Raw genomic sequence first — 207,438 nt, 5'->3', positions numbered from 1 at the left:
CTCCCCCCTCCCCCCCCCCCCCCCCCCCCCCCCCCCCCCCCCGCGGGTCCAATGTCTCGAAGCGACATCGGACCCGCTAATTGTGCAGCCCAAGCTCATTGGCGGTTTTCCAGATCCGCCAATGGTCGTGCGGCATGTTGGTGTGGCGCAGACCAAAGGCACGGAAGGCATCCTGCACCGCGTTGGAGAAGCACGGCACACCGCCCACATGCGGGCTTTCGCCGACGCCCTTGGCTCCGATCGGGTGATGCGGGCTCGGCGTCACCGTGTAGTCGGTCTCATAGTTCGGCACTTCCCACGCAGTCGGCAGGAAGAAGTCCATCAGCGTGCCCGTCTTGCAGTTGCCCATGTCGTCATAGGCAATCTCCTGCCCCAGAGCGACGGCGAGCGCTTCGGTCAGACCGCCATGCACCTGCCCTTCGATGATCATCGGGTTGATCCGGGTGCCGCAATCATCCAGCGCATAGAAGCGGCGGATGTCGGGCACGCCGGTATCCACGTCGATGTCCATCACGCAGACATACGCGCCGAACGGATAGGTCATGTTGGGCGGATCGTAGTAGCTCACCGCTTCCAGCCCTGGCTCGCTTCCTGGAATGGCCTGATTGTAGGCAGCGAAGGCGATCTCCTTCATCGTCTTGAACCGCTCCGGCGCGCCTTTCACGACGAAGCGGTCGACATCGAACTCCACATCGTCATCGTGCACTTCGAGCAGGTAAGCCGCGATCATCTGTGCCTTGGCCCGGATCTTCCGGCCTGCCATGGCCGTTGCCGCCCCAGCAACAGGGGTAGAGCGAGAGCCATAGGTGCCCAAACCATACGGTGCCGTATCTGTATCGCCTTCCTCGATGGTGATGCTGTCGGCGGGCAGGCCGATTTCAGACGCAAGGATCTGCGCAAAGGTCGTCGCGTGGCCTTGGCCCTGAGAGATCGTCCCTAACCGTGCAATCGCAGAGCCGGTGGGGTGGATGCGGATCTCGCAGCTGTCGAACATCCCAAGGCCGAGGATGTCACAGTTCTTGACCGGCCCGGCGCCCACGATCTCGGTGAAGAAGCTGAGGCCGATGCCCATCAGCGTGCGCGTCTTGCCCGCCTTGAACTCTTCCACGCGTTGCGCTTGCTCCGCCCGCAGCCCGTCGTAATCGACCGCCTTCAGCGCCTTGTCCCAAGCCGTGTGGTAATCCCCGCTGTCATATTCCCAGCCCAAAGCTGCCGTGTAGGGAAACTGTTCCTTCTTGATGAAGTTGATCCGGCGCAGCTCAGCCGCGTCCATGTCCAACTCGATGGCCAGAACCTCGATCATCCGCTCGATGAAATACACCGCCTCGGTCACGCGGAACGAACAGCGGTAACTGACTCCACCGGGCGCCTTGTTGGTATAAACGCCGTCCACCTCCAGATAAGCCGTGGGGATGTCGTAGCTCCCGGTACAGATATTCATGAAGCCAGCGGGGAACTTCGTGGGGTCTGCGCAGGCATCGAATCCGCCGTGATCCGCCGTTACATGGCAGTGCAGCCCGGTTATCTTGCCCTCTTTTGTGGCGCTGATTTTTCCGGTCATATGATAGTCGCGGGCGAAGGCCGTGGTCATCAGATTGTCCATCCGGTCTTCGATCCATTTGACCGGCTTGCCGGTCACGATGGAGGCCACGACCGAACACACGTAACCCGGATAGGCGCCGACCTTGTTACCAAACCCGCCGCCGATATCAGGCGAGATCACGCGGATGTTGTGCTCTTCGATACCGGAGATCAGCGATACCACAGTGCGGATCGCATGGGGCGCCTGGAAGGTCCCCCAGAGCGTCAGCTTGCCGTTGACCTTGTCCATCGACGCCACGCAGCCGCAGGTCTCCAGCGGGCAGGGATGCGTGCGATGGTAATACATGCTCTCCTCGGCCACGACCTCGGCATTGGCGATGACCTCCTCGGTCGGGTCCTTGTCCCCCGCCTCCCAGGTGAAGATGTGATTGGCATGCTTACGCGGCCCATGCGCGCCGTCCGGCAAGGACCCATCTTCGGCCACCAGATCCTCGCGCAAGACAACGTCGGATTTCAGCGCCTCGAACGGGTCGACGATCACGGGCAGCTCTTCATATTCGACCTCGACCGCCTCGATCCCATCGGCGGCGGCATAGCGGTCTTCAGCCACCACAAAGGCGACCTCCTGACCCTGGAACAGCACCTTGCCATCGGCCAGAACCATCTGCTTGTCGCCCGCCAGTGTCGGCATCCAATGCAGACCCAGCGGCTCCAGATCCTGCGCCGTCAGCACGGCAAGGACACCCGGCACCTTCAGCGCTTCCTCGGTGTCGATGCTGGTGATCCGCGCATGGGCGTAGGGCGAGCGCACGAAATCGCCAAAGATCATGCCATCGAGCTTGATGTCATCGACGTAGTTGCCCTTGCCCTGGGTGAAGCGCGCGTCCTCGACCCGCTTGCGCGAACAGCCCATGCCCTTCAGGTTGGCAACGCGGTCCTCGCGGTTTTCCACTTCGTCCTTCATTCCGCCGCCTCCACTTTTTGATTGCCTACCGCTTCGCTGCCCGAGGCAGCGGCCGCATTCATCTCAGCCGCAGCCGCTTGAATGGATTTCACGATGTTCTGATACCCGGTGCAGCGGCAGATATTGCCCGCCATGCCAAAGCGGATCTCTTCCTCGGTGGGGTTCGGGTTCTCTTCCAGCAGCTTCGTCGCCCGCGTGATCATCCCCGGCGTGCAGTATCCGCATTGCAACCCGTGATGCTCCTTGAACGCCGTCTGCAGCGGATGCAGATCATCCGGACCGCCGATGCCTTCGATGGTGGTCACCTCGGCACCATCGGCTTGCGCCACGAACATCGTGCAGGCCTTCACCGACTTGCCGTTCAGCGTCACGGTGCAGGCCCCGCAGTGCGAAGTCTCGCACCCGATATGCGGCCCGGTGATGTTGAGCCGCTCGCGCAGTGTATAGATCAGAAGCTCGCGCGGCTCAGCCAGGAACTCCTCATCCTTGCCGTTCACGGTCAGCTTGATGTGCATTTTCTTCGACATTTGGTGTTCCTCCTTCGCCCTGATCCTTCGCGTCGCGGGCGCGTGGCCCAAATGCATCGCGGATCAAAGGCAGCCTCCCTTAGGGGCGTGACCAAGCACGTTCGATGGCGCGGCGCAGGATCACGCCAGCCACATGTTTCTTGAAGGCCACGGGCCCGCGATTGTCTTCGGTCGGGTCGATATCGTCCAACATGGCCGCCATCGCGGCTTTCAAGGCGGCGTCATCCACAGTCGTTCCGACAAGAGCGGCGCTGGCGGCTTCCGAATAGATCGGCGTATCGCTCAGATTGGTCATGGCGATGGAAGCTGAGCTGCAGACGCCGTCCTGTTTGACGATTTGAACCGCTGCAGCCGCGGTCGCATAGTCGCCGATTTTGCGCTTTTGCTTTTCATAGGCATGGCCGCCCTTGGGCAGCGGGATTGTGACCGAGGTCAGCACCTCTTCATCCTCGCGGGCAGTCATATAGGCCGCTTCGTAAAACTCCCGGGCAGGGATGTCGCGTTCGCCGTGGGGACCGATCACAGTGAAGGTCGCGTTGAGGCACTGCATCAGTCCCGGCATGTCGTTGCCCGGATCGCCATTGGCCACATTACCACCCACCGTGCCCATGTAGCGCACCTGCGGATCTGCGATCTGTAGCGCCGCTTCACGCAGGATCGGCGCGGCGGTGGCCAAGACATCGTCATCGATGATTTGCGCCTGGGTCACCATAGCGCCGATGTGGATGGCGTCGGGCCCGATCTCGATGCCCGACATGCCGCCCACGTCCTGCAGGTCGATCAGATGGGGCACGTCAGCCATGCGCAATTTCATCATGGGGATCAAACTGTGCCCGCCCGCCATAACGCGCGCATCGTCGCCATGCTCTTCCAAGATGGACAGTACACCCGCCATATCTTTGGGCCGGTAATACTCAAACGCCGCTGGAATCATTGGCTCTCCTCCCTTCAAGCAAATGTTCTGGCTGAAGAGAAGCCTGCATACATGCGCATGCCGCGGCTTTAGGAAATCAATGAAAAACAGGTATTTTGCACGAAATGCGCGCTAGCTTGCACCAATTGCGCCGACTTGCGACGCCAGGGCATCCTGGATCGCTTTCAGCTTGGACCGGCTCACGGGGGCGGGGGGCAGATCCTTGCCTTCGAAGATGCAGCGCCCTTTGTCTTTGGTCCGCTCGAACCGGGCAACGTGGCGCGGATTGACGAGGTAGCTTCGATGCGTTTGCAGAAACCCGGCGGGGAGCAGACGTTTGGTCGCCTCGGTGACAGGCCAAACGCAAAACAGCCGCTCGGTTTTTGTATAGATTTGCGTGTAATGGCCATCTGCGCGCACGAACAGAACCTCATCCGGCGCGATAAAGACCTTGCCGCCATCACGTTCGCAGGGGATTTGCAATCGGGCAATGGGCTCGACCCGTTGTCCGGGCATCGGATCGGTGTCTGGCCGTTGCTCGACCTCGGGCACGACAAGATAGGTGACGCTCACCCACAGACAGGCGCCGAAAATCACGAAACTGAAGAAGATGACGCCAAGCGCGAGCGTCTCATTGCTCATGGTCGGTCCGAATTCGGCAAAGCTGGGTGCGGCCACGAAATTCGTACCCACCATTGCGAGGAAGTGCACCGAGAACACCGCGACCGCGAAGCACAAGGTCCCGAGAACGATGTTGCGGTTTGTGCGGTGCCCATAAGCGACCCAAAAAGCGAGAATGCAGAGCCCCATGGCAACAACAGAGGAGGCGATGATGCCAGCCGGCGTGTAAACGGCGCGGCACATCTCTAGCCCCGCCATACCGATGTAATGCATCATCAAAATGCCCACGCCGACAACACCACCGGCCAGGGTGATAATCCGCGGCGTGCGTTCGGCGAAATGCAGCAAGATCAATGCGCCGCCGACGATCAGAATTGCAGTTAAGGCCGAGACCAGCGTGATCGCGGCGTCGTAGTAGAACAGGATCGGCAATTGCAGGCCCAACATTGCCACAAAATGCATCGCCCAAATTCCACCGCCCAACGCGATGGCGGCCAGCGCAATCGACACTTTCTTCTGCAGGACGGGTTTGTGGGAAAGATCACGCGTCAAAGACAGCCCTGTGAACCCTGCAACCAGCGCGACCACAAAGGACATAGCGACGAGAAAGCTGTTGTGAGTGGCGTCCAAGACCTCCATGCGGCAAAAATGACGAAAGACATCCCGCTTGGCAAATGAGGAAATTGTGTCGCGTGATCGTCTCAGCTGGGTGGTATCTTCAAAGGCTCGTTGCGACGCATCAATGAGATGAACCGGATTATACCGGCGCCAGGGTCCCTGGAAACATCTGCCGGATAAGATGATCGTCCCATGGGATCCAGGACCGCACGAAGCGGTTTCATCGATCAATAACGGTTGGATATTGGCTGGGGTGGTAGGATTCGAACCTACGGTACACGGTACCAAAAACCGCTGCCTTACCGCTTGGCTACACCCCAACCGTGCCGGGGGAAATACGACGCGCGGGCTGCGGGATCAAGCGGAAAAGGCGGCCTTTTGTGGCGATATTAGACTATTCCTGCGGCGCTTCGCGACGCAGCAAGTCATCCTCGGGCAACGCATCGCGTTCGGCCTCAATTATTTTCTCCAGCGCGACGACGTCATCTGTGCCGACATTCTGCACTTCGACCGGTGCTGACGGTGGCGCGGGCGTCAGGTTTGTGTCCGATGCGCCAGGCAACCCGATCAAGCGATAGGTCGGTTCAGGCAGCCCGATCCCGGCCTCTTCCAGCCGCGCTTTCACGATGCGCACGGCCTCGCCCTTAGCCATCCCAATGGCGGTTTCATGTTGTTTGATCCAGCCCGCCGCCGTTAGATCGATGGTCGAGGCGCCCAGACCCTCGACCCAAACGGCCGGTCCGGGGTCATCCAAGAGAAAGGGCAATTCCCGAAGCGCGGCCAGGATGATCCCCTGCGCTTCGGCGATATCCGCTTCAGGATCGACACCGACGAGAAAAGTGAAGCGCCGTTCGTCATTGCGCGTGTAGTTCACGATCTTGGCTTTGAAGACCGTCGCATTGGGGATGCGAATATGATTGCCGTCCAAGCTCAGCAGGATCGTAGCGCGGCTGGTCAGCCGGATCACGTGGCCCAGGTCTCCGCCAATCTCGACCAAATCCTTGGGCCTAAATGGCTGGCGGATCGACAACATGATCGACGAAATGAAGTTCTCGACCGTATCGCGGACCGCAAATCCGATTGCCAGGCCGACGATCCCCGCCGCCCCTAGAATGGTGCCCAACAACGCCGTGGCATTCAGCAGATCCAGCGCCAGCACGATCCCCAAAATCACGAAGCTGAGCCGGACGATTTGCCGGTAGATGTCGGCGATAAACGCGTTTGGCGCGAGTTTTTCCCAGGGCCAGCGGCGCCGTGCGAGCCAAAACCCGAATGCCGTCATCAAGACACCGGCCAGCAGAGCCACAAGCACCAGCGGTGAAAATGCGACCGTCTGCGCCCATCGTTCCTGCATCCGTTCAATGGCGGGGTTCAGCCGTTCGACGACATCTGTTGTCTCGGTCACGCGGTTCTCGATCGCAACGACGCCGTCGACACGCGCCACAAGCGTGTTGAGCGCATCGATCTGTGCGGCCTCCAAGATCTCTCCGCGCAGGGTGACGATGCCCTCGGTCGCTGCAACGCGGACGTCTTCATAGCCGTCCAATTGGCGCAAGATCGCTGTGATCCGCTCCACGATGGCCGCATCCTGGCGCTGGTCGCTCTCAATCGAGATGCCACCGTTGGGTTGCGTTGCCGGGCTTTGCGCGGCCACGGGCACAGCGCAGATGACGGCGAGCATGAGGCAGAGAACGCGGCGCATGGTAGCTCAGATCCGAACCGGACTGGCCTTGGCCACGGCATCCAGCGCCATCAAGGTCTGCATCAACGCCGCCATATCCGACAGGTGGATCATATTGGGGCCATCCGATGGGGCATTGTCCGGATCTTCGTGGGTTTCCAGAAACACGCCACCAATTCCAAGCGCGACCGCGGCACGCGCCAGAACGGGCGCAAATTCGCGCTGCCCGCCGGATGACCCACCCAGCCCACCGGGCTGTGCCACCGCATGGGTCGCATCCATGATCACCGGATATCCCGTCTTGGCCATCTCGGGCAGGGACCGCATATCGGCCACCAACGCGTTATAGCCAAAGCTTGCGCCGCGTTCGGTCAGCAGCAGCCGCTTGTTGCCTGTGCTTTCGATCTTTTCAACGACATTGACCATGTCCCAAGGCGCCAGGAATTGGCCTTTCTTGACGTTGATCGCCGCACCGGTTTCGCCTGCAGCCAGCAGCAAATCGGTCTGGCGACAGAGAAAGGCGGGGATTTGCAGGATGTCGACGGCCTCGGCCACGCGCGCGCATTGGTCGGGCGCATGAATGTCTGTCAGAACCGGGCAGCCGAATTCATCGCGGATCTGCGCCAGGATCGATAGGCCAGCCTCCATCCCCAGGCCGCGTTTGCCCGAAAGTGAGGTGCGGTTCGCCTTGTCATAGCTGCCCTTGAAGACATATTGCGCGCCGGTCTTAGCGCAGATCTCAGACATCTGGCCCGCGATCATGCGCGCATGATCCAAGCTTTCCAATTGGCAAGGCCCTGCGATCACCGTCAATGGCGCGTCGTTTCCGACGTGAAGAGGCCCGATTTCGATCCGTTCCATGCGCCGCAATCCTTCCGCAGGCCCCGGCGCCTGGCAACGGTCAGGAGCTGACTTGTTCGCGCAGGATCGAGGCGGTCATCGACACCAACAGGTAGATGCCAGAAAAGACGACGAGCGCAAGCAGCGTATTCTCGAATGCTTTGGGAAAGGCGGCCTCATCGGGTGCCAACGGCGCGGTTGCCATCGAGATATACAATGTCTGGCGGTTCGCTTCGATCCGTGCGGATTCCATGGCCTGCAATGCTTCGGTCAGCATCAATTGCCGGGTTTCCAAGTCGGCTTGCGCGATCACCAATTCAGATTGGATCCGCGCCAAGGAGACTTCGCCCTGATCATCGCCGGTCAGAGATTCACGCAGGTTGGCAATCACCGATTCCAGTCGCGCGATATTGGCCTCAGCTACCTCTACCCGAGTTGCATTGGGGCGGGCGGCGGCTTGGATTTCCGCAAGGCGCAAACGCTCCTCCGACAATTGCAATTCGAAATTCGAGATCTGCCCGAAGACTTGGTTGACCTCCGCCTCGGCGGACAACACGCCGCGTTGTTCTTGCAGGTTTAGAACGCGGGTCTGAGCGGACAGAACACGCGTCTCGGCATCCTCAAAGCTTTCGCGGGCGCCGACCATCTGATCCTCGCGCAGGCGCGACGACATTTGATCAACCCGTTCTTCGGCGTAGGTCACCAATGCTTCGGAGAATGCCTGGCTGACGGCAGGATCGGCAGCCAAAACCTCCATCCGGACCAGACCTTCCGTCGGATCGTAGCCGATGGTCAGATTGCGGATATAGGTGTCATACATCTGCTCGTTGCTGGCGTCAGGCTCTAGCCTGGTCAGGACATCGATGTTGTCGCCCGAGAAATGGCCGCGGAAATCAAGTTCCTCGTCCAGACGCAACATGGCTTCGCGGCTTTGCAGGTAGCTTTGCACGGTGATCGATTCTTGCGCCGTCGCAAAACCGCCACCGCCAAGAAGCCCACCCAAACCGCCGCCAGCGCCGCCGGATGACGCTTCGGCCTTTTGGATCACGAATTCGGTGTTGGTCGCGTACATCGGCGTGGCGACCATGTAGAAATAATAGCTGACCAACAGGGTCGGCAGAAAGACGAAGATCGAGAGACGCGTGGCCAATTGCACCAGTTTGCGGCGCCGGCGGCGGGCAATATCGCGTTGCACCCGGATGATCTCGGCGGCGCGGTTCTCAGCGGTGTAGGTGCCGGGCGGCGGAACTGCGGGCGTTTTCGCGCTTGCCGCAGCGACGGGCAGGTTTTTGGTGCTCTGACCAGAGGCAGCACTGTCGATGGCCGATGAAGGTGCGGTTGTGCCTTTGGCCCTATCGGGTTGAACCAATTCCAACATCGATCCGCCGCCAAAGGGATCGATGCCCCTTTGCCGAAGCAGGCGAACGGCATCGAAATCCGAGCTTGGCTGCAGCCCGTGCTTTTGCGCCTTGCGCCGTGCCATGCGCAATTGTCGCCCTGTCAGCGCTTCGGCCCGGATGGCCTCGATCTCATCTCTCACATCAGCGGCGGCTTGGCTGACCTGTTTCTGGGCGGCAACATCCGGCGGATTGCTGGCAGGGGCCTGCGCGCGATCATGGGCGGCAGAGCCGGGGAAGGCAGTGTTGCCAAAGCCATCTTCTGTCACATTGGGCAAGCTATTGTCCGGGGCCGCAGATGCGTCCGGCGCCATTTCAGGCTGAGGCGCCTGGACATTCCCGGTGCGCGCAGCCGAGGCACTCGCATTGCTTTGGCGGATGCGAAACTTTCTAGCCTTGGGTTTCGTAGTCATAAAGCTGCTTGGCCTCTTCCAAGGTATCGAATTCGTAAAGCTTTCCGTCGCGCAGCACGGCCGCCCGACGGGCAAATTTTTCCAATGTCTGCGCTTGGTGCGAGACGATCACAACCGTCGCATCGCGCAATCGCTCTGCCAGAATGTCCCCTGCGCGCCGGTTGAATTCAGCATCGGTCGAGGCAGGCATCCCCTCATCAATCAGGTAGATGTCGAAGTCCAGCGCCAGAAGCAGAGAGAAATTGAAGCGGCTGCGCATGCCCGCAGAATAGGTACCAACAGGCATATCAAAATATTCTTCGATCCCGCAAACCCAGCGGCAGAACGCCTCGACATAATCGGGGTCCAAACCATAGAGCTGTGCAATGTAGCGGCAGTTTTCCATGGCGGACAGCTTAGGGATGACACCGCCCATGAACCCCAGAGGGAACGAGATCCGCGCATCACGGATGATGGTGCCTTCGTCGGGCTTTTCGAGGCCGCACATCATCTTGATCAATGTGGTCTTGCCGGTGCCATTGGGGGCGAGGATCCCCACCGAATAGCCGACCTCAACGCGAAACGAGGCACGATCCAAGATCACCTTCCGGCGTTCCCCGGTCCAAAAGGACTTCGATACCCCATTAAATTCGATCATCTGCCTGCCCGCATTATGTGCCGCTGCGTGCACTTGTACATCTTGCACGTCAACGAATTGGAAACATAAAGGTCCAATACGGCGGGATTATGTCTAAAAAACCGGTTTCGGCCCGGTTAGCCCCTCTCAAATCGCGTGAGAAAGAGGCCTTGATCGCGCGATGCGCCCGTGGGGCGCTTCGCTTGGTGCTCGTCTCAGGCCAAGAACGGCATCGGAAGCTCGGTGCTGCCGTCAGGATTAGGCGATAAGCGCCCAGACCAACCCTGCGATGATCGCGCCGCTCAGCGCCAGAGCGAGATAGGCGATGAAGACCCGTGGTTTCACGAGCGCCCATACGGCGACTGCGGCTGGTATGCAGCTGACACCGCCCGCAATCACGAAGGACATCGCTGCGCCGGGGCTCATCCCTTGCTCCAGTAGACCCGCGATCAACGGCACCGCGGCATAGCCGTTCAAGTATGCCGGTGCGCCCACAAGGGCTCCGATGATGATTGGGCCAATACCCTCGCCGCCTACAACCTGAGCGATCAATTCTGCCGGGACATAGCCGATCAGAAGGCTTTGCAGCAGATAGGCCAGCAGCAACCATTTGCCGAGGAACACCAAATTGTCCCAGGCGGCTTGCCCAAAGATCTGCCGCCGCTCGCGCTCTTGCCAGAACCGCCAGTGCAATGTCTGTTTCTTGGCGCCACAGCAACCGCCTACCTTGGGTTGAGCGCGCAGCGGGTCGGCAAAGACGGGCGAGCGTGCGAACGCCATCACAACCGCCCCGCCGAACACCCCGAGCGCGACCGCAGCCAGCGTCTTGGCAATGGCAAAATCGAACCCCAAGCCGCCCGCAGTGATTGCAAACATCGCCGGATCCATCAGGGGTGAGGCGAGCCAAAATGCCATCACGGCAGACAAAGGCGCGCCCGCGGCGAGCAAAGCTGCGATGAACGGGATCACTTCGCAGGAACAGAATGGCGACAGGCCACCGGCGAGCGCGCCCACCACGATCATCCGTGCCTCGCGTCCGGCAAAGGCGCCGTCCAACAAGCGTTCGGACCCTGTGGCTTTCATGAAGCCAATCGCAAAGACCGCGAATAGGATAAACGGCAGCGTGCTGCCGAAATGTTCGGCGGTCTCTTGCAGTGTTGGGATCACGGCGGGGCGATCAAACACCGCGAGGATTGCGACGATGGCGACAAAGGTCAGCGCGACCTTGTCGACCCGAGCCCAGAGGTTCGGCAGCAGGTGGGGCGAAAGCGTTTGATCAGCCAAGGTGACCTCCATGATCTGCGCAACATTCTTCGATCAGAAACGCCGAAAGCGCTTCGACCGCATCATGATCGATCCGTGAAAGGATCCGACGCCCGTCGCGCCATTGTTCGACCAGTCCAGCCGAGACAAGTTGTTTCAGGTGATGCGTCAATACCGATCCGGTGACGCCCACATCCGCGCCCAACGCGCCCATTGGCAGGCCCGTCGGCCCGGCGCGGACCAGGCGCCGAACAATGGCGAGGCGCTGTTCGGATCCGAGGGCGGCGAAGGCCGTTGCGGCGCGGGTAAGTTCGGGGAGCGTAAGCGGCTTCTGTTCCATGATTCTATATTTATAGAAATAACGAAACGTCGTCCAGCCCTTTTCGTCACGGATGCACGATGTAAGTTATGTCGCCATGGAAAACGCCCTCCGCCTCGCCGCTGATCTGCGCAATTGTACCCTGTGTGCTGACAGGTTTGCTGCGACAGTGACGCGGCACCGGCCCAACCCTGTCGTCTGGTTCAAACCGGGCGCGCGTATGCTGATTGCAAGCCAAGCGCCCGGTCTGCGCGTGCACGAGGCCAATACGCCCTTCTGGGACCGCAGCGGCACACGCCTGCGGGATTGGATGGGCGTGGATGAGGCGACATTCTATGACCGTGATCGGATCGCCATCCTGCCCATGGCGTTCTGCTTTCCGGGCTATGATGCGAGTGGGTCCGACCTTCCGCCGCCGAAGATCTGCGCCCAGACCTGGCGCGCCCCGCTGCTTGACGCGTTGGGCCAGGTGCGTTTGACCTTGCTTGTCGGCGGATACGCGCAGGCTTGGCATCTGGGTGGGCGCGAAAGTGTCACCGCGCGTGTCGCCGCTTGGCGCGACCATGCGCCTACGGTCATCCCCTTGCCTCACCCGTCTTGGCGCAATACCGCTTGGCTCAAACGCAATCCGTGGTTCGAGGCCGAGCTTTTGCCAGTTCTCCGCGCCCGTATCTTCGAGGTCCTGAACTCGTGACGCCGCTCGACCAAGCCCATGCCGCGATGCAGGCCGCGCCAGACGATACTCAGGCAAGGTTGGCCTGGTTTGACCGCCTCTCCGCCAGCGAATTGTTTCTGATGCTCACCGCCGAAGCAACGGAAGACAGCGTGACGCCCGAGATCTTTGCAGTGGACGGCGCGCAATTGGTGCTGGCCTTTGATCGTGAAGATCGACTGGCCGAGTTCGCGGGCGGCAGCGTGCCTTATGTGGCGCTCTCGGGCCGCGCTATGGCGCAGATGTTGGCGGGTGCGGATCTTGGGCTAGCCGTTAATTTGGGGACCGGGGCCGAGATGGTCTTGGAGCATGAGGCCATCCTCTGGTTGGCGCAGACACTGGCCGAGAGGCCCGAAGAAATCGACGCCCACCCAGATGAGCTTTTGCCGCCCAAAGGCCTTCCCGATACGCTGCTGATGACGTTAGATACGCGTTTGGCTGCAGCCGAAGGGCGTGCGCGTTTGGCCTATCTGGTGGCCACACGAACGGATGGGGCCGGGCAAAGTCACCTGCTGGCCTTCGTAGACCCAGTGCCCGGTGCCGATGGTGCACTGGCGCAATTGGTGCGGGAGGCGCTGGCCTTCTCTGGACTTGATGCGGCAACGCTGGATGTGGGCTTCTTCCGATCCGCCGATCCGATTTGCGCAAAACTTGCAAAGGTTGGGCTGCGGTTCGATCTGCCGGTTCCCGCGATGCCAGAGCCGCCTAAAGCGCCGGGCAGTGACCCCAATACACCGCCGCGACTGCGCTAGTAGCCAAGGCTCCGATCCACCAGATGCAGGAACGGCAAGCCTGCTTCGCCCCGGCGGATGTTCTCGGCCACCACCTGCGTCGCTGTGTCTGGGCGCGTCTCAGACGCAATGTGGGGGGTGACCGTCACATTCGGATGCGCCCAATAGGGGTGATCGACCGGCAAGGGCTCGACGCGGAACACGTCCAGCGTGGCATGGCCAATATGCCCTCCATCCAGTGCATCCAATAGCGCGTCATCATCGATCAGCGGGCCGCGTCCCGGATTGATTAGCACGGCACCTTTGGGCATCTGCGCCAGGCGGACTGCATCAAACAAATTCGTGGTCGCAGGTGTATCGGGCAAGAGCAAAATCGAGATATCGGCGCGGCCCAGAACCTCTTGGAAGCCTTCGGACCCGGCGTGGCAGATCACGCCGTCCAGGACCTTTGGAGATCGAGCCCAGCCGTGGACATCAAACCCCAATCCGACCAAAGCCTGAGCCACCGCAGCCCCAAGTACGCCCAGCCCGAACACCACAACAGATCGATCCCGAGCCAGCGGAGGGATAACATCATTCCGCCAAACACCATCTTGATTGCGGATATGCGCATCCATCCCAAGATGGTGACGCAGCACATGGCCAACGCACCATTCGACCATGCCGTCGGTTAACCCGCTATCGACCATACGCGCGAGGGGCACTGTTAGGGTCTGATTGCCGACCACCGCTTCGACCCCCGCCCACAGATTCAACACGGCCTTCAGGCGGGTATATGGTGTGAAGTCCTGGATCTCGGAATTTGGCGCATAGACGATGTAGTCGACATCTTTTGGCTCATCGGTGAGCGTCAGGCCAGTGTCAGAGATACCCGCATTGATCAGCGCTTTGCGCAGCGGCGCTTCATAGGTCACCCACCGCTCGGGCTTGGCAGCAAACAGGATGACTGGGTCAGACATGGCAGGCTCCTAAAGGTGCGATGTGACCTGCGCCTAACAAAGCCGCCGCCAAAGATCCATTACCGTGGGCGGTGGATATGGGCCGATTGCACCAGCCCAAAGGCCACCATCAACACCAGCATGGCCGAACCGCCATAGCTGACAAGTGGCAAGGGCACGCCAACCACCGGCGCCAGACCCATCACCATCGCCATGTTCACCCCGAAGTAGAGGAAAAAGGTAACGGCGATCCCCATCACAAGCAGCGATGCGAACCGGTCCCGCGCCAGATAAGCGGTGGCGCAACAGAATAGCAGGATCAGCACATACAGAACGAGCAAGGAGGCCGCGCCGACAAATCCAAATTCTTCGGCCAAGGTCGGAAAGATGAAGTCGGTATGACTTTCAGGCAGGAAGTCTCCGCGAATCTGGGTGCCCTGCAAAAATCCGCGTCCTGTCCATCCACCCGATCCAAGGGCGATCTGACTTTGCGTGATATGGTAGCCATCCCCCAAGGGATCGCTGGAGGGATTCAAGAATGTATCGATCCGGTCATACTGGTATTCGGCCAAAAGCGCCCAGCTGGTCCCGCGCCCCATCAAGACCGCAGTAACCGCACCAACGCCAAGGGCGATCACGGTTACGAAATACAGCCAATGCGTACCCGCCAAAAAGAGGACGGCCCCGCCACCCATCATGATCAAAAGGGATGTCCCAAGGTCCGGCTGGATCACGGTCAGCCCAACCGGCAGGCCGATCAACGCAAGCGGGATCGCCACGAAGATCGGGTTGGACACTTTTTCAAGGTCGAGCCAGTCGTAATAAGCCGCGAGGATCATCACCACGGTGATCTTGGCCATCTCCGAGGGTTGCAGTCGCATGAACCCCAGATCGATCCAGCGCTGCGCGCCACCGCCACTCGCCCCGAAGAATTCCACATAAAGCAACAGCAGGATCGAGACGATATAGGCCAGAACGGACATATTGCGCCAGAACCAGATCGGCACCAGCGCGACACAGATCATCAGTGAAAAGCCAATCGAGAACCGTTCGATCTGGGTCCCTGCCCAGGGCGTGAAAGATCCGCCTGCCACCGAATACAACATCAGAAAGCCGACGCAGGCGACCGCGGCCAGCAACATCGCAAGTGCCCAGTTCAGGTGCAGGATCTTGCGCCATCCGGTCGGCGTGGATTTGACGCTATACTCAAGATAACTCATGGGTGCACTCCGTCAGGCTTGGCCCGGCTCGCGCCCGGTGGGCGTCGGCGGTGTCTCAAGGATCGGGATGCGGTTATGCATCGCCTCAATATCGCGCCGCTGACTGACAGGGTACAGGTCAGGCGGGGGGACCTCGCCAATCTGTGCGCGGAGCAAGACATCGCGCCCGATTGGGGCGGCTGCCGTCGATCCGCCGCCACCATGTTCCACCAAGACGGAGACCGCATAGCGCGGTGCGTCATAGGGGGCGAAGCCGACATAGAGCGCATGATCGCGCCGTTCCCAAGGCAGATCTTCGTTGCGGATCACCCCGGCGGCGCGCTCGGCGGCCGTGATATTGCGCACCTGACTGGTCCCGGTTTTGCCCGCGATGCGGAATTCGTCACCCATAGTGCGGCTGCCGAAGGCCGTGCCCCGACGGTCATTGTTCACCCGCCACATCCCCTCATGGATCAAGCGCAAGTGATCCGGGTCGATACCCAATGACGGCGCCGGGGTGGCGGTTTGCGGGACGCCGTTCAAAGACCGGATTAGCTTGGGTTCGACCGACCGCCCGGATGCGATCCGGGCCGTCATGACCGCCAGGTGCAGCGGAGATGCCAGCACGAAGCCCTGACCGATCGACGCATTCAAAGTATCGCCGACGACCCAATCCTGTCCGAAACGACGCCGTTTCCAATCCATCGTCGGCGCCAGCCCCGCCGCGATACTGGAGAGCGGCAGATCATGGCGCACGCCGCAGCCCAACCGCTCGGCCATGGCGGAAATGTTCGCAATGCCGACCCGTTGAGCGAGATCGTAGTAGTAGACATCGCAGGACTGGCTGATGCTTTCCAGCAGATCCATGCGTCCATGTCCGCCGCGCCGCCAGCAGTGAAAGCGCCGGTTGCCAACCTCGACCGATCCACCGCAGCGGATGGTCTCATCGGCATCGATAAAGCCGCCCTCCAATGCGGCCAGAGCCACGATCATCTTATAAGTCGATCCCGGCGGATAGAGCCCCTGTGTCGCCTTGTTGGCCAAGGGTCGGTAGGGATCATTCAAAAGACCGTTGTAGATCCGCGCCGAAAGCGGACGGGTGAACAGACTTGGATCATAGGTCGGGGAGGAGGCCAGCGCCAGCACCTCACCCGATTGGCAATCCATCACCACCGCGCCGGCACTTTCGCCGCTGAGCCGTGCCTCGACGTAGTTCTGCAACCCGGCATCGACTGTGAGCTGCACGTCGCTGCCCGCGGTGGCAGGCATGCGATCAAGCTCCCGCATCACGCGCCCGCTGGCATTCACCTCAACCCGACGCGTTCCGGCAGTGCCGCGCAACACATCCTCCATCGCCTGTTCGACATTCAGAAGCCCGACCTGGAAATCGGGAATGCTGAGGACAGGGTCGTTGTCACCTGTGCGGTCGACATAATTCTCGGGCACGTTGCGCACGTAGCCCACGACATGGGCGAAATCCGCGCCCATTGGATAGGCGCGGGTCAAGCCAACTTCCGGCGTGACGCCGGGCAAGACGGGGGCATTGACCGCGACAGCCGACATCTCCTCCCAACTCAGGCGATCCGCGATGGTCACGGGTACCCAGGGGCGCACGTTGAAAATCTCGGCGCGGGTCCGCTCCAGCGCGACCAGGTCCAGATTGACCAGATCCGTCAGGCGGTCCAACACCGCATCCACATCGCCCGCATCCTCGCGAACCAGGGTGATACGATAATTCTGCTCGTTCCCAGCAACCAGAACCCCTGCGCGGTCGAAGATCAGTCCACGTTCCGGCGGCAGCAATCGAATCGAGATCCGATTGTCCTCGGCCAAGAGCCGAAAATCCTCGGCTCGGGTGACCTGCAGATACCGCATGCGCCCCGCTAGCGTGGCGGCGGCCCCCACAAAGACCCCACCCAGAACAAGGCTCCGGCGCGTGATCTGACGCGCACTTTCCTCGATTTCACGGGGGGTTTTCTTCATCGGTCGGACAAGTCCCTACAGGCTTTCAAGTTCGGCAGGCCCCAGTTTGCGCAGCCGAAAAACGAATTTCGATGCCACAACGACCGCCGGATAGACCGCAGCGGTGACAATGCCGTGCACGAGGGTAAAGCCTAGCGGGTCGGTATCTGCAAGCAAGACCCACATGGCCATTTGGTTCAACAGGACCATCCCCATAATCGCCATAGTCGCGGCGCCCCATTCCACCAGAAACGGGAACTCCGTCATGGTCAAACGGCGGCGACGCAGGCTCTCAGATGCCAAGATGACCAATAGGGTCCAAAGACCGGGCGGGCGGTGAAACAGGAAATCGGCCAGCAAGAAGATGCCCAGCAAAACGCCAAGGGGAACAATTGCGGGTTGGCGCACGATCCACGTAAAGGCAAATGCCACCAGCAGGTCAGGTCCAGGTAGCCTTGCACCGCCCAGATTGAGCGGCAACAATTTGAGCGTCATCAACGCCAGGCACAGCACAACAAACAGCGCGCGGTAGCCCCAAACATGTTGAGCGGAGAGCGCACTCATTGCGCTGTCTCCGGGGTGCCGGGTGCTGTCGCCCGCGCGGCGTTATCGGGCACCAGCGCGCCATTCTCATCCAGGATCAAGCCGGGTGGGGGCCAAGGCGGACCGATCAAATCACCCGTATCCTCCAGCGTGGTGCCGGGATGGCTGCGCATCACGCGCAAGAAGTTCAGCCGCACGATGTCGGCCGACATCCGGACGCGCAATTCCCCATCCGAAGTGATCACGACCTGACCAACCAATAAGCCCGGCGGAAACAATCCACCATCACCCGAAGTCACCACGCGGTCACCCGGTGCCACGTCTTCTGCATCTTCGACGAACTGCAACAGGGGATTTGCGGTGTTGTCGCCTTCCAGCAGGGCTTGCTGGCCCGAGGGCCGGATTGTTACAGGGATGCGGCTGGCCGCATCTGTCAGCAGCAAAACGCGCGCCGTTCTGTCGCCCACACCGGCGATGCGGCCCACGACCCCCAGCCCATCCATCGTGGCCCACCCGTCCAGGATCCCATCCCGAGCGCCTACATTCAAAAGGACCGAGCGTCGGAATGGCGAGCCGCTATCGGCCATCACGATGCCGGTCACAAAGGTCAATTCGGGGTCAAGCTGCACCCGATTCAAATCCAGCAGGCGCGCGTTTTCCTGTTCCAGCTGCAACGCCGCCTCGCGCCAGGCGCGCATCTGCTGAAGCTCACGGCGGAGTTCCTGGTTCTGCTCGAACAGGCGGTTATAACTTTGGAAATCCTCGAATATGCGGCCCAGCCCGGTGACCGGTGCCATCGCCCATTCCATATTCGGCACATAGCGGTCGATAATCGCGGCGCGGATGCGTTCGACGCGCGGGTTGTCGATCCGCCAAATCAAGACAAGCGTGATCAGAAACAGGATGATGACCGCCAACAGCAATCGCCGGACGGGCCTGGAATAGGTGTCATCATAGCTGTCCCGGGCCATCGGATGCCTCTCGGGTTTTGGCTTGGATTAGCTGTCGTAATCTATCGCATGGCGGAGGAGATTCTCATACTCCAATGCCTTGCCGGTTCCGAGAGCCACACAATTCAGGCTTTCATCGGCGACGGAAATCGCAAGCCCGGTCTGTTCCCGTAAGGCCAGATCCAACTCACCCAATAGGGCGCCGCCGCCCGTCAGCATCACGCCGCGATCCACAATATCCGCCGCTAGATCCGGCGGCGTAGCCTCCAGGGCGCCCATCACGGCCTCGCAGATCGTCTGCACCGGCTCTGCCAGCGCCTCAGCCACCTGAGCCTGGCTGATCTCGGTTTCTTTCGGCACGCCGTTCAGAAGATCGCGCCCGCGAATGCGCATGGATGCTCCACGCCCATCGTCCGGCATTCGCGCCGTCCCGATGGAGGTCTTGATCCGCTCCGCTGTCGATTCCCCAATCAGCAGGTTATGTTGGCGCCGCAGATAGGAAATGATTGCTTCATCCATCCGGTCACCACCAACCCGAACCGAGCGGGCATAGACGATATCGGCCAGTGACAGAACGGCCACCTCGGTCGTCCCGCCGCCGATATCCACGACCATCGAACCGGTCGGATCGGTGATCGGCATCCCCGCCCCGATGGCCGCCGCGATAGGCTCTGCGATCAGGCCTGCCTTCCGCGCGCCTGCACCCAGAACCGATTGGCGAATGGCGCGTTTTTCGACAGGCGTGGCGCCATGGGGCACACAGACGATGATCTTGGGCTTCGAGAAGGTCGTGCGCTTGTGAACCTTGCGGATGAAGTGCTTGATCATCTCTTCGGCCACGTCGAAGTCGGCAATGACGCCGTCGCGCATGGGTCGGATCGCCTGAATGCTGCCGGGCGTCCGCCCCAGCATCAACTTGGCATCCTCGCCAAAGGCCAGCGCCTTCTTCACGCCGTCCTTGACCTGGTAGGCCACCACCGACGGCTCGTTCAGGATCACCCCGCGCCCACGCACGTAAACAAGCGTATTCGCCGTGCCCAAATCGATCGCCATGTCGGAGGAGAAGAGGTTGCCAAGAAATCCGGCCATAGGCACGCAGTCCGATTCGTCAATTCAAAAAGGGGCCTCCCCTTCACGAGGACGCCCACCCGAGACTCGGCATATAGACGTTAGCCCCCTTGTGCCGCAAGGGGGCGGGGCCGGGCGCATCGGCGCAGGGCCGCTACTCCGATTGGAAGAAGTTCGCGGATCAGTCAGGTGGGACAGTGCACACTCCACCAAATGTCGGTTCTGTCGGAATCGGGTTCAGGCTCGAACCGAAGCCTTGATTTCGACCAAACCCAACAACCGCTTCGACCCTCTACAAGCAGCACTGCATGGTAGGTGAGCATTTCCCGCAAAGGCCCTCCCGCGTTAATGCGAGTATCCTCTCCCAGATCGAGGCCGCGCAGATCGCGCCAATGCGTAGGGTGTTCGTAGGTCTCATGGTCTCCGATCAGAATCCGATACGGCGCGCCTTCAGCAATACTCAGGGCCGAACGGTTGACAGAAAAGTATGACACAAGGGACCAACCCGCGATTGCCAGAACTGCGCCAAGGGAGATCATTGTCAGGATTGAGTAGTTCGCGGCGCGGAAGCGCAAGCTCTCTCCCATGAAGATTAATCCCGCCAATACGCAGATCAGATAGAGCAATTGCCTGAGTTGCGCGGCGTCAGTATCCATAAAGGCAATTGGAAAGAACCCAAGGAAAGTTGCTGGCAGTAGCGCAAACAGCGCAATCCATCTGGCGGCGGGCCAGCCGTGCCCCGGAAGCGCGCAAAGAAAAAACCCCAAAGGAAATGAATAGGCGAACAGTAGGTTTCCCAAAACGGATAGGAAAATGAGGCCCGCCTCGGCGCTACCGACGTAATCCGGCACCGGCCACAGGTGTTCCTGACGAAGGATGCCGAACCAGATCAACGAAAGCGATATGAGAGGCACCCAATAAATGGGTGCCCCGAGCGCCTTGAGCCTAGCCGACATCCTTATAGGAGACCTCTCTGACGTCCCCACCGGTCTTCTCGCGACGGACGATCAGGCGGTTAAGGGCGTTCACATAGGCTTTCACCGAGGCCACAACCGTATCGGTATCTGCGGATTGGCCAGTGGCGATGCGGCCGTCTTCCTCAATCCGCACGGTCACGGTCGCTTGTGCGTCCATACCCTCGGTCACGGCGCTCACCTGATAGAGCTGCAACGCCGCCTCATTGGGGAATAGGGCTTTGACGGCGTTAAAGGCCGCATCCACAGGGCCGTCGCCCTGAGCCGTCGCCTGACAGTCGGTTTCGCCCACGCGCAGAGTAATATCGGCCGATTGCGGAGCCTCGGTCCCGCAGATCACGCGCAAGAACTTTACCTCCAGATGGCCTTCTCCGTCGCTGCCTGCGTCGGTGACCAAGGCGATCAGATCATCGTCGAACACTTCTTTCTTACGGTCCGCCAGCGCTTTGTAGCGCACAAAGAGATCGTTCAGCTGGTTGTCGCCCATGTCAAAGCCCAGATCCTTCAGCTTTGAGCGCAACGCGGCGCGGCCCGAATGCTTACCCATGACGATATTTGTCTCGGTTAAGCCCACATCTTCGGGGCGCATGATCTCGAACGTATCGGCGCTTTTCAGCATCCCGTCCTGGTGAATGCCGCTCTCATGCGCGAAGGCGTTCTTGCCGACGATGGCCTTGTTAGGCTGCACGTTGAAACCCGACACGGTTGCCACGCGGCGGCTGAGATGCATGATCTTCGTGGTGTCGATGCCGGTCGTGTACGGCATGATGTCATGGCGCGTTTTCATCGCCATCACAACCTCTTCCAAGGCCGTGTTGCCCGCCCGTTCCCCCAGCCCGTTGATCGTGCATTCGATCTGGCGTGCGCCGCCAGCCACTGCGGCCAGGCTGTTTGCCGTAGCCATGCCCAGATCATTGTGGCAATGGGTGGCGAAGACGATGTCGGCGGCGCCGGGAACCTCGGCGATCAAACGCCGGATGAGATCGGCGCTTTCGACCGGCGCAGTATATCCGCACGTATCGGGGATGTTGATCGTGGTGGCCCCGGCCTTGATAGCGATCTCAACTACACGCGCCAGGTAGTCCCACTCCGTCCGCGTCGCATCCATCGGGCTCCACTGCACGTTGTCACACAGATTGCGCGCATGGGTGACCGTTTCATGGATGCGGCCGGCCATCTCGTCCATCGTCAGATTGGGAATGGCGCGATGCTGAGGCGAGGTGCCTATAAACGTATGGATACGCGGGGATTTGGCGTGCTGGATCGCCTCCCAACAGCGGTCGATATCCTTGAAGTTCGCGCGCGCCAACCCGCAAATCGTGGCATTCGCGGCGTTCTTTGCGATGTCTGAAACGGCCGCAAAATCGCCTTCGCTGGCGATGGGGAAGCCTGCTTCGATGATATCGACCCCCATCTCATCGAGCAGGCCGGCAATTTCCAGCTTTTCATCATGGCTCATCGTCGCGCCTGGCGATTGCTCGCCATCGCGCAAGGTGGTGTCGAAGATAACGACGCGGTTTGGGTCGGTTTTCATGTCATAATCCTTAGCTGATCTGGGTGTCTCCGGCGCTATCCCTCCCCTGAGCGGTCGCGCCGAATGGCACGCTCAGAGGCGGCTAAGGAGGAGAAGACCAAACAGCGGCAGGCGCGCGAGACGCGCGTCAGGTGCCGGGATATGAACTGGCTTGGTCATAGTGCGGACAATACGCATCGGGGCGCATTTGAAAACCCCCAATTGGGTCAATGACGCTGTCACTTAGGGGCTGCGTCACACCCACGTCCGGCAGGTCTCACGATCCGATGCCTGAAGATGCGGGATCGCGTTGAAAGAGGTCAGGAACGTGCCCTCGGGCACGACGCGAAAGCGATGGATCGACGAATTGTAGATCGGCAGCAAAACCTGCGCGAGGCGATCTGCATCCAAGCCCAACGCAATCCGCATCGACATGGCGATCACGCCGCCTGATGTCACACATACGACGCGTCGGCCGGGTGTGGCAGCTTCGGCCAGCACTGTCGCGATGCGCGCCTCGAACGCGGCAAAGGCCTCGGATCCGTTGATTTCCTGCGCGTGCCAAGCGCGGAAGGTTTGCGGTACGTGATGTGCGAAATCCTGTTCGGATGCGGGCTGCGGCACGCCATGGGTGATTTCGATGTCGCGAGCGAGCGCGAAGTAATCGAGTTCGTTCAATCGGGCATCCTCGGTCACGCCGTTCAATCCCATACCCGATGCGGTTTCGCGATGGCGGCGCATCGTCCCGCTATAAGTGACATCAAAATCAGCCTCATTGGCGCGGAACCATTCGCCCAGCCAACCCGCTTGGGTGTGCCCAAGCGCGGACAGGCGATCATATTCTTCTTCGGTTTGGGCGCCGGAATTGGCCTGCCCATGCCGTACCAAAATCAATTCGCCCATATGTTCGCCCTCCGTTCTATTGGGTGATGGCATGGGTTGGTCGTGGCCTGCAAGCGGTTGACGTAATCGGCGCGCGGCTTAGCTGCCGGGGTCATGGAAAGAGCACTGATTATCGGAGAGAGCGGCGGCATCGGCGCAGCCATGGCCAAGGCGCTGAGGGCGCGGGGCGCCGAGGTTACCGGCCTGTCGCGGCGCAAAAACGGACTGGACGTGACGGATAAAACTAGCGTCGTGCGCGTTTTCGGAGAATTGGACGACGCGTTCGACCGCGTGATCATTGCAACCGGTATTCTCGCGCCTTCCGACGGTGCGCCAGAAAAGACACTCGACGCGATTGACGCCGATGCAATGGCGCAGGTTTTCGCCGTGAATGCGATTGGCCCGGCATTGATCCTGGCACAATTGCCCCGCCTTTTGCCGCGAGACAGGCGGAGTGTTGTGGGGGTCTTGACGGCGCGCGTGGGCTCGATCGGGGATAACCGCATGGGCGGGTGGTATTCCTATCGCGCCGCAAAGGCGGCGGCGAACCAGATCACGCATGGCGCAGCGATAGAATTGGGGCGCAAGCGCAAACAGGCCATCGTGGTGGCGTTGCATCCCGGCACGGTCGCGACCCCGTTCACGTCAGGCTACCCCGCGCACAAGAAGGTGCCCGCGACCGAGGCCGCCGCAAATCTGTTGGGCGTACTCGATGACCTGAGACCCGACCAATCGGGTGGCTTTTTCGACTATTCCGGCGCGGAGGTGCCCTGGTGAAACCGCGTATCATCCTGATCCTGGGCGATCAGCTCTCGCCCGATATCGCCGCCCTGCGCGAGGCCGACAAAACGCGTGACATCGTGTTGATGGCGGAGGTCGCGGATGAGGCCGGCTATGTGCCCCATCACCCCAAGAAAATCGCGTTCCTGTTCGCGGCAATGCGCAAATTCGCGGCAAACCTTGAGGCGGATGGCTGGCGGATGCGCTACACCAAGCTGGATGATCCCGACAATGCGGGCTCGATTTCCGGTGAAATCCTGCGCGTCTGTGAGGCAACCTCCGCCGAAGAATGCTTCGCCACCGAGCCTGGGGAATTCCGTCTGATCACGGCCCTGGAAGAGATGCCCATCCCGGTGCATCAGTTTCCCGACGATAGGTTCCTGTGCTCTCATGCCGAATTCGACGCCTGGGCCGAGGGCCGCAAAGAACTGCGAATGGAGTATTTCTATCGCGAGATGCGCCGTAAGACCGGTCTTCTTATGGATGGCGACAAGCCCGAGGGCGGCAAGTGGAACTACGACCATGACAACCGCAAACCGCCGCCCGGCTCTATCGACACGGCTCCGATGCATTTCACGCCGGATGATGTCGTGGAAGAGGTGCTGGATCTGGTCGCGGCCCGGTTCGACAACAATTTTGGCGATCTACGCCCGTTTTGGTTCGCCACGGATATTGGCCAGGCCCGCCGCGCGCTGTCACACTTCATTAGCCATGCGCTGCCGCAATTTGGCGATTATCAGGATGCGATGATGGGGGGCGAAAAATTCCTCTATCACTCGATCCTGTCGATGTATCTGAACGCCGGACTGCTGACTTGGCACGAAATTTGTGAGGCTGCCGCCGAGGCCTATGCCAAAGGAACTGCCCCTCTGAACGCGGTGGAAGGTTTCATTCGCCAGATCATCGGGTGGCGCGAATACATGCGCGGGATCTATTTCCGTGAGGGTCCCGATTATACGCAGCGCAATGTTTTGGGCCATGATCGTGCGCTGCCGGAATTTTATTGGGACGGCCAGACGCAGATGGCTTGCATGGCTTCCGCCATCGACCAGACCCGGGAAGAGGCTTACGCGCATCACATCCAGCGCCTTATGGTCACGGGCAATTTTGCCCTTTTGGCCGGGATCGATCCCCACGCCGTTCACGAATGGTATCTGGCGGTCTATGCCGATGCCTATGAGTGGGTCGAGGCGCCCAATGTGATCGGGATGAGTCAATTTGCCGATGGCGGCATCGTCGGCTCAAAGCCCTATGTGTCAGGCGGCAATTACATCAATAAGATGTCGGATTACTGCAAGGGCTGCCGCTACGATGTGAAGGTCAAGACAGGTGAGGATGGGTGTCCGTTCAACTACCTGTACTGGGCGTTCCTGCACCGTCATCGCGACCGGTTCGGAAAAAACCCGAGAATGGCGCAGATGTACCGCACATGGATGCGCATGTCCGATGAAAAGAGGTCCGACACGATCGACAGCGCCGAGGCATTTCTGTCGCGCATGTCGGCCGGAGAGCGTGTCTGACATCGGTGTTTGGGCGCGCTGCATGATCCGTGATACGCTATGGCATCCTGGAGAGGACGGCATGGCGCATTCGCAAAACAAGACCCAGGCCGGCGATGGCGATGTATCGGCATTTCTGGCATCTGTAGAGCATCCGACGCGGCGCGCCGATAGCTTGCTTCTGGACAAGGTGTTTCGCGAGGTGACCGGATTTGTCCCAAAGATATGGGGCGATGCGATGATTGGCTATGGTTCCTATGACTACGTCTACGAATCCGGTCGCTCGGGGCGTTTTCTAGCCACAGGATTCAGCCCCAGAAAAGCGAACTTGTCGCTGTACATTATGCCGGGATATCAAGATTTCGGCGATATCCTCTCGCGCTTAGGAAAGCACAAGACCGGGGCCTCTTGCGTCTACATCAACAAGTTGGCGGATGTGGATCTGGATGTCGTGCAGGAATTGGTGGCTGCCGGACTGGCGCGATTGCAACAGATCTGGTCCGTAACGCCCAGCTAACCGATGATGCGACCTGGTAAGGTCATGCAGAAACGCGCTCCGTGCAGGCCGCCTTCCGATGGGTCATGCATGATTTCGATGGAGCCGCCATGACTGCTCAGAAGGTTCGAGATCGATTTCAACCCAAAGCCATGACCGTCACCGCGCGACTCAGCTGCCTGGCTCAGGTCGTGCACCGTGGTGCCGGGCGGCACGCCGGGGCCGTCGTCAGAGACCTCCATGACGATCATACCAGGGCGAGCAGATGGTGTGACCTGGATGGAAATTGCTGATTTGCAGTACCGGGCCGCGTTGGAGACCAGATTGCGAATACACATCTGAACCACGACTTTGTCGCATTCGACGATCTGCTGCGGGATCTCGATATCCATCTGCATCTCAGGATCAACCATCGCCGCGATATCTGCGCAAAGCCGTCCAAGATCCACGCGGTCGCCTTGCGTCGAGGCTTGTTTGAACTGGCGCCCTCGCTCTAGCGTGGCTGAGATCTGTTCGAGCGCCTCATCGACCGTCTTTGCGCACAGGCTGAGAAGTTCCGCCTTGCCGTCGCCCATATCGCTGAAGCCATCCAGCACCAAGTCGATCAACGCGGAAACCGTCGCAAGCGGGCTGCGCGCATCATGGGCTGCCATGGTCGAGAACAACTTGATCTCATCCAGCCGTGCATTCAGATCAGCTATCATCTCGGCATTGGCGAATTCTTTTTGCTTTCGATCGGTGATGCTGACGGCCAGACCCAGCACGATCTGCCCTTCGAACCCAAACGGTTTGGAGAGTGTCGTTTCCCACCAGGTCTCACGCCCATCGATGATGACACATTCTTCGTAAGAGACGGGATCATCGCTGTTCAGGCATTCCCAGTAATTGGCTTCCAACTTGGCCGCCGTGCGTGCGTTGAACAGGTTGCTTGGCGTTTCGCCCGCCATGATTGAGCTGTCAAACCCGGCGATACGCCCCAATGCGCCGTTCGCATGGACGTATTCCAATCGCGTGTCATCTGTTCGGCGTAAGACGAACATCGGCAGATCAATATCATTGATCCAGACCATAAGGCGTGACAACGCCTGATCCTGAGGATCGGCCACCATGTAACTCATTTGATCTCGTCCCAACACAAGCTCAATAACTAACTCATACGAGGTTTAAGAAAAGTTCCTTAACGTAAAGTTTCTAAAACTGGAAAAACATCTCGGGTTGTCCGGATGCGACCAGATCGGCATATCACCGCCACCATTCATCGACCTGCGCGATATCTGCATCGGACCAGCCAAAGTGATGTGCGAACTCGTGAACCAGTACATGGGTTACCAGCTCGCCCAAACTGACGTTGCCACGATCAGCCCATTCATCCAGGATCGGACGTCGGAACAACCAGATCGTATCAGGCCCGTCGGGCTGATCCATCACCGATTTTTGGGTCAGTGGGATGCCGTCATAGAGCCCGGTCAAGGCGAAACCATCCTCGATCTCAAGATCCCTCAACATCGCAGGATCGGGAAAGTCCTCGACACGGATCAAAACCTGGCTGGCTGGGTCTGCCCATGGGGGCGGAAGGGCTGCACGTGCGGAATAGGCCAGCGCTTCCAGCGCTCCAAGGTCCGGTGCGGTCAGGTCGGCGATCTCCATGGTCTCGATATGGACAAAAGCCATGCCACATGAAAGAGGAAGATCCGCAATCCACCAAAGGTGAATACCATGTCTGTCGTCACCCGTTTCGCGCCGTCGCCCACCGGTTACCTGCATATCGGCAACCTGCGCGCGGCGCTGTTCAACTTCCTGATCGCCCGCAAGGCCGGTGGACAATTCATCTTGCGGCTGGACGACACAGATCCGGAGCGTTCGACGACGGAATATGCCGATGCGATCCAGACAGATCTGGAATGGTTGGGCTTTGAATGGGACCGCGTCGAACGGCAATCGGACCGGCTGGACCTATATGCCGCTGCCGCGGATGAGTTGCGCGATAAGGGTCGGTTTTACGAGGCGTGGGAAACCCCGACCGAATTGGATCTCAAGCGTAAGAAACAGCTCAATATGGGCCAGCCGCCGGTCTATGACCGGGCCGCGCTAGCGCTGGATGCGGCTGCAAAAGACGCTTTGCGGACCGAGCGGGGGCAGGGGGTCTGGCGGTTCAAACTCGATCACGAGCGAATTGAATGGACAGACGGGATCTTGGGCGATCTCAGCATCGATGCGGCGTCGGTCAGTGACCCGGTGCTGATCCGCGCCGACGGGCAGGTGCTTTATACTATCGCGTCGGTCGTCGATGATACCGATATGGGTGTGACCCACGTGGTGCGCGGATCCGACCATGTGACGAATACTGCGACGCAGATCCAGATCATGGCTGCGCTGGGCCACGATCACCCGCACTTTGCGCACCATTCTCTGCTGACCGGTCCGGCCGGTGAGGCGCTGTCCAAGCGGTTGGGGACGCTCAGCCTGCGGGATCTGCGCGGCCAGGGGATGGAGCCGATGGCGTTGCTCAGCCATATGGCGCGCATCGGATCTTCCCAGCCCGTGATGCTGGCCGGATCGATGGATGAGCTGGCGGAGGGGTTCGACTTGGACCACTTTGGCTCGGCACCCACGAAATTCGATATCGACGACGTGTGGCCGCTGTCGGCTCGGGTGATCCACGAGATGCCCTTGGAGGCCGTAGCAGATGAGGTTGCCGCGTTGGGTGTGCCGCAGGATCTGGCGCCCGCCTTTTGGGACGTCGCGCGGGCCAATATCGGGACGCGAGCTGAGATGGCCGACTGGTGGCAGCTGTTTCGCGACGGCGGATCAGCCCTGGTCGATGACGAAGATCGGGATTTTGTGGCAGAGGCCTTCGCGATGTTGCCGGACCCGCCCTATAGCGCCGAGACTTGGAGCCATTGGACAAACGCCGTCAAAGAGGCGACCGGCCGTAAGGGGAAGGGCCTGTTCATGCCGCTCCGCAAAGCGGTAACAGGGCGTGAACGTGGTCCGGAAATGGCGGATGTGATGCGCCTGTTGCAGGTCAAACCTCAGCTTTAGCGCTCATGCGGTAGCAGGGTTCGCGAGGGTCGGGAAAACCCTGCGAGACAGTAGGCCGTCGGTTGGACTATGGTCGGGCGCATAACCCCTTTTCGCCCGGAGCCTGTTTTGAGCCGTTTTGTTTTTCTCCTCGCCGCCGCACTTACCTTGCCCGGAGCCAGCCAAGCCCAAGTGGCCATCGAAGCTGGCCCAATCTGGAACCAAGGCCATGCGGATCAAGTTTGCCCCGCCATCGCGGCGTCGCGCGGGGGAAGCTGGACGGGCCAATGGTGGACGACTATTCCCAATGAGATGTCTGTCTGCCAGATCCGTGTTGCACGAGCCGTTGAGGCAGGGCCGATCTGGAACCAAGGCCACGCCAACCAAGTTTGCCCCGCCATCGCGGCTTCGCGCGGGGGAAGCTGGACGGGTCAGTGGTGGACAACAATCCCGAACCAGATGTCGGTCTGCGAGATCCAGTAGCGCAAGCTTCGGTCGTGGGCACGGGCCAGGGGCCTCGGCGCGTGCTCGGGCACTGACGGGCCCTTGCGCCCCGCGACCGACCCGGCGCCCTCGCAAAGCTCGGGCGTGCGCAGGGTAGCAGGTTGTGGTTCTGTTCAGGATATCGCTGGCGATCTGTGGGGCGCCGTGCGAGGCATAGGGCATGGCGCAATCCCAAGCTGTTTTCTTAAAAGGATCTCCGTTCCGGCACATCACGGTGATGTCGTTAACCTCTTCGCTTGGTCTGATGGCAGTCTTCCTGGTCGATTTCGTCGATATGATCTTCATCTCGATGCTCGGCAAAGCGGAACTTGCCGCCGCGGTCGGATATGCCGGGGCAATCCTGTTCTTCACCTCATCCTTCGGGATCGGCATGGCCATTGCCGGTGGGGCTTTGGTGGCGCGGGCTCTGGGCGAAGGCGACGTGGCGCTGGCCCGGCGCAGGTCCAGCACCACCTTGGCCTTTGGCGTTGTCTTTGGGGTGCTGTTCGCGGCATTGGTCTGGGTGAACCTACCGGCTTTGGTCGGCCTATTGGGGGCAGGGGACACGACCCGCGATCTGGCCGTCGGATACCTTCAGATCATCGTGCCGTCTTTGCCGCTGCTGTTGGTTGGGATGGTTGGCGGCGCCATCTTGCGTGCCTATGGCGATGCGCGGCGGTCGATGATGGTCACCATTGTGGGCGGGGTGGTGAACGCGATCCTCGACCCGATCCTGATCTTTGGCTTCGACTTGGAATTGACGGGGGCCGCGCTGGCCTCGGTTGCAGCTCGGATTGCTATCGGAGTGATGGCGATCCTCCCGATCTTGCGTCACCATGGCGGTCTGGCGCGCCCGACGCTACAGGATTTGCGGTTGGATCTGAGTCCGATACTGGCGCTTGCCGGTCCGGCGATCCTGACGCAACTGGCCACACCTGTGGGCCAAGCCTATGTCACACGGTCCATGGCCAGCCATGGGGAGGAGGCCGTGGCCGGTATGGCCATCGTGGCGCGCCTGACACCGGTCGCCTTTGGCGTTCTCTTTGCTCTCTCGGGCGCAGTCGGCCCGATTGTGGGTCAAAACTTCGGCGCAGGACAACTCAACCGTGTGCGCCGCACCTACTGGGATGCGCTGATCTTCACCGGCATCGTTGTCCTGTCCGTCTCGGCAATTCTATTCGTTCTGCGCGGCCCAATTGCCGATCTCTTCGGTGCCACCGGATCGGCGCGTGAGCTTGTCTTTCTGTTCTGCGGCCCGCTAGCGCTGCTGTTCTTCTTCAACGGTATGATCTTCGTGTCGAATGCCAGCTTCAACAATCTGGGCCACCCGTTCACCTCGACCTGGGTGAATTGGGGGCGGCATACATTGGGCACGATCCCGTTCGTAATCATCTTTTCAGCCTGGCTCGGTGCCGAAGGCGTGTTAATCGGGCAGGCGGTCGGTGGAGTGGCCTTTGGCATCCTGTCCTATGTGCTGGTGCAACGGGTGATGGACGCCCCCAAGCGGTCCGAAGCGGAGCCCTTCGCCCCCCATATCCGCCTGATGCAATTGTTCCACGCCCGCCGCTAAAGGCCGCTAGGTGAGGTGTAGACGGCGCCCCAACGTTCGATCAGCGCCTGTTGCAGGCGTTTGGCGGCGCGGTTGTAACTGCGCGCGCCCGGCGGGCGTTCGGTTTGTTCCGGCGGGATTGCCGCGCGTCGATCAAGATCGGCACAGAAGATGGCGAATGCCAGATCGCGCCCTCCGGGGATCCGAGCATATCCTGCAAGCGTTGACACAAAGTTCAGCGTGCCGGTCTTGGCGACAACATCTATCGGATGATTGGGCACCGGGCTGCCAGCGCTATCGTACATCGGAATGTCTTTCATCAACTCGCGCAGCAACCCACTCGGCCCTGCATTGACCAGTGCTTGGGTCATATCCTGCGGACGGATCCGGCTACCGACACCCAGGCCCGAATGATCCACGAAAGTGGCATTGCGCGCGCCCAATGTGTCGCGCATCCAGGCGCCCATCGCCTCGCCTGACTCGGGCAAACTCCCGGGAATGACGCCACCTGCCTGCGTCGCCAAGAGCCCCACAACTTCGGCAGTCAGGTTGGTCGACCATCGCATCATGCCGCGCAAAATGTCCTCTAGTTCAGGAGAGCTGTGCTCCACCAAAACCAGTGCCGTTTCCGGTGCGGCATCGGTAAAATCCGGGCTGTCCAGCGACACGCCACGGTCGCGCATTAAGGTCTGGAACACATCAGCCATATAGGCGGCGGGGCGGCGTACCGGAAGCCATCTGCTGCCTGAATTGCCAAGCGCACCACGGGCCACCGTCCAGGCATCGTGGTCTTCGCTGTCTGTATAGGTGTAGACGGGCACCGAGCGTTCTTCTATCCGCATTCGCGAAACACGCACCGCAGGCCTTAAACTGGCCGAGCGTGCGTCCATCGAAATCGTGTATCCCTCGCCTTGACGCTCCCACTCGAAATGGACGCGGTTGAAATTCAGGTTTAGCGCGGAGATCGACGGATTGTAGCCCGCATAGGGCTGTTGTGCCGGATCGATCTGCCAAATCTCGGGCAGCGCGCCGGTGGCGACGCGGAAGCGACCGGTGACTTCGCGCAGGCCAAGTTCAGCCAAGCCGTCGACCAACTCCGCCAGGGCGTCGGTGTCGAAGATCGGATCGCCAGAGCCCACAAGCCATAGATCGCCATCCAACCGACCGTCGGCCAGAACACCGTCCGACACCAAGCGTGTCCGGAACCGGTGGGCGGGGCCTAAGCGGTCCAGCGCATATGCGCAACTGATCGCCTTGGCCACGGAAGCCGGTGGCAATGGGTATAGCGGCGCGCCGACCTCCAGCATTTCTCCGGTAGCGGCATCGGCGACGGCAAAACCCACACGGCCGCCCAAATTGGCTTCTGCAATGATATCAGCGGCCTCGTCGATGGTGCGGGCGAGGAAGCCGTTGGGTCGGATGACAGGGCGCAGGGACCGTTCGGGCGCCGCCGCCCAGGCCGATGTCGCGGTGCTTGCCAATAGCCCGCCAAGGAAGAAACGCTTGGAAATCATTCTGATCAAATAACGGCCCGTGGGTGGGCTTAGCCTAGCGCGGAGGCGTCTGCGGGCTCAACCCCTGATCCCAAGGCGATAGGGCCCAACGGGCCGCGGTCACAGTCTTTTGTTGGACAGGGCGGGCTTTCCCTTTTCAGCAACGCGGCGTATGGGCCAGCCATGGACAAAAGTACGCTGCGCGCATTGCCCTTGATGATGGTGGCCATGGCCTTGATCCCCGCAGGCGATACGGCGGGCAAGTTGCTGACATCGGGCCATGGCGCGGCGCCGGTGTTTGTCGCCTGGAGCCGGTTTGGCCTCGGTGCTTTGCTGATTGCACCCTTTGCCTTGCGCGTCATGCCGCTGTCTTTGTTCGCCGATTGGCGCATTTGGGCGCGGGCACTGTTGCTGGTGGCGGGGATTACATCGATCCTGACAGCGCTTCAGACGGAACCGATTGCGAATGTGTTCGGGGCATTCTTCGTCGGACCAATCCTGTCGTGGGCGCTTTCCGTCTGGCTCTTGCGAGAGCCGTTTTCGGGGACCCGTTTGATGCTGATCACGATGGGATTCGTCGGCGTCCTGTTGGTCGTCAAGCCTGGCTTCGGCATGACGCCGGGCATTGGCTTCGCCGTCCTCGCCGGTATCTGCTACGGGATTTATCTGGTGATGAACCGATGGATCGCCGAACTGGCCCGCCCGCGTGGTTTGCTGATGTCGCAATTGTCTATCGGTGCGCTGGTCCTTGCTGTTCCCGGGTCTGTGGCAATCCCACCGATGAATGCAGAAATTGCTTTGTTGACGCTCGTCTCGGCAGCGGCTTCGATGTTGGGCAACTTTCTGTTGATCATCGCGTATCGCCAGGCCGAGGCCAGCCGCATGGCGCCGTTTGTCTACACGCAGTTGATCTGGGCCACTGTGCTGGGGTTGCTGGTCTTCGGTGCAATCCCCGACACGCTCGCGTTGCTGGGTTTGGGCTTGTTGCTGGCATCGGGTCTTGCGTCGCTGTTCGAGCGTCGTGCCTAGCTAGGCACCGTCCCAATCGCCGCGGGCGCGAATGTCGCTGCTGGAAATATTTAACATAGGAACGTTCAAAAAGCACCAGGCGGGTGCTTGACGCCGACCCAGCCCATGGGCGGCTGAGGCCGGGATCTTCCAATCGCGAAACCGCTGGGCAGCGATGCTGGTTCGGGCCGAGATGCGTTGACCTGGCCGCGCCAGAACGCCCACGGGCACGGTGCGCATGATCCAATCCCAGCGCTGCCATTTGTGGAACTGTGCCAGATTGTCAGCACCCATCAACCACACGAACCGAACGCCGGGATAGGCCGCGATAAGCGCCTCGATCGTCGCACCTGTGTATCGTGTACCCAAACGGGCCTCCAGATCGGTGACCTCGATCCGAGGATGCTGTACCAGGGCGCGCGCAGCCGCAACGCGCCTTGCCAACGGCGCAGGCCCGCGAGATTTCAAAGGATTGCCCGGGCTGACCAGCCACCATACACGATCGAGTCCGAAACGCTTCAGCGCTTCCCGGCTGACATGGACATGACCCGCATGGGGTGGATCGAAGGATCCGCCGAACAGACCGATAACCTGACCGGGCTGGGCATGGGGCAAGTTATGGCGCACCGAACCCTCCCTCGCATGGCCGTTCAGCAGCGGCGTTGATGGGGGTCGTCGGCGGCGCTGTCAAATGAAACCGGTCGCGATCCTGGTGATGCTCTGCGGTGTCGTTTGCAAAACGAAACACACGCGGCGGGTGCATTTTCTTGCAATTCTCTAAATTCCTCCAAAAAGTTGAGAGGCTTCGCGCGGGAAAATTAAGAATCCATTTGGGTAATGGCCGTAGCGTGCGCACGTAGCAGTGTTATGGCGATGAGTGACTTGGCGGTGCCAACGTATGTTTTTGCTTCTCTGGGCGATCTGTCCCTGGTGCTCGATTTTGGTCGTCTAAGCTCCCTGTTCGTTGCAGAGGCCCTGTTGGGTCTGCTTTTGCTTATCTCGCTTGCTGTACTTCAGCGCCGCATCAGGATTTCCCGGCAAAAGGCAGGGAAGCTTGCTGAGGCGCGACAGGAATTGGAAACGCTGTCGGCGCAAGAGGCGGTTTGGCGCCAAGTGGCCGAACACGCGAATGACGGTCTGGTCTACCAAGATATGGAGGCACGGATTTTATGGGCAAATCCCGCCTATTGCAGGATCATGGGGCGCACGCTTGAGGAAATTGTGGGCCGTCGTCCGCAGGAATTTTGCTTCCCGCCCGAAGTTCGCCCGAGCGACGAAGAAATCAACTCGTTCGTCCACGATCCCGACAGCTACGAGTTTCACAATCTCGTCCGACGTCCCAATATCCGCAAGAACGGCGAACGGTTTTGGCACGAATTCAATCTGTCGGTGGTGGAGCCACGACCGGGCGAACAGCGGGTCATCCTGGTCTCACGCGATGTCACCCAGCAGGTGCGTCGCGAGCAGGAGCTTGAACGCGCCCGGGCCGATCTGCATCAGGCCGCGCATCAAGACGCGCTGACGGGGCTCAGCAATCGGATCGCTTTTCTGAAGGCAACGGATGCGATCCTGCGCCATCAACGGCCCCATGTCGGGCAAATTGGTCTGCTCTACATCGATCTCGACCACTTCAAGGCAGTGAATGACAGTCACGGCCACGCCGCCGGGGATCGGTTGCTATGTCACGTGGCGGATGCGATCCGCGCTTCGATTGGCGATGGCGACCTGGCCTGCAGGATGGGAGGGGATGAATTCGTCATCGCCTGCCCAGGTGTCACCGATTTCGATGCGTTGCAAATCCTTGCCGATAACTTACTAGAACGCATTCGCGAGCCCATTCCCTGGTCGGACCTGATGCTGAATTGCGGCGCATCGATCGGCGTTGCCCTCAGCAAAGACACTGACACCAATGCCGAAGACCTTATCCGTTTGGCCGATTTTGCGCTCTACGAGGCGAAGGCGCCCGGCGCCGCCCATGTTGCGCGTTACGATGCGGATCTGCATGCCAGACAGGAGGTTGAAAACGCAAAGCTGGAAGAGTTTGTGAGTGCGCTGGACAACGATGGCATCGATTTCCTTTACCAACCCATCTTGGACGCCCGCACAGGACGGATCAGATCGGTTGAGGCGCTGGCCCGTTGGACAAGGCCCAATGGCGAGGTCGTCAGCCCCGATAGGTTCTTGCCCTACGCATCGCGTTTGAACCGGCTGGCCGATGTGGATTTTGCTGCAATTCGCGCCGTGACCTCTTTAGTATCTGAATTGCATGGTCGCGGTCATCGCATTCGCGGCGCGTTCAACACGTCCTCGGACGCGTTGGCGCACCCTGATTTCATGGATGCGCTCGACCGGGTTGTCTATGACGCGAAGCTCAGTCCTCACTGGCTGGTCGCCGAAGTGCTGGAGACAACCTTCTTTGGACCAGACACCACCAATTCCGCTGCCGCGGCGCGCATAAATGAGCTACGTGAACACGGTTTTTCGGTTTATCTGGATGATTTCGGGGTTGGCTATGCCGGGCTTGCCCATCTCAGCCAATTGAATGTCAGTGGCGTGAAGCTGGATCGTAGCCTGATCGCCAACGTGAACAACGACCGCAGCGTAAGGATCATTACCTCTTCCATTCTGCGCCTTTGCGATGAGTTGGGGGTCGGTACGCTGGCGGAGGGGGTCGAGGATGCGGCGCAGGCCGATTTCCTGGTCGAACATGGATGTTTCCGCCTACAAGGCTTTGGTATTGCGCGACCCATGGCCCGGTCCGATGTGATTTCGATGATCGAAGCCGACGCTCAGATCGAGATTGCGCCCAGGCAGAAATCGGTGGATCACGCGCCGCCGATTTCGCTGGTCGCTTCCGCCTGAATCTGCCCTGTCCGAGGGCGATTGCCGATCTGCCGCGGCGCAGATAAAACACCCTAACATCTGAACCGGGCAAAGGGGTGCGGCCGTGGCTTCCTATCAATATGTCTACCACATGGATGGCGTTTCAAAGACCTATCCTGGCGGGAAAAAATGCTTCGAGAATATCCGCCTCAGCTTTTTGCCGGGTGTGAAAATCGGTGTTGTGGGCGTCAACGGCGCTGGCAAATCCACTTTGATGAAAATCATGGCCGGGCTGGACAAGGATTTCACGGGTGAGGCCTGGGCCGCCGAGGGCGCGCGTGTCGGTTACCTGCCGCAAGAGCCACAATTGGACGAAAGCCTGTCGGTCCGCGAAAACGTCATGTTGGGCGTGGCGGAAAAGAAGGGCAAGCTGGACCGGTTCAACGAGCTGGCGATGAATTATTCCGACGAGACCGCCGATGAAATGGCGGCGCTGCAGGATGAGATCGACTCGAACAACCTCTGGGACCTCGACAGCCAGATCGACGTCGCGATGGAAGCGCTCCGCTGCCCCCCTGATGACGCCCCCGTCGAAACCCTCTCCGGCGGGGAACGCCGCCGCGTGGCCCTTTGCAAGCTTCTCCTCGAAGCGCCGGACATGCTGCTTTTGGACGAACCCACCAACCACCTCGACGCCGAAACCATAGCTTGGCTGCAACAGCACCTGATCGACTACAAGGGCACGATCCTGATCGTCACTCACGACCGTTACTTCCTTGACGATATCACCGGCTGGATCCTGGAACTCGACCGGGGTCGCGGCATTCCTTACGAGGGCAATTATTCGGCCTGGCTTGAGCAGAAGGCTAAACGCTTGGAGCAGGAAGCACGCGAAGACAAGTCGCGTCAAAAGACCCTGGAACGCGAGTTGGAATGGATCCGCCAGGGTGCCAAAGCGCGTCAGGCCAAGCAAAAAGCACGGATCAACGCCTATGAGGATCTCGCGGCGCAATCTGAGCGTGAAAAGCTGACCCGAGCGCAAATCGTGATCCCGAATGGCCCGCGCCTAGGCGGAAAGGTCATCGAGGTTGAAAGCCTCAAGAAGGGATATGGTGACCGGCTGCTGATCGAAGATCTGACATTCGCGCTGCCGCCCGGTGGGATTGTCGGAGTGATCGGCCCGAATGGCGCCGGGAAATCGACGCTGTTTCGGATGCTGACAGGGCAGGAACAGCCCGATGACGGCACATTGGAATACGGCGATACCGTTGACTTGTCTTATGTCGACCAGTCCCGCGACGCACTCGACGCCGATGCAACCGTCTGGGAGGAAATCTCGGGCGGTGCCGAGATCATCGAATTGGGCGACGCACAGATGAACAGCCGTGCCTATTGTTCGGCCTTCAACTTCAAAGGCGGCGATCAGCAGAAGAAGGTCGGCCAGCTTTCAGGCGGGGAGCGCAACCGCGTCCACATGGCGAAACTGCTGAAATCGGGCGGCAACGTTCTGCTGCTTGACGAGCCCACCAACGATCTCGACGTCGAAACGCTCCGTGCTCTGGAAGACGCCCTGACCGATTTCGCAGGCTGCGCCGTGATCATCAGCCACGACCGCTTCTTCCTCGACCGCCTCTGCACCCACATCCTGGCCTTCGAAGGCGAGGCCCATGTCGAGTGGTTCGAAGGCGCCTTCAGCGACTACGAAGAAGACAAGAAGCGGCGTTTGGGCCCCGATGCGCTGGAGCCGAAGCGGGTGAAGTACAAGAAGTTTGTGCGGTGACAGTCGCCAACGTCGGTTTGGCTGTGGACAACTCGCGGTACATATCGAGAACGCGGCCCGTTTCTCCACAACATATTGTGCTGTTTCGCAACAGTGTGGCGAAATGGACTCTTGCGCAACGCGGTGTCAAGATTCATGTTAGCAACATACCACTTTGAGGCACGCCTAGTGTTTTCAACGGAAAACCCTCGCCCTTGCTGGCGAGGGTTTTTTGTATTATCCATAGGGAAAATAGGGAGATTTAGAGGTTATCCACACGAACTTGCGGTTTGCGGATCCACCTCATCAAAATCTAGCTTGACAGAGTTAACGCTGCGAGCCACGCTGGCGACGGTGAGGGCGTGCCTCGAAGTGGTATTTGATAGCGCCCTTGCTGAACGTTCACTCAGTAAGGAGAAGCGTAATGCTTACTCAGACCAATAAGCCTATTGGAACAACAGCCCGCACGGGCGAGCGCTGCCCTGAAAGTGGCGTCTGGCGTGCCATGTCGACACCGTCGACAACTGCGCCGATCGCCAAGGGCAACGTGATGCCACCGTACAATCGGCAGGCGGTGACCTGGAAACTGATCCAACATGCATGACGAAGTTGGGGGCGGCTGAAAGGTCGCCCCCTTACTCTGTTTCATTGGATTTTGGTTCGGGGAGAATGTAATGCCCTACGTAAATTCGTCCGCAATTAGCCGCATCGAATGGAATGCAGGTACCTTGTCGATTTGGTTTCGAACAAGTTGCAAGTACGATTACTTTGGTGTGCCGAATGCTGTGTATGAGGTTTTTCTCAATGCAGGTTCGAAAGCGTCGTTTTTCAATGATTTTATTCGCGACCGCTACTGACTTACACGAGATTTCCGCCACCGAAGGGCCTTGCCGCGACGATCCGAACCTCTGGTCTGTGCACTTTATCCCAGCCACCCCATCGCTCCGCTCGAACCAGCCACCAAGCCTCACCAAATCGCCCGCTGCCTGATAGGCTCTTTTGCATTGCAAAAAATGCCGAGAAGGGGCCCGGGACAGGCCCGTCCCCTCTCGGGATATTGCTGCGCAATACCCTGTCGGGAAGTGGATGGCGGGGCCGCTGTGCGGCTGTTAACCCGCCACGTGCTTTGCTTATCCGTTTGGCGGAACCTGTTCGCCGTGGCCTCTTGCAGGCCTTTCACCAAGTGACCCAAACACCCCCAACGCATTGCCCGACCCCACATCCACACGTACTGTTCCGCAATGACCCAAACCATCGAACACCTCACCGTCGCCATTCCGCCCGACACGATCACCGCGTTTCTTGAGGCCGATAGCGCCGTTTGGACGGCCACGCTCAGCCAGCAGCCCGGCTATACCGCGAAGGAGGTTTGGGTGGACCGCACCGATCCGACGCGGGTTCATCTCATCATTCGGTGGGAGAGTTACGAGGCATGGAAATCCGTGCCCGCCGATCTCTTGGCGGCCACCGATGCCAAGATGACCGAGACCTTCGGCCACGTCGTTCCAGTGCTCAGCTGCACGGCGTTGGATGTTCTCTCGTCCGCTTGACGCAGATCAACGCTGGCCCATCCGTATCCGCCTAGCCTCCGTTGGAACACATGCAGAAGGGAGAGCCTACATGTCCCACACCCCCCACGAATTGGCGGCGGATTTTCCAGAGAAGTCGGACCTGATCCACAAGCTGAAGATGACAGATGGCGAGTTCCGCCACCTCGCTGATCGCTACCACGAGATCAACCGCGCCATTCATCGGGCAGAGACCAATGTCGAGCCTACCGATGACCTTCACGAGCAGGAGTTGCGGAAGGAACGGATGGCTCTGAAGGATCGAATTGCGGCGAAACTCAGCCGATCGGAAGGTGCCTAAGGCCTTGCTAAGATTGCGCAGCTCGTGCATATCGTGCGGGCTACCGCTCTACCTCGACCTGTCTGCTTTTCGGCCTCAGTCTCGATCTCGAACGCTCTGGCCGAACCGCCGCACCGACGCGGGCGGATCTACAATTTAGGAGAAACACAGATGGCCACTGGCACTGTGAAATGGTTCAACGCCACCAAAGGCTACGGTTTCATCGCCCCCGATCAAGGCGGTAAGGACGTGTTCGTGCACATCCGCGCGTTGGAACGGTCCGGCCTACAAGCCCTGGACGAAAACCAGAAGGTCACCTACGACCTTGAGGCGGGTCGTGACGGTCGCGAAAGCGCGGTAAACCTGCAGCTTAGCTAAGCTGCATAGTCACGCGACAGCGGCGCGCCCGGATTCGGACGCGCCTTTTTTTATGCAATTTCAATATATTCCGCGGAAAGCTCATGCGCGACACACGCGATGTCAAAAGCCTGTCAAGTCAGGAGAGCAGGCAAAGACAGATTAACCAGATCGATTTATTGTGGCATCGAAGGAGAAGTTTGATGCCCTCGCCGACCCCGAAACCCAAACCGCCGACCAAGGAAAAGCCCCGTCCGTCTTTTCGGTTCACCGATTGGGCGTCGATCTAAGCTTAATCTCTGCCACAGGTGCTTATTACGGGTTTTCCTGACAACCCGGCAAAGCTCCTCGATGGCGCATTCACCTGGTATCAGAAGCGCAGTGATACGATCAGGGCAACAGACATGATCATCACGGCCCAGACGCAAAAGAACATCGCCATCCGACCCAGGACCAACCATTGCCGCACATCATCATCTTCGGTCACTTGTTCAATCGCGGTACCCTTTGCAATCGCATTGACACGGATCTTGATCATCTCTTCCAACCGGGACATGTGGCGTGCTCCATTTCTTTGCACTCCCGCAAGTAGGTCGAGACCCGCCTAAGTCCAGCATCTGGGATCTGTAGGTTGGCTTTTGAATGAAATCCGATACTTATGATTTGAAACGTTTCGCATAGGAGTTAACGAGTATGCGCTTTTTCACCGCCGCCCTGGCGCTTGCCGCGGGTATTGCCGCTACGCCGCTGGCCCATGCTCAGGATGCCCGCGAGACGGAGTTTGTCCGCGGCTTGATGGAATCGATGAACCAATTGTCGGTGCGGTTTAATCGTGAGGTATGCGGCTTTATCCTGCAGGATGCCGAAGGGAACTACACCTCGACCAAAGTGTCTTGGGGGGGTGAGGCAAGCTGTGCGTCCTTGCCATTGGAGGCCGGTCAGCGCGCAGTATCGTCTTGGCACACCCATGCCGCTTGGGGTCAGGGCTATGATGGAGAGGTACCGTCGATCCAGGATGTCGAAGGAGACATGCGGTTCGGCGTGAATGGCTGGGTCGGAACACCCGGCGGTCGCCTTTGGTTCGTGAATGGCACAACCGGCGACATGACCCAGGTCTGCGGACGTGGATGTCTGCCCGAGGATCCGAATTTCTTCCCCGAAGAACATGGCCCGGTCGCCGAGAGCTATTCGCTGGATGGGTTGTACCAGCGCTTCGGTCGGTCACGCTAAGCTTAGATGTCCGCATCGGACTAGGCGGATCTTTCACCGATTTCGATGACATGGCCATCGAGGTCTTTGGCGCGGAACAAGCGCCCGCCCCAGCTTTGTGTTCGGATCGGGTGCAGAATATCGGTGGCGTGCGAGACGCGCTCGAAGGCTGTCTGCAAGTTATCGGCTTCGAAATACAAAACCATGTTCGCCTGGCCGAATGGGCTAGGCGGTGGCGCGGTTCCAAAAACATCCTCGTGCAGGCTAGGTCCGTCGTGAAGGGCAAAGCCGCCTTCGAAACGGACGAAGTTTTCATGTGCCTCGATAACGGTCAGCCCGATAACATCACGATAGAACTCTACGGAGCGCGGTAGATCTGCGACGAAGGGGATCGGGTTCACAAAGCGCATGACGAGGAGATGACGCTTGGCTCATACGCTTTGCAAGCCCCGTCTATTCAGCGGCGTCCAGATACTCCTCCACTGGCGGACAGGTGCAGACCAGGTTCCGGTCGCCCGCCACATTGTCCACGCGATTGACCGGTGGCCAATACTTGTCGACGCGGAAGGCGCCGGGAGGGAAACACCCCTGTTCACGGCTATAGGCACGATCCCACTCGCGGATCAGATCCTCCATTGTATGGGGGGCGTGGTGGAGCGGGCTCGCCTCGGCCGATATCTCGCCGCGTTCGACATCGGCGATTTCGATCCGGATCGCGCGCATCGCGGTAATGAACCGGTCCAACTCGGCCTTGGTCTCGGATTCAGTCGGCTCCACCATCAACGTTCCCGCCACTGGCCAAGACATGGTCGGCGCGTGGAACCCATGATCCATCAGACGTTTGGCGATGTCGTCCACGGTTACGCCCGCTTCAGCAAAGGGTCGGGTATCGAGTATGCATTCATGGGCGACCCGGCCCGATTTGCCCTTGAACAGAACGCCGTATGCGCCCGCCAACTCGGTTGCGATGTAATTGCCGGCCAGGATCGCGACCTTCGTCGCCTGGGTCAGGCCCGCGCCCCCCATCAGGTGCACGTATGCGTAGCTGATCGGCAGGATCGAGGCCGACCCATAGGGCGCCGCGGAAACAGGCCCCGCGCTGCCGCCGGTTTCAGGATGGCCCGGCAGATGGGGCGCGAGATGCGCCTTTACGCCAATGGGTCCCATTCCGGGCCCGCCGCCGCCATGGGGGATGCAGAAGGTCTTGTGCAGGTTCAGGTGGCTGACATCGGCGCCCAGTTCGCCGGGTTTCGACAGGCCCACCATCGCGTTCAGGTTCGCGCCGTCCAGATAGACCTGTCCGCCATATTGATGCGTGATCTCGCAGACCTCGCGCACCGTTTCCTCGAATACGCCGTGGGTCGACGGGTAGGTGATCATGCAAGCTGCCAACCGGTCGCCTGCCGCCTCGGCCTTGGCACGGAAATCGTCCAGATCGATATCGCCGTTTTCTGCAGCTTTGACCACGACCACGTCCATACCTGCCATCTGGGCGGAGGCTGGGTTGGTCCCGTGGGCCGAAACCGGGATCAGACAGACGCGCCGGTCCTGCCCACTGGCGGCGTGGTAGGCGGCAATAGTCAAAAGCCCTGCATATTCGCCCTGGGCGCCGGAATTGGGCTGCATCGACATCGCGTCGTAGCCGGTGATCTCGCAGAGCTTCGCGCTCAGATCTTCCAGCATCTCGGCATAGCCTTCGGCCTGATCGGCGGGCGCGAACGGATGAAGCGCGCCAAATTCCGGCCAGGTTACCGGCATCATCTCGACCGCCGCGTTCAACTTCATGGTGCAGGAGCCAAGTGGGATCATCGCGCGATCCAGGGCCAGGTCCCGATCCGACAGCCGCCGCATATAGCGCATCATCTCCGACTCGGCGCGGTTCATGTGGAAAATCGGATGGGTCAGATAGTCCGTCTGGCGCATCATTGCGTCTGGGATCGCCGGCGTGTTGAGCCGCGGGGCCACTAGCACGCCGAAGGCACGGCACACGGCCTCCAAATGCGCCTCGGTTGTCACCTCATCGACGCTGATCCCGATGCGATCCGCCCCGACATCGCGCAGGTTGATCCCGCGCGCCACCGCGGCGGCCATGATGCGGCTTTGTTTGTCGCCCACCGGCACAGTGATCGTATCAAAAAAGCTGTCCTGCTCGGGCGCATAGCCGCCTGCGCGCAGGCTTGCGGCCAGGCGAACTGCCCTTAAGTGCACCCGCTCCGCAATCGCGCGCAGCCCCTGGGGGCCGTGAAACACTGCATAGAAACTGGCCATCACTGCCAGCAAGGCTTGGGCTGTGCAGACATTCGAGGTCGCCTTTTCGCGGCGGATATGCTGCTCGCGCGTCTGCAGCGACAGGCGATAGGCTTTCTGACCGTGGCTATCGACGCTGACCCCGACGATGCGTCCTGGCATGGACCGTTTCAGCGCATCGCGGCACGCTATGAACGCCGCGTGGGGGCCGCCATATCCCAAAGGCACGCCAAAACGCTGGGCCGAGCCGATAGCAATATCGGCACCCATTGCACCGGGTTCTTTGATTAAGGTCAGGGCCAGCAAATCGGTCGCGACCACGGCGATTGCCTTGTGATCGTGTAGTGCGGCTATGTGCTCGGTCGGATCCGACAGATCGCCAAAGGTGCCTGGATATTGAAACAGCGCCCCGAAGACTGCGTTCGGCACAAGCGTGTCCCGTGTGCCGACCAGCACCTCGATCCCCAGCGGCGCCGCGCGGGTTTCGACCACGGCAATCGTCTGTGGGTGGCACGTATCCTCCACAAAGAACGTGCTCGCCTTCGATTTCGCGGCACGCTTCGCCATCACCATCGCCTCGGCCGCTGCGGTCGCCTCGTCCAGCAGCGAGGCATTGGCCACTTCCAACCCGGTCAGATCCGCCACCATGGTTTGGAAGTTCAGCAGCGCCTCCAACCGGCCTTGGGCGATTTCGGGCTGATAGGGCGTGTAGGCCGTATACCAGGCCGGGTTTTCCAGCACATTGCGCTGGATCGCGGGCGGTGTATGGGTGCCATAATAGCCCTGGCCGATCATCGACACCATCGGCTTATTCTTGGCGGCGATTCCGCGCATGTGGTCAAGCAATTCCGCTTCGGACAAAGCCGGCCATTCCAGCGGATCGGCCTGGCGGATCGCCGCGGGCACGGTCTCGTCGATCAGCGCCTCCAGAGTGTCAGCGCCCACGGCGCTCAGCATCTCGGCCATCTCGGCGAGAGAGGGGCCAATATGGCGACGATTGGCGAAATCGGTCGGATCGTAGGCGGTATTTGTCCAGGGCATGGGGCTCTCCGGGGCTGTTGGCTCAATCGCCGATATGGTCTTTGTACTCGTCCTCGGTCATGTAATCGTCCAGGGCGGACGGGTCGTCGACCTTGATCTTGAAGAACCAGGCCGTGCCGGTCGGGTCTTCGTTGACCATTGCGGGGGCATCGGCCAGCGCGTCATTCACTTCCACGATTTCGCCGTCCAGCGGGGCCAGGATGTCGGAGGCCGCCTTGACGGATTCGATCACCACGATCTCGTCCCCTTTTGCAACTTGGGTCTCAATCTCGGGCAATTCGACGAATACGACATCGCCCAGCTGGGTCGCTGCGTGATCGGTGATGCCGACAGTGACAACGTCGCCATCGGGCAGCAGCCATTCGTGGTCTTCGGTGAATCTCATATGTGTCTCCATACGTTAGCGTTTGTAGCCAGGTGGGGTGAAAGGCAGTTTGGCTTGTTGTGCGGGCAGGCGTTTGCCACGTACTTCGCCGTATAGGGGGACATCCTTCGGGGTGTCCGCGTCGATCAGGGCCAGTGCCATGGGCGCGCCCAGTGTTGGGCCGAACCCGCCCGATGTGACATGCCCGATTGGGGTCTGGACATCCGGGCTCGCGAAAATCTCAACGCCTGCACGCATCGGCGCGCGGCCATCGGGCAGCAAGCCGACCCGGCGTCGTGGGGCGCCGTGATCAAGTTGCGCCAAGATCACCTCGGCACCGGGAAACCCGCCTGCGCGGGCGCCTCCGTTCCGGCGCGCTTTGCCAATCGACCAGGCCTGACCGGCTTCGATGGGAGAAATGTCTTCCCCCAAATCTTGGCCGTAAAGCGGTAAGCCCGCTTCCAACCGCAGGCTGTCGCGCGCTCCAAGGCCAATAGGGGCGACGTCGGGATCGGCCAGTAGCGTGCCAACAAATTCCGCTGCTAAGCCATCCGGCACCGAGATTTCAAACCCGTCCTCCCCTGTATAGCCCGACCTACTGATCCACAGTGCCTCGCCCCAGTTCAACTCAGCCCAATCCATGAAACGCAGATCTGCAAGCCCTTCGATCAGCCGCGACAACGCAGCCTCGGCTCTCGGACCTTGAAGCGCAAAGAGCGCGCGGTTTGCGATTGGGGTGACATCGGTGAGATGTGCGCTCAAATGGGCCAAGTCAGCGTCGAACCGTCCAGCATTCACCACCAGCAGATGATCTGACCCACGATTGACCACCATTAGGTCGTCGATCACACCACCTTGCGCATTGGTCAGCATTCCATAGCGTTGCCGCCCGGGTGCAAGGCCCAAAATATCGGTTGGGATCAAACGCTCCAGCGCATGGGCGCCGTCGCCGACGACGATCTGGCGCATATGGCTGACGTCAAACAGACCGGCCTTTTCACGTGTATGCAGGTGCTCGGCCATCACACCGGCGAATTGCACTGGCATCTGCCATCCGGCAAACGGCGCAAATCGCGCGCCCAGATCGGCCCAGAGTCCGTGCAGTGGTAGCTGTTTCAGATCGCCCATGGCCGTCCCCGTTGCAAACCGGCGCCAAAGGCCCGGCATCAAACCCGCACCGCGCAACGCAGTACCAGATGATGCCCCCTCTGTCCTTTCGCCTGAGATCGTTATCCCTTCGGCGGGGGCGCTTGGCCCCTCTCTCCAGAGTTTTGTATGCAACATCAGGTCCATTTGCCTGAGAGTTTACCGGGGCGGTTGCTCCTTCGGCCCAAGCGCGGCGTGCGCTCGAGTCTCCCTGCGATTGCGTGCGAAAGCATACATACCCGTTGGCGTGGATCAAGGCCCTTGCGCGCAGTGCCGAGTTGGATCATCCGAGGGGGCATGATGCATCCCTATTTCTTCGGCTATGGCAGCTTGGTGAACCGCACGACTCACGATTACCCGCAGGCCGAACGCGCGCGGGTTAGGGGCTGGCGGCGAGTCTGGCAGGGCACATCGATGCGCAAGGTAGCCTACCTGACAGCGGTGGCCGATTCAGGCAGCGAGATCGATGGGTTGATCGCCGCGGTGCCCGGTGCGGATTGGACTGCGCTGGATCTGCGCGAACGCGCCTATCTGCGTCACAAGGCCCAAGCGGACATCGGCCGGGACGTGCAGATCTATGCCGTCTCGGCAGAACATGCAGATCCCAAGCCAGACCATCCGATCCTGCTGAGTTATCTCGATACCGTCATCCAAGGCTATCTGCGAGAGTTTGGTAGATACGGGGCTCAGGCGTTTTTCGAGACGACCGCGGGATGGCATTATCCAATCCAGGATGATCGTGCTGACCCGATCTATCCGCGCGCCACCCGGCTTACCCAAGGCGAGCGCGCCTTCGTGGATCTGCATTTGGGCAAAGTGCGCTAGCTAGGCAGGCCAGAGCCCCGCATGGCGCAGCAGGCGTTGGCTGAACTCAGATCGAAATCGGTTGATGCTGTTCCAATCGGGTCCATGCGTGTGCAGCGCAAAGACTGTCTCCGGGCGCCCATCGTTTTGTACGAAGCCCACATACCAGCCCTCGGCGCTGCGATCATCACGGAACCCGCCGCCCGTCTTGCCGTGGAGCGTGGCGGTCCCGCTGGTATCGGCCAGGCTGACCTCCACCAATGCTGCGATGCTGCGCTCGGACAGATCGGTCTCGCCGCGCAATACGCGCTCCAACCATGTCACTTGCTCGGCGATCGAGATCTGTAGCGTCGCATCCAGCCAGAAGTCCACCGATCCGTCCGCGACTTCGGCATTGCCGTAATCCCAGCGGTCCAGCGTCTCGCGATACTGCGCGGCGCCGACGTCGTCCGCGATGTCCTGAAAGTACCAAAACGCAGATCTGGCGAATGCGCTGCGTAGCGTCTGATCTTGCCGCCAGGATGCCGGCCACCAAACGGCGGCGGGCCGGCGATCCTGATCCCAGACACGCGCCGCATCCAGCGACGTCTCAACCCCGGTTTCCAAGCCGATCAGCAGGTTGGGGATCTTGAAGGTCGACCACGGCGTATGGCGTGTATCGAGATCACTGTCTTCTAGCACCACAGAGGCGCCGGTATCGATGTTGCGCGCCAGAAATGAGACCTCTCGCGGTCCGATCTCCGTGGCCAAGGGCGCTCGGGGAATCACACGTTCGGATTGCGCAAAGCTTGGGCGAGCAAGGCCAAAGGCGGCAAGGCCGGCAATGGCAGCGCGTCGGTCGATCCGCATCGGCACAGCTAAACCGTCATGTGGCGCGCACGTGCGCCACGTTCGATGGCCGCTGCGTGCAAGCGATCAATTCCTAGCGAGTATCGCAACTCCTCCAGAAACCGCAATTCGGGTTGCGCCAGTTTCCCATCGGACGCCGCCACGTCGCATGCCAGCGCATAGGCGGTTTCATACAGGTGCTCCGGCAAATCCTCTTTCACCAGGCCAAACAACGCGTCCAACCCGTCTTCATCCTCGAACAGATCGAACACGATATTGGCAACGCGCCGCATCCTGTCGGCATCGTAATTACCGAAGACCGGCAGGAAATTCACGATTTGCTCAATCGATAGCAATTCGGACGTGCGGATCGTCTCATCCGAGACCGAGATGCCAACCATAACCGCCACCAGGGCGTCTTCGGGGGTGAGGCTGTGGTCTGTCATCGATATCTCCATCCTTGCTTCGGGAACATTTATTGACGCCCCCCGCGCGACACAATAGTTGGCACGTTCAGTTCCTGACATCTGGAAAGCCAAACCCATGACCGACCTGCGTGACGCTGCGATGAATTCCAAGGCCTGGGCCTTTGAAGAGGCGCGCCGCTTGCTGAAACGGTATGAAAAGGCCCCGCCGGAAAAGGGATTTGTGCTGTTCGAGACAGGCTATGGTCCCAGCGGGTTGCCCCATATCGGGACCTTCGGCGAAGTCTTGCGCACGACCATGGTCCGCCGCGCGTTTGAGGTGATGTCCGACATCCCCACAAAGCTGATCTGCTTTTCCGATGATTTGGACGGCTTGCGCAAAGTGCCGGGCAACGTTCCGAACCAGGACATGTTGGCCGAACATCTGCAAAAGCCGCTGACCAGCGTACCCGACCCGTTCGGCACCCATGACAGCTTTGGTGATCACAACAACGCGATGTTGCAGCGGTTTCTGGACACATTTGGGTTCGAATATGAGTTCTATTCAGCCAAGCAATTCTATGCGTCGGGTCAGTTCGACGAGATCCTGTTGCGTTGTGCCGAGCGCTACGATGATCTGATGAAGATCATGTTGAAGTCTCTGCGCGACGAACGGCAACAGACCTATTCGATCTTCCTGCCAATCCATCCCGAAACGGGCCGGGTGCAATATGTGCCGATGAAGCATGTGGATGCGCAGAACGGCACTGTCACGTTCGATGATGAACAGGGCCGCGAGTGGACCCTGCCGGTCACTGGCGGCAATGTGAAGCTGCAATGGAAGCCCGATTTTGGCGCGCGCTGGGCGGCGTTGGGCGTTGATTTCGAGATGTATGGCAAAGAACATGCCACCAACGAAAAGATCTACGATGCGATCTGCCGAACGCTTGGGGGGCGCCCGCCTGAGCATTTCACGTTCGAGCTGTTTCTGGATGAAAACGGTCAGAAGATCTCAAAAAGCTCAGGCAACGGGATCAGCATCGATGAATGGCTGACCTATGCCTCGACCGAAAGCCTGTCCTACTTCATGTTTGGCAAGCCGAAGACGGCCAAACGGCTCTACTTCGATGTGATCCCCAAGGCGGTGGACGAATATCACCAGCAATTGCGCGCCTATGCCGATCAAGACACGGCGCAGCGCATGGCCAACCCGATTTTCCACATCCACGGGCATAATGTGCCGTCCTCATCGATGATCATCAGTTTCGCGATGCTGCTGAACTTGGCTAGTGTCGCGAGCGCCGAAGACAAGGACGCGCTTTGGGGGTTCATCCGCCGCTATGCGCCCGACGCCACGCCCGAGACGCATCCTGATCTGGATGAGGCCGCCGGATTTGCGGTGCGCTATTACAATGACTTCGTGAAACCGACGCGAGAGTTTCGCGCCGCCGATGATCAAGAACGCGTCGCGATGTCCGATCTGGCGGATCGGCTGCGCGCTTATGACGGTCCGGTCGAAGACGAAGCCTTGCAGACGCTGGTTTTCGCTGTTGGTAAAGACCACGACTTCGACCCGCTGCGCAACTGGTTCAAGGCGCTTTACGAGGTGCTGCTCGGGGCCTCACAAGGGCCGCGCTTCGGTGGGTTCATCGCGCTTTACGGCGTGGACGAGACCATCGCTCTGATCGAGGACGGGTTGGCGGGCAAACTTTTGACCTGAAACCGGAGGGGGCTGCGCTAGGTTTCACGGCATCTGTCGTGAAAGGAGCCGCCCTATGATCCGTATTTTTGCCCTTTGCCTCGCGCTGATCCTGAGCGCTGCGTTCGCGGCACAGCAACCCGCACAGGCGCAAGAAATGCTGGCTCCAAACCCGGATATTGAGGCCACGATTGGCGCCCAATTCGACGCATTCCGGCGCGAAGACATCCAAGATGCTTGGCAATATGCCAGCCCGATGATCCAAGGTCTGTTTGGCAACCCCGACCGGTTCGGTCAGATGGTGCAGAACGGATATCCGATGGTTTGGGACCCTGCGCAGGTGGAATTCATCGACTTGCAGACCTTGGGTGGTGTTATTGTGCAGCGGGTCGAAGTCGTCGATCAGGCGGGCACCTTGCATTATCTGGGTTATGCGATGGTCGAGACGGAAAATGGCTGGCGGATCAACGCGGTGCAGGTGCTGCGCGCGCCTGCGTTAGGGGCTTAGCGCCGTAAAGCGCCGCGAAAATCACTGAGTTTGAACGCACCAAATGCGCGGCCGAATAGGAAATAGCTGCCAAGTCCCAATGCAACCAAGATCGCCAGCGCCGCATAGCGCCAGCCCGGTACGCCAAGCACCGGCCCAATGACCAGGACGCTGCCCCACAACACCACGGCCATAAGGGCCGATGCTGCGCAGACCCGCCACAGCCTTGAGCGGAATTGATTATCGAACGTAGCGACCGATCCCATCTGCCGCCGTCCGCGCGACAATTGCCAGACCATCACCCAGGCCGCGACGGTGGTCGCAATCGCCGCGCCCAGAAATCCGATCAGCAATCCCAAACCAACCGCCAAAACCGCGTTGACGACCATCGCCACCAGCGCGAAGCGGAACGGCGTGCGTGTGTCTTCCCGCGCGAAATAGAGCGGTTGGTAGACCTTTTGCAGCACGAAAGCGGGCAGGCCCAAGGCATAGACCGACAGGGCCAAAGCGGTCGCGGCGGTGTCGTCCGAGGTGAATTCGCCCCGTTCGAAGAGGACAGAGATAAGCGGAACCGGAATGGTGATCAGCGCCGCCGCTGCTGGGATGGTTAGTGCCATGGCGACCTCGGCCGCGCGGCTCAGCGCAAAACGCCCGCCCAGACCGTCATCGGCACGCAAACGACGCGATAGTTCGGGCAGCAGCACGACCCCGATGGCAATCCCCACAACACCCAACGGCAATTGGTACAGACGATCCGCATAGCTGAGCCAGGCAATCGCGCCGTCAAACCAGCTTGCAACATTGCGCCCGACCAGAAGGTTGATCTGCACCACCCCGCCGGCCAGCATCGCGGGTAGTGCAATGATCGCCAGTCGTTTCAAATCCGGTGTCATTCGCGGCAGGCGCGGGCGCAACGAAAATCCGGCGCGCGCGGCTGCGATCCAGACCAGCGCCAATTGCGCGATCCCGGCGATGGGAACAGCGATGGACAAGACCCGGCCATAGATCGGCTCCGGGATCTCCATCTCACCATAAGTTGCCTGGGCGCCGAACAGCGCTCCGACCAAAATCAAATTCAGCAAGACCGGCGCGGCGGCGGCGGCGGCGAACCGGCCAGCAGCGTTCAAGACACCCGACATCAGTGCCGCCAGGGATATGAACAGGATATAGGCAAAACAGATGCGGCCGTAATCCACCGCCAGGTCAAATCGGGCGTCATTGGCAAACCCGCTGGCCATCGCCAGAACCAGCCAAGGCATCGCTAGGGTGGCGAAAAACGTGAAGATGATCAGAAGGCTCGCCAGCCCGGCAAACGCATCCTGCGCAAAGCGCTCGGCATCTTCGTCGGCTTCCAGCTTTTTCGAGAAGAGCGGTACAAAGGCGGTATTAAACGCACCCTCGGCAAAGAAACGGCGGAACATGTTGGGCAGGGCGAAGGCCACCAGAAAGGCCTGGGCTGCCGGGCCGCTACCCATCAGAGCGGCGATCATGATGTCGCGCACAAAACCCAGCAGACGGCTGACCATCGTCCAGACGCCGACAGTGAAAAACCCGCTTAACAATCGGATGGGCCGGATCGCGGCCATCGCCACCTAGGCTCCCGCCCGCTCGGCCACGGCCGCAATGGCAGCGCGCAGCTTTTTCTCAAGACTCTGTCGACGGTTTTCGGAATGCAATTTCAACCCGAACGTATCCTTCACGTAGAATGTGTCGACCACCTGCACGCCATAGGTCGCGATGACGGCGGAGGCGATGTAGATATTTGAGGCCGCCAGCGTTTTGGTCAGATCATAAAGCAAGCCGGGCCTGTCGCGGGTATCGACCTCGATGATGGTGTAGATCTCGGACCCATCATTGTCGAAGGTGATGGTCGTGGGCACATTGAACGGACGTTCGCGTTTCTTGATCTTGTCGCGTCGCTCCATCGCTTCGGAAGCCAGAACCTCCCCCATTAGCGTTTTGCGGATCATGCCCGTCAGCCGCGGCAGGCGCGCCTTTTCATAGGGGGACCCGTCGCGATCCTGGACCCAGAACACGGCGGTGGCGTAGCCGTCTTTCGACGTGTAGGTCCGCGCATCGACCACATTCGCGCCCACAAGCGAGAGCGCCCCCGCAAGGCGACAGAAGATCCCGGGGTGATCGGCCAGGGCAAAACACACACGCGTGGCGTCGCGATCTTCATCCTGCTTGGTGTCGATCCGGATTTCGTCATCGGGAAGATCGCGCAGCATCGTGGCGAATGTCACCTGCGTGCCCAGATCCAGACCCTGCCAATAGGGTCCGTAATGGCGGCCCATTTCGACCTTGAGGTCCGGCTTGTCCCAATCGGCCAATGCCTCGCGCAGGGTGCGTTTGGCATCGCTTTCAAGCTGCTCGCGGTTCAGATCTTCCAACCCGGTTTCCAGCGCGCTCGCGGTGGACCGATGCAGACCGCGAAGCAAGGTGGCTTTCCAGTTGTTCCAGGTATTGGGCCCGACGCCGCGGATATCGCAGACGGTCAACACGGTCAGCAGATCCAATCGTTCCCGCGTTTTTACTGCCTTTGCGAAGTCGCGCACGGTCCGTGGATCGGCGATGTCGCGTTTCTGCGCCATATCGGACATCAACAGGTGATAGCGCACCAGCCATTCCACCGTTTCACCTTCGGCAGGTTTCAGGCCCAAGCGGGGACACACGGATCGTGCGATACGGGCGCCCAAGATCGAATGATCTTCGTTCTGACCCTTCCCGATATCGTGCAGCAGACAGGCTAGAAACAGCACTTTGCGGTTCACACCGCGTTTCAGAATGCCCGAGACCAGCGGAAGCTCTTCGACCAATTCCTCACGCTCGATCTGTGCAAGGGTCGAGACCACTTGAATCGTGTGCTCATCCACCGTGTAGCTGTGATACATATTGAATTGCATCATCGCGACGATGGGCGCGAATTCGGGCAGGAACGCGGCCAAGACGCCCAACTCGTTCATCCGCCGCAGGGCCCGTTCCGGGTTCCCGTGTTTCAGCATCAGATCCAGGAAGATCCGGTTCGCTTCCTTGTCGCTGCGTAGAGCGTCGTCGATCAGATCCAGCCGCGCAGATACTTCACGCATCGCATTGGGGTGGATCAGATAGCCAGTGCGCAGCCCTTCCTCGAACAGACGCAGGATGTTTAGAGGGTTCTCGAAGAACGTCTCAGCATCGCTGATATTCAGGCGGTTTTGGATGACCTCATACCCATCCTTCAGCTTCTTGCGGCGGTTGCGCCCGCGTAGAAAACCCAGGATCGCCGGTTCTTTTTTCACCAGCCGCGCCTCAAGCCCAGTCAGGAAAATCCGCGTCAGCTCTCCCACTTTGGTGGCATGACGAAAATAATCCTGCATGAAGTGTTCGACGGCCCGGCGCCCGGAATGGTCGGCATAGCCCAGGCGGTCGGCGACCTCGACCTGCATGTCAAAGCTGAGCACATCCTGTGCCCGCCCGGCGATCAGATGCAGATGGCAGCGCACCGCCCACAAAAACCGCTCGGCCGCATCGAAAGCGCCGAATTCCTCGGAGCGGAACACACCCAAATCCACCAATTCCGCCGCGCGGGCCGTGCCGTTTTCGTATTTCGCGATCCAGTAGAGTGTCTGCAGATCGCGCAACCCGCCTTTGCCCTCTTTCACGTTTGGCTCAAGCATGTAGCGCTGGCCACCCTGTTTTTTGTGGCGATTGGCGCGCTCTTCCAGCTTGGCCTCAACAAACTCGCTGGTGGTACCCTTGAACAATTGGTCGGTCAATGCGGCACGCAATTCGTCGCTGAGGGAGGTATCGCCACTCAGGTGCCGCATCTCCAGTAGGGAGGTGCGGATGGTGTAATCCTGCCGTCCGAGGCGTACGCATTCCTTTACCGTGCGGCTGGCATGACCCACCTTCAGCCGCAGGTCCCACAGCATGTAAAGCGCGCTCTCAATGACGCTCTCGGTTTTGCCCGTCACTTTCCATGGGGTTAGAAATAGCAGGTCGACATCGGAATGGGGCGCCATTTCGAACCGCCCATAGCCGCCGACGGCCATCACGGCCAATCGCTCACTATCGGTCGGTACACCCGACGGGTGCAGATAGGTTTGCGCCACCCGTAGCACCTCCGCCACGATCACATCGGTCAGATGGGCATAGGCGCGTGTGGTGCGCCGCGCCGCCAGGGGCGCGATCTGGAAGGCGTCCGACAAGCGGACCCGCGCCGCGTCTTGCGCCGCCATCAGTTCGGACACGGTGGCGGCGCGGATGGCGCCGTGATCCATGCTGCGGTCGCAGACTTTGTCGATCCGCGTGCTGAGGGCGGCGGCGTCAATGATCTCATCGCAGGCAATCAGAAGCGTGCCTGGCTCGGAAGCTGTGGAAAGGCTTGGGTTTAGGGGCCGGTCAGAAACCGGCACCGCCAAGGCGTCTTGGGGCGGGGTCAATCACACTCACCTGTTGGTCGACGATCTGGGCCACCGCCAAAGCGCGTTCGATGGTGCCATTGGAAAGGAAGCGGAATGCACCGCCGGCGCCGTCAACCTGACCGGCAGAGACAAAATCGCCCGCGCTTAGGCGACCGGATCCTGCGGCTTGCGACACGGCGCGGATCGCATCATATCCCAGGCCAGCCAGCGCATGGGGCTGGCCACCATTAGCGGCGGCATAGCGGGCGTTGAATTGCGCGGCCGCGCCACTGTCGGGTAGGGTGAACCAGCCGCCCTGCAAGCCGGAGAATTGCAGCGTGGCGGGCGGGATATCCCAGCGGGTGAGGCCCATCAACTGAACAGTTCCAGTGTCTAGGCCATTTTCAGGGAGGAGTTGCGCAAAGAGTGGCAGTGCGCCCGCGCTGTCAGAGGTGAGCAGTACGGCGCTTGCACTATTGTTGCGCACGGCCTCCGTCACCTGCGGCACGACATTGACGACGCCAACTTGGCTGAATTCATAAGGGATCGTGGCCGAGATCGTGGCACCCGAGCGGGCGGCCGCGCCGCGCACGGCGTCCCGCGCGACCTGCCCGGCAAGGTTAGACGCGTGGACCAGAACGATGTTGCTCTGCCCACGGCGGGCGGCGAAGGACACGATGCGATCGGCGGTGTTTGCGAAAGTGTAGCCCATGATCAGCACATTGCCGCCTGCCACGCCTGTATTGTTCGAGAAGCTCAGCACCGAGACGTTGGAATTGGCAACGGCAACGCCGACGGCTGCGGTCGCGTCCGAGCGGAGTGGTCCGACAATCACATCCGCTCCGGCCGACACGGCCTCCTGCGCGCGGGCCGCGGCAGTCGCGGCATCGCCCGCTGTGTCGTAGACGGTGATCTCGATTGTGGCGGAGCCTGCCACATCTGCCGCGGCAAGTCGCGCAGCTGATTCCAGGCTGCGTGCCAGCAGGGCGTCGCCGCCCGCGCCGCTAAGCGGCAAAAGCATCGCAACATCAACGCTTTGGCCGCTAACGCGTGGGCCGCCGATTGCGATCGGTCCGCCGCCCGTTTGACATCCCACCAGAACAAAAGCCAGGAAAAGGGCTGTCAAAACCCGCAACGGGTTGCGGATAGATTGCAAACGGGAAACCATGATGTGTTCTCCTCCTCGAGGCCAAAAGCCTTGTTCTAGCAGACGATTGGCCCGCACAAACACGCTAAGGTGATTGGCCGATCAAGTAAACGTTGCGCCGCGGGTTGATACCGTTGGACGCGCACATGGCCCATCGAAGGGGGCAAGCGCAAGATGGCAGATGACATGACAGGCGAGAGCGGCAAAGCCGTGCGCAGCGGTTTCGGCGGCAAAATAGCGGCTGGATTGCATTTTGTGGCGACGCCAATCGGGTCCGCACGGGATATCACATTGCGCGCATTGGATGTGCTGGCCGGAGCCGATGTCATCGCGGCGGAAGACACGCGTACAGCACGCAAGCTTATGGAAATTCATGGCATTCCAGTCGCGGGGCGCCCAATGATCGCCTACCATGATCACAACGGAGCGGAAGCACGCCCGAAGGTTCTGGCCGCTCTCGGTCAAGAGAAATCCGTGGCCTACGTGTCAGAGGCCGGAACGCCGTTGGTGGCCGATCCCGGTTACCAGCTGGGCCGTGCGGCAATCGATGCGGGATACCGTGTATTCGCGGCGCCAGGGCCATCTGCGGCGGTGGCGGCGCTGACCGTGTCGGGGCTCGCCTCGGATCGGTTCCTCTTTGCCGGGTTTCCTCCCAGCCAGACCGGCGCCCGTCGCCGGTGGTTGGAGGGGTTGGAGGCTGCCCAGGCGACCCTCATCCTCTATGAAAGCCCTAAACGTGTTCACAGAATCTTAGGTGAATTGCGCGAGCTTTATGGGGCGGATCGTCAAGTGGCGCTCTGTCGGGAATTGACGAAACGCTTTGAAGAAATTCTGCGTGGGTCGATTGATCAGGTGATCGCAGCGATTGAGGGGCGCGTTTTGAAGGGCGAGATTGTGCTGGTCATTGACCGTGCACCGCCGAAATCGGCCTCGGCTGAAGATGTCGATCAGGCCCTGCGCGCCGCGTTGGTCGATCTGCCGGTCAAAGCGGCAGCGGCGCAGGTTGCGTCCGATCTGGGTGTGCCGCGGCGGGATGCGTATCAAGCGGCCTTACGGCTGAAAGAGGAACAGGGATGAGCGGGATCACATCTTATCTGGCGGGCGAAGCTGCGGAAGACACCGTTGCGCGGGCCTATATCGCCCACGGGTATGCGTTGATCGACCAGCGGTGGCGCGGGAAAGCAGGCGAAATTGATCTGATTTTTCAGAAAGACGCCGAGATTATCTTCGTTGAGGTCAAGAAATCGCGAAGCTTTGATGCGGCTGCATTTAGCCTGGGCGCGCGTCAGATCAGACGCCTTTTGGCCTCGGCAGAAGATTTCTTGGGCCGCATGCCCAAGCAATCGATGACACCAGCGCGATTTGATGTGGCTCTGGTGAATGCCACTGGTCAGTTGAAAGTTCTACCCAACGCTCTGGCCGCCTAGGCGCGGACCATTGCGCATTCCTCCGTCTCGCGCCAAGTAAGGCGCAACCGAACCGACGGAGGGCCAAACATGCGTGTCGCGTTTCAGATGGATCCGATTGAGGCTGTGGATATCGCAGCCGATTCCACATTTCGCCTGGCCGAGGAAGCCCAGGCGCGGGGCCATCAGCTTTATGTGTATACGCCCGATGATCTGTTCTACCGCGAGGGCGGTATCTTTGCGACGGCGCGAAGCATTAACGTGCAGCGAGTGCAAGGCGACCATGTGACAGCTACAGCGCCCGAAATCCTTAACCTGGCCGAGATTGACGCGATCTGGCTGCGGCAGGATCCCCCTTTCGATATGGGCTATATCACCACCACCCATCTGCTGGATCGTCTGAAGGGGCAGACCTTAGTGGTCAATGATCCCTTCTGGGTGCGCAACTTTCCTGAAAAGCTGCTGGTATTGGACTATCCGGATCTGACCCCGCCGACGATGATTGCGCGCGATTTGAACGCCCTGAAAGCCTTTAAGGCAGACCATGGCGATGTTATCCTGAAGCCACTCTACGGCAATGGCGGGGCCGGTGTGTTCCGCCTGACACCGGAGGATCGCAATCTGAATTCGCTGCACGAGCTATTTGCCGGGATCAACCGCGAGCCGCTGATCATGCAAAAGTTTTTGCCGGACGTCTCGGCGGGCGATAAACGGGTGATCCTTGTGGATGGGGAGCCCGTCGGCGGGATCAATCGTGTACCTGCAGCGGGTGAGACCCGGTCGAATATGCATGTCGGCGGCCGCCCCGAACCGACAGAACTGACCGAGCGCGAGCGCGAGATTTGCGCGATTATCGGTCCGCGGTTGAAGGAAACAGGCCAGGTCTTCGTGGGAATTGACGTCATCGGCGGCTGGCTGACCGAGATCAACGTGACCTCGCCCACAGGTATCCAAGAACTTGAGCGGTTTGACGATGTGAACATCGCTGCGAAGATCTGGGATGCGGTTGAGGCGCGTGTCGCCGCGATGTGACGCGCGGCTACCCTCCGATCAGGCGATATCCAATGGCTTCGGCAACATGCGGGGTGCTGATGGTCTCTGCCCCATCCAGATCTGCAATCGTGCGCGCCAGCCGCAAGACACGATGATAGCCGCGCGCGGTTAATCGAAACCGATCCGCCGCCTGCAATAGCATGGCTTTGCCTTCTGAGTCGGGCATGGCGATCTGATCGAGCAGCGCGCCCTCGGCATCGGCATTCACGCGGGCATTCGCGCCGAGCGCCTCAAATCGTGCCGTCTGGACAGCGCGCGCGGCGCGCACGCGCTCCGCAATAGCGGCGCTTGTTTCTCCGCCGGCAGGCAGGTCGAGATCGGCATAGGCCACCGGTGGCACCTCAAGACGCAAATCGAACCGGTCCATCAACGGGCCGGAGATCTTGCCCATGTATTCCTGCCCGCAGATCGGCGCGCGATTGCAGGCCGCGCCTGCGTCATAGAGCTGCCCGCAGCGGCAGGGATTGGCCGCTGCGATCAAGAGGAACCGGCAGGGATAGGTTACATGGGCATTGGCGCGGGCCACCACGACATCGCCGGTTTCAATTGGTTGGCGAAGGGTTTCCAACACCGTGCGCGGGTATTCGGGAAACTCGTCCAGAAAGAGCACACCGTTATGGGCCAGGCTGATCTCGCCCGGTTTCGCGCCGCGGCCACCACCGACGATGGCCGCCATCGAGGCGGTATGATGGGGCGCGCGAAACGGCCGGGTGCGGGAAATGCCGCCCTCGCTGAGCAACCCGGCCAGGGAGTGGATCATCGAGGTTTCCAGCGCTTCGGGCGCCGAAAGCTCCGGCAGAATTCCCGGGAGCCTGGCCGCAAGCATGGATTTGCCAGAGCCCGGCGCACCGACCATCAACAGGTGATGACGCCCCGCGGCGGCAATCTCAAGCGCGCGCTTGGCGCGTTCCTGCCCGCGGACCTCGGACATGCATTTTGGGCCACGCTCTGCGATGACTTCGCCCGGACGGGCCGGTTCCAGCGGCGACCGGTCGGTTAGATGCGCAACCAGTTCGGCCAGCGATTTTGCCCCGAAGACAGATGTCATGCCGACCCAGGCGGCCTCGGCCCCACAGCCCGCGGGGCAAAACAACACGCGCTCATCTTCGCCCGCCGCCAGCGCTGCGGGCAGCGCTCCCAGTACGGGGACCAACCGCCCATCAAGCGACAATTCCCCGAGCGCCAAGACTTCCTGTACGCGATCCTTCGGTACGATCCCAAGCGCCGCGAGCAGCGCCAATGCGATGGGCAGATCGAAATGCGAGCCATCTTTCGGAAGATCTGCGGGCGATAGGTTCACCGTGATCCGCCGCGAGGGCATCGCAATGGCCATGGCTTGAAGCGCGGAGCGCACGCGTTCGCGCGCTTCCGACACGGCTTTATTGGGCAGACCCACAATCGTAAAGCTGGGCAGGCCCGCCGAGACGGCGCATTGAACCTCGACCCGGCGCGCATCGAGGCCTTCGAAGGCGACGGAATGGGTCACGGCCAAGGCGTCGGGGGAGCTGCTTTCAAACATGCTCCAGCCCTAGCCGGTGTTGGTTAGCGAAGCGTTAACGAGCCAGATCTAAAGTAACGGAAACGGTACACGCTGAAGGTGCGGCATATCGTAGATTGCAAGCTCGTCATCTTCGGTCAGCCCCGCCTCGCGCCATTTTTGGAAAACGGGCAGGCGGGTCACTGCTTGCGCATAGGCGCGTGTGGGCTCTGACATTGGCAGCCCATAGGTCAAAAGACGTGTCACAACCGGGGCGTAGAAGACATCCACCAAGCTGATCGCGCCATGCAAGAAAGGCCCACCCGAAGCGTCGAGCGCCTCTTGGAATAACTGGTCCACTCGCGCCACATCGGACAGCACGGCTTCAGAAGGCTCAAATCCCGCCCACCCCGTGCGCAGGTTCATGGGGCAGGCGCCGCGCAGTGCTGTGAAGCCGGAATGCATTTCAGCAATCGTACTCATCGCGGTGGCGCGGGCGCGGGGATCTTCAGGCAGGAGCCCGTGATCGGGGAAGGCCTCGGCCAGATGCCAGCCAATGGCGAGGCTATCGGTCAGGAGCCCGCCCTTGGGTGTTCGCACTGCGGGCACCGTGCGATGACCGCCAAACGCTGCAACATCGTCATAAAAAGAGTCGCCGTAGATCAAGGCGGAGTGGACCTCGACCGGGATGTCGAAGGCGGTGAATGCCAGCCAGCCGCGCAGCGACCAGCTGGAATAGGACTTTTGTCCGATCAAGAGAGCATATGTCATGTCGGGATAGACACGTATCGCCGTGGTGGCGTCAAACCAAAGCCTGTGATGAAGCGGATCACGGGCGATGATTGACAACATCCAGCGCCCAACCCTCTGCGCCGTGGATCAAGGCCGTGGCGGATAGTGGGTCAATCCGGTGGCCAAGCGCGGTGTATGGGTCGAGTTGCGTGAAGCTCGACATCAGGCAGAGGATCGCGCCGAAATGCGCTACAACGATCAGATCGCCCGGGTGCCGCGCCAATAGCGTTGCGACGCTGCCCGAGGCGCGGCGACTGACATCATTCCAGCTTTCCCCATTGGGCGGGGCCACTTCACCCGGTTCCTCCCAAAAGGCGCGGCTGAGTTCGGGATGCTCTGCGGCGATCTGATCGAACATTACCCCGTCCCAATCGCCGAAGTTGAACTCACGCAGATCTGGATCGTGCGGCAGGCGTCGCCGCCCACCCGCAATGGCATCGGCGGTTGCCACCGCGCGTTTCAGATCGGAAGAAATGATGGGCGCGTTTTCGGGAAGCCAATCACGCATCCGGCCAACGGCTTCGGTATCCGACAAGTCGGCGGGCACGTCCCGCCATCCGGTAAATGCCTGTTGATGGGTGGGGCCGTGACGCACCAGGATCAGGCGCCTTACCACGCGGGGCCCTCCAACTGCCCTTTCAGGACCATTGGTAACCCGGCGGTCACCTGCACCACCAGATCGGCCTGTCGGGCGAGGCGCTGGTTCACGGCGCCTTGCGCGCGTTGGAATGCGCGGGCTAGCGCGTTTTCAGGGACGATGCCGCCGGATACTTCGTTGCTGACGGCGACCAGCGGCCCAGGGAGGTCGCGAAACGCGTCGCTCAGCGCGTCCAATTCGGACTCCCACTCCTCGTTTTGCAGCATCAGGTTGCTGAGCCAGAAGGTCATGCAGTCCAACAATACGGCCTCGCCGGTTTGAACTTCCGCCAAAGCGCGCACCGCATCGCGCGGCGCCTCGATCGTGCGCCAGCCTTGCCCCGCGCGCAATTGGCGATGGGCGGCAATCTTGGTGGCCATTTCGGCATCGAACGCCTCGGCCGTTGCGACATACACTTTCGCCAGCCCAGACTGGCCCAAAAGATCTTCGGCAAACGCGGACTTTCCGCTGGCGGCGCCGCCGAGAACTAGGGTGAGAGGGGGGAGACGCAATTTTATGTCCGCAAAAGTGATCCAACCGGTTTTTCCGGTCGTAACCCTTGAGAACCACGCGATACGGCGTGGCCAACAGGAACCCAGATCCGGGAGGTCGTTATGGCATTAGACATGGGCGGAGACCAGTCTCTTTCCCGCCGCGCGATGAAGGCGGAGCTACTGGACGCTGAAACGGAATTGCGCCTCGCCTACGCATGGCGCGATGATCGCTGCGAAGAATCCTTGCACCGTTTGGTTACGGCTTATATGCGCCTCGCCATTTCCATGGCGGCCAAGTTCAAACGCTACGGCGCACCGATGAACGACTTGATCCAAGAAGCGGGTCTCGGCTTGATGAAAGCGGCCGATAAGTTTGATCCCGACCGCGGCGTGCGCTTTTCGACCTATGCGGTGTGGTGGATCAAAGCATCGATACAGGATTACGTGATGCGTAATTGGTCGATGGTGCGAACCGGATCGACATCATCACAGAAATCGTTGTTCTTCAATATGCGCCGCGTGCAAGCGCGCCTTGAGCGTGAGGCGATGGCGGCGGGTGAAGTGCTCGACAAGCATCAATTGCGCCAGATGATCGCGACCGAAGTTGGCGTGCCGCTGCACGACGTGGAGATGATGGAAGGCCGCCTGGCTGGATCAGATTATTCGCTAAACGCCACGCAATCGGTTGAAGATGAGGGTCGTGAATGGATCGACACGCTGGAAGATACCAGCGAACAGGCCACAGAGCTTGTGGAGCACGATCATGACACAGCGCAATTGCGCGAATGGCTGATCACCTCGATGAACGCACTAAATGATCGCGAGCGGTTTATCGTGCGAGAGAGGAAGTTGCGCGAAGATCCACGGACATTAGAGAGCCTTGGGAATGAGTTGGGCCTTTCGAAAGAGAGGGTGCGCCAGTTGGAAGCTGCGGCGTTTTGCAAGATGCGCAAGACCCTTGAAGCGCAATCTAAGGAGGTTCGGACATTCTTCGCCGTCTGATCTTTATCGCGCCACTGGCGATGTTGGTGCTTTTGTTCGCCATCACCTTGTTGGTGGCCCCACCATCCAGCGCGGCACCAGAGGTGTATATGAGCCTTGCTCAAATGCTCTGAACACCTCGCACAACGCTGAATTGGGCCGGATTTTCCGGCCCTTTTTTCGTGTCCCATAGTCGCCGATACATTCAATCCTCTGCGCATCTGACTACATGACCCGCATACTTGCTCTACCCGCGAACTGGTTTTCTGCGGTTTCCCCAGGCTGCGAAGCGCAATAGGGTTACGCCCATAAGGCACGGGCGGAGGGTAAGATGCTGGCCGGAAAGCGCATTCTACTGATCATTGGTGGCGGGATCGCGGCCTTTAAGTCGTTGGATCTGATCCGTCGATTGCGGGATCAGGGCGTGAAGGTGACACCGGTTCTCACCAAAGCCGCTGAGGAATTTGTGACACCGCTATCGACTTCGGCTCTGGCGGCCGAAAAGGTATATCGTGATTTGTTCGATCTGACTGACGAGGCCGAGATGGGTCATATCGAACTGAGCCGCGCTGCAGATCTGGTCGTTGTCGCACCCACAACCGCTGATCTGATGGCGAAAATGGCCCATGGACATGCGAATGACCTGGCCTCGACCCTGTTGATGGCGACCGACAAGCGCGTGCTGATCGCGCCCGCGATGAATGTGCGGATGTGGGAGCATCCGGCGACCCAACGCAATCTGGCAATTCTGACAGGCGATGATGTGCTGGTCGTGGGGCCAGATGAAGGGAATATGGCCTGTGGCGAATACGGGCCAGGCCGGATGGCTGAGGTCCCGGACATCATCGCAGCCATCGGGGCCGCGCTGGGCGAAGGCCCGTTGAAACGGCGCCACGTTTTGGTGACATCCGGTCCCACCCATGAACCGATCGATCCGGTACGCTATATCGCCAATCGATCCTCGGGGGCGCAGGGCACCGCGCTAGCGGCAGCATTGCGCGATCTTGGTGCGCGGGTGACATTCGTGACTGGACCCGCCGATGTGCGGCCACCTATCGGCGTTGAGATTGTGGCGATTGAAACCGCTGCGCAGATGCTTGATGCGGTCGAAGCCGCCTTGCCCGCCGATGCCGCCGTCTTTGCTGCAGCGGTGGCCGATTGGCGGGTCGAGAATGCCAGCGAGAGCAAGATGAAGAAGGATGGCTCGGGCCAAGCTCCGGCGCTGTCATTTGCCGAAAATCCCGACATTCTAGCGACAATTTCAAAAGGCCAATCGCGGCCTGGGCTGGTGGTTGGGTTTGCGGCGGAGACCGACGATGTCGTGGCCAATGCGACCGCGAAGCGAGCGCGCAAGGGCTGTGATTGGATCGTGGCCAATGATGTCTCGCCTGAGACAGGTATCATGGGTGGGGATGAAAACCGGATCGTGCTGATATCGCAAGACGGCGCGGAGGATTGGCCTAGATTGCCGAAGGACGAAGTCGCGCGGCGGCTGGCCCAACGCATTGCCGACGCGGTCGCGGGTTGAGGTGTTTTGTGGGTATTTGGAGCCAATGGAAGAGGCCAACGGGCGCATGAAAATCGAGATTCTGCGTGAGGACTGGGCCGATTTGGATGTGCCTCTGCCCGGCTATGCGAGTGCCGGGGCAGCAGGCGCTGATCTGCGCGCAAACTTTCCGGCGGCAGAGCGGGCCGGGATGATCCTGGCCCCGGGCGCGCGGGCTCTGGTGCCCACAGGGCTGCGCGTGGCGATCCCGGACGGATTCGAGATGCAGATCCGTCCGCGGTCAGGTCTTGCCCTGAAGCACGGGGTTACCCTGGCCAATGCGCCCGGGACCATTGACGCCGATTATCGCGGGCCGCTGGGGATTATCCTAATCAATCTGGGCGACATGCCATTCGATGTCACCCATGGCGCGCGGATTGCGCAAGCGGTGATCGCACCAGCCCCCCAAATGCACTTTGAGATGGTCGAGGCGTTGTCCGAGACGCCCCGCGGGGTGGGTGGCTTTGGATCGACGGGAACGGATTGATGTTCTTTGTGTTCCTGATCGCAGGGGTCCTGTGGGGCATCGGTCATCTGATGAAAGCGCCGATCCAGGCTCGGGTTTACATGCTCAGCTTGCTCTATGTGGCGGTACTGGCAATGCAGGTGGCGCTGCCAGAAGGTCATCCGCTGCGCGAGGCGACCGGCGGCTCGCCCGCTTTGTGGCTGCTTTTGGGGGCTGCGGCAGTTTTGGCGGTTGGCTACCGTGCCCTGCTGGTTCGGTTGCGTGGCCGCGCCGAGGTGTTGGAGGCCGCGCGCGATAGCCAGGCCTCGGCGCCAGCGGGGCCGTTTTCGGCCGTCGAGCTCGAGCGCTATGCGCGCCATATCACCTTGCCGGATATCGGCGGCGGTGGTCAATTGGCGCTGAAAAACGCCAAGGTTCTGGTGGTGGGGGCGGGGGGCTTGGGTTCTCCGGCATTGTTGTACTTGGCGGCGGCAGGGGTCGGGCGGCTGGGCGTCATCGATCCTGACACCGTGGATCTGACCAACTTGCAACGCCAAGTGATCCATACCGATCCGCGCCTGGACATGCCCAAAGTGTTTTCCGCCGAAGAGGCGATCAAACAGCTTAACCCGATGGTCGATATGCGGCCCTATAATCGCGAATTGACCGACGAGATCGCCGAGTCGCTGTTTGCCGATTTCGACCTGATCCTGGATGGCACCGACACCTATGCCACTCGGGCGCTGATCAACCGTGCGGCTGTGGCCGCCGGGCGCCCGGTGGTTGCAGGCGCGATCTCCGCCTGGGAAGGGCAGTTGACGCTTTACGATCCGGCGGGGGGCGCGCCCTGCCTGGCCTGCATCTTCCCCAAAGCTCCGGGGCCGGAATTGGCTGCAACCTGTTCCGAGACCGGTGTGATCGGTGCTCTGCCCGGTGTGATCGGATCGATGATGGCGCTGGAGGCGATCAAGGAGATTACTGGCGCGGGCACCGGTCTGCGCGGTCGGATGATCATCCACGACGCACTGCACGCGGAAAGCCGCACAATCGTCGTGCAGCGCCGGGCCGATTGCAAGGTTTGCGGCGGGCTCTAGGGCGAGCCCTCTTGCCCGGCGGCGTGCGCTGTTCATACTGGCGCCAACCAACATGGGAGACCTGACATGACCCGCCTGATCGCGATTGCGCTTGCTGCGCTGACCCCATTTGCCGCCGCCGCTGACGGGCATTTGCCTGATCTCGAGGGGCGTGAGGTGGTGGTTGTGACCGAAAACGCCTATCCGCCGCTGCAATTCATCGATCCGGTCAGCGGCTTGGCCATTGGCTGGGAATATGACGCGCTGGAGATCCTTGCTGAACGTCTGAACTTTACCCCGGTGATCGAGAATATCTCTTGGGATGCGATGATCCCGGCCGTCTCTGAGGCGCAATATGATATGGGGATGACCGGGATCACCATCCGCGAAGACCGTGATGAATTGGTCGATTTTAGCGCGCCCTACATGGTCAGCCAGATGCGGATGCTGGTCGGAGCCGATGAAACCCGGTTCAGTACCGCTGAGGAATTCGCCGCCGATGAAGAGTTGTTGATCGGCACGCAGGCAGGGACGACCCCGTTCTATGTGGGGGTCTATGACGTGCTGGATGGGGATGAAGCGAACCCGCGGCTGGTTTTGTTCGAGACCATCCCCGCCGCGATCCAAGCGCTGATCTCGGGTGATGTGGATATGGTTCTGGCCGATAGCGCCGGGGGCCAAGGATATGTCAGCGCCAATCCTGACCGCTTGCAAATGATTGGCGACCCGCTCGGCACTGAAGAATTCGGTTTCATCTTCCCCAATGATAGCGATCTGGTCGCGGCCTTCGATGCCGGTATCGAGGCGATGCGCGCGGATGGGACATTGGAAGAGCTCGACCAAAGGTGGTTTGTCGACTACGCCCTGGGCCAGTAGAGCACCGCGCGCCGGGCCTGCCGACGCGTAGCCTCCCCCATGCTGTACCCCGCACCGCAGGATAAAGACTTTCCCTGGTGGCTTGTGGCGCTTGGCGTCCTGGCGCTGATTGCCGTGTGGCGCATGGCCAGCGATCCGATTTATCAGCAATTGGTTGTGACCCTGCAACGAGGCGTCGGGATCACGGTGTTCGTCACGCTGGTTGGGTTCACCATGGCGTCGCTGATGGGGATGGGCCTGGCGTTGATGAGCCTGTCGCGCAGCCTGGTGCTGCGGCAAATCGCACGATTTTATATCGAGATTGTCCGCGGTGTGCCGATCATCGTGCTTCTGCTTTATGTGGCCTTCGTGTTCGCTCCAGCGATTGTCGCGGGGTATAATTGGGTGGCCGAAGTTTTGGGTGGGGAAGCGATCCGCACGCGGGATTTCCCGCTTCTATGGCGGGCGATCATCGCGTTGGCGGTGGGCTATTCCGCGTTCATTGCCGAGGTGTTCCGCGCTGGTTTACAATCGGTGGATGTGGGGCAATTGGAGGCGGCCGATGCGCTGGGGCTCAGCCGCTGGAATCGTTTCAGGCACATCGTTTTTCCCCAAGCGATCCGAACGATCCTGCCGCCCTTGGGCAATGACTTCGTGGCGATGGTGAAGGACAGCTCACTGGTATCGGTTTTAGGGGTTTTGGATGTGACGCAGTTGGGCAAAGTGATTGCCGCGTCGAATTTCCGGTATTTCGAGACCTACAACGTGGTGGCGTTGATCTACCTGACGATGACGGTCGGTTTGTCGCTGCTGCTGAGACGGTTGGAAGTCTATTTGCGGCAAGGGGAGCGGCGCTAGGGATTGCGCTGCCCTGCGGCGTCGCTGGTGGCTCACTTCGTTCGCCTTTGGGTCGTCGCCCCTCGCCCCCAGGATATTTTTTGAAACAGAGAAGGGTGTAGACGGCAAGGTTCAGACCTATCTTTAGGAGAAAGGAGATCTCTGATGACCAACCCGCTGCTTGAGACCTGGGAAACGCCGTTTGAGATGCCGCCTTTCGCGGCAATTGAAGATGCGCATTTCGCGCCTGCGATGGCGCAGGCGATCGATCAGGCGCGCGCGGGGGCAATGGCGATCGCGGACAATCCTGAGCCTGCCACCTTCGCAAACACGATCGATGCGCTGGAGATGTCGGATGTTGTTTTGGACCGTGTGGCGGGTGTGTTCTACAATCTGGCAGGTTCGGATGCGACACCGGAACGCGAGGCCCTGCAGCGTGATTTTGCGCCGAAATTGTCGGCATTGTCCTCGGAAATCACCAGCAATGCTAAGCTGTTTGCGCGGATCGCCGATTTGTGGGAGCGGCGCGCAACATTGGATCTGACCGCCGAACAGGCGCGGGTGTTGGAACTGACCCATCGCGACTTTGTCCGCGCAGGCGCTGCATTGCAGGGAACTGAGGCGGACCGGTTGAAACAGGTCAAGTCGCGTCTGGCAGTGTTGGCTACGGAATTCATGCAGAACCTGCTGGCCGATGAGCGGGAATGGTTCATGGCATTGAGCGAGGCGGATTTGGACGGCTTGCCGGATTTTGTGGTGGATGCCGCACGCGCGGCAGGCGAGGAGAAAGGCGTCGATGGGCCGGTGGTGACGCTGTCGCGATCTTTGATCGTACCGTTTCTGCAGTTTTCACCGCGTCGGGATCTGCGCGAGACGGCGTTCCGGGCCTGGGCGGCGCGGGGCGCAAATGGCGGCGAAACGGACAATCGTGATATCGCTACCGAGACACTCTCATTGCGCGACGAACGCGCGAAGCTGTTAGGCTACAAGGATTTCGCTTCGTTCAAGCTGGAAACCGAGATGGCGGGATCGGCAGATAACGTGCGCGAATTGCTGATGGCTGTTTGGGCCCCCGCGAAAGCGCAGGCCGAGGCGGATGCCGAAAAGCTGACCGCGATGATGGCCGAAGACGGCGTGAACGGCCCGCTGGAGCCATGGGATTGGCGCTATTATTCGGAGAAGCGGCGCAAGGCCGAACATGACCTCGATGAGGCCGAGCTAAAGCCCTATTTGAGCCTGGAGGCGATGATCGAGGCTGCATTTGATTGCGCCAATCGGTTGTTCGGATTGGAATTCAAGCCGCTGGAAATTGACCTCTACCACCCTGATGCAAGGGCCTGGGAGGTGACGCGGAATGGCGCCCATATAGCCGTTTTCATAGGCGATTACTTCGCGCGTGGCAGCAAGCGGTCGGGTGCGTGGTGTTCGGCGATGCGTTCGCAGAAAAAACTGGGCGGTGATACGCGCCCGATTGTCGTGAATGTCTGCAACTTTACCAAGGGCGACCCTGCGCTTTTGTCCTATGACGATGCGCGCACTCTGTTTCACGAATTTGGACACGCTCTGCATCAGATGCTGAGCGATTTGACCTATGTGTCGATCAGCGGCACCTCGGTGGCGCGCGACTTTGTAGAGCTGCCCAGCCAGCTTTATGAGCACTGGCTTGAAGTACCTGAGGTTCTTGAGGAATTCGCCACCCATGTGGATACGGGCGAGGCGATGCCAAAGGATCTGTTGGACCGGCTTTTGGCCGCGCAAACCTATGATATGGGCTTTGCGACAGTGGAATACGTGGCCTCGGCGCTTGTCGACCTGGATTTTCATGACGGGGCGACGCCAAGCGATCCGATGGCGGCCCAGGCGGCCACGTTGGAGCGCATCGGGATGCCGCGTGCGATCACCATGCGCCACGCCACACCGCATTTCGCCCATGTCTTTGCGGGTGATGGATATTCCAGCGGCTACTACAGCTATATGTGGTCCGAAGTGATGGATGCCGATGCGTTCGCAGCCTTTGAAGAGGCGGGCGGGCCATTTGATACGGCTATGGCAAAGTCGCTTGAAGACAATATCCTGTCAGCGGGGGGCAGCCAGGAGGCGGATGTGCTCTACACCGCGTTCCGAGGCCGGATGCCGACTATCGACGCTCTTTTGAAGGGGCGTGGATTGGATCGGGTCGCCTGATCGATCTGCGCCAGACCGATGCGACTGGATCGGGGTATGTTGGTCAGACTGATGCCTGCGTACCCCGATATGCCGGGCCCATGCGGCTGCGATCTGATCAGAACCAAAGATCGGCAACGCAACCGATTTGATTTGGAGTTTCTTTGAAGGCCACCAACCCGTCGAAATGCCGAACAGACAGATGCGCGATCGCGTCGGGTTCATCCGCCATTCTCAGATTTACCGCGATCTGAGTGCGTCCGTCGGAACGCGGCGTCAGCTCGCGCCACCAGGTGACGCAACCGCAGTTTGGGCAATGATGAAACCCCAATTTGCGATCCCCGCGGACATAAATCTCGGTCTCGCCGTGCGTTGTGATGCGTTGATCTTCCCAACCATAGGCCCAAAGTGCGCCATAGCGGCGGCAGATTGTGCAGTTGCAGGCGGTCGCCCTACCGGGATCGCCTTCGAAGGTCCAGCGGACCGCTTCGCAATGGCACGCACCAGTGAGCATGAATGGGCCCTCCGCGATTAGATTGGCCATAGAGCGGCGTGATGATCTTCGAGGATCCCGATCCGCAGATCAATCGCCGTATCGACCAGGTGCAACACGCCGAGGAAATGGGTCAGTCAAAGACCTCACCCGGATCGACGCCCCATATGGCATTGGCGTCAACCCAACCGCGAAACCCCTCGACCTCCATCAGGCACCAACCGGGCTGGCATTCGCGCAGGCGCCCGGTCACGCCAAGCTCGGCATGGGCGCGGACATGGGACGCGGCATCGGGTCGAGCATGAAGCGCCAGCATGTCCACTTCAACAATCGCGCTGCGTTCACCCGACAAGAGCGAATAGTGCATCCAACCGCCCGCACCGTCGCGGTCGATCACGCGGCGCCAATGGCCGTGTTCGGCGACGATCATCATCGGCATATTGCGGCGGGTGAACACCCAATCGATGCGGTGGCTGCGCGAAGGTCCGCGGCGGGCATTGCCTTCGGTCGCGCGCATCGACACGAAGCGTGGCAGCGGAAATCCGGTGACAGGGCCGACAATTTCAGCTGCGGGTTCGGCGATGGGCGTGTCAACCGGAGCGGCGGTCAAGGTCAGGGGGCTGATCGTCTCAGGCCGCGGTTGCGGTGCGGTCTGTGCCAACGCAAACGTACTGGCACAGGATGCCAGCAGGCCGATCAGAACAATCCGGATCATGATGTCTCCTGCCCTTATGCGGCCTTGGTCGGGGACCGCGCATGTAACCTCAAACACCCCCACGATCTTGCGCCGCGGGTGGCGTTCGTAGAGTGTCACTTTCACAGGCAAGACCCAAGCGTTCGGAGGAACCCCATGGCAAGTGAGCGGATAAGTGTTGTCGTTACGCGACGGTTGCCGGAGGCCGTGGAAACGCGGATGAGCGAGCTGTTTGACGTGCAATTGCGCGAAGATGATCGCCCCATGGGCCGCGAGGAACTGGTCGACGCAATGGCCCGCGCCGACGTGTTGGTGCCCTGCATCACCGACCGGATCGATGGCGGTATGCTGGGCCAGGCCGGTGATCGGTTAAAGCTGATCGCGAATTATGGCGCTGGAGTGGATCATGTGGATGTGGCCACCGCGCGCCAGCGCGGCATTCTGGTCAGCAACACACCCGGCGTAATGACCGATGACACCGCCGATATGGCGATGGCGCTGATACTGGGCGTTCTGCGTCGTGTGCCCGAGGGCATGGATGTGATGGAGCGTGGCAATTGGGATGGCTGGGCGCCGACGGCCTTTATGGGCGGACGCGTGGCCGGCAAGCGGCTGGGCATTCTGGGCATGGGACGGATCGGCCAAGCTGTGGCCAAACGCGCCGCCGCTTTCGGGATGCAGGTGCACTACCACAATCGCCGCCGTGTCCATGCCGATATCGAAGCGACTTTGGAGGCGACCTATTGGGAAAGCCTGGATCAGATGATCGCGCGTATGGATGTGGTCAGCGTGAATTGCCCCCATACGCCCAGCACGTTTCACCTGATGAATGCGCGCCGCCTGAAACTGATGAAGCCCGAAGCGGTGATCGTGAACACGTCGCGCGGGGAAGTGATCGACGAGAATGCGCTCACTCGGATGCTGCGCGCCGGTGAGATTGCGGGCGCTGGTCTGGACGTGTTCGAAAAGGGCCGTGAAGTGAACCCGCGTCTGCGCGAATTGCCCAATGCGGTTCTTTTGCCACATATGGGCAGCGCCACACGGGAGGGGCGGATTGAGATGGGAGAGAAGGTGTTGATCAATATCAAGACCTTTTCTGACGGGCACCGACCGCCGGACTTGGTCGTGCCGAGCATGCTGTGAGCGGGCGACAGGAGCCGCCGCTGCGTGCACCGTCTGCGCCGGACCGCCCCGTTTTGCGTGCCGATGCGCGCGACGGCGCCGCGCGGCAGTCGATCTGGCGGCCTATCGTTTTGGCATTGGCTGGATTGGTCTGTCTGTTGGTGGGTTTGGTGGATCTATCCGGTCGATCTGCCAATCCGGCTGTGCCACCCGCGATCAGCGCCGCCGAAGATATCGCGGCGGTGACGGCGGGTGTGTATGTTTCGCTTCGTGCGATCAACGCGGCCCTGTCCGCAGCCCAGGAGGTCGAGGTTGGTGCCTCCATCGGTGCGCAGGCCTCGGTTCAGCCCTTGAAGGTGCTGGAGCCCGTGGATGACACGGTAGAACGTGTGGCCGATGTGGTCTTTGCCGTGGCAGCCGGCGCGGCACTGGCGGTTGTCGGGCTGGAACCGGTGGCGGCATTGGGCCTAGTCGTGCTGGGCCTGGGATTGTTGGGATATGGTTTCGGACGCGGATCGGTGGCGCGAGCCAGCCTAAGGGCAGTGCGTCTGGGCGTTGCATTGGGGTTGGTCTTGCCATTGGTCTTTGCGGGTGGCGTCTGGCTGGGCGAGGTCGCCACGCAGGCACAGTGGATGTCCGCGATGTCTGAGCTGGATGCCGTCGCGGGAGAGGCGCGCGTGTTGATTGGCGCGGGCGAAGCGGAATTACTGGAAACGGCCGAGAACTCCGACGGGATGCTGTCGGGTTTCCTGTCAGCGATCAACGGTGCGCGGGAATCGGTGCAATCCTATGTCGATGCGGCGGCGGTGTTCACCCGCGAGGCGGACACGCTGTTCTCGGCCACGCTCACGATTATCGGGATCTTCGTCCTGCGTGTAATCGTATTGCCAGTCTTGTTGCTATGGTCGGTCATGGTGTTGGTGCGGCGAAGCGTGGAATAGGCTGTTAGGCGGCGGACCATTCCTCTTTAGTGGGCCGGGGGGGCAGCATGGATTGGCGCCGGGCGCCAAGGCTTTCAAGTTCAGCACGTGGCAGATCGCGGCTTCCGTCCGCTGCCCGAAGGCACGCCCAGACACATTGATCTGCCGCACAACCTGCGCTTCGCGTGGGCGCCCTTGATCGAAGAAGGGGGGCCGATGGCCTCCTATGGGCCCGAGATGTGATGCCATCGCTGTTGCTGCGCCGATCATATCAAGAGCAGTGGCCTGGCCTGCAAGTCTATCTGCAGGCACGTGCCCTTTGAGGTAAGGCGCTTAACGGGCTGATGCGATGCATGTCGTTTTTCTACGGCGTTGTGTCGGGTGGGCAAGGCGCGCTTGGCCCGGATCGGTCACGGTGGGCCAGATTTCTAGCGGCGAGGCGTGAGCGATGAAAACCCAAGTGAAAGCACTGATTGTGGGCGGCGGCGCCGTCGGGACCTCGATCGCGTATCATTTGGCAAAGGCGGGTTGGTCGGATGTGGTTCTGCTGGAGCGAGACGAGCTGACCAGCGGATCGACCTGGCACGCCGCGGGTCTGCTGCCGCTGTTCAATATGTCTTATGCAACCAGCCATATCCACGACTACTCTGTGAAGTTCTACAAAACGCTGGAGGAAGAGACTGGCCTGAATGCGGGTTTCAGCGTGGTAGGCAATCTAAGGATGGCCCAAAGCCAGGCGCGGATGGACGAATATATGCTCTACGCTAGCACGGCTGAAACGGTGGGGATCCCGTTTGAATGGCTGTCGCCCGAGCAGATCAAAGAGCGCTATCCGCTAGTCCGCACCGAAGACCTGATCGGCGCGATTTATCACCCGACCGATGGCTACATTAACCCAGCCGATGTGACGATGGCGATGGCCAAGGGCGCGCGGCAGCGGGGCGTTTCGGTCGAGCGCAAGTGGCAGGTGGATGGCTATGAATGGCGCGGCGATCATTGGGCCGTGACCTGCACGAAAACGGTCGAGAAAGGCGGCAACCTGGTGCCTTCCGACGAGCAAATCGTGGTGAAGGCCGAACATGTGGTGACGGCGACAGGCAACCATGCGCAGCGCACCGCAAAGCTGCTTGGGATCAGGATCCCAGCCATCCCGGTTGAACATCAATATATTGTCACAGAGCCTGATCCGGCGCTGGTCGATTGGCGCAAGGAGAATGGCGAACACCCGGTGCTCCGCGATGCCGATGCCAAATGGTATGTGCGCGAAGAACGGGGCGGTTGGATCCTCGGGCCCTACGAGCGCAACGCACCCGCCAGGTTCCTTTATGACGTGCCCGAGAGCTTCCGCGCGGATCTGTTCCCCTTGGATCTAGAACGGATTGAAGAAGAATACATGTCGATGATCCATCGGATCCCGTCTTCGGAGACCGCCGGTCTAAAGGACGATTACAATGGTCCGATTTGCTACACGCCCGACGGCAATCCGCTGGTCGGTCCCGCGCCGGGGCTGCGGAACATGTGGCTTGCGGAGGGGTTTTCGTTCGGGATCACCGCGGCGGGTGGCACCGGCTACTACTTGGCGCAGGTGATGGTGGAGGGGGAGGCCGAGATCGACATGGCCTCGCTCGATCCCAAGCGCTATGGCGGCGATTGGATGACGACCGAATATGCGGCACGCAAGAACGAGGAATGCTACGAGCATGTTTACGTGCTCCACCATCCCGACGAAGAACGACCTGCCTGCCGCCCGCTGCGCACTGCGCCTGCTTATGACCGGCAGAAGGCATTGGGCGCGCAATTCGGCTGTGTGAATGGGTGGGAGCGACCGAATTACTATGCGCCCGATGCCTTCTCGGATCATGATGCGCGCTCATTCCGTCGCGGCGGCTGGTGGGAATATGCACGGGCTGAAGCACAGGCAGTGCGCGAGGGGTGTGGTCTGATCGATGCCACGGCCTTCGCCAAGCACCGGATCAGCGGGCCGGGCGCGACCGGTTTCCTCGACTGGTTCACCTGCAACAAACTGCCCAAGGTCGGGCGGATCAACCTGACCTATGCGCTGACAGATGCGGGCACGACGCGGACCGAATACACGATCATTCGGACGGGTGAGGACGATTATACGTTGATTTCCGCGGGTGCCTGGCACGCCTATGATCAGGATTTCCTATACAAGAATATCATGGAGCAGGAGGACCGGTTCGGCCGGATTAATGAGGAAGACGTGACCACGAAGTGGGGCGTTTTCGCCATCGCCGGGCCGAAAGCGCGCGAGGTGATGGGTCGGTTGGTGAAGGATGCGGACCCTGATACCGTCCTGTCCAACAAGCGGTTCCCCTGGTTGAGCGTGCGCGATATCGAACTGGGCATGTGTCCGATCCGCGCAGTCCGGGTGGCCTATACCGGCGAGTTGGGGTGGGAATTGCACCACCCGATGGAGATGGGCTGCTATCTTTGGGATCTGCTGATCGCCGAGGGGGTGACACCGGTCGGGGCGCGGGCGCAGAACTGGTTGCGCCAGGAAAAGAGCTATCGCGCCTTTGGTACCGAACTGGGCCGGGATGCGACGCCTCTGGAGGCTGGCTTGGACCGGTTTGTGGATCTGTCGAAGGATTTCCACGGCAAGGCGGCGATGCAGGCCTTGGGTATTCGGTCGACTTGCGTGACGGTGCTGGTGGATGGGCCCGACGATGCCGATCCTTGGGGGCGCGAGGCGCTTTTGTGGGATGGCGAAAAGGTCGGGCGCCTCACTTCGGGTGGGTATTCGGTGGCCTTCGGCAAAAGCATCGGGATGGGCTATGTGCGCCCTGACCTGGCAGTGCCGGGCACCAAGTTGAAGGTACGGATGTTCCGCGAGCTTTATGATGCAGAGGTTGTGGAGGATTCACCCTATGACCCGAGCAATGCGGTGATCCGCATGGATGGCTGACAGCGCTTAGACGATGATATCGATGGCTTCATCCAGCGCGACCGGGCCGCGATGCAGGACATGCGGAATGCCGACAAACAAAAGTGGTGGGCGCCCCAGGGCATGCATTTCGTGGAAATACGTTGTGGTGCCGACCGGCAATTCTCCAAGCGTGGCAAGTCGCTCAGAGGAATAAGCGACTACATCCGTTTTGGCGGCCCCCAGATCAGCGCTTGGCCCGGCGTTTGTGTACAGCCAGATCGCTGTGGTACTTGCTGAAAGCCCGGCCTTTTCGACCGGGATTGCCAAGAAGCGCAGACCATCGCGTGGCCAGCTATGCCCAGTCTCAAGCATTGCGGACCGGATTGCCGCCGGGTGGACGGTCGAGAATTGCACACAATCGCCCCAATGACAGCCAAGCTCGGGTAGGGGACGACTTGGAATGGCCGCCCGCCCGAGATACTTGGCCATATGGCGGTCGAACAAATCCGGGTGAGCGTCACGCAGAGTGTTAAGCGGAACCAGTGCCGCCCCCCGCAGGTCGTGCGGTCGCAGGTGATAGATGATGGGCGATGTGCTCATCAGGACAGCCTCAAAGGCCTGTGCCGCGGTGACTGCCTGCACGCCTTTCGCTGATGAATGGTGTGGCGGGCCCTGGTGACGATCACCGCACGATATGTACCGAGATTGGCGCATGGCTTGCGACATATCCGGCATTCGATGACAAGAAATGGTCACGAATGCCCGGGATGTGGCTGGCCATAACGATAAGGTCGCACTCGGCCTCTTTTGCGGTTCTGATGATATCGGAGCCCACATTCAGATGCAGATCGCCGCGCAACGCCACATGATCTTGTGTTGCAATCCCGTGGGCTTCGGCTTGTTCTTTTGTGAATGCTTTCAGACGTTCGGCCATACGCTCCCCTTCGGTGCGCGGCGATGGGGTCGGGACGGCATCAACCACATTCACATAAACGACCGTGCCACTTGAGGCCTGTGCCGCTTGCGCGGCGGCGTCCAGCGCTTTGGCCAGCTTATCGATATGGTCCAGATCGACGGGTACGAGAATTTTGGAATACATGTTGGCTTCTCCCTCCTGTAACCAAGATTGCAGAGCGGTGCCTCGGGGGCTTTGATTTTGATCAAAGCCGTCGTGATGGGCGAAAGGTTGCAGATCCGGAGAGGGATGTAGCCGTCCGCGCTATGATTGAGCGCAGACGGGTCGCGTGATTAAGGCGCCAGATCCACACGGACTTGGCGCCTTCGACCCAGCGATGACCAGTGCCGGCGTAAAATCACTCCGACATCAGGGCCTGCATGGTTGCGGGGTCCATCATCATCTGCATCATGCCGCTTTCCTCCATCCGGCGCATGGAGACTTCCATGGCGCGGCAGGTGGTGGCGATGGTCATCGCAACGTCTTCGTTCAGCGGCACAGGGGTCGCAGCGCCCATCTGTTCCATCGACGTGATCTGAGTGGTGGCGAAGGCTTCCATCGCAACGACGTAGTCCGTGGCCGCTTGATCGCCGCCGACGCTGCGGATCTCGTTGAGAGTGCATTGGCCCACTTCGCGCATCTCCTCATCCCATTCCCAATCGACCATCACGGGTTCCAACTGGGGTGCGCGGGCGATCATGAACGTCGCCATGTTTTGGCCGGCGGCCTCCGATGCGGTTTCCAAACGTTCGAGTTCGGATTGTGCGGCGGCGGGTAGGGCAAAGGCGGCAAGGGCGGCGGTGGTCAGCAGGGCAAGGCGCATGAAAAGGGTCCTTTTCTGAAATAGGAGACACGCAACCAATGACCCGGCTGCGCGTCCCCGTCGAGGTCAGGGAATCCGGAAGGCCTGATATAGCAGTCCGTTGCCGTAGTCGCGCTGCTCCAGTAGCGACAATGTGAAAGACGGCGTGCCGGGTGCAAAAAGCGGTATCCCACTGCCCAGGATGCAGGGCGCGCGTTTCAGCCGCAATTCTGACAGATGGCACGCTTGCGCCAGAGCTTGGGCAAGCACGCCACCGCCGCATAGATAGATCGGTCCCTCGGCCTGTTGCCGCAGCGTATTCAGAGCTGACAGATCGCGCCAAAGCTCAATCTCCGACGTCTCAGGCAGTTCGAGCTTGGAGGAGACCACGATGCTGCGCATATGCGGATAGGGATTGGCGCCCGGCGGTAAGCCGTGGGCCAAGCCGAATTCGTAGGTCGCGCGGCCCATAAGCGCGACGGCATAGTTTTGCAGTCGGGCCATGTAATCGTCCACGATTGGGCCGCTATGGGGAAAGGCGGACACGTCCGCATCGGGGCCACAAATGTAGCCATCGGCGGAGACCGCCACGTCATAGATGATAGGGTGCAAGGGATTTCTCCGATGAAAGACAGCAAGCGGCACGCGACCGCGGGGTTTGATCGCTAAACTGTCTGAGTCATCGGCAGGGTCCTCCTATAACGCTTTCGATTTTAGTCAGGCGCCGGGCATGTGTCCAGCGCCGGTCCGCCTCGCGAGGGCGGTTCTCTCGGGTGCAGTCTACTCGCGGAACTCATTGTCCCAGTTGAAGGCCGCAGCAGCCTCCAGAGATGTCGGCCAATGGTCGAAATGAGTAGGTGTCTGGGCTTGGATCACGCGGTCGGAAGCCGGGACATAGGGCTTAATATCAAGGATCGGCGTGCCGTGGAGCAGATCGAAGTAATGCGACGTCACGAGCCCCGCCTGATGATCCACGGAGGCGATTGAAAAGACCGACAGGCCGATGGGATTTGGCCGCGCCTCGGATCGCGTTGCGAAAACGCCGAAATCCTCGGAGGTGGCGGTGTACGGCCGTGGGACGGTCATTTGCGCACGCTGATCGGTGCTATCGGTCTGATCGGCCCACCACAGCACGATCGCATGGCTGAACCCCGACAGACCAATAAGGCCATCGCGACACTCAGGCGTCAGCCGAATGCCGAATAGGCCATCCACACTCTCGCAGCTGCCGATGGGGATCAGGTTAAATGCATCAGTCATAATTATACTCCGCAGATTTGGGGGTCAGGGGAAGGCAGAGTGTGATGTCGAAACCCGTTTTGTCCGCGTTGGGGCGGTAGATCTCATATGCGGGGCGATTGCCCAGATCAGCCCGCGATCGCGGCAACCAATCCGAAAACAACCAATCCCAATACTTCGAAATACGGTGCATCTCAGAGGTCTTGAGAGAAACCCGCGCGCAAGCCGCCCGTCCGCCGGACAGGGTGCGGATTGCCACACGACCCAAAGGTTTGGTGCCCTTGGGAACGTCATGGCAGATATCGAGACGGAAGGTTTCTTCTTCTGCCAAGACTGAGTCTGACCAGGTTATGTTGATCGAGGCCTCAGGGGTTGGAAGACCAAACGCGGCGCGATGCCAAGCGCCCAACTCCGCGTAAACACGGCTGATCGCGGCGTGGGAATAGGCGCCGACATGGCGCAGGCTGGCCAGATGCCGGTCGGGCAGATCTTGGATATCAACATCGATACTCATGCCGTCGGGATAAACGGGCGTAGCGCGTAAAGCTTTTCCCATCCTGCGCAATCTGAAATCTGCGGGACGCTGTCGGCGATATAGGCTTGGCGCGCAGCCATGTGCTTTGTGAAATGCCTTGGAAAAGTTCGCGCTGCTGGAAAATCCGCAATTCAACGCAATCTCGGTAATGGCCGTGTTTCGATGATAGACTAGAGCCGTCGCTGCCATTTCCAGGCGCAAACGGCGAATACATTGTGCCACTGTCTCGCCGGTAACAGCGCGAAAAACGCGGTGGAAGTGGAACTCGGAAAACGCGGCGTGATCTGCAAGCGCGCGGATTGTGAAGGGATGGGCAGGGTCGGCACGGATCACATCCACGACTCGTTCGATCCGGCGATGATACTCCGTTCGGGTCCGATTTTTCTTGGGATGCGCAGCGGGATCTTGCATAGGCGAAAGTGCCGTGCCGGGTCGCGCGAGGCGATCAGGCGGCGCCTTGATCGAGATCGGGCTCGGCTGGGGCACCGGTTGCAGCGCGGCGGAGGGCGAACATCTGGGGATCGTCCTTGGCCTCCAAGCCGGCAAAGATGTCGGAGGCGTGCTTGTAAGCCATCTCGTAAAACAGCTTGTGCTGTCCCCAAGCAAGGAAGCCTGCACCGGTCAGGCCAGGCGGGCGGATCATCAAATCGGTGGGGTTAAGGTCGGCCATCATATCCGATTGTCCGACCAGCAGGGACCGCATCACGGTTGAGATCACACCCGGTACCCGTGCGCTAGGTTTCGCGAAGGGGTTCACGGTTTGCGCCAGCAACGCGCCGCGGCCCGGAAGGCTGTCATAATCCACGTGAACCAGCTTGTCGGTCGCCTTTTGCACATTCACCACGATATTGGGGCCTGTTTTGAGCCCGTGCATGGTGCGGAACGGCATATTGTCGATGCAGCCGCCATCCACCAGCATCCGCCCATCGGAGGTGAAGAAGGGTGGCAGAACACCCGGAATCGCCGAGGAGGCCCGGATGGCCTGCCACAATGGGCCGCGCCGGATCACCGTGGCCTCCATCGCCGACAGATCAGCGGCAACGGCATAGTAAGGCATCCAAAGATCCTCGATCGGCTCGTTGCTGAAATGCTCGACTAGTGCGGCATCCAACACTTTGTGATCAAGGAAAGCAAATTTCGGGACCGTGACACGCCGCATCGCACCGGACCGCACAAAGATCTCTTCGACCCGCGGCCCGATATCTTCGGGCGGGACCCCAAGCGCGATGGCACCCGCCATGGCTGAACCGACAGAGGTGCCGCCGACGATATCGACGGGCAGGCCAAGATCCCGCATCGCCCGAAAAACGCCGACATGCGCGACGCCAAAAGCACCGCCACCTGACAATACCAAACCAATCGCGCGGCCAGACAAAAACCGGCCCAAACGCGAGATATCGGCATCGCCGCCCGTCAGCGCCACATGGTGGTGTAGGAAAACCGGCCGGGTATCCAGCCAACGCCCGGTCCCCGCGGCCCGCTGCATCCGGTGGGGATGCAACAATACCAGCCTGCGTTGGCTCTCAGGCAGGATGGACAGAGCAAATTCCTCAAGTTCTGAGGGTGGCTGATAATGAACAGCCTGGGCCACAAACACGGCCTGATCGGCTTGTTTCAGCGCGGCGCGGGACCAGTCGCTGGCCTCGGGCGTGGCGATGAACAGCACAATGTTTGCGCTGCGTTCCTGGGTGTTTAGCCAGGCAATGGCCTGGGGGCTGGTCGGGTTCGCATCGGCGCCCAAGGCTTCGATGAGGCGATCTTGAGTTACGACGGCGACACTGTGGTGCTGCCGGATCGCCTCGGTCAGGTCGGGCACGAACCGCTCCGGCAACGGGGCGCCTGCGGCGGGCAGAATCGCAAATGTCCGTGCAGGTGGGCGGCCGGGATCGGGGCGCACACGGGCAGATGTGCGGGCCAGACGCATTGCCAGCTCTTCGGCCATTGCCTGCGGCAGCCCATCGACCTCGGCACAGAGGCGCGTATAGGCATCGCGGTCGATACGGTAGACCAGACTGTCGCGGGCGGCGACAACATCGGCGGTGCGGGGCGAGCCGGTTAGAAACGCGATTTCTCCCATCACCGAGCCCGCACCGATCTCGGCCAGGTCGACGCCATCGCGTTCCACCCGGAAGCGACCGGTTTCGACGAGGAACATCGCATCGGCGGTCGACCCTTCTGCGATCAACGTGGCGCCGCGCGACACCGGGGTGCTTTCCAGCCGCGACAGGGCCGGACCCTGGAGCAGAGAAAACAAACCTTCGGGCGCGAATTCGGGTGTCATTTCGGGGCCTTGTATCGTTGGGGTCGGGGCGTGGGGCGCAAGCTCATACGGGCCGCGACATTAACCGCAGCATCGGGAAAAGCGCAATGTGACGTTACGTTAGGACATGGCGCGGCGCGCCGTTAGCAAAAGGTTGTTGGCGGCCATGTCACGTGGCGGTTCTGGAATGAGACCGGCCTGGATCAATTGAGCCAAAACCCAATCGCGGTCCTTATAACCCGCGCCCGGCATATCCGCCGACAAACGCGCGTGGAAGGCCGCATCGCCGTCGGATGTCGTTTGTCCATCGCGCAGGAATGGGCCATAGATCGCCAAAATGCCGCCGCGCGCGGTGGCCTTGGCCGCTTCGGCCAGGCAGGTCTCGGCTTGCTCCACCGGGATCAGATGCAGCAGGTTGGCGAAGAACACCAAATCAAACGGAGCGTGCTCGGCGGCCCAACCGGGCGCGCAGGCATCCAGATCGATCGGCGCATCTATGTTGGAAGCGGGCTCTGCCGCGATCCAGGCTTTGATCGACGCCCGTCTGTCATCCGCCGGATCGCTGGGCTGCCAGTTGAGCCCGGGCATGGAGGCGGCAAAGCGGATCACGTGCTCACCGGTGCCCGCCGCAATTTCCAGCGCCCGCCCCGAGTTCGGCGCAATCTGGGCCAATGCAGCGGCGATTTCATCGCGATTGCGCAGGGCGGCGGGGGCCGACATACGCCCATCCCCGTCATCGGGTGCCACGGCATAGCGACGGTCGGGCGAGCCTGGGGGCGTCGATTGCGTCATTGCTGGGTCAGGATCTCCATCGCGCCGGACTCGACCATGCGCTGTTCGAAAACCTCCATGACTTGACAGTCAGACACGATTTCCAGCGCACGCTCATCGCTGAGCCCTTCTGGATTGTCGACCGGGTTTTCCCCGCCCAGCATATCCTGGGGTGTCAGGTCGGGCAGGGAGTTTTCCATCGCGGTGATCATGTCGCCCACTGGCGCCTCGCCGACCTCGTCGACAAAGCCATCATACATGCAACGATAGGCCGCGCGCAGCGGCTCGTCCCATTCGGGTGCAGGCATCCGGCCTTCCAGATCGGGCGCCACCTGGATGAAGGCTTGGTTCATCAGCGCATTCATCGCCTCGGTGACGACCTCGAAGCGCTCAAAATCCGATTGTGCATGCAGTGGAGCGGCGACCAATAGGCCAGCCGCCACCGACGCGGGCAAGCCAAGCGGTCTCATTGGCCCTGCAGCGCTTGCATCGCGCCCGATTCTGCCAAGCGCTGCATCTGCAATTCAACCATGCCGCAATCGTTGTTGATCGTCTGGACCTCGTTCGCCGTCAGACCCGCTGGCACGCCTGCCTCAAAGCTACCGGTCAGAATGTCGGACGGGCTGGCCGTCGCAATGGCGCGTTCCAACTCGTTCAGCATTGCCGTCACGCCATCTTCGCCCACGGAACGTTCATAGGCACGCAGTGCGCAGCGCCCGGCGCGACGCATCGGGCGGTCCCATTCGACGGAGGGTAATTGCCCTTCCAGCGCGGGAACCTGTTCCACGAGGCCTTGATAGGTCAGTGCCGTCATTTGCTCAGACAGGGCCTCGAACCGGTCGAGATTGGATTGCGCGACGGCCGCCATGGGAACGCAAATGGCAAGGGCGGCCAGGGTGGGGGTCAAAATACGGGGATGAAACAAAGATATTCTCCATCGGTTTGCTGCGGCGAGCATAGGCTTGCGCGGGGGAATGCCAAGTTCAGGTTTGGTCGCCCTAGCGGAAACGTGAGGGGCAAAGCGCAGAAATATGGGCTTTGTCCAGGGCCGGCTGTCGGTCAGCCACCAGATCGGCCAAAAGTTGCGAGGCCGCAGGCGCCGTTTGAAATCCGTATCCGCCTTGGCCCGCCGCCCACAGAAAACTGGGCATGGCTGGATCGGGGCCGATGACCAAGCAGCGATCCGGCGCAAAGGTGCGCAGGCCCGCCCAGTTGCCGGTCACGCGGGTTACCTCTGCGGTGACAAAAGGCTGATATCGCGCAATGCCCTCGGCCAGGCTCAGGTCATTGGCGTAGGCATCATGGGGATTGTCCACCCTATCTTCTTCAGCGGGAGAGACCAGCCAAGCGCCTGCATCGGGCTTGGCATACCAACTTTCATCGGCGCCCAGTAGCATCGGCCAAGCGCGCACATCGTGGCCTCCGGGCGCAGGCATCCGAGCGACGGAGCGGCGCAACGGGATCAGGCCCAGTGGTGTGATCCCGGCCATGGCGGCGATCTGATCGGCCCAGGCGCCTGCCGCGTTCACGATGTGCCGGGCGCGATAGGTTTCGTTTGCCGTCACCCGCCAAATGGTGCCGTCTTGGGTGATCTCCGCCACGGGCGCATGGGTGGCGATGCGGCCTTTAGAACGGATGGTTTTGGCGAAATTCTGCACCATGCGGTCGGTGTCGATATCCCAGGCATCGTCATTCATGGCTGCGCCCACAACATGATCGAGATTCAGGATAGGCACGCGTGCCTGCGCCTCGGCTGGGGTCAGAGGTGTCAGCGCCATCGACGCAATATCACGAGCCAGCGCAGCCTCTTGGCCGGGTCCGCCCAGCATCATCAGACCACGGGGGCTGAGTAATCCTCCATCAAGCGTATCAAGGTCGGCCCGCGAGGCTTGGTTTAGCGCGACAGTGACCGAGTTGCCGTAGCTGCCTTCATATAGCGCGGCGGAGCGACCGGATGCATGGTAGGCGGGCGCGGTTTCTGCCTCCAGCACACAGACCGATCCCAAACTGGCGAGCCGCGCGCCCGCCGAAACGCCCGCAATGCCGCCGCCGATCACGATGAAATCATAGATCATTGGCGGACCGTATTCACAGTGATCAGGCCCGGCAAGATACGCCGTTCCAAGGCGCGCTTGGCAGGGCAATGTGCCTCTGCATTTTCCTCAATCTGGACAATTTTCGACATATTTCGCTGGAATAAACCAGATCGACAGAACTCTACACGTGTTGTGTGCGGAGGGTCGGCCACGCGCCACGCGCCTGCAGATGACATTGATTTGGACCTTATTGACACGGGATTGACCGATGAAATCTACGCTGCTGTCCCTTATCCTTGCTGGTGCCGCGGTCTTGGGCGCCACGCAAGCCTCGGCTGTGACTTACCAAAACATTTCTGGCGTCGTGCATGAGAACCTGGTGCCAAGCAGCGCGCCCGCCGCTGCACCCGGCCAGGTGCTGGGCGACTTTGGCACAAACCCCAGCGCCCATGTGCTTGAGATCGTTGGCAACACGTCGATCTATGGTGGATTGGTGCATGCCAATACCGCGCGCAACCAATACTTGGATGGCTGGACGCTTGATTTTGGCACCGGCATTTATGACGTCACCTTCAATTGGGCGGGGGATCAACGCTCCCGCTTCAACGCATTCGATGGCGAATTCTCGGTAAACGGCGCATCCACTGCGATTGGAGAAAGCGGGTCGCTGACCTATCGCGGGCTCACTGGACAGGTCACGTTCTTGATCGATCCGGTTGCCGGCCAATCCACGCCGCGCGAACAGGCGACCTGGGATCTGCAAGTGGTTGCGGCGGTGCCGCTCCCTGCGAGTGCCCTATTGTTGGCGGTCGGTCTGGCCGGTCTTGGGGCTTTGCGTCGTCGTACCGTCGCTTGATCTTGACCCTTTTAACACAAAGGCCCGCCAAACAGGCGGGCCTTTGTATTTTTTGCGTTAAAGTCTTTGAAGATTTGGGTCAGTTCGGGATTTCGCTTGTGATCCCCTCGACGTAGAAATCCATCCCGGCCAGTGTGCCATCGTCGGGCGTTTCGCCCTCGGCCAGCCAGACGCTGCCGTCCTGGCGATTGATCGGGCCGGTGAAAGGGTGATACTCACCTGCGCCAATTGCGTCGATCATCGCCTGGGCAGAAGCCTGAACCTCCTCAGGGATAACATCCGTCATCTCACCAATGCGCACCATGCCGGGCCCGATCCCATCCCAGGTATCGGTCTGTTCCCAGGTGCCGTCCATCGCTTCACCAACCCGGCGGATATAGTACGGCGCCCAGTCGTCGATGATCGAAGCCATCCGAGGCTGCGGCGCGAATTGGATCATGTCGGAGGCCTGGCCGAAGCTGAGGATCCCGGCCTCTTCCGCGGCTTCCTGCGGCGTTGTGGAATCGGTGTGCTGCATCAGTACATCCACACCCGCATCGATCAGCGCTTGGGCGGCATCGGCCTCAACGGCGGGGTCAAACCAAGTGTAGACCCAGACCACACGCATCTCGACATCGGGGTTCACTTCGCGCGCATGCAGATAGGCAGCGTTGATGCCACGGATCACTTCGGGGATCGGATACGACGCGATATAACCGATGATATTGCTTTCGGTCATGTGCCCGGCAATGTGTCCGGTCACGGCGCGGCCTTCATAGAAGCGACCGGAATAGGTCGACACGTTGGGATGTTCGCGCAAATAGCCGGTAGCATGTTCGAAATAGACATCCGGGAATTGCCCTGCGATGGCGTTCGTTGCCTCGCCATATCCGAACGAGGTCGTAAAGATCATATCGGCGCCGTTCAGGATCATCTGGGTCATCACCCGCTCGGCATCGGCGCCTTCGGCAACGCTTTCGACAAAGCTGGTTTCCACGGCGTCGCCGAAATGCTCTTCGACGGCTTGGCGGCCCTGATCATGTTCATAGTTCCAGCCGTAGTCACCGGTCGGTCCGACATAGACGAAGCCGACCTGGAACGGGTCGTCTTGGGCGAATGCAGCGCCGGTCAGGGCCAGTGTGCCCAGTGCGGCGCTGGCCATTAAGGTTCTGAATGTTGTCATAAGGTATCTCCTCTGTCAGTCGTCTCGTTTTGGTTTGGTGATGTGGTTTGCTCCGCCGAGGCGTTGCTGCGTAGGTGATCGGACGGTGACGCTTCGGTGAGCGCTGCGGTGATCAACCCGGCGGGAACCGCGACGATCCCAATGCCGATCAGAAGAACCAGACCGGTAAAGACACGCCCGCCGGTCGTGATGGGATAGACATCGCCGTAGCCCACGGTGGTCAGCGTGGCGACCGCCCACCAGAGGCTTTCGGGGATCGAGCTGAACCCGTTGGGCTGTACCTCGTGCTCAAAGTGATAAATTCCCACGGCGGCCAGATAGAGGGCGACGACGGCGATAAACAAGAATATCCCGAATTCGGCTTTGACCTTGTCGATCGCCGCGCCGATGCGGTCCAGCGCGCGGTTGGCTTTGAACAATTTCAGCAAACGCAAGATCCGCAATAGCCGCAGCGCCCGGACGGTGGTCAGGTCGGGGAACAGGAACAGAAGCGCGGGCACCACGGCGATAAAATCGATGATGCCCCAAAAACTGAACGCGTATTTCAGCGGCTGTTCCGAACAGGTCAAGCGCAACACATATTCGACGGTGAACAACCCCAAGATCACAAGCTCCGCTGTGACCAGAAGCGTATTGGCCCGTGGGCTCAGATCCGGCAGCGTTTCCAGCGCGATGACCACGGCGGAGGCACAGATCAACGCGTAGATGAACAGCGCGACGCCGCGGCCCACGCGTGGATGGGTGCCATCCAAGATGTCGATTACATCGCGCCGCTTCATCGCTTACCCGCTTGCATGGAACGTCCGGCCCAGATCGCCCGGCGCGTTCAGCGACGTGCGAGCCCGGTCCGATGACATGATGACCAACACGGCGATGGTGACAAGGTAGGGGGAGGCGTCCAGCAATGCGACAGGCACCGGCACCTCTTGGGCTTGCAGTCGCAATTGCAGTGCGGCGATGCCCCCGAAAAGCCAGGCGCCGAACAGAACGCGCCCCGATTTCCAGGCGGCGAACACAACCAGCGCCAGCGCGATCCATCCGGCACCCGCGGTCATACCCTGCACCCAGTTTTCCACATAAACGACGCTGAGAAACGCGCCACCTAGACCCGCCATTGCGCCGCCAAAGACAATTGCGGCGCAGCGGATCCGGACAACCTTGTAGCCCAGTGCGTGCGCCGCATCATGACTTTCGCCCACAGCACGCAGGATCAATCCGGTCCGCGTGTGGCGCAGCACATAGGCAATCACAAACACAGCTGCGATGGCGAGGTAAGTCACCAGATCGTGACTCAACAAGATGGGGCCGATCATAGGAATTTCGCGCAAAGCGGCGGGCAGAGGTTTGGCGACTTCGGGGATCGGAGTGCCTTCATACCCCACGCCCAAAAGCGCCGAGAGGCCTAGACCGAACAATGTCAGCGCCAGCCCCGTCGCCACCTGGTTCGACATCAGAAATTGCGTCAGCGCGGCAAAGATCATGCTGAGAAGCGCCGCGCCCGTGCCACCCGCCAGGAAGGCCAAGGTCGGAGACCCGGTCTCATGGGCGGTGATGAAGCCGCAGACAGCGCCGGTGATCATCATGCCTTCAACGCCTAGGTTCAGGACGCCTGCCTTTTCCACCACCAACTCGCCCAGAGCGGCCAGCAAGACTGGGGTTGAGATCGTGATCAGCGCGACGATCAGCGTGACGGGATCGATCATGGCGCAAGTGCTCCGGGTAGGATGCCTAAGCGGATGACGGGCGTAAAGGCTCCGAGGGCCAAGCCGAGAATGAAGGCAATGCGACGATTGCGATGGTTTGTGTCGCGCAAGGCGCTGCTTCGTTTCGGCAGAAGAAATCTATCGGCGACGCCGGTTGATATGATTGCCAAGATAAGCGCACCGCCAAAGATCCAAGCGAATCCAGTGTCGGTGAACAGGAAAAGCACCAGCATCGAGGTAAACCCCCCGATGATCAGACCAGCTCCAACGTCGAGCGCCATGAGAAGCAATGTCATGAAGATGCGGAGCGGTGCTGCGGTCATGGTGCCGCTCCAAATGCACCGCTGCGCCAGGCTTGCGCTGTCAGAAGAGTTGCAGAGGTGACGAAGCCGACCAAAAGCCCGTGGTGCAAGATCCAGGGTTCCGGCGGCACGGAGAGCGGTGCAGGGCGCGGCGGATAGGTTGGGCGGGGTTTGCCACGGGCGGCACGCCAAAGCCAAGCAATGCCATAAATGATGCCGTCAAACAGCATTTGGCCAATAAAGTGTAGGATCATGATGGGGATCAGAAGCACGAGAAGCAGCCAGAGCCCTTCCTTGAGCAGGAACACCATGCCGACTGCGCCAAAACCCAACAGGGCGCCAATCACGCAGCGCGCCAGGGTCAATGGCAGATCCCCAAGTCGGAATGGGCGGTATTCACTCATGCCACGCGGTCCCGTCCGATGCGGATGCGGTAGTTCGATAAAACGTCCAGCGCCAGCAAGAAGAACAGCAACATGCCTTGGAACGCCTGGATCGCAGGGGCGGGAACCTGCAGCATCAGTTGCGCCATGTCGCCACCGATATAGGTCAGCGCCATCAACAGCCCCGCCAGAAGGATCCCGATGGGGTTCAGGCGTCCGAGGAAGGCAACGATAATCGCCGTGAACCCGTAGCCGACATTAAAATCGATGGTGATCTGACCGGCCGGTCCCGCAACTTCAAACAGACCTGCGGCGCCAGCCAGCGCGCCCGAAATGCCCAAGCACAAAATCACCGTGCGCGTCGGGTTCACGCCCGAAAACCGCGCCGCGCGGGGGGCCTGCCCCGCCAATTTGATCTGGTAGCCGATTGTATGCTTCTGGAACAATATGAAGGCGGCGATAACGGCGAGAAAGGCGGCGACTACACCCCAATGCATGCCGGTTCCGGCAATCAACTCTGGGTTATCGGTGCCCGCATGACGCGCCAGGTTCCGCGAGCCGGGAAAGCCTTGCCCATCGGGATTGCGCAACCAACCCGTCGCGGCGGAGGCCAACATCGCTTCGGCCACGTAGACCAAAAGCAGAGATACCAGGATTTCATTGGTGTTGGCCATCGTCTTTAGCAAAGCGGGGATCATCGCCCAAAGCCATCCGCCAATCAGACCCGCAATGACCATGCCAGGGAAGATCAACACGCTTTCTGATGGATAGAGAGCCAAGCCAAATGCAGCGCCACAAATGGCACCGACGATGTACTGCCCCTCGGCCCCAATATTCCAAATGCCGGCACGGAATCCCAGCGACAGGCCGATGGCAATCAAGATCAGTGGCCCCGCTTTCACCAGCAATTGCGGGCGCGAGAAACTGGCAAAGCGTTCATGAAACAGCGGATCCCAGAAGATCACGCGGATCACCTCGACCGGATCCTGGCCCAAAGCCGCAAACATCGCGCCACCGGCCACCATTGTCAGAAGGACGGCCAGGATCGGCGTGCTCAGCGCCCAGGCACGCGACGGGGCGGGGCGTTTCTCCAGGCGGATCATGCGCTGATCTCCTGCAAGTCTTCGGGATGGGCTTCCTCCATACCGTGGGCGCCGCCCAACATCAGGCCGATCGCTTCCATGCTCAACTCGCGCGCCGGGCGTGGTGCGGAAAGACGCCCTTCGTTCAAGGCGCAGAACTGATCCGAGATTTCCAACAGCTCATCCAGATCCTGACTGATCACAATGACACCGGCGCCGCCCTGGGCCAGATCCAACAGGGCTTGTCGGATCGCCGCTGCCGCAGAGGCATCAACGCCCCAGGTTGGCTGATTGACGACCAGAACATCGGGCTGCTGCAGAATCTCGCGCCCGATCACAAATTTCTGCAAGTTGCCACCGGACAGAGCGCGTGCGGCGGTTCCGCTGCCCGGCGTGCGAACATCGAAACGTGTGATAATGTCTTCGGCAAATCGGCGCGCTTTGGACCACGACAAGAAACCACTCCGCGCCAGGTCCTTGCGTTGACGCGCGGTGAGAACGGCGTTTTCCACCAGGCTCATATCGGGCGCTGCCGCGTGGCCAAGGCGCTCCTCCGGCGCCGAAAGCAGCCCATTGGCGCGGCGCGCATCCGGGCCTTGGGCGCTGATATCATGCGCCTTGAAGATCAGGCTGCCCGGTGGGGCGCGCCGTTCGCCGGACAAGATGGCCAGCAACTCGTCCTGGCCATTGCCCGCAACCCCGCCGATGCCCAATACCTCGCCTTGGTGGAGCACCAATGAAACATCTCGAAGCGCTGTCCCAAAGGCGCTTGCAGGCGGTATCGACAAGCCGGTGACATGCAGCAATACGTCGCCCGGTGGGGTGGCGTCCCGTGCCGGTTGCGCCAAGGATTTGCCGACCATCATCTCGGCCATCTGGGCGGCCGAGCTTTGCTTCGGGTCGCACCCCCCGACAACCTTTCCCAAGCGCAGGATCGTTGCCGCATCGCACAGCGCCCGGATCTCTTCCAGCTTGTGGGAGATATACAGGATCGCCGTGCCCTCGGCACTGAGCTTTCGGAGGGTCTGAAACAGGATCTCAACCTCTTGCGGGGTCAAGACGCTTGTAGGTTCGTCCATGATTAGCAGCTTGGGATCCTGCAGCAGACAGCGGATAATCTCGACTCGCTGCCGTTCCCCGGCGGACAGATCACCCACCAGGCTGTCAGGATCCAGGGGCAAGCCATATGCTGTACTGACCTCACGGATTTTTAGGCCCAGATCGCGCGGCTTTGGCGGGTCCTCCATGCCGAGGGCGATGTTTTCCGCGACCGACAGCGCGTCAAATAGACTGAAATGCTGGAACACCATTGCGACACCGGCGGCACGCGCGGCGCGCGGTTCGACCGGTGTAAAAGGTGCCCCATTCAGCGCCATCGTTCCGCTATCGGGGGCGACGAGGCCGTAGATCATCTTGACCAATGTCGATTTGCCCGCGCCATTCTCTCCCAACAGCGCGTGGATTTCGCCAGGTTGAATAGCAAAGGAGACGTCGTCATTCGCAATGACGCCGGGATAGGCCTTGGTCAGCCCCCGGATGTCGAGAAGTGGCGCGTTCATAACCCCCCAGTCGGCGACGCATCTGCTGATTCTTGCAGCATTTGCTTATCAAGTAGCCGCGCTGCCACGCCAACCGCAATGGCTTGAGGGTGTTTGCCCAGTCTCGGGTCGCCGATGGGACACAGGATGCGCGAAATTTGAGCATCCGCATGGCCGAGTTGGCCGAGTCGTTTGCGGAAGCGCGCCCATTTCGTAGCAGAGCCGATCAGGCCGCATTCCGCAAAATCTTGGCGCAGCACCGCATCGCATAAGGCAAGATCGATGTCGTGGCTGTAGGTCAAGATTATGTGACGCGCATCCGCAGGCGCATGGGCCATGGCGCGTGGCATGTCGGCAGCGATTAGCGATGTGACGCCTTGCGGCATCTCTGCCGGAAACCGCCGGGCATCGGTATCGATGAGGGTGATCGGCAGATCTTCGAATGGCGCAAGGGTTGCTGCGATGGCGCGCCCAACATGGCCCGCCCCCCAAATCCAGATCGGTGGTTCAGTCGGTTCAATGTCCGGGGCGTCGGCTATGAAATCAAGCGTCACGGCCCCCCCGCAGCACTGCCCCAGATCGGGTCCAAGCGGAAATGTACGCTCTGCTTGCAAAGTGCCATCGGCCAGCATCGTACGCGCGATGCGGATCGCCTCCCATTCCAGGGCGCCGCCGCCGATTGTGCCATTAACATCATCGGGCCCCACACGCATCGTCGCCCCGGCATCGCGCGGCGCGGAGCCTCGGCTGCTCCGGACAGTGACGGTGATCTCTTGGCTCATGCGCGCGCCCGGTCCACGGCGGCCAAAGTGGCCTCGGGTGTTGCCGGTGCCTGGAGGTCAGGAAAGCTCGGGCCACAGGCCGAACAGGCATGTCCAAGCGCGGAGAATACGCTGATACCCAACATGAACGGCGGCTCGCCCACCGCTTTGGAGCGATAGATCGTGTCTTCGCGGTTCGGCCCATCCCAAAGCGCCACGTTGAACACGTCTGGCGTGTCCGAGGCGCAAGGAATCTTGTAGGTGGAAGGTGCATGGGTTTTCAGTGCGCCGCGCCCGTCCCAGACCAGTTCTTCCATTGTCAGCCAGCCAGCGCCCTGTACAAAGCCGCCCTCGATCTGACCCATGTCCAGCGCCGGGTTCAGCGACGCACCGGCATCGTGCAAAATATCCGTGCGCAGGATACGGTTTTCGCCGGTTAGCGTGTCGATGACGACCTCGGAACAGGCGGCCCCATAGGCAAAGTAGAAAAACGGCCGCCCATGGCCTGCGATCCGGTCCCATTCGATCTTGGGTGTCTTGTAGAACCCTGTCGCTGATAGGCTGACGCGCGCCATGTAGGTTTTCGCCACCGCGTCCTCGAAGGGCATAGCGGCGCTATCGGCGCGCACCTCGCCATCAGTGAACACAACCCGCGCAGGGTCCGCTTGCAGCTCTGGCGCGACCACCTCCGCGATGCGATCGCGGATCGTGTCGCAGGCAGCTTTCACGGCCATGCCGTTCAAGTCGGTCCCTGAGGACGCCGCCGTGGCCGAGGTGTTCGGCACCTTTCCTGTATCTGTTGCGGTGATCTTCACCTTTGCGATGTCTACGCCAAATCGATCCGCGGCGACCTGCGCAACCTTTTGGAATAGACCCTGACCCATCTCGGTCCCGCCATGGTTCATATGGATGGAGCCGTCTTGATAGACATGCACCAAAGCGCCCGCTTGGTTCAAATGTGTCAGCGTGAATGAGATGCCAAACTTCACCGGTGTCAGCGCGATCCCCCGCTTTAGCACCGGCTCGCAGGCGTTCCAATTATCCACAGCTGCCTTACGTTTTTCGAACGAACAGCTTTCGTAAAGCTTTGTCGTCAGGTCATGCAGTATGAAGTCTTCAACCTTCATCCCGTAGGGCGTGGTATTCTCTTCGATCGTTTGCATCCGCGAATATGCGCCGCCAAAGCGCGCCGAATGCCCCCCGCCGGAGACCTTCACCGCACCGCGCCCCGTCAGATCGGCCTGGTCCAGACGCCCCCCCTTCCGCTGGCTCGAAATACCCCCGCCGGAGGCATCTGAACTCTCACCCAGCGCTGCCCGATAGTAATTTAGGCGCCGCAGATCCAGCGGATCTATTCCAAGCTGATGCGCGGCGTGGTCCATCACACGCTCGATGCCGAGCATACCTTGGGGTCCGCCAAAACCGCGGAACGCGGTGGCCGATTGTGTGTTGGTTTTCAGCCGGTGTGAAGTGATCCGCGCATTGGGCAACAGATAGGCATTGTCCGAGTGCAGCATCGCGCGGTCGGCCACGGGCAGGCTGAGATCCATTGCCCAGCCACAGCGGACAAGCTGTGTGAAATCCACGCCCAGCAGTCTCCCGTCCTCCTCGAACCCGGCACGGTAGATCACACGTGCATCATGTCGCTTGCCGGTGATCACAAAGTCATCATCGCGATCATAACGCATCTTGCAGGGCCGCCCGGTGCGTGCGGCCACCAAGGCGCAGGCGATGGCCAGATAATTGCCTTGGCTTTCTTTGCCGCCAAATCCGCCGCCCATCCGGCGGACCTCGACCCGCACGCTGTGCATCGGTTGGCCTAGCGCATCGGCCACCTTGTGTTGGATTTCGGTCGGGTGCTGGGATGAGGTCTGGATCACTACATCCCCGCCTTCTTGCGGCAGGGCGAGGGCGGATTGACCCTCCAGATAAAAGTGCTCTTGTCCGCCGACATCGATCCGACCCTCGACGATATGAGCTGCCTCGCTCAAAGCCGCCTCCACGTCACCTTTCGCGTAGATGCGCGGCCCATCTTCGAAGCGGCTGTCGGCGGCCAGCGCCTCATCAATCGTCAGGATCGGTGCCTCTTCCGCGATGTCGATCTGAGCCAAAACCGCGGCGCGCCTTGCGGCGAGGTGGCTTTCAGCGGCTACGAGAAACAGCGGCTGACCGGCGTAATGTACCGCACCGTCGCTCAGCAGGGGCTCGTCATGATTGGACGGGGAGCAATCGGGGATCGGAGACAGGTCGGATCCTGCCAGCACCGCGATCACACCTTCGGCCGCGCGTACGGCAGACAGATCCAGATTGCGGATCTGACCCTTTGCCACCTGGCTCAACCCAAAGGCCAAATGCAGGCAATCGGCAGGGGTGGGGATATCATCCACATATCGCGCTGCGCCAGTGACATGCAGAGACGCGGCATCATGGGGCAGGGGCTTATGCACATTCATGACCGTACCTCCAACGCCGTGGTCCGGGCGCCTGATCGTTCGTGGAACACCCGTTTGAGCATCCCCTGCGCCGCGCGCAATCGATACTCGGCGGAAGCGCGCATATCGCTAAGGGGGCTGAAATCTTCGGCAAAGGCGGGCAAGGCTGCGTTGATCACCGGCTCGGTAAATGGCTGCTCCAAAAGGGCAGCCTCGACGGCGATCGCGCGTTTGGGGATGCCCGCCATCCCGCCAAATGCAATTCGCACGGCGGCGATGCGGTTGTCTTGGATGCGGAGATTAAACGCACCGCAAACGGCGGAGATGTCTTGATCGAACCGTTTCGACAATTTGTAGACGCGCAGATCGGCCAGATCTCTCGGGATCGAAACTGCCTCGACAAATTCGCCGGGGGCGCGGTCTTGCTTTCCGTAATCCAGAAAGAAATCCTCGATCGGGATCACGCGTCGTGTGTCACCTTTGCGCAGATGCAAGCTCGCGCCGAGGGCGATTAATGGCGGTGGGCTGTCACCGATCGGTGATCCATTGGCAATGTTACCGCCAAGCGTCGCTGCGTTGCGAACTTGGACGGACCCATAACGGCGGATCATCTCGGCATAGCTTGCGCTCAGCGGCCTGATCGCGGCATGCAATTCAGTCAGCGTCGTCATCGCGCCCACGCGTAGCATGTCGCCATCCTGCGTGACGCCACTTAGATCTGCACATTGATTGAGAAACGCTACCGGGCCGAGATTGCGGTGCTGTTTGGTGACCCACAAGCCGACATCGGTTGCGCCCGCGATCAAAGTGGCTTCCGGGTGCGCGGCATACCATTCAGCAAGGTCATCGGCTGATTTTGGCGTCGCGATTTGAGCCTTTGTGCTCGCGGAGGTTTCGCCGGTGTCGGCCAAAGCAGCCTTGCTGAGCGCAATGGCATCTTCGCGCATGTGGCCTGGGATGGCAGCGCTGGCTGCGGCATCGGCGGCGCGCAAGATCGGTGCATACCCGGTGCAACGACAGAGGTTGCCCGCAATCTGGTCGGCATGGTCCGTCGCACCGTTGAGATGGGCGGTCGCCATTGAGACCACAAAGCCCGGTGTGCAAAACCCGCATTGGGATCCATGCAGATCGACCATGGCCCGTTGCACCGGGTGAAGCGTGCCATCGGGCGCCGCGATCCCTTCCACTGTGCGCACGGCGCGGCCATCGAGTTGCGGCAGGAACAGGATGCACGCGTTCAGCGTGCGTGCACTGCCGTCAGGGTCGGTCACCATCACTGTGCAAGCGCCGCAATCACCTTCATTGCAGCCTTCTTTGGTGCCGGTCAGGCGCCTTTCCTCGCGAAGCCAGTCGAGCAACGTCACGGTGGGGGCCGTGTCGACGGCCTGCGGTTCTCCGTTCAGCAGGAACCGGATTGTCATGTGCGTCAAGCCTGCCGCGTTACCTGGTGGGGCGGGTGGTCATCCGACCCTCGATGCGGCGTAGAGGGCGGCCCGATTTCGCACGACCTCGCGCAGCAAACCGGGAAAAGCGCCGGATTTCAAGCGTTCGGATCAGTCCAATAATGTCGCGGGCATACCCGGATCCCAGCTTTCGGTGCCGGTATTGTAGGCGGAAAAGCCGATACCGGCCCCTTGGGAGAAGCCCCAGTAGCACCACGGTAGACTGTTCGCTTCGGCGGTTTCGCGGACCGCCCTGATCCAACTGAGACGTTGGGTTTCGTCGGTCGCGCCGTACACACCGAACTCACCCAGAAAGACGGGTCCCGCTGCAGATGCAGCCTGCGCCATATCTGCTGCCAGCGCCGCGCGATCTTGCGCACTTCCCCAATCGGAGGGCGGCGGCGGATCATTAAGATAGGCGGCCTGTTGATGGGTGAAGTCCCAAGGTCTGTAGTAGTGAAACGTGCGTACCTCTCGGTGGCCGGGCGCGGGCAGACGCAACATCTCGTCAAGATCGTTCCAGTCGCCGCCGCCCGTGATGATCCAACGGTCGGGATTCGTCTGACGGATCATCGCGGTGATGTCTGTGAAGACAGGTACGGCCAGTTCGGTGGTGAAATTGATCGCAGGTTCATTGAACAACTCGAACATCAGACTGTCGGGGGCGCCCGCATAGTGGTGGGCAAGCTCTTCCCAGATATTGATCAACGTATCGATATGGGCGCCGGGGTTGTCTTTGAGCGCCAAGAAATGATGCAGGTCGAGGATCGTATTGAGCCCTTCGGTCTCGGCCCAACCAATCACTTGATCTGTGCGTGCAAGAATGGCGGGGTCAAGCCGCTCGCCATCCCAATGATCTGCAAACCGAACGGGCAGGCGGATCGTGTCAAATCCCGCCTCGGCTATCAGAGCAATATGATCTTGCGCGACGATATAGCCCCAATCGCCTTCAACCGGGGCCTCCATCGCGGCGCCAAGGTTGATGCAGCGGGCGACGGGAAAGGCATGGGCGGTCAAAGGCCAGGACAGGGTCATAGCGAGCATCAGTGATTTCATCGCAAAACCCTGCCATGCCATTCGGCACCAGCCAAGCCTATGACTATTCCAGATGTTGTGTCAGGTTTTCCATTGCGTGGGTCCATCCCGCCTCAAATTCGGCGAACATCTCATCACCGATATAGCTGGCCACCATGATCGTCGCCGCCAGATCGGTGCCGCTTTTGGATTGGGTCAGATCGAAGACTGCAAGGCTGGTGCCGAGTGTCGTACCCTCTGCGAGCAGCGTTTCGGCGTAGGCGATGCGCTCAGGCTCAAGCAGGATCCAGTCGGTATGCACATCGACATACGGGTTGTCGGCGGGGCCGCAACGCGAATGCTCGCGCAGGCCCGGCGCCGCCTCGGGTTGGTTTTCGATGATCACAACCTGATCGGGCCCTGGCGGTCCCCAGGCCATCCGCGCCTCGGCGGAGGTCAGCGCCCGGTAGACGCGCGCTGGATCGGCTGTAAGGGCCCGGACAAAGGTGAGGGTTTTGGTATCTGTCATTCCATTTGATCCTTGTTGAGATAAGCGTCGAGCCGATCGAGCTTGCCGACCCAGATCTCGTGTTGTTGGTCCAGCCAGTTTTCGGCCACGGCCAATGCCTCTGGATGAAGCGTACAGATCCGCGTGCGTCCAATTTTGCGGGTCTGCACAAGCCCTGCACGTTCCAGAGTTTTGATGTGTTTTAGGAAGCTGGGCAGCGCCATGTCATGCGGCGCTGCAAGATCGCTGACGGGCGCCTCGCCAGTGCCGAGGCGTGCGATAACGGCGCGTCGGGTCGGGTCGGACAGGGCAGCAAATATATCATCGAGATTATTAGCCATACGGCTAAGTATCATAGCCAATAACAAAAACAAAGCCATTTGGCTCAGTTTCTGAGAGGTGATTGAAAAGGATCAGTTTTGATCCCCGTTTGAGTCTAATTTTAGTGATTAGGCCGCGTGAACGACGCGCGGCTGTACAGCAGGCGCAAAGGCGCGGCGAGCGTCTTGGAAGAGGTTTTGGGCGGCTTGGCTGGCCCGCATTTCGGCGGCGGAAAGGGCGCGAACCGGCCGGGTTGCCTTGCGGCGTGCGGCTTCGCGCTCTGCGTCGCGCCGGTCAAGCTCCGCTGCGCGGCGGCGGGCAGCGGCTTTTGCATCCTGGCGGTTTTGATCGCGCTGCGCGCGCATTTGGGCACGACGGCGCTGTTCTGCGGCATGTTGTTGTGCCTGAACGTCGGCCCGTGCTTGCGCCTGGGCTTTCCGGGCGCTCGAAGCGCGCGTTGATTGTGCCTTGGCGCCTTCGCGCGAGACAGGTGCGGCCGCGGTCACCAGGTCAAAGGCCGCATTCAACTCGGCCAAGCGTCGGTTGGCGGCGTCTTTGTCCCCGCGAAACTGATCTGGGTGATACGTCCGCACCAGAGCCCGCCATGCCTGTCGGATGGCCTTGGCATCTGCCTGGGGGGAAACGCCCAGAAGATCGAACGCCTCGATAACGGCTTGGCTGTGCATGATGCGTCCTTTCCAGGTGCTTCTTTGCGCCATTGGCGGGTTAACCGATCAACAACGTCTAAAATGCACAGTAAATGCGTTCGAACCGTTCGGGCAGGGGGCGAATTACTAACTGGTTAATCGCAAATGCCCCAGTCTTGGGGGTTTCCGGTGCCTCGGGCGCAAGATAAGCTATCCACCATGGGACAGCCACGATTCATTCACCTCCGCCTGCACACCGAATATTCGCTTCTGGAAGGGGCGATGAAGGTTAAGAAACTGCCCGGCCAAGTGGCTGATGCGGGCATGCCCGCAGTGGCGGTGACAGATACGAACAACATGTTCTGCGCGCTCGAATTCTCGGAGATGGCGAAGAAGGCGGGCGTGCAGCCGATCATCGGCTGCCAGATCGATGTGACCTACGAGGTTGCGGCCCCAGGTGAAAAGCCGCGCGCGCCCGCGGCCTTGGTCCTGTTGGCGCAGAACCGTTTTGGTTATGAAAACCTGATGAAATTGAACTCTGCGCTGTATCTGCGTGGGGATGGTACGTTGCCCCATGTGACGCTGGGCGAGTTGGAGGCGCATTCTGAGGGTTTGATTTGCCTGAGCGGCGGGCCTGAAGGGCCGGTCGGGCAACATCTGCAGGCCGCGCAGCGACCCAAGGCCGAGGCGTTGCTAAAGACGTTGGCGGCGATCTATCCGGACCGCCTTTATGTGGAACTGCAGCGCCATCCGGGTGACGGCGGCTTGCCCGAGACTGAGCGTCTCACCGAGCGCGGCCATGTGGAACTCGCTTACGCGCTAGATCTGCCACTGGTGGCCACAAACGACGTCTATTTTCCAAAGCCCGAAGTGTACGAGGCCCATGACGCGATGATCTGCATCGCCCAGGGCGCCTATGTCGACCAATCCGAGCCGCGCCGCCGCCTGACGCCGCAGCATTCGTTCAAGTCGCCTGAGGAAATGGCAGCCCTGTTTGCCGACTTGCCCGAGGCGTTGGAGAACACGGTCGAAATTGCACGGCGTTGTGCGTTCCGGGCGGAAACGCACGATCCGATCTTGCCGAAATTCGCCGATGACGAGGTGGCCGAGCTGCGCCGCATGGCCAATGAGGGGCTCCAGGCACGTTTGGCGGTGATCCCCCACGCCGCGACGGTGGAAGAGTATCAGAAGAGGCTTGATTTCGAGCTGGGGATTATCGAAGGAATGGGTTTTCCCGGTTACTTCTTGATCGTGGCCGACTTCATCCAATGGGCCAAGGACCATGACATTCCGGTGGGGCCGGGCCGCGGCTCGGGTGCGGGTAGTCTGGTGGCCTACGCGTTGACGATCACCGACCTTGACCCGCTGCGCTATTCTCTGCTGTTTGAGCGATTCCTGAACCCGGAACGTGTGTCCATGCCGGATTTCGATATCGATTTCTGCATGGATCGCCGCGAAGAAGTGATCCGCTACGTGCAGGAGAAGTACGGACGCGACAAGGTGGGGCAGATCATCACCTTCGGTGCACTTCTGTCCAAAGCTGCTGTCCGCGACGTGGGCCGCGTGTTGCAGATGCCGTTTGGTCAGGTGGATCGACTGTCGAAGATGATCCCGGTGGAGGGGGTGAAGCCCGTCTCGATTGGGCAGGCCATCAAGGACGAGCCGCGGTTCCTGGATGAAATGCGCGAGACCGAGCAAGACAGACGCGACGGCAAGGTGAACCCGACGCGCCGCTTGATGGACTATGCCGAGAAGATCGAGGGCTTGCTTCGGAATGCCTCGACCCACGCCGCCGGTGTCGTGATCGGTGACCGACCGCTGGATGAACTGGTGCCGCTCTACCGCGATCCGCGGTCCGACATGCCCGCGACGCAGTTCAACATGAAGTGGGTCGAACCGGCGGGCCTGGTGAAGTTTGACTTCTTGGGCTTGAAGACGCTTACCGTGGTGCAAAACGCCATTGACCTGATCCATGCCTCGGGCCGTCAGCTCCATGAGGCTCCCGGCGGCACACGCCTTTACGAGCCGGAGGCGGGGACGGAAAACCAGATCAACGCCATCCCGCTGAATGATACGGCCAGCTATGAGCTCTATGCCTCCGCCAAGACGGTGGCGGTGTTCCAGGTGGAATCGACGGGCATGATGGATGCGCTGAGGCGCATGAAACCTGACTGTATCGAGGATATCATCGCCCTTGTGGCGCTTTACCGGCCCGGCCCGATGGAGAACATCCCGAAATTCTGCGAGGTGAAGAACGGGCTCAGCGCACGCGAGAACCTGCACCCGACCATCGACCACATCCTGGACGAGACCCAGGGCATCATCGTCTATCAGGAACAGGTGATGCAGATCGCCCAGGAGATGGCGGGCTACAGTCTTGGGGGCGCCGACTTGTTGCGCCGCGCCATGGGTAAAAAGATCCAAGAGGCGATGGATGCCGAACGCCCCAAATTCCTGAAAGGCGCGGCTGAGAATGGCGTGGATGAGGCCAAGGCGATCGAGGTTTGGAACCTTCTCGATAAATTCGCCAATTACGGCTTCAACAAATCCCACGCGGCTGCCTACGCGGTGGTCAGCTATCAAACCGCCTGGCTAAAGGCGAACCACCCGGTGGAATTCATGGCCGCCGTGATGAATTGCGACATCCACCTGACCGACAAGCTGGCCGTCTATAAGCAAGAGGTCGACCGGATGGGGATCGAGACGCTCGCACCCTGCGTGAACCGATCCGCGGCGACCTTCACGGTGAAAGATGGTAAGATCCTCTACGCGCTTGGTGCCCTGAAGAATGTCGGTGTTGAAGCCATGAAAATGGTGGTCGAAGGGCGCAGGACGGATCAAGGCGAAAAGCCCTATTCAACTCTGTTCGACCTTGCGCGACGTGTGGATCTGAAGCGCGTTGGCAAGCGCTCGCTTGAGATGTTGGCCCGCGCGGGTGCCTTTGATGAATTGGATCGCAACCGGCGCCGGGTGATGGACAGTCTGGATGGGCTGACCGCTTACTCTGCGGCTGTGCATGATCAGGCGGCCTCTGATCAGGTCTCGCTTTTCGGGGATGCAGGCGATGATCTGCCTGAACCGCGCTTGACGATGCCGCCTGATTGGTTGCCGAACGAAAGACTGGCGGCCGAGCATCAGGCAGTTGGCTTCTATTTTTCAGGTCACCCGCTGGATGACTACCTGCCCGCATTGAAACGGCGTGGCGTGATGACTCTGGCCGAGGTTGACGCGCGCGTTCAGGGCGGGCCGTTTGTGGCCAAGATGGCGGGCGCAGTTAGCGTCAAACAGGAACGCAAAAGCCAACGCGGCAATCGCTTCGCTTTTGTGTCGCTATCGGATCCGACGGGGCTCTACGAGGTGACGGTTTTCTCTGACACTCTAGAGGCCAGCCGCGCCCATCTGGAGACCGGCAACAACGTGATCGTCCAGGCCGAGGCGACGCTGGAAGCCGACCAGCTCAAATTGCTTGCCCGTGGGATCCAGCCTGTCGATGGTGCCATCGCCGACGAATCCAACGGATTGCGGGTCTTTGTCGAAAGCGAGGTCGGCGTGATCTCCGTCGAAAGCCTGTTGGAGCGCACCGCTGTCGATGCCGCCAAGGCTGCGACGGGTCCGATCCATTTGTGTCTCATGGCGCCGGACCTGCCGGGTGAAGTGGATGTTGTGCTGGGTGAAAGCTTCCCCGTGTCGCCTCAGATAAAGGGCGCGCTCCGCAGCTTGGAAGGTGTGGTGATGGTGGAGGAGGTTTAGCCATCGTTCCGCCAAGATTTAGACATGCGCGCCAGATTCTGCACCTCGGAAAGTGCCAACCTGATTCTGCCTATATTTAGGTAAAATCCGCCGCTTTTTTGAGCGCAGGATAAATGCATGTGCGAGCTCTGCATCAATTGAACAAGACGTTGTGCCAAAACCTGACCTTTTAGACAGGTTTGTTGATGCAATGTCGTAAACAACGCGTTTCTCCCCGCAAGAGTCTGTTGACCGGCTGCGAGGGGAGCCAGTAAAGCAATAATAGTTTTTGACGAAATTGCGGCATAAATTGGCCGATGGGCCGCGCAGACCGCAAACTTGGGGACGAAGTAATGTTTAAGACGTTGATGGCTGCAGCGGTGATTGCGACCTTGCCTTTGGCAGCGGCGGCCACACCGGTGGTGATGAATTTTGACACCGATGGTGGTACTGCGACATGGCTGAACGACGATGCGTCGACCAATACGCTTCTCGGGTACGCCTTTGGTGATTTTGAGTTCTCGATTTTCCATGTGGCGACGCGTTCAAACGCGAGCGGCGCAAACTTGTTTGATATGGATGCGTGTGACAGTGAAGCATCCTGTGTGGGTAACGATGATGGGGATTTGATCCCTCAGACGGAAAATGAAAACGGCGTCGATGGTCGGCTGTTGATCCGGCAGGACGCTGACAATCAGGGCAATCCATTGCCCCTCGACGATGACGACGCAGCGAGCGGTTATATTACGTTCACACTAAAGTCGGGTCCGGCCTTCTCACTTGCCGGCTTCTCGGCGATCGATGTTACTCGTCTGGCGCTGTATTCCGGCATCGGAACGAGTGGACCTCTATTGGCAACTGTAAGTGGTTTGGACAACAACCGCACCGAAGCTGTGTCATTCGCGCCCAGCTCGCTGATCAACGTGGGTGAGTCGTTCACATTCGCCTTCGATGGTTCTGGTGGTGTGGATTCTATTGTACTGGCACCGGTGCCTCTACCGGCTGGCGGCTTGCTGCTGCTGGGCGGGCTAGGTGGCCTGGCTATTGTTCGTCGGCGTATGGCGGCGAAGTCCTAATTATACTTTAGGATCTTTCAGAACGATCAAGACCCCGGCGTTATGCGCCGGGGTTTTTTTGTTGGAATCTCAGCTAACCGCTATTGGTTTGATTCAGACTCTTCCCAGGTTTCAAACACCAAGATAGCTGCGTCATCGCCCGGTTCTGCCGCAAAAGCTGCGTTGACGGCAGTCGGGGTTTGGCACGAGACCCATTCCTCGCCCGCTTCGTTCATTAGGACGATGCAGATCCCCGGGTGGTCTTCGTCAACTTCGCCTGAGAAAAGCGACCAGGTGTTGTGAAAATCGGTATCTGTCAGCAAATCACAGACCGGAGTTATGCTGTCTACGCCATCCCAAGCCAACTGGACGGCTTCGGTGATGGTGCCAAAATCTTCAAGCGGAACGACAAGAGCGTCGGCGGCGTATTGGCCAGCCGAACAGCTGGTTGTGGCAGAAGCCGGTGCACCCATTAGAAGGGCGACGGGCAAGGCGAGGGCGGGGGCAATGCGCAAGATGGTCATGGCGCAACCTTAGGCCAAGTGGCGCCGCCGGTGTCAATTGCGCGCGAATGGCGTTGTTTTGAGGCGGCGAAGTCTCGCGTGCGCTGTTGGAGCGGTGGTTCGACGCATTCTACCAATGGGGTGGCTTTTGATCGGCCAGAGGGATGCCGCCACTGCCATCCACCTCGCGTTCCGCTTCGCGCTGCATCAGCATTGTAACCCGGCGGGTAAGCCGCGCTATCTCTGTATCTTGCCGGGCGACAACCTCTGACAGGTCATCGACCGTCCGGGTTAAATGCGCCACTTGCTCTTCCAAACGTGTCTCATCGGTCATTCGCGGCCCTCCGCCTTGCCCCTTTGGCTATCCCGGTTTAGAGGATGCGCGACCTGGACTAAAGGCGCGCCCGCCCATGGCAAAGCAGAAAAAACAGCCCCGCCCCAAGGCCGAGACGCCCAAGGGATTCCGTGATTATTTCGGTGCGGAAGTGACCGAGCGCAGTGAGATGCTGCGCAAGATCGCCGAGGTCTATCATCGCTATGGCTTCGATCCGCTGGAAACCAGCGGTGTCGAGACGGTTGAGGCTTTGGGAAAGTTCCTGCCGGACGTGGATCGGCCGAATGAGGGTGTCTTTGCGTTCGACGAAGACGGTACTTGGCTGGCCCTGCGCTATGATATGACGGCGCCGTTGGCCCGCGTTGCCGCGCAATTCCGCAACGATCTGCCATCCCCATACCGGCGCTATACGATGGGGCCGGTCTGGCGGAACGAAAAGCCCGGGCCGGGCCGGTTCCGGCAGTTCTACCAATGCGACGCCGATACGGTCGGTGCGCCTTCGGTCGCCGCAGATGCCGAGATCTGCGCCATGCTGTCCGATTGCCTGGAGGCGGTCGGCATCGCGCGCGGCGACTACGTGATCCGGGTGAACAATCGCAAAGTGCTGAACGGGGTACTGGATCAACTGGGTTTAGTGGATCAAGGTGCTGATCCTGGGCGCACGGTCGACTCTGCTGTGAAACAGGCGATGCGTGATGTGACGTTAAGCAACTTGGAAAAAGCCCAAGGAGTTCTTCGTACATTGGACAAGTTTGATAAAGTCGGCGTAGACGGCGTTCGGAAGCTTCTGACAACAGGACTGCTCGACTCGTCTGGTGCATTTATCGAAGGTATCGGACTGTTCGAAGATCAAGTCGAACCGGTAGTTTCTTTCCTAACCTCACGTTCTGATGATTCAGCGAAAACTCTTTCGAACTTGCGTAACGCAGTAGGTAGGTCGAAAATCGGCCAGAGAGGCGTATCTGAACTAGAAGAAATAGTAGTCCTCCTCGACGCTGCGGGCTACGGCCCTGACCGCATCATCATCGACCCCTCCGTGGTGCGTGGCCTCGGCTATTACACCGGGCCGGTCTACGAAGCGGAACTCACTTTTGACGTGCAAAACGACAAGGGCCAGACAGTCCAATTCGGCTCGGTCGCGGGGGGCGGGCGCTATGATGATCTGGTCAAGCGTTTCACGGGGCAGGAAGTGCCTGCAACGGGGGTCTCGATCGGTGTCGACCGATTGCTTGCGGCGCTGCGGGCCACGGGCAAACTGAAGGGTGAGGATGCGGGGCCGGTCATCGTCACGGTTATGGACCGCGCACGAATGGCCGAGTATCAGGCGATGGCGAGCACACTCCGCAACGCTGGTATCCGGGCCGAGGTCTACCTGGGCAATCCGAAGAATTTCGGCAACCAATTGAAATACGCGGATAAGCGGCGCTCTCCCGTGGCCATTATCCAGGGGTCGGACGAGGCTGAACGGGGAGTCGTGCAGTTGAAGGATTTGATCCTGGGCGCGAAATTGGCCCAAGACGCGACGCTGGAAGAATGGAAGTCCCAGCCCGCGCAGACCGAAGTGCCGTTGGAAGACCTGGTGGCTCAGGTGCGCGCCATGATCGACCGCCACGCGTGACAGATGCGGCCGCGATCCGGGCCGAAGCCGCAGCGCTTCAGGCCGTCTTTTTGGACGCGGGCGCCATGCCTGTGGAGGCGCCGGTTTTGGCGAGCGCAGACACGTTGTTGGATCTTTACGGCGAAGACATCCGCTCACGCGCCTTCACGACGCAAGATCCCGACCGGGGGGAGATGATGCTGCGCCCGGACTTCACCGTGCCGGTAGTGGAAATGCATATGGCGAGCGGCGCAGAGCCTGCGCGCTATACCTATCTCGGTGATGTCTTCCGGATGCAGGCCGCGGGGTCGGGACGCCCGACAGAATATCTGCAATTGGGCTATGAGGTCTTTGATCGCGCTAATCCGCTGGCCGCCGATGCAGAGGTTTTTGCGTTGATCGCCAAGGCGCTCTCTGATCTGTCGACGCGCGCGGTGACGGGCGATATCGGCATCTTGCTGGCGGCGATCCAAGCGCTCGATACGACGGATGCGCGCAAGGCTGCCTTGCGCCGCCATGTGTGGCGCCCTCGCCGGTTCCGCGCCTTGTTGGACCGTTTTACCGGTGCGGCGTCTGTTCCGGTTGGCCGCGCGGCCTTCCTGACCTCAGTGGAGGAGGAGGGTCTCGCCGCCTTGATTGCTCAGGCCGGCCCGTCCATTGGCTTGCGCACAACCGATGAGATGAGTGTTCGCCTGGAGCGTATGCGGGCCGAGGCTGCGGCTGATCCAATCGCCCCCGATCACGCGGAGGTGTTTTTGGAGTTGCTGTCACTGAAAGCGCCCCTGCCGGATGCGTGCAATGCGTTGATGGATTTTGCGGTCGATCTGCCTGCCATGCGTCCGGCGGTCGAACGGCTGGCGGCCCGCAACGCCGCGTTGATTGCCGCCGGTGTGGATATTTCGGATCTGCCGTTCGAGGCCTCCTATGGCCGGACGCAAATGGAATATTACGACGGATTTGTCTTCGGGTTCCTGTCGCAAACGCCGGGGCTGCAGCCTTTGGCGACGGGCGGGCGTTACGACGCGCTGACACGTCAACTGGGCCAGGGGAGAGAGATCCCGGCGGTCGGCGGTGTGATCCGGCCAGAGCAAGTCGCCAAGGCGCGGGAGGCAGCGCAATGATCACGCTGGCCGTACCGTCCAAAGGGCGCCTGATGGAAAAGACCTTTGCGTGGTTCGCTTCGCACGGCGTGACGTTGCGGCGCACCGGTACGGATCGCGACTATGCAGCCGAGGTCGCGGATCTGCCTGTCGACCTGCGCCTGATGTCGGCAGGGGAAATCCCCGGTGCTTTGGCCAGCGGTGCGATCCACATGGGCGTCACCGGCAGCGATCTGGTCTACGAGAAGATCCCGGCTTGGGATCAGGCGGTCGAAAGCTTGGCCGATATGGGCTTTGGCCATGCGGATTTGGTGATCGCCGTCCCCGCCTGGTGGGTTGATGTGCGCGGCTTGGATGATCTGGATGCTGTGGCCGCTGATTTCCGGCAGGCCCATGGGCATCGCCTGCGCATCGCCACAAAATATCATCGTCTGGTCCGTGATTTCCTGCGAGATGCGGGCGTGGCCGATTATCGGCTGATCGATAGCCAGGGTGCGACCGAAGGCACGGTGGCCCATGGCACCGCGGAGGCGATCGCCGACATCACCTCAACCGGTGATACGTTGCGCGCCAATCACTTGCGCGTATTGGAGGATGGCTTGATTCACCGTTCCCAAGCGACGCTGTTTCGGGCGCGTGGAGCGGATTGGGGCGCGGATGAAGCGGCGGCCCTGAAAGCGCTGCTTGCAAAGTTGCAGCTGGATTAGAGCACGCCGATTTCGGCCAGGGCGGATTCGAGCTGTGGAGGCAGGACCTCATCGGTGTTGCGACCTTCGGGCAGATCGCGAGGCGCATCGGCGGCGGGCAGATAGCGCCAGCCTTGAAACGGACGTTTGGGCGTGGGCACGACCCGCGTCACCGTCGGATCCAGGACAATTCCACAGCGGTTGATGCCGTTGCCGCGATCCACGGGATCAAAGCGCAGGATCGGCTGTCGGCACAGAACCAAGCCCTTGAACACCCAATACAGACAGCCCCCGCCCAGGATCTGATCCGCGCGTTTCGGCCACATCCGTGTGACATGCCGCGGTAAACCGTCCGGCCCCTTGGCGTGTGCGCTGGCCTGCCAATTCAACAGGTCTTCGACTTGTTCGGCGCCGACACAGAGTTTGATCAGGCTCAACTTATCCACAGAACGCCCCACAGAATCTCAGGTTTCCACACAATATGGTATCGCATATGCCGCGGGCGGCAAGGTGTTGTGTATGATTGCGATTGTCAGGTATATTCTTGCCACCGGCCTTGATGGAGTGATTCCAACAGGGCTTTTCTCGTCTTGATTTGACGGAGCTGCCATATGTCTGCCTTCACCACCCCGATTGCCGAGCAGATTTGGGACATGAAGTATCGCCTGAAAGAGGCGGATGGCACCCCGATTGATCAAAGCGCCGAGGATACTTGGCGCCGGATCGCCGACGCGCTCGCGATAGTTGAAGACGACCAGACCGCTTGGGCGGACAAATTCTACGCCGCGTTGAGCGATTTTAAATACCTGCCAGCGGGCCGTATCGTGGCGGGCGCAGGCACCGGACGGTCGGTGACGCTGTTTAACTGCTTTGTCATGGGTACGGTGCCCGACAGCATGGGCGGGATCTTCGACATGCTAAAAGAAGCCGCGCTGACCATGCAGCAGGGCGGCGGTATTGGCTACGATTTCTCGACCATTCGTCCGCAGGGGGCTGCGGTCTCCGGTGTCGCTGCTGATGCATCCGGTCCGTTGAGTTTCATGGATGTGTGGGATTCAATGTGTCGCACGATCATGTCCGCCGGGTCCCGCCGGGGCGCGATGATGGCCACGATGCGCTGCGATCATCCCGATGTCGAAGCGTTTATCGAGGCGAAACAAGACCCGGCTCGGTTGCGCATGTTCAATGTCTCTGTCCTCGCGACCGATCCGTTCATGCAGGCTGTGCAAGACAACGCGCCTTGGGATCTGGTCTTCGACGGCAAGGTTTATCGCACGATACAGGCACGCGATTTGTGGGATAAGATGATGCGCGCCACTTACGATTATGCCGAGCCGGGCGTAATCTTCATCGACCGCATCAATGCCGAAAATAATCTGAATTATGCCGAGACCATTGCGGCAACAAACCCGTGCGGTGAACAGCCTCTGCCGCCCTATGGCGCCTGCTTGTTGGGATCGATCAACTTGACGCGGCTCGTCCAGAATCCCTTCGACGGCGCTGTATTGAACGAGACCGCTTTGGATGATCTGGTCGCCACAGCGATCCGCATGATGGACAATGTCGTGGATGCCTCGCGCTTCCCGTTGGAGGCGCAGGCACAGGAGGCCGCGGCGAAACGGCGGGTTGGGTTGGGCGTAACGGGCCTTGCCGATGCGCTGGCCATGTGCGGGCTGCGCTACGGTTCCGACGATGCTGTGAAGCAGACCGAGGTCTGGATGGCTCGGATTGCAAATGCGGCCTATCGCGCGTCGGCTCGCCTGGCCGCCGAGAAAGGTGCATTCACGCTTTTCGATGCCGCGGCCTATGCGAAAGCCCCGATGATTCAGCGCCTTGACCCGGATGTGCAGGCCCTGATCGCAGAACATGGGTTGCGCAACGCGCTGCTGACGTCGATTGCGCCGACCGGTACGATCTCTCTCTATGCGGGCAATGTGAGCTCAGGCATTGAGCCGATCTTTGCAAATTCCTATACAAGAAAAGTTCTGCAGCCTGACGGCACCCGAACCGAGGAAGAAGTTGTCGATTATGCCGTGCAGATGTGGCGCGACCTGAAGGGCGACGCGCCGCTGCCAGACTATTTCGTCAACGCGCAAACCCTCGCACCGCTGGATCATGTGCGAATGCAAGCGGCCGCTCAGCCCTGGGTCGACAGCTCCATCTCCAAGACCATCAACGTGCCTGCCGATATCAGTTTTGACGCGTTCAAAGATGTCTATGCCGAGGCCTATGCGACAGGCTGCAAGGGCTGCACGACCTATCGGCCCAACGCAGTGACCGGTTCTGTCCTGACTGTGTCTGAAGCCGAGACAAAACCCGAGGTTGCTGACAGTTCCTCCGGCGAGATTGTCTATATGTCCGAGCCGCTGGACCGGCCAAGCGCGTTAGAGGGCAATACCTACAAGGTCAAATGGCCCGACAGCGAGCACGCCTTGTATATCACGATCAATGATATCGTTCTGAACGGCCATCGGCGTCCGTTCGAGGTGTTCATCAACTCCAAGAATATGGAGCATTTTGCCTGGACCGTAGCGCTGACCCGGATGATTTCGGCGGTGTTCCGACGCGGTGGCGATGTGACCTTTGTGGTGGAAGAGTTGAAGGCCGTCTTCGATCCCCGTGGTGGCGCCTGGATGCAGGGGAAATACGTTCCGTCCATTCTAGCGGCGATTGGCGGGGTGATCGAAACCCATATGATCGCCACCGGATTCCTAGCTGGCGAGGGTATGGGTCTGAAATCGGACCCGCAAGCTGACGTGGTGAATCTGGGGCACAAGCCTGGCCCGGCCTGTCCTTCCTGCGGGCAATATGATCTACGCATGGTCGAAGGTTGCCTGACCTGCGGATCCTGCGGTCACTCGAAATGCGGATAGATCGCGCTTAGCGGGTCAAAGCGCAACGGAATGTCGGGCTTTGCTGCTGGCCAGATAGGCATCGAAGGCTGATGCTACCACACGCGCGAGGATCCGACCCTCCTCAGTCAGGGTCACGCCATTCCGTGTAAGTGTCAGCAGACCGTCCCGCTCCATCCCCTCTAGGTCCGATTTTGTGTCGTGCCACCAGGCAGGCGATTGACCGAAGCGCTGGCCGATTGCGTCTATATCAGCATGTCCATCGCACATGATGCGTTCGATCACCGCACCGCGCAGCTTGTCGTCACCGGAAAAGGTCAGACCCTTATGGACCGGCAATTGGCCCACCCGGATCGCGCGGGTCCAGGCGCCCGTTTCGGGGTTGTTCTGAACAAATCCCCACGGCGTGCGACCGATGGAGGTCGCGCCGAGACCGATCATCGTTTCCGACGCGTCGTTCGTGTAACCTTGGAAATTCCGGTGGAGCGCGCCGTTCTTGGCGGCCTTTGCTAAACTGTCACCGGGACGTGCGAAGTGGTCGATCCCGATCACCTCGTAGCCCGCGGCCACGATGGCCTCAGCGGCACGGGCGGCTTGGTCGGCGCGCGCGGCAGCGTCGGGCAGCGCCTCTTCCGGGATCATACGCTGGTTCTTGGCGACCCAGGGCACATGCGCATAGCCAAACAAAGCAATTCGGTCCGGTGCCATATCCGCGACATGCCGGATGGTTGTCAGCAGTTTCTCGACATCTTGGTACGGCAGCCCGTAGATCAGATCGAAGTTGATCGCCTCAATACCGTGGCGCCGAAACGTTTCGACGGCGTTGGCCACCATCTCGGGCGGCTGAACGCGGTTGATCGTTTCTTGCACCTTTGGATCGAATTCCTGCACACCAAAGCTGGCGCGGTTAAACCCGAGCTTGGCCAGTTCGGCGACCATCTGATCGGTTAGCGTGCGTGGATCGCTTTCGATGGCCAGTTCGGCATCGGGCAGCAGATCGAAATTCTCACGGATTGCCGCCATGACACGCCCCATCTGATCGGGCGTCAATGCCGTGGGCGTGCCCCCGCCCAGATGCAGATGCGCAACCTTCATCTGCGCAGGCAGCGCGTCGCGTACCAGACGGATTTCTTGCAACAACGTCTCAACATATTGCTCAAGCGGGCCTTCCCGCTTCACCAACTTCATGTTGCAGCCGCAATACCAGCACATCTGGCGACAAAACGGCACATGCAGATAGAGCGATACCGGTGTGTCGGGGTCCAGCGCGCCCAGCCAACCGCGATAGGTCGCCTCGGGAAAGTCGGCCTCGAAATGTGGGGCGGTTGGGTAGCTGGTGTAGCGCGGGGTGGGGCGTTGGGCGTAGCGGGCGGTGATCGGTGTCATTTTGATCTCAGTACTTGATCTGGAAAATGCAATTTGGGTCACCTTTTGCACAGCAGGCGGTGTGTCGAACGGTGCAGCGGGGTGTCGCGAGGGTTTGGAACAGTCGGGTGAAGACTGCGCAATGCCAGGGGCAGCCGGGTATGGCGATGGGGTTGTGCGCGATCGTCAGGGTCAGTTCGGGTTGGCGCGTTGCGGAAAACGTACCGGATCCTGCGAAGGTCCAGGCGTGTCGCGCGATGGCGCGCGCCAAGATCGGGCCGGCCAGGGCCGCGGGCAGGGCCTTCAGAAGCCCTTGGATCATACCGGGAATGCGGTTGGCCAAGATGTAGTCGGCCGTTCTGGCTCCAGCATCCTCGGCAATCTCCGGCCAATCCCTGGGCCGTTCGGTCATCAGCGCGTCGAAAAGCACGCGGACCTCGGTTTGTGGCACCATAGCCCCCGGATTGCCACGCTGCAGTCCAGCCTCCGCAAAGATGACGGCGGTCGTTGCACTGCCCAACCGTTCCAATAGAGCCTGTTCGGTCTGGATCAGTGCGTTTGGGCCGATCCGTGGGATGGTGTGGGTGTCGAGCAACGGGTTACTCCGCGGGACCTTGGGTCGTCGCGGCCTGCATCTGTCGATCACCGTTTGCCATCGCCAGATCACGTGCCCGCGCTTTGCCTTGGGCCCGAATCGCGGCCTGACGTTCCTTTACCTTGCGGCTGCGTTCGGCTGCGGCCTCCCAATCATCGGTCTGCGCTTGGGCGATCTGACGGGTTTCATCGAAGTCGAAATCGAGCGATTTCTTCGTTTGCGGACCCCAATACCCGACCTTTCCAAGGTCATAGAAGGTGCGGCCCACGCCCGCCTTCAGGAATGCTTTCAGACATCCCAGCAGATAGCGGCGACGGTACCCCGTGCCGCGCCAGGGATAGTGGAACAGCGCCTTGCGGATGTAGAACCGCCGGTAGTTCGCCATCACACGATCCAGCAATGTCGCGCGGTCCATCGCCTCGGGCCGCATGATCGGTGTCACGAAGTTGTATTTTGAGAAATCAAAGACCTCGACCTTGTCGCCCAACTCTTGGAAGAGCGGGGTGAAGGGCCAAGGCGTATACATCGACCAGTTGGCCAGATCGGGATTCCACTCGCGCGCATAGCGATAGGTCTCTTCCAGCGTCTCGGGTGTCTCGTTTTCCAGGCCGACAATGAATTGCGCTTCGGTGAAGATATCGGCGTTGCGCAACAACTCGATGGCGCGGCGATTGTCCTCGACCTTGGTTTCCTTGTTGAACCGGTCGAGTTTCAGTTGTGCAGCGGCCTCGGTGCCCAGGCTGACATGGACAAGCCCGGCCTTGCGATAGAGCGGCAGCAAGTCTTCATCGCGCAGGATATCCGTTACCCGCGTGTTGATACCCCATTGGATACGGCGTGGCATGTCGCGGGCAATCAGCTCTTCGCAGAAGGCGATAAACTTCTTGCGGTTAATTGTGGGCTCCTCATCGGCGAGGATGAAGAATCCAACGCCATGATTTTCGACCAGGCGTTCGATCTCATCGACCACTTTTTTGGGGTCGCGCACGCGGTAGTCGCGCCAGAATTTCCACTGGCTGCAGAAGGAACAAGTGAAGGGGCACCCGCGCGCCAGGTTCGGGATCGCAACCTTGCGGTTCAGCGGAATGTAGATGTAGCGGTCCCAATCCATCAGGGACCAATCGGGATCAATGCCGTCCAGGTCGCGAACGGTGGAGGCCGCGGGTGTGGCGACGATCTGATCGTCGTCCTTGAAGGCCAGGCCCTTTATCTGAGCGCGGCCATCGGGCCATGCGCCATCGCGGACGGCGTTTGCCAAGGCGACGAAGATTTCCTCACCCTCGCCCCGCACGATCACGTCGACCGCATCACATTCCGAAAGCACCTGTTTGTACATGAAGGTCGCATGGACGCCGCCCAGCACGCGCAAGGCGTCCGGCACGACATCGCGCGCCAAGTCCAACGTGCGCTCGGCGGCGTAGATGGACGGGGTGATGGAGGTGACGCCAACGAGGTCCGGCGCCGCCGCGCGGATCCGTGCGCTCAGGTCTTCCTCGCTCAAATCCTCGGTCATCGCGTCGATGAACGATACCGTAAAACCGGCCTTCTTTAGCGGACCCGCCAGATAGGCGGCCCAAGCTGGCGGCCAGTTTCCGGCGATTTCCGCGCCGCCGGAGTGATAATTCGGATGGACAAGTAAGATGCGCAAAGCGGCCTCCCCATGTGTAAGGTTCAGTTTACACTCGTGCGGATGGGCGTGGTTTGATGCAGATCAAGACAAACGCGAATATCTTCACCCATGATCGCGCGCGGGCGGTACTCGGGGTGGAGTGCTTAAATGGACAGCATCTACTGGCGCAGCATACAGCTCAGGGGCAAATGATCGACATTCGGCAGGTGGCGGGCCAGTATTGCTGGCGGTACCGAATAAGACGGCGGGGCGATGGATAAGACGATAGATCACGTGACACGGCAGGCTGTGGCCCTGTCCGGGGACATTGCCGCGGGGGATGCACATCCGGTGGAGGTCGACGGCGCCGAGCTTGTGCTGTGGCGCGACAATGAAGGCAAAGCGCATTTATGGCAGGACCGGTGTCCACATCGAGGGATGCGTCTGAGTTTTGGGTTTGTGCGCGACAATCGGCTGACCTGCCTCTATCACGGCTGGGAATTCGGGACCGATGGCGGTTGCCGCAAGATCCCCGCCCATCCCGAGATGGCGCCACCCGCGACCTTATGTGCCGAGGTCTTGCCGGTTAGCGAAGCCATGGGGATGATCTTTGCGGGGCCGCATGTCGAAATCGGCGTTATCTCCGATACCTGGTACCCCGTGCGCAGCGTCTTTCTGTCATGTGAACCAGAGGCTGCTTTGGACGCCCTTAAGGATGTGTCATGGCGCAAGATTGACGGCGTGCACCTATTTGAAGATGGCACGCTTGCATGCGCAGTTCAACGCCGTGGGACGGACCGTTGCGTGCTGCATCTGAGCACAACTGACCCATCTGCCGAGGCTCGTTTGCGCTGGGCGCGGCGTCTTGTCGGTTTGCGCCGAATGATTTCAGAAGGAGAAGATCGGTGGCTATCACGCAGGACCAAATCGCCCTGAACCATTGGTTACCAGTTGCGTATCCCGGCCAGGTCAAAACAGGCGAAAGCTATGACACCCAATTGTTGGGCCAGGCCATTCGGCTTAGCAATACGAATGGCGCGCTGAGTTGTAACATCCTGAATGATGGTGGTTCGCTTGGTCGGGACCTGCCATTGGACGAGCGGTTTGCGGTTCTATTTACCACGCTTGGCGATGCGCCCCGTCCTTTGCCGATCATAGATGAATTCGATGAACCCGACCGCCGCATCGTGAATTGCGGCTCAGTTGGCGTGAATACCAGCCCGTTTCGCATTGTGGAAAATTTTCTGGATATGGCGCATTTCTGCTTTGTGCATACCGATCTTCTGGGCGCCGTCGATGAGACCGAGGTGCTGAGCTACAAGACCGAGCACCGCGAAGACGTGGATGAGATCTGGGCGACCGAATGCCAATTCTTCCAGCCGGGTGCGTCGGCCTCGGCGATCGATGCGGGCGCGGGTCAGATGAGCCAATATACCTACCGCGTCCTGTCGCCGTTCAGTGTGATGCTGTACAAATCCGCCATGGGGTATCCCGACCGGTTGGATGCGATCTGCCTGTTCATCCAGCCCAAGACGGAAACGGAATGCATCGGCTATATGCCAATGGCGCTGCTTGATGATGCGTCCTCAACCACCAGCATGATTCATTTTCAGCAGACGATTTTCATGCAGGACCGGATCATCTTGGAAAACCAGCGTCCCAAATTGTTGCCCCTGACCCCACGCGCCGAGATGCCGACCCGCGCTGATCTCAGCTCGGTCGCGTTTCGGCGTTGGTTGAAGGATAGCGGCATGCGGTTTGGTCTGTGGCAGCCCGAGGCCGCCTGAATGACGATCCGGCTCTACAATTACGCGCTATCGGGCAGCTGCTACAAAGTGCGGTTGCTGCTGAACTTCCTGGATCTGACCCATGAGCTGGTGGGCGTGGATTTCTATCCGGGTCAAGAACATAAGAAAGCTCCGTTTCTGGAGATTAATCCACTGGGCCAATTGCCCGTTTTGGAGGATGGAGATCTGCGCCTGCGGGACGCGCAGGCGATCCTGTGCTATCTGGCCAAAGCTTACGATCGCGAAGCCGCTTGGTTGCCGGCTGCACCTGCGGAGTTTGGGCAGGTCATGATGTGGCTGAGCTTTGCGGGTCACGAGATCATGGCCGCCTCTGCCGCCCGGCTTCATGATGCGTTTGGCTATGATCTGGATATCGAGGCCGCGCGTACTCGTGCCCATGCGGCTTTTGCGATCCTGGATGATCACTTGGCGGAACAGGCCATCCTGGGCAAAACCTGGATCGTAGGCGACGGACCGACCATCGCCGACATCGCCTGCTTTCCCTATGTCGCGCTGTCCGGAGATGGCGGTATCGGACATGAACCCTATCCCTATCTGCGCAATTGGATGCGGGCGTTTCGACGCTTGCCGCGTTTCCAGGCGATGTCCGGCATCCCGGAATTCGCGTGATGGTCCAGCCACTTGGGTGAGACAGCACGATCAGGCGGTTTCGGCCGCGGTGGAGAGGACATTGTCCGCGCGCGCATGGTGTTCAATGGATCATTTTGCGGGTCCTTCGCGACCTTTGTGGCGGATAAAGCCGAGCGATTGTCGCTATCGGTATCAATTGATTGCAGCGATCATCAGGCCATCATCACGGCGACCGGCCCATCGGCCCTGGTGGGCGCATTGGAAATGGCCGCCTGCATCGCGCCGGAGGATTGCGTCGTGACCGACTGGGTAACCACCGAAACTAAGATCGGATCCTAGATCGAGCCCGCCTCGACCATGTAGTTCGATGCTGTGCACATCGCCGCATCATCCGAGGCGAGGAATAGCGCCATGCGCGCCACATAGACCGGCTCGATCAGGTCCGGCAGGCATTGGTCCTGCTTTTGCGCTTCGAGCCCCTCGGGCGTCGCCCAAAGATCTTTCTGTCGCTCAGTCATGATCCAACCCGGCACGATCGTGTTCACCCGGATGCGATGGCGGCCCAGGTCCCGCGCCATGGTCCGCGTGAGACCGTGAACCGCAGATTTGGCGGTGGCATAGGCCGGAAATCCGCCCTTGGCCTCCCACCAGGAGTTCGACCCGACATTCACGATAGACCCGCCGCCCGCTTCGATCATACCAGGCGCGACGGATTGGATGACGAAGAACATGTGCCGCAGATTGGTATTCATCCGCTCGTCCCAATATTCGGGTGTCACATCCTGCCAATCGTGCCGGTCATCCCGTGCGGCGTTATTGATAAGCACATCGAATGGACCTAGCGCCTTGATCGCGGCCTGCATCGCCGGGATGTCCCGCAAATCGCACAGCTGAAATCGAGCGCCCGTTTCTGCCGCCACCGTTTCCGATGCATCTGGGTCGCGGTCCAGAAATGCGATATCCGCGCCTTGCGCAGCAAAAGCGCGCACGGTTTCGGCACCGATGCCAGACGCGCCGCCAGTTACCAAAACACGCCTCGCCTTCAGGCTGGGATAGACGGCAAAGTCGGACATTGGGATGGCTCCTTTGAAACCTGGGGCGTTTTCCGCTAGCTCGCTAGCACAAGCGGTGTATCGCAAAGATCGGGGGGCTGACATGGCCAAAGACAGCGTTGGATTCATTGGGGTCGGGTTGATGGGGCATGGCATGGCCACGAACATCCTTAAGGGCGGGTATCCGCTGATCACCATTGCCCATCGAAACCGACAACCGGTTGAGGACCTGGTCGCCCAAGGCGCGCGGGAGGCCGAAAGCCTGGCGGATCTGGCCGCGTCATCAGACATAATCCATATCTGCGCGCCAGGTTCATCCCAGGTCGAAGCGATCATCATGGAGATGCTGCCGCATCTGCGAGCCGGTGCAATCATCGTGGATTGTTCAACCTCGGATCCGGGCTCGACCGAAAAGCTCGCCAGTGTCTTGGCCGCGCAAAACGCGTCATTGGTCGATGCGCCTTTGGGTGGAACGCCGGTTCAGGCCGCGGCAGGAGAGCTCAGCACAATGGTTGGCGCTTCGGATGCGGATTTCGCGCGCCTCAAACCGATCCTGGAATGCTGGGCGGTGAATGTTGTCCATCTCGGACCAACCGGCACTGGCCATAAGATGAAGCTGCTCAATAACTTCCTGTCGCTAGGTTATGGCGCGATGTATGCCGAGGCGCTGGCCCTGGGCCGAAAAGTCGGGATCAGCGTGGATCAGTTCGACTCTGTCATTCGCGGGTCACGTATGGATTGTGGGTTCTATCAGACCTTCATGCGCTACGCGTTGGAAGGTGATGTGAATGCCCACAAATTCACTCTGACCAACGCCGAAAAGGACGCGCGCTATTTGGCGCAAATGGCAGACGGTGCTGGTATGGCCAACCCGCTCGGCGCGGCGATCAAGAATTCCTACGTGATGGCGATGAATGCCGGTGGCACTGGGCCCGAGGATTACGTACCGCATCTGGTTGACTACGTGGCCCGTGCCAACGGGTTATCTGGCGAGAACGACACTTAGCTGCGAATCGATTCGCGAAGTGCGAATCACCCTCTTCCCAGACCGATTCGCATTTGCTAGGTTGCTTCAAAGGTCGGGGATCAACCACCGGCCTACACGTCGAAACTGACGAGGCGGGGCAAGATGGGTACAGGCTTACGGGCTGCGCGCATGATCGCATGGGCGCAGACCCGCATCGAGGGGATCCCGGCAGACCAAAAACGAGAACTGGCCGAAGGAATGAGCTGGAGCTGGCATGGAACCGCCCTGTCATTGGACGGTGATCCCGCCGCCCTCCTTCTGACGGCCAGCCGGGATCAAGATGAGCTGCGGACCCGAGCGGCGCGTGTGGTGCGTAAGGTTTTGCAGCATCCCGCGCCGGGCCCCGCCGATTTTGCCGCCGACGGCGCCGACCCGATTTTTCGCGGTGCGTTTGTCGTGTCGGATGACGTTTCTTTTTTCACGATTGTGCCGATTACCATCGCTGATGGGGCGCCGCCGGTGTTGCTGTTTGCCGATGATGTGCCGCCGATGGGGCGCGAAATGACGATTGTGCATCGCAGTGAGCGGGCTTTGACGCCGACACCCTCCGAGGCGGCATCGGTCATCTGCTTCACGCCCGGCACGCGCATCCGGACCGAGCATGGCTCTGTCGCGGTTGAGGATTTGGGCCCCGGGGATCGCGTGTTGACCCGCGATGATGGCCCGCAAGAGGTGACCTGGTCTGGCAATTGCCGAATGTCGGGTGCACGTCTGTTCGCTTTGCCCCATGAACGTCCGATCCGCTTGCGGGCTGGTGCGTTGGGCGTAGATCGCCCCGATGGCGACTTATGGTTGAGCCCGGATCACCGGGTGCTGATCGCAGGGCAAGCGGCACAGGACATGTGGGGAAGCGACGAGGTTCTGGTCCGTGCCGCCGATCTGGTTGGCGATCCATGGATCACCACCGACCATTCGATGCGCGCGACCTCCTACATTCACCTGATGCTGGATCGCCATGCGGTGATCTGGGCCAATGGCCTGGAGGTCGAAAGCTTTCACCCCGGCCATATAGATCTGCAAACCCTTTCAGGGCTGCAGCGCGGCACGCTTTTGGATCTGTGCCCCGGTCTGACCCATGACCCGTACGCATACGGCAATGCCGCGCGCCGTATGCTGACCCGCGCGGAGGCGTCGATCTTTTTGCATGGCGCACCCACCAAACACGCCTACGCTAGGGGACGTGCGGCGTAGCGGGCCTGTTTGGTGCATTGACAGCCCGCGCGGCACGCGATATCCGCCGAAAATGATTCCGGGCTGTGAAGTCTGGGGTTTTCATTTGGTGTTGGTGGCCCCCGCAAGGGGATGCCTGTCACTCCGGCCAAATCCGGAGGAAGGACAACGCCCTTCGAAACCTGAACGAAGGAGATCAGCCGTGACCAAACGCACGTCTGCCAAGTACAAAATTGATCGCCGGATGGGTGAAAACATCTGGGGTCGCCCGAAATCCCCCGTCAATCGCCGTGAATATGGCCCGGGTCAGCACGGTCAGCGCCGCAAAGGTAAGCTCAGCGACTTCGGTCTTCAGCTGCGCGCCAAGCAGAAGCTGAAAGGCTACTACGGCGATCTGACCGAAAAGCAGTTCCGCCGCATCTATGCCGAAGCCGAGCGTCTGCGCGGTGACACCGGTGAACTTCTCATCGGCCTGCTGGAGCGTCGCCTGGACGCTGTCGTCTACCGCGCCAAGTTTGTGCCGACCGTTTTCGCGGCCCGTCAGTTCGTCAATCACGGCCACGTCACCGTGAACGGCAAGAAGGTCAACATCCCCTCCTACCGCGTGAAGGAAGGCGATGTGATCGAGGTGCGTGAGCGCTCCAAGCAATTGGCCATCGTTCTGGAAGCAGCGCAACTGCCCGAGCGCGATGTGCCTGATTACGTGGAAGCCGATCATTCCAAGATGACTGCGACTTTCGTGCGCACGCCCGGCCTCGGCGACGTGCCGTTCCCGGTGATGATGGAGCCGAACCTCGTGGTGGAATTCTACGCGAAGAACTAAGCGTCTTCGTCGTCACGGATTGGAAAAGGCCGCTCGCAGCCGGGCGGCCTTTCTTTTTTGCTTGTCAATCGCGCTACCATCGCGCCGACGTCGTCGGATCATGTTGGGCGAGATCGCTGGGTGGTACTCAGGAGGACCCGGTCTGCCGTCCGTTTTTCAATCGTCCACTGTCGCGCTCACTCGACATTTACGGTAATGTACTCAGACGCGATGGGCGGAACATGGGGCACGTGGTTTAGATCGCCCATCACCAATTGCATCGTGTATTCGCCGGGTGCGAGGTCCAATGTCACTTCGGTTTGACCGCCGCCAAAATGAATGTGGTTGTCGTCTGCCGGGATGCCATAAAGCAGCTCTTCCGCGCCCTCTTCGCCTTCGCCCAACGGCGCACGGTTCAAAAACAGGTGGTGATGCCCGGTGCCCTCCTGCTCAGTCCCGGCAGGTGCCACACCCATGCCTGATAACCCAAAGACGATTGTGACGGGTGACGTGACTGTCGCGCCATCTTCAAGGTTGACGAAATAGACTTCGGCGCCTTCCGGGGCAGGGGTGTCTTGGGCCAAAACGGCGCTGGGGCAGGCGATTAGAGTGGCGGCGATTAAGAGTTTCAATGACATGGTATCCTCCCTTATGTCTGTAGGACGGTCCGTATAATTTTTGGGCCGTCATAAAAGGTAACACGCAAGGTCCCCTAATTATTCGACGCGCCACTTCGTCTAATGCCGAGGCTCAGATCCGCCGGGCTTTGCTGGAGCTCTATCCGCGGCTTTGGCGCTACGCGCTGTCGCTGACGCGTCATCGTGCCGAGGCCGAAGACTTGGCCCATGAAGCCGTTGTTCAGGCCCTGGCCAAGTCCGATCAATTCGCGCCGGGCACCCATGTGGATCGGTGGATGTTTCGCATGTTGCATAGGATGTGGCTGAATCGGTTGCGTGCGGGTAAAGTCCGCCGCGGCACCGGTGTAATCGCGGTAGAAGACGCGGGTCTGGCGACAGATCAGGATGCGGAACAGACTTTTTTCGGCACCCAGGTGTTATCTGCAATATTGGCTCTATCGGACGCGCAGCGCAGTGCGGTGATGATGGTCTATGTCGAAGGCTTTTCGTACGCCGAAGCGGCTGAGATGCTCGATGTGCCAGTTGGAACGATCATGAGCCGCCTGGCCGCGGCGCGCGCGAAACTAAAGGATCAATTGGGAGATCGGGAATGACCACGACCGATGCCGACGACCATGATGCACGCCTGGTGGCGTTGCTGGATGGGGCATTGCCCGAGACTGAGGCGCGCGCCTTGCGCGAAGAGGTGGCGGATGATCCAGCAATGGCCGCACGTTTGGCGGCGTTGGATGTCGATCTTGACGGTCTTCGGGATACGATGGCCGGTATTATCGCGTCGGCGCCGCCGCCGCCTGGATTGCCTGCCAATCGCGCCACCCGGCCTATGCAGTTCGTGGTCGCGGCCTGCGCGATCATGGCGGTGATGTTCGTAATTAGCCTGGCATTGCCGCGCGGTGCCAGTCCAAACGCGGACTGGCGAGATTTCGCGGCGGGCTATCACCTTCTTTATCGAGCTGAGACGCTCGCTATGCCGCGCTTGGGCGATGGTGGAGTGGCTGTTGTCTCAGACGCGCTTGGGCGCGATTTAACTGCTTTGTCCGATGTGGCAGGGCTGGAATTTCGTCGCGCTCAGATACTGGGCTGGGAGAATCAAACACTGATCCAGTTCGCGTATTTGGATCCCCAAGGCCATCCGGTTGCGGTCTGTGTGATGTTGGGCGCAACACCCCAGCGACTGCGCGAAGCTGACCGGCAGGGGCTATCCACCGCGAGCTTTTCTGCCGATGGTCTGGAGGTATTGGTGATCGGTGCACAGGGTATGGATGGGATACGTGAGATCGCTCAGAACATCGCGACGTTGCTGTGAATGGCGATGCAGCGGCGTGTCGCGGCCTTCGGCCTGTGCCACGACCGCGGTGGCGCGTTCACTTCGTTCACGCGCAGGGGCTTTGCCCCTCGGCCTGTCGCCGTTCCCCAATGGAGCTTGAGATTGTCGGCATCACATCGCAATCGCCGACCCGGGCCGCCTGTTCGATACTATCCCAGATCTCGCTTTCCGTTTGGGAAAGGCGTAAGCGAGTGGGATGGCACTTGGTGATACCCTAAAAACCGTGACGCTCGATGAGGCGCGCAGCTATCCCTTCTGGCGCGGCCCGGTGGCGTTGCTGGCGGTGATGGCCTTTGCGATGCCGGTGGCGTTCGCCACGTGGTCAGCCTTGCTGAACAACTTCGTCATCGAAATGGCGCGTTTCGATGGCTCGGATATCGGATGGCTGCATACGGTGCGTGAGATCCCAGGGTTTTTGGCGATCGGGGTGATCGTGCTGATCTTAGTCATCCGTGAGCAGGTGCTTGCCTTGATATCGCTGGCGCTTCTGGGCGTCGCCAGTGCCTTGACGGCGCAATTTCCGTCTTTGGGTGGATTGCTGTTTATCACATTGCTGAGTTCGATTGGGTTTCACTACTACGAGACCGTGAACCAATCTCTGCAATTGCAATGGATCAAGAAAGAGCGTGCACCACAGACCTTGGGTTGGTTGTTGAGCGTTGGATCGGGCGCAACACTTCTGGCTTATTTGTTGATCGTCATCACCTGGCGCAACTACGACCTCAGCTACGATCTGGTCTATTGGGTCTCTGGCGGGGTGACTGCAGTGATCGCGCTGGGGTGTTTCTTGGTCTACCCGCAATTCGAAAGCCCGAACCCGCAGAAGAAGACGATGGTGCTGCGCAGCCGATACTGGCTGTACTACGCGCTTCAATTCATGTCGGGCGCGCGTCGGCAGATCTTTGTTGTCTTCGCGGGGTTCATGATGGTCGAACGCTACGGGTTCGAAGTACACCACATCACCGCGCTCTACATGGTGACGCTGCTGACAAATATGGTGGTGGCCCCTTTTCTGGGGCGAGCCGTGGCATTCTTTGGGGAACGCGCAGCCCTGGTCGTGGAATATGCCGGGCTAGCCGTGATCTTTGTTTTGTATGCGGGCCTCTACATTTTCGATTGGGGTGCCGAATTCGCTGCGGGTCTCTACATCGCTAATCACATCTTTTTTGCCCTGGCCCTGGCGATCAAAACCTATTTCCAGAAGATCGCAGATCCGGCTGATATCGCGCCAACCGCGGCTGTGGCGTTCACCATCAACCACATAGCCGCGGTGTTTCTGCCAGTCGGCCTTGGATATCTTTGGCTGACGTCGCCCACTGCGGTGTTCGCTGCGGCGGCGGCCATGGCACTGGTATCGCTTGGCCTGTCCATGTTGGTGCCGCGCCATCCGGTTCCGGGCCGCGAAACGATCATGGTGCGCGATGGCGCGCAACCCGCGGAATAGCTGGGCTGGCACTGGCGTTTCAAAGCCGCTAGGGCAAGGGCTAAACCCGCGACGGAGATAGCATCATGCCCACTTGGACCGCCTTGACCACATTGGCTGAAAAGGCCCGGGCCGAAGCCTTGGGTGAAGCGCTGGACGCGTTGGACCCTGCGCCCACTGGCGTCGGTGTCTTCGAGCTTGAGGATGGATCCGGCTTGTGGGAGGTTGGCGGCTACTTCACCGAAACTCCGGACGATATTGCCTTGGCTTTGTTGGCAGCCGCCCATGATGCGAAGCCTTTTGCCGTCTCCAAATTACCGGAAACCGATTGGGTCGCCCATGTGCGGCGGGAACTGCACCCGGTCGAGGCTGGGCGTTTCTATCTCTACGGTGCCCATGATGCCGATAGCCTGCCACAGGGGGCGGTTGGTCTGTTGATCGAGGCGGCCATGGCCTTTGGAACGGGGCATCACGGCACCACGAAGGGTTGTCTATTGGCCGTGGACAGACTGTTGAATGCCGGAAAGTTGCCACAATCTGTCGCCGATATCGGCTGTGGCACGGCCGTTCTGGCGATTGCGGCTGCGAAGGTTTTGCAGCGTTCGGTGATCGCCTCGGATATCGATCAAGTCGCCGTTGACGTGGCGCGCGCAAACGCCGCCGCAAACAAAGTGGCGGAGTTGGTCCATTGTGTAGAAGCGGCCGGGTTCGATCATCCGGATCTTGCGGCGCGAGCGCCCTATGATCTTGTTTTTGCGAATATTTTGAAGGGTCCTTTGATCGAGCTGGCGCCCAGTATGGCCGCCCATATCGCCGCCGCTGGCTACGCCATCCTGTCAGGTATTCTCAACCCGCAGGCTGATGAGGTCGTGGCTGCCTACAGGGCGGTTGGGATGGATGTGGCCGACCGGTTCGAACTGGGCGAATGGACCACTTTGACGCTACGTAAACGCTAAGCCGTGCGCGACGCGGCGTTTACCTAACTTTGACTAAAAAGTGTCGCAATTCACCGAAAGAATGGCTATTCGTAACGACGGTGGGGGCAGCGATGGTTTGAGCTGCCAATGAGTAATGATGAAGATTTTCAAAACCGGTTAGACCGGATCCAGCAGAGTCGCCGTGGGCGGTCTTCTGGAATGGGATTTGTTGTACATCCCGATGGTGTGGTGACGGCGATTGGGCGCCCGTCCTCACGTTTGCGCTTTGGGTTTCCCCTAAAGGGCTTCCTCCTTGCGTTGTTTATCGCAGTTGGTGTGAAGGCCTATTTGATCTGGGCGCTTGGCGCGGACGTCTATCTGCTGCAGGTGGAGCCTCTATTCGCCGGTTCGAACCTGGAACAGGTCGCCGGGCAAGTCCTACGGCCCGACGCCCTGACGCTCTGGGTCGCTGATCGGTATCAGGACGTTTACACGTTCCTCCAAGCTGGCTTAGCCGCACACCGAGGCGAATAGACTAATCGATCATGTCATCTTTGATCCCGGCGGGCGATTGATTTCACCGCCGCGACATTCCAAGCATTCTAGCAAGTGATTTCAGCATCAAAAAAGGCGGCGCAGACACTCTGCGCCGCCGTTTTCATTCAATAGATCGCTTAATTAGCGCGTGTAGGTGCCAGCCACGATGTCTTCGATATCGCCGCGGCTTAGGCCCAGATCGTCCAATTCACGATCGCTTAATGCGAGCAGCGATTTGCGGGTCACACGGGCATCGTTCCATGTGGCGAAACGGCTGACGAGACCGGAGATAACAGTTGCGACACTGAATCCAGTGCCAACGGGGCGATTGGTGATTGAGGCCATCGGTCTCATCCTTTCCATGTTAAAAATGTATGTGCTTTCGGCTGACGGGTCAGCCAATCGATAGGCGGCAGGTAGATGTGAAAATCACCTCGAACAAGGTGGATTTTTGCAAGGGTTCTATGACCCCATTGCATAGCTCGATTTTCGGTTAAAGCTTTGTAAATAGGGTTTTTAAATCGCTCAAAAATGTCGCTTTCAGACCTGTGGACGGCGATTCCGACCGGTGTGCCGTGCGCTGCTTGGGAAGTCTTTCGAATTTTCAACGTATTGGCGATGTTCGCCTTTCGTGCTACGCCTCTTGCAACGAGAAAAAACGGCGGGATGGGCAGCCATGCGCATTATTGGGATTGATCCTGGGCTGCGGTCCATGGGCTGGGGAATCATCGACGCCGTTGATGGACGCCTGCGTCATGTCGCCAATGGTCAATGCAAGAGCGACGGCGTTGATCTGGCGCAGCGGCTTTTGTCGCTTCATCAGCAATTGTCCGAAGTGATGGGCGTGCATCATCCCGAGATGGCGGCCGTTGAACAAACCTTCGTCAATCGCGATGGCGCGGGAACGCTGAAGCTGGGCCAAGCGCGGGGCATCGCGATGCTGGTTCCGGCTCAAGCAGGGCTCAGCGTCGCCGAATATGCGCCCAACGCGGTGAAAAAGGCGGTTGTCGGGGTTGGCCATGCCGACAAGCGTCAGATCGAGCACATGGTGAAGCTGCAATTGCCCGGCTGCGCCCCGGTGGGGCCGGACGCTGCAGATGCGCTGGCGATCGCGATTTGTCATTCCTTCCATGCCGTGGCCGCGGGCAAATTGGCCGCCGCGATTGAGGCACAGGCATGATTGGAAAACTAACGGGCCGTTTGGATTATCGGGCGTCGGACCACGCTCTGATCGATGTGGGGGGCGTCGGCTATGTCGTACATTGTTCCGACCGGACGCTTGCCGCGCTGCCCGGAACGGGTGAGGCGGTATCGCTCTATACCGAGCTTTTGGTGCGCGAGGATCTGCTCCAGCTTTTCGGCTTTTCGACACCCTACGAACGGGAATGGCACCGGCTGCTGATCTCGGTTCAAGGCGTCGGCGCCAAAGCGTCGATGGCCATCCTGGGCGCCCTTGGCGCTGAAGGTGTCGCGCGGGCCATCGCGCTGGGTGATGCGAACGCGGTTAAAGCGGCCCAGGGTGTGGGTCCAAAGCTGGCGCAACGGGTTGTGAATGAGCTGAAAGACAAGGCTCCGGCAGCCATGGCGCAGGGCGGCAGTTTGGAGACCGCGGTCGCGGAAGACCCTGTGGTGATCGACGCGGCAACCAATCCCGCACCACGTCCAGCTGCCTCCAATGCCCAGGCCGAGGCGCTCTCTGCACTGCAAAACCTGGGCTATGGACCCGCCGATGCCGCCGCGGCCGTCGCGCAAGCGGCGGAAACCGAGGCCGAAACACCCGCCCTGATCCGCGCTGCCTTGCGTCTTCTGGCCCCCAAGGACTAGCCGCGGCCATGCGGCTCGGCCATAACCGATGACGATGACAGACCCCGATCCCACATTGCGTCCCGACCCGCTGCCCGAAGATGATCGTGCGCTGCGCCCGCAGAGCCTTGATGATTTCACCGGACAGGAAGAGGCGCGCGCCAATCTGCGCGTCTTCATCGAAAGCGCCCGACGTCGGGGCGAGGCGATGGATCATGTCCTGTTCCACGGGCCGCCGGGGTTGGGCAAAACCACCTTGGCGCAGATCATGGCCAAGGAATTGGGTGTCGGGTTCCGCATGACCTCGGGCCCGGTGCTGGCCAAAGCGGGTGACCTCGCTGCGATCTTGACCAATCTTGAAGCGCGTGACGTTCTTTTCATCGATGAGATCCACCGCCTGAACCCCGCCGTTGAAGAGGTGCTCTATCCGGCGCTTGAAGATTTCGAGCTGGACCTCGTGATCGGCGAAGGCCCTGCGGCGCGCACCGTTCGGATCGAATTGCAGCCCTTCACGCTGGTCGGTGCCACAACGCGCTTGGGGTTGCTGACCACCCCGTTGCGGGACAGGTTCGGCATTCCGACACGTCTGAATTTCTACACCACCGAAGAACTGCACCGTATCGTTGACCGGGGTGCGCGGCTGGCAGGGATACCTGCGGATCAGGACGGCACGCTGGAAATCGCGCGGCGCGCGCGGGGAACGCCACGGATCGCCGGGCGTTTGCTGCGACGGGTGATCGACTTTGCCGTTGTGGAAGGCGATGGTCGCCTGACCCGTGCCATTGCCGACAGCGCGCTGACGCGGTTGGGCGTGGATGTGTTGGGTCTGGATGGCGCTGACCGACGCTACTTGAGCCTAATTGCCGAGAATTATCATGGCGGCCCTGTCGGAATTGAGACTGTTGCCGCCGCGTTGGCCGAGCCGCGCGATGCGCTGGAAGAGGTGATTGAGCCCTACCTTTTGCAACAAGGCCTGATCGCCCGAACACCAAGGGGGCGCATGTTGGCACATAAGGGTTGGACGCATCTGGGCCTGGCCGCGCCAAAGCCAAAGGATCAGGGGGACTTGTTTTGAACCGTTTTTTGATCGCTTGCTTATGTGTGCTGAGTCCATCCGCGCCCGCCACGGCCCAGGTTGATTTGGGCGAATACACTGTCTTCGATACGCGCTTTGGTCAGATGCAGGTCATCGGCGGCGATATCGATCAACGGCTTTGGTTCGATGGCAGTTTCCTGGATCTTCCCATCGCTGAGCGCTATTGGATCCGCGGCGCCTTTGGCATGGAGGGCGAGGCCTATGATTGGGTCATCGCGTCGTCCAACCACACTGGCAATATGTGTGGCGGCTATTCGGAGTGGTTCCTGATCCGCGCCAGCGCGGAGGAGGTCCGTGTGGCTCCACCGCTGAATGCCTGCGTCGGCATCCTTGATGTGCGCGTATTGCCCGGTCAGCTAGAGGTCGATATGGGTCACCGCGACGTATCCATATCACACGAAACCTTCACCTGGGACGGCGTGACACTGACAAGTACCCTGGTGCCCGAGGCAGCCGCAGCGCCTGCCGGGGCTGGGCCCGACGTGACCCGGTGGATCGGCCGCACGGGCTGGGAATTGCTGGATGATCCCTCCGAACGCGCGCGGCTTGGTTCGGTGATGGCGCCCGACCGTGTGCAGATGCTGTCACAGGTTATGTCGCTTGGTTCGGTCGGCGCAGAGCGCAACGGTTGGGTCATCATGAGCGGGTGCCAGCGGCATCAATGTAATTTCGCACAAGGTGTTCTGGCGATCCGAATTTCCGACGGTGCGGTGGCCGCGGCGATCCTGACCGGGGAGCTCCCGCATATCGAACGCTTCGGTCTGACCTCCGACCCCGTTATCTCCGCCACGATTGACCAGGTGCGGCAATGACCCAAGATTACAGCGCGGTCGAAGCGCTGTTCACGCGCGCCGACGGGCAGTTTCTATTCGCGCGTTGGGGGCGCCCCATCGTGCCAGTCGTGTTCGGGGTCGAAGACGCCACGATCTCGGTGCTGAAAGGTGCTATCGAAGCGGTTGTCACCTTGGCCGATCACAAAATGGCTGAGACCGATCCAGAATTGGGCGCCAATCTGATGGTCTTCTTCATCCGTGATTGGGATGAATTGCCGCCGACCCCAGGGCTGGACCGATTGATCCCGGATCTTGAGCCTCTGGTGGCGCGGCTGCAGGCCGCCGATGCCAACCAATATCGCAGCTTTCGGTTTGACGAGGCTGGCGGCATCAAAGCGGCTTTCGTGTTCATCCGGATGGATGACGCCATGTCCGAGGTGCCCGCCGAGACCATCGCGCTGAGCCAAATTGTTCAGACGATCCTGCTGTGGTCCGATACCGCGTTTCTTGGGGCGTCACCTTTGGCTGTCCTGGAGGGGGGCGCGGCGGTTCTCAGGCCAGAGATCGCCGACATCATTCGGGCGGCCTATGACCCGGTCCTGCCGGTCGCCGCCACGGATGCGTCATTTGCGCTGCGGCTCGCGGCACGCATCGGGCAAAGCGCCCACTAAGGCGATGCCCGCTGTTTCGCGGCACACCTGGACCGCCCCTTGACCCCGCGCGCGCCTAGGTCCAACCCTGTGCCCATGATCCACCGCTGGCCCCTACGCGTGTATTATGAAGACGTCGACCTGGCGGCGATTGTCTACTACGCCAATTATCTGAAATATCTCGAACGTGGCCGCTCAGAAATGGTGCGAGATGCCGGGATCAGTCAGTTGGATATGAAGGCGGCGGGCCTGGTCTTTGCCGTGCGCCGGGTTGAGGCAGATTATCTAAAACCGGCCTGTTACGACGATGAGCTTATTGTCGAAACCCAACTTGACCGGATTAAAGGCGCCAGTTTCGACATGCCGCAGCGTATCCTGCGTGGCGCGGACGTGTTGATGCAGGCTCGGGTCAAGGTCGTCATCCTCAATGCGCAGGGTCGGGCCGCCCGTCTTCCGGCGGATATTCGCGCAAAAATCACAGCCCTTACGGCAGATGACACGAAGTGACACGGAAGTGTTCGCCTTAACCCTTTTATGCTGATAAACTTCCCTGCAAATGAGGCGCACCATAATTCGCGCCCAATGATTTGAGGCCGGGCAGAGGACAGTAAAAGACCCATGGAAACCGAAACGCTCGCGTTGGCGCAAGAGGCGGATTTTACCCTCTTTGCGCTATTCTTTCGTGCAAGCTTTATCGTCCAGCTTGTGATGCTGGCCCTGATCGCAGCGTCGGTCTGGGTCTGGGCAGTGGCATTTTCCAAATTCGGAATGTTCCGCCGGGCGCGGGCAAATGCCTCTGCTTTCGATGCGGCATTCTGGTCCGGAGAGCCATTGGACGAGCTATATGATCAGGTCGCCGCGGCGCCCGGATCTGCGTCAGAGCGGGTTTTCGTCGCTGGCATGACCGAATGGCGCCGCAGTCTGCGTGACGATGGCGCGCTGATCCCCGGTGTGCAGCAGCGCGTCGACCGCTCCATGGATGTGGCGATCGCCCGGGAAAGTGCCCGTCTGACCAACGGGTTGAACTTCTTGGCCACCACCGGTGCCACGGCGCCCTTCGTGGGCTTGTTCGGTACGGTCTGGGGGATCATGCGCTCATTCCAGGAAATTGCGATCAGCGGCCAAACCTCGCTGGCGGTTGTCGCGCCCGGGATTGCCGAGGCCCTTTTGGCCACTGGCCTTGGGCTATTGGCGGCCATTCCCGCGGTGATCCTCTATAACAAGCTTAGCTCTGACGCCGATGGGATTGTCGGGACCTATGAGGGCTTTGCCGATGAGTTTTCTACGCTTCTGTCACGGCAGCTGGACTGATGGGCGCGTCCGTCGCAAGCTCTGATGGCACACGTCGTCGGCGGGGGAGGGGGCGTCGCACGGCGCGCCCGATGTCCGAGATCAATGTGACGCCCTTTGTGGACGTCATGCTGTGTTTGCTGATCATTTTTATGGTTTCAGCGCCGCTGATGACCGTGGGCGTGCCGATTGACCTGCCCGATACCTCTGCCGAGGCGCTGCCATCCGAAAATGAAGAGCCGCTGACCGTGACGCTGACAAGCGACGGAACGATCCTGGTGCAAACCAGCGAAGTTGGCCGGGGCGAGTTGATCCCGCGCCTGCAAGCCATCGCCGCCGAGCGCGACAGCCCGCGGATCTTCCTACGCGCCGATGGCGCAATACCTTATACTCAGGTGATGGAAGTGATGGGCGCGCTGAATGCCGGGGGGTTCCGGCAGATCGGTTTGGTCACCGATAGCGGCGGCCCGACGTTAAATGCGGTGGAGGAGTGACACCCGATGCCGATGAACCGCTCGCTCTATGCCTCAGGAGGGCTCCATGCCCTTCTTTTGGCGTGGGTGGCCTTCGGTGGCATGCTGTTTGAACGCAGCCCGGATGTCGAGTTTGAAGTCACGGGCGTGACCATTATGTCGGCGGAGGAATTCGAGGATATGACCGGCACTGCGGCGGTGTCCGCGCCGTCAGACGTCTCGACTTTGCCGAATGCGCCTGCATTGGACACGTCGCCTGAAGCGCCAACGGCCGAGGCTCCGCCGCCACCGACAGACGCTCCGCAGGAAACCGCGGCGCCGCCTCCGGAAACCACACCGGTGCCCGTCGAACAGGTGCCCGACACGATTGTAAGTGACGATGTCGCGGTCCTGGCCCCGCCGCCCGGCGCGCCGGATGCCGAGGTTTCACCCACGCCAACCCCCGACGAAGCACCGCGTATCGCGCCCATCGCTGCGCCATTGCCCGAGCCGGATGCTGAGGTCGCGCCAGAGGTTTTGGAACAGCCCAGTGAGCCCGATATCTCCGAAACGCCGCAGGAGGAAACGCCCGAGACCGCGCCCGAAGAGGCGACGACCGAGATTGTGACAGAAGCCGAAGAGCCAGCGGCCGCGCCGTTGGGGCCGACGGCCTCGCTCCGCCCGGCGCCGCGCCCGGCCCGCTCCGCACCGGTCGAAGAGCCTGTGGAACAGGCGGAAGCCGCGCCTGAATCTGAGCCTGAGCCTGCCGATCCGGTCGACCCTCTGGCCGATGCCATCAACCAAACCATCGCCGAGGTCGTGGAAGATGACGCGCCCGCGCCGACGCCTGCCCCCGCCCCCGCACCGTCGGGCCCGCCCTTGTCGCAGGGCGCGCGCGATGGGTTCCGCGTGGCGGTGCAAAGCTGTTGGAATGTCGGCGCCTTGTCGACCGAGGCATTGGGAACCACTGTTGTCATCGCATTCGACATGGCCCGTGACGGGCGCCCCGATGCGGGATCGATCCAGATGATCGAATTCTCCAACGGATCGGATGCGGCGGCCCGGCAGGCCTTCGAGGCCGCGCGCCGCGCAGTGATCCGGTGCGGTGTGAACGGTTACGATTTGCCAGCCGAGAGCTATGATCGCTGGGCGCAGGTCGAGCTTGTGTTCAACCCAGAAGGGATGCGCCTGAGATGATCCTGCGCCTGTTTCCCCTTCTGGCTCTTGCTGTCTCCGGCCCCGTCGTAGCACAGAGCGCATTGGCTGAACGCCCCGGGCTCTGGGTCAGCGTGCCGAATGCGCCGTCCACCCGGGCACCCGAGGTCGTGGTGCCGCAGCAGGCGGTCGTAACGCCCGCCCCGCTGTCTCAGGCGCCTGAGATACGGCCCGTGCCGCGGCCCGGCCCAGTCTCTGTGACCGAGGCGCCGGATATCGCGCTAACCGTTGTGGAGCCTGTCCCAGGCGGCACATTGATCAATGACGATCCGATTGACCTCGCCGCCCCGGTCTTGGAGGCAGAGCCCGCCGGACCCATACTGGAAGCTGAGCCGCGTGCCGATCCTATTGCCCCGCCAATGGTTCAAGCGGTCCGTTCGGTTCCGCATATCTCGGAGCCATTTCCGACCGCGCCGATCTTGGCATCATCGCGCGATGCGGTCGTGATCGAGCCGATGCCGGTCGCGCTTATTGCCCCGGCACGCGATATGGCCCCATCCGCGCGTTCCGTACGCCTGGCCGCTCCGGCCGTCTTAGAGCAGGTCGACAGATTGCGACCTGTCTCCGCGCGGTCAGTTGCAGCAATCCTTATGCCTGGCGCATCGCCACAGCCCTCACCGCCCGCGCGGTCCGGCTTTGCGGCCGCGCCGCGCCCCGATCCGTTCCCCATATCAGCGCTTCCGCCAACGGCCTTACCCGCCGGGCCTGACGCGTTTGATGCGGTGCGCGCGGCGCCGTTGCCCGTGCCAGAGGCGATGGCCGCAGTGCTATTGGCGCCGCAGATCGACGGGTTGGACCTGCCGCTCGGTCCGCCAATGCCGGATTTGCCGCGCCGGAGTGCCGTGCCGCGCGATCCCAATGCGCCGATCCCACTGCCCGAACCGGATCGCTATGCCATCGCACTGCTTGTGCAGGAGGCTGAGATTTGCTGGCGCGCCGCGCGTCTTGGCCCCGAGGCTCGTTGGGCGACATTGTCTGTGGATGTTGCGCTGGACGAAACCAACAGTGCCGCCGCCGGATCCATCCGGCTCAGCGGGTTTCGCCACGTCCTGTCTTCCGCCGCGTCCGAGGCTTACTCCGCCGCCCGCGCTGCGCTGATCGGTTGCGGCGCGGCGAGCGACGGTGTGCCGGTCACGGCGCTCACAACAATTCGTTTCGACCCGGAGGGTGTGCGTCTGCAATGATACGCTGCGCTCCAAACCGATATCGCCGCCAAATCATGCGGCAGGAGGTGTTTTCATGTTAACTCGTCGGATCTTTTTATCTGCCAGCGCGGGCCTTGCGGCCTCAACCGCATTGCCGGGCGTATCGCTCGCCCAATCGGGACCCTTGCGTTTGGAAATCACCGAAGGGGTGATCGAGCCCTTGCCGTTCGCGCTTCCGACATTTGTGCCCGAAACGCCCGCAGCCGCCGATGCCGCCGCCGATATCAGCCGCGTGATCGCAGCGGATCTTCGTGGCACTGGCCTGTTCCGGCAGATCCCACCCGATGCCTATATAGCTCAGGTGACGGATTTCGACGCCTCGATCAGCTATCCAGATTGGCAGGCGATTAATGCGCAGGCGCTGATCACCGGCGCGGTCAGTCAGCGCAGCGATGGCCAGATCGCCGTCCGTTTCCGCTTGTTTGATATCTTCAGCCAGGCGCCTCTGGGCGAAGGTCTGCAATATGTCGGACCCGCCGATAGCTGGCGTCGCATGGCCCATACGGTCGCCGACCAGGTCTATAGCCGGATCACGGGCGAGGGCGGATATTTTGACACGCGCGTCGCTTTCATAGCCGAGGAGGGCCCCAAAAATGCACGCCTCAAGCGCTTGGCCATCATGGATTATGACGGGGCCAATGTTCAGTATCTGACGGATTCACGCGCGCTGGTTTTGGCGCCGCGCTTTTCGCAAGATGGTGATCGGATCCTGTACACCAGCTACGAGACCGGGTTTCCGCAGGTTTATTTGATGGATGTCGCAACCGTACAGCGCCGTCCGCTTGAGGCGATCCCGGCGGGCAACATGACCTTTTCGCCGCGCTTCTCACCCGATGGCAGCACGGTCGTGTTTAGCCTGGAGCAGAGCGGAAATTCTGACATCTTCTCCCTGGATCTGGCCACCGGCACACGGCAGCAATTGACCCAGGCGCCATCGATCGAAACTGCGCCGTCCTTCAGCCCCGATGGCGCGCAGATCGTCTTCGAATCCGACCGGTCCGGCAATCAGCAGATTTATATCATGCCGTCCGGCGGCGGCGATGCACGCCGGATCAGTGCCGGAACCGGGCGTTACGGCACCCCGGTCTGGAGCCCGCGCGGCGACTATATCGCCTTCACAAAGCAGGAAAATGGCCGTTTCCACATCGGGGTCATGCGCACTGACGGTTCGGAAGAGCGGTTGCTGACCTCGTCCTTTCTGGATGAAGGCCCCACCTGGGCACCCAATGGCCGGGTGATCATGTTCACCCGCGAAACACCCGGTGAAGATGGTGCGCCAGCGGTCTATTCGGTCGATATTTCGGGCCGAAATCTGCAACGCGTCGCCACACCCGGAATGGCCTCTGACCCGGCCTGGTCGCCTCTGCAATCGTGATCGCCACCGCGGCGGCCGGGATTGGACGTCGCCCCATTCGTCATGTTATTGAGCAAACAACAAGAACACCCCCGAGGATTTGAGCCATGACACGTATCCCCTTAATTCTCATGCTGGTCGGCACGATGGCGCTGGCCGCCTGCGACCAGAACCGGTTTGGAAATGGGTCTGATTTTGCCGGAGTTGGCGGTGCCGCAGGCGCTGGTGCGGGTGGGGCATCTGATCCGACCAGCCCCGCCTTCTTCAACCAAGTCGTTGGCGACCGGGTGCTGTTTCAGGTCGATCAATCGACCCTGTCGCCCGAGGCGCAGACCATCCTGGCCGCCCAAGCCGAATGGCTTTTGAACAACCCCGAATTTACCGCCTTGATCGAGGGCCATGCCGACGAACAGGGCACGCGGGAATACAACCTGGCATTGGGTGCGCGCCGCGCCGCCTCCGTCCGCGAGTATCTGGTGAGCCAGGGTGTGCCCGACGCACGGCTGCGGACGATCTCTTACGGCAAGGAACGCCCGCTTGAAATCTGTTCGACCGAGGCTTGCTACATGCAGAACCGCCGCGCTGTGACCGTTCTGTCCGCCGGGCTGGGCGCTTAAGATGCGGTTCGTTGCGGCAATACTGGTTTGCCTGATTGCCGGTCCGGTCATGGCACAGGATCGGACGCAAACCCTGGCGGATATCCGGCAGGAATTGTCGGTGCTGTTTGTTGAAATCCAACGTTTGCGGGGTGAGTTGAACACCACCGGCGGCGCGGCAGGAACTGGCGCTGGCGGCGGAACTCTGGATCGCGTGAATGCGATCGAGGCCGAGGTAACGCGCCTGACGGCTCTGACAGAGCGATTGCAGATCAATATCGACGCGATTGTACGCGACGGAACCAACCGGATCGGTGATCTGGAGTTTCGTCTATGCGAATTGGAAGAGGACTGCGATCTGTCGACATTGGGCGATACCCCAACTTTGGGCGGTGTGGACCCTGTAACCAGCGGCACCCCTGCGGCACCGACAGCCACGCCCTTGGCCGCGCCCACGCCGGGGGCGGCACCGGCAACAGCTGGGCCGACCAGCCCGACGCCCGGCCTGGCCGTGGCGGAGCAAGGCGATTTTGACCGCGCCCGTGCCGCGTTTGACGAAGGCAACTTCTCGGACGCCGCCCTGTTTTTCCAGACCTTCACCGAGACCTATCCAGGCAGCCCCCTCTCCGCCGAGGCGCATTTCTTGCGGGGGGAGGCAGAAGCCAATGAAGGCCGTTGGAGCCAGGCGGCGCGCGCATTTTTGGATAGTTTCACCGTGCAGCCCGATGGTGAGCGGGCGCCTATGGCCCTGACGGCACTGGGCGTGGCACTGGCGGAATTGGGGCAATCCGAAGAAGCCTGTCTGACGCTCGCCGAAGTCTCGGTCCGCTACCCTGGCGATCCGTCCGCGACAGCTGCTGAAACGGAGCGCACACGCCTGGGATGCCAGTGAGCGATACGCTGCCCGGCCGTTTCGCCGGGCAGATGGGCCAACTTCTCGGGCCTGACTTTCCAACCGCGATTGGGCTCGCCGTTTCTGGCGGCGGAGACAGCATGGCGATGCTGGCCCTCACCCATGAATGGGCACGGATCTACGGTGTGACGCTGCGTGTCGCTACGGTGGATCACGGATTGCGCACGGAAAGCGCCGCTGAGGCGCAGATGGTCGCGCGGGAATGTGCGGATCTGGGACACGCCCATGATATTCTGCATTGGCAGTGGAACGGGCAAGGAAATCTACAGGACGCCGCGCGGCGGGCGCGTCTGGATCTGATCGCCCAATGGCGGGGGGATTTGGACCATGTTCTTTTTGCCCATACGCGTGATGACCAGGCCGAAACGGTGCTGATGCGGCTTCTGCGGGGGTCTGGTGTCGAGGGACTGTCAGCGATGGCCCCGATGCGCGAGATGGGCGGATGGCAGGTGCTGCGTCCATTGCTGCAGGAAACCCGCGCCGATCTGAGGCATCACGTCACCACGCTGCGGGTACCGTTCGTGGATGATCCCTCAAACGAGGATGACACTTATGAGCGGGTGCGCACCCGGCGCGCGATCTCGGATTTGGACTTGGATGCCGCGTCACTGGCAGAGACCGCCGCGCGCATGGGGCGGGCCCGTGAAGCGTTGACTGCGCGGGCCATTTCGGTCGCGGGTGAGGTCGTTTATCAGGATACATATGGCGGGCGCCCAACCGGTGATTTAATCTTCGATCGTGATGGGCTGGTGCAGATCGAGCGTGACACACAGCTGCGCCTGTTGGCAGCGGCGCTGCAATGGGTGTCTAACGCCGAATATCGTCCCCGCGCCCGTGCTCTGGAGGCATTGCTGGATCGGGCCTTGGCGGGCGGGGGCGGCACGCTGCATGGCGCGCGCGTGATCATGGGCGGTGCAACACTTCGGATTTGCCGGGAATATGCGGCGGTAGCGGATCTGGCCGTGCCTTTGAAGACACCTGCGATCTGGGATAGGCGATGGTGGATCGAGACAGATCGCGTTGACGATCATATCCTGCGCGCATTGGGCGCAGACGGATGGCAACAGCTTACCGATCGGCCCAGCGACGCCCCACCCTATGAGGCCGCGATCGCGACCCCGGCCCTGTTTGATGGCGCGCATTTGGTGGCAAGTGCACTCTTCACAACTTCGCCGCAATTGACCGCGACACTGCGCCCCCGGCGCGGCACTTTCGTCGCATCCTTGAAATCGCGTTGAACTCAGGCGTTCAACCCTTATCTTAGTTGAAACGCGCGCCCTCGGGTGCGCCTGTTCCGTTTCGAGGAGATCTCCCTTGGGTAACGCGAGAAATGTCGCATTCTGGGTCATCCTGTTCCTGTTGATCCTGGCCTTGTTCAACCTGTTTTCCGGCGGACAGGATCAAGTGAATGGCCGCACCGTCGCCTATTCAGAATTCGTGCAACAAGTTGAAAACGGGTCGGTTTCATCGGCTACACTGGATGGCGAGAGTGTTCAGTTCACCACCGGTGAAGGCACGTTCTCGACCGTTGCGCCCGGTGATGCCGAACCAACGCGCACCCTGCTGGAAAATGACGTGCGGATCGATGCCCGCCCGCAGCAGCAAAGCGGTTTCCTCAGCGTGTTGTCGCTCTGGCTGCCCGTTCTGGTGCTGATCGGCATCTGGATTTTCTTCATGAATCGGATGCAAGGCGGTGGTCGCGGCGGCGCGATGGGTTTCGGCAAGTCAAAGGCCAAATTGCTGACCGAAAAGCATGGTCGCGTGACCTTTGACGATGTCGCCGGGATCGATGAGGCCAAGGACGAACTCGAAGAGATCGTTGAATTCCTGCGCAATCCCCAGAAGTTCTCACGACTTGGCGGCAAGATCCCCAAAGGCGCGCTTCTTGTCGGCCCTCCTGGTACGGGTAAGACATTGCTGGCGCGCGCGATTGCAGGTGAGGCAGGTGTGCCCTTCTTCACAATCTCCGGTTCCGATTTTGTCGAGATGTTCGTCGGCGTGGGTGCCTCACGCGTGCGCGACATGTTCGAGCAGGCGAAGAAAAACGCGCCCTGTATCGTCTTTATCGATGAGATCGACGCTGTCGGTCGGTCCCGTGGTGTGGGCTACGGCGGTGGCAATGACGAACGAGAGCAGACGCTGAACCAGTTGCTGGTTGAGATGGATGGTTTTGAGGCCAATGAAGGCATCATCATCATCGCGGCAACCAACCGTCCCGACGTTCTTGACCCCGCTCTGCTGCGCCCGGGTCGTTTCGACCGTCAGGTGCAGGTGCCGAACCCCGATATTAAAGGCCGCGAGCGGATCCTGGGCGTTCACGCACGCAAAGTCCCACTGGGCCCAGACGTGGATCTGCGGATCATTGCCCGTGGTACACCGGGGTTCTCAGGTGCGGATTTGGCCAACCTGGTCAACGAGGCGGCGCTTATGGCGGCGCGTGTAAACCGTCGTTTTGTGACGATGGAAGATTTCGAAAACGCGAAAGATAAGGTCATGATGGGCGCGGAGCGACGCTCGATGGTTATGACCGAAGACGAGAAAAAGCTGACCGCTTATCACGAGGCTGGCCACGCCGTCGTGGGCCTGAACGTCCCGGATCACGATCCGATCCACAAGGCGACGATCATTCCGCGAGGCCGAGCGCTGGGTCTGGTGCTCAGCTTGCCGGAGCGTGATCAACTCAGCGTGTCCTACCGCAAGTACACGTCAAAAATCGCCATGGCGATGGGCGGGCGTGTTGCCGAAGAGCTGGTGTTTGGCAAGGAGAATATTACGTCGGGTGCGGCGTCGGACATTCAACAGGTCTCAAAGATCGCTCGGGCGATGGTCACCCAGTTCGGCTATGCTGAAGAATTGGGATACATCGATTATGCCAATGAGCAGCAATCCTACTTGGGCGCCTATGGCGGAGGAACCAATCACTCGGCGGCTACTCAGAAGGTGATCGACGACAAGGTTAAAGAGCTTGTGGATGAAGGCTACGAAACGGCCAAACGCATCTTGACCGAGAAGCGCGATGATCTCGAACGGTTGGCCCAAGGCTTGTTGGAATATGAAACGCTAACGGGCAAGGAAATCACCAAAGTCATTTCGGGTGAGCCCTTGAACCGGGGCGATGATGACGACGAAGCGCCAACCTCTGGTGGGACACCGTCGATTACGGCGATCCCGAAATTGCCACAAAAGTCTAAGCCTTCGGGCGATATGGAGCCTGAGCCAACCGCTTAGCGACCATAGATCTTCGGATAGTTTGCCCCCGATGTGACGACCTGACATCGGGGGCATTTTTTTGCCTAATCTGTCGTCAGGTAAACTGGTCTTTTGTTGTCATGGTTCTGTAACATGACAGGACGATGACACGCGCTCTGATTCCGTTTTGGCTGGCTATTCTTGTATCCGCACTGCTGATTTTCCGCAGTGTGTCGGCGCATGGATGGATTCCCACCCTCACCGCAGAAGGCTTGGGGCTTGAGATGTCCACAACGCTCGTCCATGCGGCCGCAGCGATTTTGCTGGCCGCGACCCTGTCGCAACGTGGGCAAATCGCGAGGTTCTGGCCTGTGGCTGCACTGGTCGCACTGTTTTCGTTGCGGGAATTGGATTTCAACGATTGGTGGTTTGAACCGGGTCTTCTGGAAATCGAGCTTCTGTTCAGTGACGTTCCGCTTTGGCACAAAATCGTGAGTGTGCTGGCGATGATTGCCGTCGCCTTCGTGATCCTGCGCGTGCTCTTCATCGGGACCATGCCCTTGTTTCGTCAGCGGTCTGAAGCCTGGGCGCGGATCTTTCCGTTGATCGGTCTGACGATCGTCGCATCGATGACGTTGGATTATCCGGCCAAGACTGCGGCGCAGTTTGGGGTGACACTATCTCAGGCTCAGATCGATGCAATTGTCGCTGTTGAAGAATCGAGTGAATTCTTACTGGCGCTTTTCGTGATGCTATCGATCTGCCTCTACCGTCGAGGCGAGCGCGCTCCGGCGGCCCGGAACGCCGAAATCTCTGCTGGACGTGCCTGACGCCACTGCAAAGGGCTAGCCCATCATCTTTTTGCGGGCTTCCGACATCTGTTTCTCCATGTCGGCCCAGGCTTTTTCCATATTGGCCTGGATCTCTTTGGCAGCATCCATATTGGCTTTGCCAAGCTCTTCCATTTGCTTTTCAGCATGCTTGCGCTGTTCGTTCAGCGCCTCCATCTGCTTGACCATTTGATCCTGGGCATCCTTGCCCGCTTGCACCATTTGGCTTTGCATCTTCGCCATCTCATTGGTCCAAGCCATCATCTGAGCTTTGGCCTGTGCCATGAAATCAGTCTTGTCGGACATTCGGTCTCTCCCACGATACGATACTGCACCGTAGCATGGATTTATGACATTGGGTGGGTCTTATATGCAGGGCGGTAACCCGTGTTGGGTTGGTGCCGCATGTCAGGCGGCCGACATCACCACCAGGATAGCTGCGCCCATTCCCATTGCCAGACCCGAATAGATCATCATACCAAAAGCAACATTCTTCATTTCACGTCTCCTTTGGAGGCCAACGCCCGATATGCCGAAAGGGTTCATTGGCGGGGTTAAAAAAGAGTTGACGTCGGCGCAGTTCCCCGCTGCGTTCCCAGCTTTTCCTTTCGGAAACACGGCGTGGCGGGATGCCCTGCGAAAATGTCGGAATTGGCCCTATCCGGCGCTGTCTCGCCCGTTATAGGCGAGTGAAGCACCGGACTTTCGCGAAGGAACAGCGCACCATGGCTTATAAATCCGATATTGAAATTGCCCGTGAGGCGCAGAAGAAGCCGATCCAGGAGATCGGGGCAAAAATCGGCATCGATGCGGTCGATCTGTTGCCCTACGGCCATGACAAGGCGAAGGTTAGCCAGGATTTCATCAACTCGGTCCAAGACCGCGAGAACGGCAAGCTGATCCTGGTGACCGCGATCAACCCCACACCTGCAGGCGAGGGCAAGACAACCACGACGGTCGGTTTGGGCGACGGGCTGAACCATATCGGCAAAAATGCCATGGTTTGCATCCGCGAAGCCTCGCTCGGCCCGAATTTTGGGATGAAGGGCGGTGCAGCGGGCGGTGGCTATGCGCAAGTGGTGCCGATGGAGGAGATGAACCTGCACTTCACAGGTGACTTCCACGCCATCACCTCGGCGCATTCGCTGCTATCGGCTATGATCGATAACCACATCTATTGGGGCAACAGCCTGGAGATTGACGTGCGCCGTGTGACCTGGCGCCGGGTCGTGGATATGAACGACCGGGCTCTGCGCCAGATCACAGCCTCCCTTGGCGGGGTGGCCAACGGGTTCCCGCGGGAAGCCGGCTTCGACATCACGGTGGCCTCGGAAGTCATGGCGATCCTGTGTTTGGCGAAGGACCTGAAAGACCTGCAAGAGCGGTTGGGGAACATGATCGTGGCCTATCGCCGAGATCGCTCGCCTGTTTATGCGCGGGATATCAAGGCCGATGGCGCAATGACAGTTCTTCTGAAAGATGCGATGCAGCCGAACCTGGTACAGACGCTGGAAAACAACCCGGCCTTCGTGCATGGTGGCCCGTTTGCGAATATCGCGCACGGCTGTAACTCCGTGATTGCGACCACCACCGCCTTGAAGCTGGCCGATTACGTGGTGACAGAGGCGGGCTTCGGGGCTGATCTGGGCGCTGAGAAGTTCATGAACATCAAGTGCCGCAAGGCCGGTCTGGCGCCCAGCGTGGTTGTCTGCGTGGCGACGGTACGCGCCATGAAGATGAATGGCGGTGTGGCGAAGGCCGATCTGGGGGCCGAAAATGTGGGCGCCGTCAAGGCGGGCTGCCCGAATCTGGGCCGCCATATCGAGAACCTCAAATCCTTTGGCGTGCCGGTGGTCGTGGCCATCAACCACTTCGTCACCGATACAGATGCCGAAGTGCAGGCAATCAAGGATTACGTGGCCGAGCATGGGGCGGAAGCGATCCTGTCGCGTCACTGGGAATTGGGATCGGAAGGCTCTGCTGATCTGGCGACGAAGGTCGCTGAACTGGCCGATGCCGATACGGCGAATTTCGCTCCGATTTATCCAGATGAGATGCCGCTTGCGGAGAAGATCCAGACGATTGCCAAGCGGATCTACCGTGCCGATGAGGCGTTGATGGACAAAAAGATCCGCGATCAGTTGAAGCTTTGGGAAGAGCAGGGCTATGGCAGCCTACCGGTCTGTATGGCCAAGACGCAATATTCCTTCTCGACCGACCCAAACCTTCGCGGTGCCCCGACCGGGCATTCGGTGCCAGTCCGCGAGGTGCGCCTGAGCGCAGGGGCTGGGTTTGTGGTTGCCGTGTGCGGTGAGATCATGACGATGCCCGGTCTGCCGCGGGTGCCGTCGGCAGAGAACATTCACTTGAACGATAATGGACAGATCGAAGGTTTGTTCTGATTTTGGCCGGTTGGGTGGACCAAGCCCTTCGGGCTTGGACGCTCGCGCGAGGCGCATCGCCCCACCCACCGTCCCGGAAGGAGGCGCCGAAATGGCAGCGACAGTGATTGATGGAAAGGCCTTCGCGGCTGATGTGCGCAGCCGTGTGGCCGAGCATGTGGCCGGTTTGAAGTCAGAGCACGGCATCGTGCCGGGGTTGGCTGTGGTTCTGGTGGGCGAAGACCCGGCCAGCCAGGTCTATGTGCGCAACAAGGGCAAGCAGACCGTTGAAGTTGGGATGCATTCGGTTGAGCACCGTCTGGACGCCACCACCTCGCAAGAAGATCTACTCGCCCTGATCGCGGATCTAAATGCAGACCCTGCGATCCACGGGATCTTATGCCAATTGCCCGTGCCGGATCATATTGACGGCGATACGATCCTAAATGCGATTGATCCGGCAAAGGATGTGGACGGATTCCATATCTCGAATGTGGGTTTGCTGGGCACCGGCCAGAAGGCGATGGTGCCGTGCACACCGCTGGGATGCCTGATGATGTTGCGTGATCATCATGGCGCGCTCAGTGGCTTGGATGCGGTCGTGATCGGCCGTTCCAACATCGTTGGCAAGCCGATGGCGCAATTGCTGCTGGGCGATAGCTGCACGGTAACGATTGCCCATTCTCGGACCAAGGATCTGGCTGCAACGGTGCGGCGCGCCGATATCGTGGTGGCTGCAGTGGGGCGCCCGCAGATGGTGCCGGGCGATTGGATCAAGCCCGGGGCAACTGTGATCGATGTCGGTATCAACCGGATCGACAAGCCCGAGGGCGGGACACGCCTGGTCGGTGATGTCGATTACGACAGCTGCGCGGCGGTGGCGGGGGCGATTACGCCGGTACCTGGCGGCGTTGGACCGATGACGATTGCCTGCTTGCTGGCCAATACGCTGACAGCCTGCTGCCGCGCCAATAACCTGCCGGAGCCGGAAGGGTTAACGGCCTAAGCCTCAAACGGGTATCATCGTCCCTTGGAGGATGGCGACGTCCTTGCGGCTGCCATCCTCGGCCTCGGTTTGGACGGTGCATCGGGTAACCGACAATCTGCGACCGGATTTGATCACCTCGCCAATTGCAATCAGCCGAGTTCCTGTGGCAGGCGCGATCAGATTGATCTTCATTTCCACGGTCATCACCTCGGAGCCCGTCGGCATCAAGGTTAACGCCGCATAGCCACAGGCGCTGTCACCAATCGCGAAGGTCGCGCCTGCATGGGCCACGCCGTGTTGTTGTGTGACCGACGGGCTGATCGGCATGGAGATCACCGTCCGGCCCTGCGCCACCTCATCAAGACTGGCTCCGAGAGTGCGCATCAGCGCTTGGCGATCGAAGCTATCGCGAATGCTCTGTTCCATCAGTATATCCTTGCCAATTCCAAGGCTTGCGCAAGGCTAGCGGGGCATCGGCAGCGCGACGGGCTGCTTGCCCAGCAAAATAGCGGTCGCATCAGGGGCCATCAGATCCGCAAGTTCGGGCTGATGACAATAGAGCCCACCGGTATAGGTGCCGTAGGCCGGTAGGATCAGGCGCTGCCCATCGATCAATAGACAGCGCCGCGTGATGGCGCGGCCCCGCAGGATCACGCGGGCCTTGGGATGGTAGTGCCCTGAGACTTCACCAGGTTCGGAGCCCTCAGCGATATGTCGAAACGTAAGGGGACCAAGCATCAGTTCAGCAAGATGAGCGCCCCCGATATCAACCGGGCCCGGATCGTGATTGCCTTCGATCCAGATCCAACGGCGCCCGGCCATCGCAGGGGCCAGCCTGTCGGCGACAACCGCCCCGGTGGCGCGCGCTGCGGCAAGGTCATCGAAACTGTCGCCAAGGCAGATCACCACCTTTGGATCCGTGCGATCTATGTCGGCGAGGAGACGATCCAACGTCTCGGCGACCTCGTAGGGGGGCAACATGGCACCGCCACGGCGGGCCATGCGTTCGACCTTTCCAAGGTGCAGATCGCTGACGATGAGGACATTTTCCGTGGGCCAATGCACCGCGCCTGAGGGCAGGGCGACCAAAGAGGCGCCACAGAAGGAAAAGGAAAGGCCGTTCATGTTTCGTTCATATCCGCCGTGCGCGTATATGGGCAAGGCTTAACGCGGCGTTGCGCCAAACTCGAGACCGGCGGTCGTCATCAGACGCTCGGCCTCATCATCCAGCAAACGTTGGTCGGCCAGCCCCTTGATCGGGATCCGTCCGGGTTCAAGGAACAATGGTGCTGCCAACGGGGTCACGCGGGTCAGCGCGGTGTGGTCGATCCGGTCGCCGATGCGGTCAAGCATATCCTCGATACGTCCAAAATCGACCAGCCCGCGCATGGCCTCTTGGCGTGTGATATCCAGCATAACATGACCAGGATCGTATTTGCGGAGCGTGTCGTAAAGGATATCGGTCGAAAACGTGGCCTGCCGCCCGGATTTGCGCTTGCCGCCGGGCATGGATCGGTCGACCAGCCCCGCCACGATGGCGCTGCCTTTGAAGGTACGCTTCATGACGGCATTGTCGGCCAACCACGTCTCCATCGTTGCCATCAGATTGTCGCGGCTGAATAGTGGTTCGATGTTTGTCGCCTGCTCGAGACCCCAAATCAGGGTGGCGTAATCGGTCGATACGAATCCCATCGGGTCCAGACCCTGTTCTTCCATGCGCTGCGTCAACAACAGGCCAAGGGTTTGTTGCGCATTGCGGCCCGCGAACCCATAGGCCACCAGATGTTCGCGGCCATCATGGGGAAAGGTTTCCACCAGCAATCTGTCCCGTTGCGGCAGCTTTGAAACCTCCCGTTGCAGGCGCAGCCAATCGGCGGTGTGATCGGGTAGCTCCGGCCAGTCCGCTTGACGGAACATGGACAAGATTCGATCTGACAGCTGCGTGGAGGTGGCGAACTTCGTACCCATGAAGGTCGCAATCTTGGGCTTTTGCCAGGGGGTGCGTGTGACCTCGACAACCATCTCGCGCATACCTTCATACCGCACGATTTCACCGCCGATCAGGAACGTGTCTCCCTTGCGCAACATCGAGGCGAAGTATTCCTCGACCTCGCCCAACGGTTTGCCGCCGCGTGACTTTTGCAGGCGCACCGCCATTTTGTCGGCATCGACGATCGTGCCGATATTCATGCGAATGCGGGCCGTGGCGCGTGGGTCACGCAGACGATAGATGCCGTCGACCTCGATCAACCGCTGCCATTGGTCGTAGGCCCGCAACGCGTAGCCGCCCGTGGCGGCGAAATCCAGGCAGCGGTCAAACGTTTCACGCCGCAGGTCCGCATAGGCGCCTGCGGTCGTGACCTCGGCATAAAGATCATCAGGGGTGAATGGCCCCGCGCAGGCGCGGATCAGGATATGCTGGCAGAGCACATCCAGCGGGCCCGTGTGATCCGTATCACCGTCGAGTGTGTGGTCTCGTACGGCTTGCAATGCGGCGACGCATTCGATCACTTCGAATCGATTTGCCGGCACGATCAAGGCCTTGGAGGGTGCATTGTAGCGGTGATTGGCACGCCCGATCCGTTGCACCAGCCGCTTCACGTTTTTCGGGGCGCCCACCTGGATAACCAGATCCACGTCCCCCCAATCGATCCCCAGATCCAGGGAACCGGTGCAGACGATGGCCTTCAGATCGCCATTCACCATCGCCTGTTCAACCTTCTCCCGCTGTTCGCGCGCGAGGGCGCCGTGATGGATGCCGATCGGGATACCGTCTTCATTGGCGAGCCAAAGGTTGTGGAAAAACAACTCAGCCTGGGCGCGTGTATTATGAAAAATCAGCGTGGTATTATGGGCTTTGACTTGTTCCAGCACGGCTGGGATAGCGTATTTTCCACCGCCGCCGGACCAAGGCGGGCGGTCTTCGGTGGTGAGCATCCCGATATCGGGGTCGGGCCCCGGATCGGCCTGTAGAATAGCGCAGGGATCTGGATTTCTTGCGAGGATACGCGCGACGGCGTTGGGATCCTCCACGGTCGCTGACAGGCCGACGCGCCGCAAATCCGGGGTCAATGCGCTGAGGCGAGACAGCGCCAGCATCAGTTGATCGCCGCGTTTTGATTCAGCCAAGGCATGGATTTCGTCAACGATCACACGCTGAAGGCCCGCAAATGTCCGGTCTGCGTCTTCATAGCTGCACAGTAACGCCAGGCTCTCCGGCGTGGTCAGCAGGATATGGGGCGGGTCGGCGCGTTGGCGTTTCTTGCGGCTGGACGGCGTGTCGCCGGTGCGGTCCTCGACCCGGATCGGCAGGCCCATTTCTTCAATCGGGCCGGTCAAATTCCGTTTGATATCAGCGGCTAACGCTTTGAGGGGACTAATGTAAAGCGTGTGGAGGCCGTCATGCGTGCCGTCGGCCAGCTCGGCAAGTGTCGGCAGAAACCCCGCCATGGTCTTGCCACCGCCCGTGGGCGCAATGAGCAATTGGCAGGGCTGATCGGCCAGCGTGAGCATCTCGCGCTGGTGGGGGTGGATCGACCATCCACGGGCGGAAAACCAGCCCTCGATCTCGGGCGGCAGGGGGGCAGGGGCACGGGTATCCATCGCCCGAAGATAGGTCAAAACCCCGTGTAAAGAACCTGTCGTGATCCTGTAATTATTCTGTAGCTACAGGTGGCGGGAGACGGACGGCGCTGTTTGGCCAAGGCCAAAGGCGCCCCGCCCGCCGTCCCATGGGGCGCTAGTGCACGATCTTCTCTTCGCGGACATAGAGGTTTTCCCAGGCGCGGTCGATGAATTCAGGGCGCATCTGGTAGTCGATGCCTTCGAATTCGCAGATCGCCTTGATCTGATCGCACAAGAAAACCGGATGGTAGTTGGCGTAGATGTTGTCGATCGTCGGATACTTCTTCTTCAGCAGATGGATCAGTGATGCTTCGTCCAGCGGCACGCCCTTTTTCTTGGCAACCATCGCGAAGATTTTCAGGAATTGTTCTTGGTTGGGGCCGTCAATTTTCACCTTGAAGAAGATCCGGCGCAGGGCCGCTTGGTCGAAGATCTCATTGGGGTGGAAGTTGGTCGAGAACACCACAAGGGTGTCGAAGGGCACTTCGAACTTCTCGCCCGATTGCAGAGCGAGAATGTCATAATTCACCTCCATCGGAACAATCCAACGGTTGATCAGTGCCTGCGGCGGTTCTTCCTGGCGGCCAAGGTCGTCCACGATAAAGACGCCGCCGGTCGATTTCAGCTGTAGGCTGGCCTGATAGGTGCGACTGACGGCATTGTAGTTCAGGTCGAGCATGGCCAGGGACAATTCGCCACCGGTCATCACCGTGGGCCGGGTGCAGAGCAGATAGCGCGTGTCGAACTTGGACGCGTTTCGGCGCAATCGGGTCTGGGCCTCGGTTTCCTGACCCATGATGGGGGTGTGGACGATCGGATCATACACGGTGATAACCTGCCCCGCATAAGCAAGGGCGTGTGGCACATAGATGTTGTCGCCCATCGCGGCGCGGATCCCTTCGGCAATGGAAGATTTACCATTGCCGGGTGGGCCATACATTAGCACAGAGCGGCCCGAGCCGACGGCGGGTCCGAGTTGATCGATCAACCCGTCGGGCAGGATCAGATGGCCCATGGAGGCTTCAAGCATGTCGCGGGTCAGCTTCACGTCACGGATCGACTGACGCTTGACCTGCACTTTGTAGTCTTCCAAGGGCACCGGCATCGCGCCGTAATATTCGGATTGGCTGAGGGCATCGAGCGCGCGGGCCTTGCCGCCTTCGGTCAGTTGAAAGCCCATCTCGGACGACGAGGTGGCGTGCAGCGTGCCGGTCGCCTGCATGAGGTTCATGTCGCGCAGCATGTCGATCAGCTGTTGCGTCAATGGGATTGGCAGACAGACGGCTTTGGCAATCTCGGATGTCTGTTCGACATTCTTGCGAAAGACGGTCTTCAACAAGATATCGCGCATCATCACAACGGTTAAGCCGGTATCTTCCAGCTTTCGCAGGGCCGGCGGCGCGTAGCCGGGATCGGTAGACACTTGCATATTCATGGCTCAGGCCCCTGCGCTGTTGGTGACCCCAAGGATCATGTAGATAATCATGCCGGTCGATAGACCGAGGCCGTAAGGAAACACTTGTTTTAAGGCGCTTTTTCGGCCGGTATTCCACGACGCCCAATCTGGCGTCGCATTGACGAGCGCAGGCACGCGCCGCGCGATGCGATGCAGGATCATGAACACAAGCGCCGAATTTGCGACGATGAACAGCACGATCATGGCATCTTGGGCGGCCACAAATGGCGCCGCGGCCGCGGCGAATTTCGCATCGCCCGCCCCGAATACACCGACCGCCGACAGCAAAAAACCGATCACGAGCACCACGCCCATATGCGTGAAGCGCCAGGCATATTCCTCAAGCGGCAGCGCAAAAGGCCCGAGGACCACGAACCCTGCAAACAGGGTCAGAACGCAGACATTCAGGATCTTCAGATCCTTCAAGTCTGTGTAGATCGCCCAGAGGGCCATCGGTACAACAAACGGCAGGAACACCCAGGCCTGCGCAGCTGTCAGAGAGACGTCGAACGGCATCGCTATTTTTTCCCAATGTGGAAACACTCAGCCTAAATCTTGAAGATTAAATCAGGCTGAATATGGGCGAGATTGGGTTGGTTTCTGTGCGAATGCCGTTCGGTTGTCTTGGCTTCAGGCCTCCAGCGCGCGTAGGGCCGTAACCGCGGCTTCGAAATGCTGGGGGTGGGTCTCGATGGCTTCGCCCAACAGGCCGCGCCCGGTATCGACCTCGCCTTGCCGGATCGCGGCGAGCGCGGCGGTGTGCAAAAGTTGTGCGCGTTCAATCTGGGTCATGTTGACCAAGGGCAATGCGTAATTGCCTTGCGCCGCGCGGGCCAGGACCAGATTGTTCTTGGCGGTGAAGAAATCCGGATCGTAGGAGATCGCGCGAATGAACAGATCCTCTGCCCCGCCGAAATCACCGCGCGTCAGCATGGAATATCCCCAATTGTTGTAAACATTCGCAGGGCGCGTCGTCAGGCCGGCGGCGGTTTCATAAAAACTGTCGGCGCGATCCCATTGCTCCTGACTGTCGGCGATCATCGCCTCGAGCCGGTAGCGCTCGAAGCTCTCATAGGTGGGCGGCACGGAATCGAGCTGTGCTTGCGCCGCGCTCCAATCGCCGGTGCGGATCAAGGCGCCCGCATATTCGACGCGATCGGAATTGGTGGATGCCTCTTGCGCAACGATCCGCTCCCACAGGCCCAGCGATTCCGCGGCCCGACCCGATCGGACCATGCTGGTTGCGAGGCCGCGCTGCAAATCAATGTTGTCAGGGTCTTCGGCCAAGGCGCGTTGGAAGAATGACGCTGCTTCTGCGGGTGCCTCAGATTGCAGCAGCATCTCTCCGAAGCTCGCTTCCTCAATGGCACTCAGCGGATCAATCGCGCGGTCGACATCCGCGCCACGGGTGGAACTACACGCTGCAAGCGCAAGGACGGACACGCCAAGAAGGACGCGGGCCGCCGGGAAAAACCGGAGGACGGGGATCATGCTCTGCCTCATTTGTTACGCCGTCCCGGTGCCTCACGGCGACGTGGTCAGAACATAAACGCCCCCTCCACGCCGGATCAGCCCGGGCCGATCTTGCTCATTGCGAACATCATACACCTGGTTTTCCATCCGAGCGATAGCGAGGCGTAGGTTGTCGCGAATCGTCTCCGAATCGCCACTATCGAGGGCAAATGCGTGTTCCAGCACGCGGCGCGCTTCACCATATTCGCCACGTTCAATAAGGACGGCCCCCAAGTTGTTGAGGGCGGGGACAAAATCTGGTTGTCCATCAAGAACGCGCCGGAATTGCGTCTCGGCTTGCCCCAAACGGCCCAGAGCGAGGTTTGCAGCCCCGATAGCGGTCAGCAAATCCGCATCCAACCCGCTCTCGGCGGCAGCGCGGTAATAGGCGCGCAAGGCCAATTCGAATTCGCGCGCTTCCATCAGACGATCGCCGACGACGATGCCGTCGATCGTGTCGTCGCTGTCGGGGATCGCATCGGGCGGATCGATCCCGGCAAAAGCCGGATCAAGGCGCTCGCGCGAATTGCACGCCGCAAGCGCCGCGGTTGCGATGAGAAGAAATAGGACGGGCAGGGGCCTGCGCACCTTGGGCCTCGTTGTGTTGTCGCTGACTGCTCTGGCGCAGTTTGCGCCGGTTGCCATTACAATACGACAAGCGGGGCTGCGATGCGCGTCTTTTCTTGCGCGCATCACATGCTTTTTGGTTGGCGCTTAGCGCGACAGGTCGGTGGCGATCCCGTAGATCGATGGACCGATCAGAATAATCAAAAGCGGCGGAACGCAGAACATCATCGTGAAGAGCGTCAGTTTTGTGGGCAGCTTGTTGGCTTTTTCTTCGGCCCGCATCACGCGTTTGTCTCGCATTTCAGAAGCATAGACGCGCAGCGCCTCTGCAACAGATGTCCCGAAAGAGGCCGATTGGATCAGCGTCGTGATGAAGCTGTTTACGTCCTGAATATCGACGCGTTCGCCCATATCGCGCAGGACCTTGGTTTTGTCCTTGCCCGCCTTCATTTCGTAGCTGACGATCTGAAACTCTTCTGCAAGCGCCGGATAGGACGGTTTGATTTCTCTGGCCACCTTTACGATGGCTTGATCAAGCGACTGCCCCGCTTCCACGCAGACCAGCATGAGATCGAGCGCGTCCGGGAAGCCGCCGTTGATTTCGTCTTCACGGGACTGCATGCGGCGTTTGACCCAGTAAACCGGCGCGTAATAGCCAACTGCGCCAGGGATCAAGACCATGAAGATGGAGTTTTGGGCTGAATCGCCACCGCCTGACACCAGCAAATACAGGGACCCCAATAGCAAGCCCCCAATCCCTCCGGCGAGCTTGGCGAAATTGAACATCTGAACAGATGATTTGGACCGATATCCCGCCCGGATCATCTGTAGCTGTGTCGCTGAAAGCTCTGCTTCGGTTTGCGGTTCCAGATATTGTGCAAACCGCTCGAGCTTTTCGTTCTTGCCGCCCTGGCGCAGCCTTGCGCGCTCTGCAAGATCCGCGCCGTCCGCGCCAGCGTCTTTGCCGAGTTTAGAAAACGGATCTTTTTCCTTCGACAAAAGCGCAGGCAGCGTCACTAGGACCAGCAAAACACCAAGGCCCCCAACTGCGATCAGCGGGCCGAGTTCGCCGAGATTGTCCACCAACATGGTGTTCACATTGTCGATAAGACCACGGATATATTCCATCGGACTGCTCTTTCCTATGGGCGCAGCAACGCGCAGATTGGGCGGTCGGGCCGCTTAGACTTTGATATTTACCAGCATCCGCATGATGACCATGTTCAAACCGAGCATGACCGCCACCACGGCGCAGGCTGGGATAAATACGGGCGTGTCGATCACCTCGGCATAATAGTCAGGCTGCATCACATTGATCCCGACCAGCGCCAAAAGTGGAAAGACCGACAGAAAGTTCCCCGACCATTTCGCTTCGGCCGTGATCGCCTTCACTTTGCGGAACAGCTTGAACCGGGCACGGATCACATCCGCCAGACCCTGCAGGATCTCCGCCAAATTACCACCGGACGTTTGCTGAATGCCGACGGCAACTGCCAGAAACCTCAGATCCTGGATACTCAACCGGTCGGCCATCGATTGGATGGACTCAGCCACATCACGGCCATAGGCCGCTTCGTCGGAAATCACCCCAAGCTCGGATGCGATTGGATCCGACATTTCCCGGCTCACCGTGTTGATGGCTGACACGAAAGGGTGTCCGACGCGCAGCGAGCGCACCATCAGTTCCACAGCATCCGGCAGCTGTTCTTCCAGCAATGCGATGCGTTTCTTCGCTTTCGAATGTACCCAATAATATACGCCCCCCACACCCATCGCGACCGAGACCAACAGACGAATTGGGAGGCTGGCGGTGGTCAGAATCGATAGCAGAAGGAAGGCGAAGACCGTCACCCCGGCCATCACCATCATCAACTGCTTCGGCGTGAAGGCGATGTTTGCCTTTTGCGCCTTGTCGGCGATGATCGCGTAGAATGGCAGCGAGATGGAGCCCTTATGCTGATCCATCTCTTTGCGAAGTGTGGCCAACACGTCTTCGCGTGTCGTGCCTTTTTCAAGCATCGACAATCGCCGGTTCACACGCGCATTCAGGCTAATCGATTTGCCGAACACCATCAGGTAGATGCCGTTCACCAGCATGATCACGCCGACAAAAATGCCGATGTAAATCAGCGGTTCGATCGAAAGTTGCATCTGATCTTACTCCGCAGCAATGGGTTCGTAGATGGCGTTGGGCAGGTCGTAGCCCCATTGCCGGAACCGATCTGAATAATGCGAGCGCACGCCGCAGGCTGTGAAATGGCCGATGATCGTACCATCGGGCTTCAAACCAGTGCGCTGATAGCGGAAGACCTCCTGCATCGAGATCACCTCGCCCTCCATGCCGGTCACTTCGGTGATCGAGACCATGCGCCGCGAGCCGTCTTGGAGACGTGAGGCCTGCACGATAAGGTGCACAGCCGAGGCGATTTGCGCGCGCACGGCCTTCAGGGGCATCTCAATCCCGGCCATCGCCACCATGTTTTCCAAACGCGAACAGGCGTCGCGGGCATTGTTTGCGTGGATCGTCGTCATGGACCCGTCATGGCCGGTGTTCATGGCCTGAAGCATGTCGATGACTTCCTCGCCGCGGGTTTCCCCCACGATGATCCGGTCCGGGCGCATCCGCAGAGCGTTTCTGAGACAGTCACGCTGGGTCACGGCCCCTTTGCCTTCCACATTGGGGGGGCGGCTTTCCATCCGACCCACATGGATCTGTTGCAATTGGAGTTCCGCGGTATCCTCGATCGTCAGAATACGTTCCTTGTTATCGATGAAGCTCGACAACGCATTCAACGTGGTTGTCTTCCCCGAACCCGTACCGCCGGAGACGATCACGTTGAGGCGTGTGGCAACCGCCGCCTGAATATAGGCGGCCATTTCTTCGGAAAACGCGCCGAAATTGACCAGATCGTCAATTCCGAGCTTTTCCTTTTTGAACTTACGGATCGACACCAGCGACCCATCCACCGCAACCGGCGGCACCATGGCGTTGAAACGCGAACCGTCTTTCAGGCGCGCGTCCACGTAGGGGTTGGATTCGTCGACACGCCGTCCCACAGCGGAGACGATTTTGTCGATGATGCGCAAGAGATGGCGTTCATCTTTGAAGCGAACATCGCTCAGCTCCAGGCGGCCCGCGCGTTCCACGAAGACACGTTTGGGACCGTTGACGAGAATATCGTTCACGCTGTCGTCTTGAAGAAGTGGCTCAAGGGGGCCCAGCCCCGTCACCTCGTCGAACAATTCCGTGTTCAGCGTTTGTCGGTCTTCCCGGTTGAGCACGACGCCCAATTCACCGAGCTGTTCGCTGGTAATCGCGGTGATTTCCTGCCGCAATTCCGATTCCTTGGCGCCTTCAAGCGCCGAAAGATTCAAGTTGTCGAGCAGACGGTGGTGCATTTCCGTCTTGAGTTCGTCCAAGCGTTTGCGACGCTTGCGGTCTTTGTCCTCATTGCCAGATCCAGCCGGTTCCGCCGCGGGTTTCGCAGCGTCCGGCCTGCGAGCAACTTTCGGCTTCGGGCTTTCATCGGCCGGAGCCGCGCCATCGTCAGGCGCGGCGATCTTGGCCGAGGCGGCAACTTCCGCAAGCGGCGGTACGGTCGCCGAACTCGGTTTTTTATACTTTGAAAACATCCGGTTACCCCCAGTTCAATCAGCGCGCGACGGCAGTGTCGGCGACCATCGCCTTGTGCAGACCATCGGCCAATTTCAGGATTTCCTTCCGCAATGGGTTCTTCTTGGCGCCGGCAGACAGAGGTTCTCCATTATCCGCGGCTTGAATGACTTGCTTTCCGCCATCCGGCAGGACGGTCGATATCTTGACGCCCAAGCTTTCGGCCAGTTTCTTCATCCGGGTCTTTCCGTTTAAGTCGGTCATCCCGGGGCCGCGGTTCAGGACGTAGTGCACTTTTTCCAGCGGCAGCTCTTCGGATCGGCACGCTTTGATGAAGCGCATCGCATTCTGGGCGGAACGCAAATCAAGTTCGATGGTTGCGAAATACATATCGGCGCGGTTCAAGACGGTCTCGGTCCACATCACGATGGTCTTTGGCATGTCGACAATCACGATGTCGAAACACTCACTTGCCAAATCCAAGAGTGCGCTGACCTCTTCGGCGCCGACAATATCGAGTGGCACAATTTCGGCGGGCGATGTGAACACGGATAGACGCTCGCCAAAGCCGACAAGGGCCTGTTTAAAGCCGTCCACATCCATGCTGGGCGCTTCCTGAAGCATTTCCAGCATGATTTCGCGGCGTGGCAGGTCGAGGAATGTCGCAACCGAGCCCTGCTGCAGATCAAGGTCAATCAAACACACGCTAGGGGGGTTCTTCTTGTCGATCTGAGTCAATTCGTTCGCCAGATTGACAGCCAGGGTTGTGGCACCCGTACCGCCTGCCATGTTTTGCACGGCGAAAACGGCGGATTTGCCCTGCATGCGTTGGCCGGTTGTCGGTGTGTTGCCCGTGCCCTCACCCGTTGCAGGGGCAGCGGGTTGTGGCTCGGGCGCGCGCGCTTTTTCGATGGCCTCATGCAAAGCGCCATCTGCCAGTGGATAGGGAACGAAATCCTCTGCCCCCAGGCGCAACAATTCACGCAGTGCCGCTGTCGACAGGTTTTCCGGGATGAGGATAACTTTGATCTTTTTGGTGCGGGCAACGTTGATCACTTCGCCAACGCGGCCAAGATCCGCCTCATCCTCGGATCGGACGGCCAAAGCGATGAATTCCAGATTTCCGGGTTCGAGCGCCGAGATGAAATCACGCGCTTCCTCAAAGCCCAGATCGCCCCAGGCTTCGCCCAATTCTGTTTCCATATCCTCGATCAATAGACCGAAGTGATGAACGTTGCTTGATACCGTGCAGGCCACGATGGGCGCCGGTTCGTTCTGCAATGCGAGTCCGCTGCTCATTCCTCAAATCCCAATCTACCCGGCACGTGTCGGGTCGTCGTCAAAACCTGGATCGGCGGCGCGACTGCTTAATGGTGCGCTACGAACCAATTCACGGCTGTGGGCACGTTTGTGTCCTATCAGCCCTTCCCAAAGGTGAACGTGCCCCTGAAAAACGGCGAGAATTGGACGCAAAAAAGGGATTCCAAATACAATTCACGGGCAGTGCTGCATTTGTTTACAAACAAAAAACGCGCCGGAGGGCCGGCGCGTCTGATTTTTGCGTAAGATTTTAGGAATAAGCGCTATTCGCCGCCGCCTTCGCCGGCAGTGCGATATCCGCGATAGACGATCTCGGCGTAGCGTCCATCCAGCACCAAGGGGTGGCCTTCGACAAAGCCGGTCACTTCAGTGACGGTCCGACGATTGCGACGCTCTTCCATTTCGGTCGCGACGATGGGCTGTGTTTCACCCAGTGACACCAGAGCCTCGAGGCGGTGGCGATCAACGCCTTGATGGACCAAGAAGTTCACCGCAGCCCGCGCCCGGCGCAGACCCAACGCATGGTTGTAGCCTTGGCTACCGACAGCATCCGTATGTCCGTAAACTGAGAAGCGGACTTCCGGGAATTGCCGGATGAAGTGTGCCTGTTCGGTCAGGATCCGACGCGCCTCTGCATCCAATTGCGCGGAGTTGAAGGCGAAGTTGATTGTGGTCGGGACCGATTCCGCGAAGCGTTCGCCCAAGGCCTGAGCATAGCTGAGGTCACCGTTGTGCAGCGCGATGTTGCGCGCCGTGGGCCCACCAAAGTTGCCTTCGATATTCAATTGGCGTTCGCCTGCGGGGCGACCCGTTTCGATCGCGTCAAAGGCCGAGCAACCTGTCAGCGCCATCACCAGGCCACAGATCAGGCCCAGTGTGCGGGTTGGGGCGGGGGAGATCGTGTTCATCATACGCTCCTTAGTCCAGGACATAGCCATAGGATCCCGAGAAATCCTGGGCGGCCACTTCGCCAGCGGCACTGTTGGCGGGCGGGCGGTTCCCGGCAGTGTGACCCTGCAGGAACAATTCACGCTCTGTTGGGATCTGGATGCGATCGGTGGGCAGCGCCAAAGCCTCGCCACGGACCGGACTGACCAGATGTGCGGTTAGGATAATCACCAGTTCCGATTGCTCGCGCTGATAAGAGGTCGAGCGGAACAAAGCGCCAAGGATCGGAAGATCGCCCAGCCATGGTACCTGGCCGATTGAGTCCCGGAAGTCGTCCTGGAGCAGACCCGCGATCGCGAAGCTTTCGCCATCCCGCATCTCGATCGTCGTGGACGCCTCGCGTGTGCGCAATCCTGGAACGCCAGAGTTGTTGCCCGGGATCTCGGCATCGACCGAACTGATCACGGTGGACATCTGCAGATTGATGATGCCGTCATTCACGACGGTCGGCGAGAATTCCAGTTGAATACCAAAGGGTTGGAACTCAACAGAGACTTCACCACCCTCACCCTGGGTCGGCACCGGGAATTCGCCACCGGCCAAGAATGTTGCAGTCTGACCGGACAGGGCGCTGAGATTGGGTTCCGCCAATGTGCGCACGAGTCCCTCTGTTTCCAGCGCTTCGAGCAGTACATTCAGGCTGAAGCTTCCCGCAGAGGCGCTAAATCCGATCTGACCACCAGGCGGGTTTGCCGTCACGGGGAATTCAACCTCATTTCCAGAACCGAAGAAGCCACCGGATTCATTCGGCGTTCCGCTTTCAGCCGTCATTTCGATGCCAAGCTCTTGACGCACGGTCCGGCTCATTTCAGCAAAGCGCACCTGCATCATGACTTGCTGCTGACCGCCGACAAGCATCAGGTTCGACACTTGGCCGTAGCGGCTGGCCAATTCCATCGCGCGGTCGACCGCGAAGGCTGAACTTACGGTACCTGACAGAACGATCCCGTCAGATGCGGTGCGCACCTCGACCGGCTCACCTGGCAAGATTTCCCGCAGGCGCTCACGCAGCTCTGCCAAATCAGGCACAACTTGGATTTCCACGTTGGCAATCAAGCTGCCATCCGGCCCGAGAAGCGTCATGGTGGTTCGACCGGGCATCCGGCCCAGCACGTAGATCGACCGCTCGGTCAATGTTGCGATGTCGGCGATTGTCGGGGCGGCTACGGAGATTTCTGAGAACAGCATCTCCGTTTCCACGACAACGGCGCGGTTCATGGGAACGCGCAGAGTCCCCGATGTTTGACCCTCGACCACACGGAGTGCTTGGGCATCTGCTGGAGATGTGGGTTGAAAAAGAAGCGTTGCGCACCCGATAAGGCACGCACGCAGGAATCCTGTCATGCTCATGTGTGACCTGCCTCTATGTCACGGTTTATGGGCGCGATGTTTTTTTGCCCTTTGCGGCAACATGCCCGAAAACCGTTTTTCACGCAAGAATCATCCTATTGGCGGACGTTCTTCATGTGCCATATCCACAACGGTCCCAAATTATCCACATATAATGCAAGACGCCCGGGACGGATCCCGGGCGTTCAGACAGCTTGTGGATAAGTCGTTGGATTAGTTGCTGCAGAAGGGGACTTGCGTGATGACGACTTCGCCACCGCGGCGGCTGCGGATGGTACAAACACGCTCTTGTTCGACCACCAATTCCTCAACTTCTCCGAGCAGCGCATTCGTTGAAACTTCGACTTCATCACTGATTGTTTCATCGCCTACGCCAACAAGGGCCAATGTCAGTGTGCCCGAACCCTGTGCTTGCGTCAGTGCTGCAACGTCTTCCGGACGCGCCGTCACCGTGATGGTTCGGGCAATCGTCGGATTGTTGCGCTGTTCGTCAGCGATTTGGTCAATGGCAATGATCTGCACATTGGACCGGATTAAGCGTGTGATGCTTTCTCCGCCGTGACCGGCGCCGGACCAATATACGTCAACTCTGTCGCCTGGACGCAGGAAACCCGACACACCGGAGGTAACATCTACGCGCAGTGCCAACGCCCGCATTCCTGCTTCTAGCCGCGATGCAACGCCAGCATCTTCGCCGGGTGCTGTCACCTTGCTCAGCAGGACTGGTTCATCCTGTTCCATTAGACGCAATACAGTGCGCGGTTCATCATCATCTGCGGGAAACAACTCCTCCAGTGATGTGAAGGCGCCGAATGGGACGTGTTCTGCGGGCCATCGAATGAGCTGGACGTCATCCGCAGTGATCCGTTGTCCATACCGAACCTGGCGGTTTACGACGACAACCTCGACAGTTGGTAGGATGGCATTTCGCTGCTCGGCCAGTGCGGTTTGATATTGATCAAACCGATCTTTCGCGATCGATACCGCAAAACCAGCCAGTCCAACTCCGACGGCTAAGACCAAGATAAACACAATTCTCATATCACCCACCTCAAACAAAACGGTCATATGCGCTACTCTTGTCCGAGCTTCGCGCAACCTTAAGGGTTGGTATCGCTAGAAAACGAGGCAAAAACATGGTCGGCGGGGGGAATGACCGTGACCGACGTGCTCTGCTTTAAACAAGTTTTGCGGGATGGTTTATGCCAACCCGTAGCGCCCTCGACAGCCTCAGGTGCCACCGGCAACGCGTTGATTGGCATCATCGAAGGGATCGACAAGCGGATTTACATTGGTCAAATCTGTCGCGACGTCGCCCGATAGGTCTTCAAAGCCACCGGAGACCACAATGATCACTGCGAAGCCCAGACCAACCACGCCAGCGGTCAAGACTACCCAATCGACAGAGACCGCCCCAGACTCAGACGCAGCGAAGGCATTGATAAACGAAAAGGTCATGTGGCGGGCTCCTAAAGGAATAATCGTACTGTTGCGCCCGCCACGTCCAACGGGTCGACGTCATCGAATGCGACGCACATGTTGGCTAATGCGTTCGCTGGGCCGGAATGAGGCACCGAAAAGGTCTTGGATGCCGCAAACAGTTTATTTCCAAAGCTTAAATTGGACATTGTGACAAAGAAAAACCGCCGCGCATTTCTGCGCGACGGCTCTGTCTTGGACGCGGCAGCTGGGCCGCTGCCACACTTTGCGCTCTGCTAGGTGTGCGGCTTAGTCTGTTGTGGAGCCGCCACCGGTGCTGCCGCCGGAGCCCGGGATGCCTGCGGAGTTGTTGTCAAACGGGCTGGTGAGCGGGTCTGTATCTGTCAGCGCCGAGTTAATGTCGGTCGACAGATCTTCCACACCGCCGGACACAACCGACATAACGGCCAGGCCCAGGCCAACCAGGGCGGCGGTCAGCACAACCCAGTCAACGGTCACGGCGCCGGATTCGGATGCGGCAAAAGTTTTGATCATGTTAGTCATCGGTTCAGTCCTTGTTAAAAAGAATATGTCATTTCAGTTCCAGGTGTCCGGGCTGGGCGTCGGCCCGTGTCCCTGTGACAAGGAAGGGTATGACGGCCAATCGGGGCGTGATTGGGGCACACAATCGAATTTATTTTGATCATAGGTGGGTTGTTTGATGTCCGCTTGGCGTGCAATTTTGCGCCAAAGCCCTTGTAGCATTGGCAAAAGACCAATTGTGGGGCGCAGAGGCAGATAAGGCAGGTGACCCATGACCCCTCGGCTTTCGTGGACCGGCGCCATTGCGCTGGCATTCAGTGTGTTGGTGGCGATTCATGCTGACTCGGTGGCCGCGCAGGACGAGGCGATGCGCATCGTACGAGCGCCGGGACCCAATCACACTGGGCCTCGGATCAATATCCAGGTGACGGAAGAGGATATAGCGCGGCAGCGGGCGGCGATGGGAGAGATTGTCCCGCCGAACACGATCCGTGCCGAGGATGCGCGCCCGGAAGCGGTGGAGCCCGACGGTGCATCGGCGTGGTTCTGGGCGTCGGTATCGCCCTCGATGCCTGCCAATCCGGCGCGATTCTGGTCGGCGCAGGAGCATTTGGCCTCAGCGCCCGAAGCAGCCGGGCTCGGCGCTCCGCGACTTGAAACGGTTAATCGTATCGCTGAGGAACATGGGCGCGAGATTTTGGCCGCAACGATCGGCACCTCGATCTCGCCCGCTTTCGTCCTGGCCGTTATCGCGGCCGAAAGCGCCGGACAAAACGAGGCGGAAAGCGGCGCAGGGGCCCAAGGCCTTATGCAGCTGATCCCGGACACCGCAGAACGTTTTGGCGTCGATGATCCGTTCGACCCCGCCCAGAACATTCGCGGCGGTGTGGCCTATCTGGATTGGTTGATGGAGCGGTTCGACCGCGACCCGTTGCTGGTACTTGCGGCTTATAATGCGGGCGAGGGCGCCGTAAGCCGCGCGGGCGGTGTGCCGAATTATGAAGAGACGCGGACTTATGTACCACGCGTGTTGGCAGCATGGTCCCTCGCGCGCCGCTTGTGCAATACGCCACCCGATCTGGTGTCGGATGGCTGCGTGTTTCAGAACATGTGAGCGCTAGACGATCGCGGCCTCGGTCGCGGCACGCAGCTCATCTTCGGTCACACCTTCGGCGGTCTCGACGATCTTCAGGCCGCCGTCGACCACATCGAGCACACCCAAATTGGTGATGATCCGATCCACAACACCTTTTCCGGTTAACGGCAGGGTGCATTCCTTTAGGACCTTCGAGGCGCCGTGCTTGTTTGTGTGATCCATCACAACCACGACACGACCGACGCCAGCGACCAGATCCATTGCACCGCCCATGCCCTTCACGAGCTTCCCTGGGATCATCCAATTGGCCAGATCGCCATTTTCGGCCACTTCCATTGCGCCCAGGATCGCCATCGCGATCTTGCCGCCGCGGATCATGCCGAAGCTCTGAGACGAGTCGAAATAGGATGTGTGGGGCAATTCGGTGATCGTCTGCTTGCCCGCATTGATCAGGTCGGGGTCCTCTTCGCCCTCATAGGGGAAAGGGCCCATGCCGAGCATCCCGTTTTCCGATTGCAATGTCACCGTAATGCCCTCGGGGATGTAATTCGACACCAGGGTCGGGATGCCGATGCCAAGGTTAACGTACCAGCCATCTTCCAACTCTTGCGCCGCACGCGCCGCCATTTGATTCCGATCCCAGGTCATTATGCGCCCTCCTTCTGGCGCACCGTGCGCTGTTCGATCCGCTTTTCGTGATCGCCCTGGATGAGGCGGTGGACATAGATGCCGGGCAGATGGATCAGATCGGGGTCGAGGCTGCCGGTGGGCACGATCTCTTCAACCTCCAGAATGCAGACTTTGCCGCACATGGCCGCCGGAGGGTTAAAGTTGCGGGCGGTTTTGCGGAAGATGGCGTTGCCGGTTTCATCGGCCTTCCAGGCTTTGACGATGGACAGATCGGCGAAGATGCCCTCCTCAAGGATATAGTCCTGCCCGTCCCAGCTTTTGACCTCTTTGCCTTCGGCGATCACGGTTCCGACGCCGGTTTTGGTGTAGAAGCCAGGGATGCCCGCGCCACCGGCGCGCATGCGCTCGGCCAAGGTGCCCTGGGGATTGAACTCAAGCTCAAGCTCCCCCGACAGATATTGCCGCATGAATTCGGCATTCTCGCCCACATAAGAGCTCATCATCTTCTTGATTTGCCGTGTCTCCAACAGCTTGCCCAAACCAAACCCATCGACACCCGCATTGTTGGACGCGACCGTGATATCCTTGGTGCCCGCTGCGACAATGCCGTCGATCAAAAGCTCGGGGATACCGCACAGGCCAAAGCCCCCCGCGGCGATCAGCATGCCGTCGAACAGCGCCCCGTCGAGCGCCTCCGCGGCCGATCCATAGACCTTCTTCATGTGGGCAACCCCTCCCGCTATTGTGGTGTTGCGGGCAAACTGGCGAATGGCGTTTGCGAAGTCAACGCGCCGCAGTGCAGCGCGGGATCAGTATCCCAACACCTCTGCCATCTCGGCGATCACCTGGCTGACATATCGATTGAACCGGTCACTCGGCTGCTGTCCCTCAAAACGCGGCTGGAACGGGTCGGCGGCGGTGATCGCACTGCCTGACAGGATCTCCATCACATGGTGGCCCAGGAAGGGCACGTGTTCTTCGGAATAGCCGCCTTCATGGACCAGCGTCAGGCGACTATCACAGAGATCGGCTGCGGCTTGCATCGTCAGTTCGGTCATCGCACGGAATGTCTGGCTGCCGGCGAGCATTCGGCTGAGCGGGTCGACAAGCCCCGCATCAAACCCGCAAGCCACGACAATCGCATCGGGTTTGAAATCCCGCAGCGCTGGGATCACCAATCGCTCGAACGCCTCAAGATAGCCGGTATGGCCTGTCCCAGGCGGCAGGGGAATGTTCAGGTTCGTACCGGTCCCTTCGCCCGATCCGCGATCCGCGAAATCGCCGGTGTCGAGCGGATAGTTCCGCTCCTGATGCAGCGAGATCGTCAGCGTATCCGGGTCGTCATAGTAAATTGCTTCGGTGCCATTGCCGTGATGCACGTCCCAATCGATCACCGCGACACGGTCGCAGAGCGCCTCGGCCCGGGCGGCCTCAATCGCGATGGCGATATTGGCCAGCAGGCAGAAGCCGTTCGGAAAGTCCGGCAGGCAATGATGCCCCGGCGGGCGGCTGAGCGCATAGGCATTCTGCACCTCGCCGCGCAGCGTGGCGAACAGCGCCCCCTTCGCGAGCCCTGCCGATAGCGCGGCGATCTCGAACCCGCCAGCCCCAAACGGGGTACGCAGGCCCAACTCACCCCCGCCTTTGTCTGAGGCGTCCCGAAAACTGTCGAGATAACTCGATGGGTGGATACGCAGCAGATCTTCGGACGTGGCAGCAGGAGCGGTTTGGGTTTCAAGTGCTTCCCACAGACCGGTCACACGCATCAGATTGACAAATCGGCGCTTGGTTTCTGGGTTGTCAGGCAGGCCACCGCCGGGCTGCACCAATCCCGCGACCGGCAACAGCCCCGCATAATTCCCGCCGCTGTGCCAAAAACAGCGCTCGTCCCAGAAAAACCCGGTCGTCATTCTGTGCGCAGCTTGTAGGCGCCTTCCGGCAGGTCCAGGGCCGCAGCCAGATCGCGGATTTGCGACATCGACAGCGTGATGGTGCGGATCTGATCCGTACGCGGGTCAGCTTGTTGCAGGGTCACACATTCGTCGAAGGCCGATATGGTGACATCTTCCTGCAGAGGCAGGGCGCCATCATCGACAAGGGTGATGATTGTGGCGTCGAATTCATGCTCGATGGTAAACATAACGGCAGGCTACTGCGCCGGGGCGGCGGTGAAAACCGCGATTCTCATTGGCTGCGCCGACGATGACGCCAGTAGAGAAACGGCGCTGCGATCTGGTCATAGATCAGCCGGACAAGCCAGCCGAGGCCGGGCAGATCCACGGCGCGGGCCAGCTATTCCATCCCCGGCAAGTGCCGCCAGATCAGGGCAAAGGCATTGATCCCGCTTAACCGCGTGCCATCTGCCGTCTGCGCGTGCAGCCGGCGAGACGCCTCATCCGCATTCAGACGCCACTTGCTTAGATCTGTTTCGTTCAAATCTTCGAAAGCCAAGGGCGCGTCCGATTTGGCCGCGCGGGCGCGGTAATGGTCGATTTCAGCACTGCAAATAGGGCATTTTGCGTTGTAAAGGATACGATGCGGTGTCATCTGCCGAGAGATAGGCACGTGGTGTTGCGGGGCCAGCCATTAGGTCGGGGCTGGACCCTATGACGCAGCCCGCTAAGGTCTTGCCTCAGCCCCTTGCCCATCCGGAGACGCCCATGCGTGCTGTCATCGCTCTTGTAGCAGCCGTCACTTTGAGTGCTTGTGTTGCACCGACCCAAAATGCTGCGCCAAATGCGACCGGGCAGGCGCGCAGCGGTTCAATGTCGATGGAGCGCGCCCTGCAGGTGACGCGTGCGGTGGAGCCGGTGGCCGAGCGCGTGTGCCGTTCGCAGACGCCCGGACAGAATTGCAACTTTACCATTCTGCTCGACCGCAACCCACGCGCACCGGTCAATGCGTTTCAAACCGTCGACCCCGAGACAGGGCGCCCCGTGATCATCTTGACCGCCAGCCTGATCCGGGCGGTGCGCAATGATGATGAACTGGCCTTTGTCATTGGCCACGAAGCCGCGCACCACATTGCCGAGCATATCCAGCAACAGCGTGCGGCAGCCCAGGCCGGTGCCCGGATTTTCGGAGCGGTGGCGCAACAGCAAGGGGCGACCCGTGAAGAGATTATCGAGGCTGCTGGCGTTGGCGCGCTGGTGGGATCGCGCCGCTTCAGCCAGGCGGCAGAGCTTGAGGCGGACGCCTTGGGCACGATCATTGCCTGCCAAGCGGGGTTCGACGCAGAGGTTGGGGCGCGCTTTTTCAGCCAATTGCCCGATCCCGGCGCGCAAATCCTGGGAACGCATCCACCCAACGCCGAACGGGTGCGCATTGTGGCTGAAACCTCGGCCCGGGTGTGTCGCTAGAGTGCCAACTGCGGACATCCCCACCTGACAGCCATCAGGGTCCATGGGATGCTGCGGCTTGTTATAAGGAGATTTCAGATGGTCCGTCTTACCGCCATAGCCATGGCCGCTCTTTTTGTTGCCGCGCCGATTGCTCAAGCCCAACAGCATATTCTGGGCGACTATTACGCCTATGGCCGCAATGCCGATGGCACGGCTTATTCAGGGACGGTGGAAATTCTGCCAAACGGTCCCAACCAGGTCATCGTGAACTGGTCCGTGGGGTCTAGCTATTCCGGCATCGGCACGCTGAGTGGGGATGTCTTGACCGTTGAATGGGGCGCCAACCATCCCGCCTTTTACATCGTGATGTCCGACGGCGAATTGCACGGCACCTGGGGCGATGGCGAAGGGTTGGAATTGCTGTCGCGCAACCCGCGCTAAGGCACGATCCGCCCCCACAGATCATAGTCGCTGGCCTCGTCCACCTCGACCGTCAGCAGATCGCCGGGGGTCAGATCCTCAAAGCCGTCATCAATGAACAAGTTGCCGTCGATCTCGGGCGCATCGGCCATGGTGCGGCAGGTTGCACCGTCTGCATCCACCGCATCGACCAGAACAGGGATCTGACGCCCGACCTTAGCGGCCAGCTTCGCCTCCGAAATCGCCTGAGCCTTTTCCATGAAGCGGTTCCAGCGGTCCTGCTTGACCTCATCGGCCACATGATCGGGCAACATATTTGACCGCGCCCCATCGACATTTTCGTATTTGAAGCAGCCGACCCGGTCGAGCTGCGCCTCGTCCAGCCAATCGAGCAGGGTTTGGAATTCAGCCTCGGTCTCGCCGGGGTAACCCACGATAAAGGTCGAGCGCAGGGTAATGTCGGGGCAGTCACGGCGCCAGGCTTGGATCTCGTCCAAAGTTCGCGCCGCCGCAGCGGGCCGCGCCATGCGTTTCAGCACATCGGGATGGGCGTGTTGGAAGGGGATATCCAGGTAGGGCAATAGCCCGTTTGCCGGATCCGCCATCAAGGGGATCAGCTCACGCACATGGGGATAGGGGTAGACATAATGTAAGCGAACCCAGGCTCCGAGCGTGGATAGGTCACGGGAAAGATCGAGGATCGGAAACTTGCTGTCTCGGCCTTTCCAATCGGTGCCAAAGGCCGAGGTGTCCTGGCTGATCACCAGGATCTCTTTCACACCGGCATCAACGAGCTTCTCGGCCTCGCGCATAATAGCGGGGATTGGGCGGCTGGCGAGGCGTCCGCGCATATCTGGGATGATGCAGAACTTGCATTTGTGATCGCAGCCTTCGGCGATCTTAAGATAGGCATAATGGCGGGGCGTCAGTTTTACACCAGCCGGCGGCAGCAGATCGATAAATGGATCGGGTGCGGGCGGAACCGCGCTGTGGACGGCGTCAAGCACCTGCTCGTATTGATGCGGCCCGGTCACCGCCAAAACTTTGGGATGCGCGCCGGTGATGTAGTCAGGCTCTGCACCCAAACAACCGGTGACGATGACGCGGCCATTGGCCTCCAACGCCTCGCCGATTGCATCCAGGCTTTCGGCCTTGGCCGAGTCCAGAAACCCGCAAGTGTTCACGATAACCGCCTCGGCGCCCGCATAGTCGGGGCTGATCGCATAGCCCTCGGCGCGCAGACGCGTCAGGATTCGCTCGGAATCGACCAAGGCTTTCGGACATCCCAGCGACACCATCCCGATCCTCGGCTGGCCGGGACGCGCGGCCTCGGGCACATCGGCGCGGGCCAGATCGGGGCGGAGATCGGGTGGGTTTTCAACCATGCGCTTGGCCTTATCGTGCCGTGGCGTCGCGCGAAAGGCCTTGCGGGGCTCGTTCCGATCAAAACCGTTAGGCGCGCCTGAAAAATCGATCTATCATTGCCAAAACGATAGCTCTTGAGGCCCAAAATGCGGTGGATTTTCCGGATTATCGGTGCGGTGGTTGTATTGGCTTGCTTGGCCATCGGGGCCGTTTTGCTGATCCCGTCAGAGCGCATTGCGCAGATTGCCACCGAGCGCTTGGCGGAACAGACCGGGCGCGAGGTCGAGATCACCGGGGCCGTGCGACCGAGCGTTTGGCCCGATCTGGGGATCGTGGTTGAAGGATTACGCATTGGAAACGCCGATTGGGCGACAGAAGGCCCGATGCTGAGCGCCGAACGGGTGAATGTGGGTGTGGCCTGGGCGGGGCTGCTCTCGGGTGATATCCGGGTGGAGCGGGCAGAGTTTGACGGGGCCGAGGTCACATTGATGCGGGCCGCGGATGGGCGTGTGTCATGGGATTTAAACGGCACGCCGCTTGCAGAACAGCCCGAAAGCGGCGCGGCATCTGAGCCGAGCCAACCCTTATCCGTAGGCTTTGACGAAGCGCAACTGCGCGATGGGCGCGTCCGCTACATCGATTTGGAAACGGGTGCCGATTGGGATGTGACCGCGTTGGATGCGACGATCCGGCTGCCCGAGGCAGGCGGTGCGGTCTCCGTCGATTTGGCGGGCGCCGTGAACGGCACGCCGCTTGAAGCCTCCGGCAGCATTGATGGGATTGCCGATCTGTTGCTGGGTGAGGTGCGCCCCGTGGATGCGGCGATCACCTGGCAAGGGGGGCGCGCGGATTTCAACGGGCGCCTGTCAACCGAGGCCGCGTTGGAAGGGCATCTATCCCTCGATACGACCGACCTGTCGCCGCTTCTGGCACTGGCAGGCAATGAAATGCCGGACTTGCCGCGTGGATTGGGTCAGGATCGCATTGCGGTGGAGGGGGATGTGACGCTGGCGCAATCAGGCTCTCTGCATCTGCGCGACGGGCGTATGACCTTGGATGACACGCAGTTGAACCTGGCGCTGGACCTGCTGCCGGGGGACGAGCGCCCCTTGCTGCGGGGCACGATCACAGGCGGCGCCATCAGCCTTCCCGGTCTCCTTGATTCCCAACGGGGCGCACCTGCCAGCGGTGCGGCGGCACCAGCGGGCAGCGCGGGATGGCCGCGCGATCGGATCGATGTCTCGGGTCTGTTTGCCGTCGATTCGGAGCTGACTTTGCGGGCCGAAACGCTGGACCTTGGCACGGTGGCTTTGACGGATATCGACATGCGCACGACGCTGACACGCGGGCGCTTGGTGTTCGATATCGCTCAGATCGGCGCCTATGGTGGGCAATTGGCGGGGCAATTTGTGATAAATGGCCGCGATGGTCTGTCCGTTGGAGGCGATCTGGTTCTGGCCAGTGTGCAATTGCAGCCGTTGATGACGGCGCTTGCGGACTATGACCGGTTGATCGGCACGGGGTCGGCCAGTGTAGAATTCCTGGGCGTTGGGAACGATCTTTACACAATTATTGATGGTCTGGAGGCCGAGGGGGATCTGTCGTTTGGCGCAGGCGCGATCGAAGGGTTGGACCTGGCCGGCATGATCCGCAATTTCGATGCCTCGTTCCGTGGCGAGGGCGCGCGCACAGTTTATGATAGCGTGACCGCGAATTTCCTGATCCGCGATGGCGTATTGTCGAACGATGATCTGTTGCTGGACGCGCCTTGGGGTGAGGTGCGCGGCGAAGGCCAGGCGGATTTGGCGGCGATGACAGTCGATTATCAAGTCACGCCGGGGGTTTTGCGTGATGATAGCGGGGCGGCCGGGTTCCGTGTGCCGATCCTGATCCGCGGACCCTGGTCCGCACCCTCGTTCCGACCGGATCTGGAGGCGCTGGCCGAGCAGGAATTGGCCGACGAAGCGGCCGCTTTGGAGGCTGCCGCGCGGGAACGCCTTGAAGAAGAAGAGAACCGATTGGAAGAAACCGTACGCGACCGGGCCAACGAGTTGCTGGGTGTCGAGATCGAAGCGGGCGATAGCCGGGACGACATCCAGCGGCAATTGGAAGAGGGCGCAGTGAACGGGCTGCAACGCTTGCTGTTTGGCGGCGGTGGCGCTGACGCGACGACGGGCAATTGAGGCAGAGGGAACCTGGCAATGGGTAGTGTGGCATCGAAGATCATTGGCGTCATTCTGGTTTGCGCAGTTTTAGCAGGCTGTGGCGGCGGGTCTGCGCAAAATGCGGGCGATACGGGCGGCGCGCCGGGGCTATATCCGGGAGAGACCCCTGCGATGCGCGCATTGGTGAATGAATATGCCGCACGCCATGAGATCCCCACAGCGCTGTTGCACCGGGTGATTCAACGCGAAAGCGACTACCGGGCCGATGCGCGCAATGGGCCCTATTACGGTTTGATGCAGATCCTGCCCCAGACTGCGCGCACGATGGGGTTCCGGGGAGAGCCGAATGATCTGCTCGATCCGCGCGTGAACCTTGAATATGCGGGCCGCTATCTGCGCGGTGCATGGCTGGTCAGCGATGGGAATATGGATGAGGCCGTGGGCTGGTATGCGAGGGGGTATTACTACGAGGCGCGCAACCGGTGTTTGCTGGTGGAAACCGGATTGGCCGAGCGCGAGATCGCGCGGCAATGCAGGTAGGCCTTGGCTGAACACCGTCTGAATGGCCATGCCGGACGACGCTGTTTGGCTGCGCCAAAGACGCCCCGCCCGCCATCCCGAATGTCTAGCCGAACGCTTGCATATGAGCGTCGATCGCCTGCTGCAGCGCTGCGTCTGTCAGCGGGCCGCGGATCACGCCGATCTGATTTCCGTCGCCATCGAGCAGGACCAGGGTGACGCTGCCCACATTGTGGAGCCGCGCGAAGGATTGACCGTCGAGGCTCGACAGGTTCGCAACCAAAAAATGGTGGCTATTCGCATCATAGGCACGCAGCGCGCGTCGGGTCTGACGTTGCAAGGTCAGGCAGAGATCACATTGGGGATCGTGGACCTGCACGACAGAGGGCAAGCCATCACCGATCTTCGTCAGATCGAGCTCGCAGATCGACGCTTGGACGCGATTGGCCGTCACATATCCTGCAATGCCGATCATCGGCGCGGCGATGGCAAGATTGCGCAGCAGGCGCAGCGCGCCACGGCGATCCACTTGAGCGGTTTCGGTTTGTTGTTGAACGCCAGCCTGAGAACGCCTCTTTGACTGCGGTTTCTTGCGCTGCTTCTTCATGGTTTTCCCCTGTCACCACGCTGCGAAATCTTAGCGAGTTGTGGCGGCAGGCCACCAATCACAAACGCTTGAGGCGGGAAAGTATCCCTGGGAGGTATACCAGGCAAAACGCCCATGGAATGCGCAGCTAACCGACAGCCGGTCCGCCAAGACGTATAGCCGATTCTAATGGGTCAACTCGCTGTAATGTGCAGCGATATGCGTGTTCCATGATGCGGCCTATATACTGCGCCACGGTATGCCGAGCGCGATCTCACATCTGAGATAGAAACGCGACGGGACTTTGCATCGCGTTCCGAACCTTTGCGGAATATTCGGGTATGTGTCTAGCGGCGGCGGTCGCGGCGCGACGACATGGGCTGGAACGCGACGCCCACATGCGCGTCGCAATAGGGTTTCCCCTGTTGCACCGGCAGACCGCAGAAATAGAAATCCTCGGTTGCGGGATCGCCGATGGGCCATTTGCACACACGCTCAGTCAACTCCATCAGACTGATCTTTTTTGCGTGCTTTTCGACCTCGTTCACCTTGGCGAGGGCTTCGGGGCTGATCTCATTGGCGGAGGGCTGCGGTGGCAAGGGCTGCCCCGCAGGTGCGATGGGTTTACGCAAAGGCGTGACATTGGCCGGGCGCGGCACGGGTGCGGCAGCGGCCGGGGCAGGCTCGGCCGGTTTTTCCGGGGCTGGCTTGGGTGACTCAGCCGCAGGTGCCGCCGGCGTCTCTTTCGCGGTGGACGCAGGTTTTGAGGGCGCGCTTGTGCCGCCGCCGCCGGACCGGTTCGACAGACCAAGCCTGTGGACCTTGCCGATAACGGCATTGCGGGTCACACCGCCCAATTCTTTCGCGATCTGGCTGGCCGATTGGCCTTCGCCCCACATTTTTTTCAGCAGTTCGACCCGTTCGTCCGTCCAGGACATTGCAACCCTCCGGTTTGGTGCATGGCGCATCAGACGCTCCATATGGGACGTTCCGGCGCGCAATGGAACCCTATTCTATGCTTTCGGCGGGGCGAGGCAAGGGAGGGGCGGGGTTGCGTCGGGTGCAAACCATGCAGATATCCACGCCATGCGCTTTTTTTTGACAGCGATCTGGATCGTCTTGGCGCCGCCCGTTTGGGCGGATGTCGCGCAAGAGTCTGCGCAACTGGCCGCCTTGCCGGAAGTGCCGGGCGCGGTGGCCGGTTGGATCAGTGTGGAGGATAGCGAATTTGCCGTCGCGGGGGTGCGTGTTGCGGGAGCGACCGATGAAATCGGCGAGGATGATGCTTGGCATATCGGGTCGCTGACCAAATCAATGACCGCGACGCTTGCCGCCCGTCTGGTTGAGGATAATCAGATCACCTGGACCGCCACGATCGGTGAGGTTTTGGGTCAGCAATATCCGGATATGGATCCGGCCTGGCAGGACGTGACGCTTGCGATGCTGTTGCGCCATGCCTCCGGTATGGACGCCAATCTGGGCAGGTGGCGCAGCCTTTGGCTTGGCGATGGGCCGCGCGCCAATTATCTCGAGGCAATGCTTGCCGACGAGCCGGTCGGTGACCAGGGCGCATTCGCCTACTCCAATGCAGGTTATGTTGTGGCCGGGGCGATGTTGGAAGCCGCCGCTGGCGCGCCATGGGAAGAACTGATGCAAACGCAGATCTTTGCCCCTCTGGGGATCGAGAGCGCCGGATTCGGTCCGCCACAAGGGGGTGTCCCTGAGGGGCACAGCGTCAATCGCAGAGGCGTGCCATCCGCGGCAGGACAGGGCAGAGCGGCAGATAACATCCCCGCCATGGGGCCCGCCGGGCGTGTGCATCTGTCGGCGTCGGATATGCTATTGTATCTCCGCGCGCATTTGATCCGCGATGAAGATTTTCTTAGCGCCGAAAGCTGGCGCCGGTTGCAAACCCCCGAGGGGGAGGGACTCTATGCGTTTGGCTGGGTGTCGGATGGCAACCGGATGCAGCATAGCGGGTCGAACACGCTTTGGTATGCCACTGCTTACATCGATCGAGAGGCCGGGCGCGCCGGATTTGTGGCGGTTAATAGCGGTGATCGAGAGGCTGTCGAGGATCCGATTGCAGAGGCCGTGCAGCGTTTGGTCGGGACGGTTGACTAGCCGGGCTCAGATTTAGATCGCAAAAGAGGTTCCCCAAACCAGTTGCGGTGCTTTACGTTACGGCACCACGTCTTGGAAAGTCGCTGCCATGAAACGGATCGTCGTCCTGTGTGATGGAACCTGGAACCGCGCGGATGCCGCGCATCCCACCAATGTCGTCCGAGTTGCACAGGCCTTGGCACCCGCCGATACCGAAGGTGTGGCGCAGGTGCCGATCTACATCGAAGGCGTCGGGACCGGGCGCGGCTCCAACAGGGCGGCGCGGTTCAGCGACCGCATATTGGGTGGGGCGCTGGGGCATGGCCTGTTGGACAATATGGTTCAGGCCTATGCACGGATCGTCTTCATGTTCGAGCCAGAGGACGAGATTTATATCTTCGGCTTTTCGCGCGGTGCGTTCACGGCGCGCGCTCTGGCCGGGTTCATCCGAATGACAGGTATTCTAAGCCGCAATCGGATGTCGATGCTGCCAATCGCCATCGAACGGTTTCGACGCCGCGGTGATCCCACAACGGCGCCGAAAACCGAAGACAGTATGGCCTTTCGGCTGAACTTGTCTCCCGATGTGATCACCGGCGATGAGGAGATCGCCTTTCGCGAGGATCTGGGGGTGCCGTCCGCCCCGAAGGTAAAACTCAAATATCTGGGCGTTTGGGATACGGTCGGCGCACTGGGTGTGCCCCGGCATTGGCTGATGGCATCTTGGATCAACCGCGATAAATATGAATTCTATGATCGTGAATTGTCGAGCTTGGTGCAACGGGGGCGTCATGCCATCGCGCTGGATGAAACCCGTCGAACCTTTCCGCCGACCCTATGGACCAATCTGCCTGAGCTGAACAATCACGAGACCGGCGAGAACGTCCCGTTCCAAGAGCGCTACTTTGCCGGTGATCATGGCTCGGTCGGGGGTGGCGGGGACATTCGGGCGCTGTCGGATATCGCACTGGAATGGATCCTGATGGGGGTGAAAGATCAGGGTCTGACCTATGATGCTCAAGCGCTTGAAGATTTCCGAAACGTGCAGGATCCCAATGGGCCCCTGCACAACCATTCCGTCCGGCGCAATTCGCTGCCGGAGCGTTTGATGCGCCGCAATCCTGAACACAGAGCGGGGCCCGGTTCAATCGATGAGCTTTATGACACGGCCCGGGCGCGTTGGGCGACGGGGCCTGGCCCGGACGAGGACCGGACAAAGCCGTATCGCCCCGGCAGCTTGAAGCGGGTTGAACAGGAATTGGCCGCGTTTCACACCGCAGATGATCCGGCGACACGCGTCGCTTAAACGCCTAGACACCAGCGCATGATTGCCTTTTGTGCATGCAGGCGATTTTCGGCCTCGTCAAAGATCACAGAATGGGGGCCGTCCATGACCCCGTCGGTCGCCTCTTCGTTCCGATGGGCGGGAAGACAATGCATGAACAAAGCGTCCGGGTTGGCATGAGACATAAGGTGCTCATCCACCTGATAGGGCCGCAGGAGATTGTGGCGCCGTTCCCGGGCGGTTTGGCTGTCATGCATCGATATCCAGGTATCGGTGACAACCAGATCAGCACCCTCCACTGCACGTTCGGGATTGCGGTCGATCTCGACGGTCACGCCTTTGGCGCGTGCCTCGTCGATGAAAACCTGCTCTGGATCCAGAACCTCGGGGCCAGCGAAGGTCAGGTCAAAGCCGAATTGCCCTGCAGCATGTGCGAAGGAGGCGAAGACATTGTTGCCATCGCCGCACCAGACCACCTTCTTGCCTTTGATCGGGCCGCGATGTTCTTCGTAGGTCATCACGTCGGCCATGATCTGGCAAGGATGGGAGCGATTGGTCAGCCCGTTGATCACGGGGATACTGGCATGTTCTGCCAGTTCCAGCAGCACATCTTCTTCAAAGGTGCGGATCATGATCAGATCCACGTAGCGGCTGAGCACACGGGCGGTATCGGCGATGGTTTCGCCATGGCCCAATTGCATCTCGCTGCCTGACAGAACCATGGTCTGGCCGCCCATTTGGCGCACACCTAGGTCAAAGGATACGCGGGTGCGCGTCGAGGGCTTTTCGAAGATCAACGCGACCATGTGATTGGCCAGGGGTTGATCGGCATCCGGTGTACCTTTCGGCATTCCGGCGCGGGCCGTTTTCATGGCGCCCGCCTGATCCAGCATATTCCGCAGATCGGCCGGGTCTGTTTTGTGGATGTCGAGGAAATGGGTCATTTTATATCGCTTATGTCTGGCGGTTGGGGGGCTGTCTGCCCCCCACACCCCCCGAGGGTATTTGGTGCCAATGGAAGAGGGTTATTCAGCCGCAATACGCTTGGAGAGTGCGCTGGCGGCGGCATCGAGACGAGCGACGCCTTCGGCGATTTCATCGACGCTGATCGTGAGCGCGGGCAGGATGCGCACGACATTGTCCCCTGCGGGAACGGTCAGCAGGTCGGCGTCGTAGCCAGCATTCACCACATCGAGATTGGGCGCTTTGCATTTCAGCCCAAGCATCAGGCCGCTGCCGCGCACCTCTTCGAAAATCTCGGGATGGGCCGCGACCAGGCCTTCGAGTTTCTGGCGCAGGAGGCCCGACTTGCGGTTGGCCTCTTCAAGGAACCCGTCGGCGGTGATCTCATCCATCACCGTGGCTCCAACCGCGCAGCCAAGGGGATTGCCGCCATAGGTCGATCCGTGGGTGCCCGCCGTCATACCCTGGGCGGCGTTTTCGGTGGCCAGCAACGCGCCCAGTGGAAAGCCACCGCCGATGCCTTTGGCGACCAACATGATATCGGGGCTGATCCCGGCCCATTCATGAGCAAAGAGCTTGCCCGTCCGGCCCATGCCGCATTGGATTTCATCCAGGATCAGAAGGTGGCCGTGTTCGTCACACAGATCGCGCAAACCCTTGAGGCATTGATCTGGGATCGGCTTGATACCGCTCTCGCCCTGGATCGGTTCGACCATGATGGCGCCCACATCCGGCGCAGCAGCCGCGTCGCGCAGGGCATCATGATCGCCGAAGGGGATCTGACGGAAACCAGGGGCGAGAGGGCCAAAGCCCTTGACCAGTTTCTCCTGACCCGCGGCAGAGATAGCAGCGACGGAGCGGCCATGGAACGCACCCTCGATGCAAAGGATTGTGGTGCGCTCGGGCGAGCCGGTGGCGTCACGGTACTTGCGTGCCATCTTGATCGCCAATTCCGCGCTTTCCGTGCCGGAATTGCAGAAAAACACGGTGTCGGCAAAGGTGTGTTCGACCAGCTTTTCCGCCAGGATCTGCTGTTGCGGCACGGTATAGAGGTTCGATGTGTGCCAAAGCTGATCGGCCTGGGCTTTGAGCGTTTCGACCACCTTGGGATGCCCGTGACCCAGGGCCATCACCGCGATCCCGCTGGCGAAGTCGAGGAAACGTCGCCCATCCGCCTCGATCAGCCAAGCCCCTTCGCCTTTGACGAAGGAGAGGTTTGCGCGCGAATAGCTGGGCAGGACCGGCGAGATCATGGGACTCGTCTCCATTGGGTTAAAAGAAGGCTTCGGAATGCACCGGGGCTGCGATCAAGTCAATTCACCGTTGCTGATAGGGTCAATCGTTCGCCATGATCAAACAGGTGGTCGAGCCGGTGGCATAGAGTTTCCCCGTCTCTGCATCGCGGATTGTGCCCTCGGCCACACCGGTGGACCGCCCGGCATGGGAAACTGTGCCTTCGGCCAGGATCTCTCGGTCGACCGGGATGCCGCGGGTGATATTCACCTTGTATTCCAGCGTGGTGTAGTAGCTGCCTTTCGGGACTTTCGTCATAACGGCGCATGCCATGCAACTGTCGAGCAACGTGCCGTACCAGCCGCCATGGACCGTACCCATCGGGTTCATCGCGCCGAATTGCGGCGCCCCTCTGAACACCACGCGCCCGTTCTCCACCGCGTCCAGCCGGTAGTTCAGCGTCTCGCCAATCGGAGGATGCGCCAGCGCGCCGCGCAACATGGCGGACATGAATTCAAGCCCAGACATGCCCAGCATCTCTGCTTGGCTTGGAAGATCCGATGTTGTGCTGGCGAAGAATGGCGGCGTCATGGTGGCTCCTTTTCGGAGCGTAGGTCGCCATGGACGCGACCCAGGCGCAACCCCGTTTCGCCGCATGTCGGATCTGCGGAAGCTTAAGCGACCTCTGCCAGCGCCACATCCGGTGTGACGCCCAAGGCCGCGCAAACGTCACGGGTCAGTTCGGGTCTGTTGAGCGTGTAGAAATGCAAGTGCTCGACACCTCCCTCAATCAGATCCGTGCAAAGCTCGGTGCAGATCGCTGTCGATAGCAGGTCCTCGCGCCCATCTCGGATTGCCGTGTCATAGGCATCATCCAGCCAGGTGGGGATGACAGCACCGCAGCCAGCGGCAAAGCGGCGGGCGCGGGGCCAGTTCTCGATCGGCAGGATACCGGGTAAGATCGGAGCTGTGATTCCGGCCGCCGCACAGGCATCCCGGAAGCGAAAAAAGATCTCCGCCTCGAAGAAAAACTGCGTCAGCGCGGATGTCGCCCCTGCATCCAATTTGCGCTTCAGATAGTCCACACAAGCCTGCATGGAGGCTGCTTCGGGATGCATATCGGGATAAGCGCCCACGCGGATATTGAACTTGCCGGTCGCAGCCAACGCTTCGATCAACTCCACCGAGGAGGTGAAACCACCGGGATGCGGCGTGAAGCGTTCTGACCCCTTTGGCGGATCTCCCCGAAGCGCGACGATCTGCGTGATCCCGGCCTCGGCATATTGCGCGGCGATCTCAAGCGTGTCGTCGCGTGTCGCATCAACACATGTCAGATGCGCAGCCACAGGCACGCCAAAATTGGCATCAATGGTTGTCACCGCGTCATGCGTCAGCTTGCGGGTTGTGCCGCCCGCACCGTAGGTCACAGATACGAAATCAGGACCGAGAGGCGCCAGAATCCCGAGTGTTTCCCACAGCTTGAACGAGCCCTCCAACGATTTGGGCGGAAAGAACTCGAACGAGACACGTGGCGTGGCCATGGCGATTATCATCCTTGAAATGTCGCTTACGTATGTCGCATAGGGGGGAATATTCGGCAAATTCATAACTCTCATCATGATCATGAGGCGCTTATGCATATCGAGTTCCGCCACCTGCGGACCATCAAAGCGATCCACGAAGAGGGCGGGTTGGCGCGCGCCGCCGATAGCCTGCACATCACGCAAAGCGCGTTGAGCCATCAGATCAAGGGGCTCGAAGATCAGGCGGGCGTGGAATTGTTTGTGCGACGGTCCAAGCCGATGCGCCTGAGTGCGGCGGGGATGAAGATGCTGCGGCTCGCCGAAGAGGTCTTGCCCCGTGTCGCCGCGCTAGAGGAAGATTTCGACGGTCTACGCGCAGGTAAATCCGGGCGGCTCCACATCGCTATTGAATGCCATGCCTGCTTTGATTGGCTGCTGCCTGTGTTGGAGGCTTTTCGCCAAACCTGGTCCGACGTGGATGTCGACATTCGCCCCGGCCTGCAATTCGAGGCACTGCCTGCGCTGATCCGGCAAGATGTGGATCTGGTGATTTCGTCCGATCCCGAGGACCTGCCCGGCGTCGATTTCACGCCGCTTTTCGATTACGAGCCTGTTTTCGTCTGCGCCGCCGATCATCCGCTTGCGTCCAAACCTTTTGTCGGGGCGGCGGACTTTGCCGACCAGACCTTGATCACCTACCCGGTGGACCGTCCCAGGTTGGACGTGTTCAGCCAATTGCTGTTTCCCGCCGGAATTGAGCCGAAAGCCGTCCGCCAGGTGGAGCTATCCGCGGTCATCCTGCTGCTTGTCGCCTCTGGCCGCGGTGTCTCGGTCTTGCCTGATTGGGTGGTGCGCGATGTGGGCTCAAGCCAATCTATTGTGACCAAACCCCTGACCGAGGCCGGGATTACGCGCCGCCTCTACGGCGCGACACGCGATGAGGAGACCGGCAAGCCCTTCATGTCCCACGTCTTAAAATTGTGCCGGACCGAACCGCTGAAACTGCAGCGGTCGGGCTAGGATTGCAGCCTCTCTATCGCGTGGAGCAATGTTGCGGCCTCCATTCCAAGTCTCGCCGCAGCGGATAAACCCATCATCGCCACGGAAATCGTGGCCATTTCGGTCTGTACATCCTCAGGTGATAGGCCAAGCCGCGCCAGATGGCGGCTCATGATCACCTGACGCTCCTGCATGATGGATCGCAGATGCGCGTGGAGGTCGCGGTCGCCGCTATTGAGCAGGTTCGCGATAACCATGCAGCCCACCCCGTCGTTTTCGGTGTAAAACGTTATGGCCGTACGCAACACGCGCTGCCTGAGATCCAGAGGTGTGGTGGCGGCCGCGCAGGCCGCTTCGTAAGCGGCGGCGGTTCGGTCCGAATAGGCAGCGAGCACCTTGTCAAATAACGCGCGCTTAGAGCCGTAGGCGGCGTAAAAGCTCGGCGGTTTGATGTTTAGCGCCGCGCAAAGATCCGCAACCGAGACGTGGTCATACCCCTCGCGGGCGAAGGCGGTTTGCGCAATGCGTTGCCCATCGCCAGCATCGAACCCTCTCGGGCGTCCTCGTATTTTTGTAGTGGGCACTAAAGAATCCTTGACCATCATGAATGAGTCAATTCTATAGCGGTGACTACAAAAATGAAATGCTGCGGCTGCTACGCTGAAAGGATCGCCCTATGAAGTTCTACTTTCACACCACCCCGAACCCTTTTAAGACCGCGTTGATGCTTGAGGAATTGGGGTTGGACTACGAGACCATCCCGGTCGACACCCGGAAGGGTGAGCAGCATAAAGATGCGTTTCGTGCGGTGAACCCGAACGGCAAAGTGCCCGCAATCACCGAGGATGATGGCACCCATATATTCGACTCGAATGCCATCGTGCTCTATCTCGCCCAAAAGCACGGTCAATTCCTGCCCGAAGAGAAGGATATGGGAGAGACGCTAAGCTGGTTTTTCTGGATCGCCACAGGACTTAGCCCGTTCTCGGGCCAGGCGGTGCATTTCACCCGAGCCCACACCGAAAGCGCCTATGCCACGCGTCGATATACGCGTGAGATCGCCCGACACTATGCCCTTCTGAACGAGCGGTTGGAGGGGCGCGACTGGATCGCTGGCGATGCATATGGAATCTGTGACATTGCGGCCTGGGGTTGGGTGAAAATGGCACCCTTCGTAATGGAGGCCGAGGGCGGGCTGTCGCCCTATCCCAATGTGGCGGCTTGGTTCGAGCGCGTGAATGCCCGCCCCGCCGTGGCGCGTGTGGACGAACTGGCCCAGCAACACACATTCAAGCAAGAGATGGATGAAGAGGCTATGCGTGCAATGTTCCCGCAGAATTTCTGATCCGTTTGCCCGATAATCAGGTGGGGTGGCCAATTCCTTGGACCGCCCCTTGGCACCGATACCGGTGCGGTCTATACGCGCGCTTTGACGCAACGGAGTGACGCGGATGCAAGGCTCAGCCAATCTCAACGTGATGATCAAAGCCGCGCGCAAGGCGGGGCGGAGCCTGGTGAAGGATTTCCGTGAGGTCGAACAACTTCAGGTTTCCGCAAAGGGTCCCGGAGATTTCGTTAGCCGTGCCGATCGCGCGGCGCAGGAGATCATCAAAGATGAGCTGATGGAGGCGCGCCCGAATTACGGCTTTCTGGGTGAGGAAGAGGCCGAGATCGAGGGCAAGGATCCGACCCGACGCTGGATCGTCGATCCGTTGGATGGGACCACAAACTTTCTGCACGGCATGCCCCATTGGGCGGTGTCGATTGCGCTAGAGCATAAGGGAGAGATCGTCTCAGCCGTGGTCTATGATCCCGCCAAAGACGAGATGTTCTATGCCGAGAAGGGCGCAGGTGCCTGGCTGAACGACAGTCAGCGGTTGCGCGTGTCAGCCAGACGCAAGATGGCCGAGGCGGTGTTCTCCGCCGGGTTCCCGCCCGATGGCGGTAAATACCTGCCCGCCGTTTTGCGCGATCTGGCCCGCCTTTTGCCGATGTGCGCCGGAATGCGGCGCAATGGAGCGGCATCGTTGGATCTGGCTTGGGTCGCGGCGGGGCGGTTTGAGGGCTATTTCGAATACAATCTCAAACCCTGGGATATCGCCGCCGGGATCCTGATTGCCCGCGAAGCCGGAGCGTTCGTCGAGCCGATGCGCGAAGATCAAACGCTTTTGGAAGATGGCCATCTGATCGCAGGCGCCGAGCCGATCTTCGACCAATTCGCAAAGGTCATTCGCACACGCGACTGAGGACGAACTGGATTTCTCGAAACCGTCGGGAAAACTGCGTTGTCCAATCCGCGTGGGTGGCGGATGTCGCGAGAAATCCTCACGGACATCGCGACGATGTCCGGTCTTGGCTAACGCGCGTAGCCTCTATCATAGATGATCTGCTGGGCGATCCCTGCACTGAGCAGATAGATCGACGTGGCCGTCACGATCAAATCCAAGATCACGTTGCTCTCAAAGCCGCCCCAAGCGGCACAGGCGATTGCGCCGGTCCAGACCAGTGCCACCGGCAAGGACACCGCACGCCACCGCGCCGTGCGGACCGGATGGACGAATTTCAAGTTCAGGAATTGTGCCGCCGACAGCACCACGACCAGCCCTAGGATAACCCACCAGGGCGGCACGATCACAAGCATGGCCAGCGCCACCATGTTCCAGCAGCCCGGAAACCCGCGAAAGCTCTTGTCCGCCGTCTTCATCCGTGTGTCTGAGAAATAGAGTGATGAGGCAAACGGGATCAGCAAGACCACAAACCACCCCGTCCAACCCGGCAACAGCCCCGATCCGTAAAGCGCATAGGCCGGAATCATCACATAGGTCAGGAAATCGATGATCAAATCCAGCAACACGCCATCAATGACGGGTGCGTTGGTGGTCACATCGTAACGTCGCGCCAACGGGCCATCGATCCCGTCGACGATAAAGGCGACGGTCAGCCAGATGGTCATCATCGCCCAATCCTGCTCGGCAGCTTCCAACAGCGCCAGCATCGCCAGGGAAGCCCCGGCGGCGGTGAAGAGATGGACGGAGTAAGCTCGAAAGCGCATGGCGGTGGTCCTGCCCGTTTGCGGGGCTGAGTGCAACACCCCTAGAGCGGCTTATGCTTTGGGATGCGCTGAGGTATAGACCTCGAGCAAGCGCGCGGTATCCACCGCGGTATAGGCCTGGGTTGTCGAAAGCGAAGCATGGCCAAGAAGCTCCTGGATTGCGCGCAGATCGCCGCCCGCATCCAGCAAATGCGTTGCAAAGGAATGGCGCATGGCGTGGGGCGTGGCGCTGGCGGACAGGCCCAATTGCATCCGGGTCTGCTCCATCACCTTCGCCACGGCGCGGGGGCCCAGGGCGCCGCCGCGTATACCGCGAAACAAGGGCGTTCCGGGCGCCAGATCGTGCGGGCAGAGCTGCGCATAGCGCTCGACGGCGGATCGGGCCGCGGGCAGAACCGGCACCTCACGTTCCTTGCCGCCCTTGCCGAGGATCCGCAGCACAGTCGGCAGAGGCAATGTGTCGGCCTGCAGCCCCAATGCCTCGGAAATGCGCAAGCCGCAGCCATAAAGCAGCGTGACCACGGCGATATCGCGCGCCTGCACCCAATCCCGCGCATCTTGATCCGCAAGCCCATCGATCATTTGTTTGGCGCCGCTCTCGGTCAACGGCCGGGGCAGGCGACGCGTGTGCTTTGGGGCACGCATCGACAGGATCACCGTCGCGTCGAAGCCATCACGCTCCGCCCACCAGCGATAAAACGCCTTCACCGCCGACAAGCGCCGCGCCAAGGATCGTGCGCCCACATCTCGGGCCCGCTGATCTGCCATCCAGGCGCGGATATCGCGTGTTGCGAGGTCACGCAGGGCTGCTGGTCCGAGGCTCTCCCCGGCATGGCTTGTCTGAAAGGCGAGAAAGTGGGTTAAATCTGCCGCATAGGCCGTCAATGTCGCCTCAGACCGGCCCCGCACGCCGCGCAGATGGGTGATCCACCGGGAGAGCAGATCGCGGGTCGCCGGTGTCAGCGCGACACTCAATCGAGGTAGCCGCGCATGACGCGCTCGAATATGCCCGCGAAGAATTGCAGCAGATCCGTGCCCTGGCTGGGTCTGAACTGATGTGGATCCTCGGCGCCAAGCACCAGCAGGCCAGGCAGACGGCCATCGCCGAGATCCAGCGCCAAACAGGCCTCGGACTGGATCCAGCGGGCGGCATCGCCGTAAATCCGCGAGGCGCCGCCGCCCACTTGGCGCAGTGTCACCGCGCGCTGCGGGATATCACGGCCCGCACTCACATAATCGAGTACGAAACCGGGGGCGACGATGGTCAGCACATCTTCCAGTTTCTGGACTTCGGGGGCCTGGGTCTCGGTGGCTTCTGCACTTTCCAGCACCAGCCGCACGCGATCGACCCGTAGGATCGAGGCCACATCATTTGCCATGACGCCCAGAAACTCGGTGAATTCGCGCGCATCCAGCATCCGCGTCACGGCGCGGTGCACCTGGTTGGTGCCTGCCAGATTCTCATAGGCGGCGGCGATGACTGAGCGATGGGTGTCTTCCAGCCGATCCAGCCTGTTTTGCAACCGCTCCATCGCAATGCCGCGCATGTCAACGATATTGCCGCCCATCTGCCGATCATTTGCGGTAATGATCGCGCGCATCAGGTCGCGATCTTCCAGAATTAGCTCGGGATCGGCCAAGACCCGGTCACGCCAATCCTCACGGCCCAGGATCTGGGCCTCTGTATCAGTGTTGCTCACATCTGCCTCGTGACTTTTATGTTCTTAGCGCTGTCTTACACGAGGCCCGGGATCATTGCGCGCCAAAAATCACGCGGCCCCACGGGATGTGTCCGCAGGGCCGCAAAACCTGTGGGTCAGACGATGCTCTGTCCGGTTTTGGCCCAGTCGGCCATGAACGCATCCAGCCCCTTGTCGGTCAGCACGTGATTGGCCATCGATTTGATGACACCCGGAGGTGCCGTGGCGACGTCGGCACCGATCAAGGCAGCCTCTTTCATGTGGTTTACGCTCCGAATGGAGGCTGTGAGGATTTCAGTGGAGAAATCGTAATTGTCATAGATTTCCCGGATCTCTGCGATCAATTCCATGCCATCGATGTTCAGATCGTCCAAGCGCCCCACGAAAGGCGAGATGAAGGTCGCACCGGCTTTGGCCGCCAGGATTGCCTGGTTGGCGGAGAAGCAAAGCGTGACGTTGACCATGCGTCCCTCGGCGCTCAGCACCTTACAGGCCTTCAAACCATCCCAGGTCAGCGGCACTTTGATGGTGATGTTGTCGGCGATCTTGGCCAGTTCGCGACCCTCGGTGATCATGCCCTCGGCATCCAGCGCGACCGTCTCGGCGGAAACAGGTCCGGGCACCATGTCGCAGATCTCTTTCGTGACCTCTTTGATGTCACGGCCGGATTTCATGATCAGCGATGGATTGGTCGTAACACCATCCACCATCCCAAGCTCGTGCAACTCGCGGATGGCGTCGACATCGGCAGTATCCACAAAGAATTTCATTTGGCCGGTTCCTTTCGGGCGAAATACGTGGTGGGTTGGCTGGCTTCTACCTTATGTGAGCGCTAACGGAAACCCACCTATACGGCTATGGACGCGCATTTTGACGAAGGGGACTTGGTGGGCGTTCTGACGGCAGAGCCGTTGGACCGCGTACTGGACTACAAGGCGCCTGCGGGCGGCTGCTGGTTGGGTGCGTTTGTCGAGGTGCCGCTGGGTCCGCGCAAGGTTCTGGGGGTCGTTTGGGGCAAGGGTCGCGGCGATTGGGACATCGCCAAGGTGCGCCGTGTGAACCGGGTGTTGGATGTTGCCCCGATGCGCACCGAGATGCGGGATTTCCTGGAAAAGGCCGGTGCCTACACGCTTACGCCGATGTCGGCGATGTTACGCCTAGCGACCCGCGCGCCGGGGTTGAGCGACCCGCCATCGATGCGCAAAGTCTACCGGCTGGGTCACGGCACGCCCGACCGGCTGACCCCTGCGCGGCAGCGGGTGCTGGATACGCTGGTGGAATATGGCGGGCTCGGCTTTACCCTGAAGGAACTGAGCGATTTGGCCGGTGTCACGTCTTCGGTGGTTAAGGGATTGGCGAAACAGGGCGTCGTGGAAGAGGCCGACACGCCCCGAGATACGCCCTACCTGCCGCTGGATCCCGCTTTGCCCAGCAAAACCCTGACCGAAGATCAAGAGATTGCGGCGGAACAGCTTCGCGCCGGGCTCTCTGCGCGCCGCTATGGAACGGTCCTGCTGAAAGGTGTCACCGGGTCAGGTAAGACCGAAGTCTATCTGGAGGCCGTCGCTGAATGCCTGCGCCAAGGGCGACAGGCGCTGGTGCTGCTGCCGGAAATCGCGCTGACCTCCGAATTTCTGACCCGCGTAAAGGCACGGTTTGGGGCGGAGCCCGCCGAATGGCATTCCGGCGTGACCATGACCGAGCGCCGCCGCTGCTGGCGTATGGTCGGGCAAGGCGAGGCGCAACTAGTGGTCGGCGCTCGGTCGGCGCTGTTCCTGCCCTATCGTGACCTGGGTCTGATTGTCGTCGATGAAGAACACGACACGTCCTACAAACAGGAGGAAGGCGCCAGCTACAATGCCCGCGATATGGCGGTGCTGCGCGCCTCGCTGAACCAGGCGCAGGTGGTGCTGGCCTCCGCCACCCCGTCGCTGGAAAGCTGGGCCAATGCCGAGGCAGGGAAATACATGCGGCTGGATCTGACCAGCCGGTTTGGCCCTCAAGAGCTGCCGGACATGGCCGCGATCGATATGCGACTGGAGGATCTGCCGGGCAATTCCTGGATCTCCCCAACGTTGGCCAGCGCCGTTGGCCAGCGCCTGCAAGATGGTGAACAGGCCTTGCTGTTCTTGAACCGACGCGGCTTTGCCCCCGTTACGCTCTGTCGAGCTTGCGGCGAGATGGTGGGCTGCGACCATTGCGATGCGCGCATGGTGGAACACCGGTTTCAGAAGCGCCTGATCTGTCATCAATGTGGGGAAACGCGGCCCGTTCCCACCGAATGCCCCTCCTGCAAGGTCGAGGGCAAGATGGCCGCGGTTGGCCCTGGGGTCGAGCGCATTGCCGAGGAGGCCGCAGCAGCCTTTCCAGATGCAAAGCTGGCCATTCTCAGCTCAGATCTGTTCGGGTCGGCCAGGGCCCTGAAAGCGCAGATCGAGGAGCTGGCCCATGGCGACACGGACCTGATCATCGGCACACAATTGGTGGCCAAGGGGCATAATTTTCCACGGCTGACACTGGTCGGCGTTGTGGATGCCGACCTTGGCTTGCAGGGCAGCGATCTACGGGCGGCGGAACGTACATTTCAACTGATGCGTCAGGTGGCGGGTCGGGCGGGCCGTGCCGATCGGCCGGGTCAGGCTTTGTTGCAGACCTTCCAGCCCGAGCATCCGGTGATCCGTGCGATCCTGTCGGGCGATGAGGATGGATTTTGGCGCACCGAAGCCGCGGAGCGTGAAGCCGCAGGTATGCCGCCCTATGGCCGTTTGGCGGGCATCATCATCAGCTCGACCGAGGCGGCGTCCGCCTTCGATTTGGGGACGCATCTGGCACGCAACGATGGCCCGATCCGTCAGGCGGGTGGCGTGGTCTACGGCCCCGCGCCCGCTCCGATTGCGCGGGTTCGGGGGCGTCACCGGGTGCGGCTTCTGGTCAAGGCGCCGAAGGGAGTCGCGCTGCAACCGGCGCTCAGCCGCTGGATCAGTGGCTTGAAATTGCCTTCGCACCTGCGACTTTCCGTCGATATCGACCCGCAAAGCTTTTATTAAACGCAGTTTTCCCATAGGCATCGGCGCGCTATGACGCCAAGACCTGCAGTATTTCGGATCCGACCATGACAGCTTCGATCACGCCTCAACCCGGTATTCTCGACATCGCCCTGTATCAAAGCGGCGAGTCCGAGATTGCCGGCCATGCCGATCCGCTGAAGCTGAGCGCCAACGAAAACCCATTTGGCCCATCGCCAGCAGCGATGGACGCGATGGCAACGGTATTGTCTGAAAGCCATCGCTATCCGTCCACCGATCACGCCGATCTGCGCAAGGCAATCGCCCAGCTGCATGGGCTCGATGCAGATCGGATCATCTGCGGTGTCGGTTCTGACGAAGTCATCCACTTCCTGTGTCAGGCCTATGCGGGCCCGGGGTTGGAGGTGCTTTACACGTATCACGGCTTTGGCATGTACCGTATCTCCGCCCTGGCCGCCGGGGCGACGCCCGTGGTGGCGCCTGAGACGGAGCGGCGGGTGGATATCGATGCCCTGATCGCAGCCGTCACGCCCGTAACGCGGCTGATCTTCATCGCGAATCCGGCCAATCCAACGGCGACCCTTTTGGAGATCTCTGAGATTGCGCGTTTGTCCGATGCATTGCCGCCGGAATGTCTGTTGGTTTTGGATGGCGCCTACGCTGAGTTCGCTGATGGCTATGACGGGGGCGCGGCGCTGGTGACCGTGCGCGACAATATCGTGATGACCCGGACCTTTTCGAAAGCCTACGGGTTGGGGGGGCTGCGGGTAGGCTTTGGCTATGGCCCGCGCGTCGTGATTGATACGCTCAACCGTATCCGCGGTCCATTCAACCTGTCTGTGATCGCGGTCGCCGGGGCCAAGGCGGCGGTTGGCGACCAGGCGTGGGTGAACGAATGCATCCGTGTGAACGCCGCGGAGCGTGCGCGATTGACCGGTGGTCTGCGGCAATTGGGCATCGCTTGCGATGACAGTCACGCCAACTTCGTGCTGGCCCGTTTCGCTGATGAGGCCGAGGCCGATGCCGCCGATGCGCATCTGAAATCCGAAGGCATCATCGTGCGCGCCCCGAAATCCTACGGCCTGCCCGAATGCCTGCGCATCACCGTTGGACGGCCCGAGGACAATAGCCGTGTTCTGGACGCGCTCGCCTCGTTCAGGGGAGCGGAATGAGCGTGATTTACCAACGCGTTGCTCTGATCGGGCTGGGCCTTATCGCCGGGTCGATGGCCCATGCCATTCGGCGCCGCGGTCTGGCCGGAGAAATTGTCGGCACCGCGCGGTCCGCTGAAACCCGCGCCATCGCGGCTGAGATCGGCCTGTGCGACCGCGTGGTCGGCACGGCGGCAGAGGCGGTGGCGGGTGCCGATCTGGTGGTTTTGGCCGTGCCGGTGGGCGCGATGGAGAGCGTCGCCGCCGAAATCGGGCCCCATCTTGCACCCGATGCGACGCTCACGGATGTTGGCTCGGTCAAACGCGACGTGATCCAGGCGATTGGTCCGCATTTGCCGGCGAATGTCCACTTCGTCCCAGGCCACCCCTTGGCGGGGACCGAGCATTCCGGCCCACGGTCGGGTTTCGCCGAGCTATTCGACAATCGCTATACTTTGCTGACCCCGGTGGACGGTACAGATCCCGCGGCGACCGAGCGGTTGAGAACACTGTGGGAAGGCTGTGGAGCGATTGTGGAGGAAATGGATCCCGATCATCACGACCTGGTGCTGGCCGTCACCTCACACACACCACACCTGATCGCCTATACGATGGTCGGTGTCGCCGATGATCTGCGGCGGGTGACCGATAGTGAGGTGATCAAATACTCCGCCGCGGGTTTTCGGGACTTCACCCGGATCGCCGCGAGCGATCCGACCATGTGGCGCGATGTGTTCCTGTCGAACAAGGACGCCACGCTTGAGATCCTTGGCCGCTTCACTGAAGAGCTGTTCGCATTGCAACGGGCGATCCGCACCGGCGACGGCGATCACCTGTATGACTATTTCACGCGGACCCGCGCCATTCGCCGCGGCATCATCGAGGCGGGTCAAGACACCGATGCGCCCAATTTTGGCCGCGGGACGCATCGCAAAGAGGGTGCTGAATGAGAGCGCTGGCGCTCATTTGCTTGGCGGCACTTTGGCCGCTCGCTGCGCCAGCGCAGGATCGCCCGACCGTTGACGCGAGTGAACTGGCGCCCGGAGGGTCTCTTCGCCCCGCGCCTCGGCCGGGTGACCCGCCGGTCGCCAACCCGGCGGGGCCGCAGGGGCTTGGCGCCGCTGCCACCGATCCCACCAGCGCCTCCCCTGGCGGCGAAACGCCCGTCCCGCGCACACCGCCCGCTCAAGGCCTGTTCGGTCCCCCGGGCGAAACCGCGGCCACAACCGTTGGCGGCGGCGGATCTGCCTTGGCGGTCGCCGTATCGCTGCGCCCCGAAACGCGCCCGGATGGGTTGGCCGAGCGCGTTCGCGCCATCGCCACGCGCAACACACCCGGCCGCGTTGCCCAACCGGGCCGCAATACGGGTACGCTTTGCGGGGTCGTTGGTCTGCAAGGCGAACAGATCGATCCCGTGCCGGGCCGGATCAACGGATGCGGTATCCCGCAAGCGGTGCGTCTGCGCGTGGTCCATGGCATCCAACTGACCACGCCCGCGACGATCAATTGCACCACGGCACAATCGCTCAGCGCGTGGGTGCTGCAGGCCGATGAAATCATCGGAAATACCGGCGGTGGCATCGCCAATCTGCGGGTCGTCGCCTCGTATTCCTGCCGCACGCGCAACAATCGACCCGGCGCACGCCTATCAGAGCATTCCACAGGCAATGCCATTGATATCGCCGGGATCGGTTTGGCCAATGGCGAAGAGTTGAGCGTTTTGGATGATTGGCGGAGCAATCGCAGCCAGATCATGCGCAACCTGCACCGTGCGGCCTGCGGGCCCTTTGGCACTGTGCTTGGTCCCGATGCCGACCGGGCGCATCAGGATCACTTCCACTTCGACGTCGCCGCGTATCGATCCGGGCCCTACTGCCGCTAGCGCAGACGCAGGTTGGGCGCCGGGCCGAGCGGTAGCGGCCCCAGAAAGATCCGTCCGTTTTCAAACGACAGCGTCGCGTCGATGTTTTCCGGCTGTCCCGAAAGACCGGCCAGCATGTTCAGCATCGCCTCGGCGGTGGGTTCAAACCGCTCGGGCACCACACCGGCATTGGTGGCAAGGCTCAGCATCGCGCGCCAGTTTTCGGCGCGGACCGCCAACTCGCCCTCAGGCACTCCGGTTGGCGTTACCTCTAACGTGCCCGATGCTCGAAACAGCATGTCACCCCATTCGGCACGCACCTCCTCCAGATCGATCTGCGTGATCTGTGGGCGTGCCTGTTCGATTGCATCCAGATCCCAGGGGCGGTCGAAGGTTACAACGCCGTCGGCCCTGGCCAAACTGATGACCACTGGCAACACACCCGCCGGATCCAAACGGTCACGCCAGGCTTCGGGCGGGGTCATCGCGTTGGCGGAAACAGTCATTTCATAGGTGCTGACACTATCGCCTTGCCGCCGCACGATTAGGCTTCCCTGCTCCAACGCGGTCTGCCATCCCGCCGTCGACTGGATCGAAAGTGGCCCCATATCCCAGGTCGCTCCATCCAATGCGAACCGGTTGGCGGGCTGCACGTCCAACTCCGCCTGCATCGTCATGCCCGAGATCGTCAAACGTTCCAGGGGTGACGAAATGATCTGATCGTCCGGCCAGAACGCGGTGATCCGATCGAGGCGCAAGGCGTCTTGTTCGAACCGGAACCAGGGCGCCGACCAGGCCAGGCCGGTCTCGGGGTCGGCCAGCTCGACCCCTTCGAACTCGGTCACAAATCGCAAAGGAAAGCCGCCGACGCCAATGTCGCTGGCATGGGCCACCCAGCCCTCGGCCGCGCGCGCATCCAGCCAGCGCTGCGCTGCCGTCTGCGTCAGAATCGCGCCCACGCCCCAGGCCACGCCACACAAGACGGCCAGCACGATCCCCAATGTCAGCAGGCGTTTCATGGCCTTCCCCTTTTGGCGCTCTATGGCCTATAGCGGCGGGAACAGACAAGGACCAACACATGACCGCCCCGCTTTGGATTTTCGGCTATGGCTCGCTGCTTTGGAACCCCGGTTTTCCGGTGGCTGAAACGCGGATCGCGCGGCTGGACGGATGGCACCGGTCGTTTTGCATGTCGTCGATCCATCACCGTGGAACAGAGGCCGATCCTGGTCTTGTCCTGGCGCTGGATGCGGCACAAGACGCGTTTTGCGACGGTTTGGCCCTGCGCGCCGAGGCGGGAACCGAGGAGGAGACGCTGGCCTATCTGCGTGAACGTGAATTGATCTCCTCGGCCTATTACGAGACGCGCCAGCAGATTGTCTTTCGCGATGGCACCCGGCAGGACGAGGTTCTGACCTACGTCATCAATCGCGACCATTGGCAGTATTGCGGGGCGCTGCCGCTGGAACAACAGGCCCAGATCATCGCTCAGGCCCATGGCGGACGTGGGCCAAACGACGAATACCTTTACAACACTGCCGCGCATCTGGCCGAATTGGGCATTGGGGATGCCGATCTTGAGGCGTTGGTGACACGGGTGAGGGCGTTAAAAGACTTGTGTTGACGGGTCTGTTGTCGCTGACCCAATCGCCTTGTATGGTAGCGCCTGATACGTCCCAAGAGCGATCCAAACGCCATGGCGAGCAGCCGAGAGGGCGCAGGGGCCCTGCGCTTCACCAGACCTACCCAGCAGATCGTGCTGATGCTGATCATCCTTGCTGTGGTGATCGCAGGAGGCGTGCTGGTTTGGCCGCGCGTGCAACCGGTGTTTCTATCGTCACCTTTTCTGAACGGTACAATCGCCTTTGTCTTTGTTGTGGGGGTTTGCGCCACGTTCTTCCAGGTGATCCAGCTATTTTCGTCGGTGGCGTGGATCGAAGAGGTTGCGGGTGGTGGCGGTGGTGAGAATGCGGACAAGCCCCCGCGGTTGATGGCGGCGATCAAGGGCGTTGCCCGGATGCGCGGCAACCGGATGCAGGTGACACCGGCCTCGGCGAAATCGGTGCTCGATTCCGTGGGCGCGCGGATGGAAGAGAGCCGTGATATCACACGTTACATTGCCAACCTGCTGATCTTCCTTGGTCTTTTGGGAACGTTCTTTGGACTGGCCACGACCGTTCCGGCGGTGGTGGAAACCATCCGATCCTTGCAGCCCACCGATGGCGAAGAAGGGCTTGCAGTCTTTGGGCGCCTAATGGACGGGCTGGATGATCAATTGGGCGGGATGGGCACGGCCTTTGCCTCGTCGCTCCTGGGTCTGGCCGGATCGCTGATCGTGAGCCTGCTAGAGCTTTATGCGGGCCACGGCCAGAACCGGTTCTACCGCGAGCTTGAGGAATGGCTGGTGTCGATCACGCGGGTGTCGTTTTCTTCGGGCGACGGTGAAGGTGGCGTGGACAAGGCGGCGATTGCCACCGTGCTCGACCATATGGTCGATCAGATGGACACGCTGCAAAGCCTGTTCGCGCAATCCGAGACGCGGCGCGCCGCCACCGAACAACGTGTTCTGCAACTGGCGCAAAGCATCGAAGGGCTGACGGATCGGCTTGGTCCCGGCCAGGTTGCCGCGACTGAGCGTGTGGCGGAGTCGCAAGATCGCCTAGCGACGGCGCTGAATGGGATGCTGACCACCGAACAAGGCTTGGATGACGAAAGCCGAAATCGCCTGCGCTCGATCGATGTGCAGCTGTTCAAGATGTCAGAAGAGCTTGCCACGGGCCGCGAGGCGGAGATTGCCGGGTTGCGCACGGATCTGGCGCAACTGACCCAGGCGCTGCACGCTCTGACCCAAGCGGCCCGAGCGCCCGCGGAGGCGCGCGCGCGGCAACAGCAACGCAGCACGGATCGCTAGGCCATGGCCTTTCACCGCGGCGCCAGCAACCGGATGTCAGGCTCGATCTGGCCGGGTTTTGTCGATGCGATCACGGCCCTGCTGATGGTGATCATCTTTGTCCTGACCATTTTTATGGTCATGCAATATGTGCTGAGCGAAGAGATCAACAATCAGGACGATGAGATAAACGCTTTCGCGTTGCAGGTCAGCCAATTGGCCGATGCCCTTGGTTTGGAAGAGGCGCGTGCCGGAGAATTGGAGGCACGCGTCGCGACGCTGACCGGATCGCTGACCAATGCCGAAGATCAGATGGCCGCCCAGCAGGCGCTGATCGCCTCCCTTACCAATGAGACCGAGGCGCAGGCCGCTCGCATCGTCGCATTCGAGGAACAAATCGCGGGTCTGTTGTCGCGCAACAATGAGCTTCAGCTGGCGCAAGCGGACACTGAGGCCGAACTGGCCGAGGCCATGAGCGAGGCGGAAGCGTTAGATCTGGCCTTGGCATCGGCCCGGAGTGAAATCGACGAAGCCACCGAGGCCGCGCGTCTGGCCGCCGCCCGTCGCGAAGCGCTGGAGGCTTTGATCGCCGATCTGCGGAGTGACGCCGCAACCCGCGAGACATCTCTGACCGAAGCCTTGCAAGCACTCGCTGCCGCCGAAACCCGCAATGCGACGCTGGCCAGCACGATCGTGGAACGTGAGACATCCCTTCAGGACGCGCTTGCGGCCCTGGCCAGCGGGGATGAACGTGCGGAGGAACTGCTGACCCAATTGCAGGCTGCTGAAGAGGGGTTGGATGCCGCAGAGGCACGGCGCCTGGCGGATTTGGTTGCGGCCGAGGCGTTGCGCCAACGTTTGGCGGAGGTCGAACAAACCCTGTCCGAGGAAGAGGCCGCGCGGCTTGCGGCCCTTGCAAGTGCCCAGGCGTTGCAAAGCCAATTGGATGAAAATCAAGCGACACTCGACGAAGAAGAGGCGGCGCGTTTGGCCGAAGCCGCCGCTGCGGCAGCCCTAAGGGCGCAACTAGATGATGCGAATGCGGCGCTCTCCGAGGAGGAAGCCGCCCGTTTGGCGGAAGCGGCCGCTGCCGAGGCTTTGCGCCGCCGCCTAGAGGATGCCGATGCCGAATTGACCGCGATGACGCTGGCCTTGGAAGAGCGCCGCGCGGAAGCCGAAGAAACGCTGACCCTGCTGGCGGCGGCTGAGACGGCGCGGGACGATCTGGCGACCCGTCTGGCCGGAGCCCTGGCGCGTGCCGATGAGGGGCAGGGCGAGGCCGCGACGCTGGCCGATGCGCTCGCCGCAGCAGAATTGGAACTGGCTCGCGCCGAAGACACATTGACGGCGCAAACGGGCGAGATGACCGAATTGGAGGCCGAACTCGCCTTGGCGCTGTCGCGACTGGAAAGCGTGGAGGCCAGTGCTGCGGCGCGTTTGGCAGATTTGGAGGCGCAGATCGCAGCGGCTGAAGACCAGGCCGCCGACGCCGCCGCGACATCGGGGGATTTGACAAGTCTGGAGGCGCAGCTTGCCGCAGCAATCGCCGCGCGGCAATCCAGCGACGCCGCACTGACCGAAGCGTTGAGTGAGGCCGAGACGCGGGCAGCCTTGCTGGCGCAGGCCAATATCGAACTGGAAACGGCGCAGGCAGCCTCAGCCGAAAGCGCTCAGCAGGTCGCTTTGTTGAACGAACAGGTGGCGGCATTGCGCGCACAATTGGGATCCTTGGGCGAGTTGCTGGACGCGTCAGAGGCGCAGGATGCCGAGGCTCAGGTGCAGATCCAGGCGCTGGGGTCGCGGTTGAACACGGCGCTTGCACAACTGGCGGCGGAGCAACGGGCCCGCGCCGATGCCGAAGCAGGGCGCGCCGAGTTGGAGGCCGCGGAGGCCGAGCGTCTTCTGGAAGAAGCCCAGGAGCTTGAGCGCTATCGATCCGAATTTTTCGGACGGCTGCGGCAATTGCTGGAAGGGCGCGACGGCGTGCGGATCGAAGGCGACCGTTTTGTGTTCTCGTCGGAGGTTCTATTCAATGTGGGCTCCGCCGATCTTTCGCCCGAAGGATTGCAGCAGATTGAGCGCGTTGCCGATCTGCTGGCTGAGGTGTCGACCGATATTCCCGACGAGATTGATTGGATCATTCGCGTTGATGGTCACACCGATGATCAACAAATCCGTCAGGGCGGAACCTTCGCCAACAATTGGGAATTGAGCCAAGCGCGGGCGCTGTCGGTTGTGCTCTATATGAGTGAAGAACTGGGTATCCCGCCCTTCCGCCTGGCGGCGACCGGGTTCGGCGAACACCGACCGATTGCCACCAATGACACGGCGGCAGGCCAGGCGCAGAACCGGCGCATTGAGTTGAAACTGACCGAGCGCTAGGGCCGCGGCCTCTTCCTCTGCAACGAACATATCGCCGACAAAACCACATTGTTGGCGCCGCCATTGAAAAGGCCGGGTTCAGAACCCGGCCCTCACACTCATCTATCCTGTGATCCGCAGATCAATCGGCGGTCAGAAGCGGTGGCTTCTTCTTGGGCGACAGACGTGGACTGCCCGGCTCTTCGATGCGCAGGTCGATCTCGCCATCTTTCACGCCAACCTTGACGTTGCCGCCTTTGGCAAGCTTCCCGAAGAGCAGTTCCTCGGCGAGCGGTTTCTTGATGTGCTCTTGGATCACGCGACCAAGCGGGCGGGCGCCCATCCGGTCGTCGTAGCCCTTGTCGGCAAGCCATTCCGCCGCCGGACGTGTCAGCTCGATCGTCACATTCCGATCCAGAAGCTGAGCTTCAAGCTGCAGAACGAACTTCTCGACCACCTGCAAGATCACCTCTTTCGGCAGGGCACCGAAACTGATGACCGCATCCAGACGGTTGCGGAATTCCGGCGTAAAGGTCCGTTCAATTGCCGCTGTATCCTCGCCCTCGCGTCGATCCCGACCGAAGCCGATGGCGGCTTTCGCCTGTTCGGCGGCCCCGGCGTTCGAGGTCATGATCAACACGACGTTGCGGAAATCGACCGACCGCCCGTTATGGTCGGTCAGCGTGCCGTGATCCATGACCTGCAAGAGGATGTTGAACACATCCGGATGGGCTTTCTCGATCTCATCGAGGAGCAACACACAATGCGGGTTCTGATCGACGCCGTCGGTCAGCAAACCGCCTTGATCAAAGCCCACATAGCCCGGAGGCGCGCCGATCAAACGGGAAACCGCGTGCTTTTCCATGTATTCCGACATGTCGAAGCGCAGCAGCTCCACTCCGAGCGTATCGGCCAATTGCTTGGCCACCTCGGTCTTGCCGACACCGGTCGGGCCAGCGAAGAGATAGTTGCCGATGGGTTTTTCAGGTTCACGCAGACCAGCCCGCGCCAGTTTGATCGACGACGACAGCGCCTCGATGGCGTTGTCCTGACCAAACACGACACGCTTCAGCGACACTTCGAGATCCTTCAGAACCACCGCATCGTCTTTGGAGACGTTTTTCGGGGGAATGCGGGCGATCTTGGCCACGACATCCTCAATCTCTTTCTGGCCGATTGTCTTCCGACGCTTGGATTCGGCGACCAGGTGCTGCGCCGCGCCCGCCTCATCAATCACGTCGATGGCTTTGTCGGGCAGTTTGCGGTCGTTGATGTAGCGCGACGACAATTCCACTGCGGTTTTGATCGCGTCGGCGGTGTATTTGACGCTGTGATGCTCTTCGAAATAGGGCTTGAGGCCTTTGAGGATCTTCACCGCATCTTCGACCGACGGTTCAGACACGTCGATTTTCTGGAACCGGCGGCTGAGCGCGCGGTCCTTTTCGAAATGCTGGCGGAACTCCTTATACGTGGTGGAGCCCATGCAACGCAGTTTGCCGCCCTGAAGCGCGGGCTTCAGCAGGTTGGAGGCATCCATCGCCCCGCCAGAAGTCGCGCCCGCACCGATCACGGTGTGGATCTCGTCGATGAACAGCACGGCGTCCGGGTGATCTTCCAGTTCTTTGACGACAGCTTTCAGACGTTCTTCAAAGTCGCCGCGATAGCGGGTGCCCGCAAGCAATGCGCCCATATCGAGCGAGTAGATCGTGGCACCTTGCAGCACTTCGGGCGTCTGACCTTCGACAATTTTCTTGGCGAGGCCTTCGGCAATGGCCGTCTTGCCCACGCCCGGGTCACCCACCAGAAGCGGATTGTTCTTGCGGCGGCGGCAGAGCACCTGCACGCAGCGTTCCACTTCGTGATTACGACCGATCAGCGGATCGACATCGCCTTTGATCGCCTTTGCGTTCAGATCGACACAATACTTCGCCAGAGCGGATTCTTTGCCGTCGCCTTCCGGCTCGCCGCCCTGCATCGAGGGCGTGTCGGCCTCCTCCTCATCGGCGCCAGACACCGAACGTGCCTCGCCATAAGAGGGATCTTTGGCGACGCCGTGGGCAATGAAGTTCACCGCATCATAGCGTGTCATATCCTGTTCTTGCAGGAAGTAGGCGGCGTTCGATTCACGTTCAGCGAAGATCGCGACAAGCACATTGGCGCCCGTCACCTCGGTACGACCTGAGCTTTGAACATGGATTGCTGCACGCTGAATAACACGCTGGAAGGCGGCGGTTGGCACCGCTTCGGATCCTTCGACATCTGTTTCCAAAGTCGACAGATCATCGTCGATAAATTTCGTTAACGTCTCGCGCAGAACCTCAATATCGACAGAACAGGCTTTCATCACCTTCTGGGCGTCGGGTTCGTCAACAAGTGCCAGCAACAGATGTTCAAGCGTTGCGAGTTCATGGCGGCGGGCATTCGCATTGGCGAGTGCTGCGTGGATGGCCTGTTCCAGGCTGGTCGAAAAAGACGGCACGGCATGTGCTCCTTTCGTCTGCATCGAGCGGGGATTTTCCCGCTGCTCGATCATGGCCTCATATGTTTAAGTTTTGCTTTCCGCGCACAGGTTTCAAGCGAAAATGCATCAAGTGACCGTGTTCTCTGGGGGCTGTTGGGCCGTCTGCCCCGCAGGTTCATGGTTAACGTGGTATTTGTGCCCATTTTTCGGGCGTCTCGCTTAGAAGCTATCCTTCCGAGCGCGGATTTCACGGAAAATATGAGCCGGCGGCGCATTTACAAGGCCCAGATGGCTGGCGATGCCCGGCTCTGCTGCCCGCAAAAACGGGTTTGTGGCCAATTCCTGCGCCAATTCCGAGGGCACTGTCGGCTTGCCATCCGCTCGCGCCGCTTTGATCTGTTCGACGCGCTTAAGAAGGTCGGGATTGTCGGGTTCGATGGTTAACGCAAAGCGGGCATTGGATTCGGTATATTCGTGGCCGGAATAGACCCAGGTGTCGGCTGGCAGGGCAGCAAGCTTGCTGAGGCTGCCCCACATCTGCTCCGCCGTTCCTTCAAACAGGCGCCCGCAACCCAGCGCCATGAGGCTGTCCGCGGTGAAGGCCGCTTTCGCCGCGGGCACGTGAAAGGCCAGATGATTGTCGCAATGGCCCGACACGTCCAAAACAGCCACGGTCAATGATCCGACGTTGAAATTGTCGCCTTCGATCAGGCGATGATCCAACGGCGGCAAGCGCGCGGCGTCGGCGTCACTGCCCCAGACCTTGGCGCCCGTCGCTTCGACCAAATCCTCCACACCCTGGACGTGGTCCCAATGGTGATGCGTGATCAGAATGTCGCTGAGCGTCCAACTCCGTGCCGATAGCTCCGCTAGGATCGGCGCGGCATCAGGCACATCCACGCAGGCGGTGGCGCCGGTTTCGGGATCATGCAACAGAAACGCATAATTGTCCGACAGGCACGGGATGGTGACGATCTGAGGCTGGGTCATGGTATTCACGCAGTGTGGGATTATCTTGGGGTAAGCCTGGCAAGGGCCAGGCGGGTTTGCAAACGGAATTGCGATGCATCTCGACGTCGTTGATCTTCGACACTTCTATTATCGCACACGTCTGGGGCGGATTGCGCAGAAGGCAGTGCGTCAGCGGATGCTCGAACTGTGGCCGGATGCCAAAGGCCAATGCGTCGTGGGGTTCGGATTTGCCGTGCCGCTTCTGCGTCCCTATCTGGCCGAGGCGCGACGGGTCATCGGGTTGATGCCTGCCGAACAAGGCGTGATGCCGTGGCCTGCGGGGTTGCACAATGTCTCGGCGCTGTGCCGCGACGGATGGTGGCCGGTGCAGAATGAATCGGTCGACAAGCTGGTCTGTTTGCACGGGCTCGAAACCTCGGAACATCCGGCGGCCCTGCTGGAGGAAGCGCAACGGGTGCTGGCGCCCGGCGGACGGGCGTTGTTCATCGTACCAAACCGGCGTGGATTATGGGCCCGACGTGACGCGACACCGTTTGGTTTTGGGCGGCCCTATTCGCTTGGCCAGTTGGAAAAGCAGCTACAGGTCCATGACTTCATTGCCGAACGCCACGCGGCGGCGTTATTCTCACCTCCCTCGGGAACTCAGTTTTGGCTGAAATCTGCGGATATGCTTGAAAAGCTGGGCGGGAAGCTTAGCCGAAACCGGGCCGGTGGGGTTATTCTGCTTGAAGCAAGCAAACGCGTACCGGCGCGGCCCAGGCCCGGCTTGGCCGCACGGGTGCGCCAACCTTTGCGTGTGCTGGAGGGCGCAACAGCCCCCGTCTCGGGCAGAGACGGTCCCGCGGCGGCCTCGCGCCGCAACGGCTCGGCGTAATCCCACAAACGGACCCACCTATGATCGCGATCCCCTATTTCTCCGGTGCGGGGCATACCGCCAAGCTGGCCCAAGCCATAGCCGATGGCGCGGGCCATGCCCGCGCGATCGATATCGAGGCAATGTCAGAGGCCGATTGGGCGGCGATGGATGCCGCTTCGGCAATCGTGTTCGGGGCACCGACCTATATGGGCTCCGTCGCTGCGCGCTACTCTGCCTTTTTGGAAGACGCCGCAGGCCCGCGATGGATGGAACTGGCCTGGGCCGACAAGCTTGCGGGCGGTTTTACGGTTGCCAGCCACGGCTCCGGCGACAAAGGCGTCGCGCTGCAACGGCTCAACACCTTTGCAGCGCAAATGGGAATGATCTGGGTTGGCCAAGCCGAGATCGGCGCGCCTGTGTTTCCGGAACGCGCCGGGATCAACACCGATGGCAGCTGGTTGGGTTTGATGGCCACGTCATCGCGCGATAAGTCCGATTTGATCGCGCCTGGCTATCTGGACACCGCTTACCGATATGGTGCACGCATCGCCGGCGCAGTGGCACGCTGGGGATAGTTCGCAGCGCAACCGGGCTGCAAACTAGGATCGCCATCGCTTCGACCCTTTGACGCCCCATGGCGATCACCCACGCGCCCCCAAAGAGCATCAAGATCCCGTACGGGATCCGCCAAAACTCTGCGAAGAGTTTTGTTTGGCCGATGCCCCCTTTTGCGCAACACCAAGACGGTAGGGCCGGATTTTGTCTCAGAATCGAGACAGCAGGGGGGCGTTTTTTGCAGGTCAAACCGCCGCAGCGCGGCGATTTCCGGCCAAGCCTCTGAAAACAAATAAAATACAACCAAGAGGCCCTGCCGTAAGCACTGTTGCAGCACACGAAACCCTCTGCTACACCGCGCTCGATTTACAGGGGAATAGGCGGAGGCACCGCCTTGGACATGGGATGCCCGGGGGTCAGCGCCGCTGCCAGCCTGCCTGGGTCCCTCGCATATGAAAGGGTGGACGTGAGCGAACCTGCTTCGATCTCGACCGGCATTGCCGCGCGTTATGCGACCGCGATGTTTGAACTGGCCACGGAAGGCAAGGCGCTGCCCGCGCTCGAATCCGACATCTCCAACCTGGAAGCCGCTTTGGACGACAGCGCAGATCTGCGCGATTTGATTCAGTCGCCGATCTATGGCCGCGATGAAACGCAGGCCGCAATCGGGGGCGTTGCCGACAAAATGGGCCTGAGCGCCATGACCGGCAACACACTGCGTCTGATGGCATCCAAGCGGCGCCTTTTCGTGCTTCCTGCGTTGCTGAGCGAATTGCGCGCACGCATCGCCGAGCATAAGGGTGAGGTCACGGCCGAGGTCACCTCGGCGAAGGCGTTGACCAAGACACAACTTGATAAGCTGGCCAAAACGCTGAAAGCGTCTGTCGGCAAAGATGTAAACCTGAAAACGTCCGTCGATGACAGCATCATCGGCGGTCTTATCGTTAAAGTGGGCTCAAAGATGATCGACACCTCGATCCGCTCCAAGCTCAACGCACTCCAGAATACCATGAAAGAGGTCGGATAATATGTCTATCCAAGCCGCCGAGATCTCTCAGATCCTGAAAGAACAGATAAAGAGCTTCGGGCAAGATGCCCAAGTCGCCGAAGTGGGACGGGTTCTGTCGGTGGGCGACGGGATCGCTCGCGTCTACGGCCTCGACAACGTGCAAGCCGGTGAGATGGTCGAATTCCCGGGCGGCATTCAGGGCATGGCTCTGAACCTGGAAGCCGACAATGTGGGTGTCGTGATCTTCGGCTCCGATCGCGACATTAAAGAAGGTGATACGGTCAAGCGCACGAACTCCATCGTGGACGTGCCTGCAGGCATGGGCCTGTTGGGCCGCGTTGTGGACGGCCTGGGCAACCCGCTGGACGGCAAGGGCGCCGTTGACGCCTCAGAGCGCCGCGTCGCCGACGTGAAAGCCCCCGGCATCATCCCGCGCAAATCTGTGCATGAGCCCATGGCGACCGGCCTGAAAGCCATCGACGCGATGATCCCGATCGGTCGCGGCCAGCGCGAATTGATCATCGGCGACCGCCAGACCGGCAAGACCGCCGTGGCGCTCGACACGATGCTGAACCAGAAAAGCTACAACGACGCCGCTGGTGATGACGAAAGCAAGAAGCTCTACTGCATCTATGTGGCGGTGGGTCAGAAGCGCTCCACCGTGGCGCAGCTTGTGAAGAAGCTCGAAGAGACCGGCGCGATTGATTATTCTATCGTCGTGGCCGCCACCGCATCGGATCCCGCGCCGATGCAGTTCCTGGCGCCCTATGCCGCGACTGCGATGGCCGAGTATTTCCGCGACAATGGCAAACACGCACTGATCATCTACGATGACCTGTCCAAACAGGCGGTGTCTTATCGTCAGATGTCGCTGCTGCTGCGCCGTCCGCCGGGCCGCGAAGCTTATCCGGGTGACGTGTTCTACCTGCACTCCCGCCTGCTGGAACGGTCCGCGAAGCTGAACGAAGACAACGGCGCGGGCTCGCTGACGGCGCTGCCGGTCATCGAAACGCAGGGCGGCGACGTGTCGGCCTTTATCCCGACCAATGTGATCTCGATAACCGACGGCCAGATCTTCTTGGAAACCGAGCTGTTCTTCCAGGGCATCCGCCCTGCAGTGAACACCGGTCTGTCGGTGTCGCGCGTGGGCTCGTCGGCCCAGACCGACGCGATGAAGTCGGTTGCCGGTCCGGTGAAGCTGGAATTGGCACAATACCGCGAGATGGCGGCCTTCGCGCAGTTCGGCTCCGACCTCGACGCCTCGACCCAGCGCCTGCTGAACCGCGGTGCGCGCCTGACCGAGTTGATGAAGCAGCCACAATACTCGCCCCTGACCAACGCAGAAATCGTCTGTGTGATCTTCGCGGGTACCAACGGCTATCTCGACGATCTGCCGGTGGGCGATGTTGGCCGCTACGAACAGGGTTTGGTGACCTTCTTGCGGTCCAAGAAAGCGGATCTGCTGGATTGGATCACAACCGAAGATCCGAAGGTGAAAGGCGACGCCGCCGATCGCATCAAAGCTGCGATCGACGAATACGCCGCAGATTTCGCCTGATTTAAGGAGGGAAGGCTAATGCCGAGCCTCAAAGACCTAAAAAACCGGATCGAGTCGGTCAAGTCGACCCGCAAGATCACCAAGGCGATGCAGATGGTCGCCGCCGCGAAACTGCGCCGCGCGCAGGAAGCGGCGGAGATGGCACGCCCCTATGCCGAACGGATGAACGCCGTGATGGGTGGCCTTGCGCAAGCCGTCGGAGCGTCGGAAGGCGCGCCAAAACTGCTCGCGGGCACCGGATCTGATCAGGTGCATCTGCTCGTCGTGATGACGTCCGAACGTGGCCTCTGTGGCGGCTTCAATTCGTCCATCGTGCGTTTGGCGCGGACCCACATCGAAAAGTTCTTGGCGGATGGCAAGACGGTCAAGATCTTGACCGTCGGCAAGAAGGGCCGCGAGCAACTTCGTCGCGATTACAGTGATCATATCGTCGATCATGTGGATCTGAGCGAAGTGAAGCGGATCGGCTACGCCAATGCCGCTGAGATCGCCAGCGATGTGCTGGGCCGGTTTGACGCGGGCGAATTCGATATCGCAACGATCTTCTACAACCGCTTCCAATCGGTGATCAGCCAAGTGCCGACGGCACAGCAGATCATCCCGGCCTCGTTCGATGAGGCCAAAGAGGTCGAGGGCGGGACGCTCTACGATTACGAACCTTCTGAAGAGGCGGTGCTGGAAGACCTGTTGCCACGCGGCGTGGCCACGCAGATCTTCACGGCGCTTCTGGAAAACGGTGCCTCGGAACAGGGCGCCCGGATGAGTGCCATGGACAACGCCACGCGCAATGCGGGCGAAATGATCGACAAGCTGACCATCGAGTTCAACCGCTCGCGTCAGGCCGTCATCACCAATGAGCTGATCGAAATTATCTCGGGCGCCGAGGCGCTCTAAGACCAACCGGAGACACGACACATGGCAAATGCAGTCGGCAAAATCACCCAGGTCATCGGCGCCGTCGTTGACGTGCAATTCGAGGATCACCTGCCCGAGATCCTGAACGCGCTGGAAACGGACAACAACGGCAAGCGCCTGGTACTGGAAGTGGCCCAGCACCTCGGCGAGAACACCGTGCGGACCATCGCGATGGACGCGACCGAAGGCCTGGTGCGCGGTCAGACCGTCACCGACACGGATGGCCCGATCGTCATGCCCGTGGGCAACGGCACGCTGGGTCGTATCATGAACGTGATCGGCGAGCCCATCGACGAGAAGGGGCCGATTGAATCCGATGAAACCCGCGCCATCCACCAGGAAGCGCCGGATTTCCAGGACCAGTCGACCGAAAGCGAAATCCTCGTGACCGGCATCAAGGTTGTGGATCTGCTCGCACCCTATGCGAAGGGCGGTAAAATCGGCCTCTTCGGTGGTGCCGGTGTGGGCAAGACGGTTCTGATCCAGGAGCTGATCAACAACATCGCCAAAGTGCACTCGGGCTTCTCGGTGTTTGCGGGCGTGGGTGAGCGGACCCGCGAAGGCAATGACCTTTACTACGAATTCATCGAATCCGGCGTGATCAACATGGAGAACCTGGTCGAGTCCAAGGTGGCGCTCGTCTATGGTCAGATGAACGAGCCTCCGGGTGCGCGGATGCGTGTGGCCCTGTCGGGTTTGACCCTGGCCGAGCAGTTCCGCGACCAGTCGGGCACCGACGTTCTGTTCTTCGTCGACAACATCTTCCGCTTCACCCAAGCGGGTTCTGAGGTGTCGGCACTTCTGGGCCGGATCCCGTCCGCCGTGGGGTATCAGCCGACGCTGGCGACCGATATGGGTGCGATGCAGGAACGTATTACCTCGACGAAAAACGGATCGATCACCTCGGTGCAAGCGATCTACGTGCCTGCGGACGACCTGACCGACCCCGCGCCGGCCACTTCGTTTGCGCACCTCGACGCGACGACCGTTTTGTCGCGCGCCATTTCTGAGCTGGGCATTTATCCCGCCGTGGATCCGCTCGACTCAACGTCGCGTATTCTTGACCCCGCGGTTGTGGGCGACGAGCACTACAAGGTGGCCAACGACGTTCAGCAGATGCTGCAACGCTACAAGTCGCTCCAGGACATCATCGCGATCCTGGGCATGGACGAGTTGAGCGAAGAGGACAAACTGACAGTGGCCCGTGCGCGCAAGCTGCAGCGCTTCCTCAGCCAGCCCTTCGACGTGGCCGAAGTCTTCACCGGGTCGCCCGGGGTGCAGGTGCCGCTGGAAGACACAATCCGCTCGTTCAAGGCGGTTGTGGCCGGTGAATACGACCACCTGCCCGAAGCAGCCTTCTATATGGTCGGCGGCATCGATGAGGTGGTCGCGAAGGCTGAGAAACTGGCTGCTGAAGCCGCCTGATCCGGTAACCGCCCCGGGCTGACCGGGGTGGGCCCTGCAACGAACGGAGCTGACAATGGCGACGATGCAATTCGATCTGGTCTCGCCCGAACGCCGTCTGGCGTCGATGGATGTGACCGAAGTGCAAATTCCGGGCGCTGACGGTGATTTGACCGCAATGCCGGACCATGCGCCAATGATCACCACCCTGCGGCCCGGCATCCTTCGCGCCCATGGCACGGATGGCGTGAAAGCCTACTTCGTCACCGGCGGCTTCGCCGACGTGGCGGGGCCATCGGCCACGATTCTGGCCGAACGCGCCATGCCGGTCGATGAGGTCACGCCCGAGGTGATGGATGAGCTTGTCGCTGACGCCACCAAAAAGCGGGACGACGCGCCCGAAGGTGCAGGCGATGCTGCGGCCAAGTTTCTGGCCGATCTGGTCGCCGCCGGCGAAGAGATCAAGCTGGGCTAATCGCCCCTCGATTCAAGATACAGACGCCCTGCAGCAATGCGGGGCGTTTTGCGTTTCGACCATGACGTGCCTTGCACTCTGCATCTGGTGGCACGAGTGTCGTCTCCAACAGATGGAGGTGAGATGGTCCAGGTCCGAGCGGCGCGGCGCGACGACGCGCAAGAGATGAGCGTGATCCTTGCTGATATTCTGGAATCCTGGGGCAGCGATCGGCCACGATCGCCGGGCCATGTTCTATCCCACTACATTGCGCATCCCGATCTGGTGAAGTGTTCGGTTGCCGTTGGCGAAGACGGCGAAATCCTCGGGTTCCAATCCCTGCTAAAAATGCAGGCGGATAACCCCTACGACGTCCCGGCGGGCTGGGGTGTGATCGGCACCTACGTGGCCGCAAAAGCCGCGCGGCAGGGCGTGGGGAGAAAGCTGTTCTCATCCTCGTTGGACGCCGCCATTGCGGCCGGGTTGCGCGATATCGATGCGACAATCGGAGGAGCAAACGACCTGGCGCTCGCCTATTATGGCGCGATGGGTTTCCGAACCTATCGGACCAAGCCCGGCGCGGTGTGCAAATCTTTCTCTGTTGAGCCCAAGGGCGTCTTGGCGGTTTAGATCGCCTCATTCCTCTAGCGAAAACGCGTTTGGGCGTGAGCTCCCGCCAGTGCGTGCTGCACCGCCGATGCCCCGCGCGATGCCAGATGACGTAACGTTATGGAAGCTATGGATTGAACTCTCCACAAACTTGAACAATGTTCATTTTGATACATGAACGTCGTTCATAAAATGGGGAGATCAAGCTATGCGGTCCGTATCGAACACTTTGCTCGCGGTTTTCTGCGGGGTTTTGACCGGCGCCTTATCAAGCTGGGCGATTGAGCCGGTCTCCGACCTGCGCCTGTCGATCCCAGGCCTGCCATCGGATGCCTTTCCAATAGCGACACCCCTCTCGATTGCCGCAGGGGTGCCATTCGGTCTTTTGGGGGCCTTGTTCGTCTGGCGCGTTCTGCGGTTCACACTCCCACAGGTATTGCTATTCAGCGTCTTGTCGATCGTCGGCATGTTTGCGGCAGCAGAAGCCGCGACATGGGCATTCCTGATCCCGTTGCCACCCTTTGATGAAAGCTTTTTCCTCGCCTATCTCGCGGCAAGCCCCATCGGCGCGCTGATCCTGGCCGGGCCGATGATGCTCTGGCGCAGGGGCGCGGGCGCCCTGCAAACCCTGTGGCGGGCGGTGGCCTGGCCCACTGGCGCGGCACTGCTTGTCGCGTTCACCATGGTGGCGATGGGGTCGGATGATGCGTTGAACCTGCCGTGGTCGGCAGCGCTGTTCTGTAGCTGGCAGGCGTTGTTTCTCTACGCTTTCGCTCAGCGCCCCCACATTCCGTTGGGATAGAGACCCTCATAGATCGGCACCAGAGTGCGCGTATCGAACAGGGATGAGACCGAGGTGCCGTTCCAGATGTTCAGGATCGATTGCGCGAACATCGGGGCGGTCGGAATGACGCGGATATTGGCGCAATCGGCAATGGCGGCGGTCGCTTCGATCGTGTCGGTCACCACCAGGCTTTTCATCACGGATTTGCTGACCCGCTCGACGGCGGGGCCGGACATGACGCCATGGGTGATACAGGCATGAACCTCGGTTGCGCCAGCCTCCATCAGCACCTCGGCGGCTTTACACAATGTGCCCGCGGTATCGACGATATCGTCGACGATGATACATTTCTTGCCCGCAACTTCGCCGATCACAGTCATGCCCGAGACTTCACCGGCCTTTTCGCGCCGCTTGTCCACGATGCTCAGCGGCGCGCCGATCCGTGTGGCCAATTCCCGCGCGCGCGCCACGCCGCCCACATCGGGCGAAACAACCATGACGTCCTCCATATCGCCGTTGAACGCATGCAGGATGTCGAGCGCGAAGATCGGTGAGGCGTAGAGGTTGTCGACCGGAATATCGAAGAAGCCCTGGATCTGGGCCGCATGTAGATCCATCGTCAGCACCCGCTCGATCCCGCCGCCGGTCAGCATATTGGCGACCATCTTGGCGCTGATCGGGGTGCGGGCCTTGGTGCGGCGATCCTGCCTCGCATAGCCGAAATAAGGGATCACGGCGGTGATGCGCGCCGCCGACGACCGGCGCAGCGCGTCGGCCATGATCAACAGCTCCATCAGATTGTCATTGGCGGGCTTGGACGTCGGCTGAATGATGAACATATCCTCGCCGCGGACATTTTCGAACACCTCGACAAAGATTTCGCCGTCATTGAAGCGCTCGACCCGCGCATCGACCAGCGGCACGTCCATACCGCGATGCATCGACATGCGGCGGCTGATCGCATTTGCTAAGCTCTTGTTCGCGTTGCCGGAAATAATTTTCGGATCGAGTGCGGCCATTGGCAGATGTCCCTTTTCAGCCGGTCGCGAGCGCGTCCCCAGTGGCGCCCGCTTGTTGTTGACACCCCCTAACACCCGGCCCAGGGTCGCGCAAAGCCTA

At 60.4% G+C, this 207,438-nt stretch carries 208 protein-coding genes, 1 tRNA gene and 1 riboswitch; of the genes, 97 read left to right on the top strand and 112 right to left on the bottom strand.

The features are described from left to right. Nucleotides 1-76 precede the first annotated feature (76 nt). From V8J82_RS04960 to V8J82_RS04910, 11 genes are all read right to left on the bottom strand, one after another. The gene (locus V8J82_RS04960) at nt 77-2,506 is read right to left on the bottom strand and encodes an aerobic carbon-monoxide dehydrogenase large subunit (protein WP_339972754.1); all 2,430 of its coding nucleotides are present in this window, start codon (nt 2,504-2,506) and stop codon (nt 77-79) included. Further along, the gene (locus V8J82_RS04955) at nt 2,503-3,033 is read right to left on the bottom strand and encodes a (2Fe-2S)-binding protein (RefSeq protein WP_339972752.1); all 531 of its coding nucleotides are present in this window, start codon (nt 3,031-3,033) and stop codon (nt 2,503-2,505) included. The genes V8J82_RS04960 and V8J82_RS04955 overlap by 4 nt, the downstream gene beginning before the upstream one ends. 79 nt (nt 3,034-3,112) lie before the next feature. Then, complete coding sequence (locus V8J82_RS04950; protein ID WP_339972750.1) at nt 3,113-3,967, bottom strand: FAD binding domain-containing protein; 855 nt, start codon at nt 3,965-3,967, stop codon at nt 3,113-3,115. Nucleotides 3,968-4,078: 111 nt separating this feature from the next. After that, nucleotides 4,079-5,206: an MHYT domain-containing protein gene (locus tag V8J82_RS04945; RefSeq protein WP_339972748.1), complete on the bottom strand. Its 1,128-nt coding sequence runs from the start codon at nt 5,204-5,206 to the stop codon at nt 4,079-4,081. A gap of 224 nt (nt 5,207-5,430) precedes the next feature. Further along, nucleotides 5,431-5,505, bottom strand: a tRNA-Gln gene (locus V8J82_RS04940). 74 nt (nt 5,506-5,579) lie between these two features. Beyond that, nucleotides 5,580-6,887 (bottom strand): mechanosensitive ion channel domain-containing protein, encoded by a 1,308-nt coding sequence (locus tag V8J82_RS04935; protein ID WP_339972746.1) that lies wholly within the window; start codon nt 6,885-6,887, stop codon nt 5,580-5,582. A gap of 6 nt (nt 6,888-6,893) precedes the next feature. After that, nucleotides 6,894-7,727 carry a 3-deoxy-8-phosphooctulonate synthase gene (gene kdsA / locus V8J82_RS04930; protein WP_339972744.1) on the bottom strand — a complete coding sequence of 278 codons (834 nt, stop codon included), beginning with the start codon at nt 7,725-7,727 and terminating at the stop codon, nt 6,894-6,896. A gap of 40 nt (nt 7,728-7,767) precedes the next feature. Beyond that, nucleotides 7,768-9,516 carry a KpsE/RkpR family capsule polysaccharide export protein gene (locus tag V8J82_RS04925; RefSeq protein ID WP_339972742.1) on the bottom strand — a complete coding sequence of 583 codons (1,749 nt, stop codon included), beginning with the start codon at nt 9,514-9,516 and terminating at the stop codon, nt 7,768-7,770. Beyond that, nucleotides 9,494-10,153: an ABC transporter ATP-binding protein gene (locus tag V8J82_RS04920; RefSeq protein WP_339972740.1), complete on the bottom strand. Its 660-nt coding sequence runs from the start codon at nt 10,151-10,153 to the stop codon at nt 9,494-9,496. The genes V8J82_RS04925 and V8J82_RS04920 overlap by 23 nt, the downstream gene beginning before the upstream one ends. 237 nt (nt 10,154-10,390) lie before the next feature. Beyond that, nucleotides 10,391-11,416 carry a permease gene (locus V8J82_RS04915; RefSeq protein WP_339972738.1) on the bottom strand — a complete coding sequence of 342 codons (1,026 nt, stop codon included), beginning with the start codon at nt 11,414-11,416 and terminating at the stop codon, nt 10,391-10,393. After that, a complete protein-coding gene (locus V8J82_RS04910) occupies nt 11,409-11,735 on the bottom strand; it encodes an ArsR/SmtB family transcription factor (RefSeq protein WP_339972736.1) in 327 nt (108 codons plus the stop codon). Before V8J82_RS04910 ends, V8J82_RS04915 begins: the two co-directional genes overlap by 8 nt. Nucleotides 11,736-11,811: 76 nt before the next feature. Here V8J82_RS04910 and V8J82_RS04905 point away from each other — a divergent pair, with 76 nt between their 5' ends. Next, nucleotides 11,812-12,408 (top strand): uracil-DNA glycosylase family protein, encoded by a 597-nt coding sequence (locus tag V8J82_RS04905; protein ID WP_339972734.1) that lies wholly within the window; start codon nt 11,812-11,814, stop codon nt 12,406-12,408. Further along, nucleotides 12,405-13,178 carry an SseB family protein gene (locus V8J82_RS04900; RefSeq protein ID WP_339972732.1) on the top strand — a complete coding sequence of 258 codons (774 nt, stop codon included), beginning with the start codon at nt 12,405-12,407 and terminating at the stop codon, nt 13,176-13,178. The genes V8J82_RS04905 and V8J82_RS04900 overlap by 4 nt, the downstream gene beginning before the upstream one ends. On the opposite strand, the gene V8J82_RS04895 is transcribed toward V8J82_RS04900, so the two are convergent. The 9 genes from V8J82_RS04895 to V8J82_RS04855 form a co-directional block, all read right to left on the bottom strand. Next, nucleotides 13,175-14,116, bottom strand: a complete 942-nt coding sequence (locus tag V8J82_RS04895; protein ID WP_339972729.1) for a 2-hydroxyacid dehydrogenase — start codon at nt 14,114-14,116, stop codon at nt 13,175-13,177. The two genes, V8J82_RS04900 and V8J82_RS04895, sit on opposite strands and share 4 nt — an antisense overlap. A gap of 59 nt (nt 14,117-14,175) precedes the next feature. Further along, on the bottom strand, nt 14,176-15,315 hold the full coding sequence (rodA, locus tag V8J82_RS04890; protein ID WP_339972727.1) for a rod shape-determining protein RodA: 1,140 nt from the start codon (nt 15,313-15,315) through the stop codon (nt 14,176-14,178). Nucleotides 15,316-15,327: 12 nt separating this feature from the next. Beyond that, complete coding sequence (gene mrdA, locus V8J82_RS04885) at nt 15,328-17,277, bottom strand: penicillin-binding protein 2 (RefSeq protein WP_339972725.1); 1,950 nt, start codon at nt 17,275-17,277, stop codon at nt 15,328-15,330. A gap of 15 nt (nt 17,278-17,292) precedes the next feature. Next, nucleotides 17,293-17,820: a rod shape-determining protein MreD gene (locus tag V8J82_RS04880; RefSeq protein ID WP_339972723.1), complete on the bottom strand. Its 528-nt coding sequence runs from the start codon at nt 17,818-17,820 to the stop codon at nt 17,293-17,295. After that, nucleotides 17,817-18,770, bottom strand: a complete 954-nt coding sequence (gene mreC, locus V8J82_RS04875) for a rod shape-determining protein MreC (RefSeq protein ID WP_339972721.1) — start codon at nt 18,768-18,770, stop codon at nt 17,817-17,819. Before mreC ends, V8J82_RS04880 begins: the two co-directional genes overlap by 4 nt. Before the next feature lie 27 nt (nt 18,771-18,797). Then, nucleotides 18,798-19,838 carry a rod shape-determining protein gene (locus V8J82_RS04870; protein WP_339972719.1) on the bottom strand — a complete coding sequence of 347 codons (1,041 nt, stop codon included), beginning with the start codon at nt 19,836-19,838 and terminating at the stop codon, nt 18,798-18,800. A gap of 164 nt (nt 19,839-20,002) precedes the next feature. Further along, nucleotides 20,003-20,710: a hypothetical protein gene (locus tag V8J82_RS04865; RefSeq protein ID WP_339972717.1), complete on the bottom strand. Its 708-nt coding sequence runs from the start codon at nt 20,708-20,710 to the stop codon at nt 20,003-20,005. A gap of 52 nt (nt 20,711-20,762) precedes the next feature. Then, entirely contained in the window at nt 20,763-22,325 is a 1,563-nt protein-coding gene (locus V8J82_RS04860) for a 2-isopropylmalate synthase (RefSeq protein ID WP_339972715.1), read from the bottom strand. Nucleotides 22,326-22,559: 234 nt separating this feature from the next. Next, entirely contained in the window at nt 22,560-23,207 is a 648-nt protein-coding gene (locus V8J82_RS04855) for a histidine phosphatase family protein (RefSeq protein WP_339972713.1), read from the bottom strand. A gap of 93 nt (nt 23,208-23,300) precedes the next feature. Between V8J82_RS04855 and V8J82_RS04850 the strand changes: the two genes are divergently transcribed. From V8J82_RS04850 to V8J82_RS04840, 3 genes are read left to right on the top strand one after another with little or no spacing between them, the layout of a single operon-like run. Then, on the top strand, nt 23,301-23,963 hold the full coding sequence (locus V8J82_RS04850) for an SDR family NAD(P)-dependent oxidoreductase (protein WP_339972711.1): 663 nt from the start codon (nt 23,301-23,303) through the stop codon (nt 23,961-23,963). Then, nucleotides 23,960-25,486, top strand: a complete 1,527-nt coding sequence (locus V8J82_RS04845; protein WP_339972709.1) for a cryptochrome/photolyase family protein — start codon at nt 23,960-23,962, stop codon at nt 25,484-25,486. The genes V8J82_RS04850 and V8J82_RS04845 overlap by 4 nt, the downstream gene beginning before the upstream one ends. Before the next feature lie 22 nt (nt 25,487-25,508). Next, nucleotides 25,509-25,982: a DUF1801 domain-containing protein gene (locus V8J82_RS04840; protein ID WP_339972707.1), complete on the top strand. Its 474-nt coding sequence runs from the start codon at nt 25,509-25,511 to the stop codon at nt 25,980-25,982. Here the strand turns inward: V8J82_RS04840 and V8J82_RS04835 are convergent. Further along, entirely contained in the window at nt 25,979-27,079 is a 1,101-nt protein-coding gene (locus tag V8J82_RS04835; RefSeq protein WP_339972705.1) for a PAS domain-containing sensor histidine kinase, read from the bottom strand. The genes V8J82_RS04840 and V8J82_RS04835 overlap by 4 nt on opposite strands. A gap of 124 nt (nt 27,080-27,203) precedes the next feature. Then, entirely contained in the window at nt 27,204-27,632 is a 429-nt protein-coding gene (locus V8J82_RS04830) for a metallopeptidase family protein (RefSeq protein WP_339972703.1), read from the bottom strand. A gap of 45 nt (nt 27,633-27,677) precedes the next feature. On the opposite strand from V8J82_RS04830, the gene gltX reads away from it, so the two are divergent. The 3 genes from gltX (at nt 27,678) to V8J82_RS04815 (ending at nt 31,035) form a co-directional block, all read left to right on the top strand. Beyond that, nucleotides 27,678-29,003: a glutamate--tRNA ligase gene (gltX, locus tag V8J82_RS04825; protein ID WP_339972701.1), complete on the top strand. Its 1,326-nt coding sequence runs from the start codon at nt 27,678-27,680 to the stop codon at nt 29,001-29,003. Nucleotides 29,004-29,111: 108 nt separating this feature from the next. Beyond that, nucleotides 29,112-29,465, top strand: a complete 354-nt coding sequence (locus V8J82_RS04820) for a mannan-binding lectin (protein ID WP_339972699.1) — start codon at nt 29,112-29,114, stop codon at nt 29,463-29,465. 181 nt (nt 29,466-29,646) lie between these two features. Continuing rightward, nucleotides 29,647-31,035 carry an MATE family efflux transporter gene (locus V8J82_RS04815; protein ID WP_339972697.1) on the top strand — a complete coding sequence of 463 codons (1,389 nt, stop codon included), beginning with the start codon at nt 29,647-29,649 and terminating at the stop codon, nt 31,033-31,035. On the opposite strand, the gene dacB is transcribed toward V8J82_RS04815, so the two are convergent. Next, entirely contained in the window at nt 31,032-32,528 is a 1,497-nt protein-coding gene (gene dacB, locus V8J82_RS04810) for a D-alanyl-D-alanine carboxypeptidase/D-alanyl-D-alanine endopeptidase (protein ID WP_339972695.1), read from the bottom strand. The two genes, V8J82_RS04815 and dacB, sit on opposite strands and share 4 nt — an antisense overlap. 162 nt (nt 32,529-32,690) lie before the next feature. Here dacB and V8J82_RS04805 point away from each other — a divergent pair, with 162 nt between their 5' ends. After that, a complete protein-coding gene (locus V8J82_RS04805; RefSeq protein ID WP_339972693.1) occupies nt 32,691-33,536 on the top strand; it encodes a DMT family transporter in 846 nt (281 codons plus the stop codon). On the opposite strand, the gene V8J82_RS04800 is transcribed toward V8J82_RS04805, so the two are convergent. After that, on the bottom strand, nt 33,537-34,142 hold the full coding sequence (locus V8J82_RS04800) for a nicotinate-nucleotide adenylyltransferase (RefSeq protein ID WP_339972690.1): 606 nt from the start codon (nt 34,140-34,142) through the stop codon (nt 33,537-33,539). 246 nt (nt 34,143-34,388) lie between these two features. Between V8J82_RS04800 and V8J82_RS04795 the strand changes: the two genes are divergently transcribed. The 7 genes from V8J82_RS04795 (at nt 34,389) to V8J82_RS04770 (ending at nt 40,323) form a co-directional block, all read left to right on the top strand. Then, on the top strand, nt 34,389-36,377 hold the full coding sequence (locus V8J82_RS04795; protein WP_339972688.1) for a putative bifunctional diguanylate cyclase/phosphodiesterase: 1,989 nt from the start codon (nt 34,389-34,391) through the stop codon (nt 36,375-36,377). A gap of 85 nt (nt 36,378-36,462) precedes the next feature. Then, nucleotides 36,463-38,118 (top strand): energy-dependent translational throttle protein EttA, encoded by a 1,656-nt coding sequence (gene ettA / locus V8J82_RS04790; RefSeq protein WP_339972686.1) that lies wholly within the window; start codon nt 36,463-36,465, stop codon nt 38,116-38,118. A gap of 403 nt (nt 38,119-38,521) precedes the next feature. Continuing rightward, entirely contained in the window at nt 38,522-38,701 is a 180-nt protein-coding gene (locus V8J82_RS04785) for a hypothetical protein (RefSeq protein WP_339972684.1), read from the top strand. Nucleotides 38,702-38,771: 70 nt separating this feature from the next. Continuing rightward, the gene (locus V8J82_RS23670) at nt 38,772-38,954 is read left to right on the top strand and encodes a KTSC domain-containing protein (protein ID WP_439650033.1); all 183 of its coding nucleotides are present in this window, start codon (nt 38,772-38,774) and stop codon (nt 38,952-38,954) included. Nucleotides 38,955-39,338: 384 nt separating this feature from the next. Continuing rightward, on the top strand, nt 39,339-39,647 hold the full coding sequence (locus V8J82_RS04780; RefSeq protein WP_339972682.1) for a TIGR03792 family protein: 309 nt from the start codon (nt 39,339-39,341) through the stop codon (nt 39,645-39,647). 70 nt (nt 39,648-39,717) lie between these two features. Continuing rightward, nucleotides 39,718-39,966, top strand: a complete 249-nt coding sequence (locus V8J82_RS04775) for an HP1242/YdcH family protein (RefSeq protein ID WP_339972680.1) — start codon at nt 39,718-39,720, stop codon at nt 39,964-39,966. 150 nt (nt 39,967-40,116) lie between these two features. Beyond that, complete coding sequence (locus V8J82_RS04770; RefSeq protein ID WP_339972678.1) at nt 40,117-40,323, top strand: cold-shock protein; 207 nt, start codon at nt 40,117-40,119, stop codon at nt 40,321-40,323. Nucleotides 40,324-40,672: 349 nt separating this feature from the next. Here V8J82_RS04770 and V8J82_RS04765 read toward each other — a convergent pair whose 3' ends face one another. Then, a complete protein-coding gene (locus V8J82_RS04765) occupies nt 40,673-40,858 on the bottom strand; it encodes a hypothetical protein (RefSeq protein WP_339972676.1) in 186 nt (61 codons plus the stop codon). Nucleotides 40,859-40,995: 137 nt separating this feature from the next. On the opposite strand from V8J82_RS04765, the gene V8J82_RS04760 reads away from it, so the two are divergent. Continuing rightward, nucleotides 40,996-41,532, top strand: coding sequence for a DUF4329 domain-containing protein (locus V8J82_RS04760; protein WP_339972674.1), 537 nt, complete (start codon nt 40,996-40,998; stop codon nt 41,530-41,532). A 20-nt stretch (nt 41,533-41,552) separates the two neighbouring features. On the opposite strand, the gene V8J82_RS04755 is transcribed toward V8J82_RS04760, so the two are convergent. From V8J82_RS04755 to gcvT, 4 genes are read right to left on the bottom strand one after another with little or no spacing between them, the layout of a single operon-like run. Next, nucleotides 41,553-41,921, bottom strand: a complete 369-nt coding sequence (locus V8J82_RS04755; protein ID WP_339972672.1) for a VOC family protein — start codon at nt 41,919-41,921, stop codon at nt 41,553-41,555. Between the two features lie 43 nt (nt 41,922-41,964). Continuing rightward, entirely contained in the window at nt 41,965-44,799 is a 2,835-nt protein-coding gene (gcvP, locus tag V8J82_RS04750; protein WP_339972670.1) for an aminomethyl-transferring glycine dehydrogenase, read from the bottom strand. A gap of 22 nt (nt 44,800-44,821) precedes the next feature. After that, the gene (gcvH, locus tag V8J82_RS04745; protein WP_339972668.1) at nt 44,822-45,184 is read right to left on the bottom strand and encodes a glycine cleavage system protein GcvH; all 363 of its coding nucleotides are present in this window, start codon (nt 45,182-45,184) and stop codon (nt 44,822-44,824) included. Nucleotides 45,185-45,199: 15 nt separating this feature from the next. Next, entirely contained in the window at nt 45,200-46,291 is a 1,092-nt protein-coding gene (gcvT, locus tag V8J82_RS04740) for a glycine cleavage system aminomethyltransferase GcvT (RefSeq protein WP_339972666.1), read from the bottom strand. 147 nt (nt 46,292-46,438) lie between these two features. Next, nucleotides 46,439-46,532: riboswitch (glycine riboswitch) on the bottom strand. Between the two features lie 74 nt (nt 46,533-46,606). Between gcvT and V8J82_RS04735 the strand changes: the two genes are divergently transcribed. Continuing rightward, nucleotides 46,607-47,134 (top strand): gamma-glutamylcyclotransferase family protein, encoded by a 528-nt coding sequence (locus V8J82_RS04735; RefSeq protein WP_339972664.1) that lies wholly within the window; start codon nt 46,607-46,609, stop codon nt 47,132-47,134. Here the strand turns inward: V8J82_RS04735 and V8J82_RS04730 are convergent, their stop codons facing one another. Both V8J82_RS04730 and V8J82_RS04725 read right to left on the bottom strand, forming a co-directional pair. Next, nucleotides 47,135-47,863 carry a penicillin-binding transpeptidase domain-containing protein gene (locus tag V8J82_RS04730; protein WP_339972662.1) on the bottom strand — a complete coding sequence of 243 codons (729 nt, stop codon included), beginning with the start codon at nt 47,861-47,863 and terminating at the stop codon, nt 47,135-47,137. It abuts the gene before it with no gap. Between the two features lie 107 nt (nt 47,864-47,970). Continuing rightward, a complete protein-coding gene (locus V8J82_RS04725) occupies nt 47,971-48,387 on the bottom strand; it encodes a tellurite resistance TerB family protein (protein WP_339972660.1) in 417 nt (138 codons plus the stop codon). 97 nt (nt 48,388-48,484) lie between these two features. Here V8J82_RS04725 and V8J82_RS04720 point away from each other — a divergent pair, with 97 nt between their 5' ends. Beyond that, nucleotides 48,485-50,065: a lysine--tRNA ligase gene (locus tag V8J82_RS04720; RefSeq protein ID WP_339972658.1), complete on the top strand. Its 1,581-nt coding sequence runs from the start codon at nt 48,485-48,487 to the stop codon at nt 50,063-50,065. Nucleotides 50,066-50,120: 55 nt separating this feature from the next. After that, entirely contained in the window at nt 50,121-50,552 is a 432-nt protein-coding gene (locus V8J82_RS04715; RefSeq protein ID WP_339972656.1) for a DUF4864 domain-containing protein, read from the top strand. On the opposite strand, the gene murJ is transcribed toward V8J82_RS04715, so the two are convergent. The 3 genes from murJ to V8J82_RS04700 are packed head-to-tail and all read right to left on the bottom strand — an operon-like array spanning nt 50,549 to nt 56,084. After that, nucleotides 50,549-52,108: a murein biosynthesis integral membrane protein MurJ gene (gene murJ / locus V8J82_RS04710; RefSeq protein ID WP_339974523.1), complete on the bottom strand. Its 1,560-nt coding sequence runs from the start codon at nt 52,106-52,108 to the stop codon at nt 50,549-50,551. The two genes, V8J82_RS04715 and murJ, sit on opposite strands and share 4 nt — an antisense overlap. Before the next feature lie 15 nt (nt 52,109-52,123). Then, entirely contained in the window at nt 52,124-54,955 is a 2,832-nt protein-coding gene (locus V8J82_RS04705) for a [protein-PII] uridylyltransferase (protein WP_439650032.1), read from the bottom strand. Then, nucleotides 54,915-56,084: a penicillin-binding protein activator gene (locus V8J82_RS04700; RefSeq protein WP_339972654.1), complete on the bottom strand. Its 1,170-nt coding sequence runs from the start codon at nt 56,082-56,084 to the stop codon at nt 54,915-54,917. The genes V8J82_RS04705 and V8J82_RS04700 overlap by 41 nt, the downstream gene beginning before the upstream one ends. 153 nt (nt 56,085-56,237) lie before the next feature. Here V8J82_RS04700 and rsmI point away from each other — a divergent pair, with 153 nt between their 5' ends. The 3 genes from rsmI (at nt 56,238) to gshB (ending at nt 58,501) form a co-directional block, all read left to right on the top strand. Further along, on the top strand, nt 56,238-57,140 hold the full coding sequence (gene rsmI, locus V8J82_RS04695; protein ID WP_339972652.1) for a 16S rRNA (cytidine(1402)-2'-O)-methyltransferase: 903 nt from the start codon (nt 56,238-56,240) through the stop codon (nt 57,138-57,140). After that, on the top strand, nt 57,137-57,490 hold the full coding sequence (locus V8J82_RS04690; protein ID WP_339972650.1) for a YraN family protein: 354 nt from the start codon (nt 57,137-57,139) through the stop codon (nt 57,488-57,490). Before rsmI ends, V8J82_RS04690 begins: the two co-directional genes overlap by 4 nt. A 69-nt stretch (nt 57,491-57,559) precedes the next feature. Beyond that, nucleotides 57,560-58,501: a glutathione synthase gene (gene gshB / locus V8J82_RS04685; protein WP_339972648.1), complete on the top strand. Its 942-nt coding sequence runs from the start codon at nt 57,560-57,562 to the stop codon at nt 58,499-58,501. A 7-nt stretch (nt 58,502-58,508) separates the two neighbouring features. Here the strand turns inward: gshB and V8J82_RS04680 are convergent, their stop codons facing one another. From V8J82_RS04680 to cobU, 4 genes are read right to left on the bottom strand one after another with little or no spacing between them, the layout of a single operon-like run. Then, on the bottom strand, nt 58,509-60,041 hold the full coding sequence (locus V8J82_RS04680; protein ID WP_339972646.1) for a YifB family Mg chelatase-like AAA ATPase: 1,533 nt from the start codon (nt 60,039-60,041) through the stop codon (nt 58,509-58,511). Between the two features lie 48 nt (nt 60,042-60,089). Then, nucleotides 60,090-60,770, bottom strand: coding sequence for a glutathione S-transferase (locus tag V8J82_RS04675; RefSeq protein ID WP_339972644.1), 681 nt, complete (start codon nt 60,768-60,770; stop codon nt 60,090-60,092). Between the two features lie 58 nt (nt 60,771-60,828). After that, the gene (locus V8J82_RS04670; RefSeq protein ID WP_339972642.1) at nt 60,829-61,407 is read right to left on the bottom strand and encodes a histidine phosphatase family protein; all 579 of its coding nucleotides are present in this window, start codon (nt 61,405-61,407) and stop codon (nt 60,829-60,831) included. After that, nucleotides 61,401-61,940: a bifunctional adenosylcobinamide kinase/adenosylcobinamide-phosphate guanylyltransferase gene (gene cobU / locus V8J82_RS04665; protein WP_339972640.1), complete on the bottom strand. Its 540-nt coding sequence runs from the start codon at nt 61,938-61,940 to the stop codon at nt 61,401-61,403. Before cobU ends, V8J82_RS04670 begins: the two co-directional genes overlap by 7 nt. A gap of 102 nt (nt 61,941-62,042) precedes the next feature. Between cobU and V8J82_RS04660 the strand changes: the two genes are divergently transcribed. From V8J82_RS04660 to V8J82_RS04630, 7 genes are all read left to right on the top strand, one after another. Continuing rightward, nucleotides 62,043-62,924, top strand: a complete 882-nt coding sequence (locus V8J82_RS04660; protein WP_339972637.1) for an RNA polymerase factor sigma-32 — start codon at nt 62,043-62,045, stop codon at nt 62,922-62,924. 310 nt (nt 62,925-63,234) lie between these two features. Beyond that, nucleotides 63,235-64,431 carry a bifunctional phosphopantothenoylcysteine decarboxylase/phosphopantothenate--cysteine ligase CoaBC gene (gene coaBC, locus V8J82_RS04655; protein WP_339972635.1) on the top strand — a complete coding sequence of 399 codons (1,197 nt, stop codon included), beginning with the start codon at nt 63,235-63,237 and terminating at the stop codon, nt 64,429-64,431. 46 nt (nt 64,432-64,477) lie between these two features. Further along, nucleotides 64,478-64,936 carry a dUTP diphosphatase gene (gene dut, locus V8J82_RS04650; protein WP_339972633.1) on the top strand — a complete coding sequence of 153 codons (459 nt, stop codon included), beginning with the start codon at nt 64,478-64,480 and terminating at the stop codon, nt 64,934-64,936. Then, nucleotides 64,936-65,988 (top strand): HesA/MoeB/ThiF family protein, encoded by a 1,053-nt coding sequence (locus V8J82_RS04645; protein WP_339972630.1) that lies wholly within the window; start codon nt 64,936-64,938, stop codon nt 65,986-65,988. Before dut ends, V8J82_RS04645 begins: the two co-directional genes overlap by 1 nt. A gap of 66 nt (nt 65,989-66,054) precedes the next feature. Beyond that, nucleotides 66,055-66,843, top strand: a complete 789-nt coding sequence (locus V8J82_RS04640; protein ID WP_339972628.1) for a transporter substrate-binding domain-containing protein — start codon at nt 66,055-66,057, stop codon at nt 66,841-66,843. A 39-nt stretch (nt 66,844-66,882) separates the two neighbouring features. Next, nucleotides 66,883-67,680: an amino acid ABC transporter permease gene (locus tag V8J82_RS04635; RefSeq protein WP_339972626.1), complete on the top strand. Its 798-nt coding sequence runs from the start codon at nt 66,883-66,885 to the stop codon at nt 67,678-67,680. Nucleotides 67,681-67,824: 144 nt separating this feature from the next. Beyond that, nucleotides 67,825-69,843: a M3 family metallopeptidase gene (locus tag V8J82_RS04630; RefSeq protein ID WP_339972624.1), complete on the top strand. Its 2,019-nt coding sequence runs from the start codon at nt 67,825-67,827 to the stop codon at nt 69,841-69,843. Between the two features lie 97 nt (nt 69,844-69,940). On the opposite strand, the gene V8J82_RS04625 is transcribed toward V8J82_RS04630, so the two are convergent. Beyond that, nucleotides 69,941-70,336 (bottom strand): GFA family protein, encoded by a 396-nt coding sequence (locus tag V8J82_RS04625; RefSeq protein ID WP_339972622.1) that lies wholly within the window; start codon nt 70,334-70,336, stop codon nt 69,941-69,943. Nucleotides 70,337-70,448: 112 nt separating this feature from the next. After that, a complete protein-coding gene (locus V8J82_RS04620; RefSeq protein WP_439650031.1) occupies nt 70,449-71,030 on the bottom strand; it encodes an SH3 domain-containing protein in 582 nt (193 codons plus the stop codon). A 135-nt stretch (nt 71,031-71,165) separates the two neighbouring features. Between V8J82_RS04620 and V8J82_RS04615 the strand changes: the two genes are divergently transcribed. From V8J82_RS04615 to V8J82_RS04600, 4 genes are all read left to right on the top strand, one after another. Continuing rightward, complete coding sequence (locus tag V8J82_RS04615) at nt 71,166-72,152, top strand: 2-hydroxyacid dehydrogenase (protein ID WP_339972620.1); 987 nt, start codon at nt 71,166-71,168, stop codon at nt 72,150-72,152. Continuing rightward, nucleotides 72,149-73,072 carry a hypothetical protein gene (locus V8J82_RS04610; protein ID WP_339972618.1) on the top strand — a complete coding sequence of 308 codons (924 nt, stop codon included), beginning with the start codon at nt 72,149-72,151 and terminating at the stop codon, nt 73,070-73,072. Before V8J82_RS04615 ends, V8J82_RS04610 begins: the two co-directional genes overlap by 4 nt. Before the next feature lie 87 nt (nt 73,073-73,159). Then, the gene (locus tag V8J82_RS04605) at nt 73,160-73,294 is read left to right on the top strand and encodes a hypothetical protein (protein ID WP_339972616.1); all 135 of its coding nucleotides are present in this window, start codon (nt 73,160-73,162) and stop codon (nt 73,292-73,294) included. Nucleotides 73,295-73,499: 205 nt separating this feature from the next. Beyond that, nucleotides 73,500-75,980: a GcvT family protein gene (locus V8J82_RS04600; protein ID WP_339972614.1), complete on the top strand. Its 2,481-nt coding sequence runs from the start codon at nt 73,500-73,502 to the stop codon at nt 75,978-75,980. A 6-nt stretch (nt 75,981-75,986) separates the two neighbouring features. On the opposite strand, the gene V8J82_RS04595 is transcribed toward V8J82_RS04600, so the two are convergent. From V8J82_RS04595 to V8J82_RS04545, 11 genes are all read right to left on the bottom strand, one after another. Further along, nucleotides 75,987-76,541 carry a hypothetical protein gene (locus V8J82_RS04595; protein WP_339972612.1) on the bottom strand — a complete coding sequence of 185 codons (555 nt, stop codon included), beginning with the start codon at nt 76,539-76,541 and terminating at the stop codon, nt 75,987-75,989. Between the two features lie 82 nt (nt 76,542-76,623). After that, the gene (locus V8J82_RS04590) at nt 76,624-77,040 is read right to left on the bottom strand and encodes a universal stress protein (RefSeq protein WP_339972610.1); all 417 of its coding nucleotides are present in this window, start codon (nt 77,038-77,040) and stop codon (nt 76,624-76,626) included. A 214-nt stretch (nt 77,041-77,254) separates the two neighbouring features. Next, nucleotides 77,255-77,719, bottom strand: coding sequence for a hypothetical protein (locus V8J82_RS04585; protein ID WP_339972608.1), 465 nt, complete (start codon nt 77,717-77,719; stop codon nt 77,255-77,257). Between the two features lie 66 nt (nt 77,720-77,785). Then, entirely contained in the window at nt 77,786-78,310 is a 525-nt protein-coding gene (locus tag V8J82_RS04580) for a dihydrofolate reductase family protein (RefSeq protein ID WP_339972606.1), read from the bottom strand. 168 nt (nt 78,311-78,478) lie between these two features. After that, nucleotides 78,479-78,958 carry a TrmO family methyltransferase domain-containing protein gene (locus V8J82_RS04575; protein WP_339972604.1) on the bottom strand — a complete coding sequence of 160 codons (480 nt, stop codon included), beginning with the start codon at nt 78,956-78,958 and terminating at the stop codon, nt 78,479-78,481. Continuing rightward, the gene (locus V8J82_RS04570; RefSeq protein WP_339972603.1) at nt 78,951-79,883 is read right to left on the bottom strand and encodes an AraC family transcriptional regulator; all 933 of its coding nucleotides are present in this window, start codon (nt 79,881-79,883) and stop codon (nt 78,951-78,953) included. Before V8J82_RS04570 ends, V8J82_RS04575 begins: the two co-directional genes overlap by 8 nt. A 34-nt stretch (nt 79,884-79,917) precedes the next feature. Beyond that, nucleotides 79,918-81,753 carry a patatin-like phospholipase family protein gene (locus V8J82_RS04565; protein WP_339972601.1) on the bottom strand — a complete coding sequence of 612 codons (1,836 nt, stop codon included), beginning with the start codon at nt 81,751-81,753 and terminating at the stop codon, nt 79,918-79,920. 99 nt (nt 81,754-81,852) lie between these two features. Continuing rightward, the gene (locus V8J82_RS04560; protein ID WP_339972600.1) at nt 81,853-82,524 is read right to left on the bottom strand and encodes a DUF938 domain-containing protein; all 672 of its coding nucleotides are present in this window, start codon (nt 82,522-82,524) and stop codon (nt 81,853-81,855) included. Beyond that, nucleotides 82,521-82,973 (bottom strand): hypothetical protein, encoded by a 453-nt coding sequence (locus V8J82_RS04555; RefSeq protein WP_339972598.1) that lies wholly within the window; start codon nt 82,971-82,973, stop codon nt 82,521-82,523. Before V8J82_RS04555 ends, V8J82_RS04560 begins: the two co-directional genes overlap by 4 nt. After that, the gene (locus tag V8J82_RS04550) at nt 82,970-83,428 is read right to left on the bottom strand and encodes a hypothetical protein (protein WP_339972596.1); all 459 of its coding nucleotides are present in this window, start codon (nt 83,426-83,428) and stop codon (nt 82,970-82,972) included. The genes V8J82_RS04555 and V8J82_RS04550 overlap by 4 nt, the downstream gene beginning before the upstream one ends. 73 nt (nt 83,429-83,501) lie before the next feature. After that, nucleotides 83,502-84,578 carry an NAD(P)/FAD-dependent oxidoreductase gene (locus V8J82_RS04545; protein ID WP_339972595.1) on the bottom strand — a complete coding sequence of 359 codons (1,077 nt, stop codon included), beginning with the start codon at nt 84,576-84,578 and terminating at the stop codon, nt 83,502-83,504. Between the two features lie 229 nt (nt 84,579-84,807). Between V8J82_RS04545 and V8J82_RS04540 the strand changes: the two genes are divergently transcribed. Beyond that, nucleotides 84,808-85,395: a VPLPA-CTERM sorting domain-containing protein gene (locus V8J82_RS04540; protein ID WP_339972594.1), complete on the top strand. Its 588-nt coding sequence runs from the start codon at nt 84,808-84,810 to the stop codon at nt 85,393-85,395. A gap of 79 nt (nt 85,396-85,474) precedes the next feature. Here V8J82_RS04540 and V8J82_RS04535 read toward each other — a convergent pair whose 3' ends face one another. The 14 genes from V8J82_RS04535 to V8J82_RS04470 form a co-directional block, all read right to left on the bottom strand. Then, nucleotides 85,475-86,557 (bottom strand): BMP family ABC transporter substrate-binding protein, encoded by a 1,083-nt coding sequence (locus tag V8J82_RS04535; RefSeq protein ID WP_339972592.1) that lies wholly within the window; start codon nt 86,555-86,557, stop codon nt 85,475-85,477. Further along, nucleotides 86,554-87,336, bottom strand: a complete 783-nt coding sequence (locus V8J82_RS04530) for an ion transporter (RefSeq protein ID WP_339972590.1) — start codon at nt 87,334-87,336, stop codon at nt 86,554-86,556. The genes V8J82_RS04535 and V8J82_RS04530 overlap by 4 nt, the downstream gene beginning before the upstream one ends. A gap of 3 nt (nt 87,337-87,339) precedes the next feature. Further along, nucleotides 87,340-88,260, bottom strand: coding sequence for an ABC transporter permease (locus tag V8J82_RS04525; protein WP_339972589.1), 921 nt, complete (start codon nt 88,258-88,260; stop codon nt 87,340-87,342). Then, a complete protein-coding gene (locus V8J82_RS04520) occupies nt 88,257-88,583 on the bottom strand; it encodes a hypothetical protein (protein WP_339972588.1) in 327 nt (108 codons plus the stop codon). Before V8J82_RS04520 ends, V8J82_RS04525 begins: the two co-directional genes overlap by 4 nt. Next, nucleotides 88,580-88,966 (bottom strand): hypothetical protein, encoded by a 387-nt coding sequence (locus V8J82_RS04515; RefSeq protein ID WP_339972587.1) that lies wholly within the window; start codon nt 88,964-88,966, stop codon nt 88,580-88,582. Before V8J82_RS04515 ends, V8J82_RS04520 begins: the two co-directional genes overlap by 4 nt. Next, on the bottom strand, nt 88,963-90,048 hold the full coding sequence (locus tag V8J82_RS04510) for an ABC transporter permease (protein ID WP_339972585.1): 1,086 nt from the start codon (nt 90,046-90,048) through the stop codon (nt 88,963-88,965). Before V8J82_RS04510 ends, V8J82_RS04515 begins: the two co-directional genes overlap by 4 nt. Further along, nucleotides 90,045-91,586: an ABC transporter ATP-binding protein gene (locus tag V8J82_RS04505; RefSeq protein ID WP_339972583.1), complete on the bottom strand. Its 1,542-nt coding sequence runs from the start codon at nt 91,584-91,586 to the stop codon at nt 90,045-90,047. The genes V8J82_RS04510 and V8J82_RS04505 overlap by 4 nt, the downstream gene beginning before the upstream one ends. Then, on the bottom strand, nt 91,583-92,347 hold the full coding sequence (gene xdhC / locus V8J82_RS04500; protein ID WP_339972581.1) for a xanthine dehydrogenase accessory protein XdhC: 765 nt from the start codon (nt 92,345-92,347) through the stop codon (nt 91,583-91,585). Before xdhC ends, V8J82_RS04505 begins: the two co-directional genes overlap by 4 nt. Further along, a complete protein-coding gene (xdhB, locus tag V8J82_RS04495; RefSeq protein ID WP_339972579.1) occupies nt 92,344-94,779 on the bottom strand; it encodes a xanthine dehydrogenase molybdopterin binding subunit in 2,436 nt (811 codons plus the stop codon). The genes xdhC and xdhB overlap by 4 nt, the downstream gene beginning before the upstream one ends. Continuing rightward, nucleotides 94,776-96,179: a xanthine dehydrogenase small subunit gene (gene xdhA, locus V8J82_RS04490; RefSeq protein ID WP_339972577.1), complete on the bottom strand. Its 1,404-nt coding sequence runs from the start codon at nt 96,177-96,179 to the stop codon at nt 94,776-94,778. The genes xdhB and xdhA overlap by 4 nt, the downstream gene beginning before the upstream one ends. A 132-nt stretch (nt 96,180-96,311) precedes the next feature. After that, on the bottom strand, nt 96,312-97,256 hold the full coding sequence (locus tag V8J82_RS04485; RefSeq protein ID WP_339972575.1) for a glycoside hydrolase family 5 protein: 945 nt from the start codon (nt 97,254-97,256) through the stop codon (nt 96,312-96,314). Between the two features lie 43 nt (nt 97,257-97,299). Beyond that, nucleotides 97,300-97,743, bottom strand: a complete 444-nt coding sequence (locus V8J82_RS04480) for an SRPBCC domain-containing protein (protein ID WP_339972573.1) — start codon at nt 97,741-97,743, stop codon at nt 97,300-97,302. Beyond that, on the bottom strand, nt 97,740-98,102 hold the full coding sequence (locus tag V8J82_RS04475; RefSeq protein WP_339972571.1) for an ArsR/SmtB family transcription factor: 363 nt from the start codon (nt 98,100-98,102) through the stop codon (nt 97,740-97,742). Before V8J82_RS04475 ends, V8J82_RS04480 begins: the two co-directional genes overlap by 4 nt. Nucleotides 98,103-98,171: 69 nt before the next feature. Further along, nucleotides 98,172-98,729 (bottom strand): J domain-containing protein, encoded by a 558-nt coding sequence (locus V8J82_RS04470; protein ID WP_339972569.1) that lies wholly within the window; start codon nt 98,727-98,729, stop codon nt 98,172-98,174. Between the two features lie 180 nt (nt 98,730-98,909). Here V8J82_RS04470 and dnaE point away from each other — a divergent pair, with 180 nt between their 5' ends. Then, nucleotides 98,910-102,440, top strand: coding sequence for a DNA polymerase III subunit alpha (dnaE, locus tag V8J82_RS04465; protein ID WP_339972567.1), 3,531 nt, complete (start codon nt 98,910-98,912; stop codon nt 102,438-102,440). A gap of 332 nt (nt 102,441-102,772) precedes the next feature. Beyond that, entirely contained in the window at nt 102,773-103,495 is a 723-nt protein-coding gene (locus V8J82_RS04460; protein WP_339972564.1) for a VPLPA-CTERM sorting domain-containing protein, read from the top strand. Nucleotides 103,496-103,575: 80 nt separating this feature from the next. Here the strand turns inward: V8J82_RS04460 and V8J82_RS04455 are convergent, their stop codons facing one another. Together V8J82_RS04455 and V8J82_RS04450 are read right to left on the bottom strand one after the other, a co-directional pair. After that, on the bottom strand, nt 103,576-103,998 hold the full coding sequence (locus tag V8J82_RS04455; protein WP_339972562.1) for a hypothetical protein: 423 nt from the start codon (nt 103,996-103,998) through the stop codon (nt 103,576-103,578). A 109-nt stretch (nt 103,999-104,107) separates the two neighbouring features. Then, a complete protein-coding gene (locus V8J82_RS04450) occupies nt 104,108-104,311 on the bottom strand; it encodes a SlyX family protein (RefSeq protein ID WP_339972560.1) in 204 nt (67 codons plus the stop codon). Nucleotides 104,312-104,387: 76 nt separating this feature from the next. Here V8J82_RS04450 and hisS point away from each other — a divergent pair, with 76 nt between their 5' ends. The 3 genes from hisS to hisG are packed head-to-tail and all read left to right on the top strand — an operon-like array spanning nt 104,388 to nt 107,715. Further along, the gene (gene hisS, locus V8J82_RS04445) at nt 104,388-105,929 is read left to right on the top strand and encodes a histidine--tRNA ligase (protein ID WP_339972558.1); all 1,542 of its coding nucleotides are present in this window, start codon (nt 104,388-104,390) and stop codon (nt 105,927-105,929) included. Further along, nucleotides 105,926-107,029, top strand: coding sequence for an ATP phosphoribosyltransferase regulatory subunit (locus V8J82_RS04440; protein WP_339972556.1), 1,104 nt, complete (start codon nt 105,926-105,928; stop codon nt 107,027-107,029). Before hisS ends, V8J82_RS04440 begins: the two co-directional genes overlap by 4 nt. Further along, complete coding sequence (gene hisG, locus V8J82_RS04435) at nt 107,026-107,715, top strand: ATP phosphoribosyltransferase (RefSeq protein ID WP_339972554.1); 690 nt, start codon at nt 107,026-107,028, stop codon at nt 107,713-107,715. The genes V8J82_RS04440 and hisG overlap by 4 nt, the downstream gene beginning before the upstream one ends. On the opposite strand, the gene V8J82_RS04430 is transcribed toward hisG, so the two are convergent. Next, nucleotides 107,712-108,140, bottom strand: a complete 429-nt coding sequence (locus V8J82_RS04430; RefSeq protein ID WP_339972552.1) for a DUF1489 family protein — start codon at nt 108,138-108,140, stop codon at nt 107,712-107,714. The genes hisG and V8J82_RS04430 overlap by 4 nt on opposite strands. Before the next feature lie 165 nt (nt 108,141-108,305). Between V8J82_RS04430 and V8J82_RS04425 the strand changes: the two genes are divergently transcribed. Continuing rightward, on the top strand, nt 108,306-110,567 hold the full coding sequence (locus V8J82_RS04425) for an adenosylcobalamin-dependent ribonucleoside-diphosphate reductase (protein WP_339972550.1): 2,262 nt from the start codon (nt 108,306-108,308) through the stop codon (nt 110,565-110,567). 15 nt (nt 110,568-110,582) lie between these two features. On the opposite strand, the gene hemN is transcribed toward V8J82_RS04425, so the two are convergent. The 3 genes from hemN to bchE are packed head-to-tail and all read right to left on the bottom strand — an operon-like array spanning nt 110,583 to nt 114,154. Next, entirely contained in the window at nt 110,583-111,932 is a 1,350-nt protein-coding gene (gene hemN, locus V8J82_RS04420) for an oxygen-independent coproporphyrinogen III oxidase (protein WP_339972548.1), read from the bottom strand. A gap of 7 nt (nt 111,933-111,939) precedes the next feature. Further along, nucleotides 111,940-112,506, bottom strand: a complete 567-nt coding sequence (gene bchJ / locus V8J82_RS04415) for a bacteriochlorophyll 4-vinyl reductase (RefSeq protein ID WP_339972546.1) — start codon at nt 112,504-112,506, stop codon at nt 111,940-111,942. Nucleotides 112,507-112,510: 4 nt separating this feature from the next. Then, nucleotides 112,511-114,154, bottom strand: a complete 1,644-nt coding sequence (bchE, locus tag V8J82_RS04410; protein ID WP_339972544.1) for a magnesium-protoporphyrin IX monomethyl ester anaerobic oxidative cyclase — start codon at nt 114,152-114,154, stop codon at nt 112,511-112,513. 234 nt (nt 114,155-114,388) lie between these two features. Between bchE and V8J82_RS04405 the strand changes: the two genes are divergently transcribed. The 4 genes from V8J82_RS04405 to V8J82_RS04390 are packed head-to-tail and all read left to right on the top strand — an operon-like array spanning nt 114,389 to nt 116,832. Beyond that, on the top strand, nt 114,389-115,051 hold the full coding sequence (locus V8J82_RS04405; protein ID WP_339972542.1) for a Rieske 2Fe-2S domain-containing protein: 663 nt from the start codon (nt 114,389-114,391) through the stop codon (nt 115,049-115,051). Beyond that, complete coding sequence (locus V8J82_RS04400; protein ID WP_339972540.1) at nt 115,021-115,902, top strand: aromatic ring-hydroxylating dioxygenase subunit alpha; 882 nt, start codon at nt 115,021-115,023, stop codon at nt 115,900-115,902. The genes V8J82_RS04405 and V8J82_RS04400 overlap by 31 nt, the downstream gene beginning before the upstream one ends. Next, entirely contained in the window at nt 115,903-116,532 is a 630-nt protein-coding gene (locus V8J82_RS04395; protein ID WP_339972538.1) for a glutathione S-transferase family protein, read from the top strand. It abuts the gene before it with no gap. 12 nt (nt 116,533-116,544) lie between these two features. Next, nucleotides 116,545-116,832, top strand: a complete 288-nt coding sequence (locus V8J82_RS04390; RefSeq protein WP_339972536.1) for a hypothetical protein — start codon at nt 116,545-116,547, stop codon at nt 116,830-116,832. Here the strand turns inward: V8J82_RS04390 and V8J82_RS04385 are convergent. Further along, a complete protein-coding gene (locus V8J82_RS04385) occupies nt 116,829-117,566 on the bottom strand; it encodes an SDR family NAD(P)-dependent oxidoreductase (RefSeq protein ID WP_339972534.1) in 738 nt (245 codons plus the stop codon). The genes V8J82_RS04390 and V8J82_RS04385 overlap by 4 nt on opposite strands. A 4-nt stretch (nt 117,567-117,570) precedes the next feature. Between V8J82_RS04385 and V8J82_RS04380 the strand changes: the two genes are divergently transcribed. From V8J82_RS04380 to rpsD, 3 genes are all read left to right on the top strand, one after another. Further along, on the top strand, nt 117,571-118,551 hold the full coding sequence (locus V8J82_RS04380; RefSeq protein ID WP_339972532.1) for an NAD(P)-dependent oxidoreductase: 981 nt from the start codon (nt 117,571-117,573) through the stop codon (nt 118,549-118,551). Between the two features lie 123 nt (nt 118,552-118,674). Beyond that, a complete protein-coding gene (locus V8J82_RS04375) occupies nt 118,675-119,763 on the top strand; it encodes a Hint domain-containing protein (RefSeq protein WP_339972530.1) in 1,089 nt (362 codons plus the stop codon). Between the two features lie 181 nt (nt 119,764-119,944). Further along, nucleotides 119,945-120,565 (top strand): 30S ribosomal protein S4, encoded by a 621-nt coding sequence (rpsD, locus tag V8J82_RS04370; RefSeq protein ID WP_339972528.1) that lies wholly within the window; start codon nt 119,945-119,947, stop codon nt 120,563-120,565. A 176-nt stretch (nt 120,566-120,741) separates the two neighbouring features. On the opposite strand, the gene V8J82_RS04365 is transcribed toward rpsD, so the two are convergent. Beyond that, the gene (locus V8J82_RS04365; protein ID WP_439650030.1) at nt 120,742-121,182 is read right to left on the bottom strand and encodes a DUF4399 domain-containing protein; all 441 of its coding nucleotides are present in this window, start codon (nt 121,180-121,182) and stop codon (nt 120,742-120,744) included. A gap of 128 nt (nt 121,183-121,310) precedes the next feature. On the opposite strand from V8J82_RS04365, the gene V8J82_RS04360 reads away from it, so the two are divergent. From V8J82_RS04360 to V8J82_RS04340, 5 genes are all read left to right on the top strand, one after another. Further along, nucleotides 121,311-121,775, top strand: a complete 465-nt coding sequence (locus V8J82_RS04360; protein ID WP_339972526.1) for an RNA polymerase sigma factor — start codon at nt 121,311-121,313, stop codon at nt 121,773-121,775. Further along, a complete protein-coding gene (locus V8J82_RS04355) occupies nt 121,772-122,488 on the top strand; it encodes an anti-sigma factor family protein (protein WP_339972524.1) in 717 nt (238 codons plus the stop codon). Before V8J82_RS04360 ends, V8J82_RS04355 begins: the two co-directional genes overlap by 4 nt. Before the next feature lie 217 nt (nt 122,489-122,705). Then, complete coding sequence (locus V8J82_RS04350) at nt 122,706-123,953, top strand: MFS transporter (protein ID WP_339972522.1); 1,248 nt, start codon at nt 122,706-122,708, stop codon at nt 123,951-123,953. A 65-nt stretch (nt 123,954-124,018) separates the two neighbouring features. After that, nucleotides 124,019-124,888: a 50S ribosomal protein L11 methyltransferase gene (locus V8J82_RS04345; protein ID WP_339972520.1), complete on the top strand. Its 870-nt coding sequence runs from the start codon at nt 124,019-124,021 to the stop codon at nt 124,886-124,888. 180 nt (nt 124,889-125,068) lie between these two features. Continuing rightward, on the top strand, nt 125,069-125,383 hold the full coding sequence (locus V8J82_RS04340) for a hypothetical protein (protein ID WP_339972518.1): 315 nt from the start codon (nt 125,069-125,071) through the stop codon (nt 125,381-125,383). Between the two features lie 144 nt (nt 125,384-125,527). Here the strand turns inward: V8J82_RS04340 and V8J82_RS04335 are convergent, their stop codons facing one another. After that, nucleotides 125,528-125,731 (bottom strand): DUF1127 domain-containing protein, encoded by a 204-nt coding sequence (locus V8J82_RS04335; RefSeq protein WP_339972516.1) that lies wholly within the window; start codon nt 125,729-125,731, stop codon nt 125,528-125,530. 331 nt (nt 125,732-126,062) lie between these two features. Here V8J82_RS04335 and ruvC point away from each other — a divergent pair, with 331 nt between their 5' ends. The 16 genes from ruvC to V8J82_RS04255 all read left to right on the top strand — a co-directional run bounded on the left by ruvC (nt 126,063) and on the right by V8J82_RS04255 (nt 140,752). Beyond that, on the top strand, nt 126,063-126,566 hold the full coding sequence (ruvC, locus tag V8J82_RS04330; protein WP_339972514.1) for a crossover junction endodeoxyribonuclease RuvC: 504 nt from the start codon (nt 126,063-126,065) through the stop codon (nt 126,564-126,566). Then, entirely contained in the window at nt 126,563-127,210 is a 648-nt protein-coding gene (gene ruvA / locus V8J82_RS04325; protein WP_339972511.1) for a Holliday junction branch migration protein RuvA, read from the top strand. Before ruvC ends, ruvA begins: the two co-directional genes overlap by 4 nt. A 34-nt stretch (nt 127,211-127,244) precedes the next feature. Next, nucleotides 127,245-128,264, top strand: a complete 1,020-nt coding sequence (gene ruvB / locus V8J82_RS04320) for a Holliday junction branch migration DNA helicase RuvB (protein WP_339974515.1) — start codon at nt 127,245-127,247, stop codon at nt 128,262-128,264. A gap of 26 nt (nt 128,265-128,290) precedes the next feature. Then, nucleotides 128,291-129,097 carry an Ivy family c-type lysozyme inhibitor gene (locus V8J82_RS04315; protein ID WP_339972509.1) on the top strand — a complete coding sequence of 269 codons (807 nt, stop codon included), beginning with the start codon at nt 128,291-128,293 and terminating at the stop codon, nt 129,095-129,097. Beyond that, entirely contained in the window at nt 129,094-129,729 is a 636-nt protein-coding gene (locus V8J82_RS04310; RefSeq protein ID WP_339972507.1) for a hypothetical protein, read from the top strand. Before V8J82_RS04315 ends, V8J82_RS04310 begins: the two co-directional genes overlap by 4 nt. Nucleotides 129,730-129,804: 75 nt before the next feature. Further along, the gene (ybgC, locus tag V8J82_RS04305) at nt 129,805-130,215 is read left to right on the top strand and encodes a tol-pal system-associated acyl-CoA thioesterase (RefSeq protein ID WP_339972505.1); all 411 of its coding nucleotides are present in this window, start codon (nt 129,805-129,807) and stop codon (nt 130,213-130,215) included. A 111-nt stretch (nt 130,216-130,326) separates the two neighbouring features. Continuing rightward, nucleotides 130,327-131,019: a protein TolQ gene (tolQ, locus tag V8J82_RS04300; RefSeq protein ID WP_339972503.1), complete on the top strand. Its 693-nt coding sequence runs from the start codon at nt 130,327-130,329 to the stop codon at nt 131,017-131,019. Beyond that, nucleotides 131,019-131,492: a protein TolR gene (gene tolR, locus V8J82_RS04295; protein ID WP_339972501.1), complete on the top strand. Its 474-nt coding sequence runs from the start codon at nt 131,019-131,021 to the stop codon at nt 131,490-131,492. Before tolQ ends, tolR begins: the two co-directional genes overlap by 1 nt. Nucleotides 131,493-131,498: 6 nt before the next feature. Beyond that, entirely contained in the window at nt 131,499-132,647 is a 1,149-nt protein-coding gene (tolA, locus tag V8J82_RS04290) for a cell envelope integrity protein TolA (RefSeq protein ID WP_339972499.1), read from the top strand. Further along, nucleotides 132,644-133,849, top strand: a complete 1,206-nt coding sequence (locus V8J82_RS04285; protein WP_339972496.1) for a hypothetical protein — start codon at nt 132,644-132,646, stop codon at nt 133,847-133,849. The genes tolA and V8J82_RS04285 overlap by 4 nt, the downstream gene beginning before the upstream one ends. A 55-nt stretch (nt 133,850-133,904) precedes the next feature. Next, complete coding sequence (gene tolB, locus V8J82_RS04280; protein WP_339972494.1) at nt 133,905-135,245, top strand: Tol-Pal system beta propeller repeat protein TolB; 1,341 nt, start codon at nt 133,905-133,907, stop codon at nt 135,243-135,245. A gap of 86 nt (nt 135,246-135,331) precedes the next feature. Continuing rightward, nucleotides 135,332-135,841: a peptidoglycan-associated lipoprotein Pal gene (pal, locus tag V8J82_RS04275; protein WP_339972492.1), complete on the top strand. Its 510-nt coding sequence runs from the start codon at nt 135,332-135,334 to the stop codon at nt 135,839-135,841. A 1-nt stretch (nt 135,842) separates the two neighbouring features. Further along, nucleotides 135,843-136,712, top strand: coding sequence for a tol-pal system protein YbgF (gene ybgF, locus V8J82_RS04270; RefSeq protein ID WP_339972490.1), 870 nt, complete (start codon nt 135,843-135,845; stop codon nt 136,710-136,712). Continuing rightward, on the top strand, nt 136,703-137,971 hold the full coding sequence (tilS, locus tag V8J82_RS04265; protein ID WP_339972488.1) for a tRNA lysidine(34) synthetase TilS: 1,269 nt from the start codon (nt 136,703-136,705) through the stop codon (nt 137,969-137,971). Before ybgF ends, tilS begins: the two co-directional genes overlap by 10 nt. A gap of 76 nt (nt 137,972-138,047) precedes the next feature. After that, complete coding sequence (ftsH, locus tag V8J82_RS04260; protein ID WP_339972486.1) at nt 138,048-139,961, top strand: ATP-dependent zinc metalloprotease FtsH; 1,914 nt, start codon at nt 138,048-138,050, stop codon at nt 139,959-139,961. Between the two features lie 125 nt (nt 139,962-140,086). Beyond that, nucleotides 140,087-140,752: a hypothetical protein gene (locus V8J82_RS04255; RefSeq protein ID WP_339972484.1), complete on the top strand. Its 666-nt coding sequence runs from the start codon at nt 140,087-140,089 to the stop codon at nt 140,750-140,752. A 15-nt stretch (nt 140,753-140,767) separates the two neighbouring features. Here the strand turns inward: V8J82_RS04255 and V8J82_RS04250 are convergent, their stop codons facing one another. Next, nucleotides 140,768-141,058, bottom strand: a complete 291-nt coding sequence (locus V8J82_RS04250; protein WP_339972482.1) for a sll1863 family stress response protein — start codon at nt 141,056-141,058, stop codon at nt 140,768-140,770. Between the two features lie 419 nt (nt 141,059-141,477). On the opposite strand from V8J82_RS04250, the gene V8J82_RS04245 reads away from it, so the two are divergent. Then, nucleotides 141,478-143,154: a formate--tetrahydrofolate ligase gene (locus V8J82_RS04245; protein WP_339972480.1), complete on the top strand. Its 1,677-nt coding sequence runs from the start codon at nt 141,478-141,480 to the stop codon at nt 143,152-143,154. 91 nt (nt 143,155-143,245) lie between these two features. Beyond that, on the top strand, nt 143,246-144,139 hold the full coding sequence (gene folD, locus V8J82_RS04240) for a bifunctional methylenetetrahydrofolate dehydrogenase/methenyltetrahydrofolate cyclohydrolase FolD (RefSeq protein WP_339972478.1): 894 nt from the start codon (nt 143,246-143,248) through the stop codon (nt 144,137-144,139). A 3-nt stretch (nt 144,140-144,142) separates the two neighbouring features. Here the strand turns inward: folD and V8J82_RS04235 are convergent, their stop codons facing one another. From V8J82_RS04235 to V8J82_RS04160, 16 genes are all read right to left on the bottom strand, one after another. Beyond that, on the bottom strand, nt 144,143-144,547 hold the full coding sequence (locus V8J82_RS04235; protein ID WP_339972476.1) for a PaaI family thioesterase: 405 nt from the start codon (nt 144,545-144,547) through the stop codon (nt 144,143-144,145). Between the two features lie 36 nt (nt 144,548-144,583). After that, nucleotides 144,584-145,246, bottom strand: coding sequence for a ligase-associated DNA damage response endonuclease PdeM (pdeM, locus tag V8J82_RS04230; RefSeq protein ID WP_339972474.1), 663 nt, complete (start codon nt 145,244-145,246; stop codon nt 144,584-144,586). 39 nt (nt 145,247-145,285) lie between these two features. After that, a complete protein-coding gene (locus V8J82_RS04225) occupies nt 145,286-147,724 on the bottom strand; it encodes a ligase-associated DNA damage response DEXH box helicase (protein WP_339974513.1) in 2,439 nt (812 codons plus the stop codon). 136 nt (nt 147,725-147,860) lie between these two features. Further along, nucleotides 147,861-149,180, bottom strand: a complete 1,320-nt coding sequence (locus tag V8J82_RS04220) for a DUF8689 domain-containing protein (protein ID WP_339972471.1) — start codon at nt 149,178-149,180, stop codon at nt 147,861-147,863. A 3-nt stretch (nt 149,181-149,183) separates the two neighbouring features. Then, nucleotides 149,184-149,717 (bottom strand): prepilin peptidase, encoded by a 534-nt coding sequence (locus V8J82_RS04215; RefSeq protein WP_339972469.1) that lies wholly within the window; start codon nt 149,715-149,717, stop codon nt 149,184-149,186. Between the two features lie 114 nt (nt 149,718-149,831). Then, a complete protein-coding gene (locus tag V8J82_RS04210; protein ID WP_339972467.1) occupies nt 149,832-150,692 on the bottom strand; it encodes a tetratricopeptide repeat protein in 861 nt (286 codons plus the stop codon). A gap of 33 nt (nt 150,693-150,725) precedes the next feature. After that, the gene (locus V8J82_RS04205; protein WP_339972465.1) at nt 150,726-151,301 is read right to left on the bottom strand and encodes a tetratricopeptide repeat protein; all 576 of its coding nucleotides are present in this window, start codon (nt 151,299-151,301) and stop codon (nt 150,726-150,728) included. Nucleotides 151,302-151,427: 126 nt separating this feature from the next. Next, nucleotides 151,428-152,408 (bottom strand): type II secretion system F family protein, encoded by a 981-nt coding sequence (locus V8J82_RS04200; protein ID WP_339972463.1) that lies wholly within the window; start codon nt 152,406-152,408, stop codon nt 151,428-151,430. A 54-nt stretch (nt 152,409-152,462) separates the two neighbouring features. After that, nucleotides 152,463-153,431, bottom strand: a complete 969-nt coding sequence (locus tag V8J82_RS04195; protein WP_339972461.1) for a type II secretion system F family protein — start codon at nt 153,429-153,431, stop codon at nt 152,463-152,465. 6 nt (nt 153,432-153,437) lie between these two features. Then, nucleotides 153,438-154,913 (bottom strand): TadA family conjugal transfer-associated ATPase, encoded by a 1,476-nt coding sequence (locus V8J82_RS04190; RefSeq protein ID WP_339972459.1) that lies wholly within the window; start codon nt 154,911-154,913, stop codon nt 153,438-153,440. Nucleotides 154,914-154,932: 19 nt separating this feature from the next. Then, nucleotides 154,933-156,192: a CpaE/TadZ family protein gene (locus V8J82_RS04185; protein ID WP_339972457.1), complete on the bottom strand. Its 1,260-nt coding sequence runs from the start codon at nt 156,190-156,192 to the stop codon at nt 154,933-154,935. A 284-nt stretch (nt 156,193-156,476) separates the two neighbouring features. Beyond that, entirely contained in the window at nt 156,477-157,121 is a 645-nt protein-coding gene (locus V8J82_RS04180; protein WP_339972455.1) for an OmpA family protein, read from the bottom strand. 10 nt (nt 157,122-157,131) lie between these two features. After that, nucleotides 157,132-158,511 carry a type II and III secretion system protein family protein gene (locus V8J82_RS04175; RefSeq protein WP_439650029.1) on the bottom strand — a complete coding sequence of 460 codons (1,380 nt, stop codon included), beginning with the start codon at nt 158,509-158,511 and terminating at the stop codon, nt 157,132-157,134. Between the two features lie 213 nt (nt 158,512-158,724). Next, on the bottom strand, nt 158,725-159,552 hold the full coding sequence (cpaB, locus tag V8J82_RS04170; protein ID WP_339974509.1) for a Flp pilus assembly protein CpaB: 828 nt from the start codon (nt 159,550-159,552) through the stop codon (nt 158,725-158,727). A 189-nt stretch (nt 159,553-159,741) separates the two neighbouring features. Then, complete coding sequence (locus tag V8J82_RS04165; protein ID WP_339972453.1) at nt 159,742-159,969, bottom strand: hypothetical protein; 228 nt, start codon at nt 159,967-159,969, stop codon at nt 159,742-159,744. 270 nt (nt 159,970-160,239) lie between these two features. Further along, nucleotides 160,240-160,494: a hypothetical protein gene (locus tag V8J82_RS04160; protein ID WP_339972451.1), complete on the bottom strand. Its 255-nt coding sequence runs from the start codon at nt 160,492-160,494 to the stop codon at nt 160,240-160,242. A gap of 250 nt (nt 160,495-160,744) precedes the next feature. Here V8J82_RS04160 and V8J82_RS04155 point away from each other — a divergent pair, with 250 nt between their 5' ends. After that, entirely contained in the window at nt 160,745-161,587 is an 843-nt protein-coding gene (locus V8J82_RS04155; protein ID WP_339972449.1) for a lytic transglycosylase domain-containing protein, read from the top strand. Between the two features lie 3 nt (nt 161,588-161,590). Here V8J82_RS04155 and V8J82_RS04150 read toward each other — a convergent pair whose 3' ends face one another. The 5 genes from V8J82_RS04150 to V8J82_RS04130 all read right to left on the bottom strand — a co-directional run bounded on the left by V8J82_RS04150 (nt 161,591) and on the right by V8J82_RS04130 (nt 164,746). Beyond that, nucleotides 161,591-162,217, bottom strand: a complete 627-nt coding sequence (locus V8J82_RS04150; protein ID WP_339972447.1) for a CoA transferase subunit B — start codon at nt 162,215-162,217, stop codon at nt 161,591-161,593. Then, on the bottom strand, nt 162,217-162,921 hold the full coding sequence (locus V8J82_RS04145) for a CoA transferase subunit A (RefSeq protein WP_339972445.1): 705 nt from the start codon (nt 162,919-162,921) through the stop codon (nt 162,217-162,219). Before V8J82_RS04145 ends, V8J82_RS04150 begins: the two co-directional genes overlap by 1 nt. Before the next feature lie 87 nt (nt 162,922-163,008). Continuing rightward, nucleotides 163,009-164,109: a class II histone deacetylase gene (locus V8J82_RS04140; protein ID WP_339972443.1), complete on the bottom strand. Its 1,101-nt coding sequence runs from the start codon at nt 164,107-164,109 to the stop codon at nt 163,009-163,011. Then, entirely contained in the window at nt 164,106-164,339 is a 234-nt protein-coding gene (locus V8J82_RS04135) for a DUF8831 family protein (protein ID WP_339972442.1), read from the bottom strand. Before V8J82_RS04135 ends, V8J82_RS04140 begins: the two co-directional genes overlap by 4 nt. Before the next feature lie 152 nt (nt 164,340-164,491). Beyond that, nucleotides 164,492-164,746 carry a thiol-disulfide oxidoreductase DCC family protein gene (locus tag V8J82_RS04130; protein ID WP_339972440.1) on the bottom strand — a complete coding sequence of 85 codons (255 nt, stop codon included), beginning with the start codon at nt 164,744-164,746 and terminating at the stop codon, nt 164,492-164,494. Between the two features lie 113 nt (nt 164,747-164,859). On the opposite strand from V8J82_RS04130, the gene V8J82_RS04125 reads away from it, so the two are divergent. Both V8J82_RS04125 and V8J82_RS04120 read left to right on the top strand, forming a co-directional pair. Beyond that, complete coding sequence (locus V8J82_RS04125; RefSeq protein ID WP_339972439.1) at nt 164,860-165,558, top strand: M48 family metallopeptidase; 699 nt, start codon at nt 164,860-164,862, stop codon at nt 165,556-165,558. 78 nt (nt 165,559-165,636) lie between these two features. Beyond that, the gene (locus V8J82_RS04120) at nt 165,637-165,981 is read left to right on the top strand and encodes a hypothetical protein (RefSeq protein ID WP_339972438.1); all 345 of its coding nucleotides are present in this window, start codon (nt 165,637-165,639) and stop codon (nt 165,979-165,981) included. Here V8J82_RS04120 and rimO read toward each other — a convergent pair. Next, a complete protein-coding gene (gene rimO, locus V8J82_RS04115) occupies nt 165,978-167,345 on the bottom strand; it encodes a 30S ribosomal protein S12 methylthiotransferase RimO (RefSeq protein WP_339972436.1) in 1,368 nt (455 codons plus the stop codon). The genes V8J82_RS04120 and rimO overlap by 4 nt on opposite strands. A 126-nt stretch (nt 167,346-167,471) precedes the next feature. Here rimO and V8J82_RS04110 point away from each other — a divergent pair, with 126 nt between their 5' ends. Then, nucleotides 167,472-169,508, top strand: a complete 2,037-nt coding sequence (locus V8J82_RS04110) for an AsmA family protein (protein ID WP_339972434.1) — start codon at nt 167,472-167,474, stop codon at nt 169,506-169,508. A gap of 18 nt (nt 169,509-169,526) precedes the next feature. Continuing rightward, the gene (locus V8J82_RS04105) at nt 169,527-170,030 is read left to right on the top strand and encodes a transglycosylase SLT domain-containing protein (RefSeq protein ID WP_339972432.1); all 504 of its coding nucleotides are present in this window, start codon (nt 169,527-169,529) and stop codon (nt 170,028-170,030) included. A gap of 85 nt (nt 170,031-170,115) precedes the next feature. On the opposite strand, the gene V8J82_RS04100 is transcribed toward V8J82_RS04105, so the two are convergent. Together V8J82_RS04100 and V8J82_RS04095 are read right to left on the bottom strand one after the other, a co-directional pair. Next, nucleotides 170,116-170,616: a hypothetical protein gene (locus V8J82_RS04100; RefSeq protein WP_339972430.1), complete on the bottom strand. Its 501-nt coding sequence runs from the start codon at nt 170,614-170,616 to the stop codon at nt 170,116-170,118. A gap of 326 nt (nt 170,617-170,942) precedes the next feature. Continuing rightward, a complete protein-coding gene (locus V8J82_RS04095) occupies nt 170,943-171,533 on the bottom strand; it encodes a GcrA family cell cycle regulator (protein ID WP_339972428.1) in 591 nt (196 codons plus the stop codon). Between the two features lie 148 nt (nt 171,534-171,681). On the opposite strand from V8J82_RS04095, the gene V8J82_RS04090 reads away from it, so the two are divergent. Both V8J82_RS04090 and V8J82_RS04085 read left to right on the top strand, forming a co-directional pair. After that, nucleotides 171,682-172,719, top strand: a complete 1,038-nt coding sequence (locus tag V8J82_RS04090) for a serine hydrolase domain-containing protein (RefSeq protein ID WP_339972426.1) — start codon at nt 171,682-171,684, stop codon at nt 172,717-172,719. Between the two features lie 88 nt (nt 172,720-172,807). Continuing rightward, complete coding sequence (locus V8J82_RS04085; RefSeq protein WP_339972424.1) at nt 172,808-174,004, top strand: phospholipase effector Tle1 domain-containing protein; 1,197 nt, start codon at nt 172,808-172,810, stop codon at nt 174,002-174,004. Here V8J82_RS04085 and argF read toward each other — a convergent pair. The 4 genes from argF to metF all read right to left on the bottom strand — a co-directional run bounded on the left by argF (nt 174,001) and on the right by metF (nt 177,720). Continuing rightward, on the bottom strand, nt 174,001-174,927 hold the full coding sequence (gene argF, locus V8J82_RS04080; protein WP_339972422.1) for an ornithine carbamoyltransferase: 927 nt from the start codon (nt 174,925-174,927) through the stop codon (nt 174,001-174,003). The genes V8J82_RS04085 and argF overlap by 4 nt on opposite strands. An 81-nt stretch (nt 174,928-175,008) precedes the next feature. Beyond that, nucleotides 175,009-176,199, bottom strand: a complete 1,191-nt coding sequence (locus tag V8J82_RS04075) for an aspartate aminotransferase family protein (RefSeq protein ID WP_339972421.1) — start codon at nt 176,197-176,199, stop codon at nt 175,009-175,011. Between the two features lie 82 nt (nt 176,200-176,281). Further along, a complete protein-coding gene (locus V8J82_RS04070) occupies nt 176,282-176,770 on the bottom strand; it encodes a PaaI family thioesterase (protein WP_339972420.1) in 489 nt (162 codons plus the stop codon). Between the two features lie 83 nt (nt 176,771-176,853). Then, on the bottom strand, nt 176,854-177,720 hold the full coding sequence (gene metF / locus V8J82_RS04065) for a methylenetetrahydrofolate reductase [NAD(P)H] (RefSeq protein WP_339972419.1): 867 nt from the start codon (nt 177,718-177,720) through the stop codon (nt 176,854-176,856). A gap of 93 nt (nt 177,721-177,813) precedes the next feature. Here metF and V8J82_RS04060 point away from each other — a divergent pair, with 93 nt between their 5' ends. Further along, on the top strand, nt 177,814-178,722 hold the full coding sequence (locus V8J82_RS04060; RefSeq protein WP_339972417.1) for a LysR family transcriptional regulator: 909 nt from the start codon (nt 177,814-177,816) through the stop codon (nt 178,720-178,722). On the opposite strand, the gene V8J82_RS04055 is transcribed toward V8J82_RS04060, so the two are convergent. Beyond that, nucleotides 178,719-179,303, bottom strand: coding sequence for a TetR/AcrR family transcriptional regulator (locus V8J82_RS04055; protein WP_339972415.1), 585 nt, complete (start codon nt 179,301-179,303; stop codon nt 178,719-178,721). The two genes, V8J82_RS04060 and V8J82_RS04055, sit on opposite strands and share 4 nt — an antisense overlap. A gap of 74 nt (nt 179,304-179,377) precedes the next feature. Between V8J82_RS04055 and V8J82_RS04050 the strand changes: the two genes are divergently transcribed. Together V8J82_RS04050 and V8J82_RS04045 are read left to right on the top strand one after the other, a co-directional pair. Further along, entirely contained in the window at nt 179,378-180,046 is a 669-nt protein-coding gene (locus V8J82_RS04050; protein WP_339972413.1) for a glutathione S-transferase family protein, read from the top strand. A 106-nt stretch (nt 180,047-180,152) separates the two neighbouring features. After that, on the top strand, nt 180,153-180,947 hold the full coding sequence (locus tag V8J82_RS04045; RefSeq protein ID WP_339972411.1) for an inositol monophosphatase family protein: 795 nt from the start codon (nt 180,153-180,155) through the stop codon (nt 180,945-180,947). A 110-nt stretch (nt 180,948-181,057) separates the two neighbouring features. On the opposite strand, the gene V8J82_RS04040 is transcribed toward V8J82_RS04045, so the two are convergent. The 4 genes from V8J82_RS04040 to fsa form a co-directional block, all read right to left on the bottom strand. Beyond that, on the bottom strand, nt 181,058-181,753 hold the full coding sequence (locus V8J82_RS04040) for a CDP-alcohol phosphatidyltransferase family protein (protein WP_339972409.1): 696 nt from the start codon (nt 181,751-181,753) through the stop codon (nt 181,058-181,060). Nucleotides 181,754-181,804: 51 nt separating this feature from the next. Continuing rightward, the gene (locus V8J82_RS04035) at nt 181,805-182,728 is read right to left on the bottom strand and encodes a tyrosine recombinase XerC (protein ID WP_339972407.1); all 924 of its coding nucleotides are present in this window, start codon (nt 182,726-182,728) and stop codon (nt 181,805-181,807) included. Then, nucleotides 182,725-183,453 (bottom strand): DUF484 family protein, encoded by a 729-nt coding sequence (locus V8J82_RS04030; protein ID WP_339972405.1) that lies wholly within the window; start codon nt 183,451-183,453, stop codon nt 182,725-182,727. Before V8J82_RS04030 ends, V8J82_RS04035 begins: the two co-directional genes overlap by 4 nt. A 116-nt stretch (nt 183,454-183,569) precedes the next feature. After that, complete coding sequence (fsa, locus tag V8J82_RS04025; RefSeq protein WP_339972403.1) at nt 183,570-184,223, bottom strand: fructose-6-phosphate aldolase; 654 nt, start codon at nt 184,221-184,223, stop codon at nt 183,570-183,572. Nucleotides 184,224-184,310: 87 nt separating this feature from the next. Between fsa and V8J82_RS04020 the strand changes: the two genes are divergently transcribed. From V8J82_RS04020 to V8J82_RS04005, 4 genes are all read left to right on the top strand, one after another. After that, nucleotides 184,311-186,500, top strand: coding sequence for a primosomal protein N' (locus tag V8J82_RS04020; RefSeq protein ID WP_339972401.1), 2,190 nt, complete (start codon nt 184,311-184,313; stop codon nt 186,498-186,500). A gap of 65 nt (nt 186,501-186,565) precedes the next feature. Continuing rightward, on the top strand, nt 186,566-187,651 hold the full coding sequence (gene hisC, locus V8J82_RS04015) for a histidinol-phosphate transaminase (protein ID WP_339972398.1): 1,086 nt from the start codon (nt 186,566-186,568) through the stop codon (nt 187,649-187,651). Further along, nucleotides 187,648-188,580, top strand: coding sequence for a prephenate/arogenate dehydrogenase family protein (locus tag V8J82_RS04010; RefSeq protein WP_339972396.1), 933 nt, complete (start codon nt 187,648-187,650; stop codon nt 188,578-188,580). The genes hisC and V8J82_RS04010 overlap by 4 nt, the downstream gene beginning before the upstream one ends. Continuing rightward, nucleotides 188,577-189,512, top strand: a complete 936-nt coding sequence (locus tag V8J82_RS04005; protein WP_339972394.1) for an extensin-like domain-containing protein — start codon at nt 188,577-188,579, stop codon at nt 189,510-189,512. Before V8J82_RS04010 ends, V8J82_RS04005 begins: the two co-directional genes overlap by 4 nt. Here the strand turns inward: V8J82_RS04005 and V8J82_RS04000 are convergent. Next, entirely contained in the window at nt 189,509-190,510 is a 1,002-nt protein-coding gene (locus V8J82_RS04000) for a DUF2125 domain-containing protein (RefSeq protein WP_339972392.1), read from the bottom strand. The two genes, V8J82_RS04005 and V8J82_RS04000, sit on opposite strands and share 4 nt — an antisense overlap. A gap of 59 nt (nt 190,511-190,569) precedes the next feature. Between V8J82_RS04000 and V8J82_RS03995 the strand changes: the two genes are divergently transcribed. From V8J82_RS03995 to V8J82_RS03985, 3 genes are all read left to right on the top strand, one after another. Further along, on the top strand, nt 190,570-191,115 hold the full coding sequence (locus tag V8J82_RS03995; protein WP_339972390.1) for a gamma-glutamylcyclotransferase: 546 nt from the start codon (nt 190,570-190,572) through the stop codon (nt 191,113-191,115). 72 nt (nt 191,116-191,187) lie between these two features. Further along, nucleotides 191,188-192,402: a biopolymer transporter ExbB gene (locus V8J82_RS03990; protein ID WP_339972388.1), complete on the top strand. Its 1,215-nt coding sequence runs from the start codon at nt 191,188-191,190 to the stop codon at nt 192,400-192,402. A gap of 3 nt (nt 192,403-192,405) precedes the next feature. Beyond that, entirely contained in the window at nt 192,406-194,763 is a 2,358-nt protein-coding gene (locus V8J82_RS03985) for a peptidoglycan -binding protein (protein WP_339972386.1), read from the top strand. 121 nt (nt 194,764-194,884) lie between these two features. Here the strand turns inward: V8J82_RS03985 and clpA are convergent, their stop codons facing one another. Both clpA and gloB read right to left on the bottom strand, forming a co-directional pair. Continuing rightward, nucleotides 194,885-197,221, bottom strand: a complete 2,337-nt coding sequence (gene clpA, locus V8J82_RS03980) for an ATP-dependent Clp protease ATP-binding subunit ClpA (protein WP_339972384.1) — start codon at nt 197,219-197,221, stop codon at nt 194,885-194,887. Nucleotides 197,222-197,422: 201 nt separating this feature from the next. Beyond that, nucleotides 197,423-198,193 (bottom strand): hydroxyacylglutathione hydrolase, encoded by a 771-nt coding sequence (gene gloB / locus V8J82_RS03975; protein ID WP_339974507.1) that lies wholly within the window; start codon nt 198,191-198,193, stop codon nt 197,423-197,425. Between the two features lie 73 nt (nt 198,194-198,266). Between gloB and V8J82_RS03970 the strand changes: the two genes are divergently transcribed. The 9 genes from V8J82_RS03970 (at nt 198,267) to V8J82_RS03930 (ending at nt 206,337) form a co-directional block, all read left to right on the top strand. Next, a complete protein-coding gene (locus V8J82_RS03970) occupies nt 198,267-199,049 on the top strand; it encodes a class I SAM-dependent methyltransferase (RefSeq protein ID WP_339972382.1) in 783 nt (260 codons plus the stop codon). A gap of 20 nt (nt 199,050-199,069) precedes the next feature. Next, nucleotides 199,070-199,606 (top strand): flavodoxin family protein, encoded by a 537-nt coding sequence (locus V8J82_RS03965; protein ID WP_339972380.1) that lies wholly within the window; start codon nt 199,070-199,072, stop codon nt 199,604-199,606. A 446-nt stretch (nt 199,607-200,052) separates the two neighbouring features. Further along, nucleotides 200,053-200,613 (top strand): F0F1 ATP synthase subunit delta, encoded by a 561-nt coding sequence (locus tag V8J82_RS03960; protein ID WP_339972378.1) that lies wholly within the window; start codon nt 200,053-200,055, stop codon nt 200,611-200,613. Nucleotide 200,614: 1 nt separating this feature from the next. Beyond that, nucleotides 200,615-202,153: a F0F1 ATP synthase subunit alpha gene (atpA, locus tag V8J82_RS03955; protein ID WP_339972376.1), complete on the top strand. Its 1,539-nt coding sequence runs from the start codon at nt 200,615-200,617 to the stop codon at nt 202,151-202,153. 18 nt (nt 202,154-202,171) lie between these two features. Beyond that, entirely contained in the window at nt 202,172-203,047 is an 876-nt protein-coding gene (locus tag V8J82_RS03950; protein WP_339972374.1) for a F0F1 ATP synthase subunit gamma, read from the top strand. Nucleotides 203,048-203,068: 21 nt separating this feature from the next. Continuing rightward, nucleotides 203,069-204,493, top strand: a complete 1,425-nt coding sequence (gene atpD / locus V8J82_RS03945; RefSeq protein WP_339972372.1) for a F0F1 ATP synthase subunit beta — start codon at nt 203,069-203,071, stop codon at nt 204,491-204,493. Between the two features lie 55 nt (nt 204,494-204,548). Beyond that, nucleotides 204,549-204,947 carry a F0F1 ATP synthase subunit epsilon gene (locus V8J82_RS03940; RefSeq protein WP_339972370.1) on the top strand — a complete coding sequence of 133 codons (399 nt, stop codon included), beginning with the start codon at nt 204,549-204,551 and terminating at the stop codon, nt 204,945-204,947. A 123-nt stretch (nt 204,948-205,070) separates the two neighbouring features. Beyond that, nucleotides 205,071-205,556, top strand: coding sequence for a GNAT family N-acetyltransferase (locus V8J82_RS03935; RefSeq protein ID WP_339972368.1), 486 nt, complete (start codon nt 205,071-205,073; stop codon nt 205,554-205,556). A gap of 187 nt (nt 205,557-205,743) precedes the next feature. Continuing rightward, nucleotides 205,744-206,337 carry a hypothetical protein gene (locus tag V8J82_RS03930; RefSeq protein ID WP_339972366.1) on the top strand — a complete coding sequence of 198 codons (594 nt, stop codon included), beginning with the start codon at nt 205,744-205,746 and terminating at the stop codon, nt 206,335-206,337. On the opposite strand, the gene V8J82_RS03925 is transcribed toward V8J82_RS03930, so the two are convergent. Further along, on the bottom strand, nt 206,310-207,338 hold the full coding sequence (locus tag V8J82_RS03925; RefSeq protein ID WP_339972364.1) for a ribose-phosphate pyrophosphokinase: 1,029 nt from the start codon (nt 207,336-207,338) through the stop codon (nt 206,310-206,312). The two genes, V8J82_RS03930 and V8J82_RS03925, sit on opposite strands and share 28 nt — an antisense overlap. Nucleotides 207,339-207,438: the final 100 nt, after the last annotated feature.

This window comes from Gymnodinialimonas mytili, assembly GCF_037544085.1.
Taxonomy (GTDB): Bacteria; Pseudomonadota; Alphaproteobacteria; order Rhodobacterales; family Rhodobacteraceae; genus Gymnodinialimonas; species Gymnodinialimonas mytili.
Note: the sequence above shows the minus strand (reverse complement) of the source record. Positions and strands in the feature narration are given on the sequence as shown.

Bases quoted from the DNA above. Each gene is read 5' to 3' on its own strand.
- V8J82_RS04960 (WP_339972754.1), bottom strand. From the start codon at position 2,506: ATGAAGGACGAAGTGGAAAACCGCGAGGACCGCGTTGCCAACCTGAAG.
- V8J82_RS04955 (WP_339972752.1), bottom strand. From the start codon at position 3,033: ATGTCGAAGAAAATGCACATCAAGCTGACCGTGAACGGCAAGGATGAG.
- V8J82_RS04950 (WP_339972750.1), bottom strand. From the start codon at position 3,967: ATGATTCCAGCGGCGTTTGAGTATTACCGGCCCAAAGATATGGCGGGT.
- V8J82_RS04945 (WP_339972748.1), bottom strand. From the start codon at position 5,206: ATGGAGGTCTTGGACGCCACTCACAACAGCTTTCTCGTCGCTATGTCC.
- V8J82_RS04935 (WP_339972746.1), bottom strand. From the start codon at position 6,887: ATGCGCCGCGTTCTCTGCCTCATGCTCGCCGTCATCTGCGCTGTGCCC.
- kdsA (WP_339972744.1), bottom strand. From the start codon at position 7,727: ATGGAACGGATCGAAATCGGGCCTCTTCACGTCGGAAACGACGCGCCA.
- V8J82_RS04925 (WP_339972742.1), bottom strand. From the start codon at position 9,516: ATGACTACGAAACCCAAGGCTAGAAAGTTTCGCATCCGCCAAAGCAAT.
- V8J82_RS04920 (WP_339972740.1), bottom strand. From the start codon at position 10,153: ATGATCGAATTTAATGGGGTATCGAAGTCCTTTTGGACCGGGGAACGC.
- V8J82_RS04910 (WP_339972736.1), bottom strand. From the start codon at position 11,735: ATGGAACAGAAGCCGCTTACGCTCCCCGAACTTACCCGCGCCGCAACG.
- V8J82_RS04905 (WP_339972734.1), top strand. From the start codon at position 11,812: ATGGAAAACGCCCTCCGCCTCGCCGCTGATCTGCGCAATTGTACCCTG.
- V8J82_RS04895 (WP_339972729.1), bottom strand. From the start codon at position 14,116: ATGTCTGACCCAGTCATCCTGTTTGCTGCCAAGCCCGAGCGGTGGGTG.
- rodA (WP_339972727.1), bottom strand. From the start codon at position 15,315: ATGAGTTATCTTGAGTATAGCGTCAAATCCACGCCGACCGGATGGCGC.
- mrdA (WP_339972725.1), bottom strand. From the start codon at position 17,277: ATGAAGAAAACCCCCCGTGAAATCGAGGAAAGTGCGCGTCAGATCACG.
- V8J82_RS04880 (WP_339972723.1), bottom strand. From the start codon at position 17,820: ATGAGTGCGCTCTCCGCTCAACATGTTTGGGGCTACCGCGCGCTGTTT.
- mreC (WP_339972721.1), bottom strand. From the start codon at position 18,770: ATGGCCCGGGACAGCTATGATGACACCTATTCCAGGCCCGTCCGGCGA.
- V8J82_RS04870 (WP_339972719.1), bottom strand. From the start codon at position 19,838: ATGGCCGGATTTCTTGGCAACCTCTTCTCCTCCGACATGGCGATCGAT.
- V8J82_RS04860 (WP_339972715.1), bottom strand. From the start codon at position 22,325: ATGAAAACCGACCCAAACCGCGTCGTTATCTTCGACACCACCTTGCGC.
- V8J82_RS04855 (WP_339972713.1), bottom strand. From the start codon at position 23,207: ATGGGCGAATTGATTTTGGTACGGCATGGGCAGGCCAATTCCGGCGCC.
- V8J82_RS04850 (WP_339972711.1), top strand. From the start codon at position 23,301: ATGGAAAGAGCACTGATTATCGGAGAGAGCGGCGGCATCGGCGCAGCC.
- V8J82_RS04840 (WP_339972707.1), top strand. From the start codon at position 25,509: ATGATCCGTGATACGCTATGGCATCCTGGAGAGGACGGCATGGCGCAT.
- V8J82_RS04835 (WP_339972705.1), bottom strand. From the start codon at position 27,079: ATGAGTTACATGGTGGCCGATCCTCAGGATCAGGCGTTGTCACGCCTT.
- V8J82_RS04830 (WP_339972703.1), bottom strand. From the start codon at position 27,632: ATGGCTTTTGTCCATATCGAGACCATGGAGATCGCCGACCTGACCGCA.
- gltX (WP_339972701.1), top strand. From the start codon at position 27,678: ATGTCTGTCGTCACCCGTTTCGCGCCGTCGCCCACCGGTTACCTGCAT.
- V8J82_RS04815 (WP_339972697.1), top strand. From the start codon at position 29,647: ATGGCGCAATCCCAAGCTGTTTTCTTAAAAGGATCTCCGTTCCGGCAC.
- dacB (WP_339972695.1), bottom strand. From the start codon at position 32,528: ATGATTTCCAAGCGTTTCTTCCTTGGCGGGCTATTGGCAAGCACCGCG.
- V8J82_RS04805 (WP_339972693.1), top strand. From the start codon at position 32,691: ATGGACAAAAGTACGCTGCGCGCATTGCCCTTGATGATGGTGGCCATG.
- V8J82_RS04795 (WP_339972688.1), top strand. From the start codon at position 34,389: ATGAGTGACTTGGCGGTGCCAACGTATGTTTTTGCTTCTCTGGGCGAT.
- V8J82_RS04785 (WP_339972684.1), top strand. From the start codon at position 38,522: ATGCTTACTCAGACCAATAAGCCTATTGGAACAACAGCCCGCACGGGC.
- V8J82_RS23670 (WP_439650033.1), top strand. From the start codon at position 38,772: ATGCCCTACGTAAATTCGTCCGCAATTAGCCGCATCGAATGGAATGCA.
- V8J82_RS04780 (WP_339972682.1), top strand. From the start codon at position 39,339: ATGACCCAAACCATCGAACACCTCACCGTCGCCATTCCGCCCGACACG.
- V8J82_RS04775 (WP_339972680.1), top strand. From the start codon at position 39,718: ATGTCCCACACCCCCCACGAATTGGCGGCGGATTTTCCAGAGAAGTCG.
- V8J82_RS04770 (WP_339972678.1), top strand. From the start codon at position 40,117: ATGGCCACTGGCACTGTGAAATGGTTCAACGCCACCAAAGGCTACGGT.
- V8J82_RS04765 (WP_339972676.1), bottom strand. From the start codon at position 40,858: ATGTCCCGGTTGGAAGAGATGATCAAGATCCGTGTCAATGCGATTGCA.
- V8J82_RS04760 (WP_339972674.1), top strand. From the start codon at position 40,996: ATGCGCTTTTTCACCGCCGCCCTGGCGCTTGCCGCGGGTATTGCCGCT.
- V8J82_RS04755 (WP_339972672.1), bottom strand. From the start codon at position 41,921: ATGCGCTTTGTGAACCCGATCCCCTTCGTCGCAGATCTACCGCGCTCC.
- gcvP (WP_339972670.1), bottom strand. From the start codon at position 44,799: ATGCCCTGGACAAATACCGCCTACGATCCGACCGATTTCGCCAATCGT.
- gcvH (WP_339972668.1), bottom strand. From the start codon at position 45,184: ATGAGATTCACCGAAGACCACGAATGGCTGCTGCCCGATGGCGACGTT.
- gcvT (WP_339972666.1), bottom strand. From the start codon at position 46,291: ATGGGCGATCTGAAACAGCTACCACTGCACGGACTCTGGGCCGATCTG.
- V8J82_RS04735 (WP_339972664.1), top strand. From the start codon at position 46,607: ATGATGCATCCCTATTTCTTCGGCTATGGCAGCTTGGTGAACCGCACG.
- V8J82_RS04725 (WP_339972660.1), bottom strand. From the start codon at position 48,387: ATGACAGACCACAGCCTCACCCCCGAAGACGCCCTGGTGGCGGTTATG.
- V8J82_RS04720 (WP_339972658.1), top strand. From the start codon at position 48,485: ATGACCGACCTGCGTGACGCTGCGATGAATTCCAAGGCCTGGGCCTTT.
- V8J82_RS04715 (WP_339972656.1), top strand. From the start codon at position 50,121: ATGATCCGTATTTTTGCCCTTTGCCTCGCGCTGATCCTGAGCGCTGCG.
- V8J82_RS04700 (WP_339972654.1), bottom strand. From the start codon at position 56,084: ATGGTTTCCCGTTTGCAATCTATCCGCAACCCGTTGCGGGTTTTGACA.
- rsmI (WP_339972652.1), top strand. From the start codon at position 56,238: ATGGCAGATGACATGACAGGCGAGAGCGGCAAAGCCGTGCGCAGCGGT.
- V8J82_RS04690 (WP_339972650.1), top strand. From the start codon at position 57,137: ATGAGCGGGATCACATCTTATCTGGCGGGCGAAGCTGCGGAAGACACC.
- gshB (WP_339972648.1), top strand. From the start codon at position 57,560: ATGCGTGTCGCGTTTCAGATGGATCCGATTGAGGCTGTGGATATCGCA.
- V8J82_RS04680 (WP_339972646.1), bottom strand. From the start codon at position 60,041: ATGTTTGAAAGCAGCTCCCCCGACGCCTTGGCCGTGACCCATTCCGTC.
- V8J82_RS04675 (WP_339972644.1), bottom strand. From the start codon at position 60,770: ATGACATATGCTCTCTTGATCGGACAAAAGTCCTATTCCAGCTGGTCG.
- V8J82_RS04660 (WP_339972637.1), top strand. From the start codon at position 62,043: ATGGCATTAGACATGGGCGGAGACCAGTCTCTTTCCCGCCGCGCGATG.
- coaBC (WP_339972635.1), top strand. From the start codon at position 63,235: ATGCTGGCCGGAAAGCGCATTCTACTGATCATTGGTGGCGGGATCGCG.
- dut (WP_339972633.1), top strand. From the start codon at position 64,478: ATGAAAATCGAGATTCTGCGTGAGGACTGGGCCGATTTGGATGTGCCT.
- V8J82_RS04645 (WP_339972630.1), top strand. From the start codon at position 64,936: ATGTTCTTTGTGTTCCTGATCGCAGGGGTCCTGTGGGGCATCGGTCAT.
- V8J82_RS04640 (WP_339972628.1), top strand. From the start codon at position 66,055: ATGACCCGCCTGATCGCGATTGCGCTTGCTGCGCTGACCCCATTTGCC.
- V8J82_RS04635 (WP_339972626.1), top strand. From the start codon at position 66,883: ATGCTGTACCCCGCACCGCAGGATAAAGACTTTCCCTGGTGGCTTGTG.
- V8J82_RS04630 (WP_339972624.1), top strand. From the start codon at position 67,825: ATGACCAACCCGCTGCTTGAGACCTGGGAAACGCCGTTTGAGATGCCG.
- V8J82_RS04625 (WP_339972622.1), bottom strand. From the start codon at position 70,336: ATGCTCACTGGTGCGTGCCATTGCGAAGCGGTCCGCTGGACCTTCGAA.
- V8J82_RS04620 (WP_439650031.1), bottom strand. From the start codon at position 71,030: ATGATCCGGATTGTTCTGATCGGCCTGCTGGCATCCTGTGCCAGTACG.
- V8J82_RS04615 (WP_339972620.1), top strand. From the start codon at position 71,166: ATGGCAAGTGAGCGGATAAGTGTTGTCGTTACGCGACGGTTGCCGGAG.
- V8J82_RS04600 (WP_339972614.1), top strand. From the start codon at position 73,500: ATGAAAACCCAAGTGAAAGCACTGATTGTGGGCGGCGGCGCCGTCGGG.
- V8J82_RS04595 (WP_339972612.1), bottom strand. From the start codon at position 76,541: ATGAGCACATCGCCCATCATCTATCACCTGCGACCGCACGACCTGCGG.
- V8J82_RS04590 (WP_339972610.1), bottom strand. From the start codon at position 77,040: ATGTATTCCAAAATTCTCGTACCCGTCGATCTGGACCATATCGATAAG.
- V8J82_RS04585 (WP_339972608.1), bottom strand. From the start codon at position 77,719: ATGCGCCTTGCCCTGCTGACCACCGCCGCCCTTGCCGCCTTTGCCCTA.
- V8J82_RS04575 (WP_339972604.1), bottom strand. From the start codon at position 78,958: ATGACTGATGCATTTAACCTGATCCCCATCGGCAGCTGCGAGAGTGTG.
- V8J82_RS04570 (WP_339972603.1), bottom strand. From the start codon at position 79,883: ATGCAAGATCCCGCTGCGCATCCCAAGAAAAATCGGACCCGAACGGAG.
- V8J82_RS04565 (WP_339972601.1), bottom strand. From the start codon at position 81,753: ATGACACCCGAATTCGCGCCCGAAGGTTTGTTTTCTCTGCTCCAGGGT.
- V8J82_RS04560 (WP_339972600.1), bottom strand. From the start codon at position 82,524: ATGACGCAATCGACGCCCCCAGGCTCGCCCGACCGTCGCTATGCCGTG.
- V8J82_RS04555 (WP_339972598.1), bottom strand. From the start codon at position 82,973: ATGAGACCGCTTGGCTTGCCCGCGTCGGTGGCGGCTGGCCTATTGGTC.
- V8J82_RS04545 (WP_339972595.1), bottom strand. From the start codon at position 84,578: ATGATCTATGATTTCATCGTGATCGGCGGCGGCATTGCGGGCGTTTCG.
- V8J82_RS04540 (WP_339972594.1), top strand. From the start codon at position 84,808: ATGAAATCTACGCTGCTGTCCCTTATCCTTGCTGGTGCCGCGGTCTTG.
- V8J82_RS04535 (WP_339972592.1), bottom strand. From the start codon at position 86,557: ATGACAACATTCAGAACCTTAATGGCCAGCGCCGCACTGGGCACACTG.
- V8J82_RS04530 (WP_339972590.1), bottom strand. From the start codon at position 87,336: ATGAAGCGGCGCGATGTAATCGACATCTTGGATGGCACCCATCCACGC.
- V8J82_RS04525 (WP_339972589.1), bottom strand. From the start codon at position 88,260: ATGATCGATCCCGTCACGCTGATCGTCGCGCTGATCACGATCTCAACC.
- V8J82_RS04520 (WP_339972588.1), bottom strand. From the start codon at position 88,583: ATGACCGCAGCACCGCTCCGCATCTTCATGACATTGCTTCTCATGGCG.
- V8J82_RS04515 (WP_339972587.1), bottom strand. From the start codon at position 88,966: ATGAGTGAATACCGCCCATTCCGACTTGGGGATCTGCCATTGACCCTG.
- V8J82_RS04510 (WP_339972585.1), bottom strand. From the start codon at position 90,048: ATGATCCGCCTGGAGAAACGCCCCGCCCCGTCGCGTGCCTGGGCGCTG.
- V8J82_RS04505 (WP_339972583.1), bottom strand. From the start codon at position 91,586: ATGAACGCGCCACTTCTCGACATCCGGGGGCTGACCAAGGCCTATCCC.
- xdhC (WP_339972581.1), bottom strand. From the start codon at position 92,347: ATGAGCCAAGAGATCACCGTCACTGTCCGGAGCAGCCGAGGCTCCGCG.
- xdhB (WP_339972579.1), bottom strand. From the start codon at position 94,779: ATGAATGTGCATAAGCCCCTGCCCCATGATGCCGCGTCTCTGCATGTC.
- xdhA (WP_339972577.1), bottom strand. From the start codon at position 96,179: ATGACAATCCGGTTCCTGCTGAACGGAGAACCGCAGGCCGTCGACACG.
- V8J82_RS04485 (WP_339972575.1), bottom strand. From the start codon at position 97,256: ATGAAATCACTGATGCTCGCTATGACCCTGTCCTGGCCTTTGACCGCC.
- V8J82_RS04480 (WP_339972573.1), bottom strand. From the start codon at position 97,743: ATGACAGATACCAAAACCCTCACCTTTGTCCGGGCCCTTACAGCCGAT.
- V8J82_RS04475 (WP_339972571.1), bottom strand. From the start codon at position 98,102: ATGGCTTTGTTTTTGTTATTGGCTATGATACTTAGCCGTATGGCTAAT.
- V8J82_RS04470 (WP_339972569.1), bottom strand. From the start codon at position 98,729: ATGCACAGCCAAGCCGTTATCGAGGCGTTCGATCTTCTGGGCGTTTCC.
- dnaE (WP_339972567.1), top strand. From the start codon at position 98,910: ATGGGACAGCCACGATTCATTCACCTCCGCCTGCACACCGAATATTCG.
- V8J82_RS04460 (WP_339972564.1), top strand. From the start codon at position 102,773: ATGTTTAAGACGTTGATGGCTGCAGCGGTGATTGCGACCTTGCCTTTG.
- V8J82_RS04455 (WP_339972562.1), bottom strand. From the start codon at position 103,998: ATGACCATCTTGCGCATTGCCCCCGCCCTCGCCTTGCCCGTCGCCCTT.
- V8J82_RS04450 (WP_339972560.1), bottom strand. From the start codon at position 104,311: ATGACCGATGAGACACGTTTGGAAGAGCAAGTGGCGCATTTAACCCGG.
- hisS (WP_339972558.1), top strand. From the start codon at position 104,388: ATGGCAAAGCAGAAAAAACAGCCCCGCCCCAAGGCCGAGACGCCCAAG.
- hisG (WP_339972554.1), top strand. From the start codon at position 107,026: ATGATCACGCTGGCCGTACCGTCCAAAGGGCGCCTGATGGAAAAGACC.
- V8J82_RS04425 (WP_339972550.1), top strand. From the start codon at position 108,306: ATGTCTGCCTTCACCACCCCGATTGCCGAGCAGATTTGGGACATGAAG.
- hemN (WP_339972548.1), bottom strand. From the start codon at position 111,932: ATGACACCGATCACCGCCCGCTACGCCCAACGCCCCACCCCGCGCTAC.
- V8J82_RS04405 (WP_339972542.1), top strand. From the start codon at position 114,389: ATGGATAAGACGATAGATCACGTGACACGGCAGGCTGTGGCCCTGTCC.
- V8J82_RS04395 (WP_339972538.1), top strand. From the start codon at position 115,903: ATGACGATCCGGCTCTACAATTACGCGCTATCGGGCAGCTGCTACAAA.
- V8J82_RS04385 (WP_339972534.1), bottom strand. From the start codon at position 117,566: ATGTCCGACTTTGCCGTCTATCCCAGCCTGAAGGCGAGGCGTGTTTTG.
- V8J82_RS04380 (WP_339972532.1), top strand. From the start codon at position 117,571: ATGGCTCCTTTGAAACCTGGGGCGTTTTCCGCTAGCTCGCTAGCACAA.
- V8J82_RS04375 (WP_339972530.1), top strand. From the start codon at position 118,675: ATGGGTACAGGCTTACGGGCTGCGCGCATGATCGCATGGGCGCAGACC.
- V8J82_RS04365 (WP_439650030.1), bottom strand. From the start codon at position 121,182: ATGTCATTGAAACTCTTAATCGCCGCCACTCTAATCGCCTGCCCCAGC.
- V8J82_RS04355 (WP_339972524.1), top strand. From the start codon at position 121,772: ATGACCACGACCGATGCCGACGACCATGATGCACGCCTGGTGGCGTTG.
- V8J82_RS04350 (WP_339972522.1), top strand. From the start codon at position 122,706: ATGGCACTTGGTGATACCCTAAAAACCGTGACGCTCGATGAGGCGCGC.
- V8J82_RS04345 (WP_339972520.1), top strand. From the start codon at position 124,019: ATGCCCACTTGGACCGCCTTGACCACATTGGCTGAAAAGGCCCGGGCC.
- V8J82_RS04340 (WP_339972518.1), top strand. From the start codon at position 125,069: ATGGGATTTGTTGTACATCCCGATGGTGTGGTGACGGCGATTGGGCGC.
- V8J82_RS04335 (WP_339972516.1), bottom strand. From the start codon at position 125,731: ATGGCCTCAATCACCAATCGCCCCGTTGGCACTGGATTCAGTGTCGCA.
- ruvC (WP_339972514.1), top strand. From the start codon at position 126,063: ATGCGCATTATTGGGATTGATCCTGGGCTGCGGTCCATGGGCTGGGGA.
- ruvA (WP_339972511.1), top strand. From the start codon at position 126,563: ATGATTGGAAAACTAACGGGCCGTTTGGATTATCGGGCGTCGGACCAC.
- ruvB (WP_339974515.1), top strand. From the start codon at position 127,245: ATGACAGACCCCGATCCCACATTGCGTCCCGACCCGCTGCCCGAAGAT.
- V8J82_RS04310 (WP_339972507.1), top strand. From the start codon at position 129,094: ATGACCCAAGATTACAGCGCGGTCGAAGCGCTGTTCACGCGCGCCGAC.
- ybgC (WP_339972505.1), top strand. From the start codon at position 129,805: ATGATCCACCGCTGGCCCCTACGCGTGTATTATGAAGACGTCGACCTG.
- tolQ (WP_339972503.1), top strand. From the start codon at position 130,327: ATGGAAACCGAAACGCTCGCGTTGGCGCAAGAGGCGGATTTTACCCTC.
- tolR (WP_339972501.1), top strand. From the start codon at position 131,019: ATGGGCGCGTCCGTCGCAAGCTCTGATGGCACACGTCGTCGGCGGGGG.
- tolA (WP_339972499.1), top strand. From the start codon at position 131,499: ATGCCGATGAACCGCTCGCTCTATGCCTCAGGAGGGCTCCATGCCCTT.
- V8J82_RS04285 (WP_339972496.1), top strand. From the start codon at position 132,644: ATGATCCTGCGCCTGTTTCCCCTTCTGGCTCTTGCTGTCTCCGGCCCC.
- tolB (WP_339972494.1), top strand. From the start codon at position 133,905: ATGTTAACTCGTCGGATCTTTTTATCTGCCAGCGCGGGCCTTGCGGCC.
- pal (WP_339972492.1), top strand. From the start codon at position 135,332: ATGACACGTATCCCCTTAATTCTCATGCTGGTCGGCACGATGGCGCTG.
- ybgF (WP_339972490.1), top strand. From the start codon at position 135,843: ATGCGGTTCGTTGCGGCAATACTGGTTTGCCTGATTGCCGGTCCGGTC.
- tilS (WP_339972488.1), top strand. From the start codon at position 136,703: ATGCCAGTGAGCGATACGCTGCCCGGCCGTTTCGCCGGGCAGATGGGC.
- V8J82_RS04255 (WP_339972484.1), top strand. From the start codon at position 140,087: ATGACACGCGCTCTGATTCCGTTTTGGCTGGCTATTCTTGTATCCGCA.
- V8J82_RS04250 (WP_339972482.1), bottom strand. From the start codon at position 141,058: ATGTCCGACAAGACTGATTTCATGGCACAGGCCAAAGCTCAGATGATG.
- V8J82_RS04245 (WP_339972480.1), top strand. From the start codon at position 141,478: ATGGCTTATAAATCCGATATTGAAATTGCCCGTGAGGCGCAGAAGAAG.
- folD (WP_339972478.1), top strand. From the start codon at position 143,246: ATGGCAGCGACAGTGATTGATGGAAAGGCCTTCGCGGCTGATGTGCGC.
- V8J82_RS04235 (WP_339972476.1), bottom strand. From the start codon at position 144,547: ATGGAACAGAGCATTCGCGATAGCTTCGATCGCCAAGCGCTGATGCGC.
- pdeM (WP_339972474.1), bottom strand. From the start codon at position 145,246: ATGAACGGCCTTTCCTTTTCCTTCTGTGGCGCCTCTTTGGTCGCCCTG.
- V8J82_RS04225 (WP_339974513.1), bottom strand. From the start codon at position 147,724: ATGGATACCCGTGCCCCTGCCCCCCTGCCGCCCGAGATCGAGGGCTGG.
- V8J82_RS04220 (WP_339972471.1), bottom strand. From the start codon at position 149,180: ATGAATATGCAAGTGTCTACCGATCCCGGCTACGCGCCGCCGGCCCTG.
- V8J82_RS04215 (WP_339972469.1), bottom strand. From the start codon at position 149,717: ATGCCGTTCGACGTCTCTCTGACAGCTGCGCAGGCCTGGGTGTTCCTG.
- V8J82_RS04210 (WP_339972467.1), bottom strand. From the start codon at position 150,692: ATGATCCCCGTCCTCCGGTTTTTCCCGGCGGCCCGCGTCCTTCTTGGC.
- V8J82_RS04200 (WP_339972463.1), bottom strand. From the start codon at position 152,408: ATGGAATATATCCGTGGTCTTATCGACAATGTGAACACCATGTTGGTG.
- V8J82_RS04195 (WP_339972461.1), bottom strand. From the start codon at position 153,431: ATGCAACTTTCGATCGAACCGCTGATTTACATCGGCATTTTTGTCGGC.
- V8J82_RS04190 (WP_339972459.1), bottom strand. From the start codon at position 154,913: ATGTTTTCAAAGTATAAAAAACCGAGTTCGGCGACCGTACCGCCGCTT.
- V8J82_RS04185 (WP_339972457.1), bottom strand. From the start codon at position 156,192: ATGAGCAGCGGACTCGCATTGCAGAACGAACCGGCGCCCATCGTGGCC.
- V8J82_RS04180 (WP_339972455.1), bottom strand. From the start codon at position 157,121: ATGAACACGATCTCCCCCGCCCCAACCCGCACACTGGGCCTGATCTGT.
- V8J82_RS04175 (WP_439650029.1), bottom strand. From the start codon at position 158,511: ATGAGCATGACAGGATTCCTGCGTGCGTGCCTTATCGGGTGCGCAACG.
- cpaB (WP_339974509.1), bottom strand. From the start codon at position 159,552: ATGAGAATTGTGTTTATCTTGGTCTTAGCCGTCGGAGTTGGACTGGCT.
- V8J82_RS04165 (WP_339972453.1), bottom strand. From the start codon at position 159,969: ATGACCTTTTCGTTTATCAATGCCTTCGCTGCGTCTGAGTCTGGGGCG.
- V8J82_RS04160 (WP_339972451.1), bottom strand. From the start codon at position 160,494: ATGACTAACATGATCAAAACTTTTGCCGCATCCGAATCCGGCGCCGTG.
- V8J82_RS04155 (WP_339972449.1), top strand. From the start codon at position 160,745: ATGACCCCTCGGCTTTCGTGGACCGGCGCCATTGCGCTGGCATTCAGT.
- V8J82_RS04150 (WP_339972447.1), bottom strand. From the start codon at position 162,217: ATGACCTGGGATCGGAATCAAATGGCGGCGCGTGCGGCGCAAGAGTTG.
- V8J82_RS04145 (WP_339972445.1), bottom strand. From the start codon at position 162,921: ATGAAGAAGGTCTATGGATCGGCCGCGGAGGCGCTCGACGGGGCGCTG.
- V8J82_RS04140 (WP_339972443.1), bottom strand. From the start codon at position 164,109: ATGACGACCGGGTTTTTCTGGGACGAGCGCTGTTTTTGGCACAGCGGC.
- V8J82_RS04135 (WP_339972442.1), bottom strand. From the start codon at position 164,339: ATGTTTACCATCGAGCATGAATTCGACGCCACAATCATCACCCTTGTC.
- V8J82_RS04130 (WP_339972440.1), bottom strand. From the start codon at position 164,746: ATGACACCGCATCGTATCCTTTACAACGCAAAATGCCCTATTTGCAGT.
- V8J82_RS04125 (WP_339972439.1), top strand. From the start codon at position 164,860: ATGCGTGCTGTCATCGCTCTTGTAGCAGCCGTCACTTTGAGTGCTTGT.
- V8J82_RS04120 (WP_339972438.1), top strand. From the start codon at position 165,637: ATGGTCCGTCTTACCGCCATAGCCATGGCCGCTCTTTTTGTTGCCGCG.
- rimO (WP_339972436.1), bottom strand. From the start codon at position 167,345: ATGGTTGAAAACCCACCCGATCTCCGCCCCGATCTGGCCCGCGCCGAT.
- V8J82_RS04110 (WP_339972434.1), top strand. From the start codon at position 167,472: ATGCGGTGGATTTTCCGGATTATCGGTGCGGTGGTTGTATTGGCTTGC.
- V8J82_RS04105 (WP_339972432.1), top strand. From the start codon at position 169,527: ATGGGTAGTGTGGCATCGAAGATCATTGGCGTCATTCTGGTTTGCGCA.
- V8J82_RS04100 (WP_339972430.1), bottom strand. From the start codon at position 170,616: ATGAAGAAGCAGCGCAAGAAACCGCAGTCAAAGAGGCGTTCTCAGGCT.
- V8J82_RS04095 (WP_339972428.1), bottom strand. From the start codon at position 171,533: ATGTCCTGGACGGACGAACGGGTCGAACTGCTGAAAAAAATGTGGGGC.
- V8J82_RS04090 (WP_339972426.1), top strand. From the start codon at position 171,682: ATGCGCTTTTTTTTGACAGCGATCTGGATCGTCTTGGCGCCGCCCGTT.
- V8J82_RS04085 (WP_339972424.1), top strand. From the start codon at position 172,808: ATGAAACGGATCGTCGTCCTGTGTGATGGAACCTGGAACCGCGCGGAT.
- argF (WP_339972422.1), bottom strand. From the start codon at position 174,927: ATGACCCATTTCCTCGACATCCACAAAACAGACCCGGCCGATCTGCGG.
- V8J82_RS04075 (WP_339972421.1), bottom strand. From the start codon at position 176,199: ATGATCTCGCCGGTCCTGCCCAGCTATTCGCGCGCAAACCTCTCCTTC.
- V8J82_RS04070 (WP_339972420.1), bottom strand. From the start codon at position 176,770: ATGACGCCGCCATTCTTCGCCAGCACAACATCGGATCTTCCAAGCCAA.
- metF (WP_339972419.1), bottom strand. From the start codon at position 177,720: ATGGCCACGCCACGTGTCTCGTTCGAGTTCTTTCCGCCCAAATCGTTG.
- V8J82_RS04060 (WP_339972417.1), top strand. From the start codon at position 177,814: ATGCATATCGAGTTCCGCCACCTGCGGACCATCAAAGCGATCCACGAA.
- V8J82_RS04055 (WP_339972415.1), bottom strand. From the start codon at position 179,303: ATGGTCAAGGATTCTTTAGTGCCCACTACAAAAATACGAGGACGCCCG.
- V8J82_RS04050 (WP_339972413.1), top strand. From the start codon at position 179,378: ATGAAGTTCTACTTTCACACCACCCCGAACCCTTTTAAGACCGCGTTG.
- V8J82_RS04045 (WP_339972411.1), top strand. From the start codon at position 180,153: ATGCAAGGCTCAGCCAATCTCAACGTGATGATCAAAGCCGCGCGCAAG.
- V8J82_RS04040 (WP_339972409.1), bottom strand. From the start codon at position 181,753: ATGCGCTTTCGAGCTTACTCCGTCCATCTCTTCACCGCCGCCGGGGCT.
- fsa (WP_339972403.1), bottom strand. From the start codon at position 184,223: ATGAAATTCTTTGTGGATACTGCCGATGTCGACGCCATCCGCGAGTTG.
- V8J82_RS04020 (WP_339972401.1), top strand. From the start codon at position 184,311: ATGGACGCGCATTTTGACGAAGGGGACTTGGTGGGCGTTCTGACGGCA.
- hisC (WP_339972398.1), top strand. From the start codon at position 186,566: ATGACAGCTTCGATCACGCCTCAACCCGGTATTCTCGACATCGCCCTG.
- V8J82_RS04010 (WP_339972396.1), top strand. From the start codon at position 187,648: ATGAGCGTGATTTACCAACGCGTTGCTCTGATCGGGCTGGGCCTTATC.
- V8J82_RS04005 (WP_339972394.1), top strand. From the start codon at position 188,577: ATGAGAGCGCTGGCGCTCATTTGCTTGGCGGCACTTTGGCCGCTCGCT.
- V8J82_RS04000 (WP_339972392.1), bottom strand. From the start codon at position 190,510: ATGAAACGCCTGCTGACATTGGGGATCGTGCTGGCCGTCTTGTGTGGC.
- V8J82_RS03995 (WP_339972390.1), top strand. From the start codon at position 190,570: ATGACCGCCCCGCTTTGGATTTTCGGCTATGGCTCGCTGCTTTGGAAC.
- V8J82_RS03990 (WP_339972388.1), top strand. From the start codon at position 191,188: ATGGCGAGCAGCCGAGAGGGCGCAGGGGCCCTGCGCTTCACCAGACCT.
- V8J82_RS03985 (WP_339972386.1), top strand. From the start codon at position 192,406: ATGGCCTTTCACCGCGGCGCCAGCAACCGGATGTCAGGCTCGATCTGG.
- gloB (WP_339974507.1), bottom strand. From the start codon at position 198,193: ATGACCCAGCCTCAGATCGTCACCATCCCGTGCCTGTCGGACAATTAT.
- V8J82_RS03970 (WP_339972382.1), top strand. From the start codon at position 198,267: ATGCATCTCGACGTCGTTGATCTTCGACACTTCTATTATCGCACACGT.
- V8J82_RS03965 (WP_339972380.1), top strand. From the start codon at position 199,070: ATGATCGCGATCCCCTATTTCTCCGGTGCGGGGCATACCGCCAAGCTG.
- atpA (WP_339972376.1), top strand. From the start codon at position 200,615: ATGTCTATCCAAGCCGCCGAGATCTCTCAGATCCTGAAAGAACAGATA.
- V8J82_RS03950 (WP_339972374.1), top strand. From the start codon at position 202,172: ATGCCGAGCCTCAAAGACCTAAAAAACCGGATCGAGTCGGTCAAGTCG.
- atpD (WP_339972372.1), top strand. From the start codon at position 203,069: ATGGCAAATGCAGTCGGCAAAATCACCCAGGTCATCGGCGCCGTCGTT.
- V8J82_RS03940 (WP_339972370.1), top strand. From the start codon at position 204,549: ATGGCGACGATGCAATTCGATCTGGTCTCGCCCGAACGCCGTCTGGCG.
- V8J82_RS03935 (WP_339972368.1), top strand. From the start codon at position 205,071: ATGGTCCAGGTCCGAGCGGCGCGGCGCGACGACGCGCAAGAGATGAGC.
- V8J82_RS03930 (WP_339972366.1), top strand. From the start codon at position 205,744: ATGCGGTCCGTATCGAACACTTTGCTCGCGGTTTTCTGCGGGGTTTTG.
- V8J82_RS03925 (WP_339972364.1), bottom strand. From the start codon at position 207,338: ATGGCCGCACTCGATCCGAAAATTATTTCCGGCAACGCGAACAAGAGC.